Raw genomic sequence first — 228,059 nt, forward strand, 5'->3', positions numbered from 1 at the left:
GCCGCGCTTCCGCTACACGGCCGCCCATGATGGTCACCCTGCAGGACATCCAGGCGGCGCGCGAACGGATCCGCACCGCGCTGCGCCCCACGCCGTGCCCCGCGTCGGACTACTTCACGGAGAAGACCGACTGCGCGGTGGTGTACTTCAAGCTGGAGAACCTCCAGCGCACCGGCGCCTTCAAGGAGCGCGGCGCGCTCAACAAGCTGCTGACGCTGACGGAAGAGGAGAAGCGCCGAGGCGTCATCGCGGCCTCCGCCGGCAACCACGCGCAGGGCGTGGCGTACCACGCGCGCCGGCTGGGCATCCGCGCCACCATCGTGATGCCGGAGCGCACGCCGCTGATCAAGGTCACGCGCACGCGTGATGACTACGGCGCGCGCGTGGTGCTCAAGGGCGCCAACTACGACGAGGCCTACGCGGAGGCCCTGCGCATCCAGGCCGCGGAGAACCTGGTCTTCGTGCACCCCTTCAACGACCCGCACGTCATCGCGGGCCAGGGCACGCTCGCGCTGGAGCTGCTGGAGCAGTGCCCGGACCTGGAGCTGGTGGTGGTGCCGGTGGGCGGAGGCGGGCTCATCTCCGGCGTGGCCGTGGCCCTGAAGGAGACCAACCCGCGCATCCAGGTGGTGGGCGTGCAGGCCTCCACCATCGCCAGCATGAAGGCGTCGCTCGATGCCGGGAAGCGCACGGAGCTCACGAACGCGGGCACCACCATCGCGGACGGCATCGCGGTGAAGGTGCCGGGGGAGCTCACCTTCGAGCACGTGCGCAAGTACGTGGACGCGATGGTGACGGTGGACGAGGAGGAGATCGCCGCCGCCATCCTGATGATGCTGGAGCAGGAGAAGTCGGTGGCGGAGGGCGCGGGCGCGGCGGGGCTGGCGGCGCTCGTCAACGGCCGGATTCCCCAGGCGAAGGGCAAGCGCGTCGCCATCATCGTGGGCGGCGGCAACATCGACATGAACGTCATCAGCCGCATCATCGAGCGGGGCCTCGTGAAGGCGGGCCGCCTGGTGCAGTTGGAGGTCCGGCTGCCGGACCGGCCCGGCATGCTCGCGCGGCTCACCACGCAGATCGCGGAGATGCGCGCCAACGTGGTGGACCTGCACCACGACCGCGCCTTCTCCAAGGCGGGCCTGGGCGAGGCCACGGTGGAGGTGATGCTGGAGACCACCGGGCACGCGCACATCCAGGAGCTGATGTCCGCGCTGGAGTCCCAGGGCTGGCAGGTCGCCCGGACGTAGGGCGGGGAGGCTTGCGCGGGCGCTCGGGGCTTCGGCGATACTCCGGAAACCCATGAACACGCCCCTCATCGCCCTGCTGCTCCTCGCCGCCGCTCCTCCCGCGCAGAAGGCGAAGGAGCTGGCCGCCCACAAGGAGTGGGAGGAGCTGTACCTCGCGTTCGCCGCCGCGGATCCGGCCTCCTATCCGGAGGCGCAGCGGCCCTCCGTGGCGGCCCCGCTGCTCAAGGGCTGCGAGGCGCTGCTCGCGGAGGACGCGGTGATGGCGTACTCGCTGGGCGAGCGCGCCGTGGCCTTCCAGGAGACGGCGGGCGGCCTGCGCTGCCTGGCGAAGTCCGCGCTGAAAACGGATCAGCGGGCCGCCGCGGAGGAGGCGCTGAAGAAGGGCCTGGCCACCTTCCCCAAGGACGGCGCGTTCGCGCTGGAGCTGGGCAGGTTGCAGTTGCAGGACAAGGACTCGGCGGGGGCGCTGGCCACGTTGCAGCAGGTGCCCGCGAAGTCGAAGGAGGCCGCGGAGGCGAAGAAGCTGATGCAGCAGGCGCGCGCGCAGGTGTCGGAGGAAGGCGCCGCGCGGCGCGAGGCGGAGCGCCTGGAGCTGCGGATGAACGGCGAGCCCGGTCCGGGGGACACGCGCCAGGCGAAGGGCTCGGGAGGCGGGAGCGTCCAGACCGCGAGCCTGAGCTACGAGTCCGGCGTGGGCAAGGACGGCATGCGCGTGCGCCAGAACAGCCGCTTCGCCATCCGCTACTTCAACAGCGACCGGGACTTCGGCCAGCGCGCGGAGTACGAGGGCAAGGTCGTGTCCGCGCTCGACGAGGCCTATGACTTCACCCAGCGGACCCTGGGGAAGGCCCGCGAGCGGCAGCTGAACGTGGTGCTCTACACGCGCGACGAGTTCGCCACGCACATGGGCGCCCGGTACGCGAACGCGGTCGCCGGCCTGTACTCCGAGGACGCCATCCGCATGAACGACGCGGCGGAGCTGACGCAGGCGACAAAGGCCACGCTGGTCCACGAGTACGTGCACGCGGCGTTGGACGAAATCAGCCCGCGCGGCGGCGGCGCCCTGCCCCGCTGGTTCAACGAGGGCCTGGCCGAGTACATCGAGTGGCGCTACCTGGGGCTGGATGGCCCCCCGCGCCACCTGCGCGACGTGATGAAGGTCCAGGCGAAGCAGGGGCGGCTGCCGAAGCTGTCGGACATGGACCAGCAGGCGCCCATCTCCATGTCCCAGCCGGAAGTCGCCTATGGAACATCCGCCATGGCGGTGCGGGAGCTGGTGCGGCTGGGGGGCCAGGAGAAGCTCCTGGACTTCATCCAGAAGGCGGGTCAGGCCGACTCCTTCCAGGAGGCCCTGAAGGCCACCTACGAGAAGGACTTCGCCGGCCTGGACCAGGCGGTGCGTGCCGCCCTCTCGGGGAGGTAGCGGCCGGTCGGGCGTGGCGGATTGGTTTACCCCCTGGCGGGAGTCCCCTACACTCGCGGGCCTCCAAGATTTTCGCTGCGGCGGTCCCCCCAAGACGCTGGCGCAGCAAGGTGACGGATGTCCGATACGCGCGCCGCGATGAGAGAGTTCCGCTTCCTGGATGAGAAGCGGAAGCTGGGAAGCCTGTCCGCTGTCGAGGAGGCTCGCTGGGTCGAGTTGCGCGGCCTTTTGGGCATCCAGGACGCGGCGGACACCGCGGCGGCGGCCCAGGCGTGGGCCCAGCCCGAGCAGCAGCCCCAGGGGTACTACGGCGAGGATGGCCAGTGGTACGCCTACCCCGCCGGCTACGACCCGAACGCGCAGGGCTACTACGGCGAGGATGGCCAGTGGTACGCCTACCCCGCTGGCTACGACCCGAACGCGCAGGGCTACTACGGCGAGGATGGCCAGTGGTACGCCTACCCCGCCGGCTACGACCCGAACGCGGCGGCCTATGATCCGAACGCGGCGGCCTATGATCCGAACGCGGCGGCGGCCTGGGCGCAGCAGGGTTACGACCCGAACGCGGCGTACGACCCGAACGCGGCGGCGGGCTACGCGGCCCCGGTGGATCCGCAGGCCTATGCCCCGCAGGCGCCCTCCGAGCCGGACAGCCTGAGCCTCAGCACGGACGACATCGACATCCCCTCGCTGAGTGAACCCGCGCCGTGGATGCCGCAGGCGCCCGTGGCGACCTCGCCCGCCGCTGCGGCGGAGCCGTGGGGCACGAGCGCCGAGGAGGACTTCTCCGGGCTGTCGGCGGAGACGCCGCCCCCGGTGGAGGCCGCCGCGCCGGAGCCCTCGCTGGAGGATTCGTTCGCGGACCTATCGATGGAGGTCGAGTCGGAGGCCCAGGCCCCGGCGGCGTCCGGTCTGGATCCGATGGCGGAGGCGCTGGCCTCCGCGGAGCACGCGGTCGGAGAGGCGGAGCTGCTGGAGGCCGAGCCCGTCGCCGAGGCGGTGATGGCCGAGGACCTGTCGCCCGTGGACGCGGCGTGGGACGCGGCGCCGCTGGCGGTGGAGTCCGAGGAGTCGCGGGCCAGCGCGCTCGATACCGCGCCGCTCGCGGTGGAGCCGGCGGCGCCGGCCGAAGGCACGGCCTCGGAGTGGGACTGGAGTGACGTCGCGACGGCGGAGCCCGCCGCGCCGGTAGAAGCCGTGCAGGAGGCGCAGGCGGTCGCCACGGAGACGGCGGGAGCGTGGGGGACGGATGCAGCCCCTGTCGCTGGAGCGCCGGAGCAAGGTGGAGAGATCGCGCTCGGCGCGGGTGACATCGCGGAGTCGTGGACCGACGGCGCCGCGGCCACGGAAGTCCCCGCGGATGAGATCGCCCTGGACGCGGGCGACGTCGCCACGGACTGGCAGCCGGAGACGGCCCGCGCGGGGACCTGGCAGTCCGGCGCGGAAGCCACGGCGACCGGCACCGAGGTCGAGGCTGCGTGGCAGGCCACCGCGGAGGCGGAGGAGATCCCGCTCAGCACGAGCGATGTCGCCACGGACTGGCAGGCGGCGGGTGAGGCTCCGGCGGCCGATGCGATGGCGCTGAGCACGAGCGACGTCGCCACGGATTGGCAGGCGGCGGGCGAGGCTCCGGCGGCCGATGCAGTTGAGCTCGGCACGAACGAAGTTGCTACGGATTGGCAGGCTGCTGCCGAGCCCGCGCTCGGCACGAGCGATGTCGCCACGGATTGGCAGGCCGCTGGTGAGGCTCCGACGGCCGATGTGATCGGCACGAACGACGCCGTCGCCACCGAGTGGCAGGCTGCTGCCGAGACTCCGGCGGAGGAGATCCCGCTCGGCACGACCGATGTCGCCACGGATTGGCAGGCGACGGGTGAGGCTCCGGCGGCTGATTCGGTTGAGCTCGGCACGAACGACGTCGCCACGGATTGGCAGGCTGCCGAAACTCCGGCAGCCGATGCGCTCGGCACGAACGACGCCATCGCCACGGATTGGCAGGCTGCCGAAACTCCTGCCGAAGAAGTCGCGGTCGCCACGGACTGGCAGACCGGCGGCGAGGCCGTGGCGGAGGAGATCGCGCTCGGCACGAACGACGTCGCCACGGACTGGCAGGCCTCGGGTGAGGCTCCGTCCGCGGGCGCGGAGATCGCGCTCGGCACCAACGACGTCGCCACGGACTGGCAGGCCTCGGGTGAGGCTCCGTCCGCGGACGCGGAGATCGCGCTCGACACCAACGACGTCGCCACGGATTGGCAGACGGCTGGCGAAACTCCGGCGGCCGACGCGGTCGCGCTGAGCACGAACGACGCCGCCACGGATTGGCAGGCCGGCGCGACGGAGGCTCCTGCCGAGGAGATCCCGCTCAGCACGAGCGATGTCGCCACGGATTGGCAGGCCGACACGGCCGCATCCACCGACGAGAGCGCACTCGCCCCTGGCAACGCGGTGACGGAGTGGACGGCCGACAGCGCCGTCGCCACCGGGAGGCCCGCCGAGGAGATCGCGCTCGATTCGAGCGAGGTCGCCACGGATTGGCAGTCGGACAGCGCCACGTCGGCGCAGGCCTCCAGCGAGGAGATTGCGCTCGGCGCGAGTGATGTCGCGACGGAGTGGCAGTCCGACACCACGGCGCCGGTGCAGACCTCCGCCGAGGAGATCACGCTCGGCACCGATGACGTCGCGACGGAGACGCCCGCCGAAGAGATCGCGCTCGACGCGAGCGACGTCTCGACGGACTGGCAGTCCGGTGAAGCCCCCGCGGCGGAAGCTTCCGCCGAGGAGATCGCTCTCGACGCCAACGATGTCGCCCACGAAGGCGCCGCGGTTGGGTCCGACAGCGGCGCGGTCGCGGCCGGTGTGGAGGCGCAGACCTTCGACGTCGCCGACCTGGGAGCCGAAGAGGAGCAGCAGCTCACTCCGCCGCCCTCCCCGTTCGCGAATGAGTCGGGCATTCCGTCGCTGCGGATCCGCAGCATCCCGGTCGGCCCGGATATCGAGGCCGACACGCTGGAGCTCGGCTCGGACGATGTCGAGCCCTCGGCCGAAGTGGCCCCTGCATCGGAGCAGTGGGGCGAGCTGAGCGGCAGTGCCGACGATGCCGTGCCGCTGGCCACCGCCGCCGAGTCGCTCGCCGAGGCGCAGTCCACCGAGCCTTCGGCGTGGGACACCTCGGGTCAGGATGCGCAGTCCTGGTCCGCCGAGGGTGAGCCCTCGGACGCCACCTCCACCGTGGGCTTGCAGGACACGTCCGCCGCCATCGAGCTCCAGCCCGAGTGGGCCGCCGATGCAGTGGAGCCCGCCGCCCCCATCGAGCTGCAGCCCGAGTGGGCCGCCACCGAGTCGTCCGAGCACCCCACCGCGAACGCCGCGCCCGCGTGGGATGCCCCGGCGACCGAATCCGCATGGGCCGCCTCCACGGCAACGCCCGTCGCCCCGTCCGAAGAGGCTCCGCTGATCGAGGCCCGGTCCGAATGGGCCACGACGGAGGCCAACGCCGAGCAGCCGGCACAGGCGTCCGACTGGAGCGCCACGGAAGAAGCCTCCCCCATCGAGGCCCAGCCCGAATGGGCCACGGAAGAAGCCGCCCCCGTCGCCGCGCAGCCGGAGTGGGCCGCCGCTGAAGAGGCGCCCATCGAAGCGCAGCCCGAGTGGGCCACGGAAGAAGCCGCGCCTGTTGCCGCGCAGGCCGAATGGGCGACCACCGCCGAAGGCACCGCCACCGTTCCCACGCAGCCGCAGTGGGGAACCGCGGAGGCCGCGCCCATCGAGGCCCAGCCCGAGTGGGCCGCCGAGGAAGCCGCGCCCATCGAAGCCCAGCCCGAATGGGCCGCGGCCGAAGAGACCGCGCCCGTCGTCGCCGCGCAGCCCGAGTGGACCACCGAAGAGGCCGCCCCGGTCGCCACGCAGCCCGAGTGGGCGACGGGTGAAGCCGCGCCGATCGAGGCGCAGCCGGAGTGGGCCACGGAAGAGACCGCGCCTGTTTCAGCGCAGTCCGAGTGGGCGACCACGGAAGCCGCCGCGCCCACTGCGCCGCAGTCTGAGTGGGCTGCGACCGAAGAGGCCGCGCCCATCGAAGCGCAGCCCGAGTGGGCCACCGAGGAAGCAGCGCCCGTCGCCGCGCAGCCTGAATGGGCCACGGAAGAAGCCGCCCCCATCGCTGCACAGCCTGAGTGGTCCACGGAAGAAGCTGCCGCGCCCGTCGCCGCACAGCCGGAGTGGTCCACGGAAGAAGCTGCCGCGCCCGTCGCTGCACAGCCGGAGTGGGCCGCCGAAGAGGCTCCCATCGAAGCGCAGCCCGAGTGGGCCACGGAAGAAGCCGCGCCCGTCGCCGCACAGCCGGAGTGGACCTCTACGGAAGCAGCCACGCCTGTCGCCGCACAGCCGGAATGGGCCGCGGAAGAAGCCGCGCCCATCGAAGCGCAGCCTGAGTGGGCGACGACGGAAGCCTCTGCGCCTGTCGCCGCGCAGCCGGAATGGGCCACGGAAGAAGGCGCGCCCATCGAAGCGCAGCCCGAGTGGGCGACGACGGAAACCTCTGCGCCTGTCGCCGCGCAGTCCGAGTGGGCAACCACGGAAGAGGCCGCGCCCATCGAAGCGCAGCCCGAGTGGGCCACGGAAGAAGCCGCGCCTGTTGCCGCACAGCCGGAGTGGGCGGCCACGGAAGCCACCGCGCCTGTCTCCGCGCAACCTGCGTGGGCCGCCGCTGAAGAAGCCCCCATTGAGGCTCAGCCGGAGTGGGCCACCGAGGAAGCCGCCCCCGTCGCCGCACAGCCGGAGTGGGCTGCTGCTGAAGAAGCCCCCATTGAGGCTCAGCCGGAGTGGGCCACGACGGAAGCCGCTGCCCCCATCGCCGCACAGCCGGAGTGGGCCGCTGAAGAGGCCCCGATCGAAGCACAGCCGGAGTGGGCCACGACGGAAGCCGCTGCGCCCGTTGCCGCACAGCCTGAGTGGGCCTCCGAAGAAGCTCCGATTGAAGCACAGCCCGAATGGGCCACGACGGAGGCCTCCGCGCCCGTCGCCGTGCAGCCGGAGTGGGCCTCCGAAGAAGCTCCGATCGAAGCACAGCCCGAGTGGGCGACGACGGAAGCCTCCGCACCTGTCGCCGCGCAGCCGGAATGGGCCGCCGCCGAAGAGGCTCCCATCGAAGGGCAGCCCGAATGGGCAACCACTGAGGCCGTGACCCCGGGCGCGGATCAGCCGTGGGCCACCACGGACGCCTCCGAGCAGTCGGCGTGGGCCACCACCGAGGACTCCTCCGCGAGCTCCGCGTGGGCCCAGCCGTCCACCGACGCCCAGCAGCCCTGGGACGCCCCGGTCGAGGAAGCCGCTCCTGCGTGGGGCGCCCCCCCGGCCCCCGTCGCGCGCTCCGCCTGGGGCGCGCCCCAGGAGGCCCAGCCCGAGTGGATGGCCGACGCCACGCCCGCGGCGTCCACCTGGCAGGCCCCCCCGGCCCCCGCCGCCGAGTGGAGCGAGCCCGTCGCCGAGGAAGAGGTCTCCCTCACCGACATCACCGCCCCCACCCCGTCCGCCGGCTGGGAAGAGCCCGCCGTCGACGTGGACACGGACATCGACGCCACCCCCGCCCTCGACGTCGAGGAGGTGGAGTCCGAGCCCGTCGCCGACATCGAGCTCGTCGAGGAGGAGGTCCCCGCCCTGCCCGTCGCGGCCATCCCTCCGCCTCCGCCCCCCGCGCCGGCCCTGTCCCTCTCCGCCGCGCCCTCCCTGCCCGTGGCCCGGCTGACGCCCGCCGCCCCCACGAGCCCGGCCCTCCGGAGCCCGGCGCCCGTGGCCCCCGCCAGCCCGGTCGTGGCCGCCAACCACCTGCGCCCTACGGACGACTCGCTCTTCGAAGTGCCAGGGGCCGGCTTCGCGTCCGCCGCCAACTCCTTCGTGGAAGGCGAACACCGCGTCATCATCCACACCGTCGAAGGACAGGTGAAGCGCGGCACCATCCGCGACGCGGACCTCCTGGAGGACACCATCTCCCTGGAGCAGCAGAGCGGCTTCGCCCCGGAGCGCATCCCCGGCAAGCGCGTGAAGGCCATCTTCTTCATGCTCGCCGCGGGCGCGCGTCAGCCGCAGGCGGAGGGCTCGAAGATCCGCGTCACCTTCAACGACGGCCGCCAGGTGGCCGGCTTCTCCCAGGACTTCAAGGGCCCCACCCCGGGCTTCTTCGTCGTCCCCGCCGACACCCGCACCAACACCGCGCGCATCTTCATCTACCGCGCCAGCGTGCAGGCCGTCGCCGAGGGCTGAAGCCGTCCTGTCGTGCCCCGGTCCACCCACCGGGGCATCCAAGGGCACAAAAAAAGAGGGGCCCCGGTCACCCGAGGCCCCTCTCTTCATTTCAAGGCTGGGACGAGGACTACTTCTTGTCCGTGGCCGTCGGGGCCGCCGCCGCGTCCGGCTTCTTCGTGGTCTCCAGGTCCAGGGTGATGGTCACCTCGTCACCCACCGCCACGCCGCCGGCCTCCAGCGCCTTGTTCCAGGTCAGGCCGAAGTCGCTGCGCTTGATCTTCGTGGTCGCCACGGCGCCGCGGCGCACGTTGCCCCAGGCGTCCTTCGTCTCCGGCGTCGGGCCTTCCACGGCCAGCGTCACGGGCTTGGTCACGCCGTGCATCGTCAGGTCGCCCGTGACGTTCAGCTTGTCCTTGCCGGCCTTCGCCACCTTCGTGGACTTGAAGGTGATGGTCGGGAACTTCGCCGTGTCGAAGAAGTCCGGGCTCTTCAGGTGCTCGTCGCGCTTGGGCTCGTTGGTGTTGATGGTGGTCGCGTCGAGGGTCGCCTCGATGGTGGACTTGGTGATGTCCTTGTCATCCAGGTTGACGTTGCCCTTCACGTTGCTGAACGTGCCACGCACGTTGGACACCATCATGTGCTTCACGGCGAACTGCGCGCTGGAGTGCGACGAGTCGATCTCCCACGCGGACGCGAAGGCAAACGACGGGGCGGCGACGGCGAGCAGCGTGATGGCGGACTTGAGCGACATCTTCATGGTGTGGACTCCTTGAGTTTGCGGACTGCGAGGTTCAGGCGCGCAGCGCGAAGCTGCGCATGGACAAGGTTCCGTGATGGAAGCCCTCGAACACGGGGGTGATGCGGTCCTCGGGGAGGGCGGCTCCGAGGACGAAATAAATCGGCAACCAATGCTCGGCGGATGGATGCGCGACCCGGGCATTCGGTGCGTCCATCCATGACTGAAGCCCGAGGAAGTCTCGTGCGGCAAGTTTTCCGGCGACCCACGCGTCGAACTCGGCGGCCCATGGCTCCGCGGACGCCCGCTTGTTTCGGAAATTCACCCGGCGAAGGTTGTGCACCACCCCGCCGCTGCCCATGAGCAGCACACCGTCGGAGCGCAAAGGACGCAGCGCCTCGCCCATGCGCGCCACCTGCGCGGGCGTCGCGTCCGCCGGCAGCGCCACCTGCAACACGGGCACGCGCGCCTCCGGGAACGCATGCCGCAAGGGCACCCAGACGCCGTGGTCCAGGCCGCGCTCGCCATCCGCCACCGCGGGCACGCCCGCCGAGGACAGCCGCGCCACCACGTCCTGCGCCAGCGAAGGAGCGCCAGGCGGCGCATACCGCAGCCGGTACATCTCTTCAGGGAAGCCGTAGAAGTCGTAGACGAGCGGCGGCGCGGCCATCGCCGTGACGTGCACGCGCGCGTCCGTCTCCCAGTGCGCGGACACCACCACCAGCGCCTTCACCGCGCCCGCGCCCTCACCGAAGCGCCTGAGCGCCTGGGGATACTCGTCCGCGTCCAGCGCCGTCATGGGCGAGCCGTGCGACACGAACAGCGCCGGCGCCACCTGCCGGGCGGCCGAGGGCCCAGGCCCCATCACTCCCGCCACCCCGGCGGCCGCCACACCCTGCAGCACCTCGCGTCTGTCCACCCCGGTTGGCATCGTGGCGGCTTGTACTGCAACCCCAGGACCAATGCAGCGGACACGATAACCCATTGGAATTGCTCGGCATCCCATTCCAGCGCTGTGAAACATCTCTCAGATTGATAGAGAAGCACCTCAGACTGAAACACCTGGGAGAGACGTCGTGGCGGGTCTGGAAGGTTTGGACTTGAAGGAACTCCTGGCGTTCGAGCCGAAGGGCGGAGTCATCCGCTTCGCCGGCCAGCGGGCGCTGTTGATGGACCCGGTGACGCTGGGGCTCCTGCGCAAGGAGCTCATCGGGATGCTGGGGATGACGGCCGCGCGCGGCATCTTCACGCGGCTGGGCTACGCGCACGGCTGGCGCACGGCGGAGGCGATGAAGACCGCGGTGCCTTGGAAGGATGAAGCGGAGTGGCGCCGCTCGGGCGGCCGGCTGCACACGCTGATGGGCCAGGTGCGCGTGGAGCGCATCGAGCGCACGGCCCAGGACGGCCCGGAGCCCTTCGCGGAGGCGCAGTGGAGCGACTCCTATGAGGCCGAGCAGCACCTGCTCCACCTGGGCCAGGCGGAGGAGCCCGTGTGCTGGAGCCTCACCGGCTTCGCGTCCGGCTACCTCAGCTACTGCAACGGCAAGCAGATCTACTGCGCGGAGCTCAAGTGCGTGGGCAAGGGCGACGCCTTCTGCCACATCGTGGGCCGCCCGGAGGCGGAGTGGAGCACCGAGTGCACGGAGTTCCTGCGCTTCTATGAGACGCAGTGCATGGAGGGCGTGCTCGGACAGGTGACCGAGGCGCTGCGGCAGGCGGAGCGCAAGCTGCGCGCGAAGCGCCAGTCGCTGGCGCGCGTGTCCGGCGTGACGGAGGACCCCACGGGCATGGTGGCCCGCTCGGAGGCCATGCAGCGCGTGCTCAATCTGGCGCGCCGGTCCGCCAAGGTGGACACCACGGTGCTCGTCACCGGCGAGAGCGGCGTGGGCAAGGAGCGAATCGCCCGGCTCATCCACGACGAGTCCAGCCGCTCGCACAAGGCCTTCATCGCCGTGAACTGCGCCGCGGTGACGGAGAGCCTCCTGGAGAGCGAGCTGTTCGGCCACGCGAAGGGCGCCTTCACCGGCGCCACGCACGACCGGCCCGGCCTATTCGAGGCGGCGCACGGCGGCACCCTCTTCCTGGATGAAGTGGGCGAGGTGCCCCCCGCCATGCAGGCGAAGCTCTTGCGCGCCCTCCAGGAGCGCGAGGTGCGCCGCGTGGGAGAGAACACCAGCCGCAAGGTGGACGTGCGCGTGGTGGCCGCCACCAACCGCGAGCTGTCCGAGGAGGTCCGCCTGGGCCGCTTCCGCCAGGACCTCTTCTACCGGCTGCGCGTCATCGAACTGCGCATCCCGCCCCTGCGCGAGCGCCGCGAGGACATCCTCCCCCTGGCGCGGCTGCTGCTGGCGGAGACCGGCGAGCGGCTGGGCCGCCGCGTGAATGGGCTGTCCCCGGACGCGGCGGATCAACTGCTGCGCTACCCCTGGCCGGGCAACGTGCGCGAGTTGGGCAACGCCGTCGAGCGCGCGGTGGCGCTGAGCGAAGGCCCGCGCCTGGAGCGGGACGACCTGCCGGAGGAGGTGCGCGCCGCGCCGCCCAGCCTGGTGCCCACCGGCAACCCGCGCCGGCTGGAGGACATGGAGAAGGAGTACATCCTCGCGGTGCTGGCGCAGAACGGCGGCAACCGCTCACGCACCGCGGAGCAGTTGGACATCGGGGTGGCCACGCTCTACCGGAAGCTCAAGCAGTATGGCCACCCGGAGGCCGCGCACTAGTTGAGGTACTGGTCGCGGTCCGGCGGGCGGTTGCGGTCCACCACGCGCAGGTGCTTGGAGCGGTCACGCAGCTGCCGCTGCAGGCGCCAGTGCTGCAGCTGGAGCATCAGCCGCTTGGGGCTCGCGCCGCGCACGTACACGAACACCAGCACCAGGCCGAAGATCTCCGGCGCCACCGCGCGCCAGGAGCCCGCGGTCAGCATGTTCAGCAGGGTGAAGCCCGCGCCAATGGCCGCGAACCAGTTGCCCGTGAGCGGGATGCCCCAGAAGTTCGTCTGCCCCTTGCCGATGACGAGCCCGTAGGCCACCCACATCACCGCCGTCATCACGGAGCCACCCGCGTAGACGCTCATGGGCATCACCAGGGCCAGCGCCGTGGTGATGAGGCCCGCGACGAACGGGATGCCCACCGCCACCAGCAGCAGCCGCTTGCCGCCCCAGGTGGACTCCAGGAAGCCACCGATGGACCAGATGATGAGGCCGCCGAAGAGGATGCCCAGCGGGCCCGTGGCCACGAAGGCGTAGGTGACGAGCTCCCAGACGCGAAAGCGCAGAATCACGTCCGCCGGGTTGAGCAGCAGCAACGCCCCCTGCCCTCGGGAGGTCGCCAGGAACAGGGCGGAGATGCCCACGAACGCGATGGCGAGCTTGGCGGCCATCGAATCCAGGCTCGGGAACATGTCGCCGAAACCGCCGCCGCCTCGATTGTAGCCCCGCATGGGTCGCATAGAGGCCCAAAGGTGGTGGAAGCCCGCCCGGTCCGCAACCCCAAATCCAGAAACGATGAAGGGCGCCCCACCCTGGTGTCACCAGGGAGAAGCGCCCTCGCATCCCACGCCTTCTGTTGCCCTGCCGGGGGCCTTAAGCCTTGTGGCGGTAGAAGAGCGTGATGGTCAGACAGTGAAACTCCTTGTCCGAGGACTGCGTGACGATCTTGTCCACGACCTCCACGGAGGAGTTCTCCTTCAGCCACTTGGTGATGTTCTCGCCCATGTTCTCGCGATCGCGCGCGAGCGTGGTGGAGAACACCTTGACGCCCGTGAAGCTGATAACGCCCATTCCAACCCTCGTGTCACCAGAGATTACAAATGTTTACCCCGAGTCGGGAGCGCCATCAAGAAACGGGCCCGACAATCCGGCCCGGGAGCCACTTCCCGCCCCTCGGGGAGGCCACCGGGAGGCGGGGGCCCGCCCATCGTCCACCCGCCAACAGTGCGGCGGGCGGCATGGGCGCAGGGTCCCGGTCCTTCAGCGTCCGGCGGCGGCGCGCCGGGCCTGACAGGTCACTTCGTCCTTGCAGGCGGGACCGATGCCCTCCGGGTGGGCCGTCAGGGGCGTCTTGTCGCTCTCCTCCACGCCGCACACCACGCAGCGGCGCTTGCGGTTGCGGCGCTCGGCACGGCGCTGCTCGGCGATGGCCTTGGCCCGCTCGCGGGCCGTCTTCGCGTCCACCTCGTTGCTCATCTCACCACGTCCCGTCAGGAAGTCGTCTGCCCCGTACCCCAACGCCACGGAGCGCTCCTTAGAGCGCCTCGACCAGCACGGCGATGCCCTGGCCGCCACCAATGCAGGCGGACCCGATACCATAGCGGCCGCCCCGGCGCTTCAGCTCGTACGCCAGCGTCATGGTGATGCGGGCCCCGGAGGCGCCCAGCGGGTGGCCCACGGCGATGGCGCCGCCGTTGACGTTGGTGGCGTCGCGTGGCAGGCCCAGGTCCTTCTCCACCGCCAGGTACTGGGGCGCGAAGGCCTCGTTGACCTCGAAGAGGTCCACGTCGGAAAGCTTCGCGTCCGCGCGCTTGAGCAGGTTGCGGATGGCCGGCGCGGGGCCAATGCCCATGATGCGCGGGTCGCACCCGGCGATGCCCCAGTTGACGAGCCGCGCCACGGGCTTGAGGCCGTGCTTCTCCACGAAGGAGCGGGTGGCCATGACCATGGAGCCCGCGCCGTCGCAGATGCCGCTGGCCGCGCCCGCGTGCACCACGCCGTCCTTCTTGAACACCTTGGGCAGCTTGCGCAGCCCCTCCACCGTGGTCTCCGGGCGGTTGTGCTCGTCCTTGGACACCACCGTGTCGCCCTTCTTGCCCTTGAGCGTCACCGGCGCGATCTCATCCGCCAGCCGGCCCGCCTCCTGCGCCGCGGCGAAGCGCTTCTGGGTGAGGACCGCGTACTGGTCCACGTCGTCCTGGCTGATGCTGTAGTCCACCGCCAGCTGCTCGGCGGTGAGCGCCATGGCGTTGCCCGTGTAGCTGTCCGTGAGGGCCGTCCAAAGCATGTCCTCCAGGCCGCCCTTGCCCAGGGGGATGCCCCAGCGCGCGCCGCGGATAACGTGGGGCGCCTGGCTCATGGACTCCGTGCCGCCCGCGAGGACGGCCTCCGCGCCGCCCGTCAGCATCATCTCCGCGGCCGTGACGAAGGCCTGGAAGCCGGAGCCGCACAGCCGGTTGACGCCCAGCGCGGGCACCGGCACCGGGACGCCCGTGCGCAGCCCCACGTGGCGCGGCAGGTAGATGGCGTCCGAGCTCGTCTGGACGACGTTGCCGTAGACGACATGCTCGATGAGCTCCGGGGAGACGCCCGCCTGGGCCAGGGCCGCCTTCGCGGACTCCACGGCCAGGTCGGTGGCGCTCAGGTCCTTGAGGCTGCCGCCGTAGGTACCAAACGGGGTGCGCTTGCCGGACAGGAAGTAGATTTCCTCGTTCTTGGACACGCTCTTCATGGTGCTCGTCTCCCTACTCTTCCGGGGCGCGCGGTGCACGCACGACGTGACGTGGAAAAGCGTCCAGGGGGCCGTCAGCCCGCGCGCCGTCCCAGGAAGGCGCTGGCGACGATGGCAAGCGCGATGGCCGTCCACAACAGTCCCTGGAGGTTCTGGCGGCGGATTTCCTTGCGCCCCAGGCCCTGGTACCAGGCCCTGGCCGCCTGGACCCGCCCCTCCCAGGTGAAGCCCTCCGGCCCCGCCGGCTCCAACCCCTCGAGTCGTCGCACATGCGCGCGCAACAGGCGCTCCGGTGCGGCGTCCTCCAGCGACCCGGAGCGGTAGCCGGGCAGGTCCAGCGCGGGGCGGCGGTAGCTGGCCGTCACCACGAAGCCCCCGGATGCCAGGGGGGTGAGCAGGTAGAGCCGGGGCAGCAGGTCGCCCCCCTCATAGAGGGTGGCGAAGACGCGCTCGCCCGGGTGCGCCCAGTCGTAGGAGCGGGTGGCCTTCTGGAGGAGCGGCTTCTCCTCGTGGCTGCCCAGGGGCGTGAAGCCCAGCGCCTGGAGCTGACCCGCCAGGGGGGCCAGGCCCTCCGGCAGGTCCATCTGGTCCGCGGGGGCCTCCGGCTCCACCCGGACGGTGTGGGGGAAGAGGTAGAGCAGCGCGCGCCAGAAGTTGAGGAACAGGAGCACGCCGGCCAGCACCAGCCCGGCGACGGCGACCCCCAGCTGCCCGAGCACGTTCACGGGCGGGGCTTTCCGCCCTGGCGCCGGTCCGCGGTGGCGGGCAGGTCCCTCCAGCGCTCCAGGTCCGCGGGGGTGAGCGGGTCGCGGCCCTCCAGGAAGCGCTCCAGGTGGCCCAGCGAGTCCACGCCCCAGAACATCTCGTCGTCCACCAGCACGGACGGCACGCCGAAGGCGCCCTGGGCGAGCGCTCCTTCCGTGTTCCTGCGCAGGCGGTCCTTCACCTCCGGCAGCTGGGCCCGCTCGAGCAGCGCCCGCGCGTCGAAGCCCGCCTCCGTCAGCACCGCGCCCACCTGCTCCGGCGTCTCGATGCCCCGGCCCTGGCCCCACGCGGCCGAGTAGAGCGCGGTGGTGAGCCGCGTGCGCTCCGCCACGTCATCCACCGCCGCCGTCACGCGCAGGGACAAGAGCGGGTTGAACGGGTGCGAGGGCGGCAGGGTGAAGGGCGCGCCCTGCTCGTGCGCGATGCGGAACGTCTGCTTGAAGACGTAGACGCGCTTGGCGGGGATCTCCGCCGGGCCCACGGAGCCCACGGCGTTGAGCAGCCCCGCGAGCAGCACCGGCACGGGCTCCAGCTCCCGGCCGTGGCGCTGCGCGATGGCGGGCATGCGCAGCCAGGCGAGGTAGGCGTACGGGGACAGGTAGTCCAGGCAGAAGCGCAGGGGGGAGGAGGCCATGGGCCCATCCTAAGCACGACCCGGCCGTCAGGCGCTCTGCTTCACGTCCTCGTGCTGGCGCGACAGCGGGCCACGCAGCGACTGGGCCAGCGACTGGAGATGGGTGGCCCGGGCGGTGGCGAAGGCCCGCTCGGCGATCTCCAGCTCCCGCATCGCCTCTTCCGGCGTGCCGTGCCGCTCCGCGTGCTGCATGTACACCAGGCCCATCTGGAGCACGTTGCCGGTGGACTCCGCCAGCAGGCGCGCGTGGCGCAGGTGCGCGTCCCCCTCCTCCTGGGACACCAGCGGCGCCAGGGCGCGGCGGGCCAGGATTTCGTCCCAGGGGTTGGCGAAGCGCGGGTCCAGGGCGCGCTCCAGCGCGGCCTCGGCGGCGGCGAGCGCGGCGGGCAGCCGGCCCTGCTCCCGCTCGAAGCGCGACTGGTACACGTGCACCAGCGTCTCCATGCGCAGGCCGCCCTGCCGCGCGGCCTCCAGGGCGCGGGGCAGCGACTCGCGCGCGGCGGCCGCGTCCTCGAAGAGCACGTCGCGGCACGCCTGGTACACCAGCACGTGCGCGCGCAGCCAGCGGTCCTCGGGCAGCACGCGCGAGAGCGCCTCGCCGCGCGACACCACCGCGGCGACGAGCTCGTGCTCGCCCCGCTCCAGGTAGTACGGCGGCGTGAAGAGGGCCAGGTTGCGCTCCATCAACCGGGGGCTGCCCAGCCGCCGGATGAGCTCCGTCTTTTGCGCGAGCGCGGACGCGAACGCGGCGCCGTCGCCGGTGAAGGCCGCGCGCGCCACCTGCGCGAAGAGGTGGTAGGCGCGCACGTCGGTGAAGCCCTGCGCCTCCGCCAGGTGCAGCCCGTCCTTCAGCAGCTCCTCATCCAGCGGCTCGCCGCGCAGGGCCAGGTTCACGTTGAGCAGGTAGCCGCCCATGCCCAGCGCCCACGCCAGCCGCCGCGGCGGACGCCCCACCGCGTCGCGAAACTCGCGCAGCCGCTGCACCTGCTTGCGCTGCTCGAACACTCCGCCCGCCCAGTGGCCGGTGTACGCGCACAGCGTCGAGCGCGCCACGGACAGCCCCGCCCGGTACGGCGAGTCTTCCGGGTGCTCGGCGGCCACGCGCGCGATGAGCCCCTCCACCTCTTCCGTGCGCCCCAGGATGGCGAGCGCCATGCCCTGGAGGATTTGAAGCTCCGAGCGCTTCCAGAAGACGTCCACCGGCGTCATCCGCCCGTCCGCGGACACCTCGCGGAAGAGCGGGATGAGCAGCTCCTCGCGCTCCGCGGGCGTGGCCACGCGCGCGGACTGAAGCCGCGAGAGCGCCTCGCGCCGTCCGGCCTCCACGTCCACCGTGGCCGTCCAGTGCGCGAAGAGCCGCTCCGCGTACGCCACCGACGTCGGCGGGTCGCTGGAGTAGCCCACCTCCACCAGCGACACCCACGTGCGCAGGAGCTGCTCCGAGCGGCCCGGGTAGTCCGGCGCGGACTCCAAAAGGCCCGCCGCTTCCTTCAGCAGCAGCGTCGCCTCCAGCAGCGCCTCCGCCTCGATGGCGACCTGGCCCGCCTCCAAGAGCGGCTGGATGGCCTCCGCCGGCGCGTCCGAGCGCGCGAAGTGCCAGCCCACCGCGCGCACCACGCCCGAGCGCCCCGAGGGCAGCGCCTGGAGCGCCCGCGCCACCTGGCCGTGGTACGCCCGGCGCGCTGGCTCCGGCGTGCTGTCGTAGACGGCCTGGTGCACGGTGTCGTGCGTGAAGACGTAGCGGCCCTCCACGTCCTGGAGGAACTGCCGCTCCACGATGCCGTCCAGCACCGCGAACAGCTCCGTCTCCGGCAGGCCGGACAGCGCGCGCAACAGCGGCAGGTCCAGCATCCGGCCCGCAGGCGCCAGCTTGCGCAGGAGCGACACCTGCTCCGGCGGCGCGTTGGCCAGGCGAACCAACACCGCCTCCTGGATGCTCGCCGGAAGCCGCCGCGTGCCCAGTCCCTCTTCCGCCTCCCAGCGCCCGCCCACGCGCTTGAGCGCGCCCGCCTCCACCAGCATGCGCAGGCACTCGGTGGCGAAGAAGGCGTTGCCGCCGGTGGTCTCGTGCAGCCGCTGCACGAAGCCTCGCGGCACGTCCAACCCCGGCAGCACCAGCTCCACCAGCTTGGCCACGTGCTCGGCGGACAGGGGCTCCAGGTCCATGCGGGACGTGAGCTTCTCGTCCACCGTCTGGAACGCGAGGCTCAGGCGCGACAGCTCCTGCGAACGGAACGTGCCCACCACCATGCCGCGCGTGCCGTGCAGCGCGCGGATGACGACGTTGAGCGCCTCCAGCGACGCGCTGTCCGCCCACTGGAGATCCTCGAAGCACAGCACGAAGGACTGCCGCCCGCCGAGCGTGTGCGTCCACTCCGTCAGCGCCTCGAAGAAGGCGGCCTTCTCGTCGGAGCCGTCGCGCGGCAGCTGCTCGTCCTGGTCACCCTCCAGCACCTCCGGCGACAGCACGCGCGCGAGCGGAGCCTTCACCCGCTCCATCAAATCCGCGGGCGTCTGCGGCACCAGGCAGCGCAGGGCCTGCGCCACCGGCGCCAGCGGGGACAAGCCCTCCGCGCGGCACTGCCCCCGGCCGAAGGGCAGCTCCGCCAGCTTCGCCTGGAGCTCGAACTCCTGGAGCAGCCGCGTCTTGCCCACGCCCGCGGGGCCGCCCACCAGCATGGCGCGCGACTGCCCCCAGTCCGCCTCCGCCAGGCCGTTCATCAGCCCTTCCAGCTCGCCTTCGCGCCCCACCACCTCCGGCACGTGCAGGTAGCTGGCGCGCGCGGACAGCGGCTCCTCAGGGACGGGCTCGCCGCTGGCGTGGCAGAGCGCCTCCAGCAACTCACCCGCGTCCTGGAAGCGCTCGCGCGGATCCTTCGCCATCAACAGGAGGATGATCTCCTCCAACTGCGGATCCACCGGGCAGATGGTGGACGGGCGCGGCGCCGGACGCGTCAGGTGATCCGCCAGCAGCACCGCGGGGCTGTTGCGCTTGAAGGGCAGCTTGCGGGTGGCCAGGTACCAGGCCATCACGCCCAGCGAGTACAGGTCCGCGCGCCCGTCGATGCTCGCGCCGCGCTGCCACTCCGGCGCCAGGTACTCCAGCGTGCCCTTCAGCTTGCCGGGGCTGGGCGTGCCCAGCTGGTGCATCACGCCGAAGTCCATCAGCTTCACCGCGCCGGACTCGGTGATGCGCACGTTACTGGCCTTGATGTCGCAGTGCACGTACAGGCGCGAGTGGATGAACGCCAGCACCTGCGCCATCTGGATCAACACGCGGTACAGCGTGCGCGTGTCCAGCGGCGCGTCCCGCACCAGCGTGCTCAGGTCCTTGCCGCCCACCACCTCCATGGTGATGAAGCGGTTGCCGGCCTCCGTCATGCCCCAGTCGAAGACCTTGAGCGTGGACGGGTGCTGGAGCTTCTTCATGGCGAAGAACTCGTGCCGGAACAGCAGCACCAGCTCCTCCACCTTCGCCGCGGACAGCTCCGCGGGGACGTGCATCTCCTTGAGCGCCACGCGGCGGCGCTCCTGCAGGTCGTCCGCCAGCCAGATGCGGCCCATGCCGCCTTCGCCCAGCAGCGACTCCACGCGGTAGCGCCCGTTGACGATGACGCCCGGGATCAGCGAGCGCCGCTCGCCGATGCCCGAGCCCGGCAACGTGATGGGCGTACGCATCCGCTCCCCCCAGGTGCTCGGAGGGCGGGTGCGTTCATCCAATACCGTTGTCTTCTCGTCGTCGCTCACGAGCCAAAGGGCTGGCTGCTTCCGGGCCAGGGCCTGGAATCCAGAATCCAGACGTAGCGAGGAATAGCACGTTTCAGTGACACCGCCTCCGGGACATCCGAGCAGGTACACGCTCTGCTGCCGTTCTCTGTTTCACCGTCTTGCTGGAAGCAGCCACGGTGATGCGCCCGGACGCCTGCTGGGGAGCCACTTCCACACCCGCTCCCACGACACACCCGCACGCATGCACACCGTTCCTTCGAACCCCAGGGTCCTTCGCCCGGGGGAGGAGGGGGAAGCGGCATGCGTGCATGGAAGTGGGGCGGCGCCACGGTGGCACTCGCGGCCGTGACCGCCTGGATGGCCTGCGGCCAGTCCGGCCCGGGCGAAGCCACGGGTCTGGAGAAGGCGGAAGCGGCGACGGTGACGCTGGGTGACGGCCACTGCGCGGGCGTGGTGGTGGGCCAGGGCCGCCACGTCCTCACCGCGGCTCACTGCGTCGCACCGGACGCGGGCGAGGAGCGCACGAACTTCGAGGACGGACGGCAGCTCCATGGGCGCTACGTGTTCGTGGATCGCGGCCGGGACATGGCGGTGCTGGAGCTGGAGGCGAAGGCGCCGGTGGCGCCGCTGGAGGTGGCGGAGGGGCTGCCCATCCCCGGCGCGATGCTCGTCTTCACCGGACGCCACGACCGGCCCGGTGAACCGCAGCGGGTGATGGTGGAGCGCTGGGGCCGCTGCCCGTCGCTGCCGGACGTGCCCAACGCGCTCTTCACCACGATGCACGGAGAGCCGGGAGACTCCGGCGCGCCGCTGGTGGACGAGCAACTGCGCGTGGTGGGCCTGGTGCATGGCGGCGCGCGGTGCAGCATCGCCGCGCCCACCGGGGACGTGGCGCCGGAGGTCCAACGCCTGTCGCGGGAGGACGCGCAGCCGCTGGCCCGGCGTCCGGCCTCCGCGCCGCGCTGACGCGGCGGGACGGCGCACATCGCCCTTCCCGCACCTGGACGGCCAGGCAGGCGGCGTGCGCACGCGCCGTCATTGCCTGGCCGGCCCGGTGCGTCCCACCTTCCCGTCGGAGGTGACACCCCATGGCTTCGGACAAGGACTCGAAGAACTTCCAACCACGCAACCGGGGACAGATGGAGGACGCACTGGACCGCGGCGCCGCCGAGCTGGTCCGCGAGCGCTCCCAGGCCGCGGCCCGCGAGGATGAGAACCCCGGCCCGCTGAAGGAGACGCGCTGGGAGGCGGAGGTGGAGCGCGGCGCGGAGTGGCTGGACGAAGAGGTGCCCGAGCGCGAGGCGCGGGGCGACGAGGAGCCGGACTCCGAGGTTTCCCGGCGCGGGCTCGTGAATCCGCCGCCCGAGGGTTGAGGGCGTTGGCGGCAAACCCGTGAGGTGGAGGCTTTCATGAATTCTCACGGGTGAAGGGGGACCTCTTGCCCGGTGCGCACAGCGGGGGGATGCTGTGTCCGCCGTTCCCCCAAGTCGTGCGCAGTTGCCTCCCCGGGAGTTGATGCACCGTGAAGCCCAAGGTCCTCATCGTGGAGAACTCCTGGACCATGCGCGAGACGCTGCGGCTGCTCTTGTCGGGTGAGTTCGACTGCACGGTGGCCGCGGATGGAGAGACGGGGCTCGCGCACGCGCTGGCGCAGCCGCCGGATGTGCTCCTGTCGGACGTGAACATGGAGGGCATCGACGGCTACGAGTTGTGCCGCCGCGTGCGCGCGGAGCCCTCCCTGGCGCACCTGCCGGTGATGTTCGTCAGCGGCTACCCGCCGCGTACGGACCTGGAGCCCGGACAGCCCCAGCCGGACGCGTACCTGGTCAAGCCGGTGAAGCCGCCGTACCTCATCGCGCAGCTGCACGCCGTGCTGCAGCGCGCGAGGGGCGCCACCGCCAAGGCCGCTGGCGAGGGCTGAGCCGGACGGATGCCGGACGGACGCCGGGGCCTCTGTCTCGGCGAGGACGCCCCACGCTTCTGTCACTGACCTGGGACACGGGGAGGGCTATACCTTGCCCGAACTTGCCTTCCTCTCGTCCCGAGGTCCTCGCGTGATCAACGCCTTCCCCCGCGTCCCCGCTCCCAAGAACGAGCCCGTCCTCTCCTACGCCCCCGGCACCCCGGAGCGCGCGGAGCTCCAGTCCACCCTCAAGCAGATGAGCGGGGAGCGCATCGACATCCCCGTCGTCATCGGTGGCAAGCACGTGAAGTCCAGCAAGACGGACACCGTGCGCATGCCGCACCGGCACCAGCACGTGCTGGCCACCCTGCACGAGGCCGAAGCGGGCCACGTGGAGCAGGCCATCCAGAACGCCATGTCCGTGAAGGAGGACTGGGCGCGGATGCCCTTCCACGCGCGCGCGGCCATCTTCCTGCGCGCCGCGGAGCTGCTCACCACGCGCTACCGCCCGCTGCTCAACGCGTCCTCCATGCTGGGCCAGTCGAAGACGGCGCACCAGGCGGAGATCGACGCGGCCTGTGAGCTCATCGACTTCCTCCGCTACAACGTCCACTTCGCGCAGCAGATCCTCTCCATCCAGCCGGAGAACTCCGCGCAGACGTGGAACATGACGGACTACCGTCCGCTGGACGGGTTCGTCTTCGCCATCGCGCCGTTCAACTTCACCTCCATCGCGCTGAACCTCTGCGTGTCGCCCGCGCTGATGGGCAACGTCATCCTGTGGAAGCCGTCCTCCACGCAGGCCCTGAGCGCGTGGTACGGCCTGGAGCTCTTGCGCGAGGCGGGCCTGCCCGACGGCGTCATCAACATGCTGCCCGGCGACGGCCCCACGGTGGGCAACCCGGTGCTGGCGAGCCCCCACCTGGGCGGCATCCACTTCACCGGCTCCACGCCCACGTTCAATCACCTGTGGAAGACGGTGGGAGAGAACATCGGCCGCTACAAGCAGTACCCGCGGCTGGTGGGTGAGACGGGCGGCAAGGACTTCATCTTCGCGCACCCGTCCGCGGCGGACGACCTGGAGGCGCTCGCGGTCGCCATCGTGCGCGGCGGCTACGAGTACCAGGGCCAGAAGTGCAGCGCGGCCAGCCGCGTCTACGTGCCGGAGTCCCTGTGGCCCAAGCTGAAGCCCCGCCTCCAGGCGCTCATCGGTGAAATCAAGATGGGCGACGTGGCGGACTTCCGGAACTTCATGGGCGCCGTCATCGACGAGCGCTCGTTCAAGAAGGTGTCCTCGTACATCGAGCTGGCGAAGTCCGGCGGCGACGCGACCATCGTCGCGGGCGGCGGCACGGACAAGAGCGAGGGCTACTTCGTGCAGCCCACGCTGGTGCAGTGCACGAACCCGCGCCACCGCATCATGACGGAGGAGATCTTCGCTCCGCTGGTCGGCGTGTACGTCTACCCGGACGCGAAGTTCGAGGAGACGCTGAAGGAGTGCGACCAGTCCGCGGCGTACGCGCTCACGGGCGCCATCTTCGCGCGCGACCGCAAGGCCATCGAGCAGATGATGAGCGGCCTGCGCAACGCGGCGGGCAACTTCTACATCAACGACAAGCCCACGGGCGCGGTGGTGGGCCAGCAGCCGTTCGGCGGCAGCCGGGCCTCGGGCACCAACGACAAATCCGGGTCGATGATCAACCTGTTCCGTTGGTCCAGCCCGCGCACCATCAAGGAGAACTTCGCGCCGCCGGTGAAGGTCCCCTACCCGTTCATGGACAGCGACCCGAAGGAAGGGGCCATCTAGTTCCATGAGCGGACCGTTCCCGGGCATCGCGGGGCTGGACACCTATGCGCTGGAGGACGGCGGCTGCCGCGTGGAGGTGATTCCCACGCGCGGCGCGCTCGTCACGCGCATGGTGGTGGACGGCGAGGACGTGCTCTATCTGGACGAGAGCACCGTCGCCGACCTCACGAAGAGCGTGCGCGGGGGCATCCCCGTGCTCTTTCCCAACGCCGGTCCCCTGCCCGGGGACACGTATCCGGCGGACCGCAAGGCGTACTCGCTGCCGCAGCACGGCTTCGCGCGGAAGCTGCCGTGGACGGTGCGCCAGGCGGAAGCGTCGCTGCTGGTGCTGGGGCTGACGTCGTCGGAGGAGACGCTGCGCCAGTACCCGTGGGCCTTCGACGCGCAGCTGGCGTTCTCGCTCGCGGGCCGCAGGCTGACGCTGGACTTCGACCTGGAGAACCGGGACACGCGGCCCCTGCCGCTGCACCTGGGCTACCACCCGTACTTCCGCGTGCCGCAAGGCAACAAGGCCCAGGCGCGCGTGGAGACGGACGCCACGCACGCGTGGGACAACCGCGCGAAGCACGAGGTGCCCTTCACCGGCCTGGACCTCACCGCGCAGGAGGTGGACATGCACCTGCGTGACCACTCCGCGCCGGGCACGGTGCTGGAGCGGGGCCCAGGCCTGTCCCCCGTGAAGCTGTCGTGGAGCGGGGAGTTCCGCATGCTCGTCGTGTGGACGCTCACGGGGAAGGACTTCGTCTGCGTGGAGCCGTGGACGGCCGCCGCCGGGGCGCTGGCCACCGGCGAGGGTCTGTTGCACGTGGCCCCGGGCGAGCGCGTGTCGCTCGCCTTCGACATCGAGGCGTGATGAGCCTTCGTCCCGCGCGCTTCAGGCGTGCGGGATGAGGGGCATCGTCAGCGGGCCGCGCACGGTGAGGGAGGTGTTCCACTTCACCGGGCCCGTGGGCGTGAAGCGCGTGAAGCGGGAGAGCAGCACCTCCAGCCCCACGCGCGCCTCCAGCCGGGCCAGCGGCGCGCCCAGGCAGAAGTGGATGCCGTGGCCGAAGGGCATGTTGTTCACGCCCTCGCGGTCCATGTCGAAGGTGTCCGGGTCCTTGAAGCGCTCGCCGTCGCGGCACGCGGAGCCGACCATCAGCGCCACGCGCGCGCCCTCCGGAATCGTCACGCCCGCGACCTGCGTCTCCTTCGTGGTGACGCGCACCAGGCCGTGCACGGAGGGCTCGTAGCGCAAGACCTCCTCCACGAAGCGCCCCACCTGCGACGGGTTCTCACGCAGCCGGGCCACCAGGTGCGGCTTCTCCATCAGCATGCGCACGCAGTGGCTGACGAGCTGCACGGTGGTCTCCAGGCCCGCCACCACCAGCAGGAAGAGGAAGCTCATCAGCTCCGCGTCGCTGAGCTCCTCGCCGTCCACGCGCGACTTCACCAGGTCCGACACCATGTCGTCCTGCGGGTGGCGGCGGCGCTCGGCGACGACGTTGGACAGGTAGTCCTCCATCTCGCGCACGGTGGCCTTGATGGATTCGTGCCGGTGGGTGTCCTTCTCCGTCGTGCCGGACACGCTGGACAGGTCCACCGACCAGCGCTTGTAGCGGGCGGTCATGGTGGGGTCCAAGGCGAAGAGCTCGCCAATCACGCTGGCGGGCAGCGGCATGGCGAAGGCGTCCACGAAGTCCACCTCGCGCTCGGGGGACAATCGCTCCGCGAGTATCTGCGCGAAGCTCCGGATGCGCGGCTCCAGCCGGTTCACCGCCGCGGGCGTCCACGCGCGGCTCACCAGCGCGCGCAGCCGCATGTGGTGCGGCGGATCCATGACGATCATCGACTCGGAGAAGGGGTTGTGCCCCAGCCACGGCGGCGCGGTCGTCGTGCGCACCCCGGCCGAGGAGAACACCTGCGGGTTCTTGAAGGCCGCGGCCACGTCCTCGAAGCGGGTGATGGCCCAGAGCCCGCCGGGCTCCACCTGACACACCGGCGCGGTGCGGCGCAGCTCCTCGTAGACGGGGTAGGGATTGGCCCGGACTTCCGGCGCCATCAGGTTCACGCGTCCAGTCATGAAAGAATTTCCTTTCCCGGCTGGAAATCTATACCCGGTATACTGGCTGCTGAACAGAGGCGCCGCCTCCCCTCCCCCGAGTCACCATGTCCCGCTTCGTCCTCGCCGCCGTTCTCGCCCTGGGTCTGTCCGCGTGCTCCGACGACCCCGATGAAGTCACGCCTGACTCCGGCACCCCCATCACCGACGCGGGCACGGACGCCGGCACCGACGTGGATGCGGGCACGGACGCCGGGACGGGCGTGGACGCGGGGGCCGATGCAGGCACGGACGTGGATGCGGGCACGGACGCGGGCCCGGGCAGCTCGGGCGGCTCCGGCAAGCTCGCGTGCAGCCGGACGGGCACGGTGAACACCGACGCGGGCACGCTGACGTACTGCGTGGCGCAGGTGGGCGCGACGGAGGTGAAGTACATCGAGCCGAAGCAGGGCATCGCGCCCGCGCCCATGCGGCTGGCCATCTACCTGCACGGCGACGGCGCGGCCACGTACACCGGCACCAATGGCGGCAGCCCTCGCTCGCTGTTCACGCACGGCGGTTGGACGTACGGGCACAACACGCTCTACGTGACGGCACTCGCGCCCAACAAGTGCGCGTGGTGGGTGAAGCCGGAGTACACGACCTGTTCCCCGGACGGAGCACCGCTGTCGGAGCGCGACCTGGAGGGCAAGAACGCGGCGGAGCTGGTGTCGCTCATCGAGGCGCTGCGCAAGGGCTGGGACATCCAGAACGGGCCCATCCTCTTCGGTGGCTCGTCGGGCGGCTCCATCGAGCTGACGGCCAGCTTCCTGCCGCGCTACGGCGACCGCTACCCGGGCATCTACGCGCTGAGCTGCGGCGGTGAGAAGCCGTGGTCGGGCCAGATGGACTGGGACGCGTCCAACGCGGCGCTGCGCGGAGGCACGAAGTTCTGGTTCACCTACGGCGACCAGGACTTCCTCTACCAGGACATCCAGGACGCGAAGGCGTACTTCGGCAACCTCCAGTTCCCGGTGAACGACAAGGTCATCGCGGGCGCGCAGCACTGCGCGTTCGACCAGGTGGGCCGCGTCACGGAAGTGTGGAACGAGGCCACCGCGCAGTAACGGCGGTCTCCTGCTCCGCTTCTCGCGGTGATTCCATCGCAAGAAGCGGAGTGCGCAGGGAAGTACGGTCGATAGCATCGCGCGCATCCTCTTGATGGAGACCGGATGCGCCTCTACGACTATCTGCCGTCAGCGAATGGCTACAAGGTTCGCACGTTGCTCGCGCAGCTCGGGCTCGCATACGAGTTGGTGCCGGTGGACATCTTCGCGGGGGAGAGCCACACGGCGGACTTCCACGCGAAGAACCCGGATGGCCGCATCCCCGTGCTGGAGCCGGAGCCGGGGCGCTTTCTCGCGGAGTCCAACGCCATCCTGTTGTTCCTGGCGGAGGGCACGCGCTTCCTGCCCGAGGACCGCTTCGCTCGCGCGCAGGTGCACCAGTGGATGTTCTTCGAACAGAACGCGGTGGAGCCGAACCTCGGCACCGCGCGCTTCTGGCTGCTCACGGGCCGGCAGCCGCCGGAGTCCGAAGTCCTCCGCAACCGAGTGCAGAGCGGTGAGCGCGCACTGGCTGCGATGGAGCGGCACCTGGGCCAGCACACGTTCCTCGTGGAGGAGCGCTACACCGTCGCGGACCTCTGCCTCTTCGCGTACACGCACCTGGCGCCGGAGGCGGGCGTGGACCTGACGCCCTACCCGTCCGTGCGTGCGTGGCTGGAGCGCGTGAAGCGCTCGGCCCGGCTTCCTGGGCCCCCTACCGCCCTACTCCGCGAACGCGCATGTGCGCTGACGCGGACTCCTCCGCTTCTCCGTCACGGACTCACGGTTGTGGGCGCCACCACAGGCCTTTCAGTCCTGCCTGCTCACACGCCTGCCGTGCTTCCTCGGTGTAGCAGTAGAAGACCAACTCGGGGACGAAGAACATGGGCGGGAAGCCTCCGGGGGGCGGGCGGAGCACGAGCGGCTCGGCCTCCTCCTGACCCAGGAACTCTTCGCCGCACTGGTGGAAGGGCACGCCTTTCACGAGGGTGCGCTCCCGGTCGAGGCAGTCGGTCCGCTCCATCAACTGGAGGATGACGAAGTCCTCGTTCTTCAGCGCAGGGTCCGTCACCGAATGCCAGGTCCGCCTCCGAGGGTACCCGCTTTGCACGAGGTGCCTGATGCGCTCCGAATAGATGACCGTGGGAATGAGGCGGTGGCGGAACGGGCCCACCGCTTCGAGCACGCGCACCATGCGCCGGGAGATCAGCAACCACCCCATGGGCGCGGTGAACAGGTGGTCGAGCCGGGCGGCGCTCTCCAGGTTGCCGACGAACTCGATGACCTCAGGCACGCCCTGCTGGCTCTGATAGTCGATGCCGGGCTCGAAGAACGTCGCGTCCTCGAAGCCGTCGAACTCGATGAGCCTGGCGTCATAGACACCTTCCTCCTCGATGTGGGAGGTGTCAGCCGTCAATGCATACATCATGTGGTGTGTGACTCCTCGTGGGAGGACAACTCCAGCAAGGCCAGCTTCTTCCCTGTGAGCACCCTATCGCCGCGCTGCTCCTGGATCATCTTGATGACCGGCTCTTTCAAGCTCCCGGACTGGATGGCCTGGCGAAGCTCGTTCTCGACCTTGAGGAGAGCCTCCTCAATGACCTTGGGCATCCAACTGGAGGACGGACCCTTCGTGCGCAGCTTCCTCAAGGCGTCATCAAGCCGGGTCTCCACGAACTTGCTGTAGCGCGGGTGGCTGCCCGAGTGGATGAACTGGCCCTCCACGTTGAGGCCGGAGGGCATGTCGAGGATGTTCGACCCCCGGTCAATCGTGTATCCCTTGAGCCGCTCCATGGCCGTGCGGATCAGCGGGTGGGTCTGGGCAATCTCATCTGGGATGAGGTGGTGCATGGGATGGCCCGCGGAGAGCCGGACCTCCGCCGCCGCCCGCGCCGCCGGGCCCTGGGTCTTCTCCACCCAGTCCAGGTAGTTCTTCCGGTAGCGGGTGAAGATGCTCAGCCGGGGCGTCCCCTTGCCGACCTTGAGCACCACCAGCCCGTCCTGGGTCACCGTGAGCGCCCCGTACTCTTCGCCCAATGCCTTGCCGTCCGGACGGCGCAACCGATAGGGCTGGGAGTCCGAGCTCAACTTCTCCAAGCGGTATCCGGCCGCCTGGAACTCCTTCTTGAACGCGTTGAACTCCGGCGTTCCTTCCTGCGGGATGCGGCGCCCGACGAAGTCCTTGAGCTTGTCCCAGTTGGGGAGCTTCTCCAGCAGCTTCTCCAAGTCAGCGTCACTGAGCACGCGCTCGGTCAGGGAAGGCGCGGGGTCCGGGTTGGACGTCCCGCCTTCCTTGACGGCTTGTGACAGCAACGGCGTGCCGGAGCCCCAGGGATTGAAGGGCAGCGGGACAGACGGAGCGGCGGTGATGGAGCCCGGCTGGAAGACAGGCACGCCCGCGTAGGCACCTCCGGGGTCCGCAGCCGCCATCATGTAGATGCGGGGCGGGGTGATTCGCACGGACGTCATCAGCCTGAGCCCACGTCCCGCGTTGGTCTTCACGCCCATCAGCGCCAGCGCCGCCATCGCGATGCTCACCAGCATCCGGAGGAAGGACTTGCTGGCCTCCTCGAGCTTCTCTGGTAAGCCATTGGCCTCCCACGCCTGGGAGAGCCACAGCTGCGCGTGCTTCAGGGCCTCTCCTCCGGCCTCGATGAGGCCATGGGCACCGAACGCCGCCAGGCCCAGTTGGATGAGCGCCGCCGCGAGCTGCCCCACGCCGGTGGGCGTCGCCGCCAGGAAGGTGGACAGCGCCTCCGCGGCGATGAAGCCCACCACCATCGCGGAGATCTCCAGCCAGTTGTCCAGGATGGCCTTGCCGTACTGGCCGGTGACTTCTCCAAAGAACTGGTCCGCCTGCCTCACGGAGGTGATGACGTCCTCCAGATGCCGGGCGGCCTTGCGCGCCTGGACCATCGCCTCGTGGGTGATGGAACCGCTCGACACGATTCCCTGGAGCTGGTTGGCGAAGGCGATGCTCACCAGCCAGATGCGCTCGCCCGCGACCAGCCGGACATCACCGTCCACGCGCTGGATTCCCTTTCGCCCACTCTTCACGTTCACGTGATGAATGACATTCTCGTAGAAGCGCAGGTCCCGCCCCGGCTGGATGGCCTGCCGGTAGATGCGCGCGGCGATGGGCTCCAGGCGGTCCCCCGGACGCACCGGATAGAGCGTCGCCGAGGGCTCCGGCAGCTGCGTCGTGATGCGCAAGGTCTGCACATATCCTTGCAGCAGGTATCCCCCCACCACGGTGGAGACATAGGACCAGCCGGGCGCCCGGGCCTGGTCCCGGATGACGCTCACCCGCGTGCCCGGAGGCAGGGGCACTGGAGTCAGGCAGGCGGAGCCCTTCATCTCCGCGGGGAGCGTCCGCAGGTTGGCGCCATCACCCTGGTCGATGAACCCGAGCTGAATCGTCATGTCCCCTCCCGACGCAAGGCTGAGAGGATTCAGCCACCTGGGCTGGGAGTGAAGGACCGTCCGGATGGGAATGACAATGACTTACAGCCGCTGCGCGGCGGGTCACCGCTCACCGGAGAGGGCTGCTTGAAGGCACCCCATCCGACACTGCATTGGGGGAGCGCGTGAAGGCCTGGCCCGGCTTCCTTGGCCCCCTGCCGCCCTACTCCGCGAACGCGCGCGTGCGCTGACTACTCCTGCTCGGCGGCCACAGCCTCGCGGACCTCCGCGTCCGTGAGCCGCACCGTGGGCGCGTCCGCTTTTGCTTCCCTGAGCCGCTTCGCCAGCAACTCCGTCACGGGCGCGAGCACGCTGAAGTGCGTGGCCCCGGGCACCGCGAGGAACGACAGCGGCGCGCCCTTCGCCGCCACGCGCAGCGGTTCGAACGCGTCCATGTTTCCGTGGTCCGAGCCTTCAATGACCTGCGTGGGCACGCGCAGGTGCTCCACGTAGCTCACCGGATTGCGCATCCACAGCTCCGGTCCCTGGGCCTGTCCCAGCAACGGCACATAGTGCGCGTACTCAGCCACATCATGCGTTGGACCGAACGCGTAGGCGCCCTTCAGACGCGGTGACAGCACCGCCGCCATCAACGCCACCGTGCCGCCCGTGCTGTGCCCCGCCACGTAGATGCGCGCGGGGTCCACGTCCGGGCGCTTCGCCACGAAGTCGATGGCGGCGACCACGTCATCCACCTCGCCCAGGAAGTACTCGGTCGCCCCCGGGTTGTCGTCCGAGCCGCGCAGCGACGGCAGCATCAACACCAGCCCGGCCTCACGGAAGGCGCGCGCGCTCTGATCATTGCTGCGCGGTGATGGCGCCCAGGCGAAGTCGTCGAGCCCCCAGTTGAAGCCGCCGTGGATCCACACCACCGCCGGCCGCTTCGCGCCCTCGCGCACGGGCGTGACGTAGGCCGCGTTCAGGCCCAGCGGTGCGGGATAGCGCACCAACTCGAAGAGCTCCTTCGGCGGCGTGGGCGCGGGAGCGCGATGCGTGGGCTCCACCTTCAACTGCGTGCGGAAGCTCTTTCGAAGATTCACGGAGGTGGGCGGCGCGGGCTTGGAGCACGCGGCGAGGAACAGACAGGCCAGGAGGAGGACCGAGCGGGAGGACGTCATTCTGGGAATACGCAGTGAATCGGTGTCACGGGTCCGCGACACATGCGGTGCGGCTCCGGAGGGTGGCTTGACAGCTCGCGCCATCGCGTCTACTTCTTCTCGCAGAATGTTCGTCACCTCCGCCATGTGCATGTGTTCGATGCCTGTTCCGGGTGGGCCCAAGCCCGCCGCGGCCGGCTGACGCACAGCCTGCCCCTGGCGAGCCAACCGGAGCCCACCCACCCGCGAGGGTCGGTGGGCTTCGTCGTTCCGGGCCTCCGCTCTCGCACCCCTGCCAAAGAGCGTCGCAGCGCCCACCGAGTCCTGAAGCCCTCCCCGCCGCCCGCAGTGCCCTGACGTCCCCACCACCCGTCCGCCCTCACGCACGCGCGCTCCTTCCGGAGCGACGCGAACAGGAGTCCCTTGCCATGAGCACGCACAACAACGAACGCCCGCTGCACCCCGACACGCTCGCGCTGCACGCCGGCTATTCGCCCGACCCCACCACGGGCGCTCGCGCGGTGCCCATCTACCAGACGACGAGCTACCGCTTCCGCGACGCGGACCACGCCGCCGCCCTCTTCGGCCTCAAGGAGTTCGGCAACATCTACACGCGCATCATGAACCCCACGACGGACGTCTTCGAGAAGCGCATCGCCGCGCTCGAAGGCGGCGTGGGCGCGCTCGCGGTCGCGTCCGGACAGGCCGCGCAGACGCTGGGCATCCTCAACATCCTCAAGACGGGGGATGAGATCGTCTCCGGCGCCAGCCTCTACGGCGGCACGTACAACCTCTTCAAGGTGACGCTCGCGCGCCTGGGCATCACCACGAAGTTCGTGGACGCGGGCAACCCGGACGCGTTCCGCCAGGCCATTGGCCCGAAGACGAAGGCGCTCTACCTGGAGTCCCTGGGCAACCCGCGCCTGGACGTTCCGGACTTCGACGCCATTGGCGCCGTGGCGCGTGAAGCAGGCCTGCCCCTCTTCGTGGACAACACCGCGCTGTCCCCCGCCCTCTTCAACCCGCTCCGCCACGGCGCGCACATCGTGCTGCACAGCGCGACGAAGTACATCGGCGGCCACGGCACCTCCATTGGCGGCGTCATCGTGGACGGCGGCAACTTCCCCTGGGAGAACGGCAAGTTCCCGGAGCTGACCGAGCCCAACCCCGGCTACCACGGCCTGCGTCTGCGCGAGGCCTTCGGTCCCGCGGCCTTCATCCTCAAGGCCCGCCTGGAAGGCCTGCGCGACATCGGCCCCGCGCTCAGCCCCTTCAACGCGCACGCGTTCATCCTGGGCCTGGAGACGCTGCGGCTGCGGCTGGAGCGCCACTCGCAGAACGCGCTCGCGGTGGCGAAGTGGCTCCAGCAGCACAAGAAGGTGGAGTGGGTGCGCTACCCGGGCCTGGAGGACGACCCCTCGTTCCTCAACGCGAAGAAGTACCTCCACGGCGGCTTCGGCGGGCTCGTCACCTTCGGCGTGAAGGGCGGCCTGTCCGCCGGGCGCAAGGTGATTGACGGCGTGAAGCTGTGGAGCCTGCTCGCGAACATCGGCGACACGCGCTCGCTCATCATCCACCCCGCGTCCACCACCCACGAACAGCTCACCCCGGCGGAGCGCGCCAGCACCGGCGTCACCGACGACCTGGTGCGCCTGTCCGTGGGCATCGAGCACCTGGACGACATCGTGGCCGACCTCGATCAGGCCCTGAGCGCGGTCTGACGCCATGCGACCCGTGAGGCCTGGCCAGGAAATCCCCCCACGCGCGGAGACCCCGCGCGTCTTCGACCTGTCGCTGCCGGACCTGCCGCTGGAGGCCGGCGCCCGCGTGGCACCCCACCTCGTGCGCGGCTGGTGGTGGGGGCCCCCGGAGGACCTCGCGTGGTTGCAGTCCCGTGCGCGCGTGCAGTCCGAGGAAGCGGCGCGCGAAGGCCGGCTGCGCGTGGTGAGGAGGACCGCCTCCGAGCTGCGCGACGCTGCCTCCGAGCTGCGCGACGCGCGCCGCATCGGTCCTCGCCGCACGCCGGACCCGGTGCCCACCGTGCTGCTGGTGCACGCGCTCACCGGGGACATGAACGCCGGAGGAGAAGGCGGCTGGTGGGCCCCCGTCATCGGGCATGGCCGGCCGTTGGACCCTTCGCGCGTGCGGCTGTTGTGCTTCAACAACCTGGGCTCCTGCTACGGCACCTCCGGCCCCGCGGACGAGGGCTTCCCGCAGCGCACCGACGACACGCGCTTCGGCCCGGCGCCGGTGCTGCCCAAGGGCGACCTGCGCCTGGATGAGCGGAGCCTGCCCGCGACCCTCACGCCGTGGGACCAGGCGCGCTCCATCCTCGCGGCGCTGGACGCGCTGGGCGTGGATGAGGTGGCGCTCGTCACCGGCGGCTCGCTGGGCGGCATGGTGGTGCTGTGCCTGGCGGCGCTCGCGCCGGAGCGCTTCCAGCGCATGGTGCCCATCGCGACGGCGGAGGCCGCGTCCGCGTGGGCGGTGGGCTGGAACCACGTGGCCCGGCAGGTCATCCTGCTCGATCCCGATTACCCCGAATCCCCCCGGCGAGGCCTGGAGCTGGCGCGCCAGTTGGCGACGCTCACCTATCGCGCGGAGGCCGGACTGGAGGCGCTCCAGCCGCGTCCACAGGCGTGGTCGTCACGCGCGCTGTACCCGGTGGAGAGCTACCTGGAGTACCAGGGCGCGAAGCTGGAGGCGCGCTTCGACGCGCGGTCCTACCTGGCGCTCCTGGGCGCCATGGACCACCACGACCTCACGCGCGTGCCCACGCCAAACGGCGGCCCCGGCGTGGACCGCATCCGCGCGAGCACGCTCACCATCGGCATCGACCGGGACGCGCTCTTTCCGCCCGAGCACATGAAGAACCTGTCCCGCCGCCTGCGCGCGCAGGGACTGCATGCCGAGTACGCGGCCCTGTGCAGCGTGCACGGCCACGACGGCTTCCTCATCGAATGGGACGCGCTCGCGCCCCTGCTGGTCCGCGCGCTGGCCCTGCCCCCGGGCGTGGGCCGCGACGCCCGCCTTTCCTCCACTGCCGGCGTCCGCGCCCGGAAGACCTCATGACCGCCCCTGTGAGCATCACCCGTTACGCTCCGTTCCTGCTCGACACCGCCCAGGGACTCGCGTCCGTGGCCACGCACCTGTCTCGCCGCGACGCGGGCAACACGCGCGCCGCCATCGTGTCGTCACCGCCCTGGCTCGTGGAGGGGCTGGAGTCGGCGCTCTCCATCGCGTTGAAGGGCAACTCCACGCTGGCCCGGCAGGAGCTGGACGGCCTGCTCGCGCGGGGACTGTTGATGCTGGAGGAGGCCGAGCGCCGGTTGGGTGCGCCCCCGGGCTCCACGTCGGTGGAGACGGATGGCACGCGCAGCCTGGCTTCACTGCTGGAGCCGGCGCGACGCGCGCTGGATGGCGCGAGCCTGGTGCGTGAACGGCGGCCCGCGCTGGAGGACGTGGTGCGCGGCACCGGCGAGCGGCTGACGGCGGCGCTGCTGGCGAAGCTGCTGGGTGCGCGCGGCATCCCTTCGCTGGAGGTGGACGCGGCGGACTGGACGGTGACAGAGGGCGAGCCCGGACAGGCGCGCGTGAATCGCGAGCACACCCGCGCCCGGGTGGCCACGCTGCGGCCTTCGTGGGAGGGCCGGCTGACGGTGCACGCGGGTGGCCGGGGCGCTGCCTTGGATGGCCGCTCCACGACGCTGGGCGTGGAGGGCGCGGATGAGACGGCGGCGGTGCTGTCCGTGCTGTTGGGCACGCCGCTGACGCTGTGGACGGACGTGCCCGGGGTGATGACCGCGGATCCGCTGCACGTCGCGGATGCGCGGCCGGTGCCGCACCTGAGCTACACGGAGGCGCTGGAGCTGGTGTACCTGGGCCTGCCCACGCTGCACCCTCGCGCGCTGTCCACGCTGCGCGACGCGGACATCCCGCTGCGCGTGCGCCACCTGCAACAGCCCGACGAACCCGGCACGCTCATCGACGTGCGCGGCGCGGGCAACGGCAGCGTGCCCACGTGCGTGGTGTCCCTGGAGGACCTGGCGCTGCTGGGCCTGGAGGGAGGCACGGAGGAAGCGGCGCGGCCGGTGGGGCCTCGTGCGTTGCAGGCGCTGGAGGCCGCGGGCATCGACGCGTGGATGGCGGCGCAGTCGTCGCCGGGGCGCTCGGTGGCGGTGGTGTTGCGCAGGGCGCACGCGGCCCGCGCGGAAGCAGTGCTGCGGCGCGAGCTGGCGCCAGAGCTGGAGCGGGGCGCGTTGCAGCCGCCTCAGGTGCGCGCGCCGGTGACGCAGGTGGCGCTGGTGGCGGAGGCCATGGGCCAGGGCGCCAACGTGGCGGGACGGCTGTTCCAGCCGCTGGGCGCGCTGGGCGTCAACGTGCGCGCCATCGCGCAGACGGCGAGCGCCCGCTCCATCTCGTTCATCGTGGACGGGGCGGAGACGGCGCTGACCGTGCGCACGGTGCACGCGGCCTTCCACTTCGCGCATGAAGAGGTGAGCCTGCTGGTGCTGGGCCATGGCGTTGTGGGAAGCCAACTGCTGGAGCAACTGCGCACGTTGCAGGAGACGCTGGCGCAGGGACACGGCATCCAGCTCAATCTGGTGGGGCTCGCGGACAGCCGGCGGGTGCTCTTCTCGCCGGAGGGCATCCCGCTCAAGCAGTGGCGCGAGCGCATCCAGTCCGTGCCCGAGGGCGCGTCACCGCCCGTGGTGCGCGCGCTGCTGGAGCCGCTGCGCCGCCTGCCCGTGCCGGTGCTGGTGGACTGCACCGCGGCGGAGGGCATGGAGGAGCTGTACCTGGAGGCGTTCAAGAGCGGCATCCACGTGGTGGCTGCGAACAAGAAGCCGCTGACCCAGCCGCTCGAGGTCTGGGAGCGGCTGCGGAGCACGGCGCACCTGAACCACCGCGCGTACCACTACGAGACGACGGTGGGCGCGGGGCTCCCGGTCATCCAGACGCTGAAGGACCTGGTGCGCACGGGAGACCGGGTGCATGGCGTGGAGGGTTCCTTCTCCGGAACGCTCGGCTACCTGAGCCAGCAGTTGATGGAGGGTGTGCCGCTGTCGAAAGCAGTGCGCACGGCGCGCGAGAAGGGCTTCACGGAGCCGCACCCTCGCGAGGACCTGGCCGGCACGGACGCCGCGCGCAAGGCGCTCATCCTCGCGCGGGAGCAGGGATTGAACCTGACGCTGGAGGACGTGGAGGTGGAGCCGTTCGTGCCTCGCGAGTACCTGGAGGAGGCGGACGTGGATCGCTTCCTCGCGGGGCTGGAGAAGCTGGACCGGACGTTCACCTCGCGCATCGAGGGGCTGCGCGCGGAGGGCAAGGTGCTGCGCTACCTGGCGCGCATCGACCCGGCGGCGAAGGACGGGCCGGTGCTGCGCGTGGGTCCGGTGGCCGTGCCGAAGGAGCATCCGGCGACGCGGCTGCGCGGCTCGGAGGCGTTCGTGGCCTTCTCCACGGAGCGCTACGCGGACTACCCGCTGCTGGTCCAGGGCGCGGGAGCAGGCGGCCCTGTCACGGCGGCGGGCGTCCTCGCGGACATCCTGAAGATCGCCCAGAACCTGCGGGGGCGGTGAGGCTCAGTAGCCGACGTAGCCGCTGCCGCTGTTCATCGCCTGGATGCCCGGCGTGTTCGACACGGAGCCGTAGCGGTCCACGGAGTAGCGAACGGCCGCGATGATGTTGTCCACCGGGTTGCGGATGTTGTCGTGGCCCGGGAGCTTGTACGCGTCGAACGTCGGCTGGATGGTCTGCATCAGGCCGATGGACGGGTGGCCATCCTTGGCGTTCTGGTCCCAGAGGTTGATGGCGTTCGGGTTCCCGCTGGACTCGTGCTGGATGATCTTCGCGATGTCCTGCGGGTTCATCTTCTCCACCGGGACGCCATTGGCCTTGAGGATGTCCATGGCCTGCTTGATCCAATCGCCCACCTCGCCCTGCGGGACGTCGCCCGTGGCGCCGGCCGACTGGGTGGAGCCCGCCGACTGGGTGGAGCCGGCCTGGAACGAATCACCCGCGCCCGGCGCGCCGCCCGTGCTGGACGCACCGTCGACGCTGGGAACGCCACACCTGCTGGGCGCACCGGACACGCCCGACGGAGCCTGGGCTCCATCAACGCCGCCCGCGGAGGCAGCGGCGCCACCCATCTGGGTCTGGAGCAGCTGGACGAGCTGCTGCAGCTGCTTCACCACGTCCTCGAGCCCCTCCGCGAACTGCTTCCACTGCGCGCCCTTCGCGGGACCCGCGCTGAAGCCGTCCTGCTGGAACGGGGACACCGAGCCCGCGCCCGGCTTCGGGCAGTGGGCGCCCTGCACGCGACCACCGGATACGGTGTCGAGGTCCTGCGAGGGGAGGCGGAAGGAAGCGATGCGGGCGGAACCGGGCGCGGGGACCATGGGGATTTCCTCGAGAACTTGAGTACGTCTGACGAGGAACACCTACAGCAGGGGACATGCCAACCCATGGGCTGACACCTGCCCGAGGCCAAGTGCTTGATGTCCTTGGAAACGCGCGAGGCGCGGTGGGACGAGCCGGGGCCCGTCCCTGGTGACTGGAGTCACCGCTCGCCAACAGCAGTCACCAGCCGCGCCGCGCCCTACTTCGTGCGCCGGGCCTTCTTCGCGGCCACGGCCTTCTTCTTCACCGGCGCGGCCTTCTTCACGGCCCGGGGCTGCTTCGTGGCCGCGGCCTTCCTGGTGCCTCGCGCGGGGCCCTGCTTCTTCAGCGCGGCGGCGCCCTGCTTCGCGAGGCCCGCCTCCAACGCGGGAGGCTTCTTCGCGCCCTTCTTCCCCGCGGGCTCGCGCTTCGGAGCCCCTTCGCGGGTCACCTCCACGGTCCTCCCGGAGAAGGCGCTCCAGCTCTCCAGTGCACGCGTCCAGCGCGCCAGCAGCTCTTCACGAACCCCCGCGTCCGGCAGCCCCTCCGCGTGCAACGCCACGGTGACGCCATGCACCGACGGCAACACGCGAAGCTGCACGGTGCGAGCACGCGGCCACCCGTCGCGCTCCAGGCGCAAGCGCAGCTGCTTGGGCGGGACCTGACGCACGACCTTGATGCGCGTCCCATCCGCGAGCACGACCTGCGCGCCTTCCGTCAGCGCCTGGGCGCAGGCGCCCACCCAGCGGACCAGTCCCGACGCCTCACCCCAGGCGGCCCAGGCCATCTCCGAGCCCACCGCGAACGAGCGCCGCACCCCTGCTTGATAGCTGCCATCCGCGACCCGACCTGTCGACATAGACGCCCCTTGTTACTTAATCTTGTTTTCCCAATCTGGGAGGAACGATGCGACATCTTCTGACGGGCCTGCTGTGCACGGGAACCCTGCTGCTCGGCGCATGTGGTGGTGGCGAAGCCGAAGCCCTCGGCGAACCCAACCTGGAGACCTCGGAGCAGGCCGCGTCCCCCTGCCGCCCGAGCCAGTACACCCGCGTCACCTACTTCAGCGACAGCACGAAGACGGTGGAGGTGGGCCACCTCATCTGTAGCTGCACCGGCACCACGACCACCTACGGCCAGACCACGACCTTCACGAGCGTGTCCTATGCACTCTGCAAGTAACCCCATCAAGTTCGCGCTGCTGGCGGGCGCCCTGCTGTTGGCCTCGTGTGGCGGTGACCCGGCGCAAGACGCCGTCGCGACGGACGTCGGGACGGCCGAGCAGGCCATCCTCCCGCAGTGCCGCGTGGGCCAGAATACGCGCATCTTCTTCTACAGCGACGCCGCGAGGACGAACCAGGTGGGCCAGCGCGTCTGCCCCTGCACCGGCCCCGTCATCACCACCGGACAGGTGACCTCCATCTGGAGCCTCTCCGCGGTGCCCTGCAACTTCGAGTAGGCCCTCAGGGAGCGGCAACCCGCGCCTGCCGCTCCCACTCCGCCGGCAAGCCGATGTTGAGGAACACCGGGAAGCGCAGACCCGGGTACGCCGCCTCGATGCGCTCGCGGATGTGCTGTGCCGCCACATCCGTGAAGGGCCCCTGGGGATGCTCCGCGGCGACCTCCGCGATGACGCGCTCCAGGTACTGCCGCTCGCTCACGAGCAACCCCGCGTCTCCCGACGGCCCCCGCCCCGGATGCACCCACTTCGGGCGCAGCGCCTTCAACTCCTCCAGCCGCTGGAGCCACGCCTCCGTGCGCCCGATCTCCAGCCAGCTGTGCGCATCGTTCGCCACCAGGTCGCCGGGGAACACGTGCCCGTCGAACTCCACCACCACGTGCGCCTCGCTGCACCCCGCGCCCAGCACGTGCGCCTTCACCGTCACGCCACCGGCGCTCAGCTCCGTCGTCTTGCTCCCGAAGCTGTCCGGCAGCGGCAGCGCCGCCGGATAGTCCGGCGCGTACCGGGCGGCGAATGCCCGCGTGCGCTTCTCGTGGATGGCCGGGATGGACGCGCGCACCTGCTCGCTCGTCACCACGCGGATGCCGCGCTTGCGCAACACGTCCGTGCCGTTGAACTTGTCCGGGTTGGCGTGCAGCACGATGGCCAGCTCCGCCTTCTTGCCCGTCACCGCCTCCGCCCAGGTGACGAACTCCTCCGCCGCGGACGGCAGGAACTGTGTGTCCACCAGGATGAGCCCCGTGGGCCCTTCAATCCAATACGACGACGTACTGAAGCCCCACGGCGAGGACACATAGGTGCCCACCCGCGCGTCCGCGTGCGAGGCCAGCGTCACCTGCGCCCCCTTCGGACGCGGAGGGGAGGACGCACAGCCCACGGACAGGACGGCCAGCAGGGACAGGACGACGGCGGAACGATGCAAGACGGCCTCCGGAAGAAAGCGCGCCCTGCCTAATCGCCCGCCGTCCCGCTCGCAAGCCGGAGCGGGAAGCTCACCCCGTGGGGCGGTAGCCCGGCATGAGGAAGTTGTCGTGGTCCGCGTACGCCGGCGCGTCCGCCTCACCGGTGAAGGCGCGCAGGGCGCAGTACTCCGGATAGGACGCCTGGATGGTGATCTGATCCCCCGCCTGGAGGACCACGTCACCGTTCGGATGCAGCGTCTCCTCGTCGCCCCGGATGAGCGACAGGGCCAGCCCGCCGAAGCGGTCGCGCACCTGGGAGATGTTCATCCCCGGCAGCCCCTCCCGCACCACGAACAGCGACACCACCATCAGGTGCTTGCCGATGCGGAACGAGTGGATGAGCCGGGGGTCCAACGCCGCCAGCGCCATGGCGGGCGCGGCCAGCGAGGAGCTGGACAGGGCCTCCGCCTTGAACGTGTCGCGCACCTTCGCGCCCAGGTCGTCGTCGAACAGGCGGATGACCACGCGGATGCCGGGGTTCAGCCGCCGCGCGTCCAGCGCGATGTTCAGGTTCGCCAGGTCGTCGTCCGTGGCGCAGACGATGGCGGACGCCTTCTTCACGTTCGTGCGCGGCAGGCACAGCGGACTGCGCGTGTCGTCGATGAGCAGCGGGATGTTCTCGTCGCGCAGCGCGGACACGAACGTCGCGTCCTCGCGCTTCTCCACCACGACGACGTCCTTGCCCATCTCCCGCAGCTGCGTCACCACGCGGTAGCCCACGCGTCCCGCGCCGCACACCACGACGTGGCCCTTCATCGTTTCGGACACCACGGAGACCCACTCCTTGTCGTTCTTGTGCCGCGCGAAGAAGAGGTACGCGAAGCGCACCACGCCATCCACCACCAGCGCGATGCTGACCGGCGGGATGAGGATGTTGAGCGCCTCCACGAACCAGTCGCTCACGTAGGGCAGCGACGGCTGGCCGAAGAGCAGGAAGTAGACGTGGTGCAGCGCCTCTCCGTAGGAGATGCGGTCCCCGTCCGGCCCCACATAGCGCCAGTGGTAAAGCGCCGGCCCCACCCCGAAGATGACCGCCGCCAGCAGCAACGTGCTGCGGAACCTCCGCGACAGCGCGCGCAGGTACCGCAGGTCCACCATCAGGCGCGCGGCAGGGCTCTTCATGCGCGCGGGAGTCTACGCCGCCGGGGTGATGTCCGTGGAGGCTTCCGCCTTCGCACGGCGCTTCTCGATGAGCCACACCGCCAGCACGCCCAGCTCGTAGCAGAGCAGCATGGGCCCGGCCATGAGCGACAGGTTCACCACGTCACCCGTGGGCGTCAGAATCGCCGCCGCGATGAGGCACACCACGAACGCGTGGCGCTGGTAGCGGATGAGGAAGCTCGACTGCACCACCCCGACGATGCCCAAGAGCGCCATCACCAGCGGCAGCTCGAAGATGACGCCGAAGGCGAGGATGAGCAGCAGCACCAGCGACAGCTGCTCGTTCATGGTCAGCATGGGCCGCGTCCAGCGCGCGGCCTCCGATTCGGCGTGGCCCTTGGCCAGCTCCTTCTGGAGCCGCCACAGGCCGGACATCTCCTCGGCGCGCGTGGGCGCCACGCCCGCGAGCAGGCTGGCCGCCTGGTCCATGGCCGCCTCCGCCGCGACGTAGTCCTGCTTGCCGAAGGCCGTCACCGCCTCCACGCGCTTCTCCACCGCCTGGCGCAGCACGCCGCGCGCGGGGACGCCCAGCCCGTCCGCGGCGGCGTCCAAGAGGTCGCCCAGGCCCTTGAGGCGCGCGGTGAGCTCCACGCTCTTCGCGGTCGCCACCTCCGGGTCCTTCACCTGGCCTTCACCGGCGGCCGTCAGCGCGGCGCTGGTCTCCTTGGCCACGTGGCCGGCGCGCTCCACTTCGCCAATGCGCAGGAAGCGCAGCGCGTCCTCGCCCCCCATGCGCGCGGTGTCCATGCGCTGCTCCAGGGCGAGCGTCTCCTCCTCGTTGAGGAGGAACTTGAACATGGAGGGCAGCACCAGGAAGTAGCAGAACAGCGAGCCCACGATGAACGCGACGGAGCCCAGCACCACGAAGGGCGACGCGTACTTGCGCTCCTCCGGGTAGAGCCCGGGCGCCACGAAGCCCCAGATCTGCCAGAGGATGACGGGCGTGGTGAGGAAGATGCCGCAGTACACGCCCACCTTCATCAGCACGTTGATTTCTTCGATGCCGGATGTGTAGACGAGCGAGCGCCCTTCCGGGGGCAGCGCGTCCAGCACCGGCCGCATCAACACGCCGAAGATGGGCTTGGCGAAGATGAGCGACACGGCGCCCAGCACGAGCACCGCGAGCGAACACTTCACGAGCCGCGTGCGCAGCTCCGTGAGGTGCTCGGACAGGCTCATCCGGAAATCCGACAGGTCAACCCCTTGGCGATTCAGGGCTCAGCTCCGTTTCGGCGCGTTGCGCGCCACCGTGCCCGGGATGGGGGCGAGTTGCGGAAGGCCATTCTCGTCCTGCGCCGGCGCGGCACCCGGCTGTGCCGCGGCCTGCGCGTCGGCGGCGGGAGCATCCGGGGCGGCCTCGGAGGGAGCGGGCACGTTCGCGGGGTCCACCGTCGCGGTGAGCGCGGGGGCGGGCTCGGCGAGCACGTTGGCGGGGGCGGCCCCGGGGATGGAGGACGCGGCGAGCTCCGGCGGCGGGGACGGCACGCGCGTGCCAGGGCGCGTCGGGGGGACCTCGCTGTTGAAGTCCTGGTCCATCGCGTAGAACTCGCGCTCCACCACGTTGCGCACGTCGTCCGTCTGCCGGCGGAACTCGCGCATGAACTTGCCGATGGCCCGCGCCAGCTCAGGCAGCCGCTGGGGGCCGAGCACGATCAGCGCGGCCACCAGGATGAACACCATTTCGCCTGCGCCGATGTTGAACATGGGTGGTCGTCTTCCCCTTGGAGGGAACGTCCCGGGGTTATCGCGCCCACAGGCGGCCCGCGCAACCGTCAGCGACCGTCCAGCGTCCGTCTGGCCTCGTGTCCGGGAGGCGGGCGGCCGGGCTCCTCCCGCCCGCTGGGGCACATTGCCCCATCAGCCGTGGGAGTGGGCCTCCGGTGACAGCGGCGCGGCCATCCCCTGCGCCGGGGGGACCGCCAGGGCCCGGGCCTGCTCACGCGAGCGCACCCGCCCCTCCACCACCCGCAACATGACGGGCACCCCCACCGCCAGCCCGATGGACACCCAGGCGATGGTGTCCATGCCGCCGAGCGTCCCGTCCGGCAGGTCCACCAGCAGGCGCGAGGACAGGAAGGCCCCCAGCGCGGAGGCCATGTGCTGGGTGGCGGACTGCAGCGACATGAAGCGGGCGCGCACCGGGTTGTCCGGCACGCGTGAGGTGAGCGTGTTGTACGCCACGTTGCGCACGCCCATGGCCAGCATGAAGGCCATGAACAGCACGGGGATGGGCATCCACGCGGGGTAGTGGATGAAGCCCACGTACGTGGTGATTGCCGCCAGCACCACGCCCACCGTGCCGATGCGGAAGGAGCCGAAGCGGTCCACCAGCGGCCCCGTCAGCCGCAGCGTGAAGAAGCTCACCACGCCGCCCGCGGCGTAGATGATCCACAGGCTCTCGCGCGGGTAGCCCAGGTTCTGCTGGAGGTAGGCGGAGATGTTGGGGATGACGATGAAGCCGCTCATCATCACCAGCGCCGTCATCAGGTAGGACAGCTGGACGTCGGTGTTGCCCAGGAGCTCGCCCACGCCCGGGGCCCGGGAGGCGCTGCCGCCGGGCTTGAGGTGCCCGCGCACGGGTGGCAGGAGCCACAGCGCGGCCAGCACCAGCACCAGCCCCAGCGCCGCCACCACGAAGAAGGGCGTGCGCCAGGTGCCCAGCTCCGCGACCTTCAGGGCCAGGGGCACGCCCAGCACGGAGGCCACGGAGAAGGACGCCATCACCGCGCCCAGCGCCCGGCCCCGGCGCTCCACCGGGATGAGGTCCGCGATGATGGACAGGGACAGCGCCGTCGCCGGTCCGCCGAAGAGCCCCGCCAATACCCGCGCCAGCAAGAGCGTGGACAGCCCCACCGCGAACCCGCCCGCCGCGGTGGCCGCGACGAGCCCCAGCATGCACACGGCCAGCGCCTTGCGCCGGTCGAAGCGGTCCAGGAAGTAGCCGCCCAGGAGCCCCGCCACGCTCGCGGCGGCGGTGTAGCTGCCGCCAATGGTCCCGATGTGCGAGGACTCGATGCCCAGCCCCTTCGCGAAGTCCGGGCCCAGCGGCATCACCATCACGAAGTCGAGGATGTTGACGAACTGCACCGCGCCGATGAGCAGCACCACGGCGCGCTCGGATACGGGACGGGAGGTGGCGGACTCGGACGACTCGGGCATGGAGGCCTTCAGCGGGGAACGGCGGGTGCGTCAGACACGGAAGCGGCGCACCTCGGCGCGGAGGATTTCGGCCTGGCGCGTGAGGTTGTCGATGGCCTCCTCCAGTTGGCGCACCGAGCGCGTCTGGTGCTCGGACACGCCCTTGATGGTCTCCACGGCCTTGAGCACCTGCTCGCTGCCCTTGGTCTGCTCCTTCTGGGCGCGGTTCAGGTGGGTGACCATCTCGTTGATGCTTTCGATGGAGCGGGTGATCTGCTTGCTGCCGTGCGCCTGCTCCTGGCTGGAGCGCTGCACGTGCTGGGTGAGCGTCTTCATCCGCTCCGCGCTCTTCATGATCTGCTCGCCACCCCGGGCCTGCTCGTTGGAGGCCTGGGAGATCATCGACACGGTGGCGGAGATGCGGTGGATGGCGGCCGTCACCTGCTTGCTGCCGCGCGCCTGCTCCACGGTGGCGCGGGCAATGGCCTTCACCATCTGCGTGGACTTCTGGGTGCTGTCGTTGATCTTCCGCAGGGCGCCTTCCGCCTCGCGGCCCAGCTGCACGCCCTCCTCCACGCTCTTGACGCCCTGGTTCATCACCACCACGGCGTTGCGGCTCTCCTCCTGCACACCGCGGATGAGCTCGGCGATCTCCTTGGTGGACGCGCCGGTGCGCTCGGCCAGGTCCTTGATCTCCTCGGCCACCACCGCGAAGCCCTTGCCGTGCTCGCCGGCCTGAGCGGCGATGATGGCGGCGTTGAGGGCCAGCAGGTTCGTCTGCTCCGCCACGTCGTCGATGACGTTGAGGATGTTGCCAATCTCGCTGATGCGCCGGCCCAGGCTGTCGATGACGCCTGCGGCGGTGCGGCTGGTGTCCTTGATGCGGTCGATGCCGGAGAGCGTCTTGCGCAGGGCCTCCACGCCCGTCTGCGCGTCCTCGAAGACCTGCTCGGACAGGCGGGCCGTCTCGTTGGCGTTGGCGTCGACCTGACCGATGGCGGCGTCCATCTGGCTGATGGCGGAGGAGGTGTCCTCCGTGGACGCGGAGAGGTCCTCGATGTTCTTGGCCACCTCCTTGATGGAGTACGTCATCTGCTCGATGGCGCTGGTGGTCTCCTCCACGCTGGCGGCCATGGCCTGGACGTTCTCCGCCACCTCGTCGTTGGTGGCGGCCATCTCCATGATGGAGGAGCTGCTCTCCTCCGCGCTCTGGTAGAGGACCTCCACGTTCTCCGCGATGCCGCGCAAGCTGGCCATCATCTCCACCATGGAGGAGGACGTCTCCTCCACGCGCGACTGCACGGTGCCCGCGCCGGAGGACACGGTGGTGCCGGTGCGGTGGATCTGCTCGATGACGCCGGCCACCACGTCGGACACGCCGCGCACGCGGCCCAGCGTGTCGCGCCAGGACTGGGCCATGCGGTTGAGGGCCTCCGCCAGCTGGCCCAGCTCGTCCTTGTTGTTGCGCACCTCCGCGCGGCCAGTGAGGTCGGCCTCCGCCAGCTTGCGCGCCATGGACATCATCGCGTCCAGCGGGTGGAGGATGAACGCGCGCGAGATGAGGAACGCCACCAGGAGGAAGAGCACCAGGCCCACGAGGAAGGCCAGCAGCACCGTGTGGCGCAGGGCGGTGAGCACGCCCTCCAGCCGGGCCGCGTCCACCACCACGACGACCTCACCGGGCACGCCGCCCGCGAGCGTCACCGGTTTGGTCACCGCCCAGTTGCCGCCTTCGAAGTCCATCTGATCCAGCGGCGGGAGCGGGCGCTGCTGGAGACGTTTCTCCAGGTCCTGGGTGAACCAGGAGGGCGCTGTCGCCGGGGAGGTGGCGCGGGGCACGCCCTGGGCGTCGAGCACCGCCACGACGCTGAAGTCGTCGTCCCGCAGGCGCTCTCCCAGGTTGGGGACCGGCTGGGTGTCCGCCTGCTTCTCGACCAGCGCGACCACCTCCTCGGCCTTGTTCTGGGCGTGCAGGACCATGCGCTCCCTCAGGTGGTTGCCCACCTGGCGGGGAACGACGAAGTAGAGCGTCCCGAGGATGACGGCCAGTGCGAGGCCGAACGAACCCAGGAGGATGCCCCGGAGACCGGGTTTCTTGAGGCGACGTTGCAAGGCCCGCGCACTGTAGGGAGGGTGGCCCACCCAGGGCAAGGAACGGACCACCCCGACCGCCAGGGACGGACGCTGGGTTCCCGGGAGCAGGATGCGTAAGGTCTAGGAGATGACCGCGACGCTGCTGCTCACCGACCCGCTCTTCCTCCAGCACGACGCCGGCGAGGGCCACCCCGAGTCGCCCGCCCGCTTGCGGCGCATCCTCCAGATGCTGGCGCGAAACCCCATCGCGGGCACGGTGATGACCCATCCCCGCTCCGCCACGGACGCGGAGATCCTGGCGGTGCACACCCCAGCGCACCTGGAAGCGATGGAGAAGCTGGGCGGCCGCTTCGAGCGCATCGACGAGGACACGGCGGTGTCGCCGGACAGCATCGACGCGGCGCGGGTCGCGGCGGGCGCGGCGGTGCAGGCCGTGGAGCAGGTGATGGCGGGGCACGTGAGGAACGCGTTCGCGCTGGTGCGTCCACCCGGCCACCACGCGGAGCCGGACCGGGCGATGGGCTTCTGCCTCTACAACAACGTCGCCATCGCGGCGGAGGCAGGACGGCGGCTGGGAGCCGAGCGCGTGCTGGTGCTGGACTGGGACGTGCACCACGGCAACGGCACCCAGGCCGCGTTCTGGGGCCGCAGGGACGTGCTCTACCAGTCGGTGCACCAGTTCCCCTACTACCCGGGCAGCGGCGCGGCGCCGGAGGTGGGGCGCGGAGAGGGCCAGGGCTACACGGTCAACTGCGGCCTGCCGGGCGGCAACACGGACGCGGACTACGGGATGATCTTCGAGGAGCTGCTGCTCCCCGTGGCGCAGGCGTACCGGCCGGACCTGGTGCTGGTGTCCGCGGGGTTCGACCCGCACCGCGCGGATCCGATTGGCGGCATGGACCTCACCGAGCGCGGCTTCGCGGCGATGTGCACCGCCGTGCGCAAGCTGGCGGAGGAGGTCTCCGGCGGGAAGCTGGCACTGGTGCTGGAGGGCGGCTATTCGCTGGAGGGGCTGTCGAACTCCGTGCACGCCTGCATCGAAGTGCTGGCAGGGCGCGATGACAGCTTCGCGTCCGGCAACGTGAACGCGGACGCAAGGCAGGCACTGTCGACGAGCCGCGAGGCGCTCAAGCCGTTCTGGGCCAGCGTGCGCTGAAGCGGCCGCTCAGCGTGGCCTCGAGCACCTGCTCCGCGTCCTGGACGGGCCCACTCCACCGCGCGGCCACCATGCCATCCGGGCGCACGAGGCAGGCACCTCCCTCCCCTACTCCATACGCGTGCTGCCAGCCGTGGACCTCGTGAACCCGCAGCAGGGGCATGCGCTCCGCGAGTCTCCGGCTCGCAGCGCTCCACGCTTCGTTTCCAGTCAGCAGGACGAAGCCGTTGCCGAAGAGGTCCAGCGTTGACTTGCCGCCCTCCAGCCATACGTGCGGCGCGCGCGTGCTGGGTTCGCCCGAGGGGACGAACGTCTTCGGCAGCGGAGGGCCGTCTCCGTAGCGGTAGCCCAGGGTGATTGCGTCCTCGTCGACGAACTCCGCGTCCGCCGGAAGTGCCTGCTTCGCCATCCGCAGCGCGAGCAGCGCGGCCTGGTTCGCGGTGGCGGCGGCCACGGGCCTTCGCTCGGCGTCGTAGGTCTCCAGCAGCGCGGGGCCCGCGTGACCGTTCAACACCGCGGCCAGCTTCCACGCGAGGTTCGCCGCGTCGTGGATGCCGGTGTTGGCGCCAAAGCCTCCCGTGGGCGGCATCTGGTGCGCCGCGTCTCCGGCCAGGAAGACACGGCCTGAACCGAAACGCTCCGCGACGCGCTCCGCGGCCTCCCACACGAAGGTCCCGTGCAACGTGGGCTCGAGGTCCGCGATGCCAGTGACGGTGCGCAGCCGCTCCGTCCACCGGGCCTCCGTGAAGTCCTCGGCCTTCTCCCGGGACACGTCGATCCGCGTCGCGTGGATCCACCGGTCCTTCACGTCCGTGGCCGCGATGACGCCGCCCACCTCCGGATGCGTGATGACCGCGAAGGCCAGCGGCACCTCTCGCTGCACGGGTGAGAGGTCCGCGTCGAAGAGTGTGGAGATGTTGTGGCCAAAGGAGCCCCGGCCGCGCAGCGCGATGCCCAGCGCCTCGCGTACCGGGCTGCGCACGCCATCCGCGCCAACGAGGTACGCCGCCTCCACGGTGGACACCGTCCCCGACTCGCGGTCGAGCACCGTGGCCCGTACGCCCCGCGCATCCTGCGTGAAGCCCGTCAGCTCATGCCGGAAGCGCACCTCCACGCCCTGGCTCCGCGCGGCCTTCAGGAGGATGGGCTCCAGCCGGTCCTGTCCCAGGAAGACGTACGGGCACGGGCTGACATCCGTCCGCTGCGTGGACACCGTCCGCGTCTTCCACGAATGCACCGGCCCCGCGAGCGTGGCGGCCACCAGCTCTCCCACGACCGTGCCCGCGGGAACGGACCCGGCCCGCTCCACCTCCTCCCTCGCGCACGTGGACCGCAACAACTCCACGGTGCGCGCATGGAAGCCCCGTGCGCGGGGATGGAGCGAGGTGCCCGCGTGCTTCTCGATGACCAGCGAGCGCACGCCCTGATGGGCGAGGAACAACGCCGTCGAGAGGCCCACGAGGCCCCCTCCGACGATGAGCACCTGCATCTGCGAGGACCGGGCTTGCATGCCCGGACACATAGGACCGGGCCGAGCACCGTGTCCAGGCGTCTTCACCCGCCGGACTGTCGGCCTTCAATCGCGCACAGGAGCACCGCCGCGGCGATGCCCAGACGCCGGTCCAACCGGCGCTGCGTGTCCACGGAGAAGTCCAGGTCGATCTTCTGGATGAACGGGTTGAAGTGCTGCCGGAAGCTGAACACCTGCTCGCTGCCCAGGGTCCCGGTGAAGGTCTGCGGGATGAGGCTGGTGAGGAAGCGCCGCACGAGCGCCAGCAGCATGCTGTCCTCCTCCACCTTGCCCACCTCCTGCCCATCCGCGTCCAGGATGAGCCAGGTGTCGCGCAGGATGGAGCTCAGGGCCTTGCGGCGCAGCGCGCCCACGCGCTCTCCCGTCGCCGCGTCGGTGACGTCGTAGGTGGCGCCGAAGTCCAGGATGCCGCGGGCCTGGATGGTGATGAGCTCCTCCTGCATGTCCTCGCCGCTGTAGACGCGCAGGTCCTCCTTCAGCTTGAAGGCCTTCATCTTCGAGTAGAAGGCGACGTTGCCCGCCGCGTCGTAGATGTGGAACGCGCCGCCGAAGATCTTGAAGAACTTGCGGCGGAGCATGTAGTGGGTCTGGCCGAAGCGCCCGGAGGCAAGCTCACTCCGGGGACGGGTCTGGAGGGCGGAGGACATGACTTCCTCCCTAGCGCGAAGCGGCGCGCGGAGCCAGTCGCGTCAGGCCTCGCGCCGCTCGTGCTGCTGGAAGGCCTCCATCTGCGCGGCCAGCGCGCGCTGGAACGCGGGCCGGGCCTCGCAGCGTTCCTTGTAGGCCTTGAGCGTGGGATGCGCGTCGAGCACGTCGGTGTGCCGCAGGATGCGCAGCACCGTGGTCATCATCAGGTCGCCCGCGGTGAAGCGGTCCTCCAGGTACTCGCGACTCCCCAGCCACGTGGCCAGCTCGCCCAGGCGGTGGTGGATCTGCTTCTCCACGTCGGGCCGGTGGAGCTTCGCCCAGGGGGCATCCGGCGCGAACAGGTCGATCTCCGCGAGCTGCTGGACGTAGATCTCCACCGAGTTCAACGCCGCGAACACCCACGTGAGCGCGCGCGTCCGGCCCGCCTCGTCCCTGGGGAAGAGCGCTTCGCTCTTCAGCGCGATGTGGACCACGATGGCGCCCGACTCGAAGAGCGTCAGGCCGTCCTCCTGGAACACCGGCACCTGCCCGAAGGGCTGCTGCGCGCGGTAGTCCGCGGACTTCTGAATCTGGGGGTCGATGAGCCGCGCCTCGTACGGCAGGCCCGCCTCCTCCAGCGCCCACCTCACCCGGAGGTCCCGAACCACGCCTTGCGCGAACGGCGGCACCCACTTGAATGCACTAACGGTGATCATGCCCGGCAGCCTCGCGCCACTCCGGCAGGCATGACCAGCGTCATGCATGACGCATGTCGCCGGAGGAAACAGACGGATGCGCCGCTGGCCGGCCCTCCCTGGAGGACGACGCCCTTCCCGCGCGCACGCGCCATCTCACCGAAAGGGAAGGCACCCCACCGTCAAGGAGCGCGCATGCCGCTGCATGGAAAGGACGAAGTCCGCGACCGCATCAACGACGACGTCTACGCCTCGCCGGACCTGTCCGTCCCGATGCCCAAGTTCCGCATCCCGGACGACGAGCACAGCGCGGAGCACGCCTACGCGGTGGTGCATGACGAGCTGCTGTTGGACGGCAACTCGCGGCAGAACCTGGCCACCTTCTGCCAGACGTGGTCCGAGCCCCAGGTGCACCGGCTGATGGACGAGTGCCTGGACAAGAACATGATCGACAAGGACGAGTACCCGCAGACCGCGGAGATTGAAACGCGCTGCGTGAACATGCTCGCCGACCTCTGGCACGCGCCCGACGCGAACAACACCGTGGGCACCTCCACCACCGGCTCCAGCGAGGCCGCGATGCTGGGCGGCCTGGCCCTGAAGTGGCGCTGGCGCAAGCGCCGCGAAGCGCAGGGAAAGCCCACGGACAAGCCCAACCTCATCTGCGGCCCGGTGCAGATCTGCTGGCACAAGTTCGCGCGCTACTTCGACGTGGAGCTGCGGCAGGTGCCGCTCGCCCCCGGCCGGATGACGCTGACGCCGGAGGAGGTGCTCAAGCGCTGCGACGAGAACACCATCGGCATGGTGCCCACGCTGGGCGTCACCTTCAACCTCGTCTACGAGCCGGTGGCGGCCATCGCGGAGGCGCTGGACGACTTGCAGCGGCGCACGGGCCTGGACATCCCCATCCACGTGGACGCGGCGAGCGGCGGCTTCATCGCGCCGTTCATCCACAAGGACGTGGTGTGGGACTTCCGCATCGAACGGGTGAAGTCCATCAACGCCTCCGGCCACAAGTTCGGCCTGACGCCGCTGGGCTGCGGCTGGGCGGTGTGGCGCGACAAGAGCGACCTGCCCGACGAGCTGGTGTTCCGCGTGGACTACCTGGGCGGGGACATGCCGACGTTCGCGCTGAACTTCTCGCGGCCGGGCGGGCAGATCGCCATCCAGTACTACAACTTCCTGCGCCTGGGGAAAGAGGGCTACCGGCGCGTCCAGCAGGCGTGCTCGGACACCGCGAACTTCATGGCGAAGGCCATCGAGCAGATCGGCCTCTTCGACATCCTCTACGACGGCCGGGGCGGCGTGCCTGGCGTGTGCTGGAAGATGAAGGACGGCGTGAACCCGGGCTTCACGCTCTATGACCTGGCGGACCGGATGCGCGAGCGGGGCTGGCAGGTGCCCGCCTACCCCATGCCTTCCAACCTCCAGGACCTGGTCGTGCAGCGAGTGCTGGTGCGCCACGGCGTCAGCCGGGACCTGGCCACGCTGCTGGTGCACGACCTGGTGAGCTGCATCGAGCACTTCCGCCGCCACCCGGTGTCCACGCCCATGTCGAAGGAAGAGGCGTCCGGCTACCACCACTGAGGCCCCACACGGGAAGGGAGCATTCCCATGCGAGTCATCACCCGCCCCCCCGCGCTCGTCGTGGGGGCCGTGGCCGTGGGGCTGGCGGCCGTCGCCTTCGCCCAGGGCACGGGCGCAGCTCCAGCGCCGCACGGCTTCTTCGGGAAGCTGCTCGGGGCGCTGGGGCATCAGCCCTTCATCCTGCTGTTCCTCGTCGTGGCGGGGGGCTACGCGCTGGGGAAGATGCAGGTGAAGGGCGTGGGCCTGGGCTCCACCGCGGCCACGCTGCTGTTGGGGTTGGCGGTGAGCCTCTGGGCCTACCAGGCGTTCCACATCACCTATGCCATCCCGGAGTTCACCAGCACGGTGTTCTTCAACCTCTTCATCTTCGCCATCGGCATGAAGGTGGGGCCGCAGTTCATCGGCGGGCTCCAGCGCGAGGGGCGGCACCTGCTGGTGCTGGCGCTGCTGGTGCCGCTCCTGTCCGCGCTGCTGGTGTACCTGTCGAGGTTCGTCTTCCCCCTCCAGCCGGGACTGGTGGCCGGCATCCTGTCCGGCGCGAACACGGCCACGCCCGGCTTCGGCGCGGCGCAGTCGGCGCTGGCCAGCGGCGCGGTGAAGCTGCCCTCGGGCGTGACGCTGGAAGAGGCCCGCGCGAACCTGACCACGTCCTACGCGCTGCTCTACTCCGTCAGCATGGTGCTCTTCACCGTGATGGCGAAGGTGCTGCCGAAGCTGTTCGGCCGAGACGCGATGGCGGACGCGAAGGCGATGGAGCAGCAGCTCGCGGGTGAGCAGCAGGACCCCCTGCCCGGCACCGCCGAGTCCTTCCTCCACGGCACCGCGCCGCTGCACGTTCGCGTGTTCCGCGTGGAGAACCCGGAGGTGGCCGGACAGAGCCTGGGACAGTTGGGGCCCCTGGCGCCTCGCGCGGGCGTCGAGCGGGTGCTGCACGCGGGCCGCGTCTACCTGCCCGAGGACGGTCTGGTGCTGCACCGGGGGGACGAGGTCGCCGTGGCGGGCCCCGTGGGACTGCTCTTGAACGGGCCCGTGCGCATCGGGCCGGAGGTGAACTCGCCGCTGGGGGACGTGCGCGTGGAGACGGTGGAGCTCATCGCGCACCAGACGGACATCGTCGGGCGCACGCTGGGAGAGCTGGCCGAGACGGCAGGGCATGGCCTCTACCTCAACGCTTGGTTTCGCGGCGGCGTCGAGCTGCCGCTCGATCGGAACGAGGTCGTCCGCCGGGGAGACGTCCTGCGCGTGACGGGCAGCCACCGGCGCCTGGAGGCGATGGAGAAGCACGTGGGTCAGGGGGTGCGGCCCAGCCTGGTGACGGACATCATCACCCTGGCGTTGGGCGTGGCGCTGGGCGCGTTCCTGGGCGCCATCACCGTGCCGGTGGGCGGAGTGAAGTTCAGCCTGGGCTCCGCGGTGGGTCTGCTCATCGTGAGCATCGGCTTGAGCATCCTGCGCACGCACAACCCGGCGCTGGGTGGCCCCTTCCCGGAGGCGGCGCGCGAGCTGCTGGAGGACCTGGGCCTCAACGTCTTCATCGCCATCCTGGGCATCAACGCGGGCGCGGGCGTGGCGAGCGCCATCGCGGGGGGCACGCTGACGCCCATCCTGGTGGTGGGCCTCATCGCGGCGCTGGTGCCGCCCATCGTCGCGTGGGTGGTGGGCCAGTACGTGATGAAGATGAACACCGCCGTGCTGATGGGCGCCGTCGCGGGAGCTCGGTGCAACAGCGCCGGCATGCGCGCGTCGCAGGAGGCCACGCACAGCATCATCCCGGCCATCGGTTATCCGGTGACGTTCGCGGTGTCGAACCTGCTGCTCACGCTCATCTGCTACCTCTTCGCCTTGATGGGCTGACGGCGCGGGGCCCGGGCCGCCTGGACGCCCAGGCCTGACGGACGATGCGCCTGTCGGGTCGGGTGACCACCTCGAGCGCATGGGTACACCCTGGCTCACCCGCGTCAGTCCCTTCGTGGCTTCGCTGAAGGGTTATGACAGGACGCGACTGAAGAAGGACCTGGTGGGCGCGCTCACGGTGACGGCGCTGCACATCCCGGAGGGCATGGCCTACGCGCAGCTCGCGGGACTGCCTCCGCAGGCGGCGCTGTACTCCACTCCGGCGGCGCTGGCGTTGTATGCGCTGTTCGGCAGCTCGCGGCAGCTCATCATCGCGGTGTCCGCCAGCGTGTCGGTGCTCTCCGCCGCCACGGTGGGTGCGATGGCGCAGCAGGGCACGCCGCGCTTCGTGGCGCTCACGGCGGCGCTGGCGCTGATGGCGGGCGCGGTGGCCGTGCTGGCGGGGGTGCTGAAGCTGGGCCGCGTCGCGCAGTTCTTCTCCTCCTCCGTGCTGAGCGGCTTCGTGTTCGGGCTGGCGCTCATCATCGCCATCAAGCAGGTGCCCAAGCTGTTGGGCATCGAGGGCGCGAAGGGCGGCTTCTTCGAGCGGCTGGGCTACATCCTCACGCACCTGGGGCAGACGCACGTGCTGACGCTCGCGGTGGGTGCGGCGAGCATCGCGGCGCTGCTGCTCCTGGGGCGTGTGTCCCGGCGAATTCCGGCGGCGCTCGCGGTGCTGGTGCTGGGCATTGCTGCATCGTCGCTGTTGCACCTGGATGCGAAGGGGGTGGCCATCGTGGGGCACATTCCCGCGGGCCTGGTGCCGCCGCAGATTCCGGATGTGAAGCTGGGCGACCTGGTGAATCTGTTGCCGGGCGCTTGCGGCATCGCGCTGGTGGCGTTCGCGGAGGCCATTGGCCCGGCGCGCATGTTCGCCGCGAAGCACGGCTACGAGGTCGACCCCAACCGCGAGCTGGTGGGTCTGGGCGCGGCGAACCTGGGCGGAGGTCTGTTCCGGGGCTTCGGCATGGGGTGCAGCCTGTCCAAGTCCGCCGCGAATGATCAGGCGGGGTCCACCACGGAGGTGTCCTCGCTGGTGACCGCGGGGCTGACGATGCTGGTGGCGCTGTTCCTCACGGGGCTGTTCCGCGCGCTGCCGGAGGCGACGCTGGGGGCCATCGTGGTGGTGGCCATCCTGGGGATGATGGACGTGAAGGAACTGGTGCGGTTGGCGCGCCTGCGCCGCGCGGACTTCCTGGGGGCGGCGGTGGCGCTCGTGGGCGTGCTGGCCTTCGACGTGTTGCCTGGACTGCTCATCGCGGTGGGCCTGTCGCTGTTCCTCACGGTGTACCGGGCCAGCCGGCCGCGCCTGAGCGAGCTGGGGCGGGTGCCGGGGACGCTGGACCTGGCGGCCACGCACCGGGAGTCCTCCGCCATCACCCTGCCCGGCCTGGATGTCTTCCGGCCGGAGGAGGGGGTGTTCTTCGCCAACGCGACGTCACTGAGGGACGAGGTGCTGAAGCGCGTGCACGACGCGAAGGTGCCGGTGCGCGAGGTGTTGCTGGACCTGGAGTTGACGGACGACCTGGACGTGCCGGGCGCGGACATGCTGGCCGGGCTGCACGAGGACCTGTCGAACCGGGGCATCACGTTGTCCCTGGCGCGAGTGCACGCACCGGCGCAGCGGCTGCTGGAGCGCACGGGCGTGCTGGAGAGGCTGGGGAAGGAGAACGTCCATCCGCACGTGCGCGCGGGCGTGGAGGCGTGGATGGCGCATCACGAGTCCCAGGCCTGGCAGGAGTGGCGCCTCATCCAGGATGGCCTGTACCTGGTGCGCTCGCGCGTGGACGAAGCGGGCGCGATGCTGCACGGCGAGGAGCGGCACCGACAGGAGGACCTGCTCATCCGGCTGGATGAGGCGGACACACGCATGCGGGAGCTGCTGCGGAACCTGCCGCATCCACCGGCTGACGACGACTCGCGGGGGCCCGTGCACTGAAAGGCCTGACTGGTACTGTTCGAGGGTCCCCTCCTCGAAAGAACGTGGCCATGCCGGGTCGAGCCGCCATCGCGCTTCTGCTTCTTCTCTCGGCTTGCGCGTCGTCGACGTCAACGCTGCGCGGTTCAGCGGCCGGGAGCACGCGCATCGCGAATCTCCAGCGGGCAGCGAAGCTGCCCTGGACGGATGACGGACGGTGCGTCGTCCAGGAGGCGTCCCGTCCCTGGGCCGAGGTGGCGGAGCGGTGCTTCCCGGCGCTGGACACCGACCGGGTCCGGTTTCGTGACACGACGGGACGGTGCACCGTGGCCTCCGCGGACGCGGCAGTGCTGGGAGTCGGTGTTTGCGTCCTGGCCGCGCCGGAGATCGCCGTGGGCGCGGTGATTGTCATCGGCGTGATGGTGGCCGCCGTCGCCATCAAGGAGGAGTTGGACGCGTATGAGTTCCGCCAGCTCTATCCGGAGGAGGTGAAGCCGACAGTCGGAACGATGGTGGCGCCGCGGGAGACCGTGGCGAAACGAAAGCCCCAGCCTCAGCCCTCGGGCCAGGACCTGCTCCCGCCACTTCCGCCCAGGCACCGCAGGCGTCCGTCCCGTTGCGAACCCATCCCCGTGCCGCACCGGGGCGGAGACGATGACCACAACAAGTGCGCGGATCGCATCCCGCCGAACCGGTTTCCCGGTATGGATGCGCTCGTGGATGGGAAGCACTTCGACGCGCTACAGGTAGGAGTGCCCGTGCTGTGGGAGATCAAGACCGACCAGTTCGACACGTACAGTGCATTCCTCCAAGTAACGGTCGTTGAAGACCAGGCAAGGAAGATGCGCGAAGAGCAGGACATCGCGGAAGGCTGTGGGTATGGCTTCGTTGTGGGAGTGAGCACCGAGAAGCACAAAGAGGCGTTGCTCCGCCAGGACGAGCGCCTTCATATCGTCGTCACAGGATGCACCCGATGACCACGCGGTCCCTCATTGCCGTCACCATCTACGCCCCTGCACTGATGCACAATGACGGCCGTGTACTCACGGTTGTTCATGCAATGGAACGAGCGATCCCAGGCCTGCGAATGGAATGGGAAATCTCCAAGGAGGGGCACCCCATTGCATTGCCGCAACGGGACTCCTGGGTCGAGGAAGCGGCATCACGCAGGCGATTTCCTCTTCTCTGCAATGGCAACGAGAGCCATCCCGTAACGCTCAACGGACTGGAGACTTCCGCACGTCAAGCTCCAGGCGGACAGCCCCTTCTCGACATCCATGCACAGCTGCCCCTGGATGCGGTCGCCATCGAGAACGCCGCGAACATGCTGGTGGGCATCGCGGAGAGCGCGAGAGGGTTTTGGGGCCATGCGTCTCAGGGGAGCTTCGGCGTGGAACTCTCCGAGCAACTGCATCGCTCCGCGAATTCGCCAAAGCTGTCCCCTCGGGGACTCCCCATGCTGGAAATGCCAAAGCACCTTCGCTCTCCAACGGTTCCACATTACCTCGGGTGGCTGAACTACTGGTCCGAAGCCGCCGCACAGGCCATTGGCTTCCCGGACGCTTCCCGCGACTCGGAGCTGCTGTCCCGCTCACGGCGCACCCCTTCTGGTGGCTGGGTGGTCCAGCTCACGGAAGCGCCGCTCGATTACGACAACCCCGAGCACATCGGAGCACTCCGGCGGGCCTACGAGCGCTTCCCCGCCATTGGCGGACGCGACTCACGCTGAGCCGGGACCTGCCTCCTGGAACGATGCCCGTGCCGACTTCTGTGGACACCTCGTGCCCAGGAGGTCGTTCATGGCGAGCAAGGCGAAGTCCTCGGGCAACGGACACGGCAAGCAGGCGAAGCAGAAGCCCAACATCCTGGTCATCTGGGGAGATGACATCGGCTTCTGGAACATCAGCGCCTACAACCAGGGAATGATGGGCTACCGCACGCCCAACATCGACCGCATCGCGAAGCAGGGCGCGATGATGACCGACTGCTATGGCCAACAGAGCTGCACCGCGGGCCGCGCGGCGTTCATCACCGGCATGAACCCGCTTCGCACCGGGCTCACCACCATTGGGATGCCGGGCGCGAAGTACGGCCTGCAGGACTCCGACCCCACCATCGCGGAGATGCTCAAGCCGCTGGGCTACACCTGCGGCCAGTTCGGCAAGAACCACCTGGGCGACTCCAATCCCTACCTGCCCACCCACCACGGCTTCGACGAGTTCTTCGGCAACCTCTACCACCTCAACGCGGAGAACGAGCCGGAGTGCCCGGACTACCCCAAGGACCCGGCCTTCAAGGCGCATTTCGGGCCGCGCGGCGTGCTGCACAGCTGGGCCACGGCCCGCAAGGACGTCACCGAGGAGCCGCGCTGGGGCATCGTGGGCAACCAGCGCATCGAGGACACCGGCCCGCTCACCAAGAAGCGCATGGAGACGGTGGACGGAGAATTCCTGGAGGGCTCGCTGGACTTCATGGAGCGCGCCGTGAAGGAGGGCAAGCCCTTCTTCCTCTGGCACAACACCACGCGCACGCACGTCTGGACGTTCCTCCAGGAGAAGTACCGCAACATCACGGGCTACGGCCTCTACGCGGACGCGATGCGGGAGCTGGACGACATCGTCGGGGTGCTGCTGGACAAGCTGGACGAGCTGGGCATCGCTGACAACACCCTGGTGGTCTTCTCCACCGACAACGGCGTGGAGAAGATGGGCTGGCCAGACGGAGGCAACAGCCCGTTCCGCGGGGAGAAGGGCTCGACGTGGGAGGGCGGCGTGCGGGTGCCGTGCGTGGTGCGCTGGCCGGGCGTGGTGGAGCCGGGGCGCGTCATCAACGACATCTTCGCGCACGAGGACTGGATGCCCACGCTGGTCGCCGCGGCGGGCGGCCCCAAGGACCTCGTGGAGAAGTGCAAGCGCGGCTACAAGGTGGGGGCCAAGACCTTCCGGGTCCACCTGGATGGGTATGACCAGACAGGGCTTCTGGCGGGCACGGAGGAGGGCCGCCGCAACGAGTTCATCTACGTGCTCGACAGCGGCGACCTGGCGGCGGTCCGGTACAAGGACTGGAAGATCATCTTCAGCTACCAGGACGGTGAAGGCCCGGACATGTGGTTCAGCGGCAAGCGCTTCAACCCGGCGTGGCCCTACCTCATCAACCTGCGCTCGGACCCGTTCGAATACGGCCCCCACTCCGGCCTGTACACGTCCTGGTACGGCGAGCGCATGTTCACGTTCGTCCCGGCGCAGATGCTGGTGAAGCAGTTCGCGGAGAGCCTCATCGAGTTCCTGCCCAGCCAGGCCCCGGGCAGCCTGAGCATCGGGCCGATGAAGGAGCGCGTGAAACAGCAGATGGCGGCGGCGCGAAAGAAGAAGGAGGAGCCCAGCGTCAGCGACCAGGTCATGTCCCTGGCCAATGAGGTGGAGCAGTTCATCCACCGCTTCCAGCAGTCGCACCACTAGCCGTCCGGGGCGTCGGGCCGTGGAGCGCCCATTCCTCCACTGCCCGACACCCGTCCCGTTCCCGGGTGCGAGTGTCATTCCCCTCGCCGGACCGGATGTTCTCCGTTGGAGGACATCCCACCATGCACCGGAATGACAGCCGCGACGCCACTCCCGATGTGGAGCCCACCGACACCGCCGCGCGCCCCGGCCGGGCTCCGTTCCCGGACATGGTGTGGATTCCCGGTGGCACGTACTGGATGGGCTCCGACCATCACTATCCAGAAGAGGCCCCCGCGCATCAGGTGACCGTCTCCGGCTTCTGGATGGACCGCTTCACCGTGACGAACGAACAGTTCGCCCGCTTCGTCGAAGCCACCGGCTACGTCACCGTCGCCCAGCGCCCGCTCAATCCCGCGGACTATCCCGGCGCCACACCGGAGACGCTCGTCCCCGGCTCGCTCGTCTTTCAAAAGGCCCAGGGGCCCGTGGACCTGGGCAACGTGGCCAACTGGTGGAGCTATGTCCCCGAGGCCTGCTGGAAACACCCCGAAGGCCGCCGCTCCTCCGTGAAACACCGCCGCGACCACCCCGTCGTCCACATCGCCTTCGAGGACGCGGAGGCCTACGCCACCTGGGCCGGCAAGACGCTCCCCACCGAGGCGGAGTGGGAGCGCGCCGCTCGCGGCGGACTGGACCGCAACGAGTTCTGCTGGGGCAATGACTTCACCCCGAACGGCGAACACCTGGCCAACACCTGGCAGGGCTACTTCCCATGGCAGAACCTCCGCGAGGACGGCCACGAGGGCACCTGCCCCGTCGGCGCCTTCCCGCCCAATGGCTACGGCCTGCACGAGATGGCCGGCAACGTCTGGGAATGGACCACCGACTGGTACCAGGAGCGCCACCAGGGCAACAAAGGCAAGGCGTGCTGCATCCCCGTCAACCCGCGCGGCCCCTCCACCGCGCAGGGCAGCCAGGACCCCTTCACGCCCGCCATCACCATCCCTCGCCGCGTCCTCAAGGGCGGCAGCCACCTGTGCGCGCCCAACTACTGCCGCCGCTACCGCCCCGCCGCGCGCTCGCCCCAGGCCGTGGACAGCGGCGCCAGCCACATCGGCTTCCGCTGCATCGTGCGCCCTTGAGCCGCTACGCGCGGCCAGCGAAGCGCGGCGGCACCACCACCGTGGCGAACACCAGCCCCAGCACCAACTGGAGCGCCACCAGCAGCACGTTGAACAGCCGCGCGTCCTCCGCGCCCGCGGTGCCCTCGCCGAGCAGCGCGACGATGGCCTCCGTGCCGATGAAGCCCGGCGCCAGCTGCAACATCCCCGGCATGATGACCGTCATGGGCATCCGGTCCCTCCCGCGCCCGTAGAGCAGCCCCGCCACGCCCAGCACGAACGCGGCCAGCAGCGGGCTGCCCCGGTCCCCGAGCAGCAGCTTCGCCACCACCTGCGTCCCGTAGGCGAGCAGCACGCCGCCGACAATCCACACCCCGTCGCGCGGCCGCCCCGACATGCACACCGACAGCGCCACGCCGCCCACCGCCATCACGAGGAACGTCAGCACCTGCGGCAGCGCATGCTGTTCGACGTGCGGCGGCAGCGGTCCGCCCAAGCGCCAGAGCGTACCCGCCGCCGCGATGCCCACGCCCAGCATCAGGAAGCGCAAGAGGCCATACATGAGCCGGGGCAGGCCCGCCTCCACCGACTCCAGGGCCAGCTCCAGCGACCCCAGCGTCACCACCATCGCGGGCACCAGCAGTACCACCCCGCCGAACAGCGCCCGCACGGCGTTGAAGGGCGGCAGGAGGAACGTGAGCCCGAGCGCCACCAACGACCCCAGGAACGCGGCGAGGAAGCTCTTCTGCAAATCCACCCGATGCGAGCGCAGCGTGCCGAAGTGGATGACGCCCGCGAGGACGCCCACGAAGAAGGCCGCGAGCATCTCCCACCACGCCCCGCCCACCCGCGCCGCCACCGCCGCGCCATAGACGCCGTAGGCCACGAACACGAGCCACTCGGGATACGGCGCGTGCGTGGTCAGGATGCGGTCCAGCTCCACGCGGGCCTCGGGCAGCCGCACGTGCCCTTCGGGAATGGCGTCCGCCAGCCGCAGGAGCGCGGCGGCCCGGCCCAGGTTCCAGTGCGGATTGAAGGGCAGCCTCGCGAAGGCCACGTGCGGGCGTCGGGGTGACATCACCTCCGTCATCGCCAGGCTCTGGAGCGTGAAGACCTCCACGTCCAATCCCCACGCCTTCGCGGCCCGGCGCACGCGCTGCTCCACCAGCAGCGACGGCTGGTAGGCCAGGTGCAACGCCTTCGCCAGATCCAGCAGGAAGGCGGAGGCCACCCCCTCATCCACCGCGCCGTCGTGCTTCGGCGTCATGGGGCGTCCGCCTTGGGGACTTCCTCCACGGCGCCCTTGCCGCTCGTGCCCCGCGAGTCCTTGAACGAGAAGCTGGCGCCCACCAGCAGCGTGGCCTGGAAGAAGCGGACGTCCTGGCTGCGCATGGGGGCGGACAGGCCCAGTTGCTGGAGCGTCTCCGCGAACCGGGTGGTCTGCTTGCTTCCCCACGCCAGGTCGCCACCCAGCGTGAAGCGCGAGCGGCCCAGCACGAAGTGGATGCCCGAGGCGACGTGATACAGGTCCCAGCCCCCGACCAGCGCGTTCGTCGAGGGCGTCTGCTCCAACGCGCTGAAGTCCGTGTGCCCGCTCAGGTACACCCGCACCCGGTCCCCCAGCGCCTGCTCCACGCCCAGCGCCCCGTTGAGCAGCGGCTTGAGCGCGAAGGCGTAGTCCCCGTCGAGGGATTCGGTGGTGCCACGCGGCACGATGGGCTCGGCGTCCACCAGGGTGAGGGACGAGACGCGCGCGTAGCCCTCCAGGGACGCGTACACCGCGGTGGACTCGCCGAAGCTCCGGCTGACGCCGAGCGCCGCGGACCAGGAGCTGCGGAAGTGCGCCGGCAGGTCCTCCTGGAAGTCGAACACGGGCGCGGGCGCGTTCGTGTCCAGCCCCTGGGATTGGACGGCGCGCTGGTACCCCACCGAGCCCCGGCCCCAGAGGGCCACGCTCGGCGTCGTCACGGAGAGCCCCACGGCCCAGGGGCCGCGCTGATAGCTGGCGCCCAGCTTCAACAACAGCCGGACGTGGTCGAACTCCAGGTCGCGGCCCAGGGTCGCCAGCAGCTGCTGGCCGGCGGCGCCGGAGCCCTGCGCCTGCGTCTGGAAGCGCAGCTCGTGATGACGGGTCGCGACGAACGGCGTCAGGCCCAGGCCCAGGCGCTCCGTGACGGGGTAGGCCCAGGAGAGGCCCGTCCAGAACTCGCTCACGTTCTGGTCCAGCCGCACGTCCGTGGACAACGCGTCCAGGTCCTGCACGCCCGCCAGGTCCGTGCCCAGCCGCGTGCCGCGCGACTGCAGGGTGTAGGAGAAGCCCTGGCGCGTGAGCAGCGAGTAGGCCATCCGGGACTTGCCCAGGAACCCGAAGCGCAGCGAGCCGGCGATGAGCGACGGCAGCACGTCCACGTTGGAGTCGGACAGGTCCTCCCCCTGGCCCTGCCCGTCCTTCACGCTCAGGCGCGTGTATTCGTACACGCTGCCGGTGAGCTCCAACTCCGGCGCGCCCAGGAGCGCGAGCGCGCCGGGGTTGTAATAGACGGCGCTGATGTCGTTCGGGTTGCCCACGAAGGCGCCGCCCAACAGCCACGCCCGGTTGCCGAACTGCCGCGTGGTGTAGTGCGCGTCCTGCGCCAGCGCCGGCACGGACAGCAGCAGGCCCAGCACCGCGCCCGTCACGGCGCTCCCTCGGACCCTGGATTGGATGGGCGTCATGGCGTCAGTGCACCTGTGGTGAGGCGACGGGCTCGCCGTTTCCGGCGGTCCGCGCGTCGTCTCGCGATTCGAGGTAGGCGCGTACGGCCGCGCCCACGGTGGGAAAGAGCCGGTCCTCGCCAATCCGCGCGGCCAGCCCCGAGCGCTTCAGCATCCGGCGCATGGGCGCGCGCGCCTGGGCCACGGCGAAGACGAGGCCTTCGTCCGTGAGGTCCTGGCGCACCTTCTCCAGGCTCTCGGCGGCGGTGATGTCCAGGTCGAACACGGAGGACGCGTCCAGCACGAACCACCGCACCGGGGGGCGCGAGTCGGCCACCAGCCGGCGCACCTGTTCGCGCAGGAAGCGGGCGTTGGCGAAGAAGAGGGGCGCGTCGAAGCGGTAGACGACGAGGCCGGGAATCGTCTCCGCGTCCGCGTGGCCCTCCACGTCGTGCCAGCCGGGCATGCCCTCGCGCTCGCCCAGCACGGCGTCGTGCGGGTGCGCCGCGCGGCGGATGAGGTCCACCAGCGCCAGCGCCACCGCGATGAGGATGCCCTGGAGGATGCCCAGGAAGAGCACGCACAGCATCGTCACCACCGCGAGCACCGCCTCCACTGGCCGCACGCGCCAGAGCCGGAGGATGGGCTTCACCTCCAGCAGGTACACCGCCGCGACGATGACGATGGCCCCCAGCGTCACCAGCGGCAGCTTCGACAAGAGCGGCGTGAGGAACAGCGAGAACAGGAGCACCACCCCGGCCGCGACCACGCCGACGAGCTGCGTGCGCCCCTTCATGGACGCGTTGACCGCCGTGCGCGAGTCGCTGCCCGTCACCGGGAAGCCCTGCGTGAGGCCGGTGAGCAGGTTGGCCGCCGCCTGGCCGATGAACTCCTGATGGGTGTCCAGCCGGTAGCCGAAGCGGTCCGCGTAGATGCGGCCCGTGAGCACGGAGCTGGCGTAGTTCACCAGCGCGAGGCTGAAGGCCGCGGGCAGGAGCGTGCGCACGTCGTCGAAGCGCAGGGAGGGCAGGCCGAACGAGGGCGCCGCCGCGGCGATGGTCCCCACCACCTTCACGCCACCGTGCTCCAACTGGAACGCCCAGGTCACCCCCGTGGTGAGCGCCACCATCACCAGCGGCGCGGGCCAGCGAGGCAGGAAGCGGCGCATGGCCACCAGCGCCGCGACGATGGCCAGCCCCAACACCAGCGTGGGCACGTGCGTGCGGCCCACGTTCGCCGCGACCTCATGCAACTGCCCCGCGAACTCGTTCGACCTGCGCTCCAGCCCGAACATCCGCGCCAGCTGGCTGCCAATGATGATGAGCGCCGCGCCGTTGACGTAGCCGATGAGGATGGGCCTCGACAGGAAGTCCGCCAGCGCTCCCGCGCGGCACAGCCCGCCCAGGAGGCTCACGACGCCCACCATCAGCGCCAGGAGCGCCGCCAGCGACGCGAGCCGCTCCGGTCCTCCCCCCGCCACCACCGGGCCCAGCGCCGTCGCGGTGAGGATGGCCGCGCCCGCCTCCGGCCCCAGCAGCAGGTGGCGCGAAGGGCCGAACAGCGCGTACGCCAGCATCGCGAAGACGCCCGCGTACAGCCCCGCCACGGGGCGCACGCCGACAATCTGCGCGTAGGCCAGCCCCTGGGGGATGAGCATCGCGCCCACGGTGAGCGCGGCCAGGACGTCCGCGCGCAGCCACCGCCGCTCGTAGGTCCGCGCCTGCTCGACGCCCGGAAGGAACCGGCCCAGGACATCAGCGGCCGTGGCCGCGGTGCGCTTCATGGCCCTTCCCCCCCGTGCGCCTGACCTCCCGGACGCAAGGAAGGGTGGAGGCACCCGGGCCCCGTGGCATCACCCACCGGGGTGCGTTGCGCTCATCGGCTTCACGACAGGGAGGGGCTCACGTGCCCGCGGAGGCCCGCCTGCCCGAAGGCAGTGACGGCCCGCCGCCGCGCTCGGACGCCTGGTGGCGCTGGTTCCAGAGCAGGTACGGCACCAGGGCCACGGTGCGGATCAGGAGGTACAGCCCCATGACGCCCAGCAGGCTCTTCATGGGATAGGTGCTGCCCCCCAGGCAGAAGGCGAAGGCGGGGTTGCCGAAGACAGCGGAGATGGCCAGCGCCGTGCGGTCCCCGGGCCGGGGCCGGCCGGCCACGTGGCCCAGGGCCGCGGCCCCCAGCGTCACCACCACCATCGCGACGAGCGCCCAGAAGTGGAGGCGCTTCAACAGCGGGAAGCTGGCCACGACCACCGCCAGCGCGGCCACGCCCAGGGCGACGTTGAAGTAGAGCTTCACCGGCTTGCGCAGCCGGTGCGCCCAGGCGGGCGCCACCTTCTGGAGGCCGATGCCCAGCGCGAAGGGCACGAGGAACGGGAGGATGACCCGCCCCAGGAGCACCCCGTACGGCGGCGACTGGATGGCCACGGGGAACAGCCGCTCCAACAGGTTCAGGGACAGCGGCAACAGCACGACGGCGACGAGCGACAGGGTGATGGACAGCGCCAGGGCCAGCGGCAGGTTGCCCTTCTGTTTCGACACGACGTTGAGCGCCATGGGCAGTCCCGGACAGAACGCCATCAGCGCGATGACGCCCGCCGCGACAGGCGGCACGGGCAGCACCTTCACCACGATGAGGGACAGCAGGGGCACGCCGACGAGGCACACCCCCAGCCCTCGTGCATACGCGGGATGGCGCACGCCCTGGCCCAGGTCCGCCAGGTGCCACGACAGGCCCTGCGACAATCCGAGCGCGATGATGAAGGTCGAGATCATCAGCCCGATGAATGAGTGCAAGGCGTCCATCACCGACCCTCCTGCGGGAACACGCGCTTCCAGTCGTCGCGCATGCTGACCACGATCCAGCCGCCGTCACGCGCGGCCTTCAGGGACGCGTCGTTCTTCTCCTGATAGGCGAACTCGCGCTCCGCGTCGTCGTGGTTGATGAGCAACGAGAAGCCGGGGCGCGGCTGCTCCTTCGTGTATTGAAGCATCTGGATGTCGCCGCCCGAGCGGACGTTGCCCGCGGCGAACACGGGACGCCGGCCGATGTGCCGCTCGATTCCCACCGGCTTGCCGGCCTTGTCGTTGACGTGCTCCACGCGGGCCTCGCGCCGCAGCACCGGGTGGCCGTTGCCCTCGTCGAACTTCTCCCGGAGGTCGCTGCCGATGACCTGCTGGGGCGGGATGCCGTAGGTGTCCTCGGAGACGACGCGCATGAAGTCCGTGCCGCCGCCCGAGGAGATCCACGTCTGGAAGCCGTTGGCGCGCAGGTACTGGAGCAGCTCCAGCATGGGTGCGTAGGCGAGCTGCGTGTAGGGCACGCCGAGCTTCGGGTGGCGCGCGGTCTGGAAGAAGGCGCGCGCCTCGCGGGCGAACTCGTCCTGCGTCTTGCCCTTGTGGGTGACGGCGAACAACTCCATCAACTGGGGCTCGTCCATGGCGGACAGCAGGGCCACGTCCCCTTCCAGCACGGCCTTGAAGGGCTGCCGCTTCGCGAGCGACGCGTCCTCCTTCACGGCCGCCTTGACCTGCTCCAGCAGGAAGGCGCCCTGGACGACGGGCTGCTCCTGCCAGAGCGTGCCGTCGTTGTCGAAGGTGGCGATGCGCTCCTCCGGCGGGATGTAGCCGGGACCGCCCTCGGTGGTGGCGCGGGTGACGAAGTCGATGATGGACTGCTTCACCGGGCCGTCATTCCAGGACGGCAGCGGATCCGCCGCCAGGGCCTGGAGCGGAATGGCGAGCAGTAGCGCCAGCGCCCACGGCAGGCAGGCCGGGCCCTTCCCTGTGCGTCGCATCACGGTCGCCTCCTGTCCGGTGCAATCCCAGACATGAGGTTGGGAACGCGGGGGGCACTCCACAACGCGGCGTGGAGGGCGCGGGAGCAGGGCCCGCTGAGCCCGGCCGTCAGTGGGGAGGCGCTGGCGGTGCCTGGCTGGGTTTGCCTTCCGGGAACAGGAAGGCGATCTGCGCGCGGAGCTGCCAGTCCGCGGCTCCGTCAGGGCGCACCGCGTTCCAATAGGCTCCCACGGACGCGTTGATGGGCTGCTTGCCCAGCTTTGTGACCTTGCCCACGCCCGCGCCGAAGGGGATGACCCAGCGGTCGCTGTCCGCCTCCCAGTTCGCGGTGAGGATGGGCGCGGACGTGAGGTACCAGCCCTTGGGCAGGTTGTAGTTGATGAAGTACTGGAGCAGCAGCTGGTTGACGGCCGGCCGGTCGCCGCTTCCAAAGAGGGACCAGACGTTGTTGGCCAGCACGCCGAAGGTCCACGGGTCCGGTTGCAGGAGGGCCACGATGGAGGGGCCCACGCTCCACTTGCCGGTGCCGAGCACATCCGCGGTCGCGGTGGGCAGGAGCAGCGCCGGGCCCACGCCCCAGATGAACGCGCCGGGCTTCCTGGGCGCGATGAAGAAGGTGACGGACGTGTCTCCCAGTCCGAAGGTCCCTCCCGAATCCGCCGTCACCTCAGGCTGCCAGAGCAGCGGCAGGATGACGCGGTTGACGAGCAGCCACCGCTCCGTGAGCGGCACCGGCACCACCGGCTGGATGTTGAGGGTGTTGCGAGGACGGTCGAACGGCCCGATGCCCAGGTCCAGGTTGTCCTGGAACGGCACGCTGATGAGGTTGGCCACGGGGTTCTGGGTGGCCTTGGCCAGGTCCTGCTCGGAGGCCCCCGCGCCACGGGCGGGAGCCTCCTGCGCGGAGGAGGAAACGGCGCAGCACAGGCCCCCCATGAGTCCGAGCAGCAAGCAACGCGTTCGGGCTCCCGCCATCACGTCCTCCCCCTGCCTGTGCCGCGCCCGGGGATGAAGCTGGTGAGGAAGTGGAGGCCATCGCCACGGAACGCGAGTCGCACGGGGATGTCCGCTGACGCGGACAGGTGCCTGCCCTCACACGAGCTCGCGGCGGCGCAGGGCGCGCCACTCCGCGGCGGCGAGGACGATGAGCACGAGCACCAGCAGCAGGAACGAGCCGCGCCAGTGCGCGCCGGGAATGCCGCCCACGTTGACGCCCAGCAGGCCGGTGATGAAGGACAGGGGCAGGAAGACGCCGGAGATGATGGTGAGCATGTAGAGGATGCGCTGGCTGCGGGCGTCCAGCCGGGCCTTGACGTCCTCGTGGAGGATGCGGGCGCGCTCCACCAGGGCGTCCATCTCCTTGAGGGCGCCGCCGGCCCGCTCGGCCATCTGGCGCAGCTCCGGCTCCTGGGCGCGCACCCACTCCACGGTGAGCAGGCTGACACGCAGGATGGCGTCGCGGACCAGGGACACGAAGCGGCGCTGCTCCACGAGGGTGCGGCGCAGCCGGCGCAGGTCCGCCGGCACGTCGACGGTGTCCTCGCGGCGCTCCTCGAAGCGGGTCTCCAGGCCCGACAGCGTGTCGTCCAGCTCGGTGGTGCGCAGCGCGGCCCTGGAGAGCGCGGTGGTGGCGAAGGCGAGGAAGAGGTCCGTGCCACGAGGCCCCCGGCCATGGGCGAGCTGTTCGCGGACGGCCACGATGGCGGGCTGGACCGAGGGCGCCACGGTGACGCAGCGGTCCGCCGTCATCCAGGCGCGCAGCTGGCGCGGCTGCGCGTCGGTGGGTCTCAAGTCCGGCTGGAGCAGGAGCAGGACGAGTTCGTTCTCGTTGAGCACTTCGATGCGCACGCGGCCCGTGTCGGCCAGGAGCGGTTCACACACCTGGGGAGGCAGGTGGAAGACGGCCTCCAGCACGCGGGGAAGGTCCGGCAGGTCCGGAGGCAGATGGACCCAGAGCATGCCATCCGAAGCCCGCCAGCTCCGCGTCTCCGCCAGGGTGAGCGAGCGTGCACCACCGCTGCCATCCAGGAGCAGCACGAACGCGTTCTCGAACCCGTCCATGGAAGGAAGGTGGCGATCGAGTGCCCCTGACGCAGCGTCAGGGAACAGCTCGCTCCTCACGCATGGCGCCAACGAGACGACAACATCGTCAGCGCCACGAGTGCACTGCCCGCCCCCGCGAGCGCCATCAGGGGCCGGCGCAGCCGCGCGCCCAGGGCCTCCAGTGCTCCGGCCGTGATCTCCCGGCTCGTGCGCCGCACCAGGTCCTGATTGCATGGCGCCTCCCGCCAGTGGCGTTCCTCCTGCGAGAGCGCGCTCCCCGCGCCCCGGACGGTCGCCGCCGCGGTGCGCTCGGCGAGCGTCGCCAGGGAGGCGCCCAGCGCTTCCGTGGAGGCCTTCGGGTTCGTCGCCAGCTCCTCCTGGAGTCCCGCCGCCAGCCCCCTCACCAACCCCTGCCCTGCCTGCTCCACCAACCCCAACAGCCAGGTGGTGTCCTCGCGCAACTTGGACTCCACGCCCATCACCAGCCCCCGGCCCACCTTCGAGGCCACCTCCTCCCCCAACGGCACCACGCCGCGCGCATCCTCCAGGATGGCTGGCAGGGAGTCGTGCAACTGCTCCGTGGCCGCCTTCACCACGCCCCGGGCCATGGCCTGGGCGCGCTCGCCCGGCGTGCGGATCTCATCCGTGCGGGAATGGGCGAGCATCACCACTTCGTCGAAGAGGTGGTTGAGCCTCACCATGAAGCCGTGGAGCGGCAGGCCCCCGTCGTTCCACTCCCGCTCCAACGCCTTCAGCGCCCCCTCCATCGCCGCCCCCGCCAGCACCTCGGTCGCGTCCGCCGACGCTCCAGGCTCACGCTCCGCGGCTTCGTGCGCCATGCGGCCCAGCACCGTGAGCAGGTCCTGGAGCAGGGTGTTCAACTGACCGTGGCCGTCGGGTACCTCCTCTCGGAGCCCGTCCGCCGTGCCGCGCACCACGCCAGTCGCGATCTCGGCCGCCACCATGCGCTGCAACGACAACGTCAGGTTGCGCAGCGCCTCGATGGGTCCCGCACGGCCCGCGATTCCCATCGGCGCACCTGTCCTTCTGGAGGGGGTTCCCCTGGAGGATGCGAACCCGGGGACATCCGGGCAATGAATGACATCCAGCCACGCCCGCCGCCCGCCGCGCCGCTTCCCCTGGATTGTCCGGCGCCCGCCGCGTCCCCATCCCTACGCCCAACCCCAGACACCGGAGCGTGCCCGCATGGCGACGAAGCCCGCGAAGAAGAAGCAGCCCAACATCCTGGTCATCTTTGGAGATGACATCGGCTACTGGAACCTCAGCGCCTACAACCTGGGAGTCATGGGCTACCGCACGCCGAACATCGACCGCATCGCGAAGGAGGGCGCGCTCTTCACCGACTACTACGCCCAGCAGAGCTGCACCGCCGGCCGCGCGGCCTTCATCACCGGCCAGTGCCCCTTCCGCACGGGCCTCACCAAGGTCGGCATGCCGGGCGCGAAGGTGGGCCTCCAGGCGGAGGACCCCACCATCGCGGACCTGTTGAAGCCGCTGGGCTACCGCACCGGCCAGTTCGGCAAGAACCACCTGGGCGACCGCGACGAGTTCCTGCCCACCGTGCACGGCTTCGATGAGTTCTTCGGCAACCTCTACCACCTCAACGCCGAGGAGGAGCCGGAGAACGTGGACTACCCCAAGGACCCCGCGTTCCGGCAGCGCTTCGGTCCGCGCGGCGTGCTCAAGAGCAAGGCGGACGGCAAGGGCGGGCAGAGCATTCAGGACACCGGCCCGCTCAACAAGAAGCGCATGGAGACCGTGGACGAGGAGTTCCTCGGCGCGACCCTGGACTTCATCGACCGCGCCCAGAAGGACCAGAAGCCCTTCTTCATCTGGTTCAACACCACCCGCATGCACATCCACACGCACCTGAAGAAGGAGTCCCAGGGCAAGACGGGCTTCGGGCTCTACCCGGACGGCATGGTGGAGCACGACGGACACGTGGGCCGGCTGCTCGACAAGCTGGACCAGCTGGGCATCGCGGACGACACCATCGTCGTCTACAGCACCGACAACGGCGCGATGACCAGCATGTGGCCGGATGGCGGCATGACGCCCTTCCGCGGCGAGAAGGACACCAACTGGGAGGGCGCGTTCCGGGCCCCCTGCCTCGTGCGCTGGCCCGGCGTCGTGAAGCCCGGCACGCAGATCAACGAGCTGTTCTCCTCCGAGGACTGGCTGCCCACGCTGGTCGCCGCCGCGGGCGAGCCGGACATCGTGCGGAAGCTGCTCGACGGCCATGACGCGGGCGACAAGCACTTCAAGGTCCACCTGGACGGCTACGACCAGACGGCGCTGTTGACGGGCCAGGGCGAAACGCGCCGCGACGAATTCTTCTACTTCGGCGACGACGGCGAGCTGGTCGCCATGCGCTACAAGCGCTTCAAGCTCATCTTCGAGGAGCAGAACGCCAAGGGCATCGAGGTGTGGGCGGAGCCCTTCACCACCCGCCGCGTTCCGCTCATCATCGACCTGCGCGCCGACCCGCTGGAGCGCGGCCAGGACTCCGTCGGCTACTACAGCTGGCTGGTGGATCGAGCCTTCCTGCTGGTCCCCGCGCAGGCCGTGGTGGGCCGTTTCCTGGCCACCTTCCAGGAGTTCCCGTCACGCCAGCACCCGGCCAGCTTCTCCATCGACCAGGTGATGGCGAAGATGGAGAACGGCGCCGCCCCGGTCCACTGAAGGCCACCGCGGCGCGAAGGGCGCGGTCTACGCCTTCGCGCCGCGCTTCGGCTTGGGCAGGAAGTCCTTCCAGAGGCCCGAGTACTTCTTCTGGTACTTCGGGTCCTCCTCCAGCGCGATGAGCTCCACCGCGAGCTTCGGGAGCGAGTCGTGCGGCGTGGCGTCATGCGTCTTCCGCAGGACCTCCAGGATGTCGTAGCGGATGAGCGTCCCGTTCTTCTCCGTGGCGCACGCCTTGAAGCGCTGCTTCAGCCGGTCCGCCACCGCCTTGCGCAAATCCTCGCTCGCGGTGGCCACGCGCCAGAGGCACTGGAGCGAGTGCCGCGCGGTGACGAACTTCTCGTCCTTCGTCGCCGCCACGAGCCGGTCCAGGTCCTTCAACATCCGGCCTTCGGTGTCGCTCTTGGCCAGGTTCGCCAGCACCTGCGCGGCGATGGCGCGCTGGTGGTTGTCGCCGTCCTTCAGCAGCGTTAGCAGTCCGTCCCAGACCTCGGCGGCCCAGTCCACCTTCTGCTGCGTCACCTCCATGACGTGCCGGAAGGAGGCATAGCGGGAGTCGGCGTCGTCGCTGTTCAGGTTGGCGAAGTGGTCTCGGGTGGCCCTGTCCATGGACGGTGTTTCTAATCCATCGCCCCGGGAACACACTCCTTGTGTGCTCCGGTGGCTTGAGGCATCCAGGGTCCCTCCCCGGAACCTCGCGACATGACCGACACGCCATCCCCTGACGCCGCCCCTCGCAGCAGACGCTGGCGCCGCGTCGCCCTGTGGGCCCTGGTGGCGGTGGCGGTGCTGGAGGTCGCCATCAACGTCGCGCTCAACACGGGCGTCACCCAGGCCATCATGGGCCGCGCGACGGACCGCACGCACCTCACGTGGCAGCGCGCGTGGTGGCTGTATCCCGTGGGCCAGCTCCACCTGAAGGGCTTCACCCTCACCCAGCAGGACTCGGACGTCTGGTGGAAGGTGGAGGTGGAAGAGCTGGAGGCGGGCATGTCGCTCACGGGCCTCTTGCGCAAGCGCGTGGACGTGGACGGCATTGACGGGCACGGCGCCCGCTTCCACCTGGAGCCGTCCGGCGCCCCCGAAGAGCCGTCCAGCCCGAACAGCAAGCCCTGGGTCATCCACCTCAAGGACGTCACGCTGCACGAGGTGCGCGAGCTGGACTTCAGCCGCGTGCGCTTCGCGGGCGCGCTGGACGTCACCGGCACGCTGAACCTCCAGTCCCGAGAACGGCTCCAGGTGGACCTGCCCTCCGTGCGCGTGGCCGAGGGCTTCATCGAAGTGGACGGCAAGCGCGTGGCGCGGCTGGAGTCGCTCGACTCGCGCGCCCGGCTCAACGCGCCCTTCCAGGCCGGCAAGGGCTACGACCTGTCCAAGGCCCTGGGCGGCCAGGTGAAGACGCGCATCGACGTGCTGCCCCTGGATTGGATCAACGACCTGCTGGGCGCGAGCGCCCCCGTGTCGCTGCGCGGCGGCGCGGGACGAGTGGACCTGGACCTGCGCATGGAGCGCAACACGCTGGAGCCGGGCAGCCAGCTCAAGGCCTCCGGTGAAGCGCTGGACCTGAGGGCCGGCCCCATGCGTGCCCGGGCTCCGTGGAGCCTCCAGGCGGCCATGGACAAGGAGCCGGAGGGAGCGCTTTCAGGCTCGCTGCGGCTGGCCTTCGCGCCCGTGCACATGGCGGGCCCCAAGGGCTACGACCTGGACATCCCGGAGGTCGCCCTCACCGTGCAGGCCCGGCGACGCGAAGGCCAGTCCGGCCTGGAGCTGCAGCCCGAGCTGCGCGTGGCCAAGAGCAAGCCGTTGGACCTGCGCGTGCTCAATCCGTGGCTGGGCCAGACGCTCGAAATCGACTCCGGCCACGTGACGGTGCGCAGTGAGGACCCCGCCAAGAAGGGCGCGAAGGCGCGCAACGCCCTGGAGCTGCGCATGGACACGGACCTCGTCTCCGGAACCATGGGGCCCAACAAGGTCCTCCTGCGCGCGGAGGTGGAGGTGGATGCGCGGCACCTGTCCTGGGACATGACGGAGCTGGGCCTGAGCGGGACGACGCTGCGGCTGAGAGACGTGTCCTCCAACGGCAACGTGCCCATCCGCGCCTGGAGCGGGAACTTCACCCTGCCGCGCGCCAGCCTCTCCCTGTCCCCCACGGTGCTGAAGGCGCGCTTCGCCAGCCAGCTCACCGACACGCAGCCCATCGTCGCGCTGATCACGTCGTCCAAGAAGCTGCCCGGCTTCCTCACGTCCCTGCTCAACATCCCGAAGGTGGAGGTGACGGGGCAGGTGCAGATCGACGAGCGCGGGCTCCAACTGCGCGAGCTGAAGGCGAAGGGCGAGGGCTTCTCGATGGAGGGCCACCTGGACCTGGTGCAGGGCAACATCACGGGCGCCCTGCTGACGTCGCTGGGCGCGGTGACGGGCGGCATCGAGCTGCGACCCGGCGGCAAGCACGACCTGCACCTGTTGAAGGCGACGGACTGGTTCAAGCGCCAGCCGGTGCCCCCGTTCCGGTAGGCCTCACGTAGGCCGCCACCGCGCCCAGCAGCACGTCCAGGTCCACCGGCTTCTCCAGGAAGCCGTCCACGCCCAGGGCGTTCATCGCCCGGACGCCCGCGTCCTGCGAGTACAGGATGATGACCGGGATGGAAGCGAGCGCCGGGTCCTCCAGCTGCCTCAAGCGGAAGGACCAGGCGTTCATCCCCGGCATCATCAAGTCCAACAGGATGAGGGCCGGGCGCAGGCCCTGATGCAGGAGGCGCAGCGCCTCGAAGCCGTTGCGCGCCAGCGCCACCTCGTGCCCGTCCAGCTCCAGCGCTTCCTTGTAGGCCCGGAGCAGGTCCAGGTCGTCGTCCACCACCAGGATGCAATTCCACCAGGGCATGCGTCGCACACTCCCGAAGAGTCCCTTTCCCTCCAGGGTGTCAACGCGTTGGCGGCGGCACCTCGTCCCCCGGTGGGGGGAAGGTGTTTTGCGTGCCCTCGGACGCACAACCGTGCGACAAGGCGGGCCGCTGCGACACCCTTCGGAGGACGGCATGGCGGAGATGACCTACCGGACGGCGCTGGTGACTGGCGCCTCGAGCGGCCTGGGACGTGGACTGGCCCTGTGGTTGGCGAAGCACGGCGTGCGCGTCTTCGCGACAGGCCGGCGGCTTTCGCACCTGCAGGCACTCGCCGCGGAGGCGCAGGCCGCGGGCGCGGCGGTGGAGCCCGTCGTCATGGACGTCAGCGCCGTGGAGCCCTCCCAGGAGCGCATCCGCGCCATCGACGCGGAGTGCGGCGGGCTGGACCTGGTGGTGGCCAACGCCGGCATCGGCGGCCCCACGCACGGCAAGCGCATGGACTGGGAGCGCACCCGCTCCATCATCGACACCAACGTCACCGGCGCCGCCGCCACGCTGTGCGCGGTGCTGCCGCAGATGGTGGAGCGCCGCCGGGGCCACATCGTCGGCGTGTCCAGCCTCGCGGGCATGCGGGGGCTCGCGGGCCACGCCGCCTACTCCGCGTCCAAGGCCTTCCTCGCCACCTTCCTGGAGAGCCTGCGCGTGGACCTGAAGGGCACCGGCGTCCAGGTGACGTGCGTCTACCCGGGCTTCGTGAAGAGCGAGCTCACCGCGAAGAACACCTTCCCCATGCCCTTCCTCATGGAGACCGAGGACGCGGTGGAGCGCATGGGCCGCGCCATCTTCGCGGGCGCCGCGGAGGTGAGCTTCCCCTGGCAACTGGCCACGCCCATGCGCGTGCTGAAGGTGATGCCCAATCCACTGTTCGACGCCACCGCGCGCCGGCTGAAGTGAGAGGAGGCCGCCCATGACGACGTTCCCGCCCCCGTCGTTCGCCCAGCGCTTCGAGAAGCTCGCCGACGAGCGCTCCCCGTTCTGCCTGGGCCTGGACCCCTCGCGCGACGTGCTCGCCCGCTGGAGCCTGCCGGACACGGCGCAGGGCCTGTCCGACTTCTGCGACCGGCTGGCCGACGCGGCCGAAGAGACGCTCGCGGTGGTGAAGCCCCAGAGCGCGTTCTTCGAGCGCCACGGCCCCCAGGGGCTCGCCGTGCTCCAGCGCGTGCTCCAGCGCTTCCGCGCCGCGGGCACCCTCACGCTGCTGGACGTGAAGCGCGGCGACATCGGGTCCACCATGGACGCCTACGCGGAATCGCTGTTCGGCAAGGGCAGCGCGTACGACGTGGACGCCGCCACCTTCACCGCGTACCTGGGCCTGGGCGCGCTGGCGAAGACGGTGGAGCTGGCGCGCTACCACGGCGCCTGCGCCTTCATCGTCGTGCGCTCGTCCAACCCGGAAGGCGTGCCCCTGCAGAACGCCGTGGGCAGCGACGGCCTCACCGTGGCCCAGGCCGTGGCGGACGGCCTGCGCAAGCTCAACGACAAGGCCGGCCGGGGCGTGTTCCCTGCGGGCGCGGTGATGGGCGCCACGCTGCCTCCGGCCGACCGCGACGTGGTGGAGCGGCTGGGCGGCGCGCTCATGCTGACGCCGGGCATCGGGTCGCAAGGCGCGGGCTTCGGGGACTTGCCCAAGCTCTTCTCCGGCCGCGAGCGGCAGGTGATTCCCACCGCCGCGCGCTCCGTGCTGGAGGCGGGCCCGGACGTGGCCGCGCTGAAGAAGGCCCTGGAAGCACATCAGGCGCCCTCGCGTGCGTTCCGCGAAGGCGCCTGAAGGGCACTGCGTTTGAGATGCGGCGCGCGGGCTACTGCGCGCCCATCATGAACTGATCCACGCCGACCTGGTTCTTGTCGGGCACGGCCTCCTTCGGCTCCGTGCCCTTCTTGAAGAACATCAGCTCCGCGCCCTTCGCGCCGGGCGAAGCCACCTTGCCCGTCTTCTTGTCGATGTAGAGCCGCGCCAGCTGCATGGACTGCCAGGGGTAGAACTCCGACTGGGGCCGGCCCTCCAGCGCGCGCTTCATGTAGTTGAGCCAGATGGGCAGCGCCGCGCGGCCACCCGTCTCGTAGCGGCCCAGCGGGTGCGGGTTCAGGTCGTAGCCCACCCACGCCACCGTCACCAGGTCCTTGGTGTAGGCCGCGAACCACGCGTCGAAGGAGTCGTTCGTCGTGCCCGTCTTGCCCGCCGCCGGCTTGCCCAGCTTCTGCGCGGGACCGCCGGTGCCCTGGAGCACCACGCCGCGCAGCAGGTGCGTGAGGATGAAGCCCGTCTCCGCGCTCATCACCTGCTCGCCCGGCTCGAAGAGGCGCGCGTAGCCCGCGGCCACGCGGTCCTGCAGCGGGGCCCACGCGTCGTCGAAGGCCGTGTGGTCCTCCAGCGTGCGGCCGAAGCGGTCCTCCACCTTGCGGATGAAGTACGTGGGCTTCTTGCGGCCGTAGCGGTTGAAGGTCGCGTACGCGCTGGCCAGGTCGAACGGGTACACGCAGGAGGAGCCCAGCGCCGCGGAGAAGTCCATGTTCATGGGCGTCGTCAGGCCCAGCTTCTTGGACCACTCCGCCATGTTGTGCACGCCCACCGCGCCGAACGTCTTCACCGCGGGGATGTTCATGGAGTTCACCAGCGCCGTGCGCAAGAGCACGTCACCCACGAACTCCTCGCTGTAGTTGGCCGGCTTCCACGACACCTTGTTGTCCGGGTCGTGCTCCACGATGGGCGAGTCCACGATGATGGTGGCCTCCGTCCAGTTCAGCTGCTCCAGCGCCGCCGAGTACACGAACGGCTTGAAGGACGAACCCGGCTGACGGCACGCCTGGAAGGCGCGGTTGAACTCATTGTCGTCGAAGTCGTAACCACCCACCATCGCGGTGAGGTACTGGCGATGCGGGTCGATGGACACGAGCGCGCTCTGCGCCTCCGGCGTCTGCTCCAGCCGGAAGAGCTTCACGCCCTCCTCGGGGATGTCCTCCGCCAGCTTCTTGTCCCACTGCTCCTTGTCGTCCGTGAGCTCCTTCTTCACTACGTGGCGCAGCACCACCACGTCACCCACCGCCACGGCCTTCTTGACGGAGGTGATCATGCTGGCCGGGTAGTAGCTCTCCGGGTTCACCTTGCGCGCCCAGCGCATGCCCAACAGCGGCAGCCGGCCCTGGTGCGGCCCCACCTGCACGTCCGCGCCCTTGCCGTCGTCGTCGATGCGGGTGACGACGCCCACGTAGAGGCGGTTGTCGACGAGCTCCTCCTTGCCCATGGCCTTCTTCGCCTTGGCGATGAAGGCGCTGCGCTCACCCTCGGTGGCCAGCTGCATCACCGGGCCGCGCCAGCCCTGGCGCTTGTCCACGGACATCAGGCCGTCCAGCACGGAGTCCTGCGCCGCGCGCTGGCGCTCGCTGTCCATGGTGGTGAAGACCTTGAGGCCTTCCTTGAGGAGCACGGGGTTGCCGTAGCGGTCCACCACGTCCTTGCGCACCTGCTCCACGAAGTACGGGGCGAACTCGTGGAAGACGTCCTCCACCGGGTACACCTTCACCGGCTCCGCGTTGGCCTGGTCATGCTCCTCCTTGGAGATCATGCCCTCCGTCAGCATGCGGCCCAGCACGTACGAGCGGCGCTTCTTCGCGGCGTCCGGACGCAGGAAGGGCGAGTAGCGGCTGGGCGCCTGGGGCAGGCCCGCGATGAGGGTCATCTCCCCCAGCGTCAGGTCGCGCACGTCCTTGCGGTAGTAGTTCTCCGCCGCGCTCTGCACGCCGTAGCTGTGGTGCCCGAGGAAGACGTTGTTCAGGTAGAGGTAGAGGATCTCCTCCTTGGTCAGCGCCTGCTCCAGGCGGAAGGCGAGGATGGCCTCGCGAATCTTGCGCTTGGGCGTCTTCGCGGTGGCCTCCTTGTAGCCCTCCGCGGAGATGAGGACCGCCTTCGCGGTCTGCTGCGTGAGCGTGGAGCCGCCCTGTACGCCGCCGGCGCGCAGGCCCAGCTTCGTCATCACCGTCTTGGAGACGGCGCGCGTGGTGCCCAGCACGTCCACGCCGAAGTGGTCGAAGAAGCTGGAGTCCTCGCTGGCGATGAACGCCTGGACGAGCCGCTTGGGGATGCGCTCGTAGGGCACCACCTTGCGCCGCTCGTTGTAGAACTCGCCCGCGAGCACGGCGTCGTCGGTGTAGACCTCCGTGACGATGGGCGGCCAGTACTCGTCCACCTTCGGGATGGCGGGCAGCCCGTCGGAGAAGACGTAGTAGGCGCCCACGACGGCGAGCACGCCCGCGGTGGCGCCCATGAGGCCCAGCACGGCCACGAGCTTCATCAAGCGCACGAGGAGGTTGCGCTTGGGCGGAACGCCGTCGAGCACCAGCTTGGAGCGGCTGCGGTCAATCTTCGGGTCGGCCATGCGTGTTGTGTCGAGTCCTGGGCTCAAGGCTTAGAGGAGCGCCGCCCGCTTCAGCACGTCCTTCAATTCAGATGGCATGGGGGTCTCCACGACGACCTTCCTGTCATCCTCGGGATGCGGAAATTCGATGCGCTCGGCGTGCAGGAACAGACGTTTGAGCCCCCAGCGCGCCCGCACATCGCGGTTGAAGGCGAAGTCTCCGTACTTCTTGTCACCCGCCACCGGGTGGCCCACGGCGACCAGGTGCCTTCTTATCTGATGCGTGCGCCCGGTCTCGATGGTGCAGGAGAGGAGGGCTGCCTCGCTCGACTGCCGCACGACCTTCCAGCGGGTGACGGCCTCCTGCATGTTCACTCCCCGACGGGCCTTGGACTCGGCCGTCTGCTGGTGCTCGGCGAGCGGCAGGTCGATGACCCCGGAATCCTTGGGCATCTTCCCCTTCACCAGGGTCAGGTAGCGCTTCTTCGGGTGGCCGTGGGTGAAGATTTCCGTGAAATGCACCATCGCCGGGCGGCGCTTGGCCACCAGGATGACGCCGGAGGTCTCCCGGTCCAGGCGGTGGGCGGGTGAGGCGGTGAAGTCGTTGCGGGTGGCCTTGGGGCCCAGGTAGGCGCGCACGTAGTCCACCAGGGTGCCCCCGGTGATGCCGCTGCCGGTATGGACGGCCATTCCGCTGGGCTTGTCCACGGCCATGAGCCAGTCGTCTTCCATCAGGATGACCAGCCGGGAGGGGTCCACCGGTGGTGGCGGGGGGGGCGGACGGTCCGATTTCGGACGCTCCGCGAGGGTGAGCTGCTCTTCGGTGCCGCGGATGGTGAGCACGTCTCCTTCGACAAGCAACTGCTCTGGCTGCGCGCGCTTGCCATTCACCCGCACCTTCTTGGTGCGGATCATCTTGAAGAGGTGGCTGACGGGGACGTTGGGCATCCGCTTGCGCAGGTGCTTGTCCAGCCGCATCCCGACGGTGTCGGCTTCGATTCGGTACTCGATCATTTGTGCTGGCGCCTGGACCAGAGCACACGAATAATTCGGGGTCCATGCCGAAAGCCCCAACTATCGAGAAGCTGCTGCAGAACGGTTCCGCCGAATGGAACAAGCTGCGCAAGTCCGGCCAGGCGCCCACCGGCCAGACGGGCGCCACGTTCACGCAGCTGTTCTCCGCCAACGCCGACCTCTCCGGACTGGAGCTGGTGGGCTCCGAGTGGGAGCGCTGCGACCTGTCGAAGATGAACTTCCGGGACGCGGACCTCACCAACGCCTACTTCCACGGGGGCCGCCTCCAGGACTGCGACTTCCGCGGCGCCAACCTGGAAGGCTGTGTCTTCGAGAAGCTCAAGCTCCTGCGCTGTGACTTCACGGGCGCCAAGGGTCTGGACGACCTGGAGATGGACGACGTGGACATGGACCGCGTGACGGACCTGGACGGCGAGGAGGCCCCGCCCCCGCCGCCGCCGCCGGTGCAGGGCATCACGGCGTTCACCCGTGAGCAGCGCGAGAAGATGCTCGGCCAGACGCACGCGGGCGGCGCCATGGACGGCGCGGCGTCCCCGCACCCGGACGAGCTGCCCCCGTTCCGGCCGCAGGATCCGCCGGGCTCGCTCTTCTTCCGCGCCCTCAAGCGCGTGGGCGCGCCGCCGCTCTGGGTGCTGGACGTGCCGGGCCTGCGTCCGCTGCTGCCGCAGCGGCTGCCGCCGGGCAGCTCCCTGGAGACGCTCTACCGCGAGGCGGTGAAGACGCGGCTGGAGAACAAGAAGCCCGCGGCGGACCCCGGCGCGGTGGAGCGCGCGCAGAAGGCGCTGCGCATGGGCGGCAAGGAGGCCAACGTCGCGGCGGTGTACCTGCGCGAGGTGGGCGTGCTGCCCCTGTTCCGCTTCGCCGCGGCGAAGCAGCTCAAGGCGGAGCTGCGCACCGAGGTGGAGGTGGACGACCTCACGGGCTCCGTGGATCCGCGCACGACGGGGGCGCTCCTGGAGCTGCGCCTGACGCACGAGGTGGTGGAGCACCTGCACGAGGTGCGTCGCCGGCTGGCGGCCGCGCAGCTGTACACGTCGCTGCTGGAGGCGGGCTTCAACCCGGAGAACAACTGGGACGAGGCGCTGGAGTCGGCGGACGCGTCGCTGGAGCTGGCGAACGCGGCCACGGGCGAGGACCGGCAGTCACTGCTGGAGGGCTTCCAGGTGTTCGCGGCCCTGCCGGAGGAGGCGCGGCTGCGCCGCCTGGCGTACCTGGCGGAGTCCGTGTCCAACCTGGAGCTGCTCAGCCGGCTGCCGGAGGGCATGGAGCCGCAGTGGCTGTCCGGCCCGGAGGTGCGCGAGTGCCACGAGCGCGAGATGACCTACGTGCAGTCGCTCAAGGCCCAGGACATCCCGGCCAAGGTGCCGGCGCTGGCCAAGGCGGAGCTGGGCGTGCCCGAGGGCGAGGTGCCCGAGGAGAGCGACGACGACCTGTTCGTGCACGTGCGGTGCGACGTGTGCGGCAAGGAGAAGCTCATCGTCCAGTCGCCGGAGGCGTAGTGCCCCGCCTCCCGCGACGCGGGAGCTGAAGCAGTGGAGGCCCGGCCGGAGCGCCCCTGTGCGCATCCCGCCGGGCCTTTTCATGTCGTGCGCCGCCTGTGTGCAGGAAGCCCTTCCCTCATCCCCAGGGGAGGCGTTCATCCCGCGCGCGGCGCCCTACCTTCAGGGCACGCGGCGTGGCATCGCGAGCGAGGGTGCGGCGGGCGGGATATGGGGCGAGGCTGGCGCGGACGGGGGCTCGGCCAGGACAGAAGCCCGTGGCCTCTGGGAGGCGCGCTGTTCGCCTGCGGACTGCTGCTGGGCGGGCCTGCCTTCGCCCAGGAGGAGCGCCGCGAGGACGCCCCGCCGCTTCCCGCTGACGCCCCGCTGAAGGAGGAGACCGTCCACGAGGACCCGTCCCGGAAGCGGTTCCACCCGTGGCTCGCGGTGGGGGAGATCACCGCCATCAACCTGTTCGTCTGGACGTGGGACCGGGTCCTCGCGAACAGGGAGTGGGCGCGGGTGGGGCCGGACACGTGGAAGGAGAACCTGAGCACGGGCTTCGTCTGGGACGCGGACGGCTTCCTCACCAACCAGTTCGCGCACCCGTACCACGGCAGCCTCTACTACACGGCCGCGCGCGACAACGGCGTGCCCTACCTGGCCGCCCTGCCCTTCACGCTGTTTGGCAGCGCGCAGTGGGAGCTGTTCGCGGAGAACAAGCCGGCGTCCGCCAATGACTTCATCAACACGTCCGTGGGCGGCATGGCCATGGGCGAAGCGCTCTACCGGCTGTCCTCGCTGGTGCTGGACACGGAGTCCCGGGGCGGCGAGCGCTTCGTGCGCGAGCTCACCGGCGCCGCCATGAGCCCCGTGCGTGGCGTCAACCGCGTGCTGCGCGGCGACGTGACACGCCAGGAGCCCACGCCCGCGGAGTGGCGGCCGCGCGAGCTGTCCATCTGGGGGGCCGTGGGCTACCTCAAGCTGGGCGACGGCCGGCCCCTCATCTGGGGCGAGAACCAGTTCTTCCTCCAGCTCAACATGCGCTACGGCAACATGTACCAGGGCGACTTCCACCACGCCTTCGACGCCTTCGACGCGCGGGTCCAGTTCACCACGGCGGAGAGCAGCCTCATCAGCCACTCGAAGCTCCAGGGGTTGATCGCCAGGGCGTCACTCTGGAACACGCAGAAGGACGAGCTGCGCCTGGGCTTCCTCCAGCAGATCAGCCACGTGGACACGGAGGCGTACGAGCTGGGCGGACAGTCCCTGCAACTGGGCCTGCTGCACGAGCGCCATTTCAACGCGCGCTCGAAGCTGAGGACCGCGCTGCTCGTGGACGGCAGCCTGCTCACCGGCATCTCCTCCGAGCACAGCGGCAAGGCGAGCCGCAACTACGACTACGGCCCCGGCGTGGGCTTGAACCTCCAGCTCGCGTACATGCGCGACGCCTGGGAGATCCTCACGCTGGAGGCGAGCACCTCCCACTTCGTGGTGCTGGACGGATCCGACGGCTCACACCAGGTGTTCACCGGTCAGCTCCAGGCGGACGTCCCGGTGTTCGAACACGTGGGGCTGGGTTCGGAGCTGAACTGGTTCCGCCGCCACAGCCGCTTTCCCACCTACCCGGACGTGCGGAAGGACGCGTACCAGTTGCGCTTCTTCGTCTCCGTGCACTTCTAGCCGTCGCCCCCGAGGATGAGAGCCGGGGGCGCTTTCCAACACCTGACTGCTTACCTTCCGGATGCGCGGCATGGAGCCGTGAGCGGAGGCGTGGGCGGACCGGATGGGGCACGGTGGGTGGGGGCCATGGCTGCCGCGAGGCCTGGCGCTGGCGTGCGCCCTGCGCGCTGGCGTCGCGTTCGCGGACGGTTCGCCACAGGACATGGTGCGCTCCGTTCCGTCCAACGTCATGGCCCTCTGCGCGGCGCGGCTTTCGCCCGGCCAGAAGACCCGGTGGGAGCCCTGTCCTCCCGTGGCCGAGGAGTACGCCGCATTGCCGGCGGATGCGCCCGTGAGGGAGGACGAGATCCGGGACAACCCCGGGCCCCACCCGTGGATCGCGTTGGGGGAGGTGACCGCCATCAACGTGGTGGTCTGGACGTATGACCGCTACATCGCGAAGAAGGACTGGGCGTACATCTCACCGTCGGTCTGGAAGGAGAACTTCCGCACGGGCTTCGTCTGGGACCAGGACGGCTTCTCCACCAACCAGTTCGCGCACCCGTATCACGGCAGCCTCTACTACACGGCCGCGCGCGACAACGGCCTGCCGTTCGCGGCCGCGGCGCCGCTCACCTTCCTGGGCAGCCTGCAGTGGGAGCTGTTCGCGGAGAACGAGCCGCCGTCCGCCAATGATCTCATCAACACGACCGTGGGCGGCGTGGCCATGGGCGAAGCCCTCTACCGGCTGTCCTCGCTGGTGCTGGACACGGAGACCCGGGGCCGCCAGCGCTTCATCCGTGAGCTGACCGCCGGTGTCATCAGCCCCATGCGCGGCATCAACCGCGTGGTGCGAGGCGACGTTTCCCACCACGGCCCCTCGCCGACGGAGTGGTGGCCGGACGACATCGCGGGCTGGGCCTCGCTGGGCTACCTCAAGCTGGGGGACGGCAGATCCCTGGCCTGGGGCGAGGATCAGTTCTTCATCCAGGGCGCCCTGCGCTACGGCGACATGTACCGGGGCGCGCACCACCGCCCCTTCGACTCGTTCGACGCGCGCGTCCAGTTCACCACGCGAGAGAACAGCCTCATCAGCAACGCACGGCTGCAGGGCCTGCTCGCGAAGTCCACGCTCTGGAGCGCCGAGCGCGACGAGCTGCGCCTGGGCCTGCTCCAGCAGCTCGACTATACGGACACGCTCGCCTACGAGGTGGGCGGCCAGTCCCTGGACCTGGGCCTGCTGCACGAGCACCGCTTCGTCAACCGCTCCCGGCTGAGGACCGCGCTGCTCGTGGATGGCAGCCTCATCACCGGCGTCACCTCCGAGCACACCGACAGCGAGGGCAACGAGGGCCGCGACTACGACTATGGCCCCGGCCTGGGCTTCCAGTTCCAGATGGCGTACCTGCGCGAGGACTGGGAGGTCCTCACGCTGGAGGCGGGCGCCGAGCACGTGGTGGTGGTGGACGGCTCGGGCGGCGCGCACCGGGTGCACCAGGCCCAGTTACAGGTGGACCTCCCCGTGTACAAGCACCTGGGGATGGGCGGGCAGTTGAACTTCTTCCGGCGCCACAGCCGCTTCGACGCCTTCCCGGACGTGACGAAGGACACGTGGCAGCTGCGCATCTTCGTCTCACTGCACTGAGGCTCAGCCCACCGCTTCCGTCTTGGAAGGCGCGGAGGGCAGCGAGTACGTCACCTGCGGCGGCAGCATCACGCGCACCTCGTCGCCCGCGCGGATGAGGCCTGGGCGCTCCACCCAGCCCACCAGCCCGCGCTTCTGCCACGCGGCCTTCACGAAGCGGCCCGCCAGCCCCTTCATGTCCGGGTGGTGCGCCTCAATGACGCGGCCCGGCCCCACGCAGGGCTGGTTCTCCCCTTCCATCACCAGCGTGGCGTCCTCCGGGAAGAACAGCCGCGTCCCCGGCGGCAGGTGCGTCAGCCGGGGCACGCCCACGAGCTCCAGGTTCGCGCCCAGCCACGACGCCAGCACGTGCGGCACGCCCAGCGTGCGCGCCACCTCCACCATTTCCTCGCGCGACACGATGGAGAGCTGCCGGGTGTTGCGGATGAGCGTGCCCTTGGGGAACCACGGCACCCGCACGTCCGCCTTGCGCGTGAGGCCCGCGTGCCGGTCTCCCACGATGCCCGCGAAGTCCACCGTCACCTCCGGGACCTCCCGGGTGACGAAGCGCTTGGGTTCAGCGTCCGTGCACAGCAGCACGTTGGCCAGGTGTCCGGTCAGCGAGGGAGCAGGAGTGGGCATATCGGGCGCCCGTTCCAACACGCCAGCGCGGCGAAATCAAAACAGGGTCATCTGCTGCGGCTTGCCCAGCGGGCGAGCGTCCGTGCCCGCGTCGCGCAGCGCCTGGGCCAGCTCCTCCGCGAAGCCGTGGCAGGTGATGACGTCCCGCGCGCCGGTGTCCTTCACGTAGCGCATGAGGGACGGGAAGTCCGCGTGGTCCGACAGTGGGAAGGCCACGTCCGCGCCGTAGCGCCGCGCGCCGCCGGGGTCCATGGCCCAGCCGGTGAGCACCGCCGTCGCCCGGGGCCAGTGCGGCGCCAGGGCCCCACCGCGCGCCAGGTGCGGCGGGAAGAAGAGGACCTCGCCCGGCTCCACGCGGCCGTCGTAGCGGCGCAGGTTCTCGATGGGGACGCCCAGCTCCGCGTACAGCTCCGCGACCTCGAAGATGGACGGATGCGCCACCAGGTGGAAGCCGCGCAGGGCCAGCTGCTTCATCGCCTCCTGGCTCTTGCCCAGGGGGTAGCCCAGCAGCACCGGCGTCGCGCCCCGGTTCAGCTGCGCGCGCAGCCACGTCTCCACCTGCCCCAGCACCTCCGGGCGCGGCGGGAAGCGGTAGCGCGGGTGCCCGAAGGTGGACTCGATGACCAGCGTGTCGCAGGTCGCGACCTCCGTGGCCTCCGCGGTGAGCGACGGCGCGGTGTTCAGGTCGCCCGTGTAGACGATGCGCTTGCCATCCGCGCGGGTGACGCGCAGCTGCGCGCTGCCCAGGATGTGGCCCGCGGGCAGGAGCTCCAAGAGCAGCGAGCCCAGCTCGAACGGACGGCGGAACGGCACGGACAGCGGCGCCGCCACCGGCCCCAGCCGGTGGGCCATGAAGCGCAGCGTGGCGGCCGTGGCGATGGTGCTCTCGTGGCGGGCGATGTGGTCCGAGTGCCCATGGCTCACGAAGGACAGCGGCGACTTGCGCTTCGCGTCCAGCGACAGGGGCGTGCCCGTCAGGTGCAGGCCGTTGCGTCTCAGCTCCACGCTCATGGGATGGGCGCTGTCTATAGCGCGGCCCGCTTGCTCGCGCTCACGTCCGGAGCGCCCCACCCCAGGTGTTGGATGCTCAGGCGGCGGGCGTGCGGCCCCGTGCCCGCCATCCGTCCCACACCGCCGTGCCCAGCTCCGACGCGAAGACGCCCACGACGATGAGCGCGCCGCCCAGCCACTCCCTCGGGCCCAGCACCTCGCGGCCCACCGCCACGGAGTAGGCCGAGGCGAACACCGGCTCCAGCGCGAAGATGAGCGCCGCGCGCACCGCGCTGGTGCGCGCCTGTCCCCAGGTCTGCACCAGGATGGCCACCGCGCTCGCGAGCACGCCACACGCGAGCACCGCCACCACCAGCGGCTGGCTCCACACCAGCTTGCGCTCCACGAAGGGCAGACACAGCGCGGACAGCACCGCCACGCCGATGAGCTGCACCGCCACCAGCCCCACGGCGTTGTCCTTCGACGCGAAGCGCTCCGTGAGCAGGATGTGCCCCGCGTACGCCAACGCGCACCCGATGGACAGCCAGTCCCCCAGGCGGAAGCCGCCCACGCCTTCGGCCATCGCGTCGTTCGGAGTGGGCCGAGTCAGCCAGTACAGCCCCACCGCCGCCAGCACCACGCCCACGGCGGTCCCCCACCGGGGCAGGCGCCTGAGCAGCACCATGGACAGCAGCGGGACGAAGAGGACGTTCAAGCCGGTGAGGAACGCCGCGCGCGACGGCGTGGTGTCCGTCAGGCCCACGGTCTGGAGCGCGAAGCACAGGAACAGCACGCCCGCCAGCAGCAGCCCCTTGGGAATGATGCCGGGCGCGAACATCCGCCCCCGCGCGATGACGGCCAGCACCGCCGCGCCCACGATGAAGCGAAGGGTGAGGAACGTGAACGGATCCGCGAACGCGAGCGCGTCCTTCACCACCACGAACGTCAGTCCCCAGAAGACGGTGAGCAGTACCAGCGCCCCGTCCGCCTTCCACTGCGCACCCTCACGCCCTTCGGACACCGGATCCACCCTTCCCTGCCCACGGCCTGAAGCAGGACGCCCTGCCGTTTGGCCCAGCCACCGGAAGAGCGCAACCCCCATCCGGCGTCAGGAGGGAAGCCGGCGCACCAGCACGACCAGTCGCTTGCTCCCCCCGGCCGCGTCCCACTGCTGGTTCGTGGCGGCGGTCAGCGCGTCCGGCGCGGGGCGGAACCCCAGACCGGAGAAGGTCCGCAGGGAGGCGGTGTTGTCCTCGTCGATGTCCGCGTGGAGCCGGTCCGCGCCCTGCCGGTGGATCTCCTCCACCAGGCACCGCACCAGCGCGGTGGCCACGCCCATGCGCCGCACCTTGGGGGACACCACCAGCGAGCGTACCCAGAAGCCCTCCAGGGACAGCCCCTCCTGGTGGTAGTCGTCCGCCCAGGCGAAGCCGAGCAGGTGCCCCTGCGCGTCGAACGCGCCCGCCGCCGCGCCCACGCGCCGGTCCGCGGGCAGGCCCCAGCGGTCACGCAGCTGCCGGCGCAGGAACGTGCCGGACACCACCAGCCGCTCCGTGGCGAAGGCGAGCAGCGCGTCCAGGTCATCCGGGCGCACCAGCCGGATTTCCAGCGGGCCCACGAACTGGCGGCGCAGCGGCTTCGTCCACCCGGAGAACAGGTCGCGCAGGTGGCGGAACACCGCGCGGGACGTGGGCTTCGTCCACACGCCGGACAGGGTGCGCTGCAACAGGAACAGCGCCGGCCGCGTGGGCCGGGGCAGCCGCATCACCCACCGCCCGCGCTTGAGCGCGATGATGCGCCCCACCAGCTCGCCGCCCGCCACGTCCGTGCCGCCCAACAGCGACTCCGTCACCCAGGGCTCCGTGGACAGCACCACCTGCGCGGCCAGCCGGGGGCCGTGCCGCACCAGCGCCACGTCCCCGCGCGCCAGCCGCTCCGGTCCGCAGCGCAACAGCCGCACCGCGTCCCCGCTGCGCAAGAGGGGGTAGAGACACCGCCCCATGCCGCGCACCCACAGCCGGTGGCCGAAGGGCAGCGCCGCAAGCAGGTCCGCGAGCTCGGCCGTCGAGACGCCACCAGAGGGCATGACACACACTCTGTCATGAAGGCGCCCCCGAAACCCGTCCCCGGTGCAGGCCCCACCCCGGCTTCGTCCGGAACCGGCTATGACACGGCCCCAGGTCCAGGCCAGGAGGGCCCGCATGCCGCCGACAATGCCCGAGGGTGACTACGCACCCGTGCCCCGCCAGGGGTGGTGGAGCCGCAACTGGAAGTGGGCGGTGCCCGTGGGCTGTCTGGGGATGCTGGGCTCGTGCTTCTGCTTCGCGGCCATCGCCGTGGGCTGGGGCTACTCGTCGTTCAAGGACATGGGCGCGTACACGGACGCCATCGAGGAGGCCCAGGAGGATCCGCACGTGCAGCAGGCCCTGGGCGGCAGCTTCAAGCCGGGCTTCCCCAGCAACACCCAGGTGAGCACCCGCAACGGCCGCACCCACGCGGAGTTCACCGTCCCGCTGGACGGCCCCAAGGCGGACGGCAACCTCCACGCCGTGGCGGACAAGGACGGCGAGTCGTGGACCTTCCGCACCCTCTACGTCCAGGTGCAGGACGGACAGCGCATCGACCTGCTCGACACGGGCGAGGCGCCGGAGCTGGAGGAACCGGAGGATCTGCCCCACGAGCTGGAGCCGGAGGACGCCGAGCCCCCGGAGCCGCCCGCCAGGAAGAAGCCCGGCAGCGACACCGACATCGAGCTGTAGGGCTCCCCGGAAATGACGAAGGGCGCGCCCCCGGATTTCCCGGCGACGCGCCCCTCGGATGTCACGGTCCGCCGTGAGGACGGCGGGCGCGGACTACTTCAGCTTCTGGATGCCCTCGCGCAGCGCGGGCAGGACCTTGAAGAGGTCATCCACGAGGCCGTAGTCGGCCACCTGGAAGATGGGCGCCTCCGGGTCCTTGTTGATGGCGACGATGGTCTTCGAGGACTTCATGCCGGCCAGGTGCTGGATGGCGCCGCTGATGCCCGCGGCGATGTACAGCTTGGGCGCGACGACCTTGCCCGTCTGACCGACCTGCAGGTCGTTGGGAACCCAACCCGCGTCGCACACCGCGCGGGACGCGCCCACCGCGGCGCCCAGCAGGTCCGCCAGCGCTTCGACTTCCTTGAAGTCGCCCTTGGTGCCGCGGCCACCGGAGACCACCACGCTGGCCTCGGTGAGCTCCGGACGGGCGCTCTTCACCTCGTTGAACGACACGAACTTCGTCTTGGAGGCCTCCAGCTTCGGCTGGAAGGACTTCACCTCCGCGGACGCGCCGGCGCCAGCGGCCGGGCTGAACTCCGTGGCGCGGATGCTGATGACCTGCACCGGCGTGGAGAGCTTCACCTCGGCGAACACGTTGCCGGCCCACATGGGACGGGTGAACGTGATGTCCGCGCCACCGCCGTTGATGGCGGTGATGTCGGTGGCCATGGCGGCCTTCAGCCGGGCGGCGACGCGCGGCAGCAGGTCCTTGCCCTGCGCCGTGGAGGCCGCGCCCACGAAGGTGGCCTTCAGCTCCTGCGCCAGGCCCGCGACGACGGGGGCGTAGGTCTCCGCCAGGTAGTGCTCGAACTCAGGAGCGGCGGCGGTGTGGATGACCTTGGCGCCGGAGCCCTTGAGCTCCTCCGCCAGCTTGGACGGGTCCTTGGAAAGAAGGACGAGGTGCAGCTCGGCGCCGGCCTTGTCGGCCAGCTGCTTGCCCGCGGCGATGGCGTTCAGGGAGGCCTTGCGCAGGTTCCCGTCCGGCTGCTGCTCGGCGACGATGAGGACGATGGACATGGTGTCTGTCTCCGGAATCGTTGGAAGGGTTGGCAGCGCGGGTCAGACGACCTTCGCCTCGTTGTGCAGCTTCTCCACCAGGGTGGCCACGTCCGGGACCTTGATGCCCGCCTTGCGCGCCGGAGGCGACGCCAGCTTGAGCACCTGGATCTTCGGGGCCACGTCCACGCCCAGGCCCGCCGGGGTCAGCTCCTCGATGGGCTTGCTCTTCGCCTTCATGATGCCCGGGAGGCTGGCGTAGCGCGGCTGGTTCAGGCGCAGGTCCGTGGTGACGATGGCGGGCAGCTGGACCTCCAGGGTCGCCAGGCCGTTGTCCACTTCACGCACCACCTGGACGCTCTTCTTGTCCGCGGACAGCACCACCGCCGGGACCTTGTTCTTCTCCTGGTCGCTCTCCAGCGACTCCACCTTGGAGGCGAACGTGGCCTGGCCCCAGCCCAGGAACTCGGCCAGGTACTGGCCCACCTGGTTCTGGTCGTCGTCGATGGACTGCTTGCCCAAGAGGACGATGTCCGGCTTCTCCTTCTCCGCGACCTTCTGGAGCAGCCCCGCGATGCCCAGCTGATCCAGCGGGCCCGTGTGGTTCACCCAGATGGCGCGGTTGGCGCCCATGGCCAGCGCGTGGCGCAGCTGCTCCTGCACCTCCTTGCCGCCGATGGAGACCACCACCACCTCGCCGGTGTGCTTCGCCGCGAGGCGCAGGCCCTCTTCCACGCCGATTTCATCGAAGGGGTTGATCTTGTACTTCAACCCCTCCTTCACGATGTCCGAGCCGTCCGGCTTCACCTTGATCTTCGACTCGGGATCTTCCACGCGCTTGGCGGTGACGAGAATCTTCACGGCGGGCTTCTCCTCAGTAGGGAGTGTTTGGAAATCGGGCGCTTGACGCGTCGCGCATCAGGGCCGGAGTAATAGACATCCGTACACGGCGGCGGCAACGGGAAAGCCCCGCCGGGCACAGTTTTGCTTTTCTACCTGAACAGTTCCTTCGCGATGACCAGGCGCTGCACCTGGCTCGTGCCCTCGTAGACCTGGATGAGCTTGGCGTCGCGCATCAGCTTCTCCACGGGGTATTCCTTCATGTAGCCGTAGCCGCCGAAGACCTGCACCGCGTCCGTGGCGACCTTCATGGCCATGTCCGCGGCGAAGCACTTCGCATAGCTGGACTGGAGGGTGTTGCGCTGTCCTTCGTCCAGCACCTGCGCGCTCTCGTAGGTGAGCAGGCGCGCGGCGTGGGTGTTCATGGCCATCTCCGCCAGCATGAACTGGACGGCCTGGTGCTCGCGGATGGGCTTGCCCATCGTCTGGCGCTGCGCGGAGTACTCCAGCGAGTGCTCCAGCGCCGCGCGGGCGATGCCGATGGAGATGCTCGCCGTCAGCGGGCGGCTGTTGTCCAGCGTGGCCATGGCGATCTTGAAGCCCTCGCCCTCTTCACCAATGCGGTTGGCCACCGGGACGCGCACCTCGTCGAACGTGACGGTGGTGGTGTTGCTGGCGCGCTGGCCCATCTTGTTCTCGTGCTTGCCGGTGGTCAGGCCCTGCGGACGGCCCTCCACGACGAAGCAGGTGATGCCCTTGTGCTTCTTGCCCTTGTCCAGCGTGGCGAACACGGTGAACTGATCCGCGTAGCCGGCGTTGGTGATGAAGCACTTGCTGCCGTTGAGGACGTACTCGTCACCCTCGCGGCGCGCGGTGGTGCCCATGGCCGCCACGTCCGAACCCGCAGCGGGCTCCGTGAGACAGAAGCAGCTGAGCTTGAGCTTCTCCCCAAAGGGGGCCAGCAGGCGCTTCTTCTGGTCGTCCGTGCCGGCCAGGATGATGGGCAGGTTGGCCAGGTCGTTGGCGATGAGGGACGTGGCCACGCCGGCGCAGCCCCACGCCAGCTCCTCGCACACGATGACCTGCTCCAGGTGCGTCAGGCCCACGCCGTTGTACTCGGACGGGATGGCCATGTTCAGCAGGCCCAGCTCGAAGGCGGCGGAGATGAGGTCCTTGGGGAAGTCGGAGGTCTCGTCGTAGTGGGGGGCCTTGGGGCGCACCACGTCACGGGCGTACTTGCGCGCGGCTTCCTGCAAGGCGCGCTGGTTTTCGCTGAGCTGGAAATCCATGGGCGGGGCTCCGGGAGGGTTGATTCAAATATCAATCCGCTTCCCCTGCCATACCGCTCCCGCCGTCCTGGCGCCAGCCCCCGCGAGGGTCCCCCCGTCGTTCCAGGGACACCGGAACGGCGGGGGAGACGGCCGGGCGGTTACTTCCCGGCGGGCTTGCCCTGCTTGGGGACCTTCTCCCAGTCCGCGAGGAACTTCTGGATGCCCGCGTCGGTGAGGGGGTGGTTCGCCAGCTGGGTGATGACGTTGTAGGGCAGCGTGGCCACATCCGCGCCCAGGCGCGCGGCCTGGAGGACGTGGACGGGGTTGCGCACGCTGGCCACCAGCACCTGCGTGGTGAAGTCGTAGTTCTGGTAGATCTCCAGGATGTGGGCGATGAGCTCCATGCCGTCCTGGGAGATGTCATCCAGCCGGCCCACGAAGGGCGACACGTACGTGGCGCCGGCCTTGGCGCACAGCAGGGCCTGGTTGGCGGAGAAGCAGAGGGTGACGTTGGTGCGGATGCCGTCGGCGGTGAGCGCCTTGACGGCCTTCATGCCCTCCACGCCCATGGGGATCTTCACCACGACGTTGTCGTGGATCTTCGCCAAGCCCTGGCCTTCCTTGATGAGCTCCGGGGCCGTCAGCGAGACGCACTCGGCGCTGATGGGACCGTCCACGATGGAGCAGATCTCCCGGATGGTCTCCTCCAGGTTGCGGCCGACCTTGGCCAGCAGTGACGGGTTGGTGGTGACGCCGTCCACGCAGCCCATCTCATGGGCCTTGCGGATTTCGCCAACGTCCGCGCTGTCGATGAAGAACTTCATGCCGTCCCCTTGGGTTTTCCGGCCACGGGCGGCCGGGCGGGCAGGCCGTAGCCCAGGCCCCCCCATGCGTCAAGGATGGCCGCCCACGCGACGGCGGAGTAGACGTAGCGCCCAGCCATGGCCCGCGCTCCCCGCTCCACCGCCAAGAAGCAGCCCAAACTGCGTGCCCTCCCCGGCCGCGCGCCGTCCCCTGCCCCCGCCCGTCGCGATGAGGACGACGAGGCCGCGCTCACCTACGCGCGCGGCGTGCTGGAGGCGGAGGCCCGAGCGATTCTCGGCGTCACGGACCGGCTGGGGGACGCGTTCCTGCGCGCGCTGAAGCTCGTGCGCGACTGCCCGGGCCAGGTGGTGGTGACGGGCATGGGGAAGGCGGGCCACATCGGCCAGAAGCTGTCCTCCACGCTGGCGTCCACCGGCATCCGCTCCGTGTTCCTCCACCCCGCGGAGGCCGTGCACGGCGACCTGGGCCGCGTGGGCCCGGGCGACGTCATCCTCGCGCTGTCCAACAGCGGCAGCACGGAGGAGCTGTTGCGCCTCTTGCCCCTCTTCAAGCGCATGGGCACGCCGGTGGTGGCGCTCACCGGCGACGCGGACAGCCCGCTCGCGAAGGGCGCGGAGGTGGTGCTGGACATCGGCCGCATCGAGGAGGCCTGCCCCATGGGCCTGGTCCCCACCGCGTCCACCGCCGCGCTGCACGCCGTGGGCGACGCGCTGGCGATGACGCTGTTGCGAAGCCGCCCCTTCGGGCGGGACGACTACGCGCTCTTGCACCCGGGCGGGAAGCTGGGGCGCTCCGTGCTGCGCGTCTTCGAGCTGATGCGCACGGGCCCCGCGAACCCGCTGGTGCTGGACACCGCGCGGCTGTCCCTGGCGGTGGTGGTGATGACCAACACGCCGGGCCGGCCGGGCGCCGCGTGCGTGGTGGACCGCGACGGGAAGCTGGAGGGCATCTTCACGGACGGCGACCTGCGCCGGCTGGTGGAGAAGGGCCACACCGACTTCGAGGTGCCGGTACGAGAGGTGATGGGCAAGCGCCCGCGCTGCATCACCCCGGACACGCTGGTGCTCACCGCCGCCGCGCAGATGCGCGAGCTGAGGGTGGACCAGCTGCCCGTGGTGGACGTCGAGGGCCGCGCGGTGGGCCTGCTCGACGTCCAGGACCTGCTGGCGGCGAAGTTCGTCTAGCTACTGCGACAGCTTCGCCTGGAGCGCGGCCTTGTTCGGGTAGTTGGGCACGTCCTGGGCCAGCTTCTCCCAGAGCGCCTTGGCGCCCTTCGCGTCGCCCTTGGCGAGCAGCGTGTCGCCCAGCTTCTCCACCGCGCCCGCGTCGGACTCCAGCGCCACGCTCCAGACGCGCGCGCCCATGGGACGTCCCAGGCCCACCAGCGCCCAGGCCATGCCCGCCTTGGCGCGGCCGTTCTCCGGCTGGAAGGGCACCACGCGGGTGTAGTTGGCCAGGGCCTCCTGGTAGCGGCCACGCGCCAGGTGCTCCTCGCCCTCCTCCACCAGCTTCGTGAGGCCCGCCTCCAGCTCCGGCGTGCGCTCCGTGTTCTTCACCGCGTCCACCATCTCCGGCGTCAGCGGGCGCGGCGCGTCCGACGGCATCGCGGCGGCCTGCGCGGTGGACTGGGACAGGCGCACCTTGCGGTCCGCGGCGCGCGACGCGAGCCACTTCTTGCGGCCGCCCGCCTTCGAAATCTCCGCGATGCGCCCGCTCAGCTCGCGGGCCATGGGCGCGCGCTGGGACTCCGGGTTCGCCGTCACCAGCGCGTCGAAGCCCTGGCGCGCGGCACCCAGCGCCTGGAGGTCCTCGCCCTGCGTCTCGAAGAGCAGCGCGGAGTGGGCGTAGAGCGCCTCCTCGTGGCGGGGCGCGATCTCCAGCACGCGCGCGTACGCCTTCAGCGCGTTGGCGCTGTCACCGCCCAGGTACAGCGCGTTGCCGCGCAGCACGTCCACCTCCAGCGCGGGCACCAGCGCGGCCAGCGCGCACGAGGCGGCGCCCGCGGCGTCACCGGACTTCGCGCGGACCTGCGCCACGGCCTCCATGGAGTCCAGTGCCTGGCCCGGCGTGAAGCCGCAGTTGGCGGCCTCCGGGGTAGGGATGGCGGCCTTGCCCAGCTTCTTCCTGGACGCGAGGAACAGCGAGCGCACGCCGTCCGCCTTGGCCTGCGCCTGGCCCAGGTACGCCAGCGCCTCCGCGTTGCGGCCGTTCGTGTAGTAGAGCTTGCCCAGCGACGAGGCGATCTCGAAGGTCTTCTCCCGCTCGCGCAGGCCCTCGGACGAGTCGAGCTGCTTCATCAGCTCCTCGGCGGAGGGCGGCAGCTTGTTCGTGTCCACCGTGGGGTGGCCCGACGGCAGCGGCGTGCCCGGCGCCACGGGGGAGCCCGCGGGCATCGTGGGGTGGCCGGGGGGCAGCGCGCCGTTGGCGGCATTGGAGCCAGCGCCCATGCCCGTAGGCGACGCCTGGGTGCCGGGCGGAATCGTGGGGTGGCCGGGAGGCAGGGAGGTGGGCTCGGCCGCGAGCAGCGCGGTCGTGGCCAGGACGAGGGACAGGCTCATAGTTCGTGGACGGGGAAACGGGCGCCCATGTCGGGCCAGTAGAGGGCCTCGCGCTTGCGGACGTCCTGGGGGGCGAGCTTCGCGAGCAGCTCCTGCACCGTCATGCCGAGCACCGGGTGGCGGGCGTCGGGGGCCAGCTCCGCCAGGGGCTCCAGCGCGAAGCGGCGCTTGTGCAGTTCGAGGTGGGGCACCTGGAGGTTCGCGTCCGCGACGACGCAGTGGTCCTCCTCGTCCCACAGGAGGATGTCCAGGTCGATGGTGCGCGGGCCCCAGCGCTGCATCCGGCGGCGGCCCAGGTCCTGTTCAATCCGCTGGAGGATGCACAGCAGACGCTGCGGCGTCAGGTCGCACTCCAGCGCCACCACGGCGTTGAGGAAGCGCGGCTGCGCGGGCCCCACGGGGGCCGTGTCATAGAGGGAGGAACAGCCCAGCACCGACACCGCGTCGATGCACGACATCGCGGCGAGGGCGGCCACGAGGTGGGACTCGCGGTCGCCCTCGTTGGAACCCAGTCCTACATAGACGGTAGCGCTCAAGGCTCCATCTCAACCGGGTTCACCAGGGTTCCGATTCCCTCCAGCTCCACCTCCACCGTGTCCCCGGCCTTCAGCGCGCCCACGCCGGACGGGGTGCCCGTGCTCACCAGGTCGCCAGGCAGCAGCGTCATGATGTGGGAGATGAAGGAGACCAGGCGGGCGGGGCTGAACACCATGTCGGACGTGCGGCCATCCTGGCGCACCTGTCCGTTCACCCGGCACACCACCCGCAGGTCCGCGGGGGACAGGCCCGTCACGGCCCAGGGGCCCGCGCAGGCGAAGGTGTCGTAGCCCTTGGCGCGGGTGTGCTGGATTTCCTTCCGCTGGATGTCGCGCGCGGTGACGTCGTTGAAGCAGGTGAGGCCCCAGATGGCGCGCGCGGCGGTGGCCTCGTCGGCGTTCTTCAGGCGCTCACTGATGACGAGCGCCAGCTCCGCTTCGTAGTGCACCTCCTGGCTCGCCTTGGGGATGCGGATGGGCGAGCCCGGGCCATTGAGCGCGGTGGAGGGCTTGGTGAAGATGAGCGGCTCCGTGGGGACGGGCTTGCCCATCTCCTCCGCGTGCTTGCGGTAGTTCTGGCCGATGCAGACGACCTTGGACGCGTCCGAAGGCGTGAGCAGCGTGAGCCCCTGGAGCGAGCGGCGCAGGCCGGTCTCCTTGCCGCCGGCCCACGGCGCGGCGGTGAGCACCACCACCTCGTTGCCGTCGACGCGGCCATGGCTGGCGCGGCCCTCGACCTGGAAGCGGCAGTAACGGGCGGTCATGTCTTCCCCTGGAGGCCGAGCACGTCGGCCATGTCATAGAGTCCCGGCGCGCGGCCCGCCACCCAGCGCGCGGCCCTCAGCGCCCCGGTCGCGAACTGATCACGGTTCGTCGCGCGGTGGGTGAGCTCGATGCGCTCGCCCTCGCCGAAAAAGTAGACCGTGTGCTCGCCCACGACGTCTCCGCCGCGCAGCGCCTGCACGCCAATCTCACCCGGCGGGCGGGCGCCCGTCTGCCCCTCGCGAGCGAAGGTGAGGTCGTCCTTCGAGCGGCCCAGCGCGTCCACCAGCACCTCCGCCAGCTTGAGCGCGGTGCCGCTGGGCGCGTCCTTCTTCATGCGGTGGTGCGCCTCCAGCACCTCCACGTCGAACGAAGGGCCCAGCACGCGCGCCAGCTCCGCGGCCATGCGGATGACCAGGTTCACGCCCACGGACATGTTGGGCGCCGCGACGATGGGGATGCGCTTCGCATGCGCCTCCAACTGCGCGCGCCCCTCCGGCGTGAAGCCCGTGGTGCCCACCACCAGCGCCACGCCGCGCTCGGCGCAGACCTTCGCGTGGTGCAGCGTGGCCTCCGGGCCGGTGAAGTCCACGACGACGTCCGCCTTCGCCCCATCCAGCGCGCGGCCCAGGTCGTCCTGCGCGAGCACGTCCAGCGGAGAGCCCAGCCGGGCCACGAGCCCCGCGTCCTGCCCTGCCAGGGGGCTGCCCGGGCGCACCGTGGCGCCCACCACCGGAAGGTCGCTGGCGGCCTTCGCCAGGCGCACCAGCGTGCTGCCCATGCGGCCGGAGATGCCGGTGATGACGGTGCGGGTCATGGCGCGTAATCCCTTCAGAACGGCAGCAGGCCCAGCCCGGACAGCTCGGCCTTGAGCTTCGCGGCGTTCGCCTCGCCCATGGGCACGAGCGGAAGCCGGACTTCCGGGCCGAACATGCCCATCAGGTGCAGCGCCCACTTCACCGGGATGGGGTTGGACTCCACGAAGAGCAGCCGGTGCAGCGCGTTCATCCGTACTTGGATGTCGCGCGCCTTCGCGATGTCGTTGCTCCGCGCCGCCGCCACCAGTTCCGCCATGATGCGGGGCGCGACGTTGGAGGACACGGAGATGACGCCCTTGCCGCCGCACGCGATGAAGGGCAGCACCGTGAAGTCGTCGCCGGACAAGAGGGTCATCCGATCGCCGCACTTCTCCACCAGGTCCACCGCGCGGATGAGGTTGCCCGTGGCCTCCTTCAGCGCCACGACCTCCGGGATGTCACACAGCTGGAGCACCGTCTCCGGCAGCAGGTCCACGCCCGTGCGGCCCGGCACGTTGTAGGCGATGAGCGGGAAGCCCGGGTGCGCCTTCGCGATGGCGCGGTAGTGCTCCACCAGGCCCGCCTGCGTGGGCTTGTTGTAGTAGGGCGTGACGATGAGCGCGCCGTTGGCGCCCACCTCGCGCGCGCGGCGCACGGACTCAATCGTCTCGCGCGTGCTGTTGCTGCCCGCGCCCGCCACCACCGGCACGCGGCCCTTCACCTCGTCCACGACGACGGCGATGGCGCGCGCGCGCTCGTCCGCATCCATGGTGACCGCTTCGCCGGTGGTGCCCATGGGCAAGAGCACGTTCGTGCCGCCCAACAACTGGTAGCGCACCAGGGCCCGGAAGGCCCCCTCGTCCAGCACCCCTTCACGGAACGGAGTGGCCAGCGCCGTCATGGAGCCTTCGAAGGTCTTCATGCCGGCGCTTATACGTTCAGGCCCGCTCGCCGCGCCAGAGGTCCTCGACGCGCTCGCGCTCCCGCACGACACGCCAGGCCGCTCCGTCCACCAGCACCTCCGCCGGCCGGGGCCGCGAGTTGTAGGTGGAAGCCATGCTCATCCCGTAAGCCCCGGCGCTCATGAAGGCGTACAGGTCGTCCTGGCGGGGCAGCACCAGGGGGCGCGCTCTCGCGAGCACGTCCGTGGACTCACACACCGGCCCCACGACGTCCACCTCCACGTCCCGGCCGCGGCGCTTCACCACCGGCTTCAGGTCGTGGTGCGCCTCGTAGAGGGCCGGGCGCATCAGGTCGTTCATGCCCGCGTCCACCACCACGAAGGTCCGCGCCTCGGTGGGCTTGCGGTACAGCACGCGCGTGAGCAGCACGCCCGCGTTGCCCACGAGCGCCCGGCCGGGCTCCAACAGCAGCGTGGCCCCGGTGCCCTCCGTCGCGTTGAGCACCGTGCGCGCGTACTCCTGGGGGCTGGGCGGCGTCTCGTCCGAATAGGTGATGCCCAGCCCGCCGCCCACGTCCAGGTACTCCAGCGCGTGGCCCCGGGCCTTGAGCGTGACGTAGAGGTCCGCCACCTTGGTGAGGGCGGCCTTCATGGGAGCGGTGCGCGTGAGCTGCGAGCCGATGTGGCAGTCCAGCCCCAGCGCCTGGAGCCCCTTCATCTTCTTCGCCTTCGCGTAGAGGGCGACCGCCTCCTCGAAGGGCACGCCGAACTTGGACGTCTTCAGGCCGGTGGAGATGTAGCGGTGCGTGCGCGCGTCCACGTCCGGGTTCACGCGCAGGGCGAACGGCGCGCGCTTGCCCAGCCTGCGCCCCACGGCGTCCAGCGCGTCCAATTCCTCCGCGCTCTCCACGTTGAAGAGCAAGAGGCCCTGGGACAGCGCCTGGGCCATCTCGTCCGGCGTCTTGCCCACGCCCGCGAACACCGTCCGGCCCGGCTCGCCGCCGGCCTGCTTCACGCGCGCCAGCTCGCCGCCGGACACGATGTCGAAGCCGCTGCCCTGCTTCGCGAAGAGCCCCAGGATGGCCAGGTTGGAGTTGGCCTTCACCGAGTAGCAGATGAGGTGCTTCTGCCCCTGGAACGCCTCCGTCACCGCCTGGAAGCGCTCCGTGAGCGCGGCGGTGGAGTAGACGTACGTGGGGGTGCCCACCGCGTCCGCGATGGCGGGCAGCGGCACCTTCTCCGCGTGCAGCACGCCCTTCTGGTGGTGGAAGACGCTCACTCGGGCAACCCGGCGTCCGCGGTGGACGGAGGCACCGTGGGGCCCGAGGGCTCCACGGGTCCGTGAGGCGACTGCTGCGCGGGCACCGTCTCCGCCGTGGGCGCGGGCAGCGGCGCCGGACGGGGCGCGCGGGGACTGCCCTTGATGCCGCACGCCACCAGCGCGAGCGTCAGGCTGGTGGCGGCGCACAGCCGCGGGAGCGAGGAGCGCATGGGCTAGAACCGGATGGCCAGCGTGCCGCGGATGGCGTGCGCGGTGCTGAGCTCCTGGCCCGGCAGGTTCAGGTCCTTCAGGCCGTCCAGCGGGAAGAGGATGCCGTAGTCGATGCCCGCCACGAAGCCGTCCTCCGTGATGTAGCGCGCGCCGATGTCCGCCTCCAGGCCCAGGCTCTTGCTGGTGTAGGACGGCGTGGACTCCGCGTAGAACGCCTGCGAGTAGATGACGCTGCCGAAGACGTCGAAGCCCTCCGCGATGGAGTACTTGAGGCCCGGCTTCACGTAGAACGCGTCCGTGACGCCATTGAGGATGGACCGCCACAGGATGAGGTCCACGCGGTAGTCGCGGTTGAAGCGGAAGTTGCGGATGGCGTTGTCGCTGCAGCCGCCGTTGTCGCAGCTGTACTGACGGCCCTCCACGTCGCCCGGCGCGGTGTTGCCGTCCGAGCCCGTGCCCTGGCGGCCCGGGTAGTTGCCGAAGCCCGGCGCCTTGTCACCGGACGCGAAGCCCATCTCGATGCCCAGGTGCAGCTTGTTCTCGATGACGTGGAACTCCGTCTGGAGCACGCCGCCGAACTGCGCCACGCGCAGCGACTGGGTGGTGGGGTCGTTGGCCGTCAGCGCGCGCCCGTCGATGGTGCCCAGCTGCGCGGCGAACTCCGCCTCGACGCGGAACTTCTTCTCCTCGTACTTGAACCACAGGTCCGGGATGTAGAGCGTGCCGCCGCGCGGGACGAAGGTCGGCGTGGTGACGTTGATGGGGTTGGAGGGGTTGGCGTCCTCGAACGGGACGCCCGTCTCCGTCGTCGTCGCGTACCGCTGCGTGCGGTAGGTGAAGTACAGGCCGTAGTTGAGGACGCCCTGGTTGTTGTCCAGCTTGGCCTTCTGCTGCTGGTCGGTGTCGCGCCGCGCGATGGCCAGCACCAGGCTGTGCGCGTCGTCGGACTGGGTGAGGTCCACCGGCTCGCCCAGGGCGTTGGCCTTCTCCGTGGACAGCCCTTCCGAGTTGAAGTCCAGCATGGGCGTCACGTACCAGCCGGCGAACGGCTCCGTGACGAACTGGATGCGGTCCACCGTGTCGCCGTAGTCACAGTCCAGGCAGTTGCCGTCGTTGCGCAGCATGCCCAGGCCCCAGTGGCTGCCCATGCGGCCGAAGCGCAGGATGCCCACCGGCGTCGTCACCTCACCGTACGCGCGGCGGACATGGACGGAGTCCTTGAACGCGTTGACGGCGGAGTTGGACGGGGACTGGTTCTCCGAGAAGAGCGTGAAGTTGTTGCGCCCATCCCCGCTGTAGGCGCTGTCCGGGTTGGAGCCCAGCAGGATGTTGTCCAGCGCGTCCACCTGCGCCTTGATGCGCACGTCCTCGGAGACGTTGAAGGACGGATCCAGGCGGAAGCGCATGTTGGCGCCGGCCTGGGTCTGCTCGGAGGCGGAGCGCGGCGAGCGCGTCCACAGCTGGCGGCCCAGGGGCGTGCCGGTGGGCAGCGCGGGCTTGCCCAGGTCGAACTTGTAGAAGAGCGTGGGGCGCACGCGCAGGTAGCCGTCCAGCGTGAACAGCTCCAGCTTGCGCTTCTCCTCCGTCCACTCCTCCTGCCAGTCATTGTTGGCCACGGCCTGGGTGGCCGTCTGGGCGCGGATGTCCTCGCGCAGCTCCTGCCGCGTGGCCTCCAGGCGCTGCTCCAGCTCCTCGCGGCTGACGGAACCTTCGGAGGCCGGGGCGGCGGCGGGGGCGGGGGAAGCGGCGGCCGGGGCCGCGGGAGCCGCGGCGGGGGCCGACTCCTGGGGTGCTGCCGCGGGCGTGCCACCATCGGGCACCGGCGTCTGGGCGGTGGCCGTGGACGAGGCGACGAGCAGCGCCGCCAGCAGGACGTGAGGCATGGTCAACGGTCTCCGGGGCCGCGACATGACGCGGCCGGGTGTAAAGGGCGGGCGATTCAAGCCATGCCCCCCTGGGGTGTCAACGTCTACGGGATCGGGGTTTCGGGCCGCTGACGGCGGGGGACGTCCCCTTTGGCGCCGCCGTCCCCTTCCGGGACGCGCGGGCAGCAACCGTGGAGAGCGGCTGACATTTCGGACAGAAATGCGTGGTGCGCCCACCCTGGGTGAAGGACTCCACGGTCGTTCCGCACTTCGAGCACGGCCCTTCGGCCCGCCCGTAGACGCGGAAGCGGTTCACGGAGCCCGCCTCCTCCAGATAGGTGATGTCCTCGCCCTCCTGCTCCTTGAAGGCGAAGTCGAAGGCGGCGTGGATGGCCCTGGCCAGGTGCTTCCAGTCGTCCGGCGTGAGGGTGCCGGGCTTGCGCGCCGGGTGCAGCCCCGCGCGGAAGAGCGCCTCCGCCGCGTGGATGTTGCCCAGGCCCGCGACGCGGCCCTGGTCCATCAGCGCCACCTTCAGGTCCTGCTTGGAGTCCCCCACCGCCTCCTGGAGCTGGGGGCCGGTGAGCCCTTCCGTCAGGGGGTCGCGCCCCAGGGCCTTCACCGCGGGCAGCTCCCACAACTGCTTCGCGGGCACGGGCTCCATGCGGCCAAAGAGGCGTGGATCACTGAAGTGGACCACGTGGCCGTCCTCCAGGTGGAAGCGGGCGCGGCTGTGGGGGACGGGCTCGCCCTCCTTGCGGCGCACGAACTTGCCCGTCATGCCCAGGTGGGCCATCAGGCCATGACCGCCCTCCAAGGTGATGAGCAGGTACTTCCCCTTGCGCTCCAGGGCGGTGACGCGCCCGGTGAGCCGGGTGAAGTGGGGCAGCTCCGCGCCCCGGAAGACGCGGGTCGCGTCCGCTTCCGCGCGCACGATGCGGTGGCCCTTGAACCAGCGCTCCAGGTTGCGCCGGGCGATCTCCACTTCCGGTAGTTCAGGCATCCAGGCGCCGGGGCATACCACCGGACTGTTTCCGGCGCATGTCCCCCGGTGGATGGCGCTCCGGGAAGGTGCTTGCCCGGGACCTGGAGGCGCGGCTACGACGGGCCCAGGAAAGCCTCCAACCCCCAAGCGAAGGACGACTCGCCCATGCAACGGATGGTCACCGCACTCCTGACCCTCACCCTGGCCGCTGGCTTCTCCACGGGCTGCGCGAAGCAGCGCGTGGGCGCGGAGAAGGCGATTGCCAGTGTCCTCATCTCCGACGAGCAGGAGAACGAGCTCGGCCTTCAGGTGAAGAAGGAGCTGGAGACGAAGGAGAACGTCAAATACGTGGAGGACCCGGAGGTGCTGGCGTACGTCCGGGGCATCTCCCAGCCCATCCTCGCGCAGGCCAACAAGGACCGCTCCGGGGTGAAGTGGAAGGTCAACGTCATCAACGACCCGAAGACGGTCAACGCCTTCGCCACGCCGGGCGGCTTCCTCTACGTGTACACGGGCCTCTTGCTCGCGGCGGACACGGAGGCGGAGCTGGCGGGCGTGATGGCGCACGAGGCGGGCCACGTGGTGGGCCGTCACTCCGCGCGCGCCATGGTGAACGCCTACGGCCTGCAGGCCATCACCCAGGTGGCGCTGGGCCAGAACCCGGGCACCGCCGCGCAGATCGCCGCGCAGCTTGCGGGCGGCGGGCTGCAGTTGGCGCACGGCCGCAGCGAGGAGACGGAAGCGGACGAGTACGGCGCGAAGTACGCCTCCGCCGCGGGCTTCGACCCCAACGGCCTCATCACCTTCTTCCAGAAGCTCCAGAAGGAGCAGGGCTCCACGCCGGGCGTGCTCAAGTGGCTGTCCACGCACCCCACCAACGAGGACCGCATCGCGCACCTGCGGAAGATCATCGCGCAGCAGGGCCTCAAGGGCGACCGCAACGCCCCGGGCGGGCTGCCGGCCATCCAGGCCAAGCTGCCCAAGCAGTAGCCGCGACGTCCGAGCCCCTGACGCTTCAGTGCACGGACGGGTTGTCGCTCCCGTCCGGCACCAGGCCCGGGGGCTCCGGATCCTTGCCTTCCGCCACGCGGCGCTTGCGCTTGAACAGCGCGAGCCGCGTCTTCCGGGCGCTGGCGGCGCTCTTGGCCGCGCCGGGCGTCTTGAGGGGCGGCTCCAGGGGCGCGGGCTGGCCGAAGTCGCGCGCGCCCTTCGCCTTCCCCTGCGCGGAGGCGTGCTCCAGGATGGCGTTGAGCTCCCCTCCGAGGATGAAGATGAGCCCGGAGATGTAGAGCCACAGGAGCAGCACCACCACGCCACCGATGGAGCCGTAGGTGACGTCGTACTTGCCGAAGTGCTCCACGTACTGGGTGAAGCCCCAGGTGCTGCCCAGCCACGCCAGGGTGCCAATCACGGAGCCCGGGGTGATGTACTTGAAGCGCTGCTTCACGTCCGGCAGCAGGTAGTAGCAGAGCGACAGCATCAGCATCACCAGCGCCGCGGTGAAGGGCCAGCGCAGCCAGGACCAGACGAGGTGGAACTCGTCGATGAGCGCCAGCTTGTCCGCCACCCACGCCCCCACGCGCCCGCCCAGCAGCAGGATGGCGAAGGACAGGGGGATGAGCAGGCCGCCCAGCAGCGTCACCAGCAGCGCCAGGCCCTGCGTCTTCCAGTAGGGCCGGGACTCCGACACGTCGTAGGCCAGGTTGAGCGCCTTGCGCAGGGCATCCACGCCGCGCGACGCCGTCCACAGCGCCACGATGAGACCCACGGTGAGCAGCTTGGGGCGCGTCTCCCCGACGATGGACGTCAGGTGCTGGCTCACCACGCCCAGCGCGTCGCCGGGCACCAGCGGGCGGATGCGGTCCATCATCGCGTCCACGGCGCCGGGCGCGAACGGCATGTACGCCACCAGCGTGACCAGGAAGAACAGGAAGGGGAACAGGGAGAAGATGAAGTAGTAGGACAGCTGCGCCGCCACGTCGGTGACGGTGTCCTCTTCAATCTCCTTCCAGAAGCGACGCGCGAACTCCCTCCACGTCAGGTACTTGAGCCGTGGCAGCCCCATGTGGTTCCCCCTCGGGTCTGTGGGGAGCCAATGTGTGAACGGCCCGGCCATTCGGCAGCAGGCAGCCGGCCGAGCGCTCGCGGTCAGTGGCACTGACGACGTGCCGGGTGTTGAACGCTAGACGAGCCCGGAGGGCAGGTAGCGGCCCAGGAGCGGGCGCAGGCGGCTCTTCACCTCCGCGGGGATGCGGGTGCGGTCGGTGAAGATGGCCAGCGCGAGCGCGCTGGCGCAGCGGCAGGTGGTGGGCGTGCCCGCGATGCGGGGCAGCGCACGGCGCAGGAGCGCGGCGCCGTGGGCGGTGACGGCGTCCAGCCGCTGGGTGAACTGCGGCAGGAGCGCTTCGGGTTCCTGGCCCACGGGCTGCGAGCGCCAGGAGTCGTGGTCGGTGGGCAGCGCGATGAGGGCGTAGTGCAGCTCCGCCTCGCGGGCGAGCCGCGCCTCCGGCATGGCGGTGAGCCCCACCAGGTCCCCGCCCCACGTGCGGTACAGCTGGCTCTCCGCCTGGGTGCTCAAGGAGGGGCCCTCGATGCAGACGTAGGTGGCGGAGGCGTGGACCTCCGTGTCGCTCTTGTGGGCCGCGTCGGTGAGCGTCTGGCGCAGGGTGGAGCAGAAGGGCTGGGCCAGCTCCACGTGCACGGCGACGTCGTCGTAGAACGTGCAGGGGCGGCGGTAGGTCCGGTCGATGACCTGATCCGGCAGGGCCAGGTGCAGCGGCTGGATGGCGTCACGCAGGCTGCCCACGGTGCCGGTGGCGACCACGTGGGTGACGCCGAGCGTCTTCAGGGCGAAGAGGTTGGCGCGGTAGGGGGCGCGGGTGGCGTTGTGGACGTGACCCTGGCCGTGGCGGAAGACGAAGACGATGGGGACGCCGTCCAGTTCCGTGGCGATGAGTGGGGCGCTGTGGGGCCCGAAGGGCGTCTCCACGGAGAGGTGTTCGCCGCGCCCCTGGAGTCCCAGGGCCTGGTAGAGGGCTTGGCCCCCGATGATGCCCACCTTGACCGCCGCCATGCGTCTCCTCTCGCCCGGTCGCCGGGCGTGGGCCTGACGATATCGCGGGGGGCTCGCCCAGGAAGCGCGGAAGACTGGTAGCTTTCACATTTGCCATGCGTCTTCTTCCGCGCCTCGTCGTCCTCAGCGTCCTGTTTGGAACCCCTGCCCTGGCCGGTCCCGTCCCGCCCGGCTGCGAGGAGGACGCCACCACGTGCAAGGAGGACTGCACCATCGAGTACGGCGGCAACGGCGCCGCCCTCAAGAAGCTGACGCGCTGTTTCGACGGCTGCCTGGAGACGCGCAACCAGTGCACCCGCCGGTTCAACGCGGTGAACAACCGGGCGCCGGACGCACCGGAGGCCGCGCCCGAGCGCCGGGCGAGCAAGACGGAAGCGGCCAAGCTGCGCGAAATCAAGGAGAAGGACCGCCGCCGCGAGGAGGACCCCTTCGGCGACGAGGAGAACAAGCAGCCGCGCGCGAGGCCGGTGCGCGACTCCTACGATGATCCGCCGGAGCCGCCCCCGGAGCGCACGGGCTACCGCGCGTCGGACGAGAAGCCCGCGAGGAACAACGGCCGGCCGCAGGCGGCCGTCCCGGTGAAGGCCCGGGAGCCGGAGCGCACGCCGCCCCCGCCCTCCCCCGCCGTGGCGCCCGAGCCGGAGCCCCGTCGCTCGGAGACGCCGGACATCGATGCGTTCGCGGAGCCGCCGCCCCGCGCGGAGCCGCCCCCGCGCAAGCCCGAGCCGAAGCCGGTGATGGCCGAGCCCGCGCAGCCGAGCCGCTCGGACTCGGACGCAGAGGACCTTCCGCCCCCGCCTCCGCCGGTGGCGAAGAAGGAGCCGCCGCCCCGCATCCAGGAGCCGCCGCGCCCCGCCATTCCGGCGGAGCCCGCCCGGAAGGACATCTCCGAGTGGGACCCCAACGGCGACTGACGCCGTCTCCCACGCAAAGCGCAACCTGAAGCCCTCCGCGAGGCCGCCTGCCTTCGGGGGGCTTCGTGCTTCAGCCCGCGCGCACCACCACCGGCGCGGCCTTCACCGGCACACCCTGCGTCAGCCGCACGCCCACGAGCACCAGCACGCCCCCCAGCGCCAGCTCCCAGTGCAGCGCTTCATCCAGGAAGAGCCACGCGACGAGCGCCGTCACCGCCGGTTGCAGGTTGGAGAAGATGGCCACGCGCGACGCGGGCACCTTCGACAGCGCGTAGGACCAGAGCAGGTACGCCACCACCGACGTCATCAAACCCACGTACACGATGGACGCCTTCGCCGCGGCGCTGGAGGCCCACACCGCCTGGGGCTCCAGCACGAACGGAGCGAGCGGCAACTGCAACACCGTGGCGACCGTCATCGTCCACGCCGTCGCGCGCAGCGGCCCATGCTCGGTGGCCAGCGACTTGCCTTCCGTCGTGTAGACCACCCACGCCACCACCGCCGCGAGGATGAGCAGGTCGCCCTCCAGCGTGCCCCGCGCGCTCGCGAGCCCCCGGCCCAACAGCAGCACCACCACGCCCACCAGCGCCGTGAGGATGCCCACCGTCGTCCGCGTGGACGCACGCTCCCGGCCCAGCACCAGGCTGGCCACGTACACGCCCAGCGGCGTGAGCGCGTAGAACAGCGCCGCGTGCGCCGCCGTGGAGCGCGACAGGCCGGAGAAGAACAGCGTCTGGTTCACCGGCCCGCCCATCAGCCCCAACAGCACGATGCGCGGCCACGCATGGCGCGGCGGCAGCTTGCGGCCCGGCGTCACCGCGAGCAGCGTCACGAACGCGACGCCGCAGACGAGGAAGCGCCACAGCACCACCGTGAAGGGCGACAGCTCCGTCATCGCCCGCTTGGCGGCCAGGTACGTGCCCGCGCTGATCAGCACCTGCACCGTCAGCGCCGCGTACACCCGCCCGAGCGGCGGCGGCGCGGCGGACGGCGTCACGGCTCCAGTTGCAGAAGCGCCCATCGTGCGGCGCTGCGTACCAGCTCGCTGTCGTCGCCGCTGAGTTTTTCGAGCAGCGGCCGGGCGTGCGCCTGCCGTGCGACACCGAGTGCATACACAGCGTTGCGCCTCAAACCGTCGTACCGCGCGCGCGCCAGCGCCGTGCCTGGAATGAGTTCCTTGTATTGCTCGGGGGTCAGCGCCGCCAGCTCCAGCGTGCCCAGGGACGCCACCGCGCGAGGCATGAAGCGCTCGTCGTCCGCGAACACCGGCTTGCGGTTCAGCGGGCACACCTGCTGGCAGATGTCGCAGCCGAAGATGAGGTTGTCGAACTTGAGCCGGAACGCCTCCGGCACGTCGCGGTCGCGGTTTTCAATCGTCTGGTACGACAGGCACGCCCGCGCATCCACCTGCCGGTTGCCCACCAGCGCGCCCGTGGGACACGCCATGAGACACCGCCGGCAGGAGCCGCAGCGGTCCGCCACCGGCCCGTCCGGGTACGCGTCCACCTCCGCGTCCAGGATGAGCGTGGCCAGCAGCACCCACGAGCCGTGCGACTCCGTGATGAGACAGCCGTTCTTGCCCACGTAGCCCAGGCCCCCGCGAGCGGCCCAGACCTTCTCCATCATGGGCCCGCTGTCCACGCCGCCGTAGGTGCCCAGCCCCGGGTACCAGGCGTTGATGGTCTTGCGGAACGCCTTCATCCGGTCGCGCAGCGTGGAGTGGTAGTCGCGGCCCCTCGCGTACCGCGCGATGGGCGAGCCCTGCGACGGCGCGTCGTCACGCCAGTAGTTGTTCGCGAGGGACAGCACCGTGCGCGCGCCCGGCAGGAGCACCGACACGTCGAGCCGCTCCTCCGCGCGCGACCCCATCCAGTCCATGTCCGCGTCGTAGCCGGCCTCCAGCCACGACATCAGGGACGACGGGGGAATGGGCTCCGCGCGCGCGAAGCCGATGAGGTCGAAGCCCACGTCCTGGGCGAGCTGCCTCAGCCGGGCAGTGGGCAGTTGCGTCGCGTACACGGCTTACTTCGTCGGCTTCTCGGGGATCCACTTCACGTCCGGCAGGCCGGCGCGGAAGTTCACCAGGCGGGCCACCACGAAGAGCAGGTCCGACAGGCGGTTCAGGTACATGGCCACCGCGGGCGGGGCCTTGTCCTCGCGAAGCAGCGTCACCACCCGGCGCTCGGCGCGGCGGCACACCGTGCGGGACAGGTGCAGCGCCGCGGCGGCCTGCGAGCCGCCCGGGAGGATGAAGTGCGTCATCTTCGGCAGCTCCTCCTCGTAGCGGTCGATGTGGCGCTCCATCTCCTCCACCCACTCCGGGCGCAGCTCCGGGATGTGGGCCGCCGCCTTGGTGTGCGGCGGCGTGGCCAGCACCGCGCCCACCGTGAAGAGCTGGTCCTGGATGCGCTGGAGGAAGTGCTCCAGGTCCGCCGGCAGCGGGAACGTGCGGGCAAGGCCCAGCGTGGCGTTGAGCTCGTCCACCTCGCCGTAGGCCTCCACCAGCGCGTCGTCCTTCGCCACGCGGCCACCGCCGAAGAGGCCCGTCTCTCCCGCGTCGCCGGTCTTCGTATAGATCTTCATGGCAGCCCTTGTTTAACGATGCGACACGGCGAGTCCGTGTGGAGATGATCAGCGACGGATATATTGCTTGGCCGTTCGGCCCCGCCTAGGAAAAAGGCCCCATGCGGCCATACCTGAGTCTGATGGAGCACGTCCTGGAGCACGGGACGAAGAAAGGCGACCGGACCGGCACGGGGACGCTGAGCCTCTTCGGCCACCAGCTCCGCTTCGACCTCACCCAGGGCTTCCCCCTGGTGACGACGAAGAAGCTCCACCTGAAGTCCATCATCCACGAGCTCCTGTGGATGCTCCGGGGCGACTCGAACGTGCGCTCGCTCCAGGAGGTGGGGGTCACCATCTGGGACGAGTGGGCCAACGCGGACGGCAGCCTGGGCCCCGTGTATGGCCACCAGTGGCGCTCGTGGAACACGCCGGACGGCGGCCACGTGGATCAGATGCGGCAACTGGTGGACGGGCTGAAGAAGAACCCGGACTCGCGCCGTCACCTGGTGAGCGCGTGGAACGTGGCGGACGTGCCCTCCATGAAGCTGCCGCCCTGCCACGTGATGTTCCAGTTCTACGTGGCCGACGGGAAGCTCTCCTGCCAGCTCTACCAGCGCAGCGCGGACATCTTCCTGGGGCTGCCCTTCAACATCGCGTCGTACTCACTGCTGACGATGATGGTGGCGCAGGCCACGGGCCTCACCGCGCACGAGTTCATCCACACCATCGGTGACGCGCACCTGTACCTGAACCACGTGGAGCAGGCCCGGGAGCAGCTGAAGCGCGAACCGCGCCCCCTGCCGCGCATGCGCCTGAACCCGGACGTGAAGGACCTGTTCGCCTTCCGCTACGAGGACTTCACGCTGGAAGGCTACGACCCGCACCCCGCCATCAAGGCGCCCGTGGCCGTATGAGCCCGCGCGTGTCCGCCATCGTCGCCATGGCGGCGAACCGCGTCATCGGCCAGGGCAACACCCTGCCCTGGCGCCTGCCGCCGGACCTGGCGCGCTTCAAGCGTCTGACGATGGGCCACACCCTGGTCATGGGTCGCAAGACGTACGACTCCATCGGCCGTCCCCTGCCCGGCCGCACCACCGTGGTGCTCACCCGTCAGCGCGACTGGGCCGCGCCCCATGGCGTCCGCGTGGCCCACACGGTGGACGAGGCGCTGGCGCTAGCGAGCAGCGACAGCGAGGTCTTCATCGCGGGCGGCGCGGACCTCTACGCGCAGACGCAGGCGCTGTGGCACCGGCTCTACCTCACGCGCATCGAGCGGGACTTCCCCGGCGACGCCGTCTTCCCCTCCGTGGACCTGACCGGATGGAGGTTGGTGGAGGAGGAACGGCACCCCGAGGGCGACCTGCCCTTCGGTTTCTTCACCTACGAGCGTCAGGGCTAGCCCTTATTCCTGGCGTTCCCTGCGTGACTTATCGTGCGGGCTCCTCTCACCGAAGGAGCGTGCATGCGTCGTCACCTGATTCGTGGGCTGGGGCTGTTCGCGGTGCTGGGCCTGGCGGCCTGTGGCGGGCCCATCGAGGAGGGCATGGCCGCGGAGCCGGGCTCGCAGGAGCAGGAGCTGCGGATCTGCCCGGACAGCGGCGTCTGTCCCGCCGGCGAGTCCTGCTACTACGGCCCGGGCGGCCCCTGCTATCCGTGCCGGACGTTCCCGCAGTACTGCGAGCTGCCCTGAGTCACCCCCGCGAGCACCCCGGGTGTTGACCCGCGAGCCCCCTCGTTTCCCGAGGGGGGTCTCATTAATTGATCTTGATTCGCAGAATTGAACGCCCGTGACGTGGTTGGTAGAAGACGGACGTGAAACACGCCGCCTCCCTCACGTTGTGCCTGCTGCTCGCGCTGTCCTCTTCTGCCCGGGCCGAGGCTCCGGCGACCGACGAGGGGCGCACCTGGCACCGGTTGGTGGGCATCCTCCAGTACCTCCAGGCGGACTATCCGGCGGCGGTGTCGTCCCAGTCGGAGTTCGAGCTGACGGAGCAGAAGAGCTTCGCGGCGGAGGCGCTGGCGGCGGCGAAGGAACTGGGCCCGGCGGCGGCCACGTTCGTGCCCCGCGTGGAGGCCATCCAGGCGCGCGTCAATGAAGCGAAGGACCCGGAGGGCGTGAGCCGCGACTGCGGGGAGCTGGTGGAGAGCCTGGTGCTCGCGGGCGGCCTGGCGCGCAGCCCTCGCGTGGCGCCGGACCTGGAGCACGGCAAGAAGCTCTTCCAGGCCAACTGCACCGCGTGCCACGGCACGGAGGGCAAGGCGGACGTGGCCATCGCGGCCAACATGGAGCCGCAGCCGGCCAACTTCCACGACCCGGAGCTGATGGAGGACGGCCTCACGCCGTACAAGGCGTTCAACACCACCAGCTTCGGCGTGCCCGGCACGGCGATGCCGGCCTTCCCCACGCTCACCGAGGAGGACCGCTGGTCGCTGGCCTTCTTCGTCTTCACTCTGCGCCAGCCGCCGTGCCAGGGCGAACCGCCCAACGCGTCGCTGGAGCGGCTGGCCACGTCCACGGACGCGGAGCTGGCCAAGGCGTTCGGCGCGGACAAGGTGGCGTGCCTGCGCCGGAACATGCCGGACGCGGACGAGGAGAAGGTCCTGCTCAACGCGCGCGCGGCGGTGGGCCACGCGATGCGCATGGGCGCGGACGGCGACTACGTGGGCGCGAAGAACGCGCTCCTGGACGCGTACCTCAACGGCCTGGAGCCGGTGGAGCCCAAGCTGCGCGGGCGCGACCCGGCGCTCACCCAGAAGCTGGAGGAGGCCTTCATGCAGGCGCGGCTCGCCGCCGAGCGCAAGAGCCCGCACCTCCAGGACGAGGGGCGCGAGCTGCTGTCGCTCCTGGACCAGGCGCGCAAGAGCACGGGCAGCACCACGGACGTGCTGTCCGTCGCGTGGCTCACGCTGCTCATCCTGCTGCGTGAGGGCTTCGAGGCGACCATCATCGTCACGGCGCTCTTGGCCGCGCTGAAGAAGATGAAGGCCATGGACCAGGTGCGCGTGGTGCACGCGGGCTGGGTGTCCGCGCTCATCGCGGGCGCCCTCGCGTACATCATCGGGCGCAAGCTGCTGGCGGGCGCGCAGCGCGAGTGGCTGGAGGGCGTCACCGCGCTCGTCGCCGTGGGCATGCTGCTGTACGCGGCGCTGTGGCTCAACGCGCGCGCCAACGTCAGCCACTTCATGGGCGAGCTGCGCCAGAAGATGCAGGGCGCGCTGGGCCGGGGCAGCACGGTGGGCCTGTTCGTCATCGCGTTCACGTCCGTGCTGCGTGAGAGCTTCGAGACGGCCATCTTCCTCCAGGGCCTGGCGGTGGACTCCGCGGCGGGCGTCGTCTGGGGTGTGGTGGCGGGCGTCGTGGCGCTGGCGGTGCTGGTGCTCTTCGTCAACCGCATGGGCTACCGGCTGCCCATGAAGACGCTCTTCAACCTCTCCACGGTGGTGATGGTGGTGACGGCGGTGATGCTGCTGGGCAAGGGCATCCACTCGCTTCAGGAGGTGGGCGCGCTGCCGCTGGTGCCGGTGCGCTTCATCTACGTGGACATGCTGGGCCTGTATCCGGACGCACTGTCCCTGGTGCCGCAGGCGCTGCTGGCCGTGGCGCCGCTCGTCTACCGGGCCCTGCGCCGCCGCCCCCGCGAGGAGACCCCCGCTTCGGGTGACAGCGCGACGCCGACGCAGCCGTTGCGGTAGCCTTCCGTCCTGGTGAAGCGCACACGGCCGTCCCTACTCCTTGCCCTGCTGCTCGTGTCGGGCCTGGCCTCCGCCCAGGAGGCCCCCGCCGAGCCGGCACAGGTTCCCGCCGGGAACCTCACGCCCCCACCGCTGGTGGGCGCGCCGGACCAGGACGTGCCTCCGCCGCCGGACGTCACCTCCGCTGACGAGGTCCCGACGCGCACCTCCGTCGCCCCGGAGGCGCTGCCTTCCGTGAAGGCCGCGCCCGCCGCGAAGGACCCGGTGCCGCGCGTGGCGGTGGAGGTGCTGGGCGGCACGGCGGGCGGAGTCGTGGGCGCGACGGTGCTGGGCTCGGTGGGGTACCTGCTGGGCTCCGCCACGGTGGGTTGTGACGAGTGCCTGGTGATGGCCGTCGCGGGCGCCGCGGCGGGAGGCATCATCGGCATCCCGGTGGGCACCTACGCGGGTGGCCATTTCATGGGTGGACGCGGCCGGGTGGGCGCGACGGTGGCCGGGAGCATGGTGGGCTGGGGCGCGACGTTCCTGGCGCTCACGCTGGTGAACAGCGGAGGCAGCGAAGCGCCGCCGGCCCTCAACGCCGCCCTCTTCATCCTCCCGGTGGTGGGCGCGAGCGCGGGCTTCGAGCTGTCCCACGCCAACGCCCTGCGCAAGGAGGCCGCGATGCAGGAGGCCCCCGCTCCAGCCGTGCGCCTGATGCCCGTGGCCACCTACAACTCCAAGGGCCCGCACCTGGGCCTGATGGGCAGTTTCTAGGTCGAGCGTTGAAGGAGCAGGACATGACCATCACCATCACCGCCTTCGAGCGCTCGCCGGATCGCGGCCGGGGACTGGCGCGGGACATGCGGGTGCGCTGGGCGCTGGAAGAGGTGGGCCAGCCCTACGACGTCCGGCTGGTGTCGTTCGATGCGATGAAGCAGCCCGCGCACAAGGCGCTGCACCCGTTCGGACAGATTCCGACCTATGAGGAGGACGGGCTCGCCCTGTTCGAGTCCGGCGCGATCGTCTTCCACATCGCGGAGCACCATGCCGGCCTGCTGCCGGAAGATGCGCATGGCCGCGCCCGCGCGATTGCCTGGATGTTCGCGGCGCTCAACACGGTCGAGCCGCCCATCTTCGACCGCAGCCTGGTGACGATCCTCGAGCGCGACCAGCCCTGGTACGAGCATCGCCTGCGCGCGCTGGACGAGCTCATCCGGAAGCGGCTGGACGACCTCTCCGCGCGCCTCGGCGACGCCGACTGGCTCGACGGCGCCTTCAGCGCGGCGGACATCCTCATGGTGACGGTCCTGCGCAGGGCGCAGGCGATGGGCAGTCTCGAGGCGTATCCGAGCCTCACCGCCTATATCGCCCGCGCCGAAGCGCGCCCGGCCTACCAGCGCGCGTTCGCCGCGCAACTGGCGGTGTTCAACGCCGCCCCTGCGACCGGGTGACGGCGCGCGGGCCTACTTCTTGGATGGGCCCGAGAGCAGCGGCATCACGTCCACCGCGTCGCACGGGAAGTGGGTCATGTGCGGGTGGTTCTCGAACAGCTTCGCCGCGGCTTCATGTGACGGCGCGCGCACGACGACGAAGACGGTCAGCTCGTTCACGACGTCCGTCACGCCCTCCAGCGACGTCCGCTTGGTTCCTCCGAGCGGGCCGCCCTCGTAGACGATGACGTTCCGGTGCTTCTCGTCCCAGGCCTTCACGGCGGCGACGCCGGCTTCGGCCTTCGCGCGCCGCTCCTCGTCGGGCATCGCATGCCAAGCCCGCCAGCGCGGACTTGTCTTGTTGCTGAGGAAGACCGCCAGATAGGTGCCGTCCGTGCTCATGCGCCGACCCGGAACCAGGTGAAGGACTCCTCGCGCACGCGGCCCTCCGCCACCAGCTTCTCCAGGGACGCCAGGGCGCTGCGCTCCGCCACCGGGTGCAGGAGCGGCGGCGTGTCCGCGTAGGCCGTGGCCACCACCTCCGCGAGCGTCGCGCCCGTCGCGGGCACCGCCTCCAGGATGAGGGCCTCGCGCTGGGCGCGGTGGCGCAGGTACTCGTTCAGCTTCCCCGGGCCGTCCGGCACCGGCGAGCCGTGCGCGGGGTACAGCGTCGTCACGGGCCAGTCGCGCAGCCGCTTGAGCTGCGTGAGGTAGTCCACCATGTTGCCCTCGGGTGGATCGATGACGATGGTGCCCACGCTCGCCACCATGTCCCCCACGATGGCGGACTTGCTGCGCGAATCCACCAGGCACAGGTGCCCTCTCGCGTGCCCCGGCGTGTGCAGCACGTGCCAGCGCTGCACCATCGGCCCGTCCAGGTTCAGCACCTCGCCGTCCTCCAGCAGCCGCTCCACCGGGAAGTCCAGCCGGTCCGCCGTGCGCGCGTGGCACCAGAGCGGGATGCCCAGCCGCTCCTTCACCGCGAACGCCCCGCCCACGTGGTCGCCGTGGTGATGCGTGAGCACCACCGCCACCGGACGCGCGCCCTCCGCCTTCAGCCCCGCCACCAGCGACAGGAGCTTCGCGTACTGCTTCACGTCCGACGAACCGGGGTCCACGATGAGCAGGTCACCCGTGCCCAGCACGTACGCGTTGGTGTGCGTCGCCGGAGGCAGCGTGGGCGTCTCCAGCGCCACCACGCGCACGCCGCGCTGGAACTCGATGCGCTGGGCCACGTAGCCCGGGCAGTACGGCGGCGTGCACAGCTTCGCGCGCGCGTCCGCTTCGTCCGTGAACTCGGACAGCACCTGCAACGCGTGCTGCGCGGGCGGATGGAGCAGCGCCGTGCCGTCGCTCCAGCGCGACAGCGCGTCCTCCGGGCGGATCCACGCGCCTTCCGTCAGCTCACCCGGGATGATGCTCGCCGCCGCGCCCTCCGGCAGCTCCACCAGGTAGAAGCGCGTGTCGAAGCGCACCGGGATGGCCGGCGGCGTCACCCAGCGCCCCGCGGGCTTGAGGTCCTCCACGCGCAGCGACAGCGTGTGGCGCACCAGCCACTCGCTCCACTTCGCCGTGCCCGCGAGCAGCGCCGCCCGCCCCTCCTCCAGCGTCTCCGGAGAGAGCGCCCGCGCGCCTTCCGCCACCAGCACGCCCGCCTCCTCGAACAGCTCGCGCGCCGCCGCGGAGCGCAGCGCGGCCTCTTCGCCCTGGGCGCCCTGCACGAGCACCTCGTGGTCGTCCTTGTCCAGCTTGCCTCCGGGGAAGGCGTAGAAGCCGCCCGCGAAGGTGAGCGCGCGCTCGCGCTTCACCCAGAACACCTCCACGCCGGAGTGCGCGCGGCGATAGAGGATGACCACCGAGGAGGGCCGGGGCTCCACGGGGGTGTGGGGCGCGAAGAGGCCCATGCCGGGAAGGGGCTCGCTCATGGTTGCACCATCGTCCTTCAGGATTGTGTCGTCTGGCCGAGCAGCCGGCCCATCATCTCGCGCGCCCGCTCCGCCTGGTCCGGCCGGACATAGAGCCGCGTCAGTCGCACCGCGCCACTGTAGCGCTGGTAGAGCGGCGTGTAGCGCGCCACCTCCGTCAGCCTTCCTGTGGACACGTCCAGGATGAAAAGACCCGGGTTGCCGCTGCCCCCGGAGGACCCCACGTACTTGCTGAGCGCCCCCTTGGACAGCACGGTGTAGTGCTCGAAGCCGCCGCTGGTGAGCGCGCTGTTGAGCACCTCCAGGTCATAGCCGGTGTCGCGCTCCGTGAACTGCGCCAGCAGCTTGAAGCCCTGCCGGCGGCTGATGCGCTCCGCCCACCGGTTCTTCGAGCGGCGCAGCGTGTACCAGAGCGCCGCGTCGTCGCAGAGGAGGAAGGCCTCCGGGTCGTGGGGAATCTCGAACTCGCCGGGCGTCTCCTCGTAGTACCGGCGCAGCATGTGGTCGAAGTTCACCGACGTGTGGTGCAGGTACACCGACACGAACATGTGGTAGCGGCTGAGCAGGAAGTCCTCGAACGCGAACGCCGCCGCGCGCGACAGGGCCAGCACCGCGCGCCCGTCCTTCACCGCCGGGTTCAGGTTGGAGACGATCCAATCCATGTCGTACCGGCCGTAGTTCACGCCCGTGTAGAACGAGTCGCGCAGCAGGTAGTCCATCCGGTCCGCGTCCAGCTCCCCGGACACGATGGCGCGCAGCAGCGGCGTCCAGTCCACGCCCTTGTACGTGAAGCCCGGATCCTTGGGCGGCTTCGCGCCCGTAATCAGCGCCACCGCCGCCATGGCGGTGATGCCGCGCGGCCCGAACTCCTTCTGGATGATGTCCGTCAGCGAGCTGTCCAGGAGCAGCTTCGCCGTGTAGTCCTCGTGGGTCGCCTGCTCCCCTTCCGCCACGGAGTCCAGCCAGCCGGGCAGCCGCAGCAGCGACCGCCGGGGCGCGATGCGCTCGGAGGCATGTGACAGGGGCATGTGCCCCAGGTCATGGCAGAGCACCGCCAGGCGTACGGCGGTGCAGAAATGTTCACGCACATCGTCCGGCAGCTCGGAGCGGCTGGCCACGGCGTTGAAGACGCGCGAGGCGACGTACATGGCGCCCAGGCAGTGGGCATGGCGGGTGTGGGTGGCGCCGGGGAAGGCCATGTCCCCGAAGCCCAGTTGCCGCACGTAGCGCAGGCGCTGGTAGTAGCGACTGTCGATGACGGCCTTCTCCGGGTCGCTCACCGGGATGACGCCGTGGATGGGGTCGCGAATCCGCATGTCGTCCTTGTTGGGACCTGAAGCCGGGGGTGGCCGGTTTCCGCTCCCACGGGTCACCCACCGTAGCGCATACCCTGGCAGGCGGTAGCCCCGTGAGGGACCGACCGGCCACCACGCCACAGGCTGGGAAGGTCCGTGGGGACGTGCTAACCCTCGGGGCACTCCGAATGCACATCATCCTGCTGCACAATCGTGACCACGACCTCCTCGAGGACGACCCCGGGCGCGAAGCCCGCGAGGACGTGGTCCGGGTGGCCGAGAGCCTGGCCCACGCGCTCAGCCGGGACGGCGTGGTCGCCGAGCCGCTCGCCATCGAAGGAGACAAGCTGGACTTCGTGGAGGCCCTGCGCTTCCTCCAGCCCGACCTCGTGGTGAACCTCTGCGAGTCGCTGGCCGCCGACAGCCGCGGGGAGATGGCCGTGCCCTGCCTGCTGGACGCGCTGGGCCTGCCGTACACCGGCTCGTCCGCCCTGTCGCTGGGCCTGGCGCTGCACAAGCCCAAGGCCAAGGACGTGCTGCGCGCCCACGGCGTCTCCACCCCCGCCTCCTTCGTGGTGCGCAAGCGCGAGGACGCACTGGCGGTGGACCTGCCGTGGCCCCTCATCGTGAAGCCCGCGCGCGAGGACGCCAGCGTGGGCATGGACTTCGACTCCGTGGTGACGGAGCGCTCGGCGCTCGTGCGGGCGTGCGAGTCCGTGCTGCGCACCTTCCACCAGCCCGCGCTCGTGGAGCAGTTCATCCCGGGGCGCGAGGTCTACGTTCCCTTGCTCGGCAACAACCCGCGTCAGGCGCTGCCGCTCACGGAGATCCACTTCGGTCGCGCATTCGACGACCGGCCGAACATCGTGTCGTACCGGGCCAAGTGGGAGGCGGAGTCACCGGAGTACCGGGACTCGCCCACGGGGCCCTGCCGGCTCGACGCAGTGCAGGAAGCGCGTTGCATCCAGACGGCGTTGGAAGCATTTGCAGCGCTGGATTGCCAGGACTATGGACGCGTGGACCTTCGGGTGTCGCCCGAGGGTGTGCCGTACGTCATCGACATCAACCCCAACTGCGACCTGCACCCGGGCGCGGGGTTCGCGAAGGCGGCGCAGGCCGCTGGTATGGACTACGCGGCCCTGGCCTCCCGAATCGTGGAGGTCGCGCTCGAAAGGACCCATGGAAATCCGCACGCTCGAAAGAAAGGACCGGGAACCGCTCGCCGCGTTGATCCGGCGAATCGAAACCTTCTCGCAGGAGGAGCAGGACTGCGCCATCGAGCTGGTTGACACCGCGCTCACGGCGGGCAACCGGGACTACACCATCCTCGTGGCGGACCGCGGGCAGGACGGCGGCGGGCTGGTGGGCTACTGCTGCTACGGCCCCACGCCGATGACGGAGAACACCTTCGACCTGTACTGGATCGCCTCCGCGCAGGAGGTGCGTGGCCAGGGCATCGGCGCGGGGCTCATCTCCGCCATGGAGGCCGACCTGCGCCGCCGCAAGGCGCGCATCATCCGCGTGGAGACGAGCGCCACGGAGGCCTACGGCCCCACGCGCGGCTTCTACGCGTCCATGAAGTACGGCGAGGAGGCGCGCCTGCGTGACTTCTACAAGCAGGGCGACGACCTCATCATCCTGACCAAGCGCCTGTAATTCCCCGCCAGGAGCGGGCAGATGCCATCCATGAACCGACCGATGCGACGCACCCGTCTGGGATTGTTGAGCCTGCTCGCCCTGCTGATGGGGGTACCCTCCCCCGCCTGGGCCCAGGCCCCCGCCGCGCTGAAGAACCAGGCGAAGGCCGCGGCGGCCAAGGCCCAGGCGAAGACCTCCCAGGTCCCGCAGGCCCAGGAGCAGCTCTCCGACGCGCTGAAGGCCCCGCGCCCCAAGGGCGGCGAGTACTTTGGCCTGTACCTGATGGACAAGAAGGTGGGTTGGTTCTTCACCGACCTGACGGTGCTGCCGGGCAACAAGGCCCAGAGCATCAACGAGCTCATCTTCAAGGCGCAGGTGGGCACGCGCGTGTCGGAGCGCGTGCACCGCGAGGTGCGCGTCTACGAAGCGAAGCCGGGCGGCAAGCTCCTGTCCTTCACCGTCACGCAGAAGGGCGACGGCGGGGACAACGAGCTGGTGGGCACGGTGACGGGCGACTCCCTGCGCGTGGTGCGCAAGCGCCCGGGGCAGCCGGATGAGGTGCTCAAGCCCATGCCGCTGCCCAAGGAGACGATTGAAGACGCGGATCAGGCGCGCGTGGCGCTGCTTCGCGGCCAGAAGGTCGAAGGCTCGACGCTGGACGGCACGGACCTGGAGACCTACCGCACCGTCACCACGGTGGAGGCTCCGGAGGAGCAGGTGCTGGGCGGCGTGAAGGTGAAGCTGTCGCGGGTGAGCACGCTGTCGGAGAAGGAGAAGGTGCCGGTGGCGGCCTTCCTGACGACGGACGGCAAGATGGTGCGGGTGGACTTCGGCCAGACGATGCAGGCGCGGGCCGAGTCCGAGTCCGTGGCCAAGCGGATGGACCTGGTGGAGGTGTTTGGCCTCACGCGCGTGGTGCTGCCCAGGCCGCTGCCGGCGAAGGCGCGCGAGGTCCCCGGCCAGGTGAAGCTGGTGATGAAGAACCTGCCGGAGAAGTTCCAGCAGGACACGTACCGGCAGAAGTACCACCGGCTGCCGGACGGCCGCGTGGAGGTGACGCTGCTGGCGGCGCCGCCTTCGCCCAAGGGGCGCGTGGGCCGGCCGGTGGCGGACCCCGACGGTGGGGAGAACCTCAAGTCCACGCTCGCGGTGGAGGCGGACGCGCCGGCCATCAAGGCGCAGGCCAAGAGCATCATCCGCGAGGAGAAGGACGCGTACACTGCGGCGCGGATGCTGTCCGCGTGGGTGTACAGCAACCTTCAGAAGGACTACGGCGCCAGCGCGGACCGGGCCACGGACGTGCTGCGCCAGAAGAAGGGCGACTGCACGGAGCACTCGCTGCTCACGGTGGCCATGCTGCGCGCGTCCGGCATCCCCGCGCGCCGCGTGGACGGCGTCATCTACATGGTGAACTCCGACGGCGTGCCCGCGCTGTACTGGCACGAGTGGGTGGAGGCCTACGTGGGCGAGTGGACCCAGTTGGATCCCACCTTCAACCAGCCCGTCGCGGACGCCACCCACTTCTACGTGGGCTACGAGGGGAACGCGGAGATCACGCCCCTCATCGGTTCGCTCCAGGTCACCGACGTGAAGTAGTCACGGTGCCGCGTCCCCTGGGCCCACGTCAGTGGCCCGGGGCCGCCACCAGCCGCTCCGCGAGCAGGCCCTCTTCCGTGATGGGCCGCTCGCAGACGAAGCCGCGGCAGAGGTACGCGGCGCCCTTCCCTTCCACCGGGTCGCGCCCCGCGAAGAGCTCCTGGAGGCGCGCGGGCGGAGTCGCGTTGGTGTCGTGCCAGCCGAAGGAGAACACCGGCGCGTAGGTGCGGTTCGCGGCGGCCAGCAGCGGGGCCACGGCCTCACGGGTGCCCGCGAAGGTGACGCCAGACGCGCCATCCACCAGCGAGTCCGCCGCGAGCCCCAGGTGGCCGTAGCCCATGGGGTTGCGGACCAGTTGATCATGCAGCTTGGCGACGTAGTGCTCCGGCTGGTCCAGGTGGCACACGTCGCCGGTGAGCGCGGAGAGCGTCACCTGCGCCTCCGTCAGCGTGGATGCGCCGGACGGGAAGGCGTTGTCGAAGAGGGAGAAGGCCGCCACCACCAGATCCTTCTGTCCCCGGGGCGCGGACAGGTACGCCTGCTTCTCCTCGTCCCAGAACAGCTCCACCGCGCGGTGCGCGAGCGCGTCCGCCGCGTCCAGGTACTTCGCGTCGAAGGTGGCCTGATAGAGCGCGGTGAGGCCGGAGGCGAAGTCGCCGTAGTCCTCCAGGAAGCCGTCGATGCGGCCCTGGCCGTGCTGATACGAGCGCAAGAGCCGCTTGCCGTCCCACATCTTCGAGAGCACGAAGTCCGCCGCGTCCGACGCGAGCTTCGCCCAGTCCGGCCGGTCGAACACGCGCGACGCCAGCGCGAGCCCGCGGATCATCAGCCCGTTCCAGCCCGCGAGAATCTTGTCGTCGCGGCCCGGCTTCACGCGCTGCTCGCGCAGGAGGAAGAGGACGCGGCGCGCCTCGGCCAGCTCCTTCTCCACCGCCTCCACGGAGCGGCCCTGCTCCTTCGCGAGCTGCTCCACGGGGACGACCACTTCCAGCACCGTGGCGCCGTGCTCGAAGTTGCCTCCGGGCTTGATGCCGAAGTGGCGCAGCACGGTGTCCGCCTGCTGGCCCACGGACAGGGCCGCGCGGACCTCCTCGGGGCGCCAGACGAAGAACTTGCCCTCTTCGCCTTCGCTGTCCGCGTCCTGCGTGGCGTAGAAGCCGCCGGCCGGGTCGGTCATCTCGCGGCGGACGTACTCGACGGTCTCCTCCACGACCTTGCGCCAGAGCGGCCGTGACTCCACCTGCTCTGCTTCCGAGTACAGGTGCAGGAGCTGGGCGTTGTCGTAGAGCATCTTCTCGAAGTGGGGCACCAGCCAGCGCTCGTCCACGGAGTAGCGGTGGAAGCCGCCGCCCAGCTGGTCGTAGATGCCTCCCAGGGCCATGCGCTCCAGCGTGCGGAACACCGCGGCCTTCAGGGGCTCCCCGCCGCCGCGCCGCCACGCGCGCAGGAGCAGCGCCACGTTCATGGGGTTGGGGAACTTGGGGGCGCCGCCGAAGCCGCCGTTCACCGGATCCATGCGCTTGAGCATGGACTGCCCCATGGCGACGATGTCCTCCGCGGACAGGTGCGCGGGCGCGGCGTCCAGGCCGTGCGTGGACAGCTCTCCCAGGCCCTCCTGGAAGCGTTTGGCCTGCTCCTCGATGTCGTCCGCCTTGTTCTCCCAGGCGTCGCGCAGCGCGGAGAGCAGGCGCGGGAAGCCGGGCCGGCCGTAGCGGTCCGAGGGAGGAAAGTAGGTGCCTCCGTAGAACGGTCGCAGGTCCGGGGTGAGGAACACGGTGAGGGGCCAGCCACCGCCCTGCCCCATGAGCTGCACGACGCCCTGGTAGATTTGATCGAGGTCGGGGCGCTCCTCGCGGTCGACCTTGATGTTGATGAAGCCCTCGTTCATCAGGCGCGCGATGTCCGGGTGCTCGAAGGACTCGTGGGCCATGACGTGGCACCAGTGACACGCGGAGTAGCCCACGGAGAGCAGGATGGGCTTGTTCTCCGCGCGGGCGCGGGCCAGGGCTTCGTCCCCCCAGGGGTACCAGTCCACGGGATTCGTGGCGTGCTGGCGCAGGTACGGCGACGGCTCCTGGGCCAGACGGTTGGTATGTCCAGAGGGGGGATGGTCGTCCATGGGGTACTCCCGGTGTGCCGCGGCTTCGAGGCCCTTCACATTGTGAGCCTGGGTTCGCGGGGGCAAGCCGAAATGGTCTCACTCCCCGCTGGCCAACGGCCCTCCGGTGCGCTTTGTCCAGGGGCGTGCGTGCGTCCGCCCACTCCAGCCCCGGCCCGGGAATGAAGACGTGCCTCGTCCTGGTGGGACTCGGCGTGGGGGTGCGGCTCGCGCTGGCGCTGGGAACGGACGTCTACTTCGACGAAACCTATTACTGGCAATGGGCCCGGCATCTCTCATGGGGATATTTCGACCATCCGCCGATGGTGGCGTGGCTCATCGCCGCGCTGGGCATCCGGGGGACAGCGCTCGTGTGCGGGCTGGGGACGGGCGTGGCGGTGTGGGGGCTGGCACTGGATGTGTACCGGTCCAGGGACGCGGCCTGGAGGGCGCTGGCGCTGTGGAGCGCGGTGCCGGTGGGCATCCTCTCCGGAGTCTGGGCCACGCCGGATTCGCCCATGCTGCTGTTCTGGGCGCTGGGATTGTGGGCGCTGTACCGCGAGAAGTGGGTGCTGGCGGGGCTGACGTGTGGCCTGGCGCTGTTGTCGAAGTATCCGTCCGTGCTGCTGGGCCTGGCGTTCATGCTCGCGGCGTTGAAGGCACGGCGGCTGCCGGCGGGAGCGTGGCTGACTGCGGGGCTCGGGTTGCTGTGCTTCCTGCCGGTGGTGTTGTGGAACGCGAGCCATGACTGGGTGGGGTTCAAGTTCCAGCTGAACCACGGCCTGGGCGGGCGCGGAGGGTGGGCGACGTTCGGCGAGTACCTGGCGGGACAGCTCGCCATGGGTGGGCCGGTGCTCTTCCCGCTGGCGCTGGTGTACGCGGCGCGAGGGCCGAAGGAGCAGTTCCTGCTGCGCATGGCGGCGGTGATTCCGCTGCTGTTCTTCGGCTACGCGGCGGCGAAGACGCGGGGCGAGGCGAACTGGCCGGCGGCGGCGTACGTGGCGGCGTGCATTGGGGTCGCGGGGATGCGGCCGGTGTGGCAGCGGGCGGCGGCGTGGAGCGGGATGGCGGTGGTGCTGGCGGTGACGTCGCACCTGCTGTTCCCGGTGCTGACGTTCGAGCGCGACGTGGTGCTGGCGAGGACGCACGGCTGGGGCGTGCTGGAGCGGTTGAGGACGCCGGAGCAGTTGTTCCCGGGCATGGCGCCGGGTCCCACGGCGGTCTACGCGCCCACGTACCAACTGGCTTCGCAGGTCGCGTACACGGCGGGCGTGGAGACGGACACGGCGGGGCCGTCACGGCGCAAGAGCCAGTACGACCTCTGGCCTGAGCTGGAATTGAAGCCGGGCCAGGACGTGCTGTGGTGTTCGGAGAACGGCGCGGCGCCGCCGGAGGAACTGACGCAACGCTTTGGCTCCGTGGAAGGGCCCGTGAAGCTCACGGGGGTCTTCCGGGGACGAAGGCTGCACACGTTCACGGTGTGGCGGATGCGGACGTTGAACTCCGCCGTACAGCCATAGTGTGCCCTCACCAGCCCTGAGCCACTGGTACTGACGCAGGCTTGTCACTCTTCGCTGCGGAGCCAGAACCAACGCCCCTGGGACCGAAGCGCTCCCGCGAGGAACTCCTGAAACGAACTGGCGATCCGCGCGCAGTACTCAGGGTTAGGGAACGCTTCGTTGTAGCCATCGCGAATGGGGTAGCGTCCCCCTTCCTGGCGGCTCACGTCGAGAAGGATGTAGTTGCTATCCCTTACCTCGCAGATGGCATACCAGGACGGCGGTCCAGCCTGCTCCGTATCCTCATCGCGCATGATCACTCGCGCGCGGGCAATCCGTGACAGCGGCAGGAACGTGAAGGCAGCATCGACGAAGCCGAACGTGGGATCCCGCTGGGCGAACAGCCGGGCTCCGTCACAATGCAGGTAGAACGCACGCAGGTCTGGATCCAGGCGCCAGCCCACGCGCTGCTCGAACGCGTCCAACTGCTCCGGTGTCGCCGGTGGATTGGGAACGTGAAGGCGCGAGATCTCCTCAAGCAGTTCCTCCATCGCCTTGTGCCTATTCTCCATAGGGATAGTCCGTGCCGACGCTCGTCCAAGGGGGCGAGTTCGCGTAACACTGGTTGTAGAGCTTGAAGAGCGTCTGATGGATGTCCTTCGGGAATGGGACGATGTTGTCCCAGTCCGTAGGATTGCCGCCATGCCAGAGATCCCGGATGTGATGCCCCTCATAGGGGTTCCCGTTCTCCGAGGGCCATGATCCAAAGCGCTTCGCCCACTGCTCCCGGAATTCTGGGCGGCTGTCATCCCACTTGTCTCGGGCTGCCTTGTTCTGGGCGGGGCTGAGCGTTCCGTAGTTGCAGCAGCAGTTCGTCATGCCGAACCGGCTCCCAGCGCGGACGACCGTTCCTTCAAAGTCCATCTTCACGTCCGCGAGCCACATGCACCCCTGAAGAGCGTGGCCGCTGCCCGCACACTTCTCTCGGCAGTAGGCCATGAGCTGCGAACTGCACTGCCAGGGACCATAGTAGATGACTGTGCGGAACTGCCCGCCACCAGGCACGGCCACCAGCGGCCCTACCCACTTCCGAGCCGAGACAGGGGTCGTGGGCGTTGGCCCCTCAGCACAGGCCGAAAGTAGCCACGTCCCGAGCAAGAGGGCCGCTGAACGTCGAGTGGGAGCGCTTTCCCTTGCTGTCATGAGTGAGCACCCTACCGCGCTCAATGGAGAATCCGATCATCCCCCGGCTTCGTGGCTCACGTCGGGGGCAGGAGGAGTAGCCCAAGCACCACCGTGGCGGCGCTCATCCACGAGCAATGACGTACGCAAGCCCTCAAACAAGACTGAACTATTACACTCACTCCATCCGGCATTTCCTATCACCCGGCCAACAACATCCGAGGCCCCATCTCCAAAAGTCAATCCAATCATCCAAGACGCAAGCACTTTCCATCCCAAACTTTATTCCTTGCCCTATCCAGGCAATTCCAGATAACCCTCAATGCGCATCACAAACCCCCAAGGAGTTCCAATGCGTCGTCTCATGATGGGTGCGCTGTTGATGGCAATGTCGGCCTGTGGCGCGGGAGAGCCGGTGGATGAGGCCTCGCTTCAGACCCAGGAGTCTGCCCTGACCTGTACCCCGGAGCAGGAAGGCTGGGTTCGGTATGGCACCTGCCGCGGTGCCAACTCCGAGGGAACGGCGCTGGGGTACTGCACGTCGCCGGCGGGAGTGGCGACCGCGTGCAATAACCAGCCGTGCTACAGCGCCGATGAGTGCCGCGCGGTGTGCACGGGTGGCACGGCCTACTGCGATCCGGTCTGAGCAAGGGCGCTCCGTAGTGTGAGGTTGACCGGGAGGCATCGCCTCCCGGTCAACTCCACGCCAGCAGAATGGCGACGAAAAGGAATGCGAAGTAGCTCCGGGCCGCCAGCCGTCCAGACAGTGCGCGCGGCCTGCGGCTCTTGAAGAACAGCGTCAGGTTGATGACCGCCATTCCCAGGGGCAGCAGGAAGGGCCAGCCCTTGGTCAGCCATAGATAGAGCCCTGACGCTCCGACCATCATCGTGAAGGCAATCACCGCGCTGGCCGTGGAGCCCACTTCGTCGCTGTAGAGCTTCTCTCCTGGCTTCGTGGTCCCTGGCCACGCCGTCTTTCGCATCACCTCCCAGTGCAGGTACAGGAAGACCATGGCCAGGATGGCCAGCAGTCCTTGGGGATTCAGGGGCGTTCTGGTGCGCTCCGCGTGCGCTACCCAGACATAGAGGCCGTGGCCCACGTGGAGCTGGATGGCGATTCCTATCATCAGGAACATGCTGCGCTGGTACGCGCCCCAGTGCTTCTCCAGCGCCCAGAGCACCAGCGCGTGCACCATGATTCCCAGCAGGATGGCGGCCCTTACCCAGGACACCGCCAGGTTCGTCCCTAACAACACGGCCGCGTTGAGCCCCAGCGCCACGTACAGGTCTCCGAAGCTGACGTCTCCTTTCGCCAGGCCCCGGTCCGGGTTGTGGACGAGGTCGTATTCGTAGTCGCGCAGTTCATCCACGATGCGCATGAAGTAGCCCACGCCAAAGATGCTCAGCGCGACGTGCAGTAGGTCCAGGGAGAACTTCAGCCCCCCTCCCCCGTCGAGCACTCCGAACATCCCGTCCAGGCTCACGCACCAGAGTGAGATCACCAGCAGGTAGAACAGTGGCGGGTAACGCTGCACCGAGAAGCGCAGCGTCGCCCTCGCCCGGTCCATGACGGTCCTGCTCATGCCGCCACCAGCGTGACCGTTCCCGTGGAACCATCCACGCGGACCCTCGCTCCGTCCGGGATGCGCGTGGTCGCGTTCGCCACTCCCACCACCGTGGGGATGCCGAACTTCCGGCCCGCGATGGCCGTGTGCGACAGCATGCTGCCGCGCTCCACCACGATGCCTCCCGACGCCAGCATCAGGAACAGCCAGCCCGGGTCTGTCTCCTTCGCGATGAGGATGTCGTCCTTGCCCAGCGTGCCCACCGCTCCCGGGTCCAGCACGATGCGCGCGGTCCCCTCCACGATGCCCGCGCTGGAACCGATTCCCTTGAACAGCGAGGCGTTGTCGCTCGCGGCTTCCACGACCCTCGGGATGCCGTCCGCCACGCTGCCCACCGTGGTGAAGTCCCTCGGCGGCTGGCGCTCCTGGTTGTCCTGCTGCTCGCGGCGGCGCAGCCTCGCGAGCTCGCCCAGGTTCCTCGTGACGCTGCGGCCCTCGAAGTGGTCCAGCACCTCGCGCATCGTGAGGTAATGCACGTCCAGCGGTGCATCCAGCACGCCCCGCTCCTTCATCCGCTGACCGAGCGCCGCGAACACCTTCTTGCTGAAGCCGAAGAGCTGGCCTCGCCAGAACCGGCTGTCCTCGCGCAGACCAATCACCGTCCGCAGCCCCGCCAGGAGCTGCTCGATGGCCAGCTTCCGCAGTGGATGCCCCTGGAGGAGCGTGGCCAGCTGCGCCTCCGCTTCCGTGCGCCTTGCCCTATCGGACGCCCTCAGCTCCTCACGCGTCACGGACGTGCGCGCGTAGGACTGGACGACCCGCACCAGGTCCCATGGCGTGTCCCGCAGGTTCGGGCGCTCCACGTTCAGCTCCTGCACTCCCCGGTCTCCGAATTCGTTCAGGTGCTCGCGGAAGGCTCGGGCGAACGCTGGCGGCACGTCCCCGGCTTCAATGCTCCTCCAGAGGACTTCCGCCTCGCCTTCGTCGAAGCGCTTCGCCAGCGCAGGGTCCGCGCGCACCATCTCCGCGAGCGCCACCGCGGAGAGCAGCGCGTGGGTGCCCGCGTCCGGCTTCGCTCCGCACATCAGGCCCACCAGCAACGCGCTGGGGTCTTCCCCGGTCCACTTGAGCAGCAGCCTGCGCGCCAGCCCGAAGCAGGTGTTGATGTACCAGTGGTTGATGAGCGTCAGGCCCCACCAGTTCCCCACCTCCGTCCAGACGCGCCGGAAGTGATGGATGAGGACCAGTGGGTCTTCCTTCTCCAACGGCAGGGCCCGGAGCCCCGCGAGCGTCCGCTTCCACCAGGCTTCGAACGCATCGAAGTCCCGTTTGAACGTCGCGGTGACAGTCAGCGCGCCCAGCGTGGAACGCCCCATCGCGTATGCGTAGCTCGCGGTGCTGGGGAAGCTCTCGCGGTGGCCCGGCAGCCGGATGACCAGCGAGGCGTCCCGCTGGAGCACGTCCTCCAGGTCCCGCATGGAGGTCGCCGCGATGAACGGGTTGATGCCGTTGACGTGCATCAGGTTCGATAGCGAGTGGTAGACGCGCCCGTCGATGAAGCCCAGCATGTTCTGGAACGCGGGCGTCTGGTCGTGCAGGGCCCTCGCGTCCGCGCCCTTCATGCGGCGCAGCAGGTCGTAGAAGATGACCTCGTAGAAGTAGCTGGCCAGCGAGTACGTCAGCGGCGTCGTGACGCCCGGGAAGCTTTCCGAGACGTTGCCGCAACCCCACACACGGATCTTCCGGAAGTCGAAGGCGATGGGCCTCGCCTGCAACACGTGCAGCGTGCCGTCCTCCGTGAAGGTGCCCTCGATGTCCTGGGGCATGCCGAAGCTGCGCTCGATGTCCTTCGCCAGCGCGGCCAGCCGCTTCAGCTCCTCGTCCGTGAGGCATGGCGCGTCCCGCAGGGGCTCCGGTACGGGGCGGCGGACCAGCTCGCCTCCGGGCTCGGGGTTCTCGCAGAGCATGTCCGCCTTGTGTCCCAGCTCGCGGTCGATATGGCCCGTCTCCGGGTGGATGAAGTAGTGGTCCACGCCCACCTTCTCCTGGACCACCCCTTCCCCGATGCCGTGCCCCGCGACGACCAGGGTGCGCCGCTCGGTCGTCTTCGGGTCGCACGTGAAGGCCACGAACGAGCGGCGGCCGGGGATCATCCGCTGCACGCCCACCGCCACCATCAGCCCCCGGACGTCGCGGCCCTGCGCCAGCCGGTAGATGAGCCCCTCCGGCGTGTACGCGGACGCCCAGCAGCGGCGGATGCGGTCCAGCAGCGTGTCCCTCCGCACGTAGAGGAACGTGGAGCTCACGCCCGCGAACGGATCCGTCTCCGAGTCCTCACTCTCCTCCAGCGCCCGGCCCACCACGGAGGCCCGCACGGCCACCATGCCTGCCGCGCCGAAGGTCCGGTCAAAGGCATCCAGGAGGGTGGCTTCGCGCTCGGCGCCCAGCGGGACCTGGAGGAAGAGCTTCTCAATCTCCTCCGCGGCACGGCGGATGTCCTGATGCGATGTCCGGTCCACTGCCGTGGTGAGCTGGTCGATGTCGGCCTGGAGGGGTCGCGCCACCTCCTGGAACATCGTGGTCGTGAGGCAGAAGAACTCGGGGACCGGGAAGCCGTGCTTCGCCAGGTGCTGCTGGCGCGCGAACTTCTGGCCGACGTGCCGCGGGTCACCGGCCTCGGTCATGGAGACGAGCGGTTGGGGGGAAGGCATGACAGGGGATTCCTTCAGGGACGAAAGTCATTGAGCGCGCTTCGCAGGGCATCCACCGGGGACCTCGCCAACAGGTCCTCCGGCCCGAGCACCGCCACGAGCCGCGAGACATCCAGACACTGTGAATGGACCAGCAACTCCAGACGCTCCGCCATCGCCCGGGCCCTCCGGCTGGGGGCCTCCCGCAGGACTCGCGGGAGCCAGCTTGGAGCACGGACCTTCACCAGTGGCGGGGGCAGCCCCAGCCCCCGCCCCACCGTGCCCAGGAACTCTCCTCGCAGCAGCGGTTGTGAGTACGCGACATTGAACGCCTGCTGTTCGGGACGCGGCGTCTCCACCATCCGCCTCGCGAGCCTCCAGAGGATGCGCCCCAGGTCATCCACGTCGATGACCGAGCACCCCACCGCGTCGCCCCCGACCTGCACGCCCTGCTTCAGGAACTTCACCATCGCGGGCAGGACGAACCGGTCCCCGCGCCCGAGCAGGAAGCGCGGCCGGAGCAGCGCCGCGTGACGGCCCGTCCGGACCGCGTGTTCCGCGATGACATCCTCGGCCGCCACGCGCGAACGGGCCAGGGCGGTGACGGGCCTGAGCGGATGGTCCTCCTTCACGCCCCGATGCGGACCCGCGCCATAGACAGACATGGAGCTGCCGAAGAGGACGCCCCGGCAGTCCCCCGTGAGCCGCGACAGCAGCCGCCGCGTGCCGTCCACGTTGGTCCGCTCGTAGCCCGTGCCGTCCGGGTCCCGCTGCTTCGTGGCCAGGTGCAGGACGACGTAGGGAGACGACGGGAACAACGCCTCCGGGATGTCGTGCAGGTCTCCCCGCACGACGTGCACACCGTCTCCCCAGTCGCGGCCGTCGGGCGAGCGCACCAGCGCGTGCACGGGATGCGCTCCGCGCTGGCGCAGGAATGCCTGCCCCACCATGCCGGTCGCGCCCGTGAGCACGACGCCGAAGCCGCCGCCTACCAGACCCATGGGACCAACCGCTTGCGGCTCGCCGCGTACTCGGCGTAGCCCGGGAAGGAGCCCAGCAAGAGCCGCTCCTCGTGCCGGATGCGCAGGAGGACCGCCGGGACGAAGAGCAGCGCGAACACCGCGATGCCCACGACCGCGGGGAACACCAGCAGGTAGCCCACGTGCGCCAGCAGCATGCCGGTGTACGCCGGGTGCCGGAGCCTCCGGTACACGCCCTCCGTCACGAGCAGGCTCGCGTCCGGCAGCCGCACCCGGTGCGAATAGGCCTTCCCCAACGTGCGGATGGCCGTGAGCCGCAGCGACACCCCGGCGATGAAACAGAACAGCCCCACGGCTCGCGGCACCGGCCCCAGCTCCAGCGTGGGGAGCGCGACCGCGAGGAGGATGGTGGTCAGGCGGGCAATCGCATACAGCTCCAGCGTGGCGCTGTCCCGCTCCGCCGTGGGCTTGCTCGTCTCCCGCAGCGTCACCCGGCTCTCCACCAGCATCCACGTCAGGTACAGGCCCAGCATCAGGCCCGCGATGGGCCGGCTGTCCTCCGGCGTGCGCAGCACCTGCCGCAAGCCCAGCGGAATCAGCAGCCCCACGCCCGTCACCAGCAGCAGCGTAGGCATCCAACGGTGCAGGCCCTTCATGACGCCGCCTTCGCGCTCACGGCGCCAATCAGCCCCGAGTAGCAGCAGGTGTCTTCCTGCCAGCCCTGCACGGCGATCCACATGCGGTTGCGGCGCCCGTCGCTGCGCACCGGCTCCGCCCACTCCGGGAGCCGGAAGCTGGTGAACGTGCGGACCACCACCGGCACGTCGTTGCGCACGAAGCGCCGGAACTCCAGCGTCAGGCGCGTCAGGATGAGCGACCAGTCCAACGGCAGCCCCACGCCGTGGATGGCCGCGATGGCCGCCTGCCGGGCCAATTCCGTGAGCAGCATGCCCTGCACGTGCTCGGAGGGATGGTCGAAGACGAACTCCGGCGAGTCGGTGAACGCGTTGAACTGATGGAGCGCTCCCACCCGGCAGGGGTTGGCGAGCAGCACGTTCGCCGGGTCGCGCTTGTGCACGAGCACCGGGTCGATGCGCTCCAGCGGGCGGGCCTGCTCCGCCTCAGTGAAGGACTGTCGTCCCTCGGAGACAGGGTTGCGCACGGGGATGCGGGCCAGGAGCTCGGAGACGTTCTCCGGCGCGTCCTTCTTCCACGGCTGGCCCACGCGCACGCCCACCGGCGTGGCGTCCGCCCACTCCGCCAGCGCGGGGAACTCGGCGGCGCGCGCGCCCAGGTAGAGGCCGCAGTGCTCCTGCAGCACGGCGGCCAGGAACTCCGCCTCCTCCACGCTCTTCACCGGGATGCGACAGGGGTGCTCGACTTCCGGAAGGAGGGGCTCCGGCACGAGCAGGAACGGGACGGCCTCCGGCGACGCCACCCGCAAGCGGCGCTCGGGATGACTGGAAACGGAATCCATGTCTGCCTTTCTCCAACTGAGGGGGAAAGACAGTCTAGGAATCGCGATGTCTCAACACGAGAACCGGGGAAGGCCCGCCTTCACGAGGCGGGAGATCAGACCCGGAGGGATTCGCAAGTCTGTTTCATGAACCGTCATGACACGTCGCGAAATGCGTCTTGGATTGAGACAGCCGGTGCGGCCTCCGGCTTACTGCCCCTCGGGAGACTCCGGTTCGCGGCGGACCAGCACCTCCAGCTTCTCTCCACCACCACCCAGGTAGATGGTGCCCGTCGTGGGGGTCGCGTCGGAGTACTGGCGACCCACCGCCACGGCGAAGTCCCGACCCACGCCCCTGCGCGTCAACCGCCTGCCGCGAGGGCGGGAGGAGTGCGACAGGAGCGGGCCGTGTCGGTGAGGGTTCCCGAGGGCGTCGGCCGGTGGTGAACACATGAAACAGGCATGACACCGGCGGAGCGCAACCTGTCGGACAGTCGGACCGGGCACGGGTTGTAGCCCGGCGTGGGCGTGATGACGGTGCGCCCTCAGCAGGGCCAGGCGGCGGGCAGGCGGGCGTGGAGGGGCGGGCATGGGGATGGTCAGCGGTCGTGCGTGGCTTTCGGCGTTGTCATTGGTGGTGGGCGCGGCCCCGGCATTCGCGCAGCAAGCCCCCGCCCAGATGGATCCGATGAGCGTGCGCCGGTTGGTGGACCTCAATGCCACCCCTCAGCTGATCCCGGACTTCAATCGCCTCGATGCGCGGGCCACGGCCGAGCTGAACGGGCGCCTCTACTTCCTCGCCACGCCGGGCGACGGCGGCGCCGGTCCCTACGTCCAGGACCTGTGGGTCACCGACGGAACGCCCGCGGGCACCCGCTCCCTCCAGGAGGAGCTGCTGCCGTCCGGCGCGCGCATCGACCCGGGCTCGCTGCGCGCCACGCCGCTCCGCCTGTTCTTCACGGCAACGTCGGCGGAGACCGGACGCGAGCTGTGGACGAGCGACGGCACGCGCGAGGGCACGCACGTCACGCGTGAGCTCAACCCGGGCCGGCTCGACGGCGTGGCCTTCCAGGGGCCCGTCTTCGTGTTCGGGGACTCCGTGCTCTTCACCCCTGCGGGCATGGGTGAGACGGAGTTCGACCTCTGGAAGTCGGACGGGACCGCCGAGGGAACCGTGCCCGTCAAGGACATCTACCCGGGGCTCGCCGTGGCCAACGCGAACGGCTTCGCGCGCGTGGGGAACACGGTGTTCTTCTCCGCGGAGACGGAGCAGGGCTTCGAGCTGTGGCGCACGGACGGCACCGAGGCGGGCACCGCGCTCGTGCGCGACATCAACGCCGGCGTCAGCGACTCGCTGCCGCACCACCTCACCGCCGTGGGCAACACGCTCTACTTCAGCGCGGAGGACAAGCAGCACGGCCGCGGGCTGTGGAAGTCGGACGGCACCGAGGCGGGCACCGTCCTCGTCCATGGCTTCAAGACCACGGGCGCGGTGTCCCCCAGCGTCCACCACCTCACCGTGCTGGGCGACACGCTCTTCTTCCTGGTCACCGGCATCCCTGATGGCATCGAGCTGTGGCGCACGAACGGGACCGAAGCGGGCACCCTGCCGGTGAAGACGCTTCCCCGGACGATGCTCGAAGGCCCCCCGGGCGTGACGCTCGTCCCGGTGGGCCACCGCGTCTTCGTGGTGGCCCAGGGCGCCGCCTCCGGTGACGCCCTGTGGGTGACGGATGGCACCGAGGCCAACACCGTGCGACTCCCCGCTCCCATCGGGTTCCAGTCCGTGCGCGGCTTCACGCCGTGGGAGGGCGGGCTCGCCTTCATCGTGACGTCGAGCGCGGGGGCGAGCGAGCTGTGGGGCACGGATGGCACCCCCGCCGGCACGTCGCGGCTGACGCGACTGCCGTCGGGCAACCTGAACGCGCTGCCCACCGGACTGGTCCCGGTCCAGGGCGCGCTGCTGACGACGGCCGGCGACCCGTGGACGCCCCGCGCGCTGTGGCGGATGGAGCGGGATGACGCGGCGCCGACCTTCGTGTGCCCGGCCACCCGGGACGTGCCCTCCAACAGTCCGCAAGGCACGGTGCTGGTCAACCTCACGCCCGAACTGCGAACCGGCCCGGGCCGGCCGTGGTTCCGCTCCACCCATGTGGAGGGCTACCCGCTTCCGCTCCATCAGCCCGTCCCCCTCACCTACCAGGCCGGGGATGATCAGGGCCGCGTCACGTACTGCACCACGGTGACGACCTCGCGGGACCTGAAGGGGCCGAGGATCTACAGCTGCCCGACGGACTACATCGTGGACGCGAAGTCGCCGCAGGGCGCCACGTTCTACTATCCGAACCTGGGCATCACGGACGAGACGAGCCAGGACGTGCTCATCGACTACAGCCCCGCCAACGGCAGCGTGTTGCCCCTGGGCACCACCCAGGTGAACGTGACGGCGAAGGATGCGTCCGGCAACGTGAGCACCTGCTCCTTCCAGGTCCTCGTCCGCGACGCCGAGGCGCCCTCCAACGCCTGCAAGGTGAGCGAGGTCCGCGTGGAGGCGGAAGGCCCCGAGGGCGGTCACGCCTTCTGGCCGGAAGCCACGCCCACCGACACCGTCTCCCAGAAGGTCACCGTCACCAGCACGCACGCGTCCGGAGACCTGTTCCCCATGGGCCTCACCCGCGTGGAGGTCCGCAGCACCGACGAGATGGGCAACAGCCGGATGTGTGAAATCCAGGTCCGGGTGCGCGACTCGCGCCCGCCCGTGCTCACCTGCCCGGAGGACCAGACGCTGACCACCGCGGTGATGTCCGGCACCCGCGCGGAGTACCCGAACGCCACCGCCACGGACAGCGTCTCCGAGACGGAAATCCTCTACAGCCCCGTCGTGGGCACGCCGCTCGCGCCGGGCCTGCACGCGGTGCAGGTCACCGCCATCGACAAGGCCGGCAACGCGGCGCTCTGCAACTTCCACCTGACCGTGCAGTACGACCCGACGAGCGACATGCGGCAGGGCATGGGCTGCTCGGTGGGCAGCGGTCCGGAGTCGGCGGTGGGCTGGGCCGCGCTCGTCGCCCTCGCCTGGACGCTCAGCCGCCGTCTGAAGGACGGCAAGCCGCGCGCGTGAGCCATGGCGGCGCGGGGGACTTCCGCTACAGTCCCCTTCGCGCCCCATGGATCTCACCCTCTTCGTCGTCGGACTCGTGAAGGTCGTCCTCGGCGGCCTCGTGGCCGCGCTCGGCATCGGCCTGAGCATGCGCGGCCTGAGCCGCCTCCTGGACAGCCACCCCGTGGAGGAGCTGCGCCAGGGCAACGTCGCCTCGGGGCTGGTGCACGCGACGAGCCTCGTGTCGCTGGGGCTGCTCGTGCAGCACGCGCTGAAGGCCACGAGCGACGCGGTGGACCTGGCGGTGCAGAACCCGCCCGTGTCCGCGACCTCGGTGCTCCAGTTGCTGGGGCTGGCGCTGGTGCACGTGGCGCTGTCGCTGGCGGTGGGCGTGGCGGTGCTCGCCCTGGGCGTGCGGCTGTTCGACAAGATGACGCCGGGCATCGAGGAGCTGGCGGAGGTGCGCAAGGGCAACATCGCCGCCGCGCTCCTGCTGTGCGCGTTCCTGCTGGTCATCGCGCTGCTCACCGCGCCGGGCCTCCAGGCCGCGCTCAACGGACTCATCCCCTTCCCGCAGCTGCCCACCGGGATGCTGCGCGCGCCCGCCTGAGGCCACCATGGTCGCGCGCACGTGGAAGACGCTGCTGTCGCTGGTGCTGATGGGCGCGCTCATGGCCTTCGCCACCTGGGAGCTCGGGGCGGGCCGCAAGGCGGGCCGGCTTCCGGATCCTCCCAAGCCCCAAACAGAAGCGCCCCCGGCGGATCCGCTGGAGGCGATGCGGGACCTGGGCGTGGTGCTGGTGCCGGAGGACACGCCGCCGGAGCGCGCGAAGTCCTATGACTGGCGCGTGGACGGCATGGAGCCCGCCCGCCAGCAGTTGGCCTACGGCCTGGGCGAGGCGATGGAGCGCGGCCTGGAGCAGGCGCACCGCGACTACAGCGTGCGGCTGCGCTACCGCGCCATGGGCCCGGAGCGCTTCACCTACGTGGCGCCGCCGGGCTGCGGCACGGACATGCGCTGCATCTACGCGGAGCTGATGAAGAGCAACGCGGAGCCGGTGCGCGTGCTGGGCGAGCGCTTCGCCACCTCCATCCGCGAGCGCGACCTGGACGCGGCGCAGGCCACCGAGCTCATCCTCGGCTTCGTGCGCCGCATCCGCTACGAGCTGCCTGGTGACGAGCCCTTCGGCATCGTCCCGCCGGGGCTGGTGCCCGCGCAGGACCGGGGCGACTGCGACTCCAAGGCGGTGCTCGCGCTGATGTTGCTGCGGCAGGTGGGCGTGGACGCGGTGATGCTCTATTCGGACGCGCTCGCGCACGCGGCCATCGGCGTGGGGCTGCCCGGCACCGGCACCCGCATCCCCTTCGCGGGGCGCGGGTACCAGTACGCGGAGCTCACGGCGGAGGGCTGGCCGCTGGGGATGATTCCTCCGCAGTACGACAAGCCGCAGCTGTGGCGGGTGCTGCCGCTGCCGGACGTGCGGGGCTGAGCGCGGGCTTCGGCGCCTTGCGCAGCTCCGCGTCCGCCCAGAGGGCCACGACCGGCGCGCAGAAGCACCGGAACGCCTTCATCCCGAACATCCCGGCGGCCGCCAGGAACAGGTCCGGGGGAGAGAGGTCCGCCCTGGCGAGGAACGCGGCCGAAAGCCCCAGCCACGCGCTGCCCGCCAACAGTTCCTCGCGCGTGGAGGAGAGCGCGGCCCTCCACCCTCGCGAGGCCGCCTTGAACTTGCTGGTGCGCCGCCAGGCCAGGGGCTGACGGGAGAAGCCCCAGAGCCGCGCGCGCCGCCGGGTGTGGCTCAAGGCCGCGCTGACCAGCCTCAACGCCGCCATGGAGCGGGCCCCGCATCCGAGCAGCCGGCTGATCAGCCATTCGTGCACGGCCGCGTAGAGGCCTCCCACGCCCAGCAGGATGAGGACCTCCGGCGGCAGGGGAATCGTTCGCCCGTCGAGCAGCAGCCCCAGCAGTCCCAGCGTCACCAGCGCCTCCGGCCCCCGCCCCAGCAACCCGGTCAGGGCCTCCAGGCCGCAGAACACATGGATCCACCGAGGTTCCGACAAGAGGCGGCCGGAGCCGGCTCGGGGCGTGGTCAGCAGCGCGCGCCAGTGCGTCCGCAGTTGCTGGCATGGCCCCGCGGTCCAGCGGAAGCGCTGCGCCTTGAGCTGCTCGAAGTCCTCCGGCAGCAGGCCATGGCTGAAGCTCTGCCGCAGGAAGAGTCCCTGCCCCTGCCGGAGGACGAGCCGCAAGGACATCTCCGTATCCTCCGTCAGGCACGTCTCCGACCAGCCCCCGGCCACCTCCAGCGCCTGGCGCCGGATGAGGCACGCGGTCCCGATGATCAACGCGCCGCCCCACTCATTGAGCCCCGGGAACATGAGCCCGTTGTTCAGCCGCTCCTCCCAGTAGGAGCCCTCCAGGAACCGGTTCCCCTTCCAGTCACGGTAGTCGTGCGGCGTCTGCACGTAGGTGATGGACGGGTCGTCGAAGAAGCCCACCAGCCTTGAAAGGAAATCCGGCGCGCAGACGTAGTCCGCGTCCAGCACGGCCACCAGCTGCGTCCGGGCGGAGGTCAGCCGGAGCGCCAGGTTGAGCGCCCCACCCTTGGCGCCCGACAGGTGGTCGACATGGACGAAGTGGAAGCGCCCGGCCCGGCTCGCGCACCAGGCCTGCACCGGACGCCAGAGCGCCGGGTCCCGCGTGTTGCTGTCCACCACGACGACGTCGAAGGCCGGATAGTCCTGCCGGCTCAGCGCCTCCAGGGTGGCGATGACCATCCCAGGCGGCTCCGCGTAGCAGGGGACGTGCACCGTCACCCGGGGAAGCGGGGCCTCCCTGCGCGCGGGCAAGGCCTGCGTCGGACGCAGGAACGTGCGCCGCAGCAGCGGCTGGAGCATCGCGGCGTTGAAGGCCAGTTGGTAGGGCACCTGGAGCACCGTCACGCCCAGGCCCATGAGCCACCCGGCGCACAGCACGTGGCCCGCGAAGGAGGACAGCACCGGGGTCTCCCAGAACCAGCGCCACCCGATGAGCCCGGAGACCCCCAGCAACAACAGTTGGTTCGCCACCAGGAGGGGCCGCACGACCGAGTCGTGCTTCATCCCCATGCAGAGCGGGACGGCGACGAGCAGGGTGAACGCGAGCGCCAGCAGCATCCCCACCGCGTCCCTCGTCACCACGAAGGTCGAGAGCGCGGCGGCCGCGCAGAGTCCCCCCAGCAGGGGCACGCTCTCGCGGCGCGGCTCCACCCCGCGGCGCAGGTTGCGAACCATCAGCAGCAGGACGCCCACCTGCATCACCACGGCGAAGCACACCAGGGGGCCCACCGCCACCGCTGCCATCCCGCTCGCCATCGATTGCCTCCCCCTCACGGACCGCGCCACCAGGGGAGATGGTCTCCTCGTGGCCTCTGGCCCACCGCCCCCTCGGAATGGACCCGCGCCACACTCCAGGACACTTCACCGCCAGCCCGCTGGAGCTTCACACGTAATTCTATTATTTCTGTTCTATCCGGGATGCACCGTCCCAGGGCGGGCATCCCCTTACCCAAGTGGGGGCAGGCACATGGCGGCTTCACGGACGTGGATGACGGGTCTCACGGCGGGGCTGGTGGCGCTGGCCGGCGGCTGTGGTGACGCCGGAGACACGGTGGCCTTGAGCGCGGTCGAACAGGCACTGGGCGCGTGCACGCACTCGGTGACGACGAACACGTACAACGGGCCGGACTACTGGGGCACGCTCGTCTTCAAGAACACGGGGACGGTGGCCATCGCCAATCCGGTCATCGCGCTGGACGTGCCCTCGGGCGTGACGTGTGACGATGATCAGCCCGGCTGGACGCATACGCAATCCGGCCGCACATGCACGTATACGCGCACGTCGTCGCTGACGGTGGCGGTGAACACGTCCTACACGTTCAACTACTCCACCAACTCCAACGTGTCCTTCACCGCGGCCAACGTGAAGGTCCAGTCCGACAGCTGCGGCGGCACGTCCCCCGGCGGCACGGGCCTCACCGCGAACCAGAAGAAGGTCGCGGAAGGGCTGACGAGCATCTGGGAGAACGACACGCCCACGCTGGACTACGCCTACTCGGAGAACATCCAGGACGGGCGCGGCTACACCAACGGGCGCGCGGGCTTCTGCACCGGCACGGGCGACGCCATCCAGGTGGTGCAGTGCTACCGGGCCCTGCGCACGGAGGCCAATGGCAACCGCCTGGCGAAGTACTGGAACGCGCTCACCGTCATCAACAACCGCTTCCTGTCCACCGGCCAATCGCAGGCGTCCACGGCGGAGCTGGATGCCGTGGGCAACTGGACCGCGGACTGGGCGGCCAGCTTCAACACCGCCGCCACCCAGGCGGACTTCAAGCAGTGCCAGGACCAGGTGAGCGACGCGCTCTATTACACGCCCACCATCAACGAGGCCGCGAAGTGGGGCCTCACCCAGGCGCTCACCAAGGCCGCGCTCTACGACGCGTCCATCAACCACGGCTTCGACGGCATGAAGGACCTCATCCGCCAGGCGAACACGGCCCTGGGCAACAGCGGACAGGTGGCCCCGGTGGTGGGCTACAACGGCATCACGGAGTCCGCCTTCCTCCAGAAGTTCCTGGAGAAGCGCCGCGACGTGCTGGCCGGGGACTCCACCTGGGTGGAGGCGGTGGACCGCGTGGCCGCGTATGAGAAGCAGCGCCGCCGCGGCAACTGGGACCTGGGCACCGCCCTGCGCAACGACGTGCGCGCCCGCGACTGCTGGCCGACGGCCTACCCGGTGAGCGGCTACACCGTGCGCAACATCAACCCGGACGGCACCTGGAGCACGCCGTCCTCGTACACCTATTCCTGCCAGTAGCAGGACGGTCCGGCACACGGGCCGTGACGGCAGGCGCCCCGGGATGGCATGACCTGGGGCCATGGCCCGTGACGTTTCGTTCTTCGACAGGCTCGGCTCGCTGCTCGCCCAGGAGCGCGAGGCCGAGAAGGCTCGCATGACCGCGCTCGCGCAAGGGCTCACCCTGCGCGAGCGCGAGGAGCAGGGCCTGTCCGTGCTGGACCTGGAGACCGTCGAGGAGGAGGTGGGCCTGGGTGGCCGCATCCTCCTCACGCTCGCCCGCGCGGACCGGGGCAGGCTGCCCACGCGCGTGTCCAACGGCGACCTGGTGGCGGTGCTGCCCCGCCGCGCGGAGGTGAAGGATCCGGCGAAGGCGCTCGTGTCGCGCGCCACCTCCACCCGCATCCAGCTGGCCTTCGACCGCGAGCCGCCCGCCTACCTGTCCGAAGGCCTGTTGCGCCTGGACGTCGTCCCCAACGACGTCACCTACGAGCGCGTGCGCGCGGGCCTCCAGCGCGTGAAGGCGATGGACAAGGGCCAGGAGCGCCACAAGCGCGAGGTGCTGCTGGGCAACGAGCCCCCGCGCTTCGACAACACCAAGGACTTCACCCCCACCCGCCCGCTCAACCCGGAGCAGCAGGACGCCGCGAAGCGCGCACTGGCCGCGGAGGACTTCTTCCTGGTCCACGGCCCGCCCGGCACTGGCAAGTCCACCGTGCTGGCCGAAGTGGCGGCCCAGGCCGTCGCGCGAGGCGAGCGCCTGCTGTGCACGGCGGCCAGCAACGCCGCGGTGGACCACTTGCTGGAGCTGTGCCTGGAGCAGGGCCTGCGCGCCATCCGCGTGGGCCACCCCGCGCGCGTCGCCGCCCGCTTGCAGGAGCACACGCTGGACATCGTGGTGGAGGAGCACCCGGACCGCGTCGTCAGCCGCGACCTGTTCGATGAGGCCTTCGACCTCTTCGGCTACGCGCGGCGCCAGCGCAGCCAGGGCCGCAGCCGTGAGCGCTTCTCCAATGCCCGCTCGTCCACCGCCGAGGCCAAGGACCTGATGGACGAGGCGCGCAAGCTGGAGAAGAAGGCGGTGAAGGCCGTGCTCGCCCGCGCGGACGTGGTGTGCGTGACGCTCGCGAGCCTGGGCTCCGGCGTGCTCGCGGGCGAGGAGTTCGACCGTGCCCTGTTGGATGAGGCCACCCAGGCCACCGAGCCGCTGGCCCTGCTGGGCTTCCTGCGCGCGCCCAAGGTGGTGCTCGCCGGAGACCCGCAGCAGCTGCCGCCCACCGTCCTGTCCCAGGAGGCCGCGAAGGCGGGCCTGGGCGTAAGCCTCTTCGAGCGCCTGCTGAAGGACCACGGCGACGACGTGAAGCGCATGCTGCGCGAGCAGTACCGGATGAACGCCGCCATCATGGCCTTCCCCTCGAAGGAGATGTACGGCGGCGAGCTGCGCGCCCATCCGTCCGTGGCGGACCGCACGCTGTCCGAGGTGCTCGACTCCGGCTCGGGCGCGGAGGTGGACGCGCCGCCCGTGCTCTACCTGGACACCGCGGGCAAGGGCTTCGACGAAGAGGTGGAGCCCACCACGCACTCCCTCCTCAACCCGGGTGAGGCCACCTACGTCATCGCCCGCGTGCGCGAGCTCCTGGAGCGGGGCCTGTCCCCGCGCGAGATCGCCGTCATCGCCCCGTACAGCGCCCAGGTCCGCCACCTGCGCGAGGCCCTGGAGGCCGTGCACCCGGAGGTGGAGGTGGACACCGTGGACGCGTTCCAGGGGCGGGAGAAGGACGCCGTCCTGGTGAGCATGACCCGGTCCAACAGTGAGGGGCAGCTGGGCTTCCTCAACGACCTGCGCCGCATGAACGTGGCCCTCACCCGCGCCCGCCGGCACCTGTTCGTCGTGGGCGACTCCGCCACCCTCAGCAGCCACCCCTTCTACGCGCGCTTCATCGAAGGCACCCAGACGGACGGCGGCTACCGCTCGGCGTGGGAGTGGCCGGACCCCGCCGGGCAATGATTGTCATCCCAACGACTCAGGGCTGCCCTGGAGGACTACGCAAGGAGTGCGGCCCGGGCGCGCGAAATTTGTCGCATCGCTGAACGAATTTTGTCACCTGCTCGGCCGCCGGGCGTGGGAGACGGCCGGAAATCAGGCATTTGGCTCCTTCCGCGAGGTCGGCACGAAGGATGCTTTCTCTTCTCAACACGGAGGGAATGCATGTCTCAAGCGCCTGTGGTGACCAAGGAGAATGACGTCTGGGTGATTCGGATCGACCGGCCCAACGGCAAGACCCAGGAGTACCGCTGCGCCACGGAGAGCCAGGCCCGGCAGTTGGCCATGGTGCTCGGCCGGCCCGACACGGGTGGCCCGCCGCGCCCGGCGGCGTCGTCGTCCAGCACCGTCGCGTAGGGTCGCCAGCACCCGGGGGGACGGAGTAAGGCGTGAAGGCACGAGGAGACACCCGTGCCCGCCGCCGCATTCGAATCCCTCACCGTCGACGCAGAAGGGCTGCCGCTGCACGTGCGGCAGCGTGGCCCCCACGGCGCCCCCGCCGTGTTGATGCTTCATGGGTGGCTGGACCATTCCCACAGCTTTGATCCGCTCTGCGAGCACCTGCCCGAAGCCTGGCGCACGGTGCTGCTCGACTTTCGCGGCATGGGCGAGAGCGGCCACGCGGGACCCGGCGCCGCGTACCACTTCAGCGACCACCTGCTGGACGTGGAGGCCACCCTGGATGGGCTGGCCCTGCCGCCGGTGCACCTGGTGGGGCACTCGCTGGGCGGCATCGTCGCGCTCGCGTACGCCGCCGCGCGCCCGGAGCGCGTCCAGAGCCTGACCCTCATCGAGAGCCTGGGGCCCTCCGGTGGCCCGCCCACGGGCGCCGTGCAGCGGCTGCGCGGCTTCCTGGACGACTCGCGCCGGCCGCCCAACCGCAAGCGCTACCCCAGCGTGGAGGCCGCCGCGGAGCGCCTGCGTCAGGCGAACCCCACCCTCTCCCCGGACGCGGCGCGGCTCTTCGCGCGCCATGGCACCCGGCGCACCCCGGAGGGCGACTTCGCCTTCACCTTCGATCCGCGCCACCGCCGCCGCTTCGGCCAGGGCTTCGACGAGGCCCAGTGGCTGGCGCTGGAGGCCGCCGTCACCTGCCCCGTGCAGTTGCTTCGCGGCACCGAAGGGCTGTCCCCCGCCCCGGAGCTGCTGGAGGCGCGGCTGGCCGCCCTGCGCACGCTGGCCGCCCCGCCCCGCCTGTTCGAAGGCGGCCACCACGTGCACCTGGAGCAGCCCGCCGCCATCGCCGCCGCGATCGCGGAGTTCGTCGCTGGCACCGCCGGCGCCCCGGCGAAGGAAGCGTCAAGTTCATGACCTGAAAAGTTGGGGGTGCAGGTTGGCAAAAGGTCGGGAAAAACCTTTCACCCTCCAGGGCACCCCGGTTCCCTCCAGCGCTCACTTGGCCGCTGGAGTGACCGCCAAGTCCCTGATTTCCGGTGGTCGCTGAGGATCAGTCCCGCGCGGCACGGGTCTTGATTAGGGGGAGCCCGAGATGGATCACGTGTCCCGGGCATCCGTGTGCGTGTGGTGGGGAAGGGTGGGGAGCGGACAATGGTGATGGGGTGGAGGGGTCGGTTCGTCCTGCTGGCGTCGTTGGTGGCGGGGACGATGGCGTGTCACGAGGAGGACCAGACGCGCGGGGTGCAGGCCACGGCGGTGCTGGACGTGGACGCGCTCGACTTCGGCGAGGTGCCGGTGGGCGAGTGGCGTGAGAAGGAGGTCCGCATCCGCAACGTTGGCTACGTGCCCTTCTCCGCGCTGGAGGCGTTGGGACTGGGCAACAACCCGTCCTACCAGGTGGAGCTGACGGACGGCGGCGGCCGCGTGCCGCCGGGCGAGTCCCACGTCGTCAAGGTGCGCTTCCACCCGCTGGCCGAAGGGCCGGTGGAGGAGACGCTGCGCGTGACGACGGACGCCAACGTGGGCGCCCTGCAGCAATTGCCCGTGCAGGGCATGGGCACGCCCACGCGCATCGGCGTCAACCCGCCGGTGCTGGACTACGAGACGCTGGAGGTGGACAGCGACCGCACGCTGGAGGTCACCGTCACCAACCCGGTGGACCTGCCGCTGACCCTCAAGGTCGCGGGCGAGAACGCGGATCCGTTCACCGCGGACACCATCACCGTGCCGCCCAACAGCACGCAGGTGGTGAAGACCAAGTACCTGCCCCGCGCGCTGGGGCAGATGGGCGCGCGGCTGGAGGTCGTCTCCTGCGAGACGTGCACCCCGTCCGTGGTGGACCTCAAGGGCAACTCCGTGGCGAGCGCCTTCGTGTTCGACCCGGCGCCCGTGCCCTTCGACGAGATTCCGGTGCACGAGCGCACCGAGTCCTTCACCCGCGCGCGCAACATCACCTGGCGCCCGGTGACCATCTCCGCGCTGGCCACCAGCGACCGGGCCTTCTCGCCGCTGTCCAAGCCGGAAGGCAGCACGGTGCAGCCGGGCGAGGTGGTGGAGATGCGCATGGAGTTCGCCGCGCGCTTCTCCGGCCCCAACGTGGGCAACCTCACCGTGGCGTACGCGTCCGACAAGGCGCGTGAGTCCCGCGTGATGCTGGATGCGCGCGGTGGCCGGCCCACGCTGGCCGTGGCCCCGGTGGCGCTGGACTTCGGCGAGCTGCCGGTGGGCGGCAAGGTGGAGCAGGTCATCCGCATCACCAACGCGGGCAGCAACGGCCCCCTCACCTTCACCGGCGTGCGCGCGGACGGCGACGCGGTGCAGTTCGACGTGGCCACGCCCACGCGCGGCACGCAGAACTACCCGTGGAAGGGCGGCACCTGGCCCACGCTGGAGGCCAACGGCCTTCAGATCCAGCCGGGCGACGACGCGCTGGAGCTGAAGGTCTACTTCGAGCCCCGGAACGAGGGCACCTTCACCGCCACGCTCTACGTGCAGTCCAACGACCTGTTCACGCCCGAGCGCGCCATCACCCTGACGGGCCGCGCCCGCACGTCCGGCCCTTGCGTGTACGAGCTCCTGCCGCAGCCGTCGCTGGAGTTCGCCAACGTGGTGCCGGGCCGCGGCGCGGTGCTGGGCTTCTACTTCCGCAACCCGGGCCGGGCCGAGTGCGCCATCAAGAACGTGCACCTGTCCAATGACGGCGGCGGCGTGTTCTCCATGCCGGGCGGTCCCATCACGGGCGGCGTGGTGCTCTACGACACGGCCTTCAGCTCCATGATTGCCTTCCGCGCGCCCACCACGGGCGGCGAGTTCAACGGCGAGCTGATGCTCACCGTCAACAACCCGGCCCACCCCACGGTGACGCTGCCCATCCACGCGGTGTCCAACCCGTCGTGCCTGGTGGCCACGCCGTCCTTCGTGGACTTCGGGCCCATCCGCTACGACTGCCCGGCGAAGCCGCGCAAGACGTTCCTGTCCAACCGCTGCAGCGAGCCGCTCACCGTGGGCGACGCCACCATCGGCAACGGCACGTCCAAGCAGTTCTCCCTGCTCACGCCGGTGACCGCGCCCGTCACGCTCCAGCCCGGCGAGGGCTTCGAGATGGAGGTGGACTACGCCCGCAACGTGCTGGGCCAGCACTACAGCCCGCTGTACTTCCAGACGAGCACGGAGGCGAACCGCTTCCTCGTCCCGCTGCTCGCGGAGACCAACCACGAGGGCATCCAGGTGGACCGCTTCACGCAGGGCACCGACAGCCAGCTGGACGTGCTCTTCGTGGTCTCCAACACCACCACCATGGAGCCCTACCAGCAGCGCCTGCGCAACGCGATTCCCGGGTGGCTCGCGCGTGCGAAGGAGCTGAACGTGGACGTGCGCGTGGGCGTCACCAGCACGGGCCTGGTGCAGCGTCAGGGGCTGTGCGGCGGCGGCGCCAACGGCGGTGAGGCCGGCCGGCTCTTCCCGGTGGACGGCAGCCGCGCCCGCGTGGTGTCCGGCAACAGCGCCAACGCGGCGGCCACCATCCAGTCCAACATCGAGGTGGGCCTGTGCCACAACCTGGTGCAGGGCCTGGAGACGATGCGCCAGGGCCTGTCCGCCCCGCTGTCCGAGCAGGCCGACGACGTCCGCACCCCGCAGCCCAACGACGGCAACCTGGGCTTCACCCGCGCCGCGGCCCGCATGGCGGTGGTGGTGCTGGCGGACGAGGACGACCACTCCGGCTTCGAGCCCGACAGCTACATCCAGTTCCTCCAGACGCTGAAGGGCACGGGCATGTCCCAGCGCAGCAACCTGCACGCGCTGGTCCCCAACGGGACGTCCTGCTCCACCGCGGGCGCCAGCGCGGACCGCTTCGCCTCCGTGGCGAAGGGCACGGGCGGCTCCGTGGGCTCCATCTGCGAGGGGGACTACCGCGGGTTCCTGGACCCCATCATCCAGCAGGCCGGTGAGCCTCAGGCGGACTTCCACCTCACCGCGACGCCGGACGGCACCGCGGAGATGAGCGTGCGCGTGAATGGCCGCACCCTGGGTGCGGACCAGTGGACCTACGACGCGGGCCGCAACGCGGTCATCTTCGCGGCGGGCTCCGTGCCCACCCCGGGCCAGTCCGTGGAGATCCGCTACCGCAGCGTCTGCGCCCCGACGCCGTAGTCGGAACAGGTTCGTGACGCAGCGCGGCCGGGCCGGTCCCAGAGGGGGGCCGGCCCGGTTCGCGTTTTTGCGGAAGCCCGGGCTTTTGAGATCCGCGCTGACGCGGCTATCGTCACGGCCGGAGTGGAAACGTTCGGCCGCTATGAATTGCTGCGCAAACTGGCCACCGGCGGCATGGGGGCCGTCTATCTGGCACGGCAGAAGGGGCCCGTGGGGTTCCAGAAGCTGCTGGTGGTGAAGCGGCTGTTGCCCCACCTGTCGGAGGACGACGAGTTCCTCCAGATGTTCCTGGACGAGGCGCGCATCGCGGCGCTGCTCAACCACCCCAACATCGCGCAGATCTACGAGATGGGGGACGTGGACGGGCAGTACTACATCGCGATGGAGTACGTGCACGGCGAGCCGCTGGGGTCGCTGGTGCCGCGCGCGTCGGCGCACCCGGGCGGGTTCCCCCTGGGCCTGCGGTGCCGGATCATCGCGGAGGCGGCGGCGGGCCTGGATGCGGCGCACAACGCGCGCAGCCCGTCTGGCCGGAAGCTGTCGCTCATCCACCGGGACGTGTCTCCGCAGAACGTGCTGGTGGGCTTCAACGGCGGCGTGAAGCTCATCGACTTCGGCGTGGCGAAGGCGCAGGGCAAGCTGTCCCAGACGGTGGTGGGCACCATCAAGGGCAAGCACGCGTACATGTCCCCGGAGCAGGCGCGGGGCGAGCCGCTGGATGCGCGCTCGGACGTGTTCGGCCTGGGGACGGTGTTCTACGAGCTCTTGACGGGCGGACGCCTGTTCAAGCGCGAGACGGAGATGGCCACGCTCAAGGCCGTCGTGGGGCACAAGATCGTCCCGCCGTCGGAGGCGGTGCCCGGGATTCCGAAGTCGTTGGACCCCATCGTCTTCAAGGCGCTGGCGCGCAAGCGTGACGACCGGTTCTCCACCGCGGGCGAGCTGCAGCTGGCGCTGGAGGAGTTCCTCCAGCAGGAGAAGCTGTCCGGCACCAGCGCGCACCTGGCGGCGTTCATGCGGGACGTGTACGCGGACGAGCTGGAGGAGGAGCGCTTCGCGGCCGAGCCGACGATGATCTACTTCGACCCGCGCCTGATGGCCCGGCCGGGCAGTCCCGCGCCCGCGAAGCCCCCGGCCCCCGGGACGACGCCGTCCGCGGCCAAGGCGCAGGCCCCGGCGAAGACGCCGCCGCGCGCGCCGGAGCCGTCGGTGAGCCAGTCGTCGACGAAGGCCTCCGCGTCGCCGGAGGACTCCGGCATGAGTCCCGCCGCGGAGCGGACCTCGCGCACGAAGGAGAACTCGGGCCTGAGCCGCCCGGAGGCCCGGCCCGTGAGGACGCGGGAGAACACGGGCGTGAGCCTCGCGGACACGCGGCCGTTGCACGACGAGGACGCGGGCCGTCCCACCGCGAAGCACGAGGCCATGCGCGGCGACGCGCGTGCCTCCACGGGAAAGTTCGACGCCGTGCGCGGCGAGGACGCGGGCCGTGCATCCACCGCGAAGCACGAGGCCGTGCGAGGTGAGGATGCAGGCGCGGCTCGCTCTTCCACCGCGAAGCATGAAGCCGTGCACGCGGAGCCCGGCCGGTCCTCCACGGCCCAGTTCGGCGCCGTGCGCGGGGAGGGCTCGAAGCCGTCCCGTCCGGCCGAGGGCTCCACGGCGAGCCGTTCCGCGGCGAAGGCCGTGAAGGCCACCGGGGACGCGACGGGAAGCCGCTCCGCCGCGAAGGCCGTGCGCGCATCGGAGGACTCCGTCGGAGCCAAGGCGCCCTCGAAGACGGGGCGCACCGAGGGCTCCGTGTCCTCCGCCCGGAGGCCCGTTCGCGGCAACGGGCCTGACTCCGACAAGTAGGCTCCAGGCCTGGCGTGCACGGCCGCCTTGGGCTCTGCTCGAAGCGCGCCCTGAGTCCCGCGCTCAACTCGGGCCTCGCGGCGCCGAAGCGGCGCGGCGGGTTACAGGCTCGCCAGGGCCACGCGGTAGAGCGCGCGGTAGCCCATGCGCGGGGCCACTTCGAAGCGGTCCGCGTTGAAGATGTCGCGCAGGAGCGCCTGTCCGTCCGGCGTGGACGGCAAGCCCAGGAGCGCCGTCTCCAGCGACGCCACCAGCGGCGCGGGCAGCCCCATGGCCACCGGCACGCCGTCGTTGGGGGCCTCGTCCGTGTACGCCAGCAGCTCGAACTTCGCGCCCATGCCCGGACCCAGCACGTCCTCCACGCCCGTGGTGAACGTGAGCCCCGTGGAGGCCGGCGGACAGAAGACGCTCGTCACGTCCGCCCTGCCCTCCAACACCGCCTCCAGCGCGCCCTGGTACGAGCCCGTGAACTGCTGCGACACGAACGCGCGCGACGGCTCCAGCCCCTGCGTCTTCAGGAACGCGCTGGGCAACAGGTAGCCCGCCACCGAATCGCGGTCCACCCACGCCGCCGTGGCGCCCTTCAGCTTCTCCAGGGTCAGCCCGGAGCCCGCCCGCCCCACCAGCGCGGAGCGGTAGCTGGACATGCCCCGGCGAACGCCTCGCGTCAGCACCCGGACGCCCATGGCCTCCATGCGCGCGCACACGAAGGGCGGCGCCCAGGCGGCATCCGCTCGCCCGGACAGGAGGTCCTTGGCCAGCGTCTCGTAGCTGGTGGCGACATTCACCTCCACCAGCTTGCCCAACGCGCGCTGCAGGAACGACGCGAGCCGTTCCGCGCGCTCGCGCGCCGTCTCACTGCCCAAGGACGGCGGCAGGCCGAAACGGAAGGAGTGCCGCGAACCGGAGGGGACGTGCGGGGTCATACGACTCCCGGTTTACCCCTGCTGGTCCAACCGCGCCACTTCATCGTCCGCCAGACCGAACGTCGCCTGGAGCAGATCCAGGATGCGCTGCTCCGCGTTGCTCGTCCGGCCGGACGCGTGGGCGATCTTCGTGGCCAGCTGGTACGCCTTCACCCGCTGGGAGTGCGTGGCCAGCCCGTGCGCCAGGACATGGAGCCGCTGGGGCAGGCCATCCGTGGCCAGCGCGGCCACGGACTCGCTCACGAAGCCCTGCGCCCGCTCCGGGCTCACGTTCTGGAAGAGCGGATCCGCCGCGAAGCTCTCCACCATCGCGCGCGCCTCCGCCTCCTTCAGCTGGCCGTCCGCCGCCAGCACCAGGACCATCACCTCCGCGAACAGCCGCTCCAGGGGCTCGCCCAGCGCCTCGGACAGGCTGCCGCCCTGCTCGATGACGTCGATGATCTGCGCGACCTCGTCCTCGGAGATGCCCAGCGCCGCCTGGAACGTCTTGAGCAGCCCCAGCTCCGAGCGGGTGGCCCGCTGATCCGCCAGCGCCACCGCCGCCGCCAGGCCGAAGGCCAGCATCCGGTTCTTGTGGTCCGGCAGCCTGCGGCGCAGCGAGGCGAGGACCTCCTCCAGGTTGCGCGCCTCGGACAGCCGCACCGCGCTGGTCTCCACCAGCTGGTTCAGCTCACCGGACTGCGTGCCCTCGAACTCCGGGCGCTCCAGCACGCGCGCCAGCAGCGTCTGCATCTCGCGCTGGGACACGCTGCCGTCCGCCATCGCGGCCAGCAGCATGGCTTCCACCAGCGCCGCGTTGCGCTCCTTGCGCGCCTTTACTGCCTGCTCTCGAGCCATGGACTGGCGCTCCCTTGCGTCTCGTTGGTGGGGGGGGTGGCCACGGGCCCGTCTTCCGTCGCGTTCAGCGGGTCCGGGTTCAGCGTCTTGTCCAAGAGGTGCGTGGGCCGCACGTTCGACATCGCGTTGAGCAGGCTCTGGCGGACGTTGGGGATCTCCTTGCCCAGGTCCTCCACCAGCTTCTGCATCCGCTTGCGCTGCAGGTTCTCCTGCGACCCGCACAGGTCACAGGGGATGATGGGGAACTGCTTCGCCTCCGCGAACTGGATGATCTCCTTCTCCGGCGCGTAGCACAGCGGCCGGATGACCACGTTGCGGCCGTCGTCGCTCTTCAAGAGCGGCGGCATCGCCTTGAGGCTCCCGGCGAAGAACATGTTCAGGAGCATCGTGTGGATGAGGTCGTCGCGGTGGTGGCCCAGGGCGATCTTGTTGCAGCCCAGGTGCACGGCGGCGTTGTAGAGGATGCCCCGGCGCAGGCGCGAGCACACCGAGCACTGCGTCTTCCCGGGCGGGGTCTTCTCCAGGACGATGCTGTAGGTGTCCTCCTTCAGCATCTTGTAGGCGTAGCCTTCCTTCTGGAAGTAGCCCTCCAGGATGTGGCCGGGGAAGCCGGGGTGGCCCTGGTCCAGGTTCACCGCCAGCAAGTCGAACTTCACGGGGGCTCGCCGCTGCAGCTCTCGCAGCAGGTGGAGCATCGTGTAGGAGTCCTTGCCTCCCGACACGCCCACCATGATGCGGTCCCCGGCCTCGATGAGGCGGAAGTCCGCGATGGCCCGGCCCATGTGGCCAAGCAGGCTTTTTTCAAGACGTTGGGCGTCGTTCATCGGCGGGGCCATCCTAGCGGCGGTTCGGGAAAAAACACGTCAAAGGGGCGGGCCGGTCCGCTAGCCTGCTCCCCGCGATGCCGACCTTCCCTCAGGGTGCCGTGGATGTGGTGGACCGCGTAGGCGAGGAAGCCGCCACGCGGGTGCTGGAGGCCGCGCCGGAAGTAGCGGTGGACCTGGAGGCGGACGCCATGCACGCCTTCCGCGCCCGCCTGTGCTTCCTCCAGCTGGGCACCGACACGGACATCTTCCTCTTCGACACGCTCCAGCCGGGCGTGGATCCGCGCCTGCTCTCCCCCATGATGGAGGACTCCGCGCGCACCAAGTACTTCCACGCCGCCCAGGGCGACCTCCAGTTCCTGGCGGAGGCCGGCGTGCGCGTGAGAGGCCTCTTCGACACGCACCGCGCGGTGACGCTCCTGGGGTGGCCCAAGGTGGGCCTGGCGGACCTGGCGCGCGAGCGGCTGGGTGTGGAGCTGCCGAAGGAGCACCAGCAGTCCGACTTCTCCCTGCGTCCCCTGCCCCCGGGCATGCGCGACTACATCGCCAACGACGTGCGCTACCTCTGTGAGCTGGGCCGCCAGGTGCGCGACGCGTGCCGCGAGGCGGACATCCTGGAGGAGGTGCTGCTGGACTGCGAGCGCATGTGCGCGGAGGCCGAGGCCCGGCCGGAGGTGGGCGCCGAGTACAAGCCCAAGCTCTCCAAGAGCGGCCTCTCCACGGCGCAGTACGCGCTCGCGTACGCCATCGCGCAGGGGCTGCACAAGCTGCGGCTGGAGTGGGCGGAGAAGGACAACGTGCCCATGGGCCGCATGCTGTCCAACATGGCCATCACCGACCTGGCGCTGAAGCAGCCGGACACGCACAAGGACCTGGCGCGCGCGGCCGGCGTGCGGGGCGCGGTGGTGCGCGCGCACGGCGACGCCATCCTCGCCCTCATCCGCGACCATCAGCAGAAGGCCACCCGGGGCGAGCTGGACCTGGACAAGGAACCCAAGGGTCCGCGCGACCCCCACCGGCGCAAGCGCGAGGACGCGCTCAAGGCGTTCCGCGTCGAGCAGGCCACGCTGCGCAAGGTGACGCCCAGCGTGGTGCTCACCAATCCGCTCATGGACGCGCTCGCGTCGAAGCCTCCCGCGAGCGTGGAGGAGCTCTCGCAGCTGCCGTACCTCGGGGAAAAGCGGATCAAGCTGTATGGCGACAAGCTGGTCGCGCTGCTCAAGCCCTTTCCGGTGCTGGGAAGCTGACGTTCGCCCGCGACGAAGAGGCAACTGCTGTACGATTCGGCTGAATCGCTCGCGGGGCTTGTGCATCCCTTGCCGGCTCGCTGTCCATGACCCTGGAACGCAGATGTTGAAGCCCCATCTGCGGCTTGGGTGCTGGTTGCGAGAACCGCGTGCGTGCGTACCTTTGACGCCGCACAAAGGGAGGGCGTGGCCATGTTGGGAGCCAGGACAGGCGGGGCGCGGATCGAGGTCTCCCGGTGCATCGCCGCGAGCCTGAAGTGTCAGTCAGCCTGTGAGGCCGGCATGGCACGTCTGACGGCCCAGGGCGTCGCGGCGGATGACGACGCGGTGCGACTGCTGCGCCAGTGCGCGGAGCTGTGCGAGCTCAACGTGCGCGCGCTCCAGAAGGAGAGCCGCCTGTCGCGCCGCACCGCCAGCCTGTGCTTCGAATTGGGCAGCCAGGTGGCCCGCGCCGCGTGGCTGGAGGCGCAGGACCCGGACTCGCACGCGCTCGCGCGCGACGCGCTGCACCTGGCGCGCGCGTGCCGCCCGCTGGTGTTCGCGGCCTAGCTAGAGGTCTCTAGAGCTTGATGCCGTACAGCGCGCCGTACTTCGCGCGCAGGTACGCCAGGAAGTCCCGGTCCGTGAGCCCCTCTCCGGTGATGGCGCGCACGCGCTCCTCCGCGGGCAGCCGGAAGCCGTGCGAGTGCAGGTTCGTGCGCAGCCACCCCAGCAGTGACGACGTGTCGCCCCGGGCGAGATCCGCCTCCAGCGAAGGCAGCGCCCGGTTCGCGGCGGCGTACAGCGAGGCCGCGTACAGGTTGCCCAGCGAGTACGTGGGGAAGTAGCCCAGCTCTCCCCAGGCCCAGTGGATGTCCTGGAGCACGCCCTGCGTGTCGTCCGGGGGAGTAATCCCCAGGTAGCGCCGCATGCGCTCGTTCCACGCGGACGGCAGCTCCGACACGGGCAATTCGTCGCGCAGCATCGCCAGCTCCAGCTCGTAGCGCAGGGCGATGTGCAGGTTGTACGTGACCTCGTCCGCCTCCACGCGGATGAGCGACGGCACCACGTGGTTGATGCCCGCGTGGAAGCCGTCCAGGTCCACGTCCGCCAGCGCCTCCGGGAAGGCCTCCTTCAGCGCGGGGAAGTGCGGCACCCAGAAGGCGCGGCCTCGTCCCACCAGGTTCTCCCACAGGCGGGACTGGGACTCGTGCAGGCCCATGGAGGGCACGGACGCCAGCGGCGTGCGGTGGTGCTCCTGCGAGAAGCCCTGCTCGTACAGGCCATGGCCCGCCTCGTGGAGCGTGCCGAAGAGCGCGGCCGGCGGCCACGTGGGGTCCAGGCGCGTCGTGAGGCGCACGTCCTGCGCGTGCACGCTGTTGGTGAAGGGGTGGATGCTCACGTCCTGGCGGCCCGACTCCAGGTCGAAGCCCACTGCCTTGAGCAGCCGCATCGTGAACTGCCACTGCTGGGCGGTGTCGTAGGTGCGGCCGGAGAGGAACGCGGGGAAGGCCCGCTTCTGCTCGCCCAGCGTGGCCACCATGGGGATGAGCGCGTCTCGCAGCGCGGTGAGCACCGGCGTGAGGCGCTTCACGCGCATGCCGGGCTCGAAGCCCTCCAGCAGCGCGTCGTAGCGCTCGCCGTCGTGGCCCTGCGCGTCCGCCTGCTCACGGCGCAACGCCAGCAGCGCCTCCAGCGCGGGCCGGAAGCGCTCGAAGCGCTTCGTCGTGCGCGCCTCCCGCCAGGCCTGGAGGCCCTCGCCCTGCGCCTCCGCCAGCGCGGTCACCAGGCGGGCGGGCAGGCGCACCGCCCGGTCGCGCTCGCGGGTGAGGACGCGCACCATGGCGCGCTCGTCCGGCGTGAGGGCCTCGAAGTCCGGGCCCCCTTCCCCGGCGCGGGCCAGGGCCTCGCCCAGGCGCGGATCCACCAGCCGCTCGTGGTGGAGGGCCTGGACGGTGGCCAGCTGCTGGGCGCGGGCGGAGGCTGCCTTGGAGGGCAGGTAGACCTCCCGGTCCCAGGAAGCCAGGTTGATGACGCTGTTCAGGTCGTTCAGCTCATGCATCCGCGCGCGCAGCCAGGAGTCCATGGCCTGTGTTTCTAGCGCGCTTCCAGGGTATGAGGACGCCCGCGATGGCCAACATCCTCCAATTCTTCATGGCACCCGACGACGAGGTCGCCTTCTTCCGTCACCTCGAGCGGCACGTCCTGGAGGTCTACCCCCGGCGCGTTCCGCCGGACTGGGTGCCCTTCCGGGCCAATCCGGACAACATCCCGCGCCTGCCGGAGGAGGACCTCTACCTGGTGGCCAGCGAGATTGGCCCCGCCATGGTGGACAAGGTGAAGCGCGGCCCGGACAAGGGCTTCTGGCGCATCGACGAGGTGCGCTCGCCCGTCATCTTCATCGAGCGCTCGCGCCGCAACGAGGAGGGCGAGCTGCTCAGCGGGAAGATGTGGGTGGAGCTGGAGGTGACGTCCCAGACGGGCCGCCGCGACGCGGCCCCGGACAAGTTCCGCCGCCTCTACATGGAGGTGGAGGAGTTCGTGAAGAAGACCTTCCGCCGGGGTGACCCGAAGGACTTCTTCGTGGGCAACCGCGCCGCGCGCCTCTTCAAGGAGGGGCTGGTGCTGCGCGACTCGGCCTTCCGCGGCGGCACCGTGGTGCCGCACAAGTAGGCGTCTTCTAGCTGCCGGTCGCGGCCGACGCGGACTGGCGCAGGAGCGGGGCCTCGGAGACGAACTTCAGCTCCGGGTGCTTCTCCTCGGCGTGCTGGAGCGCCCAGTCGTCGCGGAAGAGCACCAGGGGCAGCCCGTCGCGGTCCTGCACCGTCTGGCGGTTGCCTTCCCAGTCGAACGACTTCGGGTCGAAGTTCTGCCCCACCACCCAGCGAGCGTGGCTGAAGGGCAGCCGGTCCAGGGCGATCTTCGCGCCGTACTCGTGCTCCAGGCGGTACTGGAGCACTTCGAACTGGAGCGCGCCCACCACGCCGACGATGGGGTCCTTCATGCCCATCGCGAGCTGCTGGAAGATCTGCACCGTGCCCTCTTCGGACAGCTGCTCCAGGCCCTTCTCCATCTGCTTGCGGCGCAGCGGATCCTTGGAGCGCACCACCGCGAAGAACTCCGGGCTGAAGCGCGGCACGCCCTCGAAGAGGACGTCCTGCGAGCCCTCCGCCAGCGAGTCGCCGATGCGGTACTGGCCCGGGTCGAACAGGCCGATGACGTCCCCCGGCCACGCGTCTTCAATGGACGTGCGCTCGGCGGCCATGAACTGGCTGGGCTTGGCGAGCCGCACCTCCTTGCCCAGGCGCGAGTGGAAGGCGTTCATGCCCTTCACGTAGCGGCCGGACACCACGCGCATGAACGCGATGCGGTCGCGGTGCGCGGGGTCCATGTTCGCTTGAATCTTGAAGACGAAGCCCGCGAACTTCGGGTTCGTGGGCTCACGCGGGCCCTGCGTGGTGGGGCGCGACGTGGGCGCGGGCGCCAGGTCCAGGAACGCGTCCAGGAAGGGCCGCACGCCGAAGTTGGTCATCGCGCTGCCGAAGAACATGGGCGACAGCTGGCCCGCGTCCGACTTCTCGCGCGTGAACTCGTCCCCGCCGATGTCCAACAGCTCGATGTCCTCGCGGAGCTTCTCCAGCTCGTTCTCCGTGAGGACCGACTTGATCTCCTCCGAGTCGATGGACACCGAGCGCTCCGCCACTTCCGACTCGCCGTGCGAGCCCTCCGCGGAGAACACGTGCACCACGCGCGCCTGCCGGTCGTAGACGCCCCGGAACTCCGGCCCCATGCCGATGGGCCAGTTCATGGGGTACGAGCGGATGCCCAGCACCTGCTCCAGCTCGTTCATCAAATCGAGCGGCTCGCGGCCGAAGCGGTCCAGCTTGTTGACGAAGGTGAAGATGGGGATGCCGCGCATGCGGCACACCTTGAAGAGCTTCTTCGTCTGGGGCTCCACGCCCTTCGCCGCGTCGATGAGCATCACCGCCGCGTCGGCGGCGGAGAGCGTGCGGTAGGTGTCCTCGGAGAAGTCCTGGTGGCCCGGGGTGTCCAGCAGGTTCACCGCGTGGTCGCGGTAGTTGAACTGGAGCACGGACGACGTGACGGAGATGCCGCGCTCCTTCTCCAGCTCCATCCAGTCGCTGGTCGCGTGGCGACGCGCCCGCTTGGCCTTCACGCTTCCGGCCAGGTGGATGGCGCCGCCGTAGAGCAGCAGCTTCTCCGTCAGGGTTGTCTTTCCCGCGTCGGGGTGGGAGATGATGGCGAAGGTCCGTCGCCGGGCGACCTCCCTCTCGAGCTCGTTGGCCATGATCCGAGGGCAACTATCACGGGCGGTCGTTCCTTGCAGCTGTGCAAGCAGCGCCTGGAGGACCGGCCGGGCTCCGGCCCTCCGGGGCAGCCCTCCCTCCAGCCCACATCGGAGCCACGCCATGCAGCGCATCCTCCATGCCACCGGCACTCCCTGGGAGCCCCGGGTGGGCTACTCACGGGCGGTTCGCACGGGCCCCTTCGTGTCCGTGTCCGGCACCACCGCCACGGGCGCGGACGGCCAGCTCGTGGGTGAAGGGGACGCGTACCGGCAGGCGGCCCAGGCGCTGTCCAACATCCGCGCCGCGCTGGAGGCGGTGGGCGCCCGGGTGGAGGATGTGGTGCGCACGCGCATGTACGTCACGGACATCTCGCGCTGGGAGGAGATTGGCCGCGCCCACGGCGAGGTGTTCGCGGCCATCCGCCCAGCCACCTCCATGGTGGAGGTGAAGGCGCTCATCGACCCGCGGATGCTGGTGGAGATCGAAGCGGACGCGGTGGTGGCGTCCGCGCTTCCCTGACGGCCTAGAAGTCGGCGGTGACGTCGCCGGGCACGTCGTCCGGGGCGCCGGGGTTGCCGGGCTCGGGCGTCACGGCGTCGCCGGTGCCCTCCGGGGGCGCCACGTCGCCGCGCAACTCCACCGAGGGGCAGGCCTGGAAGGTGCCCACGCGGCTGCCGGCGACCTCCGTGCAGCTCGCCGGGCTGCCCGAGTCCGAGCACTGAAGAAGGACGCGGTAGACCTCCTTCTCCTGCGTGTCCCAGCAGGCGCTGCCCACGTAGTAGGTGTTCGCCGCGATGTCGCCGCCCCAGGCGCGCACGTCCACGCGGCCGCCGCTGCCGGGGATGTGGCGAATGGAGGAGAGCACCTTCTCCTTCGCGGAGGTCGCGGTGCCGGGCAGGTTGTACGGGCCGAGCACGCGCACGCGGGTGACGCCGGTGGCTTCAATCTTGTGGCCCACGAAGGCGCCGGTGACGGCGTCGTGCGTGGCGGGGTTCGGAGTGAAGTTGGCCAGCCGGTACGCCAGCGACTTGCTGCCCTTGCCGAAGTGGGCGAACGACATCATCAGCTTGCCCTGGCCCGCGTAGGACGGGGCCACCGCCTTGAGGTTGTCCAGGGAGATGGCCAGCGTGCCCCGGCCCCGGTGCGCCTCGCCGTCGCGCCTGAGCGCGCCCGCGGCGATGAGCTTGTAGGCGACGTCGTCCGCGCTGTTCAGCGGACGGGCCTCCAGCTTCCACTGGTAGCGCTGCCCCGCGCCCTTGCGGATGAAGAGCTTGAAGGTGGCGTTGGCGCGGTCGGTGGGGCCATACACCAGCACGTCGCCGGGCTGCTCGTTGGCGGCCTGCTTCGCCAGGTCCGCGATGGGCACCAGCGCCTGCCGGAGCGTGTCGTTGAGCGCCTTCACCTCCAGGCGGGCGCCCTCCAGCATCGCGGCGCCCTGCCCGTCCAGCGAGGCCTCCACCTGCATCAGGTCCTGGGCCACGAGCGCGGCGCCGTCCTGCGCGAGCGCGGCCGTGTTGATCTCCAGCGACGTGCCCGCGAAGTCCGGCAGGGACTCCACCGCCTCCTGATCATCCACCCCGCCGCACGCCGTCGAGAGCACCAGGGCCGCACCCACCGCCAACGTCTTGTTCCAGCGCATCGTCATCCTCCAGGTCGAATAGGTTCGCATGACTGCCTGCTGTTCCCTCCAACCCGGCGGAACCAGCCCGGTTGCGGGGCGGGGAATTTTCTCCGCCGGGGACCACCATGTGCGTGGGTGTCGGCGCATAGGGTGGCTGTCCTGCCCGGGAGTCCCTACCTTCCAGGTACCATGGGCGTTGAATGGAAGAGCAACATCGACATCGCGGACGCACTGGAGCGGGTGGCGGACCTGCTGGAGACGCAGGACGCGATGCCCTTCCGGGTGGGGGCCTACCGCAAGGCGGCGGCGACCATCGCGAACTGGCCGGACTCCGTGGCGCAGGTGCTGTCGGCGGAGGGGGAGGCGGGCCTGCGGGCGTTGCCTGGCGTGGGCAAGAGCATCGCGGGGACCGTCGCGGAGCTGGTGCGCACGGGGCACGTGGGGCTGCTCGAGCGACTGGAGGGTGAAGCTTCCCCCGAGGGCCTGCTCGCCAGCGTGCCCGGCATCGGACCGGAGCTGGCGAAGCGCATCCATGAAGCCTTGGACATCTCCACGCTGGAGGCGCTGGAGCTGGCCGCGCACGACGGGCGTCTGGAACGCGTGGAGGGTTTCGGGCCCCGGCGCGCGGAGCAGGTGCGCGAGGTGCTGGCGGCGCGCCTGGGACGCAACCGGCGTGAGCGCGAGCGGGCGCGCTCACACGAGGGTCAGGACGAGCCGCGTCCGTCGGTGGCGCTGCTGCTGCGAGTGGACGCGGACTACCGGCGCAGGGCGAAGGCCGGGGAGCTGCGTCGCATCGCGCCCAAGCGCTTCAACCCCTCCGGCGAAGCCTGGCTGCCGGTGATGCGCGAGCACGTGGACGACTGGAACTTCCGCGCGCTGTTCTCCAACACGGCGCTGGCGCACCAGCAGAACGCCACGGATGACTGGGTGGTCCTCTACTACGACCAGGACGACGTGGAGGGCCAGGTCACCGTGGTGACCGCCCACGTCGGCCCGCTCAATGGCAGACGCGTGGTGCGCGGGCGCGAGGACGAATGCCTCGCGTACTACTCCCGCGGGGACGCGGCGCACGAAGCGCCACACGCGGAAGCCTGAATCCCAACGCGGCACGGGGCAGGCCGTGCATGTGCCCGCCCCGTGCGCTCCGGCTCACGGCGCCGGTGAGTACATGTCGACGCCCGCGCGCGCGCCGCTGCTTCCACTGCCCCCCGTGACGAGCACCCGGCCCGAGGGCAGCAGTGCCAGTCCGTGGTGCGTGTTGCGCGTGGACAGGGTGCCCGCGGGCGTCCACGCGTTCATCGCGACGTCATACACCTCCGCCGAGTCGAGCACGCCCAACCCCGAACCGCCCTCCCCCGTCACCACCAGCACGCGGCCCGTGGACAGCGCCGTGGCGTGCGGCAGGTAGCGCGGCATGTTCATCGACGCCACGGTCCTCCAGGTGCCTTGCGCCACGTCGTAGAGCTCCGCCGAGCGCAGCGGTCCATCCACGCCCCAGCCGCCCGCCACCAGCACCTGGCTGCCATTGCCCAGCGGCACCGCGATGTGGCCATAGCGCGCCACCGCCATGGACGCCGTGTTCCGCCAGGTGCCCGTGGCCGGGTTGAACAGCTCCGCGCTCGCGGTGATGGCGTCCGCCCCGGTGGAGCTGCCTCCCATCACCAGCACCTCGCCCGAAGGCAGCGGCACGGCCGCGTGGTACGTGCGCGCATGTCCCATGGCGCCCGTGGGGCTCCAGGTGCCCGTGGCCGGGTTGAACAGCTCCGCGCTGGCGAGCGTGGAGGAGGTGCTCGCGCCCGACGCTCCGCCCGCCACCAGCACCTGGCCGGAGCCCGGGAGCAGCGTCGCGGTGTGACGGGCCCGTCCCGTCCCCAGGCTTCCCACCGTCGTCCACGTCCCCGTGGCGGGCGCGTACACCTCCGTGGCGGACAGCCAGGTGGAGGCATCCCGCTGCCCGCCGGTCACCAGCACACGGCCGTCATTCAGGGGCGTGGCGGAGTGCAGGAAGCGCGCGGTGCCCAGCGAACCCGTGTCCTGCCAACTGTTCGACACCTCGTCGTACAGCACGGCGCTCACGAGCGCGGCGCCCGACGAGGACGCCCCGCCCGCCACCAGCACGTCGCCCGTGCTCAGCCGCGTGGCGCTGAGCTGCGAGCGCGCGGAGCCCAGGCTCGTGGCCGGGCTCCACGGCAGGCTGGACGGGCGGTAGCGCTCCGCGGACGCACTGCGGGAGCCCACCTGCGGCACGCCGCCCAGCACGAGGACCTCGCCCGACGGGAGCAGCGCGGCGGCGTGGCTGATGCGGCGCGAGGACATCGTCGCCGTCGTCGTCCAGACGCCGGTGGCCGGCGTGTAGAGCGCGGCGCTGTCCAGGTAGGGCTGGCCGCCCGTGGAGCCGCCCGTCACCAGCACCTGCCCGGAGGTGAGCAGCGTCGCGGTGTGGAAGACGGACTGGGACGGCAGCGCGCCCTGGGACGTCCAGGTGCCGGTGCCCGGGTCGAACAACTCGGAGGTGTTCGTGGCCAGGCTGCCCGCGAAGCCGCCCGCCACCAGCACCTGCCCGGAGAGCAGCAGCGTCGCCGTGTGTCCCATGCGCTGCGTGACCATGCGGCCCACCGCCGTCCACTGGCCTGTCGCGGGGTCATAGCGCTCCGCCGTCGCGAGCACGTTCCCGTTGGCGCTGTCCCGGCCGCCCGTCACCAGCACCTGCCCATCCGGCAGCAGCGTCGCCGCATGGCCCAGCCGGGCCGCGCTCATCGGGCCCGTGACGGACCAGGAGTGGGTCGCGGGGGAGTAGAGCATCGCGCTGGACAGCGCGTTGCCAAAGCTGCTGTCACCGCCCGCCACCAGCACCCGGCCGTCGGGGAGCAGCGTCGCGGTGTGCTGGGAACGGGGCAGGTCCAGTCCCGTCGCGGCGGACCAGCTGTTGGTGTCCGGGTCGAAGAGCTCCGCGCCCGCCGAGGCCAGCACGGAGGTGCCTCCGCCCACCACCAGCACCTTGCCGGAGGTCAGCATCGTGGCGGTGTGGCGCTGGCGGCTCGTGGCCATGGCGCCCAGCGAGAACCAGCGGCCGGAGCGCGGATCATAAAGCTCCGCGGCGGACGTGCCTCCGCCCGCGACGAGCACATAACCATTGCGCAGCAGCGTGGCCGTGGCGTCCACGCGCACGGAGGCCATGGTGCCGGCGCTGCCCCACGAGGACGTATCCAGACGCGAGGTGGAGGTGGAGGGGGCGTTGGAGAAAGACGGTGCTTCGGGGGCACAGGCTGTCGCGGACGCAAGCGCGAGCGCGGCCAGCAGGCCGTGAAAACGGATACGGATCATCGAGGGGGAGGTCCTTCACTTCATGGGGGATACGGCTTTCGCCGCAGGGGGGCGGCCCCTTAACCCAGACGAAGGAAAGACAACAGCGGAATTCCTATCAGCCAGCACCGGCGCGTATCATCGGGATTCATGAGAATGATTCTCGCCGCCGCGCTGGCCTCTGTCCTGTGGGGCTGCGGCGCGACCCAGCCCATCGTCGAGACCCACTACCGCTCCCATTCCCTCCAGGAGCAGGGCGACCTCCGGGTCGGCGAATACATCTCGTCCCAGTGGTCACTCCAGACCTCGTCGTACTGGATTGAAGGACCGGAGGGCCTGGTCCTCATCGACACGCAATTGCTGCCCTCCGCGCTGCGCAAGGAGCTGGCGTTCGCGAAGGACATCACCGGCAAGGAGCCGAAGCTCGCCATCGTGCTCCACGCGAATCCGGAGAGCTTCAACGGCACGGCCCTGCTCAAGGAGCTGGGAGTCCCGGTCGTCACCTCCGGCCCGGTGCGCGAGCGCATCCCCGCGGTCCACGAGAAGTGGGCACCCTCCCTCTTCAAGCAGTACTGGAATGGCCGCTACCCCCGGGAGCTCGTGCTGGCGGACAGCTTCGGTGACAGCACCCGCGAGCTGAGCGCGGCGGGTGTCACGCTGAAGGCCCACGTCCTGGGCGCGGGCTCCAGCGAGGCCCACGTCGTCGTGGAATGGGAGGGCCACCTCTTCACCGGCGACCTCGTCGCGCGGGACACGCACACCTGGTTCGAAGGCGGCGACACCACCGGGTGGCTCCAGCGTCTGGACGAGCTGCGCGCGTTGAAGCCGAAGTGGATCCACCCGGGGCGCGGCCTGCCCGGCGGCCCGGAGCTGCTGGACGCGCAGACCGCCTACGTCCAGGCCGTGCGCGAGGAGGTCACCCGCGAGCGGCGCTCGGAGCACCCCAGCGCGGATCCGCTCGCGGCGGTGGAGGCGAAGCTGAAGGAGCGATACCCCGGCCATGCCCAAGCCAGGCTCCTGCCCTACGTGGTGCGCGCGGAGTGGGCCCGTCAGGCGCCCCGGCCCCAGCCCTGATGACTCAGCTGCTCGCGGACGTGTAGTGGCGGATGGACATCAGCCACACCCACCGAGCCACCGCGGCGAACGCCACCGAGCCCACCACCGCGCCCACGAGCCAGGTCCATGGCAGCCGGCCCAGGAGCGCGAGCGCGGGGAAGGTGGTCATCAGCGCCAGCGGGATGATGAAGGTGAACACCCACGCCAGCGAGCCCCGGAACACCGAGGACGGCCAGCGGGCCGCGTCGAAGATGGAGGTGAACAGGTACGTGAGGTTGTCCACCTTCACCACGAAGAAGGCCGCGCTCACCACGAGGATCCACATCGAGTAGAGGATGAGCATGCTCGTCCCGAGCAACACCAGCGACGCGAACACGCCCGGCAGCGACGGCCAGCGCCCCAGCGACACGAACGCGTAGACGAACAGCCCCACGCCGGACAGCACGTTCACCGCTCGCCACGGCAGGAAGCGCTGCGTGGACACCAGGAACTGCGCGTCCGCGGGCTTGAGCAGCACGAAGTCGAGCGTGCCCTTGCGGATGTGCTCCACCATGCCCGTGAGGCTGGGGCTGATGGCGCCCTCCAGCACGCCCTGCAAGAGCGTGAACCAGCCCACCACCAGCAGCGACTCCTGGAACGTCCAGCCCTCGATGCTGGGCCGCGCGCCGAAGACGACGAACAGCGGCGCCAGCGCGGTGAACGTCCACGCCAGTGACGTCAGCCCCTCCGCCAGGAAGTCCGCGCGGTACTGCAATGCCAGCAAGCCGGAGGCCTTCAACTGCACGCCCAACAGGCGCAGGTAGCGCTTCGCGTTCACCACCGCCCTACCCTCCGAACGCCGCGAAGCGCGCCAGGTCCCGCCGCCAGACCGTCAACGACACCACGCCCAGCCCCAGCACCCACGCCCACTGCGCTCCGAGCAGGGCCCACGCGTCCTTCGCGGAATGCGCCCCCGTCATCAGCTCCACCGGCAGCCCCATCTGGTAGCGGAACGGCAGCCACTCCATGACGGTGCGCACGCCGGGCGGGAAGAACTCCACCGGGAACATGTACCCGGAGCAGACGAAGAACAGCACCATGTAGACTTCCATCAGCTTCTGGCTGCTCTCCAGGAACAGGCTCAGCGTGCCCAGCAGCACGTTCAGATAGAACGTGATGAGCCACGCGCCCGTGATGCCCAGCGCGAACAGCCCCCAGCCACCCAGCGACGTGGGAACCGCCCGCTCGGCGCCCGCCGCCCACATGCTGATGCCCAGCACGGGCAGGACGATGGCGACGCGCAGCGGGATGCCCGCCAGCACCTCCGTCGCGTACGCGAGCAGCGGGGAGATGGGCCGCAGGAGCCGCATCGCCAGCGTGCCCTGCTTCACCTCGTAGCTGACCAGCCACGCCACCCAGGAGCTGGTCATCTGCCGCACGCAGAAGGCCGCGAGGAAGTAGCCCGTGAACTCCGCCTGGCCAAAGCGCCCCACGTCCCCGCCGCGCGCCACCGCCGACCACAGGGCCAGCATGATGAGCGGCATGGTGGTGGCCAGCACCCAGATGATCATCTCCGCGCGGTAGGCCACCGCCTCGGAGAAGCCGATGCGCAGCATGGTGGGCAGCGCCTTGAGGGCCGTGCGCAGGCTCACGCCGTCACCGCCTCCCGGGCGGCTTCCGCCCGGCGCGCCTTGCCCTCCTGGAACAGCTCGCTCATCACCTCTTCCAGGGGCGCGTTCTCCACCGTCAGGTCCGTCACCGGCAGCGTGGACAGCGCGCGGCCCACCGTGGCGTTCACCGCGTCCTGCTGGACCTGGAGCACCGCCGAGCCTGGCTCGTGCGACACCACCTTGCCCAGCGGCGTCAGCAGGCCCGCGTCCACCGGCTGGCCCAGCCGCAGCACCACGCGCTTCTCCGGGCGCACGCGCTGCACCAGCGCGTCCAGGCTGCCGTCGTAGGACAGCTGCCCCTTGTCGATGACGATGACGCGCGGGCAGAGCGCCGCCACGTCGTCCATGTAGTGACTGGTCAGGATGAGCGTGGCGCCCGTCTGCTCGTTGTAGGCCTTGATGAACGCGCGCATCGTCACCTGCATGGACACGTCCAGGCCGATGGTGGGCTCGTCCAGGAAGAGCACCCGGGGGCGGTGGATGAGGGCCGCGGCCAGCTCGCACTTCATCCGCTCCCCCAGGCTGAGCTGCCGCGTGGGCTTGCCGATGAGGTCCCCCAGCTCCAGCAGCGACACCAGCTCATCCAGCGTCTGCTTGTACTGGAGGCGGGGCACGTCGTAGATGGCGCGGTTGAGTTCGAACGTCTCCGACGGCGGCAGGTCCCACAGGAGCTGCTGCTTCTGCCCCATCACCAGCATGATCTTCTTGAGGAACGCCTCCTCGCGCAGGCGGGGCACGTGGCCATCCACGGTGACTTCACCCTCGGACGGGTGGAGCAGGCCGGCGAGCACCTTGAGCGTCGTCGTCTTGCCCGCGCCGTTGGGGCCCAGGAAGCCCACGCGCTCTCCGGGCTTGATGTCGAAGGAGATACCGTCCACGGCCTTGACGGTCGTGTAGCTGCGGTGGACGAGCGAGCGCAGGGCCGCCTTCAGGCCAGGCGGGCGCTTGTGGACCTGATAGTGCTTGCGCAGTCCGCGGACGGAAATCATGGCGGGATGGGTTTAACGCGGTCGCCTCCGGGTGGCGACCCCTGATGTGAAGGCAACGATGAGCAACGCATACAGCAAGGACCTGGAGCGATGGCTGCCCCGGCTCATCTCCGTGTGGCGCGCGTCCCGGGGCCGGGGCGAGGGGCCGGAGACCCGCCTCACGCCGCAGGAGGTCAAGGAGGTGGGCGCGGGCGTGAAGCAGCTGTCGCACGGCCTCACCCGCGAGCGCCAACTGGCCGGCGCCCGGTACATGGACGACCCGCGCCTGTTGGGCGCCTACCTCCTCTTCTACTGGCCGGTCTCCTATGCCCAGGCGCGCCAGGTGCTGGGCGAGCTGCCGAACCGCCCCCGGCAGGTGCTGGACCTGGGCAGCGGCCCGGGCCCGGTGGCCTTCGCGGCCATGGACGCGGGCGCCAGTGAGGTGACGGCCGCGGACCGCAGCAAGCCCGCGCTGGAGCTGGCGCGCAAGCTGGCCACGGAGGCCGGCGAGGCCCTGGCCACGCGCGAGTGGGATCCGCTGAAGAAGAACGCCACGCTGCCGGAGGGGCAATACGACCTCATCACGATGGGGCACGTCGTGAACGAGCTGTACGGCGCGACGGACGAAGCGCTGAAGCCGCGCGCGGCGCTCTTGGAGTCGGTGCTCGCGAAGGTGAAGAAGGGCGGCAGCCTGCTGGTGATGGAGCCCGCGCTGCGCGAGACGAGCCGCAACCTGCTCAAGGTGCGAGACCTGATGGTGGAGCGCGGCTACGCCATCCGCGCGCCGTGCATGTATCGCGGCGCGTGCCCCGCGCTGGTGAAGGAGACGGACTGGTGCCACGCCGAGCGCCCGTGGCCCATGCCCCGCGTGGTGGAGGAGCTGGCGCGCGCGGCGGGCTTCCACAAGGAGTCGCTCAAGATGAGCTACCTGGTGCTGGCGCCCAAGGGCGAGGCCTGGCCGGAGCCGCCGCCGGGCCGGCTGTTCCGCATCGTCAGCGAGTCGCTGGAGGGCAAGGGCCGCCAGCGCTACATCGGCTGCGGGCCGGAGGGGCGCGTGGGCCTGGCGATGCAGGAGCGCCACCGCTCGGAGAAGAACGAGAAGTTCTTCCATCTCCAGCGCGGCGACGTCATCGAGGCGACGGACCTGGAGACGAAGGGCGACGGCTTCGCGCTCGGGGAGAACGCCGAGGTGCGCATGGTGGCCCAGGCCGGACGCGGCGTGCCTCCCGCGCCCAAGCCGCCGGAAGCCCCGCGCGAGCCCCCGAAGCCCTGAGCGGGCACGACCAGGGCACGGTGGCCGCTCCGTAGAAGGGAGGCAGTCCTCCCCCCGGAGCCCCCCGTGCCCCGCCGTCCCCTCGCGCTGCCCATTCTCCTCTTCGTCCTCGCCGCCACGGTGGCGCGCGCGGAGGACACGCGGCCCCTGGAAGGGCCGTGGGTGGGCGTGACGCTGTCCACCAGCTCCGGCTTCGACGCGGGCATCCGGGAGCCCGGGCTCAACCTGTCCACGGTGGAGTACGGCTCCAGCGTGGGCCTGGGCCTGCGCGCGGGCTACGACTTCCTCGCGTTCGCGGGCGCGTACGCCGAACTCCAGGCGGACGTCCATTACACGTCCTTTGGCGGAGGCCTGCGGCTCTTGACGCCCACGCGCACGTTTCGCGCGGGCATCAGCGCGGGCCTGCGCTTCCTCCCCGAGGACCCCACCCTGCCCTTCTTCACCGCGGGGCTGCTGGGCGAGATCCGGCCCTGGGAACACCTGGGCTTTGGCCTGGAGGTGGGCAAGGCGTGGCCGCTGAAGGACGAGGTCACCCGGCTCCAGGAGGGGAGCACGCCCCAGCGGACCTTCACCCTGGACCAGGGTCCCCTGCGGGTCCTGTTCGGACTGACCTGGTTCTTCTGAGACGCCCTTCTCCATGCCCCGTCCCTCCCTGCCCGCGGCCCTCCTCCTCTTCCTGCTCGCCTCCACCCTGGCTCGCGCGGACGACGCGCGGCCCTTGCATGGCCCGTGGCTGGGCCTGTCGCTGCTGCGCAACTCCGCGTTCGACGTCACCGTGAGCGACCCGGAGCCACGCTTCGCCCTGCCCCTCCACTACGACGACGGCGTGGGCCTGGGTCTGCGCGCGGGCTACGACTTCCAGGAGCTCGTGGGCGTGTTTGCTTCCGCGGAGCTGGCCAGCGGCCGTGAGGACTTCTTCGTCACCTCCTGGGGCGTGGGCCTGCGGGCCCTGACGCCCACCGCTCCGTTCCGCGTGGGCGTCAGCGCGGGCGTGAGATTCATCGACGTGGATCCCTCCCTGCCCTTCTTCACCACGGGGGTGATGGGCGAGGTCCGGCTCTGGCGGCACCTGGGCCTGGGCCTGGAGGTGGACAAGGCCTGGCCGCTCCGGCGCGAAATCGTCCAGGAGCGCGACGGCGGCACGCATCAGCGCACCACCACCATCGAGGACGGACCCTGGCGACTCGTTCTCGGGCTGACGTGGTATTTCTGAACGGCTCGCCCCGCGGGCGCCGTCTGTTGTTAGGTTGCGTCGCGCCCCGTTCCCAAGGAAGGAATCCCGTGCCTGCTCCCACGCCGCTGCGAACGCTCTATCCCTCCATCGAGCCCTACCGCACCGGCCAGTTGAAGGTCACCGGGGGCCACGCGCTGTACTTCGAGGAGAGCGGCAATCCGAAGGGCAAGCCCGTGGTGTTCGTGCACGGCGGCCCCGGCGGCGGCACAGACCCGAAGCAGCGCCGCTTCTTCGACCCGGCCGTCTACCGCATCATCCTCTTTGATCAGCGCGGCTGTGGCCGCAGCACGCCGCACGCCAGCCTGGTGGAGAACACCACCTGGGACCTGGTGGCGGACATGGAGCGGCTGCGCGAGCACCTGGACCTGGAGCGCTGGATGCTCTTTGGCGGCTCGTGGGGCAGCACCCTGTCGCTCGCGTACGCGGAGGCCCATCCTGAACGCGTCACGGAGCTGGTGCTGCGCGGCATCTTCCTGTTGCGCAAGCAGGAGATCGACTGGTTCTACCAGCGCGGCGCGAGCGCGATGTTCCCGGACGCGTGGGAGCACTTCCTCGCGCCCATCCCCGAGGACGAGCGCGGCGACCTGCTTCAGGCCTACGCGAAGCGGCTGATGGGCGACGACAGGCATTCGCAGCAGGAGGCCGCGAAGGCGTGGAGCGTGTGGGAGGGCCGCACGAGCTGCCTGTACCCCAACGCGGAGCTCATCGCGCGCAACGCGGGCGACGACTTCGCCATCGCCTTCGCGCGCATCGAGTGCCACTACTTCGTCAACCGGGGCTTCCTGCGCACGGACACGCAACTCCTGGACGACGTGCACCGCATCCGCCACATCCCCACCGTCATCGTGCAGGGCCGCTACGACGTCGTGTGCCCGCCGGAGAGCGCGTGGGCCCTGCACCGCGCGTGGCCGGAGGCCCAGTTCGTGATCGTGCCGGACGCGGGCCACTCCGCCAACGAGCCCGGCAACACCTCCGCCCTCATCGAGGCCACGGACCGCTTCCGCGGCCTGTGACGGCCACGGCCGGGGACCGGGACGTCACATGTCCTGGCCTTCGGGCTCCGGGTCGTCCATCGCCCACTCGCACTTGCGCGCGTTCCACACGAGGTGGGCCGCGTGCTGGCCCGACACGGAGACGTTGAAGCGCTTCCATGCCTCCGGGTCCGGCTGGTCCGCCACGACGTTCACCTGCGTCAGGTCGTCCGCCCCGGCGGCCCCCGTCAGGTAGGGCGACTGCACGAGCTTCCCGCAGCCCGGCGCCATCAGGACGCCATCCGGCTTCTGCTGGCTCAGCATGGGAGAGGCCAGGCCCATCACCGCCATGGGCACCCCCAGGTCCGTGAGCACCTTCTGTACGCGTGACTCGCGGGACATGCAGCCGGTGGTGAAGTCCTTGAGCATCAACGCCGCGTTGGTGTTGCCCTGCTTCGCCATCTCCTGGAGTTCCGCGGCGCGCTGCTTCGCCTTCGTCTGCGCCTCCGGGGTGCAGTCCCCCACGCACTGCCCTTCCAGCAGGACCTCCGCCAGCACGGTGGAGCCCCGCGCCACGCGCAGGAGCAGGTCCGAGGCCCGGCACTCCATCACCGTCTTCGGGTTCACCCGCTGCTCGGTGAGCACCAGGCCCGGCGCGTTCGGGAACGGGTGCGTGGCCTCCACCTTCGCGTCCGTCTTGCGCGGAGACTTCAGCGCGTTGGCCGTGGGGCACGACAGCGCGGCGGTGCCGGTGAGCTGTTGCACGGACGCCCCCTGGGCCCAGGGCTTCACCAGGGCCATGGCGGCCTCCGCGTCCTCCTTCGTGCCGCACACGCCCAGCACCGCGAACTGCTGCCCGGCTTCAAGCCCCGGCAGCGCCTTCGCGGCCATCACCTTGGGGAAGCCCTTCGCCGGCTTCACCCACGCGAACGCGCGGTCCTTCTTCAGCGCGGCCAGCTGCCTGGACAGCGCGGGCGCCTTCGCGTCCTGTCCCAGCACGACGGCCCAGGGCGCTTCGGCTCCCAGGGCCCCCGTGGAGGACAGGACACACGACAGGACGGCGAGGACACTCCAGACGGGACGGGGCGGGCGCATGGGGCACGCACTCCACCCCATTCCGCGCTCAACCGCGAGGGGTCAGCGACTTCGCCAGCTCCTCATAGAGGTGGATGGCGGAGCGGATGGCCTTCTCCCAGTCGCCCAGGTGCAGGCTCTCGTTCTCCGAGTGGGCGTACGTGTACGGATCCTCCACGCCGATGAGCAGCGCGGGCACGCCGCCCAGCTCCTTCGCGAACGGCTCCACGAACGGGATGGACCCTCCGCACCCGATGGTGACCGGCTTCTTCGCGTAGCCCTTCTCCAACGCGCGGAACGCCGCCTGGAACGCTGGATGCGACGAGTCCGTGTACCACCAGCCGGACGCCTGGTCCTCGCGGATCTCCAGCTCCAGGCCCCACGGGCACACCTTCTTCAGGTGCTCCACCAGCCGGCGCTGCACGTCCTCCGGATTCATGTCCGGCACCACGCGGATGCCCACGCGCGCCCACGCGGACTCCACGACGATGTTGCGCGCGTCCTTGCGGCTGCTGGCCTGGATGGCGTTGATGGCCAGGCTCGGCTGACGCCAGTTCGTCTCCCAGGGGTGCCGCCCGCCGCCAAGCAACTGCACGCCCTGCCGCAAGCCGGCCTGTTCGCGGAAGGTCGCGTCGTCACCGGGCAGCGCCTGGATGCTCTGGCGCTCCGCGTCCGTCAGCGGCTTCACCTGCTCCATCACGCCTTCAATCGCGATGGTGCCATCCGCGTGCGTCAGCGACGCCAGCATCCGGCACAGCGCCATCGCCGGATCCGGAATGGGCCCGCCCCACATGCCGGAGTGCACCGCCTGATGCAGCCCCCGCACCTCCACGTCCACCGTCACCAGCCCGCGCAGCGCCGTGGTGATGGACGGCAGGCCCGTGTCGAAGTTCGTCGTGTCCGTCAACACGATGGCGTCCGCGGCCACCAGCTTCGCGTGCTTCTGGAGAAATGCACCCAGGTGGTCACTGCCGGCCTCCTCCTCGCCCTCGATGATGACCTTCACGTTGAGTGGGAGTTGGCCGGTGCTCTTGAGCCACGCGTCCACGGCGGAGGTGTGCACGACGATGCCGGCCTTGTCGTCCGCCGCGCCGCGTCCGTACAGGCGGCCGTCGCGCTCTTCGGGCTCGAAGGGCGGGCTCTTCCAGGCCGCTTCGTCTCCCGCGGGCTGCACGTCGTGGTGCGCGTAGAGGAGGAGCGTGGGACGGCCCGGCGCCTTGAGCACCTCGCCATAGACATACGGATGCGCGCCCTCGATTTCGAGCAGCTGCACGTTTTCAAAACCACGGTCCTTCAACAGGGCCGCGGTGGCCTCCGCGCTCTTGCGCACGAGGGCGGCGTCGAACCCGGGAAAGGACACACTGGGTATGCGTACGAGGGCCTTGAGGTCCTCCAGGTACGCGGCCTTGTGGGACTCGAAATGGGACAGCGCGGGGTCGGTGGACATGCCCACCCCTTAACCCAAAAGCCGAGCAGGCACGTGGGATGCGCGCGCCCAAACGTCGCGCGTCTTATGTATCCTGCCGCCCATGCCTGGACTACCTACCCTGCTGTTGGTGGATGACGACAGCTTCGTGCGTCGCATCCTCAAGGACGTCATCGCGGACACGGGGATCGACCTGCGGCTGCTGGAGGCGGCGGACGGGGAGGAAGGGCTGGCGCTGGCGGAGAAGGAGCAGCCGGCGGTGATGTTCCTGGACCTCTTCATGCCGAAGAAGAGCGGGCTGGAGGTGCTGGGCGCCATCAAGAGTGTTTCACCGGAGACGCGCGTCCTGGTCATCAGCAGCATGGACGCGGAGCCGGTGGTGGAGCAGGCCATCGCCGCGGGGGCGATGGGCTTCGTGGGCAAACCCTTCCATCCCCTGGAGATCGCCGCCGCCGTACGCCAGGCGCTCGCGTCCTGATTCCGCCGAGGTCCCCGTGTCGTCATCCGTTGTCGGTTACTGGGTGGGAGACTCGCTCGGCCGCGTGCTGGGCCCCCTCCAACTGCAAGCCTTCCGCGACCTCATCTCCTCGGGTCGCCTGAAGACGGCAGTGCGCGCGTCGCGCGATGGGTCGAACTGGGTCGCGCTCCAGGACCTCCCGGAGGTGCGCGACCTGTTCACCACCGCGGCGCCCACGCCTTCCATCGAGACCCAGCAGGCCGAGCGCCTGCGCAACCAGCTGCGCGGTCTTCTGCACCTGCCGCCGCACGAGGTGTTCGGGCTCAAGCCGCAGGCGTCGCTCGATGAGTTCCGGCTCGCCTTCTTCCGCATGGCGAAGCGCTTCTCGCCGGAGCACCTGTCGCCGGATCTGCATCCGGAGCTGCGCAAGGTCTCCGTGGAGATCTTCGACTTCCTCTCGCGGCGGATCCGCGAGGCGGAGACGCTCTTCCTCCAGGGCGCGATGCATCCGCCCGCGCCCCCGCCGCCCCGGTTGGACATGGCTGGCGCGCTGCCCTCCGCCCCGCTGCCGCTGAGCGGAACCGCGGTGCCAGCGCGTCCGCCGCCGGTGATGACGCCGCAAGCCGCGCGTCCGGCCGCCGCGTCCATTCCGCCCACGCCTGTTCCGGGTTCCCTCACGCGTCCGCCGGTCGCGGCGATTCCTCCGACGCCTGTTCCGGGTTCCCTCACGCGCCCGCCGGTCGCGGCGATTCCTCCGACGCCTGTCCCTGGCAGCATGACGCGTCCGGCGGCTGCCTCCATTCCGCCCACGCCCGTGCCGGGCAGCATGACGCGTCCGGGGGTTCCGGTCGCGCCGCCCCGGCCTCCGCCGGTGATGACGCCCACGACGCGTCCGGTGACGCCGCCTCCGCCCGCGCCGGCTCCCGCGCCCCCCGCGCCCGTCCGGCGCCCCATCGCCGCCCCCGCGCCCTCGTATTCGAGCGCCGAGTTCGTGGGCCTGGAGCGCCGGTCGGACGACCGGCTCCACGCGGACGTGAAGGTGACGATGAAGAACACGGGCATCTTCACCGACCACCGCATCATCAACCTGTCGTCGGGTGGCCTGTTCATCGGCACGGACCGGCCGCTGAGGCTGGGGACGCAGGTGGAGCTGACCCTGCGCTTCGATGATCCGGAGCGCGTGATGACCCTGCGCAGCTCCGTCATCTGGGAGAACTCCCTGGACGACGGCAAGAACCCCAAGGGCTACGGGTTGCGCCTGAGCTCGCTGCGCGCCGAGGAGCGGGACTTCATCCAGCAGTACGTCCGCCGCACCAAGAAGCCGTGACAGGTTCCCGGGCGGGTGATTCCGCTCGGGACTAGAACAACTGGCCCAGGAAGACCGCGCCCATCGCCACGAAGGCGACCCACACGGCCATGACGGACTTCAATTCCAGGTCCCGGCGGTCCAACTCGTTCGCGAAGTTCATGGTGTCTCCTCCAGTGCTCAACGCCTTCATCCCTTCCTACGGAGCACCCGCGCGGCGATTGCCTCCGGGCCTCCGTCCCCCTGGAACGAAGGCGCGGCGATGAGCACCTCCCAGCCTCCTGGCACGCTGGATGGCCTGCTGCCCGCGCTGCCGGTGCCGCTGTTCGTGATCCGCGGCGACCGGGTGGTGTTCACCAACACCGCGCTGCGCACGCTGCTGGGCTTGCGAGAGGACGAGCTGCCGTCACTGCTGGAGCTCGCCGCGCGCTTCGGGCCGGAGGAGCGCGCCTGGGTGGAGCCCCTGTGCGAAGCACTGATGCGCGGCGAGCAGCCCACGCCGGTGCGGCCCGCCTGGGTGCGCGTGCACGGCGCGGACGGAAGTCTGCACGTGCTCTCTCCTGTCACCGCGCCGGGCCGCGTGCCGGAGGAGCAGCTCGTGTTGCTGCTGGACGCGGAGGGCGGGGACGCGGTGCGCACGCTGTCCACCATGCTGGTGGCCACCGCGGCGGAGCTCCTGCGCTGCCGCGACGAGAACACGGTGCTGGAGCTGGCGGTGGACTCCCTGCACCGGCAGGGCTTCTACGTCTCCGTGATGCTGCTGGAGGGGGACTTCCTGCGCCACGGGCCCATGCGCCAGGAGGCGGAGAGCCTGGCCGCGGCGGCGCGGCTGTACGGGCAGGACGTGCACGCGGTGCGCTTCCCCCGCTCGGGGATGCCGCACCTGGAAGAGGTGCTCACGAGCCGCCGGGCGGCCTTCCATCCGGACGCGTTCAGCATGGCGCGGCGGCTGCACTCGCCGGAGGTGGCGGACAACATCCAGCGCATCTATCCGCCGGGCTCACGCGCGCTGGACGCGCCCATCTTCGTGGGGGACGAGCCCTTCGGCGTGCTGGCGGTGCAGTCCACCACGCTGACGCCCGCGAACGCGGGGGCGCTGGAGCTGTTCGCGCAGCTGATTGGCGGCGCGCTGGAGAACGTGAGGCATCACCGCGCGGCGGAGGCACGGCTCGCGGAGGTCCACCGCCTGCAGAACGAGCTCATCGCCAGCGAGCGGCTGACGGTGCTGGGCGAGGCGGCGGGCGTCGTGGCCCATGAAGTCCGCAATCCCCTGGGCGCCATCCTCAACACGGTGGCGGTGCTCAAGCGAGAGCCCCGCCTGGGGCCCGCGGGCGCCTCCGCGGTGGAGATGCTGGAGGAGGAGGCCATCCGGCTGGAGGACATCGTGCGCGACCTGCTGGACGCGGTGCGCCCGCTGGAGCCAAGGCCGCGCCCCGTCTCGCTGGGTGAGCTGGTGCACCGAGCGCTCGCGCAGCTGCTCCACGGCCGGGAGGAGCTGCCCAAGCCCCGGGTGGCGTTCGACGAGGCGCCAGACGTGCCGGAGCTCTCCGGAGACGAGACGCTGTTGCAGTTGGCGGTCACGCACCTGATGCGCAACGCCATCCAGGCCTCGCCGCGAGGAGGCACGGTGCGAGTGGAGGTGCGCCGGGTGCCGGACGGCGTCTCGCTGAGCGTGGAGGACGAGGGCCCGGGCATCGCCGGCCTGGATCCACAGCGCGTCTTCGAGCCCTTCTTCCTCACCCGGGCCAACGGCCGCGGCCTGGGCCTGGCCATCGTGCGGCGCGTGGTGCTCGCGCACGGAGGCAAGGTGCGCGCGGGAGCACGTCCCGAGGGCGGCGCGCGCTTCGAGCTGGAACTGCCGCTCTAGCGACGCGCGGGTCGGCAACAACAGACAACGCGGACCGCCGTTCTTCACCATCGCTTCGAGCGGGTGCTGCCGCGTCAGCTCAAGCGCCCGATAGCAGCAGCGGACAGCGAAGGCCGTCGCTTCGAGCTGGTGCTGCCGCGTCAGCTCAAGCGCCTGCTAGCAGCAGCGGACAGCGAAGGCCGTCGCTTCGCGGGTGCTGCCGCTTCAGCTCAAGCGCCTGCTAGCAGCAGCGGACAGCGAAGGCCGTCGCTTCGAGCTGGTGCTGCCGCGTCAGCTCAAGCGCCTGCTAGCAGCAGCAGGCAGCGCAGGCCGCCGTTCTTCACGTTGAGCTGCCTCGCGCCCTTCAGCCCCAGCGCCGCCACCAGCTTCGGCTCCTCGGGGACGATGAGCGCCTTGCGCCATTCGCGGAACGCTCCGTTCAACGTCGCGCCCAGTGCGCGGTAGAGGTCCGGCAGGTCCTCCACCTCCCCCACGCGCTTGCCGTAGGGCGGATTGGCCACCACCAGCCCGGGGGCGTCCGGCGGGGCCTTCAGCGTGCGCAGGTCGTGCCGCTCCAGCGTCAGCGTCACGCCCGCGCGCTTCGCGTTGCGCCGTGCCGTGCCCAGCGCTCCCGCGTTGAGGTCGTATCCGCGCATGGGCGCGCGAGGCTCCGCCAGCCCTTCCGCTTCCGCCTCCGCGCGGCGCTGTGCCCAGGCGGCCTTGTCGAAGGACGGAAACGACTGGAACGCGAACGTGCGCAGCATCCCCGGTGCTCGGCGCTGGGACATCCACGCGCCCTCCACCAGGAAGGTGCCCGAGCCGCACATCGGATCCACCAGCGGCACGTCACCCGCGTAGCCCGCGAGCCGGAGGATGCCCGCGGCCAGCGTCTCGCGCAGGGGCGCGCGCCCCACCTCCTGCCGATAGCCGCGCTGGTACAGGGGAGAGCCGGACGTGTCCACGCTCACCGTCCAGCGCTCTCCCTCGCCGCGCACCAGCAGCGTGAGCTCCGGCCCTCCGCCCTCTTCGTCCAGGTGTCCCGCGGCCGTCACCTCGCCCGGCTCCCAGGCCACGGCCGCGGACTCCAGCACCACCGCCGGCCCCGGGGCCACGGAGCGGTGCAGCGTCACGGACAGCCGCAGTGGCACCTTGCCGTCCCAGACGCCCGCCATGGGCAGCGCTCGCAGCCCCTCCACCAGCGCATCCGCGGTGGGCGCCGTGAAGGTGCCCAGGCGCAGGAGCACGCGGCTCGCGGTGCGCAGGCGCAGGTTCGCCGTCTGGTGCAGGCCGGACGGGCCCTCGCACTCGATGCCGCCCTCCGCGCGCCGGAAGGACAGCCCCAGCTCGCGCGCCTCCGACTCCAGCGCGGGCTCCAGGCCCGGCAGCGTGGACACGTAGATGATTTCGCCCAGCCGGGCCCGAGCCTCCGTCACGCCGGCCGCGCCCGAGCGGCAGAACCCGCGTCCATCGCCGCCTGCTCCAACGCACGCTCCATCTGGTTCAAGTCATACGGCTTGGGCAGCAGCACCACGCGCTCCAGCGCCTGACCGTCTTCCGCCGACACCGCGCGCGAATCGCCGGACGCGATGATGATTCGCAGGGACGGATAGCGCTTCACGGCCTCGCGCGCCAGCACCACGCCGGACTTGCCCGGCAGCGTCACGTCCGTGAAGAGCAGGTCGAAGGGCTCCTTCGCCATCGCCTCGCCCGCCGCCTCCGCGCTCTCCACCGCGAGCACGGTGTGCCCCAGGTCCGACATCAGCTCGGACGCGGACTCGCGGATGTCCGCGTCGTCCTCCACCAGCAGGATGCGCAGCGAACCCTTCGGAGGTGTCTCCACGGGCGCGGGCGCGGGCGCGCGGTACGGCTTCGCCGCCAGCCGCTGCTCGCGTCCGCGCAACAGGGAGCGGATCTTCCGCGCCAGGTCCTCGCGCCGGTACGGCTTGGACAAGAGGTTCACGCCCGGGTCCAACCGGCCGCCGTGCACGATGGCGTTCTCCGTGTAGCCGGACGTGAAGAGCACCTCGAGGTCCGGCAGGTGCGCCTTCGCCTGCCGCGCCAGCTCCGGGCTGCGCACCGGTCCCGGCATCACCACGTCCGTGAAGAGCAGGTCCACCGGCAGGCCGCTCTGGATGACCGCGAGCGCGCTCTGGCCATCGTGCGCCTTGAGCACGCGGTAGCCCAGCTCCGTCAGCACCTCCACCACCGTGGCGCGCACCGCCGCGTCGTCCTCCACCACGAGGATGGTCTCCGTGCCGCCCTCCACCTGCCCCGGTCCGCCCTCCGCCGGCTGCACCGCCGCCTGGAAGGTGCGCGGCAGGTAGATCTTGATGGTCGTGCCGTGGCCCAGCTCGCTGTAGATCTTCACGTGGCCGCCGGACTGCTTCACGAAGCCATACACCATGCTCAGCCCCAGGCCCGTGCCCCGCCCCTCCGGCTTCGTGGTGAAGAACGGCTCGAACGCGCGCGCCATCACCTCCGGCGTCATGCCGGAGCCCGTGTCGGAGATGGCCAGCAGCACGTACTGCCCCGCCGTCACCTCCGGGTGCAGCATCGCGTAGTGGTCATCCAGCATCGCGTTGCCCGCTTCGATGGTCAGCTTGCCCCGGCCCTCCATGGCGTCGCGCGCGTTGATGGCCAGGTTGAGGATGACGTTCTCCAGCTGGTTGCGGTCCACGGACGTGTTCCACAGCCCACCCGCGATGACCGTCTCCACCTCCACGTCCTCGCCCAGGGCGCGGCGCAACAGGTCGTCCATGTCGCGCACCAGCCGGCCCAGGTTGAGCGCCGTGGGCGCCAGGGGCTGCCTGCGCGCGAACGCGAGCAACTGCGACGCCAGCCGGGCCCCGCGCTCCACCGCGCCCAGCGCCGTCTCCAGGCGCCGCTGCGCGCGCGAGTCACCCACCAGGTCGCGCTGGAGCAGCTGGAGATTCCCGCTCACCACCTGGAGCAGGTTGTTGAAGTCATGCGCCACGCCGCCGGTGAGCTTGCCCACCGCCTCCATCTTCTGCGCCTGGAGCAGCGCGGCCTCCGTCTGGCGGCGCTCCGCCTCGCTCTCCTCCAGCGCGCGCGTGCGCTCGCGCACCAGCTCCTCCAGGTGGTCGCGGTGGCGCGCGAGCTCATCCTCCGCCCGCTTCTGCGCCGTCATGTCGTGGCCCTGGACGAAGATGCCGGAGACGCTTCCGTCCGCCTCGATGATCGGCTGATAGACGAAGTCCAGGAAGGCCTCCACCAGCGGCCCCCCGGGCGACTGCTGCAGGTGCAGCCCCATGTTGTGCCCGACGAAGGGCTGGCCGGTCGTGAACACCCGATCCAGCAGCTCGAAGAAGCCCTGCCCGGCCACCTCCGGCAGGGCCTCCCGCACCGTCTTGCCCAACAGCTCCCGGTGCCCCACGAGCTGGAGGTAGGAGCGGTTGGCCAGCTCGAACACGTGCTCGGGCCCCTTCAATGAGCACATGAAGCCCGGGGCCTGTTCGAACAAACGCCGCAGGTGCCGGCGCTCGTCCTCCAGCACCCGGTTGGCCTCCTGCACCGCCTGGGCGCGCGCGAGCACCCCGCCCATCAGCTGCGTCCGGGGCCCGCCCCCGTCCAGCGAGGTCTCCGTGCCGCGCACGGCCTGCTTGAGCTGGTGCAGCTCCGTCACGTCCATCGTGTGTTGGAGGATGAAGGCCACCTCGCCCCGCCCGTCCAACAGGGGCGTGTGCGTGGCGCTCCAGTAGCGGTCCTCCAGCACCACGCCGGCGTCCGTCTGACGGGGCACCCGGTAGGGGATGAGCGCGAGCGTGTCCAGCGTCCGCTCCGTCAGCACCCGGCTGAACGAGTCGCGCAGCATCCGGATGCTGGCATTGGCCGGGTCGTCAGGGTCGTGCGGGAACGCCTCGAAGATGGTGCGCCCGACCAGGTCCTCCAACCTGCTGGCGGTCACCCGCAGGTAGGCCGTGTTCGCCGTGACGTACCGCAGCTCCCGATCCACCAGCATGTAGGGATTGGGCGACAGCTCGAAGAGCTTCTGGAAGTCGAAGGGTGCCTGCATCCACTCACGGGGAGGTCCAGCAACCTCCCCGCCTTTCCTGGGCCGCCGCGAACGCGGAAAGGGGTTCCTGTCCAGTGTACGGACATCCCCTCCATCACACCGGCCAAAAGGCCCGGGGCCCAGGTCTTCCCGAACGCCAGGCCTCCCCAGGGGCGTCCTTCTGGACACCACTCAACACAAGCCTTTCCCAGCCACCCCTTGGGTCCGCCATGTCCGTCCGGGCTGTAAGACTGGGCGGGTCTTTCAGCTCTCTCAATTCCTATGATATGAGATTATTACCGCCAAGGCGGTGTAATCCCACATAACCGGGGTGTGCGAGATGCTCGCCGTTCCAGAACCGTTGTCGCTGGATGACTCGGAAGCGGTCACCTCCCGTACGTTCGACCGGCGCGTCCTGACGGCGTCGGTGAGGGAGCTGTCGATGGTGGCCAACGCGCGCGGCCTGTGGGCCGTGACGCGCCAATGGCTCATCATCGCGCTGTCGGTGGCGTTCGTGGTGCAGGTGGACCGGTGGTGGGCGTGGGTGCTGGCCGCGGTGGTCATCTCCTCGCGGCAGAACGCGCTCTTCAGCCTGGTGCACGAGGCCAGCCACCACCACCTGCTCACGAACCGCAAGGCCAACGACCTCCTGTCGGACCTGCTGTGCGCCTTCCCCATGAACATCACCACGGAGGGCTACCGCAAGGAGCACGCGGAGCATCACCGCTACGTCAACACGGAGAAGGACCCGTACTGGCGCACGGCGCAGCGCGACCACGCGTGGATGTTCCCGCGCACACGCGGGAGCACGGCGCGGGTGCTCCTGGGGGACCTGGTGGGCTTCTTCACCCCGTCCCACCTGCGCATCATCATTCCCTGGACCTATACGGGCCGCGCGATGGGCAAGGGTGGCTCGCCGCCGTCCCACGCGGAGCACCTCCGCTACGCGCTGTGGCTGACCGGATTCATCACCTTCCTCACGCTCACGGGCGGCTGGCTCCACTACCTGCTCCTGTGGTCCATCCCGTCGCTGACGCTGACGATGATGGCCTTCCGCATCCGCGCGTTGGTGGAGCATCCCTACACCCCCGCCACCCCGGATGAGACGCACGAGACGCGGGACGTGGAGTCGGCGACCTGGTTCGAGCGCTTCTTCATCGCGCCCTTCAACGCCAGCTACCACCTGTCCCATCACCTCTTCCCGTCCGTGCCCTACTACCACCTGCCCGCGCTGCACGAGCGGCTCAAGCAGACGGACCTCTACCGCCCCGGGGAGAACCATTTCCAGACGTACCTGGGCGGCGAGAAGAGCGCGTGGAGCTTCCTCACGTCATTGGGCCGGAATAAGAGCCGTGATACATTGCCTGTGAAGGATTGAAGCCGCATCCATCCCGGCCTGGCTGGCTTTCCCCTGGAGGTGCCCCCGTGGCGCCTCCAGGCGTGGGAAGCGCCCGCCGGCCCCTGTCGTCACCAGGCGCGTTTCACTCTAAAGCCAGACGCTCGCCACCCCGCTGATACAGCGGCCTGGCGTCCTTGCGACGTGCCGAAATAGCCCACCCCGTGGCTTGAACACAGACGAAGAATCGCGGTGTTTCTCTGCCTGCGATTCGCCAGGTCCCCCCTCCCCCGCTCGCCAATTCCGGCGCGGCGACAGGGCGACCGGGGGACTCCTGCCACGCGCCGCGGGCGGGAGGATGCGGTTCCCCCGGCCCCGCCCTTTTCACCTGGCCGCAGGAGAGAACTTGAGAAGGCAGCTCATTGGGTTCCTCGTGGCGTTGGGCGCGATGCACACCGGCTGCGGTGGCGCGCCGGACTTCACGTCCACCGCGGGTGACGACGACTCGCTGGGGATGTCCGGGGACGCGCTCGCGAGCGCGACCACGATGTTCGACGACGCGCTCGGCTCAGGCTGGCAGGACTGGTCCTGGGCGACGCACAGCCTCAGCGCGACCCGGCCCGTGTACGCGGGCACCCGTTCCATCTCCGCGACGTTCGGCCCCTGGACGGGCCTGTACTTCCACCACGCGGGCGTGCCCACCACGGGCCAGGGCTTCGTGGAGTTGCAGGTGAACCCCGGCGCGACGGCCAACCCCGCCATCGCGCTCTACGCGAGCGTGGGCGGCGTGGCGAAGCCGCCCGTGGCGCTCAACCCCACCTGCGCGGGCGGCACCATCAAGGCCAACGCGTGGACGCTGTGCCGCATGCCGCTGTCCACGCTGGGCGCGGCGAACACCACCCTGGACGGCCTGGTGGTGATGGAGAACGCGGGCCGCAAGCTGGCCACGGTGTACTTCGACAACGTGCGCCTGGCGGCGAGCACCACCGCTCCTTCCGCGCCCACGTCCCTGAAGGCCACGGGCTCCACCACGGACGTGGCCCTCACCTGGGGCACGGTGACGGGCGCCACGGGCTACCACGTCTACCGGGCCACGTCGCAGACGGGCACCTACGCGCGGCTCACGTCCTCGGCGCTCACCGCCGCGTCCTACAAGGACACCAGCGCGGCCGTGGGCACGACGTACTGGTACGCCGTCACCGCGCTGAACGCGGCCGGTGAGAGCGCGAAGTCCACGGCGGTGTCCGGCAAGCGGACCTCCACCACGGGCGTGAGCGTCAGCGTCACCCCCACCACCGCGACGCTGTCGCTGGGCGGCGTGCAGACCTTCACCGCGACGGTGACGGGCAGCACCAACACGGGCGTGACGTGGAGCGTGCTGGAAGGCTCCACGGGCGGCACCGTCACCTCCGGCGGCACGTACACCGCGCCGCGCACGGCGGGCACGTACCACGTCGTGGCCACGAGCAACGCGGACACGACGAAGAAGGCCACGGCGGACGTGGTGGTGACGGGCCCGGTGGGCACCACCAACAAGTGGGTGTCCGGCTACTACACGGGCTGGAACGCGGATGACTACCCGCCGGAGAAGGTGGACTTCAGCGCGCTCACGCACATCATGGTGGGCCGCGTGACGCCGAACACGGACGGCACGGTGGACGCCATCTTCGACAACTCGAACGGCTCCGCCATGGCGAAGACGCTCTCCACGCGCGCGCACGCGGCGGGGCGCAAGGCCATCATCATGGTGGGCGGCGCGGGCGAGCACGCCAACTGGGTGGGCGCGGCTTCTTCCGCCAACCGCGAGAAGTTCGTCCAGAACCTGCTCAAGACGATGGACGACCACGGCTACGACGGGCTCGACATCGACTGGGAGCCGGTGGAGGAGGTGGACAAGCCGAACCTGCTCGCGCTGGTGCAGCGGCTGCGTCAGGCGCGTCCCAACATGCTGCTGACGTTCCCCATCGGGTGGATCAACAACAACTTCGCCACGGACGCGTCGCTCAAGTGGTACCCGCAGCTGGCCCAGTACCTGGACCAGGTGAACGTCATGTCCTACGAGATGATTGGCGTCTGGGACGGCTGGGATTCGTGGTTCACGTCCGCGCTCACGGGCGAGTCCGGCACCCACCCGACCTCCGTGGAGTCCAGCCTCAAGGCCTGGGTGGCCGCGGGCATCCCCAAGGAGAAGCTGGGCATGGGCATCCCGTTCTACGGCCTCGCGTGGCGCAACATCAGCGGCCCGCGCCAGCCCTTCACCAACTGGTCCGACTACGTGGGCGGGGACAACTCCTTCACGTACAAGAAGATCCTGGCGCTCTCCAAGACCGGCAAGCTCCAGTGGGACACGGCGGCGCAGGCCAACTACGTCACGTTCGACACGCCGGTGGAGGACGGGACGGTGCGCTGGATTACCTACGACGGTCCGGAGGCCATCCAGGCCAAGGGCCAGTACGCCAAGGCGAACGGCTACGGCGGCACCATCATCTGGACCATCAACCAGGGCTGCACCGACCCGGCGACGGGCGCCAACCCGCTGCTCACCGAGGTCAAGAAGGCGTTCCTGCAGTAACCGGGACGGCTTGAAGCAGGACGGCCGCGTGGACCCCCACCCGCGCGGCCGTTTGTATTGCGGGGCTCAGGCGGAGGGCGGCACGGCGGAGGGCGGCGCCGTGGGAGCGACCGGATCCGGGCCTCCCGCGTAGACGCCCTGGTACGCGGGCGGCAGCAGCGCGGCCACCCGGCGCATCATCGCGTCCACCAGCGCCTGGCGCGCGTCGGAGGCGCCGGACACCTCCGGCTCCAGGTCCTCCATGCGGAAGGCGGGCCCGAAGGTCACGGTGACGTCGGCGTGGAAGAGCCGCTCGCCGCCCATGTCCGCGTCGTTGATGGGCATCAGCTTCTCCGTGCCCGTGAGCGCCACCGGGACGATGGGCACGCCCGCGCGCTTGGCGATGAGCCCCACGCCCTTCTTCGCCTGGAGCAGGCCCGCGGAGCGGCTGCGGCCCCCTTCCGGGAAGATGAGGACGGACTGGCCGCCCTTGAGCAGCTCCACGCAGCGGCGCAGCGCTTCGATGTCCGGCGAGTTGGGCGTGATGTCGATGGTGTCCATCGTCTCCGCCGCCAGCCGGGTCATCACGGTGCCGTGCAGCTTCACGCCCGCCAGGAAGACGACGCTCCGGGGACGCAGCGCCCGGTAGAGCGTGAAGCCGTCCGCGTTGGACAGGTGGTTGCAGATGAAGAGGCAGGGGCCGGCCGGCAGGTCCTTGAGGCCATACACCTTCGCGTGGGACAGCCGGCCCCACACGCCGTGCATCAGGCCGCGCACGACATGGCGGCGCAGTCCGTAGGGGAGCAGCGACATCAAGGCGAAGAGAAGTCGAAGCACAGGCCGGCCCACCTCCTCCTGGAAGATGTAGTCCTGCCCGGTGGGGTGGGTCAGCGGTCCTCCGGGAGCGCTGGTCCGCCCGCCTGCCCTTCCGTCATCCAGCCAACGAATGGCCCCCCCCGGGTCCGGGTGCGCGAAGGGCGCGCCGCCCGCGAGCACGTCCGCGCGGCCCCGCACCCTGCGTGTTATGGGGTGGCGCATGAGCGCCGAAGCCACGCCCTCCCGAGCGAAGCGGCCCGTCGAGTACGAGGCCACCGTCACCGACCTGCGCATGGAGACCCATGACACGGCGACGCTGTGGCTGGAGCTGGACGCGAGCGCGGGGCCGCTCGACTACAAGGCAGGCCAGTTCATCAACATCGACCCGCACCAGTTCCGGTCGCTCGCGCAGCAGTGCGCGTACCTCCAGGAGCAGAAGGGGCGCAAGGAGCCGCCGCGCTCGTACTCGCTCGCCTCGGCGCCGCACGAGCGGCACGTGGCCATCACGGTGAAGGACGAGGAGTTCATCCCCGGCGTCACGCGCTACCCGCCGCTGCTGTCGCCCCTGCTGGTGCACGGGCGGCTGGTGGGCGCGAAGCTGAAGGTGACGGGCTTCATGGGGCCGTACGTGCTGCCGGACGACGTGACGGAGAAGGCGGACCACGTGCTGCACGTGGTGGCGGGCTCCGGCGCGGTGCCGAACTTCGCCATCGTGAAGGACGCGCTGCACCGCGGGCTGAAGGTGCGGCACACGTTCCTCGCGTCCAACAAGACGTGGGGGGACATCCTCTACCGCGAGGAGCTGGCCGCGCTGGAGCGCTCGGCGCCGGACCGCGTGCGGGTGGTGCACACGCTCACGCGCGAGACGGATGAGGCGAAGTACGGCGCCCAGGTGCGCAAGGGCCGCGTCGCGGAGGCGCTCTTGCGCGAGCTGATTCCGTCGCCCGACACCTGCCTCGTGTACGTGTGCGGGCCCGCCATCACCCCGTGGGACCGGCGCAAGGCGCTGGAGACGCGCACGCCCGCCACGCCGCGCTTCATGGAGGCGGTGCTGGGCCACCTGCACGAGCTGGGCATCCCGGACAAGCGCATCAAGCGCGAGGCCTACGGCTGACGGGCCTCAGTGCGTGGTGACGTCCACCGGAGGCAGCTGGTCCAGGAACGTCAGCACGTGCTCGGCCGTCTCGCGGGGCTTCTCCATGGGGAACAGGTGCGAGGCGAGCGGCAGCGTGTCCGCCCGCGTGCGCTTCATCTCCCGCTCCGCCCGCGCCAGCGCGTCCGGCAGCAACGTGTCGGAGCGCTCGCCGCGCAGCACCAGCGTGGGCGCCGCGTTGGCGCGGATGAGCGACCACGGGTCCGCGGGGAAGGTCTCGAAGATGCGGGCCTCCCACTCGCGCGGGAAGCGCAAGCGGAAGTCGCCCGCCTCCGTGGGCACCAGCCCGTGCGTGATGTAGTCGCTGAAGCAGTCCGCGTCCCAGTCCTTGAACAGCTTGCGCTGGCGGTAGGCGGTGGCCGCCTCCTCGCGCGTCGCCCAGCGGTCGCGCCGCCGCAGCGCGCCCTGCACGATGGCGGAGCGGTCCATGCGGCCCAGGAGCTTCATCAGGCGCAGCGCCCACAGCCGGGACCCGGTGATGAGCACGGGGTCCAACGCCACCACCGCGCGGAACAGCCCCGGGTTCGCGGCGGCGGCCATCAGCGTGCTCGTGCCGCCCACGCTGTGCCCCACGCCCAGGATACCGGAGCGCCCCCGCGCCTTCAGCTCGCGCGCGAGATCCTCGCCCAGCTCCTTCCACGTCGTGAGCGACTTCGGATCCTGGCCCGGCACCAGCGGCCGCATGCGCAGCGACACCACGTGGTAGCGGGTCGCGAGCCGCGCGAAGAGCTTCCGGTACGTCTCCGGAGGGAAACCGTTCGCGCAGGCGAAGTGCAGGAGCGGCCCGCTCCCACCCCAGTCATCCAGCTCCAAGGCCATGCCCCTTCCCATCGACACCCTCCCCCGCGTCGCGGCGGAGGGACTTCACGGCTCGCCCCACTCGTATCCGGCGCCCTGATGGCCACCGGCCGGCCCCATCCCGGGACGAGACTCCGTACCCCGACATTCAGACACCGCGAACGCCGCCCTGGGTCCTGCCGCCGAGCCCGACCTCCGGCATCGACGCCATCCTGCACGGTACCCCTGACGTGCCCACGTCCTCCGACATGCTCCCGGAGGTTTCCTCAAGGAACCCGGCCCCCTGGAATGTCTTCCCGTGCGCATCGCACGGACGCCAGGGCATGTAACGGCGGCCCGGCCGCCTCGCACGGCCGGGGAAGGCGGCCCTCCCGGTGCGGGGGCACACGCCGCCCCCTCCCGTGAGGTCACCTGCCCCACCCTACGGTCCAGGTGGGGCCTCGCTTGCGTTCAGGATTCGGACGGAGCCGCGGGCGCCGCGTCCGGCGCGGGCTCTGGAGCCGGCTCCGCGTCCGGCGTGGCCTCGGAGGCCAGCTCCTGCGCCGCGCCCGCGGGCGTGATGCCCAGCAGCCGCGTCAGCCGGGGCTGCACGCCCGTCTCCGCCAGGAGCGCCTGGAGCTGCAGCCGCGCGCGGCGGTTGTCCCGGTGCACGCGCCGCCCGAGGATGAGCTCGTTCTTCAACGAGTGCTCCCACCCGGTCAGCTCCGTCACCGTCACCTGGTAGCCGAACGCCTCCAGGGTCAGCGCGCGGATGACGTTCGTCAGGTGCGAGCCGAACTCGCGCCGGTGCCACGGGTGCTGGAAGAGCAGCGACATGGAGCCGGCCGGCTTCGCCTTCTTCTCCTTGAGCTGCGCGGCCACCTCCGCCTGGCAGCACGGCACCACCGCCACGTGGTCCGCGCCGTGCTTGATGGCCGCCACCAGCGCGTCGTCCGTGGCCGTGTCGCACGCGTGCAGCGCCATCAGCACGTGGATGCGCTCCGGGTACTCCGCCTGGTCGATGTGCGCCGTCTGGAAGCGCATCCGGTCGAAGTGCAGCCGCTCGGCGCGGCCCTTCGCGCGCTCCGTCAGCTCCGGCCGCCCCTCGATGGACAGCAGCTCACCGCCCGCCGCGTCCTTCAGGAACAGCTCGTAGACGACGAAGCCCAGGTACGCGTTGCCGCTGCCCGCGTCCACCACCAGGGGGTTCGCGTGGCGCTGCCGCACGTCCTCCATGGCGGGGCGCAAGAGGCCCACCAGGTGGTTGACCTGCTTGAGCTTGCGCAGCGCGTCCGCGTTGAGGTTCCCCTCGCGCGTGAGCAGGTGCAGCTCACGCAGGAGCGCGGGGGACTGGTCCGGAAGCAGCTCCTTGCGGACCTGCGGCGCCTTGACGTTCCGCCTCAGACGGACACCACTTCGGTGACCTCCGGGATCATCTCCCGGAGCCGGCCCTCGATGCCCATCTTCAGCGTCGCCGTGGACGACGGGCAGCCCGCGCACGAGCCCTTCATGTGCAGGTACACGATGCCGTCCTCGAAGCGGTCCAGCGTGATGTCACCGCCGTCCTGCGCCACGGCCGGGCGGATCTCCTCGTCCAGGATGACCTGGATGCGCTGCTCCACCGTGCCGTCCGCGGACACCGTCTGGCGCGCCGCAGCGACCGCCGCCTCGTCCACCACCGGCAGGCCTTCCGACAGGTGCGTGTCCAGCGTGGACATCACGGAGTCGTTGAGCTCGTCCCACTCGCCCGCCTCGCCCTTCGTCACCGTGACGAAGTTCGTGCCGAGCATCACCGCCGTCACGCCCTGGATGTCCATGAGCCGGAGCGCCAGGGGCGACTTCGCCTGCGCGTCGTCCCGGTTGGTGAAGTTCACCGCGCCACCGCCCAGCAGCTTGCGGTCCACCACGTACTTCAGCGTGCTGGGGTTGGGGGTCCACTCGAGCTGGATGTTCACTGACATGCTGTTCTCCCTACGAAAGTCCGCTTCCTCTAAAGGGCGCCGGGCCCCATAGCAACCTGTCCGGCTGTCAGGCAAACGCCCCGCGCCGGGCATTCACTCCGGCACTCCGGATGGAGCCTGGCCCGTCACCGATGTAAGACACAGGGTCCCATGCCCTACCCGCCACGCCTCGCCCACCTGGCCACCAAGGCCGTGGTGGTGGCCAAGCTGAGCCCCACCTACGCGGAAGCCCACCGCGTGGACGCCGAGGAGGCCTCCCAGCGCCTCTCCACCGCCCTCTCCGGACGCCTGCTGACCTCCCTCCTGGAGGCCACCTGGACGCAGATGCTCGGGAGCACGAAACGTCTCAAGGAAGAAGGCCTTTTGGAGAAGGTGGCCGCCACCCTGAGCGACCGGCCACAGCGGCCGGGCAAGGTCGCCACCGTGACGGCCGGGTGGAGCGCCTTCCTCATCCTGGTGGACCTGGAGGTGGGCACCGCCAGCGACGCCGCCCGCCGGGTCATGGAGTCCGACGAGGGCCGCAAGCGCGCCGCCGCGGGGCTCACGGAGGTCGCCGGCTTCCTCGCCCAGGAGCTCACGCGCGGCAAATAGGACGTCCGGTCGGTCGTGGCGGCAGCCGCCACCCGCCGTTATAGGCTGGCGCTCGCCACGTCCATGTCCGCCCCGCTTCCCACCACGCTGCGCCTGCTCACGTCCATCACCGACGTTCCCGCGTCGGCCTGGGACGCGCTCGTGGACCCGGGGTCGGTGCCGTTCCTGGAGTGGGGCTTCCTCGCCGCGCTGGAGGAGAGCGGCAGCGTGGTGCCCGAGCGCGGCTGGCACCCGCGCCACCTCACCCTGTGGCGGGGCTCACGCCTGGTCGCCGCCGCGCCCGCGTACCTGAAGAACGACAGCCACGGCGAGTTCGTCTTCGACGCCGCGTGGGCCACCACCGCCGAGCGCGCGGGCATCCGCTACTACCCCAAGCTGGTCCTGGGCGTGCCCTTCACGCCCGCCACCGGCCGCCGCGTGCTGGTGGCCCCGGGCGAGGACGCCCCGTCCCGCGAGGCGGAGCTGTACAACGCCGCGCTGGAATACGCGCGCGCGGAGGGGCTCTCCAGCGTCCACGTCCTCTTCCCCACCCGGGAGGAGCTGCCGGTGCTGGAGGCGCAGGGCTACGCGCTGCGCCTGGGCGTCCAGTACCTGTGGCGCGACGCGGGCTACCGGACGTTCGAGGACTTCCTCGCCCGCTTCCGCTCCAAGCGGCGCCACCAGATTCAGCGGGAGCGGCGCGAGATGGAGGACCGGGGCATCACCCTGCGCACGCTCCGGGGCGACGCGCTGGACGAGGTGGACGCGGCCTGCGCCCACCGGCTCTACGTCTCCACGGTGGACCGCTATCCCTGGGGCGTGCGGTCGCTGACCGAGGACTTCTTCGCCCGCCTGCTCGCCGGCTTCAAGCACCGGTGCGAGTTCGTGGAGGCCCGGCGGGAAGGGCGCAGGGTGGCGGGCGCGTTCAACTTCACCGGGCCGCGCACGCTGTACGGCCGTTATTGGGGTGCGTTCGAGGAACATCCATTCCTGCACTTCAACGCGTGCCTCTACCACCCGGTGGAGGACTGCATCGCCCGGGGCCGTGAGCGCTTCGAGCCCGGAGCAGGCGGCGAGCACAAGCTCACCCGGGGTTTCGAGCCGCACCTCACGTACAGTGCGCATCTGTTCCTTCACCCCGGCCTGGACCGGGCGGTGCGCGGCTTCCTGGCGCACGAGCGGGCAGCCGTCGAGAGCGGCCTGCCGCTGTGGTGGGCGGAGACGGGTTTCAAGGAGCGGGTCTGAAGCGTTTCACGCAGGCCCGCCAATGGTTCGCGAAGCGAAGGCAAGGGAGTCCGCAAGCCCATGGCTCAGAAGCACCAACACGATGACGGCCAGGTCGTCACGGAGGCCGTCCCCAAGCAGAAGCTGAAGAGGCCGACGCTCTACAAGGTCCTCCTGCACAACGACAACTACACCACGCGTGAGTTCGTCGTGGCCGTGCTCAAGGAGATCTTCCACAAGTCGGAGACGGATGCCGTGCAGATCATGATGCACGTTCATTACAACGGCATCGGTGTGGCGGGCGTTTATACCTACGACGTCGCCGAGACGAAGCTCAAGACAGTGGAGGCCGCGGCGAGGGACAACGGGTTCCCCCTGCGGCTGTCCATGGAACCCGAGGAAGGCTGAACCGTGGCAGGACCATCGATTGCCAAAGAATTGCAGGCCAGCTTCCGCACCGCGCTCGACGAGGCGCGGAAGATGCGTCACGAGTACCTGACCCTGGAGCACCTGCTCCTGGCCCTCACCCGTGAGTCGCGCACCCGCGAGGTGCTCAAGGGCTGCGGCGCGAACGTCAAGCGCCTGCAGGAGAACCTGACCTCCTTCCTGGAGGAGACGGTCGAGCGCCTGCCCGACGACGTGGACGCCGAGCCGCAGCAGACCATCGGCGTGGAGCGCGTGCTCCACCGCGCCGCCATGCACGCGCTGTCCGCGGAGCAGAAGTACATCGACGGGGGCGACGTGCTGGTCGCCATGTTCCGTGAAGAGGAGAGCCACGCGCTCTACCTGTTGCAGCAGGAGGGCGTCACCCGCCTGGACCTGCTCAACTACATCTCCCACGGCACCACCAAGGACGGCGAGTCCGAGGGCGAGCCGCGCGCCACGCCCGCCGGGGATGACGAGGACGGCGAGTCCCAGAAGAAGAGCCCGCTGGAAGCGTACGCCGTGCAGCTCAACGTCGAGGCCAAGGCGGGCCGCATCGACCCGCTCATCGGCCGCGACAAGGAGCTGGAGCGCACCATCCAGGTGCTCTGCCGCCGCCGCAAGAACAACCCGCTCTACGTGGGTGAGGCCGGCGTGGGCAAGACGGCCATCGCTGAGGGCCTGGCGCTCTACATCACGGAAGGCCGCGTGCCGGCCGCGCTCAAGGACGCGGTCGTCTACTCGCTGGACATGGGCGCGCTGCTCGCGGGCACCAAGTTCCGCGGCCAGTTCGAGGAGCGGCTGAAGGGCGTGCTCAAGGCGCTCCAGGAGCTGCCGGACGCCATCCTCTTCATCGACGAGATCCACACCATCGTCGGCGCCGGCGCCACGAGCGGCGGGTCCATGGACGCGTCCAACCTGCTCAAGCCGGCGCTCGCGTCCGGCCGGCTGCGCTGCATCGGCTCCACGACGTTCCAGGAGTTCAAGGCGTCCTTCGAGCGCGACCGCGCGCTGTCCCGCCGCTTCCAGAAGATTGAAGTGGACGAGCCCAGCGTGGAGGACACCGTCAAGGTGCTGGAGGGCCTGCGCAGCCGCTACGAGGAGCACCACCACGTGAAGTACGGCGAGGGTGCGCTCCAGGCGGCGGCGGAGCTGGCGGCCAAGCACATCAACGACCGGTTCCTGCCGGACAAGGCCATCGACGTCATCGACGAGGCCGGCGCGGCCGAGCGGCTCAAGCCGGAGGGCGTGCGCACGGGCGTGGTCTCCGCGCACGACGTGGAGCAGGTCGTCTCCAAGATGGCCAAGATTCCGGCCAAGAGCGTGTCCGCGAGCGAGGGCGTCCAGATTCAAAACCTGGACAAGGAGCTCAAGGGCGTCATCTACGGGCAGGACAAGGCCATTGAAGAGATGGTGGGCGCCATCAAGCTGTCGCGCTCCGGCCTGCGCGCGCCGGAGAAGCCCATTGGCAGCTTCCTCTTCTCCGGCCCCACGGGCGTGGGCAAGACGGAGCTGGCGAAGCAGCTGGCGCAGAGCCTGGGCGTGGAGTTCCTCCGCTTCGACATGAGCGAGTACTCCGAGAAGCACACGGTGAGCCGGCTCATCGGCGCGCCTCCGGGCTACGTGGGCTTCGACCAGGGCGGTCTGCTCACGGACGCCGTGCGCAAGCACCCGTACGCGGTGCTGGTGCTGGATGAAATCGAGAAGGCCCACCCGGACCTCTTCAACATCCTGCTCCAGGTGATGGACCACGCGACGCTCACGGACAACAACGGCCGCAAGGCGGACTTCCGCAACATCATCCTCATCCTGACCACCAACGCGGGTGCGCAGGAGATGAGCACCAAGGCCATGGGCTTCGGTGACCCCAGCGTGGTGGTGGACGGCTCGCGGGCGAAGAAGGCCATCGAGCGCACCTTCACGCCGGAGTTCCGCAACCGGCTGGACGGCTGGATTCTGTTCTCCGGCCTGCCCCCCGAGGTCATCCTCAAGGTCGTGGACAAGGAAGTGCGCCTGCTCCAGAAGGTGCTCGACGAGAAGAAGGTCAAGCTGGAGCTCACGCCCGCCGCCCGCGCGTGGCTGGCCGAGCACGGCTACGACCCGGCCTTCGGTGCGCGCCCCATGGCGCGGCTCGTGGACAACACCCTGAAGAAGCCGCTCGCGGAGGCGCTGCTGTTCGGCTCCCTCAAGAGCGGTGGCGTGGCCCGCTTCGACGTCGTGGACGACGCCGTGAAGCTCCAGGCCGAGTCCACGGAAGCCGTGCCGGCGTAAGCACCACCGAGTGAATCACCCGAGGCCCCGGGCCCCCTTCACATGGGGACTCGGGGCCTTCGTGTTTCCCTACTCCGCCTTGGACTCGACCTTGTAGGCGCCCACGGCGTTGGAGAGCTGCTCGGAGATGATCTGCAGCGTGGTGGCCGCCTCACCGGTGGAGCCGATGCGGGCCACGGTGTCGTCCATCATCTTGGACAGGTCATTCACCGCCAGGGTGATTTGGTTGATGCCCACGTTCTGCTGATTCACCGCGGCGGCGATCTGCCGGACGGCGGCGGCGTTGTCCTGGACGATGGAGGACAGCTCGCGCAGGTTCTGCCCGCTGTCGCGCACCTGCGCCAGGCCCGCCTCCATCCGCTCCGCGCCGCGCTCGGTGATGCGCACCGCGGCGGTGACGGAGTTGGCGATGTCGTCCAGGAGCTCCCGCACCCGCGTGGTCGCCTGGATGGACTGGTCCGCCAGGGCGCGGATTTCGCGCGCCACCACGCTGAAGCCCTTGCCGTGCTCACCGGAGCGCACGGCTTCGATGGCCGCGTTGAGCGCGAGCATGTTGGACTGGTCCGCCAGGTCCTTCACCGTCTGGGTGATGCCGCCAATCTGGCGCGTGCGCTCCCCCAGCTCCAGGATCTTCTCCGCGATCTCCCCCACCTGCGCGCGGATGTCATTGAGGCCCGCCATCGTCTGCTCGATGGAGACCTCGCCCGCCTTGGCCAGGGAGTCCGCGCGCTCGGCGACGCTGAGCACGCTCTCCGCCTTCTGCGCGGCCAGCGTGGACGTCTGCTTGATCTCCTGCGCCGTCACCTGCGTCTCCTGGAGCGCGGCGGCCTGGCGGGAGATGGTCTGCGCCTGCTCGGTGGAGGACGCGTTGAGGTGGTCCGTGGACTGGGTGAGCGCGGTGGCGGCGTGCTGGAGGTTGACCGTCACCTCGCGCAGCTTGCCCACCATCTGGGAGAAGGAGTTGGACAGCTTCCCCACCTCGTCGTTGCCGCGCGTCTTGATGGGGCGGGTGAGGTCGCCGGACGACACGATGTGGCCCGCCACGGACGTGAGCTCCGCCAGCGGCCGCACGATGCTCCGGCCGAACAGCGCCGCCAGCACCACGCCGCCCGCCACCAGCAGGAGCGCGAACCCCAGCATCTGCCAGCGCAGCGCATCCACCCGCGCGTCGATGAACTCGCGCGCCATGCCCACGTGCACGGTGCCCAGCCGCCCCTTCTCCGCCACGGCCGCGGACACGTCCAGGGCGCGCAGCGTCTTGCCGCCGCGCAGGATGCGCACCTCCGGCACCACGCGCGTGCGGCCCTTGCCCATGCCGGGCTGCGCGTCGAGCGCGGCCTTCAGGTTCTCCGGGAAGGCGCCCTGGAAGGAGTGCACCAGCACGAAGCCCGTGGGGTCCTGGATGAAGATGTAGGCCAGGTCCTCGCGCTCGCGGAACGTCTCCAAGAGCGGCTGGAGCGAGCCCATGCCCGCGGACACGCCCTGCTCCGCCGCGATGGCCAGGCTCAGCGCCACGGCCTCGCCCTCGCTGGCGTGGCGCTCCTCCAGGTTGGCCTCCAGCTGGCGGGTGGCGATGAGGGTGAGCAGCAGGGCCACGGAGGCGCTGATGACGGCCGTGACGAGCACGAACTTCGGCGCGAGCCCGAGCCCGCGCAGGAAGGAGACAGGGAGCGCGGCGGAGGGCTTCAAGGGAACACTCCCAGGCGACTGCGGTTTGATGCGGGGGAACGACTCACCGGGCTCCCCCCTCAGGGCCACGGGAAGGACGGAACGACGGGCGCTGACAGCTCTGCAGGATGAGGTCCGCCACCAGCGCGAGCGGCGTGCCTCCATCCGTGGCCTTCAACTCCACGGCGGCGCGAGGCATGCCGTAGACGACGCTGGACGCCTCGTCCTGGGCCAGGGTGACGCCCCCGGCCTGACGGATGGCCAGGAGGCCCCGCGCGCCGTCCTCGCCCATGCCGGTGAGCACGCCGCCGCCGCTGCGCCGGCCGTACGCCATGGCCAGCGAGCTCAAGAGCACGTCGCCGTTGGGGCAGGGCCCGCCGGTGCTGCGCTGCAGCCGCGCCAGGCCCACGCTGTCCACCAGCAGGTCATGGCCATCCAGCGGGAAGTACACGCGGCCCGGCTCCAGCCGCTCGCCGTCGCGCGCGATGCCCACCTGGAGCTCGCACACCTGGGACAGCCAGCGCACCATTCCCTGCGTGAAGCCCACGGTGATGTGCTGCGCGACGAGCATGGGCACCGGCAGGTCGCGGGGCAGCTTGGACAGCACCTCCGCCAGCGCGGGCGGCCCACCCGTGGAAGCGACCAGGCCGAACACGTCCACCCGCGCCCCGCTGGGCACGGGCGGCGGCGCCACGGCGCGCGGACGGCGGGAGATGACGGGCACCTCCGCCATCAGGCACACCGAGTGGGCCAGCTCCCGGCCCCAGCGGCGCAGCTCCTCCGCGTTGGTGACGTTGGGCTTGCCGATGAGCTCCAGCGCGCCGGCGCTCATCGCTTGAAAGCCCAGGTCCACGCCGCGCTGCTCCGCCACCGCGCTCACCACCAGGATGCGCGCGGGGGCCTGCGACATGATGTGACCGATGGCCGCCGGGCCATCCAGGCCGGGCAGGAGCAGGTCCATGGTGATGACGTCCGGGCGAAGCAGGCGCGCCAGCTGCACGGCGCGGTTGCCGTCCCCCGCCCGGCCCACCACCTCGATGCGCGGCTCCTCCGTGAGGAGCGCGGTGAGGGTGTTGGCCATGGTGGGCGAGTCATCCACCACGAGCACGCGAATGGGCTTTTTCGAGCTCACTCGCGGCTCCCCCTGCGGCTCATCACGTCCAGCACCTCGGCGAGCAGCCGGCCCGCGGCGCACTCGCGTTTGCTGAGGAAGCCGTCCGCCCCGGACGACAGGCCGCGCTCACGCGCCACGGCGCTGTCGTGCGCGGAGACCAGGATGACGGGCAGCGTGCGCGTGTCCTTGCGCTCGCGCAGCCGGGCAATGAGCTCGATGCCGTCCATCTCTTCCATGTCCAGGTCACAGATGACGACGTCGTAGGTGTCCGCCTGCAGCCGCTCCAGCGCCCGCGCCCCGCTGGCCGCCAGGTGCACCTGGAAGCCGCCGGCCTCCAGCATCGCCCGGTGCAGCGCGCGCGCGGTGAGCGAGTCATCCACCACCAGCGCCCGCCGGCTCACCGCGGACACCGTCACCTTCTCCGAATCCGACACCACCCAGTCCGGCCGGAGGATGAGCAGCAGCTCCCCCCGGCTGAGCGTCGCCGCGCCCTGCCAGGCCGCGACCTCACGGACCTCCGACGGCAGCGGGCGGATGACCAGGTCCCGGTCCCCCACCACCGCGTCCACGCCCAGCGCCACGCGCTTGCCGCCGCTCTGGACAATCAGCAGCGGCTGCCCTTCGGCGGGCGGAGACGACGCGCGCAAGCCCAGCCGCGCGCCCAGGTCGATGACCGGCAACAGCTGCCCCTGGTATTCCAGGTGCGTGCGGCGCTTGCCCACGCGCAGCATGTCCGGGCGCGCCAGCTGCGTGGACTCCACCGCCAGCATGGGCAGGCCCACGAACTGCTCCAGCGCGCGCACCATCAGCACCGGGGAGCTGCCCAGGTCCACCGGCAGCGTCAACACGAAGCGCGTGCCCTGTCCGCGCGTGCTCGACACCTCGATGCGGCCCTGGAGCGACTCCACCGTGGCGCGCACCGCGTCCAGGCCCACGCCGCGCCCGGAGGTGTCCGTCACGTCCGTGCGCGTGCTGAAGCCCTCGCGGAAGATGAGCTCGCGCACCTGGTTGTCGTTGAGGCGCGCCACCTCCTCCGCCGTGACGAGCCCGCGCTTCTCCGCGGCCTTGCGCACCTGAGCCAGGTCGATGCCGCGCCCGTCGTCGCTCGCCTCCAGGTACAGGAGGTTGCCCTGCTGCTCCACGCGCAGCGTGAGCGCGCCCTCGTGGTGCTTGCCGGCCTTCTCGCGCTCGGCGGGCATCTCCAGGCCGTGGTCCACGGCATTGCGCAGGATGTGCACCAGCGCGCCCTGGAGCTTCTCCAGCAGGCGCCGGTCCAGCGACACCTCCGCGCCCACCACCGACAGGCGCGCTTCCTTCCCCAACTGGCGCGACAGGTCGCGCACCATGCGCTGCAGCGGATCCAGGATGGTGCGCGTGGGGCGCGTGGTGATGGCCTTGAGGCCCTCCTCCAGCGCGTCCACGACGTCGCTCGTCTCCTCGCCGTCGGTGCGCAGCGAGCGGCCCGTGCCGGACAGGAGCGTGCGCGCCTCCGCCGTCTCCGCCAGCAGGCCCTGCTTCGCGAGCAGCGCGGACACGCGCTCCAGCTCCCGGCTGCGCTCCTCCACCCGCAGGCGCACCTCGCGCAGGCGCTCCACCTCGCGCATCAGCGACGTCACCTGGGTCGCGCTCACGCGCCACCCGGCGTCGGAGGACTCTCCCGCGGGCTCCAGCGCGGCGGGCGCTTCGGACGGGACAGGCGGGGCAGTGACCGGCGCGGGCGGGGCGGCGGCCGCGGCGGGCGGCGGCTGCGCGAAGGCGCCCCCCGGCAGCACCGCGGCCTCCTCCGGGGGCGGCGCGGCGGCGACCAGCTGGGCCAGCGCGGCGGCGGGGTTCGGCAGGTCGTCCCCGCGCCCGTCCGCGTGCGCCTGGGCGCGCAGCATGAAGAGGTCCAGCCCGTGCAGCAGCACGTCCACCACCGGGCGCGGCATCTTCTGCGTGTGCGCCTTGAGCGGCGCCAGCGCGTCCTCCAGCTTGTGGGCGATGTCGCCCAGGTCCTGGAGCCCCAGCGACGCGGCGCTGCCCTTCAGCGTGTGCAGGTGCCGGCCCAGCCGCGTGTAGATTTTGGCGAGCGCGTCGTTCTCCAGCCCCTCGCGCTCCAGCTCCAGCAGGTCCATGGTGACCTTCTGGATGACCTCCTGGGCCTCCACGGCGAAGCCCGCCACCAGCGGCTGCAGCATCGGATCAACGGGCATGGCGCACTCCCCCGTCGGACCGGCCGAACAGGCGCTTCGGGTCGATGAGGTGGATGAGCTGCCGGTCGTGGGTGAAGACCTCCACCACCGGGCCCTCCGCACGCGCGCGCGCGGCCTCCACGGACGCGAGCGGCAGCGTCGTGGGACGCGGGATCGCCTCGCAGTCGAGCGCGCACAGCTCGCCGTCGCCCCGGTCCACCACCAGCAGCACGGCGGGGTCCTGCCGCCACCCATGGCCGCCCAGGAGCGACGCCAGGCTCAGCGCGGACAGCACCTGGCCCTGGAAGCGCAGCACGCCAATCACGGCGGGCGCGGACAGCGGCACCGGCGTCACCATGCGCAGGGGCAGCGCGGCGCGCAGCGACTCCAGGGGCAGCGCGTAGCGCTCCTCGCCCAGCGGGAACTCGGCGATCCAATGGACCGCCTCCTCCACCGTGGACTCGCCCTGCTCGCGCAGGCGCGCGGCCCGGCGTGCGAGCAGGTCCCGCGTCTCCGACTCCAGGGTCTCGTCCACCACCAGCGGCGTCCCCTTCATTCCAGCGCCCCCAGATTCAGGTAGGCGTCAGCGGACGCCAGATAGAAGCGCGCGGGAAGCGCCTCCGGTCCATCCACCAGCGCGTCCGGTGGCAACTGCCCCGCCCGCGTGCGCAAGGCGCGCATCAGCGGGAAGGCCGCGTCCCGGGCACCCGCGCGCTCGCGCAGGAGCGCCAGCTCCAGCAGGCCCGGCAGGTAGTCCGGCGCCTGCTTCACGAGCAGCTCCAGCACCGCCGTCGCCCCGGCCACGTTGCCCTCTTCAATCCGCTCCAGCGCCTGCAGGTGCATCCGCGCGGGCGAGGGCGGCGGGGACGGCGGCGGCGTGGGCGACACCGGCATGGGCGCGGACAGCCGCCGGGGGGTGGGCGTCACGCGCGGCACGGGCACGGGCTGCGCCGTGGGCAGCTGCGCGAAGGTGCGCTCCTCCGGGCGGGGCTTGCGGAAGGCCTGCAGCTCCGGAGGCCCCTCGCGCGTGAGCCCCGGCGGCGTGCGGTCCACCTCCACCGTGCCCAGGAACAGGAGTCCTCCCGGCGCCAGCGCCCGCGCCAGGTGGACGATGGCCGCGTCGCGCGCGGACGGGGAGAAGTACGTGAGCACGTTGCGGCAGAGGATGAAGTCGAACTGCCCGAAGCGCTCCGGCAGGGGCGCCAGCAGGTTCGCCGCGGAGAAGCGCGTCACCTTGCGCACCTCCGGGAGGATGGACACCTGCCGCCCGTTGAGCAGCTCGTAGACGGGGTGCAGCGCGGGGGCGGACTCACGGCGGGACCACGCGCCGTAGGTGCCGCGCCGCGCGGCCTCCAGGCTGGCCTCGTGCAGGTCCGTGCCCACCACCTCCACCGGCATCCCCGGGGGCGCGCACGCCAGCAGGCACGCGGCCAGCGAGTAGGCCTCCTCGCCGGTGGCGCACCCGGCGCTCCAGCCGCGCAGGTGCATGGCGCCCTGGCGCAGCGCCGTCGGGATGCCCTCGTGCGCGATGTAGCGGAAGTGCTCCGGCTGCCGGAAGAAGTACGTCTCCCCCACCAGGACCGCGCGCACCAGCGTGTAGGCCAGGGGCGAGCCCAGCTGCTGCAGCTCGCTCAGGACCTCCGTGGGCACGCGCCCCCGGGCCAGCTCCGCCCGCAGCACGCGCTCCACCGCCTCCTGGGCGATGGCGTCGTCCCGGAAGCCGGTGGTGTCCGCCACCACTTCCCGGGCACGGGCCAGAAGCCTCGGGTCGAGCCCCGCACTCATGCGCTCCGCTCTTCCTCCACCGGCGCGAGCAGCGCGGGCAGGTCACGCAAGAGTCCCCGCGCGATGAACACCTTCGGATCCAGGATGGGCAGCGCGCGGCCGCCCGTGCGCAGCATGCCCACGAGCCCTTCCTGCAACAGCCCGTGCTCGGCGCCGCCCACCTTCTCGCGCCGGTCGATGTCGCTCGCCTGGAACTCCTCCGGGTCCTTCACCGTGTCCACGGTGAGCGCCAGCGACACGCCCTCCACTTCAATCACCACCAGCATCCGCTCCGCGATGGGCACCTTGTGCTTCACGCCCAGCCGCAGCGCCACGTCCAGCACGCACACCGCACTGCCGCGCAGCTCCACGTACTCGCGCAGGTACGACGGCCCCGTGGGCAGAGGCCGCGTCAGCGGCTGCAGGAGGACCTCCTTCACGGAGTCCAGCGGCACGGCGAACTCGCGCTCGCCCACGTTGAGCCGCAGCACGAGCATGGCCCCGCTGCGCGAGCGCCGGCGCGCGTTCTCCAGCGCCTCGCCCACGCGCAAGAGCAGCTCGTCCGCGCGGAAGGGCTTGGCCAGGAACGCCTCCGCGCCGAAGGCCAGGCACGCCTCCGCGCGCTGCTTCTCCGAGGAGATGATGATGACCGGGATGTCCGCCGTGCCCGCGTCCGCCTTCATCCGCTGGAGCACCTCATCCCCGTCCATCTCCGGCATGGACAGGTCCAGCAGCACCGCCGCCGGGTGCAGCCGCCCCACCTTGTCCAGCGCCTCACGGCCGTTGCTGGCCGTGTGGATGGTGTAGTGCCCGGAGAGGATGGCCCGCTCGAGCGCCAGGATGGCGTCGCTGTCATCCACCAGCAGCAGCGTCGGCAGACTCACGGTCCTCAGCCCCCGCCCAGGAACTGACGCACCGTCTTGGTCAGCTCGTCGTGGGACACGGGTTTCTGGATGAAGGCGTTGGCCCCCGCCGCCGAGCCGCGCTGGCGCAGGTCCTCTCCCTTCTCCGCCGTCAGCAGGATGACCGGCACCTTCTGCACCTGCGCTTGCGCGCTGGCGCGAACCTCCTTCACGAAGGTGATGCCATCCATGTTCGGCATGTTGATGTCGGCGATCACCACGCTCACCGGCACCAGCCGCAACAACTGCAGCGCGCGCTGCGCGTCCTCCGCCTCAACGATGCTGACCTTGAGGTTCATCAGGTAGATCTTGAGGATGTTGCGGACGGTCGGGCTGTCGTCCACCAGCAAGACGTTGGTGCTCACTGTGCCACGGCTCCTCGCGCAGGCGCCGCGGAGTGCGGGATGTGCCTGTGCTGCATGGGTGATCCTACCGTGAGCGCTCCAACGGGCGGAAGCGGGGGGCTCCCGTCCGCCGGGATGCCTGGCAGGCGGATGTCTGGACTTTCCAGGAAGGTTGGATGGATTCAGCCTTCCTTGGGCGTGGGGTTGGCGGGGACCCCTTCTGCCGGTGTTTCCACCGTCTCCACCGGCGGTGCGCCCACCGCGTGATAGCCACCGTCGACGTGAATCATCTCGCCGGTGGTGGAGGACAGCCAATCGGACAGAAGTGCACAGGCCGTCTTCGCCACGTGGTCGTGGCTGTCCTTGTCGCTCCAGCCCAGCGGCGCCTGCTTGCCCCAGTACTGCGCCAGCGCCTTGAAGCCCGGGATGCCCTTGGCCGCCACGGTGGCGAGCGGCCCCGCGGCGAGCGCGTTCACGCGGATGCCCTTGGGCCCCAGGTCGCGCGCCAGGTAGCGCACGGTGGCCTCCATGGCCGCCTTGCACACGCCCATCCAGTCATAGATGGGCCACGCCTGCCGGTTGTCGAAGTCCAGCGCCACGATGGAGCCGCCCTGGGTCATCAGCGGCGCGCACGCCACCGCCAGCTCCTTCACGGAGAAGGTGGAGATGCGGAACGCGGTCTGCGCGCTCTCCCACGGCGTGTTGAGGAAGTTGCCGCCCAGCGCGTCCTCGGGCGCGAACGCGATGGCGTGCAGCACGCCGTCCACGCGGCCCCATTTCTGCCGCAGCGCCTCCGTCAGCGCCGGAAAGTGCGCCGGGTTCGTCACGTCCAGCTCCAGCACCTCCGTGCCGGGCTTGAGCCGCTTCGCGCTGCGCTCGGTGAGGGACTTGGCCCGGCCAAAGCCGGTGAGGATGACCTCCGCCCCCTGCGCGATCGCGTGCTCCGCGACGCCAAAGGCCAGGGACTGCGGGGTGAGCACGCCGGTGATGAGCAGCTTCTTGCCCTGAAGGAGCATGTCGGTACGTTCTCGGAAAAGAAGTGAGTGGAAAGAGGGGGCGTGTGCTTACCACTCCTCAAACCGCCGTGGGGGGCCCCGGACCCCGTGTCCCGTTTGCCTCGGATGTACGTCCGTTCAGCATGCCGGGGGCCCTGGCGCCTCCTTTGAGCCCCTCCCAACCGGGGGAATCCGGTGCTCGGTGAAGCTGGGCTCACGCGGGGCATGACTCCATCTGCTCCCCAAAGCGAGGCCGGGCAGCCATGCATGACGCGGTTCAACAAACCTGAGGCGAAAACCCCCCAACACGTCCCCCATCCAGTAAAAGACCCCCGCCATGGCGAATTTCCAGGACAGTTTCCTCTCGGGTGGAAACATCGACTTCATCGAGGGGCTCTACGCGCGCTTCCTCGAGGATCCGGGCAGCGTGGACGCGAGCTGGCGCGAGGTGTTCGAGCGCAACGACGGCACGGGCCGCCCCATCTTCAACACGAAGCTTCTGGAGGCTCCGACACCCGCCGCACCGGAGGGCAAGGGCAAGGGCAAGGCGAACGGCGCCGCCGTGCAGGCCGCCGCCGCGCCGCAGGCCCCGGCCGCTCCCGCGCAGGACATCGGGCTGCAGTCGAAGGTGGATCAGGCCATCACCGCCTTCCGTCTGCGCGGCCACCTGCGCGCGACGCTGGATCCGCTGAAGCGCCCGCGCCCGCAGCTGGGCCACGTGGCGGACGTGGCGCTGATGGATGAGAACCACTTCGCCCCCAAGGAGCTGGAGCAGGCGGTGGAGTGCAACGGCGTCTTCCCGCAGCAGCGCGTGCGCCTGTCGGAGCTCGTCACGCGCCTGCGCCGCACGTACACGGACAGCATCGGCGTCGAGTTCATGCAGATGCTCGACAGCGAGCGCCGCCGCTGGCTCATGAAGCGCATGGAGCACAGCGACAACCGCACGCAGTTCTCCGTGGAGGAGCAGCGGCACATCCTCACGAAGCTGTCGTACGCGGAGGGCTTCGAGAACTTCCTGCACACGAAGTACGTGGGCGCCAAGCGCTTCAGCCTGGATGGCGGCGAGGCCCTCATCCCCATGCTGGACGCGCTGCTGGAAGTGGGCAGCGGCATGGGCCTGAAGGAGCTGGTCATCGGCATGGCCCACCGCGGCCGCCTCAACGTGCTGACCAACATCCTGGGCAAGAAGCCGGATCAGATCTTCAGCGAGTTCGACGGCCCCAAGGACCCCAAGGCGTACCTGGGCCGCGGCGACGTGAAGTACCACATGGGTTTCTCGTCGGACCACGCCACGCGCTCCGGCAAGAACGTGCACCTGTCGCTGGCCTTCAACCCCAGCCACCTGGAGTGCGTGGACCCCGTGGTGGAGGGCCGCGTGCGCGCCAAGCAGGACCGCGGCGGGGACACCGAGCGCACGCAGGTGATGCCGCTGCTCATCCACGGCGACGCGGCCTTCATCGGCCAGGGCATCACGTCGGAGACGCTGAACTTCTCCGGCCTCAAGGGCTACACCACGGGTGGCACGGTCCACATCGTCATCAACAACCAGGTGGGCTTCACCACCGACCCGTCGGACTCGCGCACCAGCATCTACTCCACCGCCATCGCGCAGATGCTGGACATCCCGGTGTTCCACGTGAACGGGGATGATCCGGAGGCGTGCGTCCACGCGGCGCGCCTGGCGGCGGAGTACCGCCAGACGTTCAAGAGCGACGTGGTCATCGACCTCATCTGCTACCGCCGCTACGGCCACAACGAGGGCGACGACCCGTCCTTCACCCAGCCGGCGATGTACGACCTCATCCGCAAGCACCCGCCCGTGCGCGCGCTGTACGCGAAGGCGCTGGCGGAAGGGGGCCGCATCAGCGCGGAGGACTCGGACGCCATCAAGCAGCGCTGCTTCCAGGACTTCGACGCGGCGCTCACCCGCGCCCGCCAGGAGAGCCAGTTCAAGGAGCCCAACGCGCTGGAGGGCCTGTGGAAGCCCTACAAGGGCGGCCTCTTGAAGAACGCGCCCCAGGTGTCCACGGCGGTGGCCAAGCCCACCCTGCGTGACGCGCTCCAGAAGCTGGCCACGGCGCCGGAGGGCTTCAACGTCCACCGCGACGTGGAGCGCACGGTGCTCAAGAAGCGCCAGGGCATGCTGGAGAGCGAGGAGCTCCAGTGGAGCGAGGGCGAGTCGCTGGCGTACGCGACGCTCCTGTCGGAGGGCTACGGCATCCGCCTGTCCGGCCAGGACAGCGAGCGCGGCACCTTCAGCCACCGCCACGCGGTGCTGCACGACACGCAGACGGGCCAGGAGTACACGCCGCTGCGCCAGTTCGCCTCCGGCAAGGCGACCTTCAACGTCTGGAACAGCCCGCTGTCGGAGATGGGCGTGCTGGGCTTCGACTACGGCTACAGCCTGGACGTGCCGGACGGCCTCACCCTGTGGGAGGCCCAGTTCGGTGACTTCGCCAACGGCGCGCAGATCATCATCGACCAGTTCATCGCCGCGGCGGAGAGCAAGTGGCGCCGGCTCTCCGGCATCACGCTGCTCCTGCCGCACGGCTACGAAGGCCAGGGCCCGGAGCACTCCAGCGCGCGTCTGGAGCGCTTCCTGGACCTGTGCGCCGAGGACAACCTCCAGGTCTGCTACCCCACCACGCCCGCGCAGATCTTCCACCTGCTGCGCCGCCAGGTGCTGCGCCCCGTGCGCAAGCCGCTGGTCATCATGTCGCCCAAGAGCCTGCTGCGCCGCCCGGAGGCGACCAGCCGCATGGACGACCTGGCCACGGGCGCGTTCCAGGAAGTGATTCCGGACGCGAAGGCGGACGCCGCGAAGGTGAAGCGGCTGCTCTTGTGCAGCGGCAAGGTCTACTACGACCTGGCCAAGGCCCGGGACGAGCGCAAGGACGACTCCATCGCCATCGTGCGGGTGGAGCAGCTCTACCCGTTCCCGCAGGACGAGCTGTCCAACCTGGTGGCGAAGCTGCCGGCGCTCCAGGAGCTGTACTGGGTGCAGGAGGAGCCGCGCAACGCGGGCGGCTGGCACTTCATGTTCCCCCGCCTGCACGACCTCCTCTCCGGCCGTTCGCAGCAGCAGACGGTGAAGCTGGGCTACATCGGGCGTGCAGAGGCCGCCAGCCCCGCCACCGGTTTCACGAAGACGCACGACTACGAGCAGCAGCTCATCATCGAAGAAGCCATCCTCCGAGGACCCCAGAATGGCCGTTGAACTGAAAGTCCCGCCGCTCGGCGAATCCATCACCGAAGCCGTCGTCGGCAAGTGGAACAAGAAGCAGGGTGAGTCTGTCGCCGCGGATGAGCCGCTCGTCGTGCTGGAGACCGACAAGGTCACCATCGACGTGCCGGCCCCCGCCGCGGGCAGCATCGCGTCCATCGCCTTCAAGGAGGGCGACAAGGTCCGCGTGGGCGACGTGCTGGGCACCATCGAGGCCGGTGCCGGCGCCGCCACCTCTCCCGCCGTGGCCGCCGCCACGCCCGCGCCCGCCCAGGCCGCCGCTCCCGTGTCCACGCCCGCCGCTCCGGCCCAGGCCGGCAGCGACACGCGCATCACCCCCACCGCCAGGAAGATGGCGGAGGAGAACCGGGTGGACGTGGGCCAGCTGAAGGGCTCCGGCACCGGTGGCCGCATCATGAAGGAGGACGTGCAGGGTCAGTTGAACCGCCCGTCCGCGCCCCCGGCCCCGGCCGCGCCGTCCGGCCCCCGCCCCAACGCCGCGCGCGAGGAGCGCGTGCGCATGACGCCGCTGCGCAAGCGCGTGGCCGAGCGCCTCATCCAGGCGCAGTCCACCGCCGCCATGCTCACCACCTTCAACGAGGTGGACATGGGCGAGGTGATGGCGCTCCGCAAGAAGTACAACGACAAGTTCCAGGCGAAGCACGGCGTGAAGCTCGGGTTCATGAGCTTCTTCATCCGTGCGTCCGTGGAGGTCCTCAAGGCGTTCCCGCAGATCAACGCGGAGATCGACGGCGAGGACGTCATCTTCAAGCACTACTACGACATCGGCGTGGCCGTGAGCGGCAGCCGTGGCCTGGTGGTGCCGGTGGTGCGTGACGCGGACAAGCTGTCGCTCGCGGACCTGGAGAAGACGGTCGGTGACTACGGCGGCCGGGCGCGCAACGACAAGCTGACGATGGCCGACCTCACGGGCGGCACGTTCACCATCACCAACGGCGGCATCTTCGGCTCCATGCTGTCCACGCCCATCCTGAACCCGCCGCAGACGGGCATCCTGGGCATGCACAACATCGTGGAGCGCCCCGTGGCCCGCGACGGCCAGGTGGTCATCCGGCCCATCATGTACATCGCCCTGACGTACGACCACCGCCTGGTGGACGGCCGGGAGGCGGTGCAGTTCCTGGTGCGCGTGAAGGAGTGCATCGAGGACCCCGAGCGTCTGCTGCTCGACATCTGACTTACCCCCCCGCACATGAAGTGTTGGGGGCTCAAGTCGGGCAATCCCGGAGGGCCGGCTGGACTTCCAGTCGGCCCTTTCACTACAAATAGCTCTGTCTCCCCGGTCGTCGGGCAGAACGGGTGGCCTTCCCCACGGCTGCCCTGCAAACGCAAGGAAGCGCAATGGCAACTGGTACCGTGAAGTGGTTCAACGACGCGAAGGGCTTCGGCTTCATCACCCAGGACGGCGGCGGCGAGGACGTGTTCTGCCACCACACCGCCATCAACATGGATGGGTTCCGCACGCTGGCCGAGGGCCAGAAGGTGGAGTTCGAAGTCACCAAGGGCCCGAAGGGCCTGCAGGCGCAGAACGTCCGCGCGGCGTGAAGTGACGCGTCTCAGCCATTCCTCACGGACTGGTTGAAGCAACAGAGGCCCGGTCCCCGAAAGGGAGCCGGGCCTCTGCCTTTCCAGCGTCTCTCTCTGCTCGCGGCCTACTTCTTCAGGTTCTGCTCGAAGTGGGCGATGACGCGCTCGTACTGGCGCTCGGTGATGAGCGGGTCCGGCACCATGTGCGTGAGGCCGGACAGGGGCAAGAGCTGGTGCGGCTTGCCCGCGCGGAAGAGCGCGTCCGACAGCTTCAGCGTGTGGAAGAAGTACACGTTGTCATCCGCGGTGCCGTGGATGAGCAGCAGCGCCCCAATGGGGCTGTCCTTCTTCGCGTACGTCAGCAGGCTGCTGACCTCGTAGGCCTGGGGCGTCTCCTCGGGCAGGCCCAGGTAGCGCTCGGTGTAGTGCGTGTCGTAGTCGCGCCAGTCCACCACCGGGGCGCCGGACACCGCGGCCTTGAAGAAGTCCGGGCGCTTCAGCGCGGCCAGCGCCGCCATGTAGCCACCGAAGCTCCAGCCGGTGATGCCCACGCGGGAGAGGTCCATCTCCGGCACTTCCTTGGCCAGGGCCTGCACCGCTTCAATCTGGTCATCCAGGGTGATGGTGGCGAAGTCGTTCTTCACCGCGCGGTTCCATTCCGAGGTGCGCAGCGGCGTGCCGCGGCCGTCCACCTTCACCACCAGGAAGCCGTGGTCCGCGAACCACTGGCTGAGCAGGTGCGCGGCCATGGACTGGTGCACCACGGTCACGGTGGGGCCCGCGTAGACCTCCACGATGACGGGCAGCTTCTGGCCGGGCTTGAAGTCGCGCGGCTTCACCAGCGAGGTCCAGAACTTCTTCGGGCCCACCTGGCGGATCTCGAAGTTCGGCGTGAAGGACGGCTCCTGCGCGACTTCCGGCAGCTCGCCCAGCTTCGTGCCGTCGCCCTTGAGCACCAGCGTGCGCGGCATGCTCTTGGGGCCCTGCCTGGTGAGGACGATGAGGCCGCCGTTCTTGGACACGAGCCCGTTCTCCACCGCCGGGCCGCTGGTGCCCGTGGCCACCTGCTTCGGCGCCTCACCGACCTTCACGCGCCACAGGTGGCTCTGCGTGGGGTTCGGGTCGCCGGTGAAGAAGAGCGTCTTGTCCGCCTGCACGAAGCGCGACAGGTTGCGGTAGCCCGCGTCCGGCTTCACCACGGAGCGGTCCAGCTCACCCGTCGCCTTGCGCAGCTCCACCTCCGGGCCGCCGTTGCGCTCGGTGTACCAGAGGAAGCCGGAGCCATCCTCCAGCCACAGCGGGTAGTCCTGGGCCAGCTCCACCCAGGCGTTGTCCTTCTCCGTGAGGAGCACGCGCGTCTTGCCCGTGGCGGGGTCCACCGCCAGCACCTGCTCCTCCGTCTGGAGGCGGTTCTGCACCACGAGGGTGAGCGGCCCGCCCTTGTCCCACTTCACGGTGGCCAGGTACGGGTACTTCTGCGCGTCCCACTGCGCCCACACCGTCTTGCCGCCAGTGACGGGCGTGACGCCCAGGCGCACCTTGGCGTTGGCCTTGCCGGGACGGGGGTACGGGAAGATCTCCCCGCCCTTCTCCGGGTGCATCACGTCCACGATGGTGAGCTTCTCCACGTCGGACGTGTCGGACTCCGTGTAGGCGATGGACTTCGAGTCCGGGCTCCACCAGTAACCGGAGAAGCGGCTCATCTCCTCCTGCGCCACGAACTCCGCCAGGCCGTGCGTCTTCTGCGCGGTGCCGCCCTGCGTGACGCGCTTCTCCTGGTTGGCCGCCAGGTCCACCCGGTACACGTCGTGCTCACGGACGTACGCCACCTGCTTGCCGTCCGGCGACAGGCGCGGGTCGATGACGCCCGGGCCCGTCTTCAGCTCCGTGGACTTCCCTGTCGTCCGGTCCACGACGTAGAGCCGGCCGGAGAGGGGCACCAGCAGTTGGGTGCCATCCTCGGAGAGGCTGTAGGACGTGAAGCCCCGGGCGCTCACGCGCATGCGCTCACGGCGGGCCTTCTCCTCGGGGGACAGCGTCTCCTCGGTGCCCTTGAGCAGGGCCTCCGGCGTGAGCAGCTCACGCGCCTGGCCGCCGGCCACGTCGAACGCGTAGAGCATCTGCACGTTGGACGTGGGGGACGTGCGCAGGAAGAGGACGGACTTCTCGTCCGGGGTGATGCGCGTGCCCACCGGGCGGCCGCTCTGGAAGCGGCGCGTCTCGGCGTACTGACGCAGGAAGGTGTCCGGCTGCTTTTGCGAAGGGGCCATGGCGGAGGGTTTGCGCTCCTGGGCGATGGAGGGTGCGCTGCTCATGAGGAGGAGCGCGGCGGCGGTAAGGACCTGACGCATGCGTAGCTGAATCCCCGCGCGGGGCGGGGCTCCTTTCGCGGGAAGGTGCGGGCAAGCCTACACTCCGGCCGCCGCGCGGCCCTCCCAACGTCCAGCCCTGGAGAGGATTCCCACCGGAACCGGACGAAGCCGGGTGGGGCCTTCCGCTACTTCAGGTTCTGCTGGAAGTGGGTGATGACGCGCTCGTACTGACGCTCCGTGACGAGCGGGTCCGCCACCATGTGCGTGAGGCCGGACAGGGGCAGGAGCTGGTGCGGCTTGCCCGCGCGGAAGAGCGCGTCCGACAGCTTCAGGGCGTGGAAGAAGTACACGTTGTCGTCCGCGGTGCCGTGAACCACCAGCAGCGCGCCGATGGGTCCTTCCTTCTTCGCGTACGTGAGCAGGCTGCTGACCTCGTAGGCCTGGGGCGTCTCCTCGGGCAGGCCCAGGTAACGCTCCGTCGCGTGCGTGTCGTAGTCGCGCCAGTCCGTCACCGGCGCGCCCGCGACGCCGGCCTTGAAGAAGTCCGGGCGCTTCATCACGGCCAGCGCCGCCATGTAGCCGCCGAAGCTCCAGCCGAAGATGCCCACGCGGCCGAGGTCCATCTCCGGCACCTCCTTCGCCAGCGCCTGCACGGCCTCAATCTGATCATCCAGGGTGACGGTGGCGAAGTCGTGCTTCACCGCGCGGTTCCATTCCGAGGTGCGCAGCGGCGTGCCGCGCCCGTCCACCCGCACCACCAGGAAGCCCTGATCCGCCATCCACTGGTCGAGCAGATGCAGGGCCATGGACTGGTGCACCGTGGTGACGATGGGGCCTCCGTAGATGTCCACGATGACGGGCAGCTTCTTGCCGGGCTTGAAGTCCCGGGGCTTCACCAGCGAGGTCCAGAACTTCTTCGAGCCCACCTGGCGCACCTCGAAGTCCGGCGTGAAGGGGGGCTCCTGGGCGATGGAGGGCAGCTCGCCCAGCAGCATGCCGTCGCCCTTGAGCACCAGCGTGCGCGGCAGGGTCTTGGGACTCTGCCTGGTGAGGACGATGAGGCCTCCGTTCCTGGAGATGAGCCCGGACTCCACGGCGGGACCGCGCGTGCCCGTGGCCACCCGCTTCGGCGCCTCACCGAGCTTCACGCTCCACAGGTGGCTCTCCGTGGGGTTCGGGTCGCCGGAGAAGAAGAGCGTCCGGTCCACCTGCACGTAGTGGGCGATGCTCCGGAAACCGGCGCCCGGCTTCACCACGGAGCGGTCCAGCTCACCGTTGGCCTTGCGCAGCTCCACTTCCGAAGCGCCGTTGCGGTCGGTGTACCAGAGGAAGCCGGAGCCATCCTCCAGCCACAGCGGGAACTCCTGGTGCAGGTTGATCCACGCCGCGTCCTTCTCCGTGTGAAGCACGCGCGTCTTGCCCGTGGCGGGGTCCACCGCCAGCACCTGCTCCTCCGTCTGGAGGCGGTTCTGCACCACGAGGGTGAGCGGCCCGCCCTTGTCCCACTTCACGGTGGCCAGGTACGGGTACTTCCGCGCGTCCCACTGCGCCCACACCGTCTTGCCGCCGGTGACGGGCGTGACGCCCAGGCGCACCTTCGCGTTCGCCTTGCCCGCGCGCGGATAGGGGAAGGTTGCACCTGGCTGCTCCGGGTGCATCACGTCCACGACGGTGAGCTGCTCCACGTCGGCCGTGTCGGACTCCGCGTAGGCGATGAACTTCGCGTCCGGGCTCCACCAGTAGCCGGAGAAGCGGCCCATCTCCTCCTGCGCCACGAACTCCGCCAGGCCGTGCGTCTTCTGCGCGGTGCCGCCCTGCGTGACGCGCTTCTCCTGGTTGGCCGCCAGGTCCACCCGGTACACGTCGTGCTCACGCACGTACGCCACCTGCTTGCCGTCCGGCGACAGGCGCGGGTCGATGACGCCCGGGCCCGTCTTCAGCTCCGTGGACTTCCCCGTCGCGCGGTCCACCACGTAGAGGCGGCCGGAGAGGGGCACCAGGAGGCGCGTGCCATCCTCGGAGAGGCTGTAGGAGGTGAAGCCCCGGGCACTGACGCGCATGCGCTCGCGGCGGGCCTTCTCCTCGGGGGAGAGCGTCTCCTCCGCGCCCTTGAGCAGGGCCTCCGGCGTGAGCAGCTCACGCACCTGCCCGCTGGCCACGTCGAACGCGTACAGCATCCGCACGTTGGACGTGGGGGACGTGCGCAGGAAGAGGACGGACTTTTCGTCCGGGGTGATGCGCGCATTGACGGGCCTGCCGTTCATGAACCGCCCGGTCTCCGCGTACTGGCGCAGGAAGGACGAACGCTCCTGGGCCAGGACGGGCATCCCCAGGAGGAGCAGCGCGACGGTGACGAATGGACGCATGCGTGATTGAACCCCGCGGAACGGGGCTCCTTTCGCGGCAGGATGGACATCCGTTGAACGCCGGAGCCTGGAGGGGATTTCGTCCCGCATGAATTCGAAAAATGACGACGCCCTGCGCCACCTGCGCCTCGCGGGCGTGGTGCGGCTGGGCCTGGGTGGAGGCCGGGGGCCGACGGACGCCTATGTGTTCGACCCGCATCGGCTCGCGCTGCCCGCGTGGGCGTGCGCCCTGGGCGACGCGGACCCCCTGCCCTGCTCGTCACGCTGGACCGGCACCTGGACATCGTCGTGCCCGAGCACCCCGCCGACATGCCGGACCGCTCCGCCGGCCTGCGCGCGCTGGATGAACACGCGCGCTGGAGGCTGGACGTGCGCAACTACGACCACATCCTCGCGGCGATGGAGGCGAACCTCGTGGGCGACGCGCTCATCATCGCGCGCACCCGGCCCCGGGGCTCCTTCGCCGGAGACGCCTACGTGGACACGCGCGGCCGCACGCACCGCATCGTGACGGCGACGACCGTGGACCGCGCGGCGGAGGCGTACCTGCACCCCGGCCCCACGGACGCGGTGCGCGACGTGCTGGAGGCCGCGTCCGCCGTGCTGCTGGACGTGGACCTGGACTGCTTCACCAGCCTGAGCGACGCGGACCCCACCACCGTGCTGCCGTGGCCGAAGGCCGTCATCCGCGAGTTCCTCCTGCCCCCCGACTCGGAGCCCTTCTGGGACGCGGTGCTGGGCAAGGCGGTGGCGCTGACGCTCGCGCGGGAGCCGCATCACTGCGGCGGGCTGCTCGCGTCCGGGGAGCTGTTCCGCGACGTGGCGGAGGTCCTCTTCCGCGAGCTGCTGCGCGTCGAACCGCCCTGAGAGTTCAGGGCGAGTCGAGGAACGTGGGCCGGTAGTCCGTCACCTGCCCGCTGCTGAGCGACAGGCGGCTGCCCACGGGCGGACGGTCGCCGTTGAGCACGTAGCCGAAGTCGATGCGGAACGGGAACACGTTGAACTGGGGGAACAGCACCCGCAGGCCCACGCCCACGGTGGTCACCATCTCCGGGCGCTCGTTGAACGCGCTGCCCGAGTCGAGGAAGAACACGCCGCCCACGTGCACCGTGCGCACGACGAGCGGCGCGGTGCGGTACTCCAGGTTCACCAGCAAGAGCCGCTTGCCGGAGTACGCGTCCACCGCCGCGCCGCGCAGGCCGTTGCTGCCGCCCAAGAGGCTCACGCGCTCGGACAGGTCGTCGATGTTCACGTCCAGCAGGCCACGCGCCACGAAGCGCCCCCCGAGCACGCGCGGCGACACCTGCACCAGCTCCGCGGCCCAGCGGCGGTTCGTCCAACCCTCCTTCGCACCGGGCGTCTGCGCGCTGAACTGCTGGCGGATGGACGCGGCCGCGGACGCGGTGGTGAGCGCGTCACCCCAGTGCACGCGGTAGCGCAGGGACAGGCCCCCTTCCGCGAAGTGCGCGGCGGACGGGAACACCGGCGGCGCGTAGCGCAGCGTGGCCAGCACGGAGTGCCCCAGTTGGAAGTCCTCCGACAACGTGTATGAGTCCACGTTGCGAAGCACGTCGTAGCGGGCCTCGAAGGCGCTCAAGGAGAAGTTCGCGTACCCCGCGTCCTCCGCGCGCGGCAGGTAGTTGCGGCGGAACCAGTCCGTCTGCGCGTCGGTGAGCTGCGACGCCACCGGGGCGGCGTAGGCGTAGTGGTAGGCCCCCGCGCCCATGCCCACGTTCCACTTGTAGCGCTGGCCGTAGGAGCGCGTGTACGTGGCGCCCGCGGCCACCTCGCGCGTGTTGTAGATGTACGGCACGGGCTCGCCGTCCGGGAACGGGAGCTGCCAGATGTCCGCGCCCCGGTACTGCCGCGCGGTCTCCATGTTCCACGCCACGGACGTGCTCAGGCTCCACGGCGTGGACAGCGAGTACAGCGGCCGGCTGACGACCAGGCTCCCGCGAGAACCCTCCGCCTTGCCCGTGTCGCGGTTGATGAGCACCGCGGCGGACTCCGTCAGCGACCAGCGGCTGCCGAGCACACGCCGGTCCGTGTAGCTCTGGCCGAAGCTGAACGTGTCCAGGCGCATGATGAAGTCCAGCGCCACCTTCTTGCCGCGCCCCAGGAAGTTCTGCTCCGTGCCCTGAAGGCGCAGGTAGAGCAGCAGCGAGCCCACGGCGGAGAACTCGTTGTTGAGCCGCAGCGACCACAGGTCCTTGGTCACCAGCAGCAGCGCGACTTTATCGGGAGCACTGCCCTTCACCGGCACCGCGCGCACGACGGAGAACAGCCCCAGCTTGCGCAGGTTGCGCACCGACTCCGCGACGAGCGCCTCCGAGTACGGCTGTCCCGGAGCAATCAGCACCTCCTGACGGACGACCTCATCGCGGGTGCGGACGTGGAAGATGTTGAGCAGCGATGGATAGGGATCCATCGGCGCGACGACTTCCTCGGCGGTGACGAGCACCTCCTCCAGCACCTTGCCCTGGGGCTCGGGCTCCACCTGGCGCTCGACCTCGCCCAGGCCCCAGGCGATGAGCGCCTCCTCGTAGTTCTTCGTGCGCTCCGCGTCCGTGGTGGCCACGGGCGCCTGCGTGCCCTCCGGCCCCACCGGGACCTGCTCCGCGCGCGGCGGCGCGGCGACCTCCGTGTTCGACACGCCCGACGGCTCGACGTCCGGTGAGCGCACCGGCGCGTCTGAAGGCACGACGTCCTGGGGCTTGCCGGCGCCTTCAGGCTCGGGCGGCCGGGGCGCGTCGGAGGGCTGCGCCGAAGCGCCCTGCTCGGGCGACGCCTGCCCTGACGGCGTGCCCGTCGCGGCGAGCACGGTGACCAGCAGGACGGGCAGTGAGAGCGGCACGCGCGCATCCTGTCATGCGCCACGCCTGCCGCCAGCCTCCCCTCACTCCAGCGCGGTGCGCAGGTCTCCCGGCCGGGCCATGGGCAGCTTCTCCCCCTTCGCGATGGCCGCCACGATGCGCGCCAGCTGATCCACCCCGTCCGACAGCGCCGCCGGCCCCGGCTGGAGGATGTAGGAACTCCTCACTTCGTAGAGCTGGTCGTCCACCACCGCCCGCACGCCGGACCAACCCGGCCGGGAGGCAATCTTCTCCCGCTTCGCCTTGCGTCCACACCAGCTGGCGATGACGCCCTCCGGGTCGCGCCGGGCCACCTCCTCCGGGTCGAAGATGCGGCCCTTCGCCCCCTGCGACGCGCGCGACTCCTGGCACACGTCCACCCCACCCACCACCTCCACCAGCTCCGAGCACCAGCGGATGCCGGAGATGAGCGGCTCGTGCCACTCCTCGAAGAAGATGCGCGGACGCTTCGGCAGCGACTGCGCCGCGTCCGAGTGCCGCTCCAGGTTCTTCTCCAGCTCCACCGCCAGCGCCTCCGCCCCCTCCGCGCGCCCCACCAGCGCCCCGGTGAGCCGCACCGCCTGGAGGATTTCCGCGAGCGAGCGCTGGTTGAACAGGTAGATGGGCACCCCGCGCTTGCACAGCTCCCGGCCGATGTCCGCCTGCAGGTCGCTGAAGCCCAGCACCAGGTCCGGCTTCAGCTCCAATATCCGCTCGAAGTTCGCGTCCAGGAACGAGCTGACCCGCGGCTTCTTGCGCGCCTCCGGAGGCCGCACCGTGAATCCCGACACGCCAACCACGAGGTCCCCCGCCCCGATGCGGTAGAGCACCTCCGTCGTCTCCTCCGTCAGGCACACCACCCGCCGCGGATGACGCGGCGCCGACGACAACAGCGCGGACAGCTGGGCATTCATGCGGGAAACCCTAACCCGCCCGGGCTCCCGTCACCGGGGATGACGCGACGCACCAGTGGCCCCGGACTGTGCGGCAACGGACGCTGATTTCCCCGTTTTCCAACCCCCACCGGGGACGCGGTGCGCACGGGAAGTGTGGGAGTGCGAGCGCGCCGCGCGGGCCGGAAACTCGGCGCCGGGGCGCGGCGATGATAGCGGCACGTCTCTTGGGCGGTTTTCAAAGGCGGTGCTAGGCTCCGCCGGGTCCGAAAAGACGTATGCGGTCCTTCTCTTCGCCTTGGGGGAACACATGATCGAAAGCGACGCCCGCCGCCAGGGCGCGCCCGCCGACGTGCCGGATCCCCTGCTCGGGCGGATCCTCAACGAGCGCTTCCGCATCCTGGAGACGCTTGGCGCCGGAGGCATGGGCCGCGTCTACAAGGCGATGCAGGCCCCGTTGGACCGGCTGGTGGCGCTCAAGGTCCTCAACCCGCAGTACAGCGGTGAGGGCAAGGACCCGGGCTTCCAGAAGCGCTTCTTCCTGGAGGCCAGCGTCACCGCGAAGCTGCGCCATCCGAACACCGTCACCGTCATCGACTACGGCAAGACGGAAGACGGCATCTACTACATCGCCATGGAGTACCTGGAGGGGCTGACGCTGTCGCAGCTGCTCACCCAGGAAGGGCCGCTGCCGTGGGAGCGCGCGCTCGCCATCGGGCAGCAGGTGGCCCGCTCGCTGCGCGAGGCGCACAAGGTCGGTCTCATCCACCGCGACCTCAAGCCCGCCAACGTGATGATCCTCAACCAGGAGGCGGATCACGACGTGGTGAAGGTCCTGGACTTCGGCCTGGTGAAGTCCTTCTCCGGCGACGCCTCCATGAAGGAGGACACCACCCTCACGCAGGCGGGCGTCATCCTGGGCTCGCCGCAGTACATGGCGCCGGAGCAGGCGCGCAACATCGCGGATCCGCGCAGCGACGTGTACAGCCTGGGCGTGGTGCTCTACCAGACGCTGATGGGCCGGCCGCCCTTCCAGGCGGCGCAGAGCATCGACGTCATCGTCAAGCACATCAACGACCCGCCGCCTCCCTTCCACACCGTGTGGCCGGACCACAACGTGCCCGCGGAGGTGGAGGCGCTGGTGATGAAGTGCCTGGCCAAGCGCCCCGTGGACCGCTACGCGTCCATGGACGCGGTGCTCCAGGGCATGCGCACCGCCGCGTCCGCGTCCGGCGTCAGCGGCGTCTTCGCCACGCGCACCGGCCTCAACGCGGTGGGCTCCGGCCCCCACAGCGGTCCGCACAGCGGCATCCACACCGGCCCCCACCAGGCGCTGGGCTCCGGCCCCACGCCCGCGCCCAACACCATGGCGCTGGACATCTCCGTGGACGAGGCCGGTGGCCTCGCGGAGAAGAAGTCCAGGAAGGGCCTGGGCATCGCGCTGTTCGGCGCGTCCCTGTTCGTGGGCCTGGGCGTGGCGGGCGTCTTCGTGCTGAAAGGGGCCCAGAAGCCCCCGATGGAGCCGGCCGTCTCCGCCCCCGTGGCGCGCGCGCCCGTCGCGCAGCCGCCGCCCGCCCGCGAGCCCGCCGCCGTCGCGGAGACCGCCGCCGTGACGCCGCCGCCCGCCGCCCCCCTGCCCGTGCGCTTCGACCTGGACAGTGAGCCCCAGGGCGCGGAGATCATGCTCGACGGCAAGGTGCGTGGCACGACGCCCCTGGTCATCAACCACACCCCTGACGGCCCGGGCCTCGCGTCCGTGGAGGTGTCGTTCGCCATGGACGGCTACCAGACCGTCAGCAAGAAGTACGCGGGCGAGCCGGGCTCCACCGTCAGCGTCTCCATCAAGCTTCCGCGCATCAAGAAGCAACCGGGACCGAAGTCTTCCCCCAAGACTCCGGCCTCCTCGTACAAGGACGATCCGTACCAGTGAATCCCCCGACAGCCTTCCGACGTGGGGCGCTCCTCGCGCTGTGTCTTTGCGCGACCGAGGCCCTGGCGGACGCGCGCCTCGAAGCGCGCCGCCACTTCCGCAACGGCATGAACCTCATCGAGCAGAAGCAGTTCGATGAAGGCATCGCCGAGCTGGAAGCGGCCTACACCATCAAGCCGCATCCCAGCGTCCTCTACAACATCGCCCGGGCGTACCAGGACGCGGGCCGGCTGGACGAAGCGCTGGACGCCTACAAGCGCTACCTCGCCTCCAACCCGCCGGACGCCGTCAGCGTGCAGGCCCAGGTGACGCGCCTGGAGGCCACGCAGAAGGCGGCCCAGGCGGAGGCGCCCGCCCCCGGCACCGAGACCGGCACGACAGGCTCCACCACCGGCCTGCCCATGCCGCCGCCGCCCCCCACGAGCATCCAGGCCCAGCAGCAGATGGCCTCGCTCATGGAGCGGCTGGAGAAGGCCGTCGCCCGCGCGGAGTCCATGTCCGCGCAGCCCCAGGGCTCCCAGCAGCCCGCGGCCACGCCCGGCCCCACCACCGTCAGCTCCAGCGGCGGCGCCGAGTCCGGCGACACCTCTGGCGACCAGGGCCTGGTGCCGTACGAAGAGCGCGTCGTGACGGCCAGCCGCCGCGCCCAGTCCTCGCTGGAAGCGCCCAACGCCACCACCGTCATCACCGCGGAGGACATCCGCCTGTCGGGTGCCACCACGCTGCCGGAGCTCCTGCGCCGCGTGCCCGGCGCGGACGTGATGGCCATGGGCGTGGGCAGCGCCAACGTCAGCCTGCGCGGCTTCAACCAGCGCCTGGCCAACAAGGTGCTGGTGCTGGTGGACGGCCGCACGGAGTACCAGGACTTCCTCGGCCTCACGGTGTGGGCGGGGCTGCCCATCGGCCTGGAGGAGATCGACCGCATCGAGGTCATCCGCGGTCCGGGCAGCGCGCTGTACGGCGCCAACGCGATGCTGGGCGTCATCAACATCATCACCCAGGCCCCCGGCACCGGCCGGCGCGCGCGCTTCGGCGCCATGGCGGGCGGCGGCAACACCGTGCAGGGCTCCTTCGTCAGCCACGGGCAGAACGGGGGCCTGCGCTACCGCGCGTCCGCCGCCTACCGGCAGGAGGACAAGTGGAGCCGTGACTACGAGACCGGCCGTCCGGACTTCGCCCTGCAGGGTCCCGCGGATCCGGACCTGGGGCAGCGCGGGGCTCGCGCCAACCTGTCCACCGTCTACACGTTCCAGGAGGGCCGCGCGATTGGCGTCTCCGGCGGCGTGCACCGCTACCTGACGGAGATCTATCCGCTGGGCCTGCTGCGCAACTACTACATCGACGGCCTGGGCGCGTACGCCAAGGCGGACGTGGAACTGGGCGCGGTGAAGCTCAAGGCGTTCTGGAACCACCTGTCCGGCGACGCGGGTCCCCAGTACGAGGCCATTGGCCAGCGCTCGCTGGGCACCAGCGTCGCGTCCAACGTCTTCAACGGTGAAGCGCTGTACGCGCGCGGCTTCGAACTGGCCGGTGAGCACCAGGTGAACATCGGCGTGGAGGGCCGCCTGAAGCGCGTGGCCTTCACCTACCTGGACGGCCTGCGCGAGGAGTTCCACGCGGCGGCCTTCGTCCAGGACGAGTGGCGCATCGTGCAGCCCCTGCGCCTCATCGTCAGCTACCGCGTGGACCGCCACCCGCTGCTCGACAAGGGCAACCCGGGCATCGCGCAGTCGCCGCGTCTGTCCGCGGTGTTCCAGCCCATTGAAGGGCACGCCTTCCGCGCGTCCGTGGCCACCGCCTTCCGCGAGCCCACGTTCCTGGAGAGCTACACCCGGCTGCCCGTGCCCGTGCCGGGCGTCAACGGCGTGAGCCTGCTGACCACCGGCAACCGGACGCTGCGCCCCGAGCGCCTCAACGCGCTGGAGCTGGGCTGGCGCGGCGAGTCCCCGCGCCTGGGTCTGGACTGGGACGTGGCCCTCTACCAGAACACGGTGAAGGACCTCATTGCCCTGTCGCCCGTGCAGTCCCTGCCCGCTGGCGAGTCCTTCGACAGCGGCACCGGCAACTACCTCTTGGGCCGCTCCATGTTCACCAACGAGGCCGCCATCTACACCGCGCGCGGCGTCGAGGCGGGCATCAACGTGTCCCCCATCGACGGCCTGGGCGTGAAGGCGAGCGCCGCGTACCAGCACATCAGCTCCGACCTGCCGGACGACAACCAGTGCGGCACGTGCAGCCAGACGCCGGCATTCCGGCTCTTCGGCGGCGTCACCTACCGCACGCGCACGGACCTGGAGTTCGGCATCGAAGCGGCGTTCACGTCCTCCACCACCTGGGTGGAGCGCGAGCCCTCCGCGTCCGACCCGACGCGCGTGGACCTCATCGCCAACAACCTCCCCGCGTACACCGTCGTCAACGCCCGCGTGGGCTACACCGTGGTGAAGGACTTCGTCTCCGTGGCGCTGCAGGGCAGCCAGCTCGGCGGCGGCCACGCGGAGCACCCCTTCGGCAACCGCATCGAGCGGCGCGTGTTCGCCAACCTCACGGTGACCCCATGAAGCGCGCCCTTCCCTTCCTCGCGTTCACGCTCGCGTCGCTGCTGTCAGGCGGCTGTGATGCCCCGGACGTGGTGCCCACGGCGGACGGCCGCCAGCACACGCGCTCGGCCCGCATCGAGGGCAACCTGGTGGTCCAGTCGCGCGCCCGCGGCAACGCCATCGTGTTCCTCTACGACGCGGCCAACCCGCCGCCGCCCGCGGGCTCCGGCCGGCCGCTGGCCTTCACCGTCGTCACCGCCGCGGAGCTGTTCGGCGCGTCCATGGGCGACAGCTCCACGGGCCCGTTCACCGCGCCGTTCTCGCTGAGCCTCGTGGAGCCGGGCCGCTACCTGCTGCGCGGCTTCATCGATGCGGACACCTGCCGGAGCGCCCCGCAGCCCTGCCACGTGTCGGACTTCAACCCCTGGTACGGCGTCACCTCCGAGCCCAACGCGGGCGACGTGGGCGGCGGCGCGGTGGACCCCGCCACCAGCGCCACGCGCATCCTGGAGGTGACGACGGACGCGGACGGCTGGCCCCAGCCGCTCACCGGCATCTCCGTGTCCTTCGCGGACTCGGCCACCGTGCCCTTCGACCGGCCGGCGTTCCAGACCGCGGACGCGCGCGAGTTCAACACCGCGTCCACGCCCCTGAAGACGCTGACGCTCACGCCGCAGGCCCTCACCGGCCCGGTGGACCAGCGTCCTCCGGGCTTCTGGGTGCAGTTGGGGGACGCCAACAAGGACGGCGTCCCGGACGACGCCAACGCGGACGGCAAGCCGGACGTCGTCTGGCCGCGCGTCATCGTGCGCAAGCTGGCGGAGGGCGTGACGGGCTACTCGGACGACACGGACCACAACCACGACGGCCAGCCGGACGCGGTGGTGCTGGCGGCCGGGCTGGTGCCCGACCCGCTGCTCGCCGCGCTGCTCGATGAACAGGGGAAGCCCCGCCCGCAGCCTGTCTTCGTTCCGCAGCTGGTGGTGGCCATCCGCGCCCAGGCGCTGGACGCGCGCGACCCCGCCGCGCCCACGCCGCTCACGGCCGTGCCCCCGGGTCGCTACAGCGTCACCCTGCTGCAGTCCACGGGTCAGACGTGGCGGCTGCCCAACGAGCTGGACCCGGCGCTCGCGGAGGCCGCGGGGCTGCCGGGCGTGCAGTCCCAGGCCTTCGTGCTGGAGGTCCGCTGAGGTCGTTTTCGCCCTCCCGAAATCGCGGTGTATGGCCTTGGGTTGCTTTGACTTCGCAGGGCCCTTCCGCGACCATGGGCGAAGCCGCTGGAGGCGTTTCCTCCCCGAGGTTTTGATTCCGATGAAGGCCGGTCCTCTCTCCGTCCCCGAAAACGCGCCCTCCCGTCCCACGGGGAGCACGCCCACGGTCCGTCCGACCGGGGGGACCGGTCCGCAGCGAGTACTGCTGGTGGACGACAGCCGCTCCATCCGGACGCTGCTGAAGATCTACCTGATGGCCCGCAGCTTCGAGTTCCTCGAGGCGGAGTCCGCCGAGGAGGGCCTCAAGGTCGCCGAGGCGGAGCAGGTGGACCTCATCCTCACCGACTTCCACATGGACGGGATGAACGGCGCGGACTTCGCCGGGCAGATCCGCGCCAGCAGCAACGCCAGGCTGTCCAAGGTCCCCATCCTGATGATGACGGGCGACCCGAACGTGGCGGAGGTCCGCGCGCTGGGCCAGAAGGCCGGCATCAGCGCCTTCGTGCGCAAGCCGGTGAGCTGCGCGCAGCTGATGACGCTGGTGGACACCATCCTCCCGCTGCCCCGCGCCGCCGCGAAGTAGCCTGCTTCAGGCCGGGCGCTCCCTCGCGAGCGCCCGCCGCTTGCGCAGCGCCTCCCCTACCCGCACCGCGAAGAGCAGCGCCAGGACGGCCCCGTAGAGCACCGGCTCGGTGACGTCCTTCTTCACCCGCCACACGAAGTGCACCACGCCCAGCACCGCGGCCACGTAGGCCAGCCGGTGCAGGCGCTGCCACGTGGGGAAGCCCAGCCTGCGCACCCACTTGTTGGTGGAGGTGACGGCCAGCGGCACCAGCAGCAGCAGCGCGGTGAAGCCCACGGTGATGAAGGGCCGCGTGAAGACGTCCTTCGCCATGGCGCGCACGTCCAGGCCCTGATCCAACACGGCATAGGTGAGGAAGTGCGCCGCCGCGTAGGTGAAGGCCAACAGTCCCAGCGTGCGGCGGATGCGCGCGGGCCACGTCCAGCCCGTCACCAGCCGCACCGGCGTGCACGCCAGCGAGCCCACCAGCACCGCCAGCGCGAAGAGGCCCGTCTGGTTGAGGGCGAACTCGATGCCGTTGGCCCCCAGCTGTCCCTGCGCCCCCTGCATCGCGAGGAGCAGCAGCGGAGAGAGCCCTCCGACGGCGATGGCGGGATTCAGCCAGGGGAGCTTGGAGGAGGCCATGGTTCAGAAGTCCCGCTTCAGGTCCATGCCGCGGTAGAGGCCGGCCACGGCGTCCGCGTAACCGTTGAAGGGCAGCGTGGGCCGGCGCGACGTCTCACCGATGCGGCGCTCCGTGGCCTGGCTCCAGCGCGGGTGGTCCACCGCCGGGTTCACGTTGGCGTAGAAGCCGTACTCGCGCCGGTTGGCGATGTTCCACGTCGTGGGCGGCTGCTCGCGCGTGAGCGTGATGCGGACAATGGATTTGATGCCCTTGAAGCCGTACTTCCACGGCACCACCAGCCGCAGCGGGGCGCCGTTCTGCGCGGGCAGCTGCTTGCCGTACAGGCCCGTGGCCAGCAGCGTCAGCGGGTGCATGGCTTCATCCAGGCGCAGGCCCTCCACGTAGGGCCAGTCCAGCACCGGGCTCTTCTGGCCGGGCAGCTGCTCCGGGTCCTCCAGCGTGGTGAAGGCCACGTACTTCGCGAAGGACGTGGGCTGCACGCGGTCCAGCAGCTTGCCCAGGGGTAGGCCCAGCCACGGAATCACCATGGACCAGGCCTCCACGCAGCGCATCCGGTAGACGCGCTCCTCCAGCGGGAAGGCGGAGATGAGCTGGTCCACGTCCACGGTCCACGGCTTGTGCACTTCCCCGTCGATGACGACCGTCCACGGCCGCGTCTTCAACAGGTGCGCACGGCGGGCCGGGTCGTTCTTGTCCAGGCCCAGCTCGTAGAAGTTGTTGTAGGTGGTGACGTCCTCGTAGGGCGTGCGGGGCTCGTCCGTGCTGAAGAGGCCCTGGGCGGGCGCCACCGGCTGGTCCACCGTGCCCGCGTCCGGCACGAAGCCGTCCATGGGCCGGGTGCGCTTCATGCCCAGCAGGTACAGCCCTCCGCCCACCACCGCGGCGGTGCCCGCGAACAGGCCCGCGTTCTTGAGGAACTCGCGGCGGCGCACGTAGAGCTTCTCGGGCGTCACTTCGGAGCCGGGGGGCTCGGGAGGGAGCTTGTCGCGCATGACTCCCTCTATAACGCTCCAGCGCCTTTTCCGGTTACCGCCGGGCGTCCTTCACCCGCCACAGCCGCCACCAGGGCGTGCCGGGGGACTGATGGTGCTCCCAGTGGTAGCCGAAGAAGAAGCACGACAGCAGGGCCCACGGGTGGTTGCGCGGCAGGGAGCGCGCGTGGTGCGGCGCCATCCCTTCCGTCTCCGGGCGCCGGTGCGGCAGGTACGTGCCGAAGTAGAACAGCTGCACGGTGGCCAGCACCGACGGCAGCACCCAGAAGGCCAGGATGCGCGCCTGGGGGACACCCAGCCACAGCAGCACGTTGAACTTCAGCGCCATGACCGCGATTTGCGGCCACGTCGTGTAGCGGACCATGAAGGCCCCGAACCACGGCCAGAACGACAGGCCCCGGGCCGCGAAGTCCGGGTCGTGCTCGCCGGTGGGGTCCACATGGTGCGCGCGGTGGTTCACCACCAGCCGGCGGTAGGACAGCCCCGCGAAGAGGAAGCAGGCCAGCCCCCCCACCGCCGCGTTCACCCGGCGGTTCAGGGACACCGTGCCGTGCATGGCGTCATGCCCGGTGATGAAAAGGCCGGTGGACAGCCACATCTGAAGGAGGACATGCAGCCAGGGGAGCGGTGAAGCCCACGGCAGCCCGGGCCCCGCCAGCATCCACGCCAGGTGCCCACCCCACGCGCCCACCACCGCGAGCGCAAGCACGACGCCCCACGGGTCGGGAGGAGCGAGACGGATGGAGGGCTCGGGCGCCATGGCTCCCTTACTGGCCATGCCCCGCCCCCCGCGCACGAAGAAAAGCGCGCGAGGGACGGAAGCGCGGCCGGGACGCTACTTCGCGGCGGGCGTGGACGGGGGGGCGCCGAAGTCCTTCACCAGCGAGTCGGCGGTGACGTAGCGCGGCTCGATGTCCACCGGCACGTTCTTCAGCTTCTCCAGCACCTTCTGCACGGAGGGGCGCACCACGCCCTGCTTCGCGAGCAGCGCCTCCGCGGCGGCGCGGTCACCCTGGGCCTGGAGCGTCATGAGCTGGTTCGTCAGCGACGTGACGGCCGCCTGCATCTTGTCCGGCACCACCTCGAACGTGCCGTCCGCGTTCACCTTCACCGCGCCGGTGTCCAGGAAGTGGTTGAGCTGGAGCGCGATGCCCTTGCCGTGCGCCTCGTCGATGCCGAAGCGGATGGAGCGGAACGCGGACGCGAGGAACGTCGTGTACATGGTCCGCTGCAGGTCCTTGTCCAGCGTGCCCTTGTCCACCAGCCGCTGGAGCGCCCACAGGCCGGAGATGTCCGCCTTGGCCTCTTCAATGGCGCTGGAGGCCGCCTGCAGCGCCTGACGCACCGTCGTCTGCTTCCCGGCCACGGTGACGTTGTGGGGCCCCAGGCCGTGCATCAGCTCGTGCATGAGGATGTGCGTGAAGAAGGCGTCGAAGGACACGTCCTTGCGGTCCTTCGCGGGCAGCGCCACCTTCGCGATGGGCACCAGCACGCGCTGGAACTTGGCCTCCTGGATGTTCTTCAGCATCACGCGCTTGGTGCCCTTCTCCGCCGCCACGCGCTCGTCGTTGGGCAGGTTGAAGGCCGCCGTCTGCACGCCCCGGTTGCCGTCACCGGACGAGTAGATGCTGTTGATGACGCGGATGGGGGCCAGTGCGCCCAGCTTCGGGTTGCGCAGGCCCTGCTCAATCGGGAGGTTGTTCTCCAGCTCCTGGAGCTCCGCGCTGAACTTCGCCAGCTTCTGCGTCTCCGCGTCGTCGCGCACGCCGATGAAGGCCTCGAACGCGGCCTTGTAATTGAACCAGCCGTCCTCGTAGACCTCGTAGGGCCCGATGGTGGGCTCCACGCTCGCGTCCAGCTCCATCCACGCGACCTCGCTCGCGTAGTAGTCGTTGGACAGGAACGCCGCCGCGCGCGTCTCCAGGAAGCGCTTCAGCGTGGGCTGCTGGGTGAGCGCCGCCGCCTCACGCAAGAGCTGCGCGGCCATGCCCAGCTCGCCCTGGTACTCCACGCTGTAGGGCACGCTCACGAACTTGCCGTCCGGCCCCTTGCGCAGCGTGGTGAAGAAGCCCGTGGCCTCGTGCTGCTTCGCCTCCGGCAGGCTCTTCACCCAGGCCTCTACCTCCGCCTTGGTGGCGCCGGCGGGATAGAAGTTGCCCTCGTCCGGCTTGGCCGGCACGCCGGGGATGAACGGCTTCGCCTCGTCCAGGCGGGACCAGGGGCCCTTGTTGAGCAGGAACGCGTGCAGCCGCTCCTTGCCCAGGGGCGTGGTGTCCTTCACCAGGTCCAGGAGCAGCGTCTGGTTCCCCGCCCACGCCTGGCCCAGGAAGAGCGGGTCCATGATGCGGGCGGCCTGGAGGATCTTCGCCAGGGCGCGCTTCTCCGCGTCCGGCAGCTTGGACACGTCCACCTTCACGTCCACGGGGGCGAAGCGCGCCGTCATCCGCTTCAGCGTCGGGGCGTCGGGCAGGCGGGCGGGGGCTTCCTGGGCGGGGGCGGCGCCCGACAGGAGCAGCGCGCCGAGCAAGGGCAGCAGGGTTCTGGACTTGGGCATGCCCCCTTCCCTACCCCAACCCGCCCCCGCCTCCCAGCAACCGGTGTGGGTGGATTCCCTCTTCTCGACAAGCCGGCGGGCATGGTTATGGGGAAGGGCATTGGCGCGTTCCGTCAGCGCCCGGAGGCCTTCATGTCCGCAGAGACCCACCCCCAGCGGGAAACCCATTCATTCCAGGCGGAGATCCAGCAGCTCCTGAGCCTGGTCATCAACTCGCTCTACAGCCACCAGGAGATCTTCCTGCGAGAGCTGGTGTCCAACGCGTCCGACGCGCTGGACAAGCTGCGCTTCCGCTCCATCACGGAGCCGGAGCTGCTCAAGGACGAGCCCGCGCTGGAGCTGCGCATCATCCCGGACGCCGACAAGGGGACCCTCACCATCGAGGACACCGGCATCGGCATGACGCATGACGAGCTGGTGAAGAACCTGGGCACCATCGCGCACTCCGGTTCGCGCGAGTTCCTCCAGGCGCTGGCGCAGAAGGGCAAGAACGACGTGCAGCTCATCGGCCAGTTCGGCGTGGGCTTCTACAGCGCGTACCTCGTCGCGGACCGCGTGGAGGTGGTGAGCCGCGCCGCCGGTGAGACGTCCGCGTGGAAGTGGACCTCGGAGGCGCACGGCACCTTCACGGTGGAGCCGGCGGAGAAGGCCACGCGCGGCACCGCCATCACGCTGCACCTGAAGGCGGACCAGAAGGAGTTCCTGGACGAGTGGAAGCTGAAGCAGCTCATCACCCAGTACTCGGACTACGTGGGCCACCCCATCAAGCTCCAGGTGACCAAGCACGTGGGCAGCGGTGACACGCAGGCCACGGAGACCGCGCTGGAGGTGGTGAACAAGGCCAGCGCCCTCTGGCAGCGTCCGAAGAGCGAAATCACGGACGAGCAGTACCAGGAGTTCTACAAGCACCTGACGCACGACTACGACAAGCCGCTGGCGTGGACGCACTTCAAGGCGGACGGCACGCAGCAGTTCACCGGCCTGCTCTTCGTGCCCAGGCACCCGCCGTTCGACATGAACTCGCAGCAGCAGCGCGGCGTGCGGCTGTTCGTCAAGCGCGTGTTCATCATGGACCGCTGCGAGGACCTGGTGCCGCAGTGGCTGCGCTTCGTGCGCGGCGTCATCGACTCGGACGACCTGCCGCTCAACGTGTCGCGTGAGATGTTGCAGGACTCGGCGGTGGTGCGCGCCATCCGCAAGCACGTGGTGAAGAAGTCGCTGGACCTCCTGGAGAAGCTGGCCAAGGACAAGCCGGACGACTACCGCGCGTTCTGGGAGTCCTTCGGCACGGTGCTGAAGGAGGGCCTGACGCTGGAGACGGAGTACCGCGAGAAGCTGGGCGCGCTGGTGCGCTACGAGTCCTCGCGTGAAGAGGGCCTCACGTCGCTGGCGGACTACGTGGGCCGCATGAAGGAGGGCCAGGAGGCCATCTATTACGTCTACGGCGAGAGCCGGAAGGCGGTGGCGGACAGCCCGCACCTGGAGGCGCTGAAGCAGCGCGGCTACGAGGTGCTCTTCATGACGGACCCGGTGGACGAGTGGGCCGCGCAGGGCCTGCGCGAGTTCCAGGGCAAGGCGCTGGTCTCCGCGCTCAACGCGGACCTGAAGCTCCAGTCCACGGAGGAGGAGAAGAAGGCGAAGGAGCAGCAGTCCGAAGGGCTCAAGGGCCTGACGGACAAGATGAAGGACGTGCTGAAGGAGGACGTGCGCGAGGTGCGCGTGTCGGACCGCCTCACGGACTCGCCGGTGTGCCTGGTGGTGTCGGAGGGTGGCACGCCGGCCTACCTGGAGCGCCTGCTCAAGGAGCGCGGCAAGGGGATGCCGCGCATCAAGCGCATCCTGGAGGTCAATCCCAAGCACCCGGTCATCGAGCACCTGCGCGGACTCCTCGCGAACGACCCGGCCGCTCCGCAGGTGGGCGAGTGGATTGAATTGCTCCACGACCAGGCGCTGCTCACGGAAGGAAGCCCGCTGAGCGACCCGAACCGCTTCGCCCGCCGCATGACGGCGCTGCTCACGCAGGTGGCCACCCAGATGCCGCCGCCCGCGGCCACCCCGGCGGCCCAGACGCAGGCGCAGTCCACCTGAGCCCATGAGGCCGGCGTGGCGGGAGCGATGAACCCGCCACGCCCCCGTGGATGAAGCTCCCGTGACCGCACGGTCCGTCACGCGCGGTCATGGACCTCACCCCCAGTTCTCGCGCTCCGCCTGCTTCAGGTCCGCGAGCAGCGCGTCCCCGGTCCACGCGCGGCGGTTCCCACTTTCCGCCTCGCGGATGAGCTCCACGAGCCGTGAGTTCACCGGCGCGGAGAGCTTGTGTTGATGGGCCAGCCGGACCACCTCGCCGTTGAGGTAGTCCACCTCCGTCTTGCGCCCCGCGTGCAGGTCGTCCCACATGGACGAGCGCGCCTTCGGGTCGATGGCCAGCATCTTCTTCGCCAGCACGCCGAACACCGCGTCGGGTGAGCCCAGCAGCGTGGGGATCCACCCCGGTGGCAGCGGCGTCAGCTTCGCGGGCTTCACTCCGGCGAGTTGCAGCACCGCCAGCGCCTCGCTCTGCGCCAATGCCAGGCACCGCCGCCACGCGCGCTGGGACAGCTCCTCCTTCAACGGCAGGTTCGCCAGTGCGTTGAGCGCGTTGTTCAGGTTGAACAACAGCTTCGCCCACTGGACCGCGACGATGTCCGCGTGCTGCTTCAGCGCCAGCCCCGCTCGGGTGAATGCATCCACGAACGGCGTGAGCACCGCGTGCCGCTCCACCTCCAGCGTGCCCTCCGACCCCGCGTGGAAGTGGCCCTG

The 228,059-nt window shown here is 70.3% G+C and carries 187 protein-coding genes and 2 pseudogenes (1 of these 189 only partly in view); 83 read left to right on the forward strand and 106 right to left on the reverse strand.

Annotated elements, in window-relative coordinates; translation table 11 throughout:
• The first annotated feature begins 29 nt into the window (after positions 1 to 29).
• From ACX114_RS31965 to ACX114_RS31975, 3 genes are all read left to right on the forward strand, one after another.
• Entirely contained in the window at positions 30 to 1,247 is a 1,218-nt protein-coding gene (locus ACX114_RS31965) for a threonine ammonia-lyase (protein ID WP_459300332.1), read from the forward strand.
• A 52-nt stretch (positions 1,248 to 1,299) separates the two neighbouring features.
• Positions 1,300 to 2,670 carry a peptidase MA family metallohydrolase gene (locus ACX114_RS31970; RefSeq protein WP_459290854.1) on the forward strand — a complete coding sequence of 457 codons (1,371 nt, stop codon included), beginning with the start codon at positions 1,300 to 1,302 and terminating at the stop codon, positions 2,668 to 2,670.
• A gap of 117 nt (positions 2,671 to 2,787) precedes the next feature.
• Positions 2,788 to 8,925: a DUF6982 domain-containing protein gene (locus tag ACX114_RS31975; protein WP_459290856.1), complete on the forward strand. Its 6,138-nt coding sequence runs from the start codon at positions 2,788 to 2,790 to the stop codon at positions 8,923 to 8,925.
• A gap of 109 nt (positions 8,926 to 9,034) precedes the next feature.
• Here ACX114_RS31975 and ACX114_RS31980 read toward each other — a convergent pair whose 3' ends face one another.
• A complete protein-coding gene (locus ACX114_RS31980) occupies positions 9,035 to 9,664 on the reverse strand; it encodes a YceI family protein (RefSeq protein WP_459290858.1) in 630 nt (209 codons plus the stop codon).
• Between the two features lie 34 nt (positions 9,665 to 9,698).
• Complete coding sequence (locus ACX114_RS31985; protein ID WP_459290859.1) at positions 9,699 to 10,574, reverse strand: dioxygenase family protein; 876 nt, start codon at positions 10,572 to 10,574, stop codon at positions 9,699 to 9,701.
• A gap of 145 nt (positions 10,575 to 10,719) precedes the next feature.
• Between ACX114_RS31985 and ACX114_RS31990 the strand changes: the two genes are divergently transcribed.
• Positions 10,720 to 12,360, forward strand: a complete 1,641-nt coding sequence (locus ACX114_RS31990) for a sigma 54-interacting transcriptional regulator (protein ID WP_459290862.1) — start codon at positions 10,720 to 10,722, stop codon at positions 12,358 to 12,360.
• Here ACX114_RS31990 and ACX114_RS31995 read toward each other — a convergent pair.
• The 7 genes from ACX114_RS31995 to ACX114_RS32025 form a co-directional block, all read right to left on the reverse strand.
• The gene (locus ACX114_RS31995; protein WP_459290864.1) at positions 12,357 to 13,019 is read right to left on the reverse strand and encodes a DUF1751 domain-containing protein; all 663 of its coding nucleotides are present in this window, start codon (positions 13,017 to 13,019) and stop codon (positions 12,357 to 12,359) included. The genes ACX114_RS31990 and ACX114_RS31995 overlap by 4 nt on opposite strands.
• Before the next feature lie 202 nt (positions 13,020 to 13,221).
• Entirely contained in the window at positions 13,222 to 13,419 is a 198-nt protein-coding gene (locus tag ACX114_RS32000; RefSeq protein ID WP_207047995.1) for a hypothetical protein, read from the reverse strand.
• 189 nt (positions 13,420 to 13,608) lie between these two features.
• A complete protein-coding gene (locus ACX114_RS32005) occupies positions 13,609 to 13,824 on the reverse strand; it encodes a hypothetical protein (protein WP_014399195.1) in 216 nt (71 codons plus the stop codon).
• Between the two features lie 58 nt (positions 13,825 to 13,882).
• Positions 13,883 to 15,079, reverse strand: coding sequence for an acetyl-CoA C-acetyltransferase (locus ACX114_RS32010; protein WP_459290866.1), 1,197 nt, complete (start codon positions 15,077 to 15,079; stop codon positions 13,883 to 13,885).
• A gap of 74 nt (positions 15,080 to 15,153) precedes the next feature.
• Positions 15,154 to 15,804 (reverse strand): hypothetical protein, encoded by a 651-nt coding sequence (locus ACX114_RS32015; protein WP_459290868.1) that lies wholly within the window; start codon positions 15,802 to 15,804, stop codon positions 15,154 to 15,156.
• Positions 15,801 to 16,478 (reverse strand): DsbA family protein, encoded by a 678-nt coding sequence (locus ACX114_RS32020; protein ID WP_459290870.1) that lies wholly within the window; start codon positions 16,476 to 16,478, stop codon positions 15,801 to 15,803. Before ACX114_RS32020 ends, ACX114_RS32015 begins: the two co-directional genes overlap by 4 nt.
• Before the next feature lie 27 nt (positions 16,479 to 16,505).
• A complete protein-coding gene (locus tag ACX114_RS32025; RefSeq protein ID WP_459290872.1) occupies positions 16,506 to 20,156 on the reverse strand; it encodes a protein kinase domain-containing protein in 3,651 nt (1,216 codons plus the stop codon).
• A 351-nt stretch (positions 20,157 to 20,507) separates the two neighbouring features.
• On the opposite strand from ACX114_RS32025, the gene ACX114_RS32030 reads away from it, so the two are divergent.
• The 5 genes from ACX114_RS32030 to ACX114_RS32050 all read left to right on the forward strand — a co-directional run bounded on the left by ACX114_RS32030 (position 20,508) and on the right by ACX114_RS32050 (position 24,770).
• Positions 20,508 to 21,173, forward strand: a complete 666-nt coding sequence (locus ACX114_RS32030; protein WP_459290874.1) for a S1 family peptidase — start codon at positions 20,508 to 20,510, stop codon at positions 21,171 to 21,173.
• 122 nt (positions 21,174 to 21,295) lie between these two features.
• Positions 21,296 to 21,580, forward strand: coding sequence for a hypothetical protein (locus ACX114_RS32035; RefSeq protein ID WP_459290876.1), 285 nt, complete (start codon positions 21,296 to 21,298; stop codon positions 21,578 to 21,580).
• Positions 21,581 to 21,729: 149 nt separating this feature from the next.
• Positions 21,730 to 22,128, forward strand: a complete 399-nt coding sequence (locus ACX114_RS32040) for a response regulator transcription factor (protein ID WP_120596018.1) — start codon at positions 21,730 to 21,732, stop codon at positions 22,126 to 22,128.
• Between the two features lie 133 nt (positions 22,129 to 22,261).
• Positions 22,262 to 23,917, forward strand: a complete 1,656-nt coding sequence (gene pruA, locus ACX114_RS32045; protein WP_459290879.1) for an L-glutamate gamma-semialdehyde dehydrogenase — start codon at positions 22,262 to 22,264, stop codon at positions 23,915 to 23,917.
• A 4-nt stretch (positions 23,918 to 23,921) separates the two neighbouring features.
• Positions 23,922 to 24,770 (forward strand): aldose epimerase family protein, encoded by an 849-nt coding sequence (locus ACX114_RS32050; protein ID WP_459290881.1) that lies wholly within the window; start codon positions 23,922 to 23,924, stop codon positions 24,768 to 24,770.
• A 21-nt stretch (positions 24,771 to 24,791) separates the two neighbouring features.
• Here the strand turns inward: ACX114_RS32050 and ACX114_RS32055 are convergent, their stop codons facing one another.
• Positions 24,792 to 25,979, reverse strand: a complete 1,188-nt coding sequence (locus ACX114_RS32055) for a cytochrome P450 (protein ID WP_459290883.1) — start codon at positions 25,977 to 25,979, stop codon at positions 24,792 to 24,794.
• Between the two features lie 86 nt (positions 25,980 to 26,065).
• Here ACX114_RS32055 and ACX114_RS32060 point away from each other — a divergent pair, with 86 nt between their 5' ends.
• Together ACX114_RS32060 and ACX114_RS32065 are read left to right on the forward strand one after the other, a co-directional pair.
• Positions 26,066 to 27,064: an alpha/beta hydrolase gene (locus ACX114_RS32060; protein ID WP_459290885.1), complete on the forward strand. Its 999-nt coding sequence runs from the start codon at positions 26,066 to 26,068 to the stop codon at positions 27,062 to 27,064.
• Between the two features lie 105 nt (positions 27,065 to 27,169).
• Positions 27,170 to 27,682, forward strand: a pseudogene (locus tag ACX114_RS32065) (glutathione S-transferase family protein); the annotation flags it as partial.
• 142 nt (positions 27,683 to 27,824) lie between these two features.
• On the opposite strand, the gene ACX114_RS32070 reads toward ACX114_RS32065, so the two are convergent.
• From ACX114_RS32070 to ACX114_RS32080, 3 genes are all read right to left on the reverse strand, one after another.
• Positions 27,825 to 28,472 carry a hypothetical protein gene (locus ACX114_RS32070; protein ID WP_459290887.1) on the reverse strand — a complete coding sequence of 216 codons (648 nt, stop codon included), beginning with the start codon at positions 28,470 to 28,472 and terminating at the stop codon, positions 27,825 to 27,827.
• Complete coding sequence (locus ACX114_RS32075) at positions 28,469 to 30,466, reverse strand: AHH domain-containing protein (protein WP_459290889.1); 1,998 nt, start codon at positions 30,464 to 30,466, stop codon at positions 28,469 to 28,471. Before ACX114_RS32075 ends, ACX114_RS32070 begins: the two co-directional genes overlap by 4 nt.
• Positions 30,467 to 30,696: 230 nt before the next feature.
• On the reverse strand, positions 30,697 to 31,623 hold the full coding sequence (locus ACX114_RS32080) for an alpha/beta hydrolase family protein (RefSeq protein WP_459290891.1): 927 nt from the start codon (positions 31,621 to 31,623) through the stop codon (positions 30,697 to 30,699).
• A gap of 407 nt (positions 31,624 to 32,030) precedes the next feature.
• Between ACX114_RS32080 and ACX114_RS32085 the strand changes: the two genes are divergently transcribed.
• The 3 genes from ACX114_RS32085 to ACX114_RS32095 are packed head-to-tail and all read left to right on the forward strand — an operon-like array spanning position 32,031 to position 37,184.
• Positions 32,031 to 33,323 carry an O-acetylhomoserine aminocarboxypropyltransferase/cysteine synthase family protein gene (locus tag ACX114_RS32085; RefSeq protein WP_459290893.1) on the forward strand — a complete coding sequence of 431 codons (1,293 nt, stop codon included), beginning with the start codon at positions 32,031 to 32,033 and terminating at the stop codon, positions 33,321 to 33,323.
• Positions 33,324 to 33,327: 4 nt separating this feature from the next.
• A complete protein-coding gene (locus ACX114_RS32090; protein WP_459290895.1) occupies positions 33,328 to 34,674 on the forward strand; it encodes an alpha/beta fold hydrolase in 1,347 nt (448 codons plus the stop codon).
• Complete coding sequence (locus ACX114_RS32095) at positions 34,671 to 37,184, forward strand: amino acid kinase family protein (protein WP_459290897.1); 2,514 nt, start codon at positions 34,671 to 34,673, stop codon at positions 37,182 to 37,184. The genes ACX114_RS32090 and ACX114_RS32095 overlap by 4 nt, the downstream gene beginning before the upstream one ends.
• A 3-nt stretch (positions 37,185 to 37,187) precedes the next feature.
• Here the strand turns inward: ACX114_RS32095 and ACX114_RS32100 are convergent, their stop codons facing one another.
• Positions 37,188 to 38,003: a transglycosylase SLT domain-containing protein gene (locus ACX114_RS32100; protein ID WP_459290899.1), complete on the reverse strand. Its 816-nt coding sequence runs from the start codon at positions 38,001 to 38,003 to the stop codon at positions 37,188 to 37,190.
• Positions 38,004 to 38,203: 200 nt separating this feature from the next.
• Positions 38,204 to 38,842, reverse strand: a complete 639-nt coding sequence (locus ACX114_RS32105; protein WP_459290901.1) for a hypothetical protein — start codon at positions 38,840 to 38,842, stop codon at positions 38,204 to 38,206.
• Between the two features lie 47 nt (positions 38,843 to 38,889).
• Between ACX114_RS32105 and ACX114_RS32110 the strand changes: the two genes are divergently transcribed.
• Together ACX114_RS32110 and ACX114_RS32115 are read left to right on the forward strand one after the other, a co-directional pair.
• Positions 38,890 to 39,165: a hypothetical protein gene (locus tag ACX114_RS32110; RefSeq protein WP_459290903.1), complete on the forward strand. Its 276-nt coding sequence runs from the start codon at positions 38,890 to 38,892 to the stop codon at positions 39,163 to 39,165.
• Positions 39,149 to 39,442 (forward strand): DUF6289 family protein, encoded by a 294-nt coding sequence (locus tag ACX114_RS32115; RefSeq protein ID WP_459290905.1) that lies wholly within the window; start codon positions 39,149 to 39,151, stop codon positions 39,440 to 39,442. Before ACX114_RS32110 ends, ACX114_RS32115 begins: the two co-directional genes overlap by 17 nt.
• Positions 39,443 to 39,446: 4 nt before the next feature.
• Here ACX114_RS32115 and ACX114_RS32120 read toward each other — a convergent pair whose 3' ends face one another.
• The 6 genes from ACX114_RS32120 to ACX114_RS32145 form a co-directional block, all read right to left on the reverse strand.
• Positions 39,447 to 40,367, reverse strand: coding sequence for an MBL fold metallo-hydrolase (locus ACX114_RS32120; protein WP_459290907.1), 921 nt, complete (start codon positions 40,365 to 40,367; stop codon positions 39,447 to 39,449).
• A 70-nt stretch (positions 40,368 to 40,437) separates the two neighbouring features.
• Positions 40,438 to 41,529, reverse strand: a complete 1,092-nt coding sequence (locus ACX114_RS32125; RefSeq protein ID WP_459290909.1) for a potassium channel family protein — start codon at positions 41,527 to 41,529, stop codon at positions 40,438 to 40,440.
• A 12-nt stretch (positions 41,530 to 41,541) separates the two neighbouring features.
• On the reverse strand, positions 41,542 to 42,747 hold the full coding sequence (gene tatC, locus ACX114_RS32130; protein WP_459290911.1) for a twin-arginine translocase subunit TatC: 1,206 nt from the start codon (positions 42,745 to 42,747) through the stop codon (positions 41,542 to 41,544).
• Positions 42,748 to 42,786: 39 nt separating this feature from the next.
• Positions 42,787 to 43,272 (reverse strand): Sec-independent protein translocase protein TatB, encoded by a 486-nt coding sequence (gene tatB / locus ACX114_RS32135; RefSeq protein WP_459290913.1) that lies wholly within the window; start codon positions 43,270 to 43,272, stop codon positions 42,787 to 42,789.
• 153 nt (positions 43,273 to 43,425) lie between these two features.
• Entirely contained in the window at positions 43,426 to 44,727 is a 1,302-nt protein-coding gene (locus ACX114_RS32140; RefSeq protein ID WP_459290915.1) for an MFS transporter, read from the reverse strand.
• A gap of 30 nt (positions 44,728 to 44,757) precedes the next feature.
• Positions 44,758 to 46,818: a methyl-accepting chemotaxis protein gene (locus ACX114_RS32145; protein WP_459290917.1), complete on the reverse strand. Its 2,061-nt coding sequence runs from the start codon at positions 46,816 to 46,818 to the stop codon at positions 44,758 to 44,760.
• 109 nt (positions 46,819 to 46,927) lie between these two features.
• Between ACX114_RS32145 and ACX114_RS32150 the strand changes: the two genes are divergently transcribed.
• Positions 46,928 to 47,956 (forward strand): histone deacetylase family protein, encoded by a 1,029-nt coding sequence (locus ACX114_RS32150; RefSeq protein ID WP_459290919.1) that lies wholly within the window; start codon positions 46,928 to 46,930, stop codon positions 47,954 to 47,956.
• On the opposite strand, the gene ACX114_RS32155 is transcribed toward ACX114_RS32150, so the two are convergent.
• The 3 genes from ACX114_RS32155 to ACX114_RS32165 are packed head-to-tail and all read right to left on the reverse strand — an operon-like array spanning position 47,928 to position 50,830.
• Complete coding sequence (locus tag ACX114_RS32155) at positions 47,928 to 49,466, reverse strand: FAD-dependent oxidoreductase (protein WP_459290921.1); 1,539 nt, start codon at positions 49,464 to 49,466, stop codon at positions 47,928 to 47,930. The genes ACX114_RS32150 and ACX114_RS32155 overlap by 29 nt on opposite strands.
• Positions 49,467 to 49,510: 44 nt before the next feature.
• Complete coding sequence (locus tag ACX114_RS32160; protein WP_459290923.1) at positions 49,511 to 50,134, reverse strand: LURP-one-related/scramblase family protein; 624 nt, start codon at positions 50,132 to 50,134, stop codon at positions 49,511 to 49,513.
• Between the two features lie 42 nt (positions 50,135 to 50,176).
• Positions 50,177 to 50,830, reverse strand: a complete 654-nt coding sequence (locus tag ACX114_RS32165) for a glutathione S-transferase family protein (protein WP_459290925.1) — start codon at positions 50,828 to 50,830, stop codon at positions 50,177 to 50,179.
• A gap of 174 nt (positions 50,831 to 51,004) precedes the next feature.
• On the opposite strand from ACX114_RS32165, the gene ACX114_RS32170 reads away from it, so the two are divergent.
• From ACX114_RS32170 to ACX114_RS32200, 7 genes are all read left to right on the forward strand, one after another.
• Positions 51,005 to 52,396 (forward strand): glutamate decarboxylase, encoded by a 1,392-nt coding sequence (locus tag ACX114_RS32170; protein WP_459290927.1) that lies wholly within the window; start codon positions 51,005 to 51,007, stop codon positions 52,394 to 52,396.
• A 27-nt stretch (positions 52,397 to 52,423) separates the two neighbouring features.
• The gene (locus tag ACX114_RS32175) at positions 52,424 to 54,250 is read left to right on the forward strand and encodes an aspartate:alanine exchanger family transporter (RefSeq protein WP_459290929.1); all 1,827 of its coding nucleotides are present in this window, start codon (positions 52,424 to 52,426) and stop codon (positions 54,248 to 54,250) included.
• 79 nt (positions 54,251 to 54,329) lie between these two features.
• On the forward strand, positions 54,330 to 56,228 hold the full coding sequence (locus ACX114_RS32180; protein WP_459290931.1) for a SulP family inorganic anion transporter: 1,899 nt from the start codon (positions 54,330 to 54,332) through the stop codon (positions 56,226 to 56,228).
• A 305-nt stretch (positions 56,229 to 56,533) separates the two neighbouring features.
• A complete protein-coding gene (locus tag ACX114_RS32185) occupies positions 56,534 to 57,184 on the forward strand; it encodes a DUF6310 domain-containing protein (RefSeq protein WP_459290933.1) in 651 nt (216 codons plus the stop codon).
• Positions 57,181 to 57,936: a DUF5953 family protein gene (locus ACX114_RS32190; protein ID WP_459290935.1), complete on the forward strand. Its 756-nt coding sequence runs from the start codon at positions 57,181 to 57,183 to the stop codon at positions 57,934 to 57,936. Before ACX114_RS32185 ends, ACX114_RS32190 begins: the two co-directional genes overlap by 4 nt.
• A 70-nt stretch (positions 57,937 to 58,006) precedes the next feature.
• Positions 58,007 to 59,665, forward strand: coding sequence for an arylsulfatase (locus ACX114_RS32195; protein WP_459290937.1), 1,659 nt, complete (start codon positions 58,007 to 58,009; stop codon positions 59,663 to 59,665).
• 122 nt (positions 59,666 to 59,787) lie between these two features.
• Positions 59,788 to 60,789 (forward strand): formylglycine-generating enzyme family protein, encoded by a 1,002-nt coding sequence (locus ACX114_RS32200; RefSeq protein ID WP_459290939.1) that lies wholly within the window; start codon positions 59,788 to 59,790, stop codon positions 60,787 to 60,789.
• A gap of 4 nt (positions 60,790 to 60,793) precedes the next feature.
• Here ACX114_RS32200 and ACX114_RS32205 read toward each other — a convergent pair whose 3' ends face one another.
• The 8 genes from ACX114_RS32205 to ACX114_RS32240 form a co-directional block, all read right to left on the reverse strand.
• Positions 60,794 to 62,035, reverse strand: coding sequence for a threonine/serine exporter family protein (locus ACX114_RS32205; RefSeq protein WP_459290941.1), 1,242 nt, complete (start codon positions 62,033 to 62,035; stop codon positions 60,794 to 60,796).
• Positions 62,032 to 63,483, reverse strand: coding sequence for a hypothetical protein (locus ACX114_RS32210; protein WP_459290943.1), 1,452 nt, complete (start codon positions 63,481 to 63,483; stop codon positions 62,032 to 62,034). Before ACX114_RS32210 ends, ACX114_RS32205 begins: the two co-directional genes overlap by 4 nt.
• A gap of 4 nt (positions 63,484 to 63,487) precedes the next feature.
• Positions 63,488 to 65,245 carry a SulP family inorganic anion transporter gene (locus ACX114_RS32215; protein ID WP_459290945.1) on the reverse strand — a complete coding sequence of 586 codons (1,758 nt, stop codon included), beginning with the start codon at positions 65,243 to 65,245 and terminating at the stop codon, positions 63,488 to 63,490.
• Positions 65,246 to 65,363: 118 nt separating this feature from the next.
• Positions 65,364 to 66,266, reverse strand: a complete 903-nt coding sequence (locus ACX114_RS32220) for a bile acid:sodium symporter (RefSeq protein WP_459290947.1) — start codon at positions 66,264 to 66,266, stop codon at positions 65,364 to 65,366.
• Entirely contained in the window at positions 66,266 to 67,258 is a 993-nt protein-coding gene (locus ACX114_RS32225) for an HAD family hydrolase (RefSeq protein WP_459290949.1), read from the reverse strand. The genes ACX114_RS32220 and ACX114_RS32225 overlap by 1 nt, the downstream gene beginning before the upstream one ends.
• 109 nt (positions 67,259 to 67,367) lie before the next feature.
• Positions 67,368 to 68,210 carry a transporter family protein gene (locus tag ACX114_RS32230; RefSeq protein WP_459290951.1) on the reverse strand — a complete coding sequence of 281 codons (843 nt, stop codon included), beginning with the start codon at positions 68,208 to 68,210 and terminating at the stop codon, positions 67,368 to 67,370.
• A 141-nt stretch (positions 68,211 to 68,351) separates the two neighbouring features.
• Positions 68,352 to 69,320: a CorA family divalent cation transporter gene (locus ACX114_RS32235; protein ID WP_459290953.1), complete on the reverse strand. Its 969-nt coding sequence runs from the start codon at positions 69,318 to 69,320 to the stop codon at positions 68,352 to 68,354.
• A gap of 56 nt (positions 69,321 to 69,376) precedes the next feature.
• Positions 69,377 to 70,333: a hypothetical protein gene (locus tag ACX114_RS32240; RefSeq protein WP_459290955.1), complete on the reverse strand. Its 957-nt coding sequence runs from the start codon at positions 70,331 to 70,333 to the stop codon at positions 69,377 to 69,379.
• A gap of 175 nt (positions 70,334 to 70,508) precedes the next feature.
• On the opposite strand from ACX114_RS32240, the gene ACX114_RS32245 reads away from it, so the two are divergent.
• Entirely contained in the window at positions 70,509 to 72,005 is a 1,497-nt protein-coding gene (locus tag ACX114_RS32245; protein WP_459290957.1) for an arylsulfatase, read from the forward strand.
• Positions 72,006 to 72,032: 27 nt separating this feature from the next.
• Here the strand turns inward: ACX114_RS32245 and ACX114_RS32250 are convergent, their stop codons facing one another.
• Positions 72,033 to 72,614, reverse strand: coding sequence for a hypothetical protein (locus ACX114_RS32250; protein WP_459290959.1), 582 nt, complete (start codon positions 72,612 to 72,614; stop codon positions 72,033 to 72,035).
• Positions 72,615 to 72,707: 93 nt separating this feature from the next.
• Here ACX114_RS32250 and ACX114_RS32255 point away from each other — a divergent pair, with 93 nt between their 5' ends.
• Positions 72,708 to 74,519 (forward strand): AsmA family protein, encoded by a 1,812-nt coding sequence (locus ACX114_RS32255; RefSeq protein WP_459290961.1) that lies wholly within the window; start codon positions 72,708 to 72,710, stop codon positions 74,517 to 74,519.
• Here the strand turns inward: ACX114_RS32255 and ACX114_RS32260 are convergent.
• Entirely contained in the window at positions 74,488 to 74,886 is a 399-nt protein-coding gene (locus ACX114_RS32260) for a response regulator (protein WP_459290963.1), read from the reverse strand. The two genes, ACX114_RS32255 and ACX114_RS32260, sit on opposite strands and share 32 nt — an antisense overlap.
• A 154-nt stretch (positions 74,887 to 75,040) precedes the next feature.
• Between ACX114_RS32260 and ACX114_RS32265 the strand changes: the two genes are divergently transcribed.
• Both ACX114_RS32265 and pyrF read left to right on the forward strand, forming a co-directional pair.
• Positions 75,041 to 75,802, forward strand: coding sequence for an SDR family NAD(P)-dependent oxidoreductase (locus ACX114_RS32265; protein ID WP_459290965.1), 762 nt, complete (start codon positions 75,041 to 75,043; stop codon positions 75,800 to 75,802).
• 13 nt (positions 75,803 to 75,815) lie between these two features.
• Complete coding sequence (gene pyrF / locus ACX114_RS32270; RefSeq protein ID WP_459290967.1) at positions 75,816 to 76,676, forward strand: orotidine-5'-phosphate decarboxylase; 861 nt, start codon at positions 75,816 to 75,818, stop codon at positions 76,674 to 76,676.
• Between the two features lie 31 nt (positions 76,677 to 76,707).
• On the opposite strand, the gene ACX114_RS32275 is transcribed toward pyrF, so the two are convergent.
• A complete protein-coding gene (locus ACX114_RS32275; RefSeq protein WP_459290969.1) occupies positions 76,708 to 79,281 on the reverse strand; it encodes a penicillin-binding protein 1A in 2,574 nt (857 codons plus the stop codon).
• A 30-nt stretch (positions 79,282 to 79,311) separates the two neighbouring features.
• Positions 79,312 to 80,274 carry an RluA family pseudouridine synthase gene (locus ACX114_RS32280; protein WP_014399245.1) on the reverse strand — a complete coding sequence of 321 codons (963 nt, stop codon included), beginning with the start codon at positions 80,272 to 80,274 and terminating at the stop codon, positions 79,312 to 79,314.
• A gap of 44 nt (positions 80,275 to 80,318) precedes the next feature.
• Here ACX114_RS32280 and ACX114_RS32285 point away from each other — a divergent pair, with 44 nt between their 5' ends.
• The 3 genes from ACX114_RS32285 to ACX114_RS32295 all read left to right on the forward strand — a co-directional run bounded on the left by ACX114_RS32285 (position 80,319) and on the right by ACX114_RS32295 (position 85,080).
• Positions 80,319 to 81,794, forward strand: a complete 1,476-nt coding sequence (locus tag ACX114_RS32285) for a pentapeptide repeat-containing protein (protein ID WP_459290972.1) — start codon at positions 80,319 to 80,321, stop codon at positions 81,792 to 81,794.
• Between the two features lie 210 nt (positions 81,795 to 82,004).
• A complete protein-coding gene (locus tag ACX114_RS32290; RefSeq protein WP_459290974.1) occupies positions 82,005 to 83,456 on the forward strand; it encodes a DUF3943 domain-containing protein in 1,452 nt (483 codons plus the stop codon).
• Between the two features lie 103 nt (positions 83,457 to 83,559).
• Positions 83,560 to 85,080 (forward strand): DUF3943 domain-containing protein, encoded by a 1,521-nt coding sequence (locus ACX114_RS32295; protein ID WP_459290975.1) that lies wholly within the window; start codon positions 83,560 to 83,562, stop codon positions 85,078 to 85,080.
• Positions 85,081 to 85,083: 3 nt separating this feature from the next.
• On the opposite strand, the gene ACX114_RS32300 is transcribed toward ACX114_RS32295, so the two are convergent.
• From ACX114_RS32300 to ACX114_RS32315, 4 genes are all read right to left on the reverse strand, one after another.
• A complete protein-coding gene (locus tag ACX114_RS32300; RefSeq protein ID WP_459290977.1) occupies positions 85,084 to 85,701 on the reverse strand; it encodes an MOSC domain-containing protein in 618 nt (205 codons plus the stop codon).
• A 36-nt stretch (positions 85,702 to 85,737) separates the two neighbouring features.
• Positions 85,738 to 86,712 carry an MBL fold metallo-hydrolase gene (locus tag ACX114_RS32305; protein ID WP_459290979.1) on the reverse strand — a complete coding sequence of 325 codons (975 nt, stop codon included), beginning with the start codon at positions 86,710 to 86,712 and terminating at the stop codon, positions 85,738 to 85,740.
• 76 nt (positions 86,713 to 86,788) lie between these two features.
• Entirely contained in the window at positions 86,789 to 87,712 is a 924-nt protein-coding gene (locus ACX114_RS32310; RefSeq protein ID WP_459290981.1) for a DMT family transporter, read from the reverse strand.
• 87 nt (positions 87,713 to 87,799) lie between these two features.
• Positions 87,800 to 88,777, reverse strand: a complete 978-nt coding sequence (locus ACX114_RS32315; RefSeq protein ID WP_459290983.1) for a GNAT family N-acetyltransferase — start codon at positions 88,775 to 88,777, stop codon at positions 87,800 to 87,802.
• A 115-nt stretch (positions 88,778 to 88,892) separates the two neighbouring features.
• Here ACX114_RS32315 and ACX114_RS32320 point away from each other — a divergent pair, with 115 nt between their 5' ends.
• Entirely contained in the window at positions 88,893 to 89,450 is a 558-nt protein-coding gene (locus ACX114_RS32320) for a cytochrome c oxidase assembly factor Coa1 family protein (protein ID WP_459290985.1), read from the forward strand.
• Between the two features lie 93 nt (positions 89,451 to 89,543).
• On the opposite strand, the gene ACX114_RS32325 is transcribed toward ACX114_RS32320, so the two are convergent.
• The 4 genes from ACX114_RS32325 to fsa form a co-directional block, all read right to left on the reverse strand.
• Positions 89,544 to 90,509 (reverse strand): electron transfer flavoprotein subunit alpha/FixB family protein, encoded by a 966-nt coding sequence (locus ACX114_RS32325; RefSeq protein WP_459290987.1) that lies wholly within the window; start codon positions 90,507 to 90,509, stop codon positions 89,544 to 89,546.
• A gap of 42 nt (positions 90,510 to 90,551) precedes the next feature.
• Positions 90,552 to 91,349: an electron transfer flavoprotein subunit beta/FixA family protein gene (locus ACX114_RS32330; RefSeq protein ID WP_014399255.1), complete on the reverse strand. Its 798-nt coding sequence runs from the start codon at positions 91,347 to 91,349 to the stop codon at positions 90,552 to 90,554.
• A 131-nt stretch (positions 91,350 to 91,480) separates the two neighbouring features.
• Positions 91,481 to 92,617, reverse strand: a complete 1,137-nt coding sequence (locus ACX114_RS32335; RefSeq protein ID WP_459290989.1) for an acyl-CoA dehydrogenase family protein — start codon at positions 92,615 to 92,617, stop codon at positions 91,481 to 91,483.
• A 140-nt stretch (positions 92,618 to 92,757) separates the two neighbouring features.
• The gene (fsa, locus tag ACX114_RS32340) at positions 92,758 to 93,423 is read right to left on the reverse strand and encodes a fructose-6-phosphate aldolase (RefSeq protein ID WP_014399257.1); all 666 of its coding nucleotides are present in this window, start codon (positions 93,421 to 93,423) and stop codon (positions 92,758 to 92,760) included.
• Between the two features lie 117 nt (positions 93,424 to 93,540).
• On the opposite strand from fsa, the gene ACX114_RS32345 reads away from it, so the two are divergent.
• Positions 93,541 to 94,608: a KpsF/GutQ family sugar-phosphate isomerase gene (locus ACX114_RS32345; protein WP_459290992.1), complete on the forward strand. Its 1,068-nt coding sequence runs from the start codon at positions 93,541 to 93,543 to the stop codon at positions 94,606 to 94,608.
• Here ACX114_RS32345 and ACX114_RS32350 read toward each other — a convergent pair whose 3' ends face one another.
• From ACX114_RS32350 to mutM, 9 genes are all read right to left on the reverse strand, one after another.
• The gene (locus ACX114_RS32350; RefSeq protein WP_459290994.1) at positions 94,609 to 95,982 is read right to left on the reverse strand and encodes a tetratricopeptide repeat protein; all 1,374 of its coding nucleotides are present in this window, start codon (positions 95,980 to 95,982) and stop codon (positions 94,609 to 94,611) included.
• On the reverse strand, positions 95,979 to 96,518 hold the full coding sequence (gene folK, locus ACX114_RS32355) for a 2-amino-4-hydroxy-6-hydroxymethyldihydropteridine diphosphokinase (RefSeq protein ID WP_459290996.1): 540 nt from the start codon (positions 96,516 to 96,518) through the stop codon (positions 95,979 to 95,981). The genes ACX114_RS32350 and folK overlap by 4 nt, the downstream gene beginning before the upstream one ends.
• Positions 96,515 to 97,282, reverse strand: a complete 768-nt coding sequence (locus tag ACX114_RS32360; RefSeq protein ID WP_459290998.1) for a fumarylacetoacetate hydrolase family protein — start codon at positions 97,280 to 97,282, stop codon at positions 96,515 to 96,517. Before ACX114_RS32360 ends, folK begins: the two co-directional genes overlap by 4 nt.
• Positions 97,279 to 98,097 carry a 4-hydroxy-tetrahydrodipicolinate reductase gene (dapB, locus tag ACX114_RS32365; RefSeq protein ID WP_459291000.1) on the reverse strand — a complete coding sequence of 273 codons (819 nt, stop codon included), beginning with the start codon at positions 98,095 to 98,097 and terminating at the stop codon, positions 97,279 to 97,281. Before dapB ends, ACX114_RS32360 begins: the two co-directional genes overlap by 4 nt.
• Before the next feature lie 14 nt (positions 98,098 to 98,111).
• Positions 98,112 to 98,999 (reverse strand): 4-hydroxy-tetrahydrodipicolinate synthase, encoded by an 888-nt coding sequence (dapA, locus tag ACX114_RS32370; protein WP_459291002.1) that lies wholly within the window; start codon positions 98,997 to 98,999, stop codon positions 98,112 to 98,114.
• A 16-nt stretch (positions 99,000 to 99,015) separates the two neighbouring features.
• Positions 99,016 to 100,257, reverse strand: coding sequence for a diaminopimelate decarboxylase (gene lysA / locus ACX114_RS32375; protein WP_459291004.1), 1,242 nt, complete (start codon positions 100,255 to 100,257; stop codon positions 99,016 to 99,018).
• Complete coding sequence (locus tag ACX114_RS32380) at positions 100,254 to 100,469, reverse strand: hypothetical protein (protein ID WP_459291006.1); 216 nt, start codon at positions 100,467 to 100,469, stop codon at positions 100,254 to 100,256. Before ACX114_RS32380 ends, lysA begins: the two co-directional genes overlap by 4 nt.
• Before the next feature lie 3 nt (positions 100,470 to 100,472).
• Complete coding sequence (locus tag ACX114_RS32385) at positions 100,473 to 102,353, reverse strand: TIGR04551 family protein (protein WP_459291008.1); 1,881 nt, start codon at positions 102,351 to 102,353, stop codon at positions 100,473 to 100,475.
• 79 nt (positions 102,354 to 102,432) lie between these two features.
• A complete protein-coding gene (mutM, locus tag ACX114_RS32390) occupies positions 102,433 to 103,335 on the reverse strand; it encodes a bifunctional DNA-formamidopyrimidine glycosylase/DNA-(apurinic or apyrimidinic site) lyase (protein WP_459291010.1) in 903 nt (300 codons plus the stop codon).
• 147 nt (positions 103,336 to 103,482) lie between these two features.
• Here mutM and ACX114_RS32395 point away from each other — a divergent pair, with 147 nt between their 5' ends.
• Positions 103,483 to 104,307 (forward strand): M48 family metallopeptidase, encoded by an 825-nt coding sequence (locus tag ACX114_RS32395; protein WP_459291012.1) that lies wholly within the window; start codon positions 103,483 to 103,485, stop codon positions 104,305 to 104,307.
• Positions 104,308 to 104,332: 25 nt separating this feature from the next.
• On the opposite strand, the gene ACX114_RS32400 is transcribed toward ACX114_RS32395, so the two are convergent.
• Both ACX114_RS32400 and ACX114_RS32405 read right to left on the reverse strand, forming a co-directional pair.
• Positions 104,333 to 105,382 (reverse strand): YihY/virulence factor BrkB family protein, encoded by a 1,050-nt coding sequence (locus ACX114_RS32400; RefSeq protein ID WP_459291014.1) that lies wholly within the window; start codon positions 105,380 to 105,382, stop codon positions 104,333 to 104,335.
• 117 nt (positions 105,383 to 105,499) lie between these two features.
• Positions 105,500 to 106,390 carry an MTAP family purine nucleoside phosphorylase gene (locus tag ACX114_RS32405; protein ID WP_459291016.1) on the reverse strand — a complete coding sequence of 297 codons (891 nt, stop codon included), beginning with the start codon at positions 106,388 to 106,390 and terminating at the stop codon, positions 105,500 to 105,502.
• A gap of 95 nt (positions 106,391 to 106,485) precedes the next feature.
• On the opposite strand from ACX114_RS32405, the gene ACX114_RS32410 reads away from it, so the two are divergent.
• On the forward strand, positions 106,486 to 107,304 hold the full coding sequence (locus ACX114_RS32410) for a hypothetical protein (protein WP_459291018.1): 819 nt from the start codon (positions 106,486 to 106,488) through the stop codon (positions 107,302 to 107,304).
• 70 nt (positions 107,305 to 107,374) lie between these two features.
• Here the strand turns inward: ACX114_RS32410 and ACX114_RS32415 are convergent, their stop codons facing one another.
• Genes ACX114_RS32415 through ACX114_RS32425 form a run of 3 tightly spaced genes read right to left on the reverse strand, consistent with a single transcriptional unit; the run spans position 107,375 to position 109,887 of the window.
• Positions 107,375 to 108,325, reverse strand: coding sequence for a DMT family transporter (locus ACX114_RS32415; RefSeq protein WP_459291020.1), 951 nt, complete (start codon positions 108,323 to 108,325; stop codon positions 107,375 to 107,377).
• The gene (queG, locus tag ACX114_RS32420; RefSeq protein WP_459291022.1) at positions 108,298 to 109,323 is read right to left on the reverse strand and encodes a tRNA epoxyqueuosine(34) reductase QueG; all 1,026 of its coding nucleotides are present in this window, start codon (positions 109,321 to 109,323) and stop codon (positions 108,298 to 108,300) included. Before queG ends, ACX114_RS32415 begins: the two co-directional genes overlap by 28 nt.
• Positions 109,324 to 109,326: 3 nt before the next feature.
• Positions 109,327 to 109,887: a cob(I)yrinic acid a,c-diamide adenosyltransferase gene (locus ACX114_RS32425; protein ID WP_459291023.1), complete on the reverse strand. Its 561-nt coding sequence runs from the start codon at positions 109,885 to 109,887 to the stop codon at positions 109,327 to 109,329.
• 101 nt (positions 109,888 to 109,988) lie between these two features.
• On the opposite strand from ACX114_RS32425, the gene ACX114_RS32430 reads away from it, so the two are divergent.
• The 6 genes from ACX114_RS32430 (at position 109,989) to ACX114_RS32455 (ending at position 114,995) form a co-directional block, all read left to right on the forward strand.
• Positions 109,989 to 110,783: a thymidylate synthase gene (locus ACX114_RS32430; protein ID WP_459291025.1), complete on the forward strand. Its 795-nt coding sequence runs from the start codon at positions 109,989 to 109,991 to the stop codon at positions 110,781 to 110,783.
• A complete protein-coding gene (locus tag ACX114_RS32435; protein WP_459291027.1) occupies positions 110,780 to 111,268 on the forward strand; it encodes a dihydrofolate reductase in 489 nt (162 codons plus the stop codon). The genes ACX114_RS32430 and ACX114_RS32435 overlap by 4 nt, the downstream gene beginning before the upstream one ends.
• 63 nt (positions 111,269 to 111,331) lie before the next feature.
• Positions 111,332 to 111,559, forward strand: a complete 228-nt coding sequence (locus tag ACX114_RS32440; RefSeq protein ID WP_459291029.1) for a hypothetical protein — start codon at positions 111,332 to 111,334, stop codon at positions 111,557 to 111,559.
• A 122-nt stretch (positions 111,560 to 111,681) separates the two neighbouring features.
• On the forward strand, positions 111,682 to 113,562 hold the full coding sequence (locus ACX114_RS32445) for a cytochrome c/FTR1 family iron permease (protein ID WP_459291031.1): 1,881 nt from the start codon (positions 111,682 to 111,684) through the stop codon (positions 113,560 to 113,562).
• Positions 113,563 to 113,574: 12 nt separating this feature from the next.
• Positions 113,575 to 114,318 (forward strand): GlsB/YeaQ/YmgE family stress response membrane protein, encoded by a 744-nt coding sequence (locus ACX114_RS32450; protein WP_459291033.1) that lies wholly within the window; start codon positions 113,575 to 113,577, stop codon positions 114,316 to 114,318.
• 23 nt (positions 114,319 to 114,341) lie between these two features.
• Positions 114,342 to 114,995 (forward strand): glutathione S-transferase family protein, encoded by a 654-nt coding sequence (locus tag ACX114_RS32455; protein ID WP_459291035.1) that lies wholly within the window; start codon positions 114,342 to 114,344, stop codon positions 114,993 to 114,995.
• Positions 114,996 to 115,007: 12 nt separating this feature from the next.
• On the opposite strand, the gene ACX114_RS32460 is transcribed toward ACX114_RS32455, so the two are convergent.
• From ACX114_RS32460 to ACX114_RS32470, 3 genes are read right to left on the reverse strand one after another with little or no spacing between them, the layout of a single operon-like run.
• A complete protein-coding gene (locus tag ACX114_RS32460; protein ID WP_459291037.1) occupies positions 115,008 to 115,376 on the reverse strand; it encodes a hypothetical protein in 369 nt (122 codons plus the stop codon).
• Positions 115,373 to 116,899, reverse strand: a complete 1,527-nt coding sequence (locus ACX114_RS32465; protein ID WP_459291039.1) for an MBL fold metallo-hydrolase — start codon at positions 116,897 to 116,899, stop codon at positions 115,373 to 115,375. Before ACX114_RS32465 ends, ACX114_RS32460 begins: the two co-directional genes overlap by 4 nt.
• A 17-nt stretch (positions 116,900 to 116,916) precedes the next feature.
• Positions 116,917 to 118,215: an HD domain-containing protein gene (locus ACX114_RS32470; RefSeq protein WP_459291041.1), complete on the reverse strand. Its 1,299-nt coding sequence runs from the start codon at positions 118,213 to 118,215 to the stop codon at positions 116,917 to 116,919.
• Positions 118,216 to 118,382: 167 nt separating this feature from the next.
• On the opposite strand from ACX114_RS32470, the gene ACX114_RS32475 reads away from it, so the two are divergent.
• From ACX114_RS32475 to ACX114_RS32485, 3 genes are read left to right on the forward strand one after another with little or no spacing between them, the layout of a single operon-like run.
• Entirely contained in the window at positions 118,383 to 119,483 is a 1,101-nt protein-coding gene (locus ACX114_RS32475) for a D-alanine--D-alanine ligase family protein (RefSeq protein ID WP_459291043.1), read from the forward strand.
• The gene (locus tag ACX114_RS32480; protein ID WP_242543761.1) at positions 119,422 to 119,850 is read left to right on the forward strand and encodes a GNAT family N-acetyltransferase; all 429 of its coding nucleotides are present in this window, start codon (positions 119,422 to 119,424) and stop codon (positions 119,848 to 119,850) included. Before ACX114_RS32475 ends, ACX114_RS32480 begins: the two co-directional genes overlap by 62 nt.
• Before the next feature lie 42 nt (positions 119,851 to 119,892).
• Complete coding sequence (locus tag ACX114_RS32485; RefSeq protein ID WP_459291046.1) at positions 119,893 to 121,428, forward strand: transglutaminase-like domain-containing protein; 1,536 nt, start codon at positions 119,893 to 119,895, stop codon at positions 121,426 to 121,428.
• A 28-nt stretch (positions 121,429 to 121,456) separates the two neighbouring features.
• On the opposite strand, the gene ACX114_RS32490 is transcribed toward ACX114_RS32485, so the two are convergent.
• The gene (locus ACX114_RS32490; protein ID WP_459291048.1) at positions 121,457 to 123,547 is read right to left on the reverse strand and encodes a thioredoxin domain-containing protein; all 2,091 of its coding nucleotides are present in this window, start codon (positions 123,545 to 123,547) and stop codon (positions 121,457 to 121,459) included.
• Positions 123,548 to 123,708: 161 nt separating this feature from the next.
• Between ACX114_RS32490 and ACX114_RS32495 the strand changes: the two genes are divergently transcribed.
• On the forward strand, positions 123,709 to 125,046 hold the full coding sequence (locus ACX114_RS32495; RefSeq protein WP_459291050.1) for an ArnT family glycosyltransferase: 1,338 nt from the start codon (positions 123,709 to 123,711) through the stop codon (positions 125,044 to 125,046).
• A 44-nt stretch (positions 125,047 to 125,090) separates the two neighbouring features.
• Here the strand turns inward: ACX114_RS32495 and ACX114_RS32500 are convergent, their stop codons facing one another.
• From ACX114_RS32500 to ACX114_RS32535, 8 genes are all read right to left on the reverse strand, one after another.
• On the reverse strand, positions 125,091 to 125,576 hold the full coding sequence (locus tag ACX114_RS32500; RefSeq protein ID WP_459291052.1) for an SMI1/KNR4 family protein: 486 nt from the start codon (positions 125,574 to 125,576) through the stop codon (positions 125,091 to 125,093).
• 10 nt (positions 125,577 to 125,586) lie between these two features.
• Positions 125,587 to 126,024 carry a hypothetical protein gene (locus tag ACX114_RS32505; RefSeq protein ID WP_459291054.1) on the reverse strand — a complete coding sequence of 146 codons (438 nt, stop codon included), beginning with the start codon at positions 126,022 to 126,024 and terminating at the stop codon, positions 125,587 to 125,589.
• Between the two features lie 878 nt (positions 126,025 to 126,902).
• Positions 126,903 to 127,790: a UbiA prenyltransferase family protein gene (locus ACX114_RS32510; protein ID WP_459291056.1), complete on the reverse strand. Its 888-nt coding sequence runs from the start codon at positions 127,788 to 127,790 to the stop codon at positions 126,903 to 126,905.
• Positions 127,787 to 130,483: a PEP/pyruvate-binding domain-containing protein gene (locus ACX114_RS32515; RefSeq protein ID WP_459291057.1), complete on the reverse strand. Its 2,697-nt coding sequence runs from the start codon at positions 130,481 to 130,483 to the stop codon at positions 127,787 to 127,789. The genes ACX114_RS32510 and ACX114_RS32515 overlap by 4 nt, the downstream gene beginning before the upstream one ends.
• Before the next feature lie 14 nt (positions 130,484 to 130,497).
• Positions 130,498 to 131,463: an NAD-dependent epimerase/dehydratase family protein gene (locus ACX114_RS32520; protein WP_459291059.1), complete on the reverse strand. Its 966-nt coding sequence runs from the start codon at positions 131,461 to 131,463 to the stop codon at positions 130,498 to 130,500.
• Positions 131,451 to 132,077 (reverse strand): methyltransferase family protein, encoded by a 627-nt coding sequence (locus tag ACX114_RS32525; RefSeq protein ID WP_459291061.1) that lies wholly within the window; start codon positions 132,075 to 132,077, stop codon positions 131,451 to 131,453. Before ACX114_RS32525 ends, ACX114_RS32520 begins: the two co-directional genes overlap by 13 nt.
• A 17-nt stretch (positions 132,078 to 132,094) precedes the next feature.
• Positions 132,095 to 132,919, reverse strand: a complete 825-nt coding sequence (locus ACX114_RS32530) for an AfsA-related hotdog domain-containing protein (protein WP_459291063.1) — start codon at positions 132,917 to 132,919, stop codon at positions 132,095 to 132,097.
• A gap of 189 nt (positions 132,920 to 133,108) precedes the next feature.
• The gene (locus tag ACX114_RS32535; protein ID WP_459291065.1) at positions 133,109 to 133,231 is read right to left on the reverse strand and encodes a hypothetical protein; all 123 of its coding nucleotides are present in this window, start codon (positions 133,229 to 133,231) and stop codon (positions 133,109 to 133,111) included.
• Between the two features lie 256 nt (positions 133,232 to 133,487).
• Between ACX114_RS32535 and ACX114_RS32540 the strand changes: the two genes are divergently transcribed.
• The 3 genes from ACX114_RS32540 to ACX114_RS32550 are packed head-to-tail and all read left to right on the forward strand — an operon-like array spanning position 133,488 to position 137,488.
• Positions 133,488 to 136,019, forward strand: coding sequence for an HYR domain-containing protein (locus tag ACX114_RS32540; RefSeq protein ID WP_459291067.1), 2,532 nt, complete (start codon positions 133,488 to 133,490; stop codon positions 136,017 to 136,019).
• Positions 136,020 to 136,065: 46 nt separating this feature from the next.
• Positions 136,066 to 136,608: a DUF350 domain-containing protein gene (locus ACX114_RS32545; RefSeq protein ID WP_459291068.1), complete on the forward strand. Its 543-nt coding sequence runs from the start codon at positions 136,066 to 136,068 to the stop codon at positions 136,606 to 136,608.
• 7 nt (positions 136,609 to 136,615) lie between these two features.
• Complete coding sequence (locus ACX114_RS32550; RefSeq protein WP_459291070.1) at positions 136,616 to 137,488, forward strand: hypothetical protein; 873 nt, start codon at positions 136,616 to 136,618, stop codon at positions 137,486 to 137,488.
• Here the strand turns inward: ACX114_RS32550 and ACX114_RS32555 are convergent.
• Positions 137,394 to 139,349, reverse strand: coding sequence for a glycosyltransferase (locus ACX114_RS32555; protein ID WP_459291072.1), 1,956 nt, complete (start codon positions 139,347 to 139,349; stop codon positions 137,394 to 137,396). The genes ACX114_RS32550 and ACX114_RS32555 overlap by 95 nt on opposite strands.
• A gap of 211 nt (positions 139,350 to 139,560) precedes the next feature.
• Here ACX114_RS32555 and ACX114_RS32560 point away from each other — a divergent pair, with 211 nt between their 5' ends.
• The 6 genes from ACX114_RS32560 to ACX114_RS32585 all read left to right on the forward strand — a co-directional run bounded on the left by ACX114_RS32560 (position 139,561) and on the right by ACX114_RS32585 (position 149,275).
• Complete coding sequence (locus tag ACX114_RS32560; RefSeq protein WP_459291074.1) at positions 139,561 to 140,853, forward strand: chitosanase; 1,293 nt, start codon at positions 139,561 to 139,563, stop codon at positions 140,851 to 140,853.
• A 61-nt stretch (positions 140,854 to 140,914) separates the two neighbouring features.
• Complete coding sequence (locus ACX114_RS32565) at positions 140,915 to 142,840, forward strand: AAA domain-containing protein (RefSeq protein ID WP_459291076.1); 1,926 nt, start codon at positions 140,915 to 140,917, stop codon at positions 142,838 to 142,840.
• A gap of 201 nt (positions 142,841 to 143,041) precedes the next feature.
• Positions 143,042 to 143,233, forward strand: coding sequence for a hypothetical protein (locus ACX114_RS32570; protein WP_459291078.1), 192 nt, complete (start codon positions 143,042 to 143,044; stop codon positions 143,231 to 143,233).
• Between the two features lie 54 nt (positions 143,234 to 143,287).
• A complete protein-coding gene (locus ACX114_RS32575; protein ID WP_459291080.1) occupies positions 143,288 to 144,187 on the forward strand; it encodes an alpha/beta fold hydrolase in 900 nt (299 codons plus the stop codon).
• Between the two features lie 237 nt (positions 144,188 to 144,424).
• Positions 144,425 to 147,424 carry a choice-of-anchor D domain-containing protein gene (locus ACX114_RS32580; RefSeq protein ID WP_459291082.1) on the forward strand — a complete coding sequence of 1,000 codons (3,000 nt, stop codon included), beginning with the start codon at positions 144,425 to 144,427 and terminating at the stop codon, positions 147,422 to 147,424.
• A 123-nt stretch (positions 147,425 to 147,547) separates the two neighbouring features.
• Positions 147,548 to 149,275, forward strand: a complete 1,728-nt coding sequence (locus ACX114_RS32585) for a serine/threonine protein kinase (RefSeq protein ID WP_459291084.1) — start codon at positions 147,548 to 147,550, stop codon at positions 149,273 to 149,275.
• Between the two features lie 101 nt (positions 149,276 to 149,376).
• On the opposite strand, the gene ACX114_RS32590 is transcribed toward ACX114_RS32585, so the two are convergent.
• From ACX114_RS32590 to ttcA, 3 genes are read right to left on the reverse strand one after another with little or no spacing between them, the layout of a single operon-like run.
• A complete protein-coding gene (locus tag ACX114_RS32590) occupies positions 149,377 to 150,201 on the reverse strand; it encodes a phosphate/phosphite/phosphonate ABC transporter substrate-binding protein (protein ID WP_459291086.1) in 825 nt (274 codons plus the stop codon).
• 12 nt (positions 150,202 to 150,213) lie between these two features.
• Positions 150,214 to 151,038, reverse strand: coding sequence for a TerB family tellurite resistance protein (locus tag ACX114_RS32595; RefSeq protein ID WP_459291088.1), 825 nt, complete (start codon positions 151,036 to 151,038; stop codon positions 150,214 to 150,216).
• Positions 151,017 to 151,874: a tRNA 2-thiocytidine(32) synthetase TtcA gene (gene ttcA / locus ACX114_RS32600; protein WP_459291090.1), complete on the reverse strand. Its 858-nt coding sequence runs from the start codon at positions 151,872 to 151,874 to the stop codon at positions 151,017 to 151,019. The genes ACX114_RS32595 and ttcA overlap by 22 nt, the downstream gene beginning before the upstream one ends.
• A gap of 65 nt (positions 151,875 to 151,939) precedes the next feature.
• Here ttcA and ACX114_RS32605 point away from each other — a divergent pair, with 65 nt between their 5' ends.
• Together ACX114_RS32605 and ACX114_RS32610 are read left to right on the forward strand one after the other, a co-directional pair.
• Entirely contained in the window at positions 151,940 to 153,109 is a 1,170-nt protein-coding gene (locus ACX114_RS32605; protein ID WP_459291092.1) for a ribonuclease D, read from the forward strand.
• A 282-nt stretch (positions 153,110 to 153,391) separates the two neighbouring features.
• On the forward strand, positions 153,392 to 153,658 hold the full coding sequence (locus ACX114_RS32610) for a hypothetical protein (protein ID WP_459291094.1): 267 nt from the start codon (positions 153,392 to 153,394) through the stop codon (positions 153,656 to 153,658).
• A gap of 10 nt (positions 153,659 to 153,668) precedes the next feature.
• On the opposite strand, the gene ACX114_RS32615 is transcribed toward ACX114_RS32610, so the two are convergent.
• A complete protein-coding gene (locus ACX114_RS32615; protein ID WP_459291096.1) occupies positions 153,669 to 155,174 on the reverse strand; it encodes a carboxypeptidase M32 in 1,506 nt (501 codons plus the stop codon).
• A gap of 44 nt (positions 155,175 to 155,218) precedes the next feature.
• On the opposite strand from ACX114_RS32615, the gene ACX114_RS32620 reads away from it, so the two are divergent.
• Positions 155,219 to 155,761, forward strand: a complete 543-nt coding sequence (locus ACX114_RS32620; protein ID WP_459291098.1) for a hypothetical protein — start codon at positions 155,219 to 155,221, stop codon at positions 155,759 to 155,761.
• A 7-nt stretch (positions 155,762 to 155,768) separates the two neighbouring features.
• On the opposite strand, the gene ACX114_RS32625 is transcribed toward ACX114_RS32620, so the two are convergent.
• On the reverse strand, positions 155,769 to 157,397 hold the full coding sequence (locus ACX114_RS32625; protein ID WP_459291100.1) for a peptide chain release factor 3: 1,629 nt from the start codon (positions 157,395 to 157,397) through the stop codon (positions 155,769 to 155,771).
• Between the two features lie 121 nt (positions 157,398 to 157,518).
• Between ACX114_RS32625 and ACX114_RS32630 the strand changes: the two genes are divergently transcribed.
• Positions 157,519 to 157,917: a RidA family protein gene (locus tag ACX114_RS32630; protein WP_459291102.1), complete on the forward strand. Its 399-nt coding sequence runs from the start codon at positions 157,519 to 157,521 to the stop codon at positions 157,915 to 157,917.
• A gap of 4 nt (positions 157,918 to 157,921) precedes the next feature.
• Here ACX114_RS32630 and ACX114_RS32635 read toward each other — a convergent pair whose 3' ends face one another.
• Positions 157,922 to 159,067 carry a hypothetical protein gene (locus ACX114_RS32635; RefSeq protein WP_459291104.1) on the reverse strand — a complete coding sequence of 382 codons (1,146 nt, stop codon included), beginning with the start codon at positions 159,065 to 159,067 and terminating at the stop codon, positions 157,922 to 157,924.
• A 141-nt stretch (positions 159,068 to 159,208) separates the two neighbouring features.
• On the opposite strand from ACX114_RS32635, the gene ACX114_RS32640 reads away from it, so the two are divergent.
• Positions 159,209 to 160,114, forward strand: coding sequence for a helix-hairpin-helix domain-containing protein (locus ACX114_RS32640; protein WP_459291106.1), 906 nt, complete (start codon positions 159,209 to 159,211; stop codon positions 160,112 to 160,114).
• Positions 160,115 to 160,168: 54 nt separating this feature from the next.
• On the opposite strand, the gene ACX114_RS32645 is transcribed toward ACX114_RS32640, so the two are convergent.
• Positions 160,169 to 162,343 (reverse strand): Kelch repeat-containing protein, encoded by a 2,175-nt coding sequence (locus ACX114_RS32645; RefSeq protein WP_459291108.1) that lies wholly within the window; start codon positions 162,341 to 162,343, stop codon positions 160,169 to 160,171.
• A 135-nt stretch (positions 162,344 to 162,478) separates the two neighbouring features.
• Here ACX114_RS32645 and ACX114_RS32650 point away from each other — a divergent pair, with 135 nt between their 5' ends.
• The gene (locus ACX114_RS32650; protein ID WP_459291110.1) at positions 162,479 to 163,396 is read left to right on the forward strand and encodes an MBL fold metallo-hydrolase; all 918 of its coding nucleotides are present in this window, start codon (positions 162,479 to 162,481) and stop codon (positions 163,394 to 163,396) included.
• A gap of 4 nt (positions 163,397 to 163,400) precedes the next feature.
• Here the strand turns inward: ACX114_RS32650 and ACX114_RS32655 are convergent, their stop codons facing one another.
• From ACX114_RS32655 to ACX114_RS32665, 3 genes are read right to left on the reverse strand one after another with little or no spacing between them, the layout of a single operon-like run.
• Complete coding sequence (locus ACX114_RS32655; RefSeq protein WP_043324153.1) at positions 163,401 to 164,195, reverse strand: ABC transporter permease; 795 nt, start codon at positions 164,193 to 164,195, stop codon at positions 163,401 to 163,403.
• Between the two features lie 7 nt (positions 164,196 to 164,202).
• Positions 164,203 to 165,009 (reverse strand): ABC transporter permease, encoded by an 807-nt coding sequence (locus tag ACX114_RS32660; RefSeq protein WP_459291112.1) that lies wholly within the window; start codon positions 165,007 to 165,009, stop codon positions 164,203 to 164,205.
• Positions 165,006 to 166,016, reverse strand: coding sequence for an ABC transporter ATP-binding protein (locus tag ACX114_RS32665; RefSeq protein ID WP_459291114.1), 1,011 nt, complete (start codon positions 166,014 to 166,016; stop codon positions 165,006 to 165,008). The genes ACX114_RS32660 and ACX114_RS32665 overlap by 4 nt, the downstream gene beginning before the upstream one ends.
• Before the next feature lie 58 nt (positions 166,017 to 166,074).
• Here ACX114_RS32665 and ACX114_RS32670 point away from each other — a divergent pair, with 58 nt between their 5' ends.
• The 4 genes from ACX114_RS32670 (at position 166,075) to pip (ending at position 169,515) form a co-directional block, all read left to right on the forward strand.
• Positions 166,075 to 167,268, forward strand: a complete 1,194-nt coding sequence (locus ACX114_RS32670) for a small ribosomal subunit Rsm22 family protein (RefSeq protein WP_459291116.1) — start codon at positions 166,075 to 166,077, stop codon at positions 167,266 to 167,268.
• Positions 167,269 to 167,334: 66 nt separating this feature from the next.
• Positions 167,335 to 167,892: a hypothetical protein gene (locus ACX114_RS32675; protein ID WP_459291118.1), complete on the forward strand. Its 558-nt coding sequence runs from the start codon at positions 167,335 to 167,337 to the stop codon at positions 167,890 to 167,892.
• A 13-nt stretch (positions 167,893 to 167,905) separates the two neighbouring features.
• Positions 167,906 to 168,481 (forward strand): hypothetical protein, encoded by a 576-nt coding sequence (locus ACX114_RS32680; RefSeq protein ID WP_459291120.1) that lies wholly within the window; start codon positions 167,906 to 167,908, stop codon positions 168,479 to 168,481.
• 68 nt (positions 168,482 to 168,549) lie between these two features.
• Positions 168,550 to 169,515, forward strand: coding sequence for a prolyl aminopeptidase (gene pip, locus ACX114_RS32685; protein WP_459291122.1), 966 nt, complete (start codon positions 168,550 to 168,552; stop codon positions 169,513 to 169,515).
• Between the two features lie 24 nt (positions 169,516 to 169,539).
• Here pip and ACX114_RS32690 read toward each other — a convergent pair whose 3' ends face one another.
• The gene (locus ACX114_RS32690) at positions 169,540 to 170,568 is read right to left on the reverse strand and encodes a hypothetical protein (protein ID WP_459291124.1); all 1,029 of its coding nucleotides are present in this window, start codon (positions 170,566 to 170,568) and stop codon (positions 169,540 to 169,542) included.
• 28 nt (positions 170,569 to 170,596) lie between these two features.
• Positions 170,597 to 171,994 carry a M20/M25/M40 family metallo-hydrolase gene (locus tag ACX114_RS32695; RefSeq protein WP_459291126.1) on the reverse strand — a complete coding sequence of 466 codons (1,398 nt, stop codon included), beginning with the start codon at positions 171,992 to 171,994 and terminating at the stop codon, positions 170,597 to 170,599.
• Positions 171,995 to 172,076: 82 nt separating this feature from the next.
• Here ACX114_RS32695 and ACX114_RS32700 point away from each other — a divergent pair, with 82 nt between their 5' ends.
• The 3 genes from ACX114_RS32700 to ACX114_RS32710 all read left to right on the forward strand — a co-directional run bounded on the left by ACX114_RS32700 (position 172,077) and on the right by ACX114_RS32710 (position 175,603).
• Positions 172,077 to 172,451 (forward strand): response regulator, encoded by a 375-nt coding sequence (locus ACX114_RS32700; protein ID WP_014399331.1) that lies wholly within the window; start codon positions 172,077 to 172,079, stop codon positions 172,449 to 172,451.
• Positions 172,452 to 172,467: 16 nt separating this feature from the next.
• On the forward strand, positions 172,468 to 173,757 hold the full coding sequence (locus tag ACX114_RS32705; protein ID WP_459291128.1) for a TIGR02266 family protein: 1,290 nt from the start codon (positions 172,468 to 172,470) through the stop codon (positions 173,755 to 173,757).
• A gap of 241 nt (positions 173,758 to 173,998) precedes the next feature.
• Positions 173,999 to 175,603, forward strand: coding sequence for a sensor histidine kinase (locus ACX114_RS32710; RefSeq protein ID WP_459291130.1), 1,605 nt, complete (start codon positions 173,999 to 174,001; stop codon positions 175,601 to 175,603).
• A gap of 275 nt (positions 175,604 to 175,878) precedes the next feature.
• Here the strand turns inward: ACX114_RS32710 and ACX114_RS32715 are convergent, their stop codons facing one another.
• The gene (locus ACX114_RS32715; protein ID WP_459291132.1) at positions 175,879 to 177,015 is read right to left on the reverse strand and encodes a THUMP domain-containing class I SAM-dependent RNA methyltransferase; all 1,137 of its coding nucleotides are present in this window, start codon (positions 177,013 to 177,015) and stop codon (positions 175,879 to 175,881) included.
• Positions 177,012 to 179,615 (reverse strand): response regulator, encoded by a 2,604-nt coding sequence (locus ACX114_RS32720; RefSeq protein ID WP_459291134.1) that lies wholly within the window; start codon positions 179,613 to 179,615, stop codon positions 177,012 to 177,014. The genes ACX114_RS32715 and ACX114_RS32720 overlap by 4 nt, the downstream gene beginning before the upstream one ends.
• 319 nt (positions 179,616 to 179,934) lie before the next feature.
• Here ACX114_RS32720 and ACX114_RS32725 point away from each other — a divergent pair, with 319 nt between their 5' ends.
• Both ACX114_RS32725 and ACX114_RS32730 read left to right on the forward strand, forming a co-directional pair.
• Positions 179,935 to 180,972 carry a fatty acid desaturase family protein gene (locus ACX114_RS32725; protein WP_459291136.1) on the forward strand — a complete coding sequence of 346 codons (1,038 nt, stop codon included), beginning with the start codon at positions 179,935 to 179,937 and terminating at the stop codon, positions 180,970 to 180,972.
• A gap of 364 nt (positions 180,973 to 181,336) precedes the next feature.
• Positions 181,337 to 183,502, forward strand: coding sequence for a glycoside hydrolase family 18 protein (locus ACX114_RS32730; RefSeq protein ID WP_459291138.1), 2,166 nt, complete (start codon positions 181,337 to 181,339; stop codon positions 183,500 to 183,502).
• A gap of 66 nt (positions 183,503 to 183,568) precedes the next feature.
• Here the strand turns inward: ACX114_RS32730 and ACX114_RS32735 are convergent, their stop codons facing one another.
• Entirely contained in the window at positions 183,569 to 184,318 is a 750-nt protein-coding gene (locus ACX114_RS32735; RefSeq protein WP_459291140.1) for a lysophospholipid acyltransferase family protein, read from the reverse strand.
• A 199-nt stretch (positions 184,319 to 184,517) separates the two neighbouring features.
• Here ACX114_RS32735 and ACX114_RS32740 point away from each other — a divergent pair, with 199 nt between their 5' ends.
• Positions 184,518 to 185,411, forward strand: a complete 894-nt coding sequence (locus ACX114_RS32740) for a ferredoxin reductase domain-containing protein (protein WP_459291142.1) — start codon at positions 184,518 to 184,520, stop codon at positions 185,409 to 185,411.
• 6 nt (positions 185,412 to 185,417) lie between these two features.
• On the opposite strand, the gene ACX114_RS32745 is transcribed toward ACX114_RS32740, so the two are convergent.
• The 3 genes from ACX114_RS32745 to ACX114_RS32755 all read right to left on the reverse strand — a co-directional run bounded on the left by ACX114_RS32745 (position 185,418) and on the right by ACX114_RS32755 (position 188,188).
• A complete protein-coding gene (locus ACX114_RS32745) occupies positions 185,418 to 186,269 on the reverse strand; it encodes an alpha/beta fold hydrolase (protein ID WP_459291144.1) in 852 nt (283 codons plus the stop codon).
• Between the two features lie 429 nt (positions 186,270 to 186,698).
• Positions 186,699 to 187,463, reverse strand: coding sequence for a class I SAM-dependent methyltransferase (locus ACX114_RS32750; protein WP_459300335.1), 765 nt, complete (start codon positions 187,461 to 187,463; stop codon positions 186,699 to 186,701).
• A gap of 164 nt (positions 187,464 to 187,627) precedes the next feature.
• Positions 187,628 to 188,188: a NifU family protein gene (locus ACX114_RS32755; RefSeq protein ID WP_459291146.1), complete on the reverse strand. Its 561-nt coding sequence runs from the start codon at positions 188,186 to 188,188 to the stop codon at positions 187,628 to 187,630.
• A 150-nt stretch (positions 188,189 to 188,338) separates the two neighbouring features.
• Between ACX114_RS32755 and ACX114_RS32760 the strand changes: the two genes are divergently transcribed.
• The 4 genes from ACX114_RS32760 to clpA all read left to right on the forward strand — a co-directional run bounded on the left by ACX114_RS32760 (position 188,339) and on the right by clpA (position 192,676).
• On the forward strand, positions 188,339 to 188,779 hold the full coding sequence (locus ACX114_RS32760; RefSeq protein WP_459291148.1) for a hypothetical protein: 441 nt from the start codon (positions 188,339 to 188,341) through the stop codon (positions 188,777 to 188,779).
• A gap of 63 nt (positions 188,780 to 188,842) precedes the next feature.
• Complete coding sequence (locus tag ACX114_RS32765) at positions 188,843 to 190,003, forward strand: GNAT family N-acetyltransferase (RefSeq protein ID WP_459291150.1); 1,161 nt, start codon at positions 188,843 to 188,845, stop codon at positions 190,001 to 190,003.
• A gap of 60 nt (positions 190,004 to 190,063) precedes the next feature.
• Complete coding sequence (locus ACX114_RS32770) at positions 190,064 to 190,390, forward strand: ATP-dependent Clp protease adaptor ClpS (RefSeq protein ID WP_014399347.1); 327 nt, start codon at positions 190,064 to 190,066, stop codon at positions 190,388 to 190,390.
• Positions 190,391 to 190,393: 3 nt separating this feature from the next.
• The gene (gene clpA, locus ACX114_RS32775; RefSeq protein ID WP_459291153.1) at positions 190,394 to 192,676 is read left to right on the forward strand and encodes an ATP-dependent Clp protease ATP-binding subunit ClpA; all 2,283 of its coding nucleotides are present in this window, start codon (positions 190,394 to 190,396) and stop codon (positions 192,674 to 192,676) included.
• 69 nt (positions 192,677 to 192,745) lie between these two features.
• Here the strand turns inward: clpA and ACX114_RS32780 are convergent, their stop codons facing one another.
• The 8 genes from ACX114_RS32780 to fabI form a co-directional block, all read right to left on the reverse strand.
• Positions 192,746 to 194,365: a methyl-accepting chemotaxis protein gene (locus ACX114_RS32780; RefSeq protein ID WP_459291155.1), complete on the reverse strand. Its 1,620-nt coding sequence runs from the start codon at positions 194,363 to 194,365 to the stop codon at positions 192,746 to 192,748.
• A 43-nt stretch (positions 194,366 to 194,408) separates the two neighbouring features.
• The gene (locus ACX114_RS32785) at positions 194,409 to 195,476 is read right to left on the reverse strand and encodes a chemotaxis protein CheB (RefSeq protein ID WP_459291156.1); all 1,068 of its coding nucleotides are present in this window, start codon (positions 195,474 to 195,476) and stop codon (positions 194,409 to 194,411) included.
• Positions 195,473 to 197,650, reverse strand: coding sequence for a hybrid sensor histidine kinase/response regulator (locus ACX114_RS32790; RefSeq protein ID WP_459291158.1), 2,178 nt, complete (start codon positions 197,648 to 197,650; stop codon positions 195,473 to 195,475). The genes ACX114_RS32785 and ACX114_RS32790 overlap by 4 nt, the downstream gene beginning before the upstream one ends.
• Positions 197,640 to 198,185 (reverse strand): chemotaxis protein CheW, encoded by a 546-nt coding sequence (locus tag ACX114_RS32795; protein WP_120595268.1) that lies wholly within the window; start codon positions 198,183 to 198,185, stop codon positions 197,640 to 197,642. Before ACX114_RS32795 ends, ACX114_RS32790 begins: the two co-directional genes overlap by 11 nt.
• A complete protein-coding gene (locus tag ACX114_RS32800; RefSeq protein ID WP_459291161.1) occupies positions 198,182 to 199,414 on the reverse strand; it encodes a CheR family methyltransferase in 1,233 nt (410 codons plus the stop codon). Before ACX114_RS32800 ends, ACX114_RS32795 begins: the two co-directional genes overlap by 4 nt.
• Positions 199,411 to 200,277: a response regulator gene (locus ACX114_RS32805; protein WP_459291163.1), complete on the reverse strand. Its 867-nt coding sequence runs from the start codon at positions 200,275 to 200,277 to the stop codon at positions 199,411 to 199,413. Before ACX114_RS32805 ends, ACX114_RS32800 begins: the two co-directional genes overlap by 4 nt.
• A 5-nt stretch (positions 200,278 to 200,282) precedes the next feature.
• On the reverse strand, positions 200,283 to 200,660 hold the full coding sequence (locus tag ACX114_RS32810; protein WP_014399355.1) for a response regulator: 378 nt from the start codon (positions 200,658 to 200,660) through the stop codon (positions 200,283 to 200,285).
• Positions 200,661 to 200,821: 161 nt separating this feature from the next.
• Positions 200,822 to 201,655: an enoyl-ACP reductase FabI gene (gene fabI / locus ACX114_RS32815; protein WP_459291166.1), complete on the reverse strand. Its 834-nt coding sequence runs from the start codon at positions 201,653 to 201,655 to the stop codon at positions 200,822 to 200,824.
• A gap of 316 nt (positions 201,656 to 201,971) precedes the next feature.
• Here fabI and ACX114_RS32820 point away from each other — a divergent pair, with 316 nt between their 5' ends.
• The 3 genes from ACX114_RS32820 to ACX114_RS32830 all read left to right on the forward strand — a co-directional run bounded on the left by ACX114_RS32820 (position 201,972) and on the right by ACX114_RS32830 (position 206,423).
• Positions 201,972 to 204,851: a 2-oxoglutarate dehydrogenase E1 component gene (locus tag ACX114_RS32820; RefSeq protein ID WP_459291168.1), complete on the forward strand. Its 2,880-nt coding sequence runs from the start codon at positions 201,972 to 201,974 to the stop codon at positions 204,849 to 204,851.
• Positions 204,841 to 206,055 (forward strand): 2-oxoglutarate dehydrogenase complex dihydrolipoyllysine-residue succinyltransferase, encoded by a 1,215-nt coding sequence (gene odhB / locus ACX114_RS32825; RefSeq protein WP_459291170.1) that lies wholly within the window; start codon positions 204,841 to 204,843, stop codon positions 206,053 to 206,055. The genes ACX114_RS32820 and odhB overlap by 11 nt, the downstream gene beginning before the upstream one ends.
• A gap of 164 nt (positions 206,056 to 206,219) precedes the next feature.
• Positions 206,220 to 206,423, forward strand: a complete 204-nt coding sequence (locus tag ACX114_RS32830; RefSeq protein ID WP_014397260.1) for a cold-shock protein — start codon at positions 206,220 to 206,222, stop codon at positions 206,421 to 206,423.
• A gap of 107 nt (positions 206,424 to 206,530) precedes the next feature.
• Here ACX114_RS32830 and ACX114_RS32835 read toward each other — a convergent pair whose 3' ends face one another.
• Both ACX114_RS32835 and ACX114_RS32840 read right to left on the reverse strand, forming a co-directional pair.
• A complete protein-coding gene (locus ACX114_RS32835) occupies positions 206,531 to 208,756 on the reverse strand; it encodes a S9 family peptidase (RefSeq protein ID WP_459291173.1) in 2,226 nt (741 codons plus the stop codon).
• Between the two features lie 146 nt (positions 208,757 to 208,902).
• The gene (locus ACX114_RS32840; protein WP_459291175.1) at positions 208,903 to 211,083 is read right to left on the reverse strand and encodes a S9 family peptidase; all 2,181 of its coding nucleotides are present in this window, start codon (positions 211,081 to 211,083) and stop codon (positions 208,903 to 208,905) included.
• Positions 211,084 to 211,171: 88 nt separating this feature from the next.
• Between ACX114_RS32840 and ACX114_RS32845 the strand changes: the two are divergent.
• Positions 211,172 to 211,950, forward strand: a pseudogene (locus ACX114_RS32845) (hypothetical protein).
• A gap of 4 nt (positions 211,951 to 211,954) precedes the next feature.
• Here the strand turns inward: ACX114_RS32845 and ACX114_RS32850 are convergent.
• Both ACX114_RS32850 and ACX114_RS32855 read right to left on the reverse strand, forming a co-directional pair.
• On the reverse strand, positions 211,955 to 213,937 hold the full coding sequence (locus ACX114_RS32850) for a BamA/TamA family outer membrane protein (protein ID WP_459291177.1): 1,983 nt from the start codon (positions 213,935 to 213,937) through the stop codon (positions 211,955 to 211,957).
• Positions 213,938 to 213,979: 42 nt separating this feature from the next.
• Entirely contained in the window at positions 213,980 to 214,849 is an 870-nt protein-coding gene (locus ACX114_RS32855) for a cobalamin-binding protein (RefSeq protein WP_459291179.1), read from the reverse strand.
• 289 nt (positions 214,850 to 215,138) lie between these two features.
• Between ACX114_RS32855 and ACX114_RS32860 the strand changes: the two genes are divergently transcribed.
• From ACX114_RS32860 to ACX114_RS32875, 4 genes are all read left to right on the forward strand, one after another.
• The gene (locus ACX114_RS32860; protein WP_459291181.1) at positions 215,139 to 216,758 is read left to right on the forward strand and encodes a serine/threonine protein kinase; all 1,620 of its coding nucleotides are present in this window, start codon (positions 215,139 to 215,141) and stop codon (positions 216,756 to 216,758) included.
• A complete protein-coding gene (locus ACX114_RS32865) occupies positions 216,755 to 219,316 on the forward strand; it encodes a TonB-dependent receptor domain-containing protein (protein ID WP_459291183.1) in 2,562 nt (853 codons plus the stop codon). The genes ACX114_RS32860 and ACX114_RS32865 overlap by 4 nt, the downstream gene beginning before the upstream one ends.
• Positions 219,313 to 220,485 (forward strand): hypothetical protein, encoded by a 1,173-nt coding sequence (locus ACX114_RS32870; protein WP_459291185.1) that lies wholly within the window; start codon positions 219,313 to 219,315, stop codon positions 220,483 to 220,485. Before ACX114_RS32865 ends, ACX114_RS32870 begins: the two co-directional genes overlap by 4 nt.
• A gap of 229 nt (positions 220,486 to 220,714) precedes the next feature.
• Complete coding sequence (locus ACX114_RS32875) at positions 220,715 to 221,089, forward strand: response regulator (RefSeq protein ID WP_459291187.1); 375 nt, start codon at positions 220,715 to 220,717, stop codon at positions 221,087 to 221,089.
• A gap of 6 nt (positions 221,090 to 221,095) precedes the next feature.
• On the opposite strand, the gene ACX114_RS32880 is transcribed toward ACX114_RS32875, so the two are convergent.
• The 4 genes from ACX114_RS32880 to ACX114_RS32895 form a co-directional block, all read right to left on the reverse strand.
• Positions 221,096 to 221,713 carry a protein-methionine-sulfoxide reductase heme-binding subunit MsrQ gene (locus tag ACX114_RS32880; protein WP_459291189.1) on the reverse strand — a complete coding sequence of 206 codons (618 nt, stop codon included), beginning with the start codon at positions 221,711 to 221,713 and terminating at the stop codon, positions 221,096 to 221,098.
• Positions 221,714 to 221,716: 3 nt separating this feature from the next.
• On the reverse strand, positions 221,717 to 222,706 hold the full coding sequence (gene msrP, locus ACX114_RS32885; protein ID WP_459291191.1) for a protein-methionine-sulfoxide reductase catalytic subunit MsrP: 990 nt from the start codon (positions 222,704 to 222,706) through the stop codon (positions 221,717 to 221,719).
• A 34-nt stretch (positions 222,707 to 222,740) separates the two neighbouring features.
• Positions 222,741 to 223,466, reverse strand: a complete 726-nt coding sequence (locus tag ACX114_RS32890) for a fatty acid desaturase (protein ID WP_459291193.1) — start codon at positions 223,464 to 223,466, stop codon at positions 222,741 to 222,743.
• A gap of 75 nt (positions 223,467 to 223,541) precedes the next feature.
• Positions 223,542 to 225,260 (reverse strand): dipeptidyl-peptidase 3 family protein, encoded by a 1,719-nt coding sequence (locus tag ACX114_RS32895; RefSeq protein WP_459291195.1) that lies wholly within the window; start codon positions 225,258 to 225,260, stop codon positions 223,542 to 223,544.
• A gap of 132 nt (positions 225,261 to 225,392) precedes the next feature.
• On the opposite strand from ACX114_RS32895, the gene htpG reads away from it, so the two are divergent.
• On the forward strand, positions 225,393 to 227,348 hold the full coding sequence (htpG, locus tag ACX114_RS32900) for a molecular chaperone HtpG (protein WP_459291197.1): 1,956 nt from the start codon (positions 225,393 to 225,395) through the stop codon (positions 227,346 to 227,348).
• 96 nt (positions 227,349 to 227,444) lie between these two features.
• Here htpG and ACX114_RS32905 read toward each other — a convergent pair whose 3' ends face one another.
• Positions 227,445 to 228,059: the 3' portion of a 2-dehydropantoate 2-reductase gene (locus ACX114_RS32905; protein WP_459291199.1), read on the reverse strand. It continues 420 nt past the right edge of the window; the window shows 615 of its 1,035 coding nt (coding positions 421–1,035); its start codon lies off the right edge, out of view — the gene reads right to left on this strand; the stop codon is at positions 227,445 to 227,447.

This window comes from Corallococcus sp. M7 (assembly GCF_054512695.1).

What these genes read in the sequence shown, in the direction of transcription:
- ACX114_RS31965 (WP_459300332.1), top strand. Translation starts at nt 30, where the DNA reads ATGGTCACCCTGCAGGACATCCAGGCGGCGCGCGAACGGATCCGCACC.
- ACX114_RS31970 (WP_459290854.1), top strand. Translation starts at nt 1,300, where the DNA reads ATGAACACGCCCCTCATCGCCCTGCTGCTCCTCGCCGCCGCTCCTCCC.
- ACX114_RS31975 (WP_459290856.1), top strand. Translation starts at nt 2,788, where the DNA reads ATGTCCGATACGCGCGCCGCGATGAGAGAGTTCCGCTTCCTGGATGAG.
- ACX114_RS31980 (WP_459290858.1), bottom strand. Translation starts at nt 9,664, where the DNA reads ATGAAGATGTCGCTCAAGTCCGCCATCACGCTGCTCGCCGTCGCCGCC.
- ACX114_RS31985 (WP_459290859.1), bottom strand. Translation starts at nt 10,574, where the DNA reads ATGCCAACCGGGGTGGACAGACGCGAGGTGCTGCAGGGTGTGGCGGCC.
- ACX114_RS31995 (WP_459290864.1), bottom strand. Translation starts at nt 13,019, where the DNA reads ATGGCCGCCAAGCTCGCCATCGCGTTCGTGGGCATCTCCGCCCTGTTC.
- ACX114_RS32000 (WP_207047995.1), bottom strand. Translation starts at nt 13,419, where the DNA reads ATGGGCGTTATCAGCTTCACGGGCGTCAAGGTGTTCTCCACCACGCTC.
- ACX114_RS32005 (WP_014399195.1), bottom strand. Translation starts at nt 13,824, where the DNA reads ATGAGCAACGAGGTGGACGCGAAGACGGCCCGCGAGCGGGCCAAGGCC.
- ACX114_RS32010 (WP_459290866.1), bottom strand. Translation starts at nt 15,079, where the DNA reads ATGAAGAGCGTGTCCAAGAACGAGGAAATCTACTTCCTGTCCGGCAAG.
- ACX114_RS32020 (WP_459290870.1), bottom strand. Translation starts at nt 16,478, where the DNA reads ATGGCCTCCTCCCCCCTGCGCTTCTGCCTGGACTACCTGTCCCCGTAC.
- ACX114_RS32025 (WP_459290872.1), bottom strand. Translation starts at nt 20,156, where the DNA reads ATGCGTACGCCCATCACGTTGCCGGGCTCGGGCATCGGCGAGCGGCGC.
- ACX114_RS32030 (WP_459290874.1), top strand. Translation starts at nt 20,508, where the DNA reads ATGCGTGCATGGAAGTGGGGCGGCGCCACGGTGGCACTCGCGGCCGTG.
- ACX114_RS32035 (WP_459290876.1), top strand. Translation starts at nt 21,296, where the DNA reads ATGGCTTCGGACAAGGACTCGAAGAACTTCCAACCACGCAACCGGGGA.
- ACX114_RS32050 (WP_459290881.1), top strand. Translation starts at nt 23,922, where the DNA reads ATGAGCGGACCGTTCCCGGGCATCGCGGGGCTGGACACCTATGCGCTG.
- ACX114_RS32055 (WP_459290883.1), bottom strand. Translation starts at nt 25,979, where the DNA reads ATGACTGGACGCGTGAACCTGATGGCGCCGGAAGTCCGGGCCAATCCC.
- ACX114_RS32060 (WP_459290885.1), top strand. Translation starts at nt 26,066, where the DNA reads ATGTCCCGCTTCGTCCTCGCCGCCGTTCTCGCCCTGGGTCTGTCCGCG.
- ACX114_RS32070 (WP_459290887.1), bottom strand. Translation starts at nt 28,472, where the DNA reads ATGATGTATGCATTGACGGCTGACACCTCCCACATCGAGGAGGAAGGT.
- ACX114_RS32075 (WP_459290889.1), bottom strand. Translation starts at nt 30,466, where the DNA reads ATGACGATTCAGCTCGGGTTCATCGACCAGGGTGATGGCGCCAACCTG.
- ACX114_RS32080 (WP_459290891.1), bottom strand. Translation starts at nt 31,623, where the DNA reads ATGACGTCCTCCCGCTCGGTCCTCCTCCTGGCCTGTCTGTTCCTCGCC.
- ACX114_RS32085 (WP_459290893.1), top strand. Translation starts at nt 32,031, where the DNA reads ATGAGCACGCACAACAACGAACGCCCGCTGCACCCCGACACGCTCGCG.
- ACX114_RS32090 (WP_459290895.1), top strand. Translation starts at nt 33,328, where the DNA reads ATGCGACCCGTGAGGCCTGGCCAGGAAATCCCCCCACGCGCGGAGACC.
- ACX114_RS32095 (WP_459290897.1), top strand. Translation starts at nt 34,671, where the DNA reads ATGACCGCCCCTGTGAGCATCACCCGTTACGCTCCGTTCCTGCTCGAC.
- ACX114_RS32100 (WP_459290899.1), bottom strand. Translation starts at nt 38,003, where the DNA reads ATGGTCCCCGCGCCCGGTTCCGCCCGCATCGCTTCCTTCCGCCTCCCC.
- ACX114_RS32105 (WP_459290901.1), bottom strand. Translation starts at nt 38,842, where the DNA reads ATGTCGACAGGTCGGGTCGCGGATGGCAGCTATCAAGCAGGGGTGCGG.
- ACX114_RS32110 (WP_459290903.1), top strand. Translation starts at nt 38,890, where the DNA reads ATGCGACATCTTCTGACGGGCCTGCTGTGCACGGGAACCCTGCTGCTC.
- ACX114_RS32115 (WP_459290905.1), top strand. Translation starts at nt 39,149, where the DNA reads ATGCACTCTGCAAGTAACCCCATCAAGTTCGCGCTGCTGGCGGGCGCC.
- ACX114_RS32125 (WP_459290909.1), bottom strand. Translation starts at nt 41,529, where the DNA reads ATGAAGAGCCCTGCCGCGCGCCTGATGGTGGACCTGCGGTACCTGCGC.
- tatC (WP_459290911.1), bottom strand. Translation starts at nt 42,747, where the DNA reads ATGAGCCTGTCCGAGCACCTCACGGAGCTGCGCACGCGGCTCGTGAAG.
- tatB (WP_459290913.1), bottom strand. Translation starts at nt 43,272, where the DNA reads ATGTTCAACATCGGCGCAGGCGAAATGGTGTTCATCCTGGTGGCCGCG.
- ACX114_RS32140 (WP_459290915.1), bottom strand. Translation starts at nt 44,727, where the DNA reads ATGCCCGAGTCGTCCGAGTCCGCCACCTCCCGTCCCGTATCCGAGCGC.
- ACX114_RS32150 (WP_459290919.1), top strand. Translation starts at nt 46,928, where the DNA reads ATGACCGCGACGCTGCTGCTCACCGACCCGCTCTTCCTCCAGCACGAC.
- ACX114_RS32155 (WP_459290921.1), bottom strand. Translation starts at nt 49,466, where the DNA reads ATGCAAGCCCGGTCCTCGCAGATGCAGGTGCTCATCGTCGGAGGGGGC.
- ACX114_RS32160 (WP_459290923.1), bottom strand. Translation starts at nt 50,134, where the DNA reads ATGTCCTCCGCCCTCCAGACCCGTCCCCGGAGTGAGCTTGCCTCCGGG.
- ACX114_RS32165 (WP_459290925.1), bottom strand. Translation starts at nt 50,830, where the DNA reads ATGATCACCGTTAGTGCATTCAAGTGGGTGCCGCCGTTCGCGCAAGGC.
- ACX114_RS32170 (WP_459290927.1), top strand. Translation starts at nt 51,005, where the DNA reads ATGCCGCTGCATGGAAAGGACGAAGTCCGCGACCGCATCAACGACGAC.
- ACX114_RS32175 (WP_459290929.1), top strand. Translation starts at nt 52,424, where the DNA reads ATGCGAGTCATCACCCGCCCCCCCGCGCTCGTCGTGGGGGCCGTGGCC.
- ACX114_RS32180 (WP_459290931.1), top strand. Translation starts at nt 54,330, where the DNA reads ATGGGTACACCCTGGCTCACCCGCGTCAGTCCCTTCGTGGCTTCGCTG.
- ACX114_RS32190 (WP_459290935.1), top strand. Translation starts at nt 57,181, where the DNA reads ATGACCACGCGGTCCCTCATTGCCGTCACCATCTACGCCCCTGCACTG.
- ACX114_RS32195 (WP_459290937.1), top strand. Translation starts at nt 58,007, where the DNA reads ATGGCGAGCAAGGCGAAGTCCTCGGGCAACGGACACGGCAAGCAGGCG.
- ACX114_RS32200 (WP_459290939.1), top strand. Translation starts at nt 59,788, where the DNA reads ATGCACCGGAATGACAGCCGCGACGCCACTCCCGATGTGGAGCCCACC.
- ACX114_RS32205 (WP_459290941.1), bottom strand. Translation starts at nt 62,035, where the DNA reads ATGACGCCGAAGCACGACGGCGCGGTGGATGAGGGGGTGGCCTCCGCC.
- ACX114_RS32210 (WP_459290943.1), bottom strand. Translation starts at nt 63,483, where the DNA reads ATGACGCCCATCCAATCCAGGGTCCGAGGGAGCGCCGTGACGGGCGCG.
- ACX114_RS32215 (WP_459290945.1), bottom strand. Translation starts at nt 65,245, where the DNA reads ATGAAGCGCACCGCGGCCACGGCCGCTGATGTCCTGGGCCGGTTCCTT.
- ACX114_RS32220 (WP_459290947.1), bottom strand. Translation starts at nt 66,266, where the DNA reads ATGGACGCCTTGCACTCATTCATCGGGCTGATGATCTCGACCTTCATC.
- ACX114_RS32225 (WP_459290949.1), bottom strand. Translation starts at nt 67,258, where the DNA reads ATGCGACGCACAGGGAAGGGCCCGGCCTGCCTGCCGTGGGCGCTGGCG.
- ACX114_RS32235 (WP_459290953.1), bottom strand. Translation starts at nt 69,320, where the DNA reads ATGGACGGGTTCGAGAACGCGTTCGTGCTGCTCCTGGATGGCAGCGGT.
- ACX114_RS32240 (WP_459290955.1), bottom strand. Translation starts at nt 70,333, where the DNA reads ATGGGAATCGCGGGCCGTGCGGGACCCATCGAGGCGCTGCGCAACCTG.
- ACX114_RS32245 (WP_459290957.1), top strand. Translation starts at nt 70,509, where the DNA reads ATGGCGACGAAGCCCGCGAAGAAGAAGCAGCCCAACATCCTGGTCATC.
- ACX114_RS32250 (WP_459290959.1), bottom strand. Translation starts at nt 72,614, where the DNA reads ATGGACAGGGCCACCCGAGACCACTTCGCCAACCTGAACAGCGACGAC.
- ACX114_RS32255 (WP_459290961.1), top strand. Translation starts at nt 72,708, where the DNA reads ATGACCGACACGCCATCCCCTGACGCCGCCCCTCGCAGCAGACGCTGG.
- ACX114_RS32260 (WP_459290963.1), bottom strand. Translation starts at nt 74,886, where the DNA reads ATGCCCTGGTGGAATTGCATCCTGGTGGTGGACGACGACCTGGACCTG.
- ACX114_RS32265 (WP_459290965.1), top strand. Translation starts at nt 75,041, where the DNA reads ATGGCGGAGATGACCTACCGGACGGCGCTGGTGACTGGCGCCTCGAGC.
- pyrF (WP_459290967.1), top strand. Translation starts at nt 75,816, where the DNA reads ATGACGACGTTCCCGCCCCCGTCGTTCGCCCAGCGCTTCGAGAAGCTC.
- ACX114_RS32275 (WP_459290969.1), bottom strand. Translation starts at nt 79,281, where the DNA reads ATGGCCGACCCGAAGATTGACCGCAGCCGCTCCAAGCTGGTGCTCGAC.
- ACX114_RS32280 (WP_014399245.1), bottom strand. Translation starts at nt 80,274, where the DNA reads ATGATCGAGTACCGAATCGAAGCCGACACCGTCGGGATGCGGCTGGAC.
- ACX114_RS32285 (WP_459290972.1), top strand. Translation starts at nt 80,319, where the DNA reads ATGCCGAAAGCCCCAACTATCGAGAAGCTGCTGCAGAACGGTTCCGCC.
- ACX114_RS32290 (WP_459290974.1), top strand. Translation starts at nt 82,005, where the DNA reads ATGGGGCGAGGCTGGCGCGGACGGGGGCTCGGCCAGGACAGAAGCCCG.
- ACX114_RS32295 (WP_459290975.1), top strand. Translation starts at nt 83,560, where the DNA reads ATGGGGCACGGTGGGTGGGGGCCATGGCTGCCGCGAGGCCTGGCGCTG.
- ACX114_RS32300 (WP_459290977.1), bottom strand. Translation starts at nt 85,701, where the DNA reads ATGCCCACTCCTGCTCCCTCGCTGACCGGACACCTGGCCAACGTGCTG.
- ACX114_RS32305 (WP_459290979.1), bottom strand. Translation starts at nt 86,712, where the DNA reads ATGAGCGTGGAGCTGAGACGCAACGGCCTGCACCTGACGGGCACGCCC.
- ACX114_RS32315 (WP_459290983.1), bottom strand. Translation starts at nt 88,777, where the DNA reads ATGCCCTCTGGTGGCGTCTCGACGGCCGAGCTCGCGGACCTGCTTGCG.
- ACX114_RS32320 (WP_459290985.1), top strand. Translation starts at nt 88,893, where the DNA reads ATGCCGCCGACAATGCCCGAGGGTGACTACGCACCCGTGCCCCGCCAG.
- ACX114_RS32325 (WP_459290987.1), bottom strand. Translation starts at nt 90,509, where the DNA reads ATGTCCATCGTCCTCATCGTCGCCGAGCAGCAGCCGGACGGGAACCTG.
- ACX114_RS32335 (WP_459290989.1), bottom strand. Translation starts at nt 92,617, where the DNA reads ATGGATTTCCAGCTCAGCGAAAACCAGCGCGCCTTGCAGGAAGCCGCG.
- fsa (WP_014399257.1), bottom strand. Translation starts at nt 93,423, where the DNA reads ATGAAGTTCTTCATCGACAGCGCGGACGTTGGCGAAATCCGCAAGGCC.
- ACX114_RS32345 (WP_459290992.1), top strand. Translation starts at nt 93,541, where the DNA reads ATGGCCCGCGCTCCCCGCTCCACCGCCAAGAAGCAGCCCAAACTGCGT.
- ACX114_RS32350 (WP_459290994.1), bottom strand. Translation starts at nt 95,982, where the DNA reads ATGAGCCTGTCCCTCGTCCTGGCCACGACCGCGCTGCTCGCGGCCGAG.
- ACX114_RS32360 (WP_459290998.1), bottom strand. Translation starts at nt 97,282, where the DNA reads ATGACCGCCCGTTACTGCCGCTTCCAGGTCGAGGGCCGCGCCAGCCAT.
- dapB (WP_459291000.1), bottom strand. Translation starts at nt 98,097, where the DNA reads ATGACCCGCACCGTCATCACCGGCATCTCCGGCCGCATGGGCAGCACG.
- dapA (WP_459291002.1), bottom strand. Translation starts at nt 98,999, where the DNA reads ATGAAGACCTTCGAAGGCTCCATGACGGCGCTGGCCACTCCGTTCCGT.
- ACX114_RS32380 (WP_459291006.1), bottom strand. Translation starts at nt 100,469, where the DNA reads ATGCGCTCCTCGCTCCCGCGGCTGTGCGCCGCCACCAGCCTGACGCTC.
- ACX114_RS32385 (WP_459291008.1), bottom strand. Translation starts at nt 102,353, where the DNA reads ATGCCTCACGTCCTGCTGGCGGCGCTGCTCGTCGCCTCGTCCACGGCC.
- mutM (WP_459291010.1), bottom strand. Translation starts at nt 103,335, where the DNA reads ATGCCTGAACTACCGGAAGTGGAGATCGCCCGGCGCAACCTGGAGCGC.
- ACX114_RS32395 (WP_459291012.1), top strand. Translation starts at nt 103,483, where the DNA reads ATGCAACGGATGGTCACCGCACTCCTGACCCTCACCCTGGCCGCTGGC.
- ACX114_RS32400 (WP_459291014.1), bottom strand. Translation starts at nt 105,382, where the DNA reads ATGGGGCTGCCACGGCTCAAGTACCTGACGTGGAGGGAGTTCGCGCGT.
- ACX114_RS32405 (WP_459291016.1), bottom strand. Translation starts at nt 106,390, where the DNA reads ATGGCGGCGGTCAAGGTGGGCATCATCGGGGGCCAAGCCCTCTACCAG.
- ACX114_RS32410 (WP_459291018.1), top strand. Translation starts at nt 106,486, where the DNA reads ATGCGTCTTCTTCCGCGCCTCGTCGTCCTCAGCGTCCTGTTTGGAACC.
- ACX114_RS32415 (WP_459291020.1), bottom strand. Translation starts at nt 108,325, where the DNA reads ATGGGCGCTTCTGCAACTGGAGCCGTGACGCCGTCCGCCGCGCCGCCG.
- ACX114_RS32425 (WP_459291023.1), bottom strand. Translation starts at nt 109,887, where the DNA reads ATGAAGATCTATACGAAGACCGGCGACGCGGGAGAGACGGGCCTCTTC.
- ACX114_RS32430 (WP_459291025.1), top strand. Translation starts at nt 109,989, where the DNA reads ATGCGGCCATACCTGAGTCTGATGGAGCACGTCCTGGAGCACGGGACG.
- ACX114_RS32435 (WP_459291027.1), top strand. Translation starts at nt 110,780, where the DNA reads ATGAGCCCGCGCGTGTCCGCCATCGTCGCCATGGCGGCGAACCGCGTC.
- ACX114_RS32440 (WP_459291029.1), top strand. Translation starts at nt 111,332, where the DNA reads ATGCGTCGTCACCTGATTCGTGGGCTGGGGCTGTTCGCGGTGCTGGGC.
- ACX114_RS32455 (WP_459291035.1), top strand. Translation starts at nt 114,342, where the DNA reads ATGACCATCACCATCACCGCCTTCGAGCGCTCGCCGGATCGCGGCCGG.
- ACX114_RS32460 (WP_459291037.1), bottom strand. Translation starts at nt 115,376, where the DNA reads ATGAGCACGGACGGCACCTATCTGGCGGTCTTCCTCAGCAACAAGACA.
- ACX114_RS32465 (WP_459291039.1), bottom strand. Translation starts at nt 116,899, where the DNA reads ATGAGCGAGCCCCTTCCCGGCATGGGCCTCTTCGCGCCCCACACCCCC.
- ACX114_RS32470 (WP_459291041.1), bottom strand. Translation starts at nt 118,215, where the DNA reads ATGCGGATTCGCGACCCCATCCACGGCGTCATCCCGGTGAGCGACCCG.
- ACX114_RS32475 (WP_459291043.1), top strand. Translation starts at nt 118,383, where the DNA reads ATGCACATCATCCTGCTGCACAATCGTGACCACGACCTCCTCGAGGAC.
- ACX114_RS32485 (WP_459291046.1), top strand. Translation starts at nt 119,893, where the DNA reads ATGCGACGCACCCGTCTGGGATTGTTGAGCCTGCTCGCCCTGCTGATG.
- ACX114_RS32490 (WP_459291048.1), bottom strand. Translation starts at nt 123,547, where the DNA reads ATGGACGACCATCCCCCCTCTGGACATACCAACCGTCTGGCCCAGGAG.
- ACX114_RS32495 (WP_459291050.1), top strand. Translation starts at nt 123,709, where the DNA reads ATGAAGACGTGCCTCGTCCTGGTGGGACTCGGCGTGGGGGTGCGGCTC.
- ACX114_RS32500 (WP_459291052.1), bottom strand. Translation starts at nt 125,576, where the DNA reads ATGGAGGAACTGCTTGAGGAGATCTCGCGCCTTCACGTTCCCAATCCA.
- ACX114_RS32505 (WP_459291054.1), bottom strand. Translation starts at nt 126,024, where the DNA reads ATGGCCTACTGCCGAGAGAAGTGTGCGGGCAGCGGCCACGCTCTTCAG.
- ACX114_RS32510 (WP_459291056.1), bottom strand. Translation starts at nt 127,790, where the DNA reads ATGAGCAGGACCGTCATGGACCGGGCGAGGGCGACGCTGCGCTTCTCG.
- ACX114_RS32515 (WP_459291057.1), bottom strand. Translation starts at nt 130,483, where the DNA reads ATGCCTTCCCCCCAACCGCTCGTCTCCATGACCGAGGCCGGTGACCCG.
- ACX114_RS32520 (WP_459291059.1), bottom strand. Translation starts at nt 131,463, where the DNA reads ATGGGTCTGGTAGGCGGCGGCTTCGGCGTCGTGCTCACGGGCGCGACC.
- ACX114_RS32525 (WP_459291061.1), bottom strand. Translation starts at nt 132,077, where the DNA reads ATGCCTACGCTGCTGCTGGTGACGGGCGTGGGGCTGCTGATTCCGCTG.
- ACX114_RS32530 (WP_459291063.1), bottom strand. Translation starts at nt 132,919, where the DNA reads ATGGATTCCGTTTCCAGTCATCCCGAGCGCCGCTTGCGGGTGGCGTCG.
- ACX114_RS32540 (WP_459291067.1), top strand. Translation starts at nt 133,488, where the DNA reads ATGGGGATGGTCAGCGGTCGTGCGTGGCTTTCGGCGTTGTCATTGGTG.
- ACX114_RS32545 (WP_459291068.1), top strand. Translation starts at nt 136,066, where the DNA reads ATGGATCTCACCCTCTTCGTCGTCGGACTCGTGAAGGTCGTCCTCGGC.
- ACX114_RS32550 (WP_459291070.1), top strand. Translation starts at nt 136,616, where the DNA reads ATGGTCGCGCGCACGTGGAAGACGCTGCTGTCGCTGGTGCTGATGGGC.
- ACX114_RS32555 (WP_459291072.1), bottom strand. Translation starts at nt 139,349, where the DNA reads ATGGCGAGCGGGATGGCAGCGGTGGCGGTGGGCCCCCTGGTGTGCTTC.
- ACX114_RS32560 (WP_459291074.1), top strand. Translation starts at nt 139,561, where the DNA reads ATGGCGGCTTCACGGACGTGGATGACGGGTCTCACGGCGGGGCTGGTG.
- ACX114_RS32565 (WP_459291076.1), top strand. Translation starts at nt 140,915, where the DNA reads ATGGCCCGTGACGTTTCGTTCTTCGACAGGCTCGGCTCGCTGCTCGCC.
- ACX114_RS32570 (WP_459291078.1), top strand. Translation starts at nt 143,042, where the DNA reads ATGTCTCAAGCGCCTGTGGTGACCAAGGAGAATGACGTCTGGGTGATT.
- ACX114_RS32580 (WP_459291082.1), top strand. Translation starts at nt 144,425, where the DNA reads ATGGTGATGGGGTGGAGGGGTCGGTTCGTCCTGCTGGCGTCGTTGGTG.
- ACX114_RS32590 (WP_459291086.1), bottom strand. Translation starts at nt 150,201, where the DNA reads ATGACCCCGCACGTCCCCTCCGGTTCGCGGCACTCCTTCCGTTTCGGC.
- ACX114_RS32595 (WP_459291088.1), bottom strand. Translation starts at nt 151,038, where the DNA reads ATGGCTCGAGAGCAGGCAGTAAAGGCGCGCAAGGAGCGCAACGCGGCG.
- ttcA (WP_459291090.1), bottom strand. Translation starts at nt 151,874, where the DNA reads ATGGCCCCGCCGATGAACGACGCCCAACGTCTTGAAAAAAGCCTGCTT.
- ACX114_RS32605 (WP_459291092.1), top strand. Translation starts at nt 151,940, where the DNA reads ATGCCGACCTTCCCTCAGGGTGCCGTGGATGTGGTGGACCGCGTAGGC.
- ACX114_RS32610 (WP_459291094.1), top strand. Translation starts at nt 153,392, where the DNA reads ATGGCACGTCTGACGGCCCAGGGCGTCGCGGCGGATGACGACGCGGTG.
- ACX114_RS32615 (WP_459291096.1), bottom strand. Translation starts at nt 155,174, where the DNA reads ATGGACTCCTGGCTGCGCGCGCGGATGCATGAGCTGAACGACCTGAAC.
- ACX114_RS32620 (WP_459291098.1), top strand. Translation starts at nt 155,219, where the DNA reads ATGGCCAACATCCTCCAATTCTTCATGGCACCCGACGACGAGGTCGCC.
- ACX114_RS32625 (WP_459291100.1), bottom strand. Translation starts at nt 157,397, where the DNA reads ATGGCCAACGAGCTCGAGAGGGAGGTCGCCCGGCGACGGACCTTCGCC.
- ACX114_RS32630 (WP_459291102.1), top strand. Translation starts at nt 157,519, where the DNA reads ATGCAGCGCATCCTCCATGCCACCGGCACTCCCTGGGAGCCCCGGGTG.
- ACX114_RS32635 (WP_459291104.1), bottom strand. Translation starts at nt 159,067, where the DNA reads ATGCGAACCTATTCGACCTGGAGGATGACGATGCGCTGGAACAAGACG.
- ACX114_RS32640 (WP_459291106.1), top strand. Translation starts at nt 159,209, where the DNA reads ATGGGCGTTGAATGGAAGAGCAACATCGACATCGCGGACGCACTGGAG.
- ACX114_RS32645 (WP_459291108.1), bottom strand. Translation starts at nt 162,343, where the DNA reads ATGATCCGTATCCGTTTTCACGGCCTGCTGGCCGCGCTCGCGCTTGCG.
- ACX114_RS32650 (WP_459291110.1), top strand. Translation starts at nt 162,479, where the DNA reads ATGATTCTCGCCGCCGCGCTGGCCTCTGTCCTGTGGGGCTGCGGCGCG.
- ACX114_RS32665 (WP_459291114.1), bottom strand. Translation starts at nt 166,016, where the DNA reads ATGATTTCCGTCCGCGGACTGCGCAAGCACTATCAGGTCCACAAGCGC.
- ACX114_RS32670 (WP_459291116.1), top strand. Translation starts at nt 166,075, where the DNA reads ATGAGCAACGCATACAGCAAGGACCTGGAGCGATGGCTGCCCCGGCTC.
- ACX114_RS32680 (WP_459291120.1), top strand. Translation starts at nt 167,906, where the DNA reads ATGCCCCGTCCCTCCCTGCCCGCGGCCCTCCTCCTCTTCCTGCTCGCC.
- ACX114_RS32690 (WP_459291124.1), bottom strand. Translation starts at nt 170,568, where the DNA reads ATGCGCCCGCCCCGTCCCGTCTGGAGTGTCCTCGCCGTCCTGTCGTGT.
- ACX114_RS32695 (WP_459291126.1), bottom strand. Translation starts at nt 171,994, where the DNA reads ATGTCCACCGACCCCGCGCTGTCCCATTTCGAGTCCCACAAGGCCGCG.
- ACX114_RS32700 (WP_014399331.1), top strand. Translation starts at nt 172,077, where the DNA reads ATGCCTGGACTACCTACCCTGCTGTTGGTGGATGACGACAGCTTCGTG.
- ACX114_RS32710 (WP_459291130.1), top strand. Translation starts at nt 173,999, where the DNA reads ATGAGCACCTCCCAGCCTCCTGGCACGCTGGATGGCCTGCTGCCCGCG.
- ACX114_RS32720 (WP_459291134.1), bottom strand. Translation starts at nt 179,615, where the DNA reads ATGCAGGCACCCTTCGACTTCCAGAAGCTCTTCGAGCTGTCGCCCAAT.
- ACX114_RS32725 (WP_459291136.1), top strand. Translation starts at nt 179,935, where the DNA reads ATGCTCGCCGTTCCAGAACCGTTGTCGCTGGATGACTCGGAAGCGGTC.
- ACX114_RS32740 (WP_459291142.1), top strand. Translation starts at nt 184,518, where the DNA reads ATGAGCGCCGAAGCCACGCCCTCCCGAGCGAAGCGGCCCGTCGAGTAC.
- ACX114_RS32745 (WP_459291144.1), bottom strand. Translation starts at nt 186,269, where the DNA reads ATGGCCTTGGAGCTGGATGACTGGGGTGGGAGCGGGCCGCTCCTGCAC.
- ACX114_RS32750 (WP_459300335.1), bottom strand. Translation starts at nt 187,463, where the DNA reads ATGGAGGACGTGCGGCAGCGCCACGCGAACCCCCTGGTGGTGGACGCG.
- ACX114_RS32755 (WP_459291146.1), bottom strand. Translation starts at nt 188,188, where the DNA reads ATGTCAGTGAACATCCAGCTCGAGTGGACCCCCAACCCCAGCACGCTG.
- ACX114_RS32760 (WP_459291148.1), top strand. Translation starts at nt 188,339, where the DNA reads ATGCCCTACCCGCCACGCCTCGCCCACCTGGCCACCAAGGCCGTGGTG.
- ACX114_RS32765 (WP_459291150.1), top strand. Translation starts at nt 188,843, where the DNA reads ATGTCCGCCCCGCTTCCCACCACGCTGCGCCTGCTCACGTCCATCACC.
- ACX114_RS32770 (WP_014399347.1), top strand. Translation starts at nt 190,064, where the DNA reads ATGGCTCAGAAGCACCAACACGATGACGGCCAGGTCGTCACGGAGGCC.
- ACX114_RS32790 (WP_459291158.1), bottom strand. Translation starts at nt 197,650, where the DNA reads ATGCCCGTTGATCCGATGCTGCAGCCGCTGGTGGCGGGCTTCGCCGTG.
- ACX114_RS32795 (WP_120595268.1), bottom strand. Translation starts at nt 198,185, where the DNA reads ATGAAGGGGACGCCGCTGGTGGTGGACGAGACCCTGGAGTCGGAGACG.
- ACX114_RS32800 (WP_459291161.1), bottom strand. Translation starts at nt 199,414, where the DNA reads ATGAGTGCGGGGCTCGACCCGAGGCTTCTGGCCCGTGCCCGGGAAGTG.
- fabI (WP_459291166.1), bottom strand. Translation starts at nt 201,655, where the DNA reads ATGCTCCTTCAGGGCAAGAAGCTGCTCATCACCGGCGTGCTCACCCCG.
- ACX114_RS32820 (WP_459291168.1), top strand. Translation starts at nt 201,972, where the DNA reads ATGGCGAATTTCCAGGACAGTTTCCTCTCGGGTGGAAACATCGACTTC.
- odhB (WP_459291170.1), top strand. Translation starts at nt 204,841, where the DNA reads ATGGCCGTTGAACTGAAAGTCCCGCCGCTCGGCGAATCCATCACCGAA.
- ACX114_RS32830 (WP_014397260.1), top strand. Translation starts at nt 206,220, where the DNA reads ATGGCAACTGGTACCGTGAAGTGGTTCAACGACGCGAAGGGCTTCGGC.
- ACX114_RS32835 (WP_459291173.1), bottom strand. Translation starts at nt 208,756, where the DNA reads ATGCGTCAGGTCCTTACCGCCGCCGCGCTCCTCCTCATGAGCAGCGCA.
- ACX114_RS32840 (WP_459291175.1), bottom strand. Translation starts at nt 211,083, where the DNA reads ATGCGTCCATTCGTCACCGTCGCGCTGCTCCTCCTGGGGATGCCCGTC.
- ACX114_RS32855 (WP_459291179.1), bottom strand. Translation starts at nt 214,849, where the DNA reads ATGAATGCCCAGCTGTCCGCGCTGTTGTCGTCGGCGCCGCGTCATCCG.
- ACX114_RS32860 (WP_459291181.1), top strand. Translation starts at nt 215,139, where the DNA reads ATGATCGAAAGCGACGCCCGCCGCCAGGGCGCGCCCGCCGACGTGCCG.
- ACX114_RS32870 (WP_459291185.1), top strand. Translation starts at nt 219,313, where the DNA reads ATGAAGCGCGCCCTTCCCTTCCTCGCGTTCACGCTCGCGTCGCTGCTG.
- ACX114_RS32880 (WP_459291189.1), bottom strand. Translation starts at nt 221,713, where the DNA reads ATGGCCTCCTCCAAGCTCCCCTGGCTGAATCCCGCCATCGCCGTCGGA.
- msrP (WP_459291191.1), bottom strand. Translation starts at nt 222,706, where the DNA reads ATGCGCGACAAGCTCCCTCCCGAGCCCCCCGGCTCCGAAGTGACGCCC.
- ACX114_RS32890 (WP_459291193.1), bottom strand. Translation starts at nt 223,466, where the DNA reads ATGGCGCCCGAGCCCTCCATCCGTCTCGCTCCTCCCGACCCGTGGGGC.
- ACX114_RS32895 (WP_459291195.1), bottom strand. Translation starts at nt 225,260, where the DNA reads ATGCCCAAGTCCAGAACCCTGCTGCCCTTGCTCGGCGCGCTGCTCCTG.
- htpG (WP_459291197.1), top strand. Translation starts at nt 225,393, where the DNA reads ATGTCCGCAGAGACCCACCCCCAGCGGGAAACCCATTCATTCCAGGCG.